The 227,723-nt window shown below is 70.2% G+C and carries 216 protein-coding genes and 1 pseudogene (2 of these 217 running past the window's edge); 95 read left to right on the forward strand and 122 right to left on the reverse strand.

Annotated elements, in window-relative coordinates; translation table 11 throughout:
• The 3 genes in view from ABD235_RS16200 to ABD235_RS16210 are tightly spaced (at most 56 nt apart) and all read right to left on the reverse strand, a layout consistent with a single transcriptional unit that may run on beyond the window.
• Positions 1-603, reverse strand: partial view of an alpha/beta fold hydrolase gene (locus tag ABD235_RS16200; protein ID WP_344174948.1) — the 5' portion only. Its footprint begins 222 nt before the window's first position; the window shows 603 of its 825 coding nt (coding positions 1-603); it begins with the start codon at positions 601-603; its stop codon lies off the left edge, out of view.
• Positions 604-632: 29 nt separating this feature from the next.
• Positions 633-1,766: an SLAC1 family transporter gene (locus ABD235_RS16205; RefSeq protein ID WP_344174950.1), complete on the reverse strand. Its 1,134-nt coding sequence runs from the start codon at positions 1,764-1,766 to the stop codon at positions 633-635.
• Between the two features lie 56 nt (positions 1,767-1,822).
• On the reverse strand, positions 1,823-2,755 hold the full coding sequence (locus ABD235_RS16210; protein WP_344174952.1) for a cupin domain-containing protein: 933 nt from the start codon (positions 2,753-2,755) through the stop codon (positions 1,823-1,825).
• A 392-nt stretch (positions 2,756-3,147) separates the two neighbouring features.
• Here ABD235_RS16210 and ABD235_RS16215 point away from each other — a divergent pair, with 392 nt between their 5' ends.
• The gene (locus ABD235_RS16215) at positions 3,148-3,618 is read left to right on the forward strand and encodes a MarR family winged helix-turn-helix transcriptional regulator (protein WP_344174953.1); all 471 of its coding nucleotides are present in this window, start codon (positions 3,148-3,150) and stop codon (positions 3,616-3,618) included.
• A gap of 243 nt (positions 3,619-3,861) precedes the next feature.
• Here ABD235_RS16215 and ABD235_RS16220 read toward each other — a convergent pair whose 3' ends face one another.
• Together ABD235_RS16220 and ABD235_RS16225 are read right to left on the reverse strand one after the other, a co-directional pair.
• A complete protein-coding gene (locus ABD235_RS16220) occupies positions 3,862-4,548 on the reverse strand; it encodes an SDR family NAD(P)-dependent oxidoreductase (protein WP_344174954.1) in 687 nt (228 codons plus the stop codon).
• 11 nt (positions 4,549-4,559) lie between these two features.
• Positions 4,560-5,450 carry an NAD(P)H-binding protein gene (locus ABD235_RS16225; protein WP_344174955.1) on the reverse strand — a complete coding sequence of 297 codons (891 nt, stop codon included), beginning with the start codon at positions 5,448-5,450 and terminating at the stop codon, positions 4,560-4,562.
• A 69-nt stretch (positions 5,451-5,519) separates the two neighbouring features.
• Between ABD235_RS16225 and ABD235_RS16230 the strand changes: the two genes are divergently transcribed.
• Positions 5,520-6,326 carry a LysR family transcriptional regulator gene (locus ABD235_RS16230; protein WP_344174956.1) on the forward strand — a complete coding sequence of 269 codons (807 nt, stop codon included), beginning with the start codon at positions 5,520-5,522 and terminating at the stop codon, positions 6,324-6,326.
• Positions 6,327-6,377: 51 nt separating this feature from the next.
• Here the strand turns inward: ABD235_RS16230 and ABD235_RS16235 are convergent, their stop codons facing one another.
• Positions 6,378-6,944, reverse strand: coding sequence for a GtrA family protein (locus ABD235_RS16235; RefSeq protein ID WP_344174957.1), 567 nt, complete (start codon positions 6,942-6,944; stop codon positions 6,378-6,380).
• Between the two features lie 168 nt (positions 6,945-7,112).
• On the opposite strand from ABD235_RS16235, the gene ABD235_RS16240 reads away from it, so the two are divergent.
• From ABD235_RS16240 to ABD235_RS16250, 3 genes are all read left to right on the forward strand, one after another.
• Entirely contained in the window at positions 7,113-8,285 is a 1,173-nt protein-coding gene (locus tag ABD235_RS16240) for a 5-(carboxyamino)imidazole ribonucleotide synthase (protein WP_344174958.1), read from the forward strand.
• A 10-nt stretch (positions 8,286-8,295) separates the two neighbouring features.
• Positions 8,296-8,793 (forward strand): 5-(carboxyamino)imidazole ribonucleotide mutase, encoded by a 498-nt coding sequence (gene purE / locus ABD235_RS16245; protein WP_344174959.1) that lies wholly within the window; start codon positions 8,296-8,298, stop codon positions 8,791-8,793.
• A gap of 80 nt (positions 8,794-8,873) precedes the next feature.
• On the forward strand, positions 8,874-10,094 hold the full coding sequence (locus ABD235_RS16250) for an MFS transporter (RefSeq protein WP_344174960.1): 1,221 nt from the start codon (positions 8,874-8,876) through the stop codon (positions 10,092-10,094).
• Positions 10,095-10,100: 6 nt separating this feature from the next.
• Here the strand turns inward: ABD235_RS16250 and ABD235_RS16255 are convergent, their stop codons facing one another.
• Positions 10,101-11,441, reverse strand: a complete 1,341-nt coding sequence (locus ABD235_RS16255; RefSeq protein ID WP_344174961.1) for a UDP-glucose dehydrogenase family protein — start codon at positions 11,439-11,441, stop codon at positions 10,101-10,103.
• Positions 11,442-11,575: 134 nt separating this feature from the next.
• On the opposite strand from ABD235_RS16255, the gene ABD235_RS16260 reads away from it, so the two are divergent.
• Together ABD235_RS16260 and ABD235_RS16265 are read left to right on the forward strand one after the other, a co-directional pair.
• On the forward strand, positions 11,576-12,739 hold the full coding sequence (locus tag ABD235_RS16260; protein WP_344174962.1) for an acyl-CoA dehydrogenase family protein: 1,164 nt from the start codon (positions 11,576-11,578) through the stop codon (positions 12,737-12,739).
• Positions 12,736-13,332, forward strand: coding sequence for a HutD/Ves family protein (locus ABD235_RS16265; RefSeq protein WP_344178669.1), 597 nt, complete (start codon positions 12,736-12,738; stop codon positions 13,330-13,332). The genes ABD235_RS16260 and ABD235_RS16265 overlap by 4 nt, the downstream gene beginning before the upstream one ends.
• Before the next feature lie 68 nt (positions 13,333-13,400).
• Here the strand turns inward: ABD235_RS16265 and ABD235_RS16270 are convergent, their stop codons facing one another.
• The 3 genes from ABD235_RS16270 to ABD235_RS16280 all read right to left on the reverse strand — a co-directional run bounded on the left by ABD235_RS16270 (position 13,401) and on the right by ABD235_RS16280 (position 15,631).
• Positions 13,401-14,138 carry an MBL fold metallo-hydrolase gene (locus ABD235_RS16270; RefSeq protein WP_344174963.1) on the reverse strand — a complete coding sequence of 246 codons (738 nt, stop codon included), beginning with the start codon at positions 14,136-14,138 and terminating at the stop codon, positions 13,401-13,403.
• Positions 14,139-14,175: 37 nt separating this feature from the next.
• Positions 14,176-14,937, reverse strand: a complete 762-nt coding sequence (locus ABD235_RS16275) for an SAM-dependent methyltransferase (RefSeq protein ID WP_344174964.1) — start codon at positions 14,935-14,937, stop codon at positions 14,176-14,178.
• Between the two features lie 64 nt (positions 14,938-15,001).
• Positions 15,002-15,631, reverse strand: coding sequence for a PH domain-containing protein (locus ABD235_RS16280; RefSeq protein WP_344174966.1), 630 nt, complete (start codon positions 15,629-15,631; stop codon positions 15,002-15,004).
• A 160-nt stretch (positions 15,632-15,791) separates the two neighbouring features.
• Between ABD235_RS16280 and ABD235_RS16285 the strand changes: the two genes are divergently transcribed.
• Both ABD235_RS16285 and ABD235_RS39905 read left to right on the forward strand, forming a co-directional pair.
• Complete coding sequence (locus ABD235_RS16285) at positions 15,792-17,192, forward strand: OFA family MFS transporter (RefSeq protein WP_344174967.1); 1,401 nt, start codon at positions 15,792-15,794, stop codon at positions 17,190-17,192.
• Positions 17,189-17,296 (forward strand): MFS transporter small subunit, encoded by a 108-nt coding sequence (locus ABD235_RS39905; protein WP_425553121.1) that lies wholly within the window; start codon positions 17,189-17,191, stop codon positions 17,294-17,296. Before ABD235_RS16285 ends, ABD235_RS39905 begins: the two co-directional genes overlap by 4 nt.
• Before the next feature lie 160 nt (positions 17,297-17,456).
• On the opposite strand, the gene ABD235_RS16290 is transcribed toward ABD235_RS39905, so the two are convergent.
• The 3 genes from ABD235_RS16290 to ABD235_RS16300 all read right to left on the reverse strand — a co-directional run bounded on the left by ABD235_RS16290 (position 17,457) and on the right by ABD235_RS16300 (position 21,634).
• A complete protein-coding gene (locus ABD235_RS16290) occupies positions 17,457-18,260 on the reverse strand; it encodes a biotin--[acetyl-CoA-carboxylase] ligase (protein WP_344174969.1) in 804 nt (267 codons plus the stop codon).
• Positions 18,260-20,899: a phosphoenolpyruvate carboxylase gene (locus tag ABD235_RS16295; RefSeq protein WP_344174970.1), complete on the reverse strand. Its 2,640-nt coding sequence runs from the start codon at positions 20,897-20,899 to the stop codon at positions 18,260-18,262. Before ABD235_RS16295 ends, ABD235_RS16290 begins: the two co-directional genes overlap by 1 nt.
• Positions 20,900-20,995: 96 nt before the next feature.
• Positions 20,996-21,634 carry a TetR/AcrR family transcriptional regulator gene (locus ABD235_RS16300; protein ID WP_344174971.1) on the reverse strand — a complete coding sequence of 213 codons (639 nt, stop codon included), beginning with the start codon at positions 21,632-21,634 and terminating at the stop codon, positions 20,996-20,998.
• A gap of 112 nt (positions 21,635-21,746) precedes the next feature.
• On the opposite strand from ABD235_RS16300, the gene ABD235_RS16305 reads away from it, so the two are divergent.
• Positions 21,747-22,229 (forward strand): SCP2 sterol-binding domain-containing protein, encoded by a 483-nt coding sequence (locus ABD235_RS16305; protein ID WP_344174972.1) that lies wholly within the window; start codon positions 21,747-21,749, stop codon positions 22,227-22,229.
• Between the two features lie 20 nt (positions 22,230-22,249).
• Here the strand turns inward: ABD235_RS16305 and ABD235_RS16310 are convergent, their stop codons facing one another.
• Both ABD235_RS16310 and ABD235_RS16315 read right to left on the reverse strand, forming a co-directional pair.
• Entirely contained in the window at positions 22,250-23,293 is a 1,044-nt protein-coding gene (locus ABD235_RS16310; RefSeq protein ID WP_344174974.1) for a hypothetical protein, read from the reverse strand.
• Between the two features lies 1 nt (position 23,294).
• Entirely contained in the window at positions 23,295-23,705 is a 411-nt protein-coding gene (locus tag ABD235_RS16315; RefSeq protein ID WP_344174975.1) for a hypothetical protein, read from the reverse strand.
• 79 nt (positions 23,706-23,784) lie between these two features.
• Here ABD235_RS16315 and ABD235_RS16320 point away from each other — a divergent pair, with 79 nt between their 5' ends.
• Genes ABD235_RS16320 through ABD235_RS16335 form a run of 4 tightly spaced genes read left to right on the forward strand, consistent with a single transcriptional unit; the run spans position 23,785 to position 26,472 of the window.
• Positions 23,785-25,362: an acyl-CoA carboxylase subunit beta gene (locus tag ABD235_RS16320; protein ID WP_344174976.1), complete on the forward strand. Its 1,578-nt coding sequence runs from the start codon at positions 23,785-23,787 to the stop codon at positions 25,360-25,362.
• A 25-nt stretch (positions 25,363-25,387) separates the two neighbouring features.
• Positions 25,388-25,633 carry an acyl-CoA carboxylase subunit epsilon gene (locus tag ABD235_RS16325; protein ID WP_344174977.1) on the forward strand — a complete coding sequence of 82 codons (246 nt, stop codon included), beginning with the start codon at positions 25,388-25,390 and terminating at the stop codon, positions 25,631-25,633.
• Positions 25,630-26,085 carry a hypothetical protein gene (locus ABD235_RS16330; protein ID WP_344174978.1) on the forward strand — a complete coding sequence of 152 codons (456 nt, stop codon included), beginning with the start codon at positions 25,630-25,632 and terminating at the stop codon, positions 26,083-26,085. The genes ABD235_RS16325 and ABD235_RS16330 overlap by 4 nt, the downstream gene beginning before the upstream one ends.
• A gap of 30 nt (positions 26,086-26,115) precedes the next feature.
• Positions 26,116-26,472, forward strand: coding sequence for a hypothetical protein (locus ABD235_RS16335; RefSeq protein WP_344174979.1), 357 nt, complete (start codon positions 26,116-26,118; stop codon positions 26,470-26,472).
• Here the strand turns inward: ABD235_RS16335 and ABD235_RS16340 are convergent, their stop codons facing one another.
• Positions 26,473-27,738: a Maf family nucleotide pyrophosphatase gene (locus ABD235_RS16340; RefSeq protein WP_344174980.1), complete on the reverse strand. Its 1,266-nt coding sequence runs from the start codon at positions 27,736-27,738 to the stop codon at positions 26,473-26,475.
• Positions 27,735-29,426 carry a DUF885 domain-containing protein gene (locus ABD235_RS16345; RefSeq protein ID WP_344174981.1) on the reverse strand — a complete coding sequence of 564 codons (1,692 nt, stop codon included), beginning with the start codon at positions 29,424-29,426 and terminating at the stop codon, positions 27,735-27,737. Before ABD235_RS16345 ends, ABD235_RS16340 begins: the two co-directional genes overlap by 4 nt.
• A 115-nt stretch (positions 29,427-29,541) precedes the next feature.
• Here ABD235_RS16345 and ABD235_RS16350 point away from each other — a divergent pair, with 115 nt between their 5' ends.
• The gene (locus ABD235_RS16350) at positions 29,542-31,020 is read left to right on the forward strand and encodes a peptidase M16 family protein (protein WP_344174982.1); all 1,479 of its coding nucleotides are present in this window, start codon (positions 29,542-29,544) and stop codon (positions 31,018-31,020) included.
• Positions 31,021-31,038: 18 nt separating this feature from the next.
• Here ABD235_RS16350 and ABD235_RS16355 read toward each other — a convergent pair whose 3' ends face one another.
• A complete protein-coding gene (locus ABD235_RS16355; RefSeq protein ID WP_344174983.1) occupies positions 31,039-31,344 on the reverse strand; it encodes an MmcQ/YjbR family DNA-binding protein in 306 nt (101 codons plus the stop codon).
• 245 nt (positions 31,345-31,589) lie between these two features.
• Entirely contained in the window at positions 31,590-32,990 is a 1,401-nt protein-coding gene (locus tag ABD235_RS16360) for an MFS transporter (protein ID WP_344174985.1), read from the reverse strand.
• Between the two features lie 66 nt (positions 32,991-33,056).
• On the opposite strand from ABD235_RS16360, the gene ABD235_RS16365 reads away from it, so the two are divergent.
• Entirely contained in the window at positions 33,057-33,590 is a 534-nt protein-coding gene (locus tag ABD235_RS16365) for a TetR/AcrR family transcriptional regulator (RefSeq protein ID WP_344174986.1), read from the forward strand.
• Here ABD235_RS16365 and ABD235_RS16370 read toward each other — a convergent pair.
• The 8 genes from ABD235_RS16370 to ABD235_RS16405 form a co-directional block, all read right to left on the reverse strand.
• The gene (locus tag ABD235_RS16370; RefSeq protein WP_344174987.1) at positions 33,587-34,132 is read right to left on the reverse strand and encodes a hypothetical protein; all 546 of its coding nucleotides are present in this window, start codon (positions 34,130-34,132) and stop codon (positions 33,587-33,589) included. The genes ABD235_RS16365 and ABD235_RS16370 overlap by 4 nt on opposite strands.
• Entirely contained in the window at positions 34,129-35,430 is a 1,302-nt protein-coding gene (locus ABD235_RS16375) for a DUF58 domain-containing protein (RefSeq protein WP_344174989.1), read from the reverse strand. Before ABD235_RS16375 ends, ABD235_RS16370 begins: the two co-directional genes overlap by 4 nt.
• Positions 35,427-36,449 carry an AAA family ATPase gene (locus tag ABD235_RS16380; protein ID WP_425553122.1) on the reverse strand — a complete coding sequence of 341 codons (1,023 nt, stop codon included), beginning with the start codon at positions 36,447-36,449 and terminating at the stop codon, positions 35,427-35,429. The genes ABD235_RS16375 and ABD235_RS16380 overlap by 4 nt, the downstream gene beginning before the upstream one ends.
• 6 nt (positions 36,450-36,455) lie before the next feature.
• Positions 36,456-37,034 carry a hypothetical protein gene (locus tag ABD235_RS16385; RefSeq protein ID WP_344174991.1) on the reverse strand — a complete coding sequence of 193 codons (579 nt, stop codon included), beginning with the start codon at positions 37,032-37,034 and terminating at the stop codon, positions 36,456-36,458.
• Complete coding sequence (locus tag ABD235_RS16390) at positions 37,031-37,741, reverse strand: DUF4129 domain-containing protein (protein ID WP_344174992.1); 711 nt, start codon at positions 37,739-37,741, stop codon at positions 37,031-37,033. Before ABD235_RS16390 ends, ABD235_RS16385 begins: the two co-directional genes overlap by 4 nt.
• A 20-nt stretch (positions 37,742-37,761) precedes the next feature.
• Complete coding sequence (locus tag ABD235_RS16395; protein WP_344174994.1) at positions 37,762-38,973, reverse strand: GNAT family N-acetyltransferase; 1,212 nt, start codon at positions 38,971-38,973, stop codon at positions 37,762-37,764.
• Positions 38,974-39,077: 104 nt separating this feature from the next.
• On the reverse strand, positions 39,078-40,805 hold the full coding sequence (locus ABD235_RS16400) for a proprotein convertase P-domain-containing protein (protein ID WP_344174995.1): 1,728 nt from the start codon (positions 40,803-40,805) through the stop codon (positions 39,078-39,080).
• A gap of 122 nt (positions 40,806-40,927) precedes the next feature.
• Positions 40,928-41,818 (reverse strand): XRE family transcriptional regulator, encoded by an 891-nt coding sequence (locus ABD235_RS16405; RefSeq protein WP_344174996.1) that lies wholly within the window; start codon positions 41,816-41,818, stop codon positions 40,928-40,930.
• A gap of 210 nt (positions 41,819-42,028) precedes the next feature.
• Here ABD235_RS16405 and ABD235_RS16410 point away from each other — a divergent pair, with 210 nt between their 5' ends.
• On the forward strand, positions 42,029-43,102 hold the full coding sequence (locus tag ABD235_RS16410; protein WP_344174997.1) for a CobW family GTP-binding protein: 1,074 nt from the start codon (positions 42,029-42,031) through the stop codon (positions 43,100-43,102).
• Positions 43,103-43,399: 297 nt separating this feature from the next.
• Here ABD235_RS16410 and ABD235_RS16415 read toward each other — a convergent pair whose 3' ends face one another.
• Both ABD235_RS16415 and ABD235_RS16420 read right to left on the reverse strand, forming a co-directional pair.
• Positions 43,400-44,200, reverse strand: a complete 801-nt coding sequence (locus ABD235_RS16415) for an HpcH/HpaI aldolase family protein (protein ID WP_344174998.1) — start codon at positions 44,198-44,200, stop codon at positions 43,400-43,402.
• 65 nt (positions 44,201-44,265) lie between these two features.
• The gene (locus ABD235_RS16420; RefSeq protein WP_344174999.1) at positions 44,266-44,964 is read right to left on the reverse strand and encodes a maleylpyruvate isomerase N-terminal domain-containing protein; all 699 of its coding nucleotides are present in this window, start codon (positions 44,962-44,964) and stop codon (positions 44,266-44,268) included.
• Positions 44,965-45,019: 55 nt separating this feature from the next.
• Here ABD235_RS16420 and ABD235_RS16425 point away from each other — a divergent pair, with 55 nt between their 5' ends.
• Positions 45,020-45,904 carry a hypothetical protein gene (locus tag ABD235_RS16425; RefSeq protein WP_344175000.1) on the forward strand — a complete coding sequence of 295 codons (885 nt, stop codon included), beginning with the start codon at positions 45,020-45,022 and terminating at the stop codon, positions 45,902-45,904.
• Here ABD235_RS16425 and ABD235_RS16430 read toward each other — a convergent pair.
• Both ABD235_RS16430 and ABD235_RS16435 read right to left on the reverse strand, forming a co-directional pair.
• The gene (locus ABD235_RS16430; RefSeq protein WP_344175001.1) at positions 45,901-47,430 is read right to left on the reverse strand and encodes an acyl-CoA carboxylase subunit beta; all 1,530 of its coding nucleotides are present in this window, start codon (positions 47,428-47,430) and stop codon (positions 45,901-45,903) included. The two genes, ABD235_RS16425 and ABD235_RS16430, sit on opposite strands and share 4 nt — an antisense overlap.
• A 37-nt stretch (positions 47,431-47,467) precedes the next feature.
• Positions 47,468-48,634, reverse strand: coding sequence for an acyl-CoA dehydrogenase family protein (locus tag ABD235_RS16435; protein WP_344175002.1), 1,167 nt, complete (start codon positions 48,632-48,634; stop codon positions 47,468-47,470).
• Between the two features lie 70 nt (positions 48,635-48,704).
• On the opposite strand from ABD235_RS16435, the gene ABD235_RS16440 reads away from it, so the two are divergent.
• Positions 48,705-49,103 (forward strand): MerR family transcriptional regulator, encoded by a 399-nt coding sequence (locus tag ABD235_RS16440; protein ID WP_344175003.1) that lies wholly within the window; start codon positions 48,705-48,707, stop codon positions 49,101-49,103.
• Between the two features lie 11 nt (positions 49,104-49,114).
• On the opposite strand, the gene ABD235_RS16445 is transcribed toward ABD235_RS16440, so the two are convergent.
• Positions 49,115-50,188 (reverse strand): TRAP transporter substrate-binding protein, encoded by a 1,074-nt coding sequence (locus ABD235_RS16445; RefSeq protein WP_344175004.1) that lies wholly within the window; start codon positions 50,186-50,188, stop codon positions 49,115-49,117.
• A 163-nt stretch (positions 50,189-50,351) separates the two neighbouring features.
• Between ABD235_RS16445 and ABD235_RS16450 the strand changes: the two genes are divergently transcribed.
• A complete protein-coding gene (locus ABD235_RS16450; protein ID WP_344175005.1) occupies positions 50,352-51,017 on the forward strand; it encodes a hypothetical protein in 666 nt (221 codons plus the stop codon).
• Between the two features lie 77 nt (positions 51,018-51,094).
• On the opposite strand, the gene ABD235_RS16455 is transcribed toward ABD235_RS16450, so the two are convergent.
• From ABD235_RS16455 to ABD235_RS16490, 8 genes are read right to left on the reverse strand one after another with little or no spacing between them, the layout of a single operon-like run.
• A complete protein-coding gene (locus ABD235_RS16455) occupies positions 51,095-51,613 on the reverse strand; it encodes a hypothetical protein (protein WP_344175006.1) in 519 nt (172 codons plus the stop codon).
• A gap of 59 nt (positions 51,614-51,672) precedes the next feature.
• Positions 51,673-52,335, reverse strand: a complete 663-nt coding sequence (locus ABD235_RS16460; protein ID WP_344175007.1) for a DUF6891 domain-containing protein — start codon at positions 52,333-52,335, stop codon at positions 51,673-51,675.
• 21 nt (positions 52,336-52,356) lie between these two features.
• The gene (locus ABD235_RS16465; protein ID WP_344175008.1) at positions 52,357-53,061 is read right to left on the reverse strand and encodes a sirohydrochlorin chelatase; all 705 of its coding nucleotides are present in this window, start codon (positions 53,059-53,061) and stop codon (positions 52,357-52,359) included.
• Between the two features lie 28 nt (positions 53,062-53,089).
• A complete protein-coding gene (locus ABD235_RS16470; protein WP_344175009.1) occupies positions 53,090-54,265 on the reverse strand; it encodes a uroporphyrinogen-III synthase in 1,176 nt (391 codons plus the stop codon).
• Complete coding sequence (gene nirD, locus ABD235_RS16475) at positions 54,207-54,632, reverse strand: nitrite reductase small subunit NirD (RefSeq protein ID WP_344175010.1); 426 nt, start codon at positions 54,630-54,632, stop codon at positions 54,207-54,209. The genes ABD235_RS16470 and nirD overlap by 59 nt, the downstream gene beginning before the upstream one ends.
• Positions 54,629-58,507, reverse strand: coding sequence for a nitrite reductase large subunit NirB (nirB, locus tag ABD235_RS16480; protein ID WP_344175011.1), 3,879 nt, complete (start codon positions 58,505-58,507; stop codon positions 54,629-54,631). The genes nirD and nirB overlap by 4 nt, the downstream gene beginning before the upstream one ends.
• On the reverse strand, positions 58,504-60,579 hold the full coding sequence (locus tag ABD235_RS16485) for a molybdopterin oxidoreductase family protein (protein ID WP_344175012.1): 2,076 nt from the start codon (positions 60,577-60,579) through the stop codon (positions 58,504-58,506). Before ABD235_RS16485 ends, nirB begins: the two co-directional genes overlap by 4 nt.
• Positions 60,576-61,958, reverse strand: coding sequence for an MFS transporter (locus ABD235_RS16490; protein WP_344175013.1), 1,383 nt, complete (start codon positions 61,956-61,958; stop codon positions 60,576-60,578). Before ABD235_RS16490 ends, ABD235_RS16485 begins: the two co-directional genes overlap by 4 nt.
• Positions 61,959-62,209: 251 nt before the next feature.
• Between ABD235_RS16490 and ABD235_RS16495 the strand changes: the two genes are divergently transcribed.
• The 7 genes and pseudogenes from ABD235_RS16495 (at position 62,210) to ABD235_RS16525 (ending at position 70,872) form a co-directional block, all read left to right on the forward strand.
• Positions 62,210-64,402 carry an MMPL family transporter gene (locus ABD235_RS16495; protein WP_344175014.1) on the forward strand — a complete coding sequence of 731 codons (2,193 nt, stop codon included), beginning with the start codon at positions 62,210-62,212 and terminating at the stop codon, positions 64,400-64,402.
• A gap of 141 nt (positions 64,403-64,543) precedes the next feature.
• Positions 64,544-64,606, forward strand: a pseudogene (locus ABD235_RS16500) (YdeI/OmpD-associated family protein); the annotation flags it as partial.
• Between the two features lie 61 nt (positions 64,607-64,667).
• Positions 64,668-65,504, forward strand: a complete 837-nt coding sequence (locus ABD235_RS16505) for an SMP-30/gluconolactonase/LRE family protein (protein WP_344175015.1) — start codon at positions 64,668-64,670, stop codon at positions 65,502-65,504.
• 118 nt (positions 65,505-65,622) lie between these two features.
• Entirely contained in the window at positions 65,623-67,059 is a 1,437-nt protein-coding gene (locus ABD235_RS16510) for an Nramp family divalent metal transporter (RefSeq protein WP_344175016.1), read from the forward strand.
• Positions 67,060-67,127: 68 nt separating this feature from the next.
• The gene (locus ABD235_RS16515; protein WP_344175017.1) at positions 67,128-67,592 is read left to right on the forward strand and encodes a hypothetical protein; all 465 of its coding nucleotides are present in this window, start codon (positions 67,128-67,130) and stop codon (positions 67,590-67,592) included.
• An 82-nt stretch (positions 67,593-67,674) separates the two neighbouring features.
• Positions 67,675-70,395 carry a CHAT domain-containing protein gene (locus tag ABD235_RS16520; protein ID WP_344175018.1) on the forward strand — a complete coding sequence of 907 codons (2,721 nt, stop codon included), beginning with the start codon at positions 67,675-67,677 and terminating at the stop codon, positions 70,393-70,395.
• Positions 70,396-70,413: 18 nt separating this feature from the next.
• Positions 70,414-70,872: a hypothetical protein gene (locus ABD235_RS16525; protein ID WP_344175019.1), complete on the forward strand. Its 459-nt coding sequence runs from the start codon at positions 70,414-70,416 to the stop codon at positions 70,870-70,872.
• A 110-nt stretch (positions 70,873-70,982) separates the two neighbouring features.
• On the opposite strand, the gene ABD235_RS16530 is transcribed toward ABD235_RS16525, so the two are convergent.
• Complete coding sequence (locus tag ABD235_RS16530) at positions 70,983-72,758, reverse strand: acetyl/propionyl/methylcrotonyl-CoA carboxylase subunit alpha (protein ID WP_344175020.1); 1,776 nt, start codon at positions 72,756-72,758, stop codon at positions 70,983-70,985.
• 137 nt (positions 72,759-72,895) lie between these two features.
• On the opposite strand from ABD235_RS16530, the gene ABD235_RS16535 reads away from it, so the two are divergent.
• A complete protein-coding gene (locus ABD235_RS16535; protein ID WP_344175021.1) occupies positions 72,896-73,828 on the forward strand; it encodes an SMP-30/gluconolactonase/LRE family protein in 933 nt (310 codons plus the stop codon).
• Between the two features lie 66 nt (positions 73,829-73,894).
• Positions 73,895-74,785, forward strand: coding sequence for a peptidylprolyl isomerase (locus ABD235_RS16540; protein ID WP_344175022.1), 891 nt, complete (start codon positions 73,895-73,897; stop codon positions 74,783-74,785).
• A 58-nt stretch (positions 74,786-74,843) separates the two neighbouring features.
• On the opposite strand, the gene ABD235_RS16545 is transcribed toward ABD235_RS16540, so the two are convergent.
• The 3 genes from ABD235_RS16545 to ABD235_RS16555 form a co-directional block, all read right to left on the reverse strand.
• Complete coding sequence (locus tag ABD235_RS16545; RefSeq protein WP_344175023.1) at positions 74,844-76,025, reverse strand: glycoside hydrolase family 76 protein; 1,182 nt, start codon at positions 76,023-76,025, stop codon at positions 74,844-74,846.
• 92 nt (positions 76,026-76,117) lie between these two features.
• Positions 76,118-77,287 carry a SpoIID/LytB domain-containing protein gene (locus ABD235_RS16550; RefSeq protein WP_344178673.1) on the reverse strand — a complete coding sequence of 390 codons (1,170 nt, stop codon included), beginning with the start codon at positions 77,285-77,287 and terminating at the stop codon, positions 76,118-76,120.
• A gap of 5 nt (positions 77,288-77,292) precedes the next feature.
• On the reverse strand, positions 77,293-78,900 hold the full coding sequence (locus tag ABD235_RS16555; protein ID WP_344175024.1) for an N-acetylmuramoyl-L-alanine amidase: 1,608 nt from the start codon (positions 78,898-78,900) through the stop codon (positions 77,293-77,295).
• Positions 78,901-79,041: 141 nt separating this feature from the next.
• Between ABD235_RS16555 and ABD235_RS16560 the strand changes: the two genes are divergently transcribed.
• The 4 genes from ABD235_RS16560 to hypB all read left to right on the forward strand — a co-directional run bounded on the left by ABD235_RS16560 (position 79,042) and on the right by hypB (position 81,636).
• On the forward strand, positions 79,042-79,524 hold the full coding sequence (locus ABD235_RS16560) for a winged helix-turn-helix transcriptional regulator (protein WP_344175025.1): 483 nt from the start codon (positions 79,042-79,044) through the stop codon (positions 79,522-79,524).
• A gap of 71 nt (positions 79,525-79,595) precedes the next feature.
• Positions 79,596-80,432, forward strand: coding sequence for a hypothetical protein (locus ABD235_RS16565; RefSeq protein ID WP_344175026.1), 837 nt, complete (start codon positions 79,596-79,598; stop codon positions 80,430-80,432).
• An 84-nt stretch (positions 80,433-80,516) separates the two neighbouring features.
• A complete protein-coding gene (locus tag ABD235_RS16570; RefSeq protein WP_344175027.1) occupies positions 80,517-80,846 on the forward strand; it encodes a hydrogenase maturation nickel metallochaperone HypA/HybF in 330 nt (109 codons plus the stop codon).
• Between the two features lies 1 nt (position 80,847).
• Positions 80,848-81,636, forward strand: a complete 789-nt coding sequence (gene hypB / locus ABD235_RS16575) for a hydrogenase nickel incorporation protein HypB (protein ID WP_344175028.1) — start codon at positions 80,848-80,850, stop codon at positions 81,634-81,636.
• On the opposite strand, the gene ABD235_RS16580 is transcribed toward hypB, so the two are convergent.
• The 7 genes from ABD235_RS16580 to ABD235_RS16610 form a co-directional block, all read right to left on the reverse strand.
• Positions 81,633-82,835, reverse strand: coding sequence for a glycosyltransferase 87 family protein (locus ABD235_RS16580; RefSeq protein ID WP_344175029.1), 1,203 nt, complete (start codon positions 82,833-82,835; stop codon positions 81,633-81,635). The genes hypB and ABD235_RS16580 overlap by 4 nt on opposite strands.
• Before the next feature lie 36 nt (positions 82,836-82,871).
• Complete coding sequence (locus ABD235_RS16585) at positions 82,872-84,017, reverse strand: glycosyltransferase 87 family protein (protein ID WP_344175030.1); 1,146 nt, start codon at positions 84,015-84,017, stop codon at positions 82,872-82,874.
• Positions 84,018-84,056: 39 nt separating this feature from the next.
• Positions 84,057-85,139: a hydrogenase expression/formation protein HypE gene (gene hypE, locus ABD235_RS16590; RefSeq protein ID WP_344175031.1), complete on the reverse strand. Its 1,083-nt coding sequence runs from the start codon at positions 85,137-85,139 to the stop codon at positions 84,057-84,059.
• Positions 85,132-86,247 (reverse strand): hydrogenase formation protein HypD, encoded by a 1,116-nt coding sequence (hypD, locus tag ABD235_RS16595; protein WP_344175032.1) that lies wholly within the window; start codon positions 86,245-86,247, stop codon positions 85,132-85,134. Before hypD ends, hypE begins: the two co-directional genes overlap by 8 nt.
• Positions 86,244-86,555: a HypC/HybG/HupF family hydrogenase formation chaperone gene (locus ABD235_RS16600; protein WP_344175033.1), complete on the reverse strand. Its 312-nt coding sequence runs from the start codon at positions 86,553-86,555 to the stop codon at positions 86,244-86,246. The genes hypD and ABD235_RS16600 overlap by 4 nt, the downstream gene beginning before the upstream one ends.
• On the reverse strand, positions 86,546-88,858 hold the full coding sequence (hypF, locus tag ABD235_RS16605) for a carbamoyltransferase HypF (protein ID WP_344175034.1): 2,313 nt from the start codon (positions 88,856-88,858) through the stop codon (positions 86,546-86,548). Before hypF ends, ABD235_RS16600 begins: the two co-directional genes overlap by 10 nt.
• Before the next feature lie 139 nt (positions 88,859-88,997).
• Complete coding sequence (locus ABD235_RS16610) at positions 88,998-89,501, reverse strand: helix-turn-helix domain-containing protein (protein ID WP_344175036.1); 504 nt, start codon at positions 89,499-89,501, stop codon at positions 88,998-89,000.
• A gap of 236 nt (positions 89,502-89,737) precedes the next feature.
• On the opposite strand from ABD235_RS16610, the gene ABD235_RS16615 reads away from it, so the two are divergent.
• From ABD235_RS16615 to ABD235_RS16665, 11 genes are read left to right on the forward strand one after another with little or no spacing between them, the layout of a single operon-like run.
• Positions 89,738-90,814: an NADH-quinone oxidoreductase subunit B family protein gene (locus ABD235_RS16615; protein WP_344175038.1), complete on the forward strand. Its 1,077-nt coding sequence runs from the start codon at positions 89,738-89,740 to the stop codon at positions 90,812-90,814.
• Positions 90,811-92,622, forward strand: coding sequence for a nickel-dependent hydrogenase large subunit (locus tag ABD235_RS16620; RefSeq protein ID WP_344175039.1), 1,812 nt, complete (start codon positions 90,811-90,813; stop codon positions 92,620-92,622). Before ABD235_RS16615 ends, ABD235_RS16620 begins: the two co-directional genes overlap by 4 nt.
• Position 92,623: 1 nt before the next feature.
• Complete coding sequence (locus ABD235_RS16625) at positions 92,624-93,484, forward strand: NifU family protein (protein WP_344175040.1); 861 nt, start codon at positions 92,624-92,626, stop codon at positions 93,482-93,484.
• Positions 93,481-94,182 carry a DUF5947 family protein gene (locus tag ABD235_RS16630; RefSeq protein WP_344175041.1) on the forward strand — a complete coding sequence of 234 codons (702 nt, stop codon included), beginning with the start codon at positions 93,481-93,483 and terminating at the stop codon, positions 94,180-94,182. The genes ABD235_RS16625 and ABD235_RS16630 overlap by 4 nt, the downstream gene beginning before the upstream one ends.
• A complete protein-coding gene (locus ABD235_RS16635) occupies positions 94,175-94,807 on the forward strand; it encodes a DUF6084 family protein (protein ID WP_344175042.1) in 633 nt (210 codons plus the stop codon). The genes ABD235_RS16630 and ABD235_RS16635 overlap by 8 nt, the downstream gene beginning before the upstream one ends.
• Complete coding sequence (locus tag ABD235_RS16640; protein ID WP_344175043.1) at positions 94,804-96,081, forward strand: hypothetical protein; 1,278 nt, start codon at positions 94,804-94,806, stop codon at positions 96,079-96,081. The genes ABD235_RS16635 and ABD235_RS16640 overlap by 4 nt, the downstream gene beginning before the upstream one ends.
• On the forward strand, positions 96,078-96,554 hold the full coding sequence (locus tag ABD235_RS16645; RefSeq protein WP_344175044.1) for a hydrogenase maturation protease: 477 nt from the start codon (positions 96,078-96,080) through the stop codon (positions 96,552-96,554). The genes ABD235_RS16640 and ABD235_RS16645 overlap by 4 nt, the downstream gene beginning before the upstream one ends.
• Positions 96,554-96,769, forward strand: coding sequence for a HypC/HybG/HupF family hydrogenase formation chaperone (locus ABD235_RS16650; RefSeq protein WP_344175045.1), 216 nt, complete (start codon positions 96,554-96,556; stop codon positions 96,767-96,769). The genes ABD235_RS16645 and ABD235_RS16650 overlap by 1 nt, the downstream gene beginning before the upstream one ends.
• Complete coding sequence (locus tag ABD235_RS16655) at positions 96,769-97,434, forward strand: DUF6390 family protein (RefSeq protein ID WP_344175046.1); 666 nt, start codon at positions 96,769-96,771, stop codon at positions 97,432-97,434. Before ABD235_RS16650 ends, ABD235_RS16655 begins: the two co-directional genes overlap by 1 nt.
• A gap of 60 nt (positions 97,435-97,494) precedes the next feature.
• Positions 97,495-98,808: a phosphotransferase gene (locus ABD235_RS16660; protein WP_344175047.1), complete on the forward strand. Its 1,314-nt coding sequence runs from the start codon at positions 97,495-97,497 to the stop codon at positions 98,806-98,808.
• Entirely contained in the window at positions 98,792-99,199 is a 408-nt protein-coding gene (locus ABD235_RS16665) for a hypothetical protein (protein WP_344175048.1), read from the forward strand. Before ABD235_RS16660 ends, ABD235_RS16665 begins: the two co-directional genes overlap by 17 nt.
• A 195-nt stretch (positions 99,200-99,394) precedes the next feature.
• On the opposite strand, the gene ABD235_RS16670 is transcribed toward ABD235_RS16665, so the two are convergent.
• The 3 genes from ABD235_RS16670 to ABD235_RS16680 form a co-directional block, all read right to left on the reverse strand.
• Positions 99,395-99,760, reverse strand: a complete 366-nt coding sequence (locus tag ABD235_RS16670; protein ID WP_344175049.1) for a helix-turn-helix domain-containing protein — start codon at positions 99,758-99,760, stop codon at positions 99,395-99,397.
• 61 nt (positions 99,761-99,821) lie between these two features.
• Positions 99,822-100,091, reverse strand: coding sequence for a muconolactone Delta-isomerase family protein (locus ABD235_RS16675; protein WP_184803601.1), 270 nt, complete (start codon positions 100,089-100,091; stop codon positions 99,822-99,824).
• Positions 100,088-101,467 carry an NAD(P)H-quinone dehydrogenase gene (locus tag ABD235_RS16680; RefSeq protein WP_344175051.1) on the reverse strand — a complete coding sequence of 460 codons (1,380 nt, stop codon included), beginning with the start codon at positions 101,465-101,467 and terminating at the stop codon, positions 100,088-100,090. Before ABD235_RS16680 ends, ABD235_RS16675 begins: the two co-directional genes overlap by 4 nt.
• A gap of 31 nt (positions 101,468-101,498) precedes the next feature.
• Between ABD235_RS16680 and ABD235_RS16685 the strand changes: the two genes are divergently transcribed.
• Positions 101,499-101,960, forward strand: a complete 462-nt coding sequence (locus ABD235_RS16685) for a gamma-glutamylcyclotransferase (RefSeq protein ID WP_344175052.1) — start codon at positions 101,499-101,501, stop codon at positions 101,958-101,960.
• Between the two features lie 43 nt (positions 101,961-102,003).
• Positions 102,004-103,656, forward strand: a complete 1,653-nt coding sequence (locus ABD235_RS16690; RefSeq protein WP_344175053.1) for a phospho-sugar mutase — start codon at positions 102,004-102,006, stop codon at positions 103,654-103,656.
• 145 nt (positions 103,657-103,801) lie between these two features.
• Here ABD235_RS16690 and ABD235_RS16695 read toward each other — a convergent pair whose 3' ends face one another.
• Positions 103,802-104,683, reverse strand: coding sequence for an SDR family oxidoreductase (locus ABD235_RS16695; RefSeq protein WP_344175054.1), 882 nt, complete (start codon positions 104,681-104,683; stop codon positions 103,802-103,804).
• Positions 104,684-104,767: 84 nt separating this feature from the next.
• Between ABD235_RS16695 and ABD235_RS16700 the strand changes: the two genes are divergently transcribed.
• Positions 104,768-105,337, forward strand: a complete 570-nt coding sequence (locus tag ABD235_RS16700) for a TetR/AcrR family transcriptional regulator (RefSeq protein WP_344175055.1) — start codon at positions 104,768-104,770, stop codon at positions 105,335-105,337.
• Positions 105,338-105,453: 116 nt separating this feature from the next.
• Here the strand turns inward: ABD235_RS16700 and ABD235_RS16705 are convergent, their stop codons facing one another.
• The 4 genes from ABD235_RS16705 to ABD235_RS16720 form a co-directional block, all read right to left on the reverse strand.
• Positions 105,454-105,906: a hypothetical protein gene (locus ABD235_RS16705; RefSeq protein WP_344175056.1), complete on the reverse strand. Its 453-nt coding sequence runs from the start codon at positions 105,904-105,906 to the stop codon at positions 105,454-105,456.
• A gap of 188 nt (positions 105,907-106,094) precedes the next feature.
• Complete coding sequence (locus ABD235_RS16710) at positions 106,095-107,018, reverse strand: neutral zinc metallopeptidase (RefSeq protein WP_344175058.1); 924 nt, start codon at positions 107,016-107,018, stop codon at positions 106,095-106,097.
• A gap of 160 nt (positions 107,019-107,178) precedes the next feature.
• Positions 107,179-108,051: an alpha/beta hydrolase gene (locus ABD235_RS16715; RefSeq protein WP_344175059.1), complete on the reverse strand. Its 873-nt coding sequence runs from the start codon at positions 108,049-108,051 to the stop codon at positions 107,179-107,181.
• A gap of 39 nt (positions 108,052-108,090) precedes the next feature.
• The gene (locus ABD235_RS16720) at positions 108,091-108,651 is read right to left on the reverse strand and encodes a PH domain-containing protein (RefSeq protein WP_344175060.1); all 561 of its coding nucleotides are present in this window, start codon (positions 108,649-108,651) and stop codon (positions 108,091-108,093) included.
• An 87-nt stretch (positions 108,652-108,738) separates the two neighbouring features.
• Here ABD235_RS16720 and ABD235_RS16725 point away from each other — a divergent pair, with 87 nt between their 5' ends.
• From ABD235_RS16725 to ABD235_RS16740, 4 genes are read left to right on the forward strand one after another with little or no spacing between them, the layout of a single operon-like run.
• Positions 108,739-109,332, forward strand: coding sequence for a mycothiol transferase (locus ABD235_RS16725; protein ID WP_344175062.1), 594 nt, complete (start codon positions 108,739-108,741; stop codon positions 109,330-109,332).
• Positions 109,333-109,379: 47 nt separating this feature from the next.
• Entirely contained in the window at positions 109,380-110,348 is a 969-nt protein-coding gene (deoC, locus tag ABD235_RS16730) for a deoxyribose-phosphate aldolase (RefSeq protein WP_184803585.1), read from the forward strand.
• 3 nt (positions 110,349-110,351) lie between these two features.
• Positions 110,352-111,788 (forward strand): aldehyde dehydrogenase family protein, encoded by a 1,437-nt coding sequence (locus tag ABD235_RS16735; RefSeq protein ID WP_344175063.1) that lies wholly within the window; start codon positions 110,352-110,354, stop codon positions 111,786-111,788.
• Positions 111,778-112,653: an aldehyde dehydrogenase family protein gene (locus ABD235_RS16740; protein WP_344175064.1), complete on the forward strand. Its 876-nt coding sequence runs from the start codon at positions 111,778-111,780 to the stop codon at positions 112,651-112,653. Before ABD235_RS16735 ends, ABD235_RS16740 begins: the two co-directional genes overlap by 11 nt.
• A gap of 3 nt (positions 112,654-112,656) precedes the next feature.
• Here ABD235_RS16740 and ABD235_RS16745 read toward each other — a convergent pair whose 3' ends face one another.
• Positions 112,657-113,415: a class I SAM-dependent methyltransferase gene (locus ABD235_RS16745; RefSeq protein ID WP_344175065.1), complete on the reverse strand. Its 759-nt coding sequence runs from the start codon at positions 113,413-113,415 to the stop codon at positions 112,657-112,659.
• Positions 113,416-113,510: 95 nt separating this feature from the next.
• Between ABD235_RS16745 and ABD235_RS16750 the strand changes: the two genes are divergently transcribed.
• Entirely contained in the window at positions 113,511-114,539 is a 1,029-nt protein-coding gene (locus ABD235_RS16750) for a S66 family peptidase (RefSeq protein WP_344175067.1), read from the forward strand.
• Position 114,540: 1 nt separating this feature from the next.
• Here the strand turns inward: ABD235_RS16750 and ABD235_RS16755 are convergent, their stop codons facing one another.
• Complete coding sequence (locus ABD235_RS16755; RefSeq protein ID WP_344175068.1) at positions 114,541-115,158, reverse strand: hypothetical protein; 618 nt, start codon at positions 115,156-115,158, stop codon at positions 114,541-114,543.
• A 58-nt stretch (positions 115,159-115,216) separates the two neighbouring features.
• On the reverse strand, positions 115,217-116,323 hold the full coding sequence (locus ABD235_RS16760; RefSeq protein WP_344175069.1) for a serine/threonine-protein kinase: 1,107 nt from the start codon (positions 116,321-116,323) through the stop codon (positions 115,217-115,219).
• 29 nt (positions 116,324-116,352) lie between these two features.
• Between ABD235_RS16760 and ABD235_RS16765 the strand changes: the two genes are divergently transcribed.
• Positions 116,353-116,913, forward strand: a complete 561-nt coding sequence (locus tag ABD235_RS16765; protein WP_344175070.1) for an RNA polymerase sigma factor — start codon at positions 116,353-116,355, stop codon at positions 116,911-116,913.
• Between the two features lie 2 nt (positions 116,914-116,915).
• Here ABD235_RS16765 and ABD235_RS16770 read toward each other — a convergent pair whose 3' ends face one another.
• The 4 genes from ABD235_RS16770 to ABD235_RS16785 are packed head-to-tail and all read right to left on the reverse strand — an operon-like array spanning position 116,916 to position 122,805.
• The gene (locus tag ABD235_RS16770) at positions 116,916-118,307 is read right to left on the reverse strand and encodes a S28 family serine protease (protein WP_344175071.1); all 1,392 of its coding nucleotides are present in this window, start codon (positions 118,305-118,307) and stop codon (positions 116,916-116,918) included.
• 50 nt (positions 118,308-118,357) lie between these two features.
• Entirely contained in the window at positions 118,358-120,808 is a 2,451-nt protein-coding gene (pepN, locus tag ABD235_RS16775; protein ID WP_344175072.1) for an aminopeptidase N, read from the reverse strand.
• Positions 120,809-120,832: 24 nt separating this feature from the next.
• Positions 120,833-122,116 carry a sensor histidine kinase gene (locus ABD235_RS16780; protein ID WP_344175073.1) on the reverse strand — a complete coding sequence of 428 codons (1,284 nt, stop codon included), beginning with the start codon at positions 122,114-122,116 and terminating at the stop codon, positions 120,833-120,835.
• Positions 122,113-122,805, reverse strand: coding sequence for a response regulator (locus ABD235_RS16785; RefSeq protein ID WP_184803563.1), 693 nt, complete (start codon positions 122,803-122,805; stop codon positions 122,113-122,115). The genes ABD235_RS16780 and ABD235_RS16785 overlap by 4 nt, the downstream gene beginning before the upstream one ends.
• A 127-nt stretch (positions 122,806-122,932) precedes the next feature.
• On the opposite strand from ABD235_RS16785, the gene ABD235_RS16790 reads away from it, so the two are divergent.
• The 5 genes from ABD235_RS16790 (at position 122,933) to ABD235_RS16810 (ending at position 127,064) form a co-directional block, all read left to right on the forward strand.
• On the forward strand, positions 122,933-123,208 hold the full coding sequence (locus ABD235_RS16790; RefSeq protein ID WP_344175076.1) for a hypothetical protein: 276 nt from the start codon (positions 122,933-122,935) through the stop codon (positions 123,206-123,208).
• Positions 123,205-124,224: an AAA family ATPase gene (locus ABD235_RS16795; RefSeq protein ID WP_344175078.1), complete on the forward strand. Its 1,020-nt coding sequence runs from the start codon at positions 123,205-123,207 to the stop codon at positions 124,222-124,224. Before ABD235_RS16790 ends, ABD235_RS16795 begins: the two co-directional genes overlap by 4 nt.
• Positions 124,221-125,159, forward strand: coding sequence for a DUF58 domain-containing protein (locus ABD235_RS16800; protein WP_344175079.1), 939 nt, complete (start codon positions 124,221-124,223; stop codon positions 125,157-125,159). The genes ABD235_RS16795 and ABD235_RS16800 overlap by 4 nt, the downstream gene beginning before the upstream one ends.
• Positions 125,156-126,103: a VWA domain-containing protein gene (locus tag ABD235_RS16805; protein WP_344175080.1), complete on the forward strand. Its 948-nt coding sequence runs from the start codon at positions 125,156-125,158 to the stop codon at positions 126,101-126,103. Before ABD235_RS16800 ends, ABD235_RS16805 begins: the two co-directional genes overlap by 4 nt.
• Positions 126,104-126,284: 181 nt before the next feature.
• A complete protein-coding gene (locus ABD235_RS16810) occupies positions 126,285-127,064 on the forward strand; it encodes a S1C family serine protease (protein ID WP_344175081.1) in 780 nt (259 codons plus the stop codon).
• A 72-nt stretch (positions 127,065-127,136) separates the two neighbouring features.
• On the opposite strand, the gene ABD235_RS16815 is transcribed toward ABD235_RS16810, so the two are convergent.
• Together ABD235_RS16815 and ABD235_RS16820 are read right to left on the reverse strand one after the other, a co-directional pair.
• The gene (locus ABD235_RS16815) at positions 127,137-127,556 is read right to left on the reverse strand and encodes a PRC-barrel domain-containing protein (RefSeq protein WP_344175082.1); all 420 of its coding nucleotides are present in this window, start codon (positions 127,554-127,556) and stop codon (positions 127,137-127,139) included.
• 45 nt (positions 127,557-127,601) lie between these two features.
• Positions 127,602-127,976 (reverse strand): hypothetical protein, encoded by a 375-nt coding sequence (locus ABD235_RS16820; RefSeq protein ID WP_344175083.1) that lies wholly within the window; start codon positions 127,974-127,976, stop codon positions 127,602-127,604.
• An 82-nt stretch (positions 127,977-128,058) separates the two neighbouring features.
• Between ABD235_RS16820 and ABD235_RS16825 the strand changes: the two genes are divergently transcribed.
• Positions 128,059-128,949, forward strand: coding sequence for a LysR family transcriptional regulator (locus ABD235_RS16825; protein WP_344175084.1), 891 nt, complete (start codon positions 128,059-128,061; stop codon positions 128,947-128,949).
• Between the two features lie 22 nt (positions 128,950-128,971).
• On the opposite strand, the gene ABD235_RS16830 is transcribed toward ABD235_RS16825, so the two are convergent.
• From ABD235_RS16830 to ABD235_RS16875, 10 genes are all read right to left on the reverse strand, one after another.
• Positions 128,972-130,918, reverse strand: a complete 1,947-nt coding sequence (locus ABD235_RS16830; protein ID WP_344175085.1) for a hypothetical protein — start codon at positions 130,916-130,918, stop codon at positions 128,972-128,974.
• A 199-nt stretch (positions 130,919-131,117) separates the two neighbouring features.
• Positions 131,118-131,612 carry a DUF3592 domain-containing protein gene (locus ABD235_RS16835; RefSeq protein WP_344175086.1) on the reverse strand — a complete coding sequence of 165 codons (495 nt, stop codon included), beginning with the start codon at positions 131,610-131,612 and terminating at the stop codon, positions 131,118-131,120.
• Between the two features lie 53 nt (positions 131,613-131,665).
• A complete protein-coding gene (gene xylB, locus ABD235_RS16840) occupies positions 131,666-133,087 on the reverse strand; it encodes a xylulokinase (protein ID WP_344175087.1) in 1,422 nt (473 codons plus the stop codon).
• Positions 133,087-134,067 carry a sugar-binding transcriptional regulator gene (locus ABD235_RS16845; protein ID WP_344175088.1) on the reverse strand — a complete coding sequence of 327 codons (981 nt, stop codon included), beginning with the start codon at positions 134,065-134,067 and terminating at the stop codon, positions 133,087-133,089. The genes xylB and ABD235_RS16845 overlap by 1 nt, the downstream gene beginning before the upstream one ends.
• Complete coding sequence (locus tag ABD235_RS16850; RefSeq protein WP_344175089.1) at positions 134,064-135,542, reverse strand: mannitol dehydrogenase family protein; 1,479 nt, start codon at positions 135,540-135,542, stop codon at positions 134,064-134,066. The genes ABD235_RS16845 and ABD235_RS16850 overlap by 4 nt, the downstream gene beginning before the upstream one ends.
• Complete coding sequence (locus ABD235_RS16855) at positions 135,539-136,384, reverse strand: carbohydrate ABC transporter permease (RefSeq protein WP_344175090.1); 846 nt, start codon at positions 136,382-136,384, stop codon at positions 135,539-135,541. Before ABD235_RS16855 ends, ABD235_RS16850 begins: the two co-directional genes overlap by 4 nt.
• Positions 136,381-137,334 (reverse strand): carbohydrate ABC transporter permease, encoded by a 954-nt coding sequence (locus ABD235_RS16860; protein WP_344175091.1) that lies wholly within the window; start codon positions 137,332-137,334, stop codon positions 136,381-136,383. Before ABD235_RS16860 ends, ABD235_RS16855 begins: the two co-directional genes overlap by 4 nt.
• Positions 137,335-137,344: 10 nt before the next feature.
• The gene (locus ABD235_RS16865; RefSeq protein WP_344175092.1) at positions 137,345-138,745 is read right to left on the reverse strand and encodes an ABC transporter substrate-binding protein; all 1,401 of its coding nucleotides are present in this window, start codon (positions 138,743-138,745) and stop codon (positions 137,345-137,347) included.
• 127 nt (positions 138,746-138,872) lie between these two features.
• Positions 138,873-139,298, reverse strand: coding sequence for a hypothetical protein (locus tag ABD235_RS16870; RefSeq protein ID WP_344175093.1), 426 nt, complete (start codon positions 139,296-139,298; stop codon positions 138,873-138,875).
• A gap of 46 nt (positions 139,299-139,344) precedes the next feature.
• A complete protein-coding gene (locus ABD235_RS16875; RefSeq protein WP_344175094.1) occupies positions 139,345-139,773 on the reverse strand; it encodes a hypothetical protein in 429 nt (142 codons plus the stop codon).
• 184 nt (positions 139,774-139,957) lie between these two features.
• Here ABD235_RS16875 and ABD235_RS16880 point away from each other — a divergent pair, with 184 nt between their 5' ends.
• Both ABD235_RS16880 and ABD235_RS16885 read left to right on the forward strand, forming a co-directional pair.
• A complete protein-coding gene (locus ABD235_RS16880) occupies positions 139,958-140,557 on the forward strand; it encodes a uridine kinase family protein (RefSeq protein WP_344175095.1) in 600 nt (199 codons plus the stop codon).
• Positions 140,558-140,780: 223 nt separating this feature from the next.
• Positions 140,781-141,452 carry a hypothetical protein gene (locus tag ABD235_RS16885; protein WP_344175096.1) on the forward strand — a complete coding sequence of 224 codons (672 nt, stop codon included), beginning with the start codon at positions 140,781-140,783 and terminating at the stop codon, positions 141,450-141,452.
• A gap of 13 nt (positions 141,453-141,465) precedes the next feature.
• Here ABD235_RS16885 and ABD235_RS16890 read toward each other — a convergent pair whose 3' ends face one another.
• The 7 genes from ABD235_RS16890 to ABD235_RS16920 form a co-directional block, all read right to left on the reverse strand.
• Positions 141,466-142,326: a DNA-3-methyladenine glycosylase family protein gene (locus tag ABD235_RS16890; RefSeq protein ID WP_344175097.1), complete on the reverse strand. Its 861-nt coding sequence runs from the start codon at positions 142,324-142,326 to the stop codon at positions 141,466-141,468.
• A 31-nt stretch (positions 142,327-142,357) separates the two neighbouring features.
• Entirely contained in the window at positions 142,358-143,635 is a 1,278-nt protein-coding gene (locus ABD235_RS16895; RefSeq protein WP_344175098.1) for a thymidine phosphorylase, read from the reverse strand.
• Entirely contained in the window at positions 143,632-144,024 is a 393-nt protein-coding gene (locus ABD235_RS16900; protein ID WP_344175099.1) for a cytidine deaminase, read from the reverse strand. The genes ABD235_RS16895 and ABD235_RS16900 overlap by 4 nt, the downstream gene beginning before the upstream one ends.
• 132 nt (positions 144,025-144,156) lie before the next feature.
• The gene (locus ABD235_RS16905) at positions 144,157-145,440 is read right to left on the reverse strand and encodes an ABC transporter permease (RefSeq protein WP_344175100.1); all 1,284 of its coding nucleotides are present in this window, start codon (positions 145,438-145,440) and stop codon (positions 144,157-144,159) included.
• A complete protein-coding gene (locus ABD235_RS16910) occupies positions 145,437-146,660 on the reverse strand; it encodes an ABC transporter permease (protein ID WP_344175101.1) in 1,224 nt (407 codons plus the stop codon). The genes ABD235_RS16905 and ABD235_RS16910 overlap by 4 nt, the downstream gene beginning before the upstream one ends.
• Positions 146,661-148,211 (reverse strand): ABC transporter ATP-binding protein, encoded by a 1,551-nt coding sequence (locus ABD235_RS16915; protein ID WP_344175102.1) that lies wholly within the window; start codon positions 148,209-148,211, stop codon positions 146,661-146,663.
• 96 nt (positions 148,212-148,307) lie between these two features.
• On the reverse strand, positions 148,308-149,384 hold the full coding sequence (locus tag ABD235_RS16920; RefSeq protein WP_344175103.1) for a BMP family lipoprotein: 1,077 nt from the start codon (positions 149,382-149,384) through the stop codon (positions 148,308-148,310).
• A 304-nt stretch (positions 149,385-149,688) separates the two neighbouring features.
• On the opposite strand from ABD235_RS16920, the gene ABD235_RS16925 reads away from it, so the two are divergent.
• Complete coding sequence (locus tag ABD235_RS16925; RefSeq protein ID WP_344175104.1) at positions 149,689-150,876, forward strand: amidohydrolase; 1,188 nt, start codon at positions 149,689-149,691, stop codon at positions 150,874-150,876.
• Here ABD235_RS16925 and ABD235_RS16930 read toward each other — a convergent pair.
• From ABD235_RS16930 to ABD235_RS16955, 6 genes are all read right to left on the reverse strand, one after another.
• On the reverse strand, positions 150,873-152,447 hold the full coding sequence (locus ABD235_RS16930) for an acyl-CoA mutase large subunit family protein (protein WP_344175105.1): 1,575 nt from the start codon (positions 152,445-152,447) through the stop codon (positions 150,873-150,875). The genes ABD235_RS16925 and ABD235_RS16930 overlap by 4 nt on opposite strands.
• 77 nt (positions 152,448-152,524) lie before the next feature.
• Positions 152,525-152,683 carry a hypothetical protein gene (locus ABD235_RS16935; protein WP_344175106.1) on the reverse strand — a complete coding sequence of 53 codons (159 nt, stop codon included), beginning with the start codon at positions 152,681-152,683 and terminating at the stop codon, positions 152,525-152,527.
• A gap of 337 nt (positions 152,684-153,020) precedes the next feature.
• On the reverse strand, positions 153,021-153,407 hold the full coding sequence (locus ABD235_RS16940) for a DUF7674 family protein (RefSeq protein WP_344175107.1): 387 nt from the start codon (positions 153,405-153,407) through the stop codon (positions 153,021-153,023).
• Positions 153,404-153,886, reverse strand: a complete 483-nt coding sequence (locus ABD235_RS16945) for a hypothetical protein (RefSeq protein ID WP_344175109.1) — start codon at positions 153,884-153,886, stop codon at positions 153,404-153,406. Before ABD235_RS16945 ends, ABD235_RS16940 begins: the two co-directional genes overlap by 4 nt.
• A 263-nt stretch (positions 153,887-154,149) precedes the next feature.
• Complete coding sequence (locus ABD235_RS16950) at positions 154,150-154,608, reverse strand: hypothetical protein (protein ID WP_344175110.1); 459 nt, start codon at positions 154,606-154,608, stop codon at positions 154,150-154,152.
• Positions 154,609-154,763: 155 nt separating this feature from the next.
• Positions 154,764-155,531 carry a DUF4253 domain-containing protein gene (locus ABD235_RS16955; protein ID WP_344175111.1) on the reverse strand — a complete coding sequence of 256 codons (768 nt, stop codon included), beginning with the start codon at positions 155,529-155,531 and terminating at the stop codon, positions 154,764-154,766.
• A gap of 213 nt (positions 155,532-155,744) precedes the next feature.
• Between ABD235_RS16955 and ABD235_RS16960 the strand changes: the two genes are divergently transcribed.
• Together ABD235_RS16960 and ABD235_RS16965 are read left to right on the forward strand one after the other, a co-directional pair.
• The gene (locus ABD235_RS16960; protein WP_344175112.1) at positions 155,745-156,914 is read left to right on the forward strand and encodes a glycosyltransferase family 4 protein; all 1,170 of its coding nucleotides are present in this window, start codon (positions 155,745-155,747) and stop codon (positions 156,912-156,914) included.
• Positions 156,911-158,014, forward strand: coding sequence for a glycosyltransferase (locus ABD235_RS16965; RefSeq protein ID WP_344175113.1), 1,104 nt, complete (start codon positions 156,911-156,913; stop codon positions 158,012-158,014). The genes ABD235_RS16960 and ABD235_RS16965 overlap by 4 nt, the downstream gene beginning before the upstream one ends.
• A gap of 40 nt (positions 158,015-158,054) precedes the next feature.
• On the opposite strand, the gene ABD235_RS16970 is transcribed toward ABD235_RS16965, so the two are convergent.
• Complete coding sequence (locus ABD235_RS16970; protein ID WP_344175114.1) at positions 158,055-158,870, reverse strand: MBL fold metallo-hydrolase; 816 nt, start codon at positions 158,868-158,870, stop codon at positions 158,055-158,057.
• Between the two features lie 308 nt (positions 158,871-159,178).
• Between ABD235_RS16970 and sdhC the strand changes: the two genes are divergently transcribed.
• The 6 genes from sdhC (at position 159,179) to ABD235_RS17000 (ending at position 167,871) form a co-directional block, all read left to right on the forward strand.
• Positions 159,179-159,556, forward strand: coding sequence for a succinate dehydrogenase, cytochrome b556 subunit (sdhC, locus tag ABD235_RS16975; RefSeq protein ID WP_344175115.1), 378 nt, complete (start codon positions 159,179-159,181; stop codon positions 159,554-159,556).
• Positions 159,557-159,559: 3 nt separating this feature from the next.
• The gene (locus ABD235_RS16980; protein WP_344175116.1) at positions 159,560-160,015 is read left to right on the forward strand and encodes a succinate dehydrogenase hydrophobic membrane anchor subunit; all 456 of its coding nucleotides are present in this window, start codon (positions 159,560-159,562) and stop codon (positions 160,013-160,015) included.
• A 12-nt stretch (positions 160,016-160,027) separates the two neighbouring features.
• The gene (sdhA, locus tag ABD235_RS16985) at positions 160,028-161,770 is read left to right on the forward strand and encodes a succinate dehydrogenase flavoprotein subunit (protein ID WP_344175117.1); all 1,743 of its coding nucleotides are present in this window, start codon (positions 160,028-160,030) and stop codon (positions 161,768-161,770) included.
• A complete protein-coding gene (locus ABD235_RS16990) occupies positions 161,770-162,474 on the forward strand; it encodes a succinate dehydrogenase iron-sulfur subunit (RefSeq protein WP_344175118.1) in 705 nt (234 codons plus the stop codon). The genes sdhA and ABD235_RS16990 overlap by 1 nt, the downstream gene beginning before the upstream one ends.
• Before the next feature lie 556 nt (positions 162,475-163,030).
• Positions 163,031-163,252 (forward strand): hypothetical protein, encoded by a 222-nt coding sequence (locus tag ABD235_RS16995; RefSeq protein ID WP_344175119.1) that lies wholly within the window; start codon positions 163,031-163,033, stop codon positions 163,250-163,252.
• 392 nt (positions 163,253-163,644) lie between these two features.
• On the forward strand, positions 163,645-167,871 hold the full coding sequence (locus ABD235_RS17000) for a S8 family serine peptidase (protein WP_344175120.1): 4,227 nt from the start codon (positions 163,645-163,647) through the stop codon (positions 167,869-167,871).
• Between the two features lie 78 nt (positions 167,872-167,949).
• On the opposite strand, the gene ABD235_RS17005 is transcribed toward ABD235_RS17000, so the two are convergent.
• Positions 167,950-168,369 carry a DUF2000 family protein gene (locus ABD235_RS17005; protein ID WP_344175121.1) on the reverse strand — a complete coding sequence of 140 codons (420 nt, stop codon included), beginning with the start codon at positions 168,367-168,369 and terminating at the stop codon, positions 167,950-167,952.
• Positions 168,370-168,414: 45 nt separating this feature from the next.
• A complete protein-coding gene (locus tag ABD235_RS17010) occupies positions 168,415-168,822 on the reverse strand; it encodes a MarR family winged helix-turn-helix transcriptional regulator (protein WP_344175123.1) in 408 nt (135 codons plus the stop codon).
• 71 nt (positions 168,823-168,893) lie between these two features.
• Here ABD235_RS17010 and ABD235_RS17015 point away from each other — a divergent pair, with 71 nt between their 5' ends.
• Positions 168,894-169,709: an alpha/beta fold hydrolase gene (locus tag ABD235_RS17015; RefSeq protein ID WP_344175124.1), complete on the forward strand. Its 816-nt coding sequence runs from the start codon at positions 168,894-168,896 to the stop codon at positions 169,707-169,709.
• Here the strand turns inward: ABD235_RS17015 and ABD235_RS17020 are convergent.
• Positions 169,684-170,508 (reverse strand): M55 family metallopeptidase, encoded by an 825-nt coding sequence (locus tag ABD235_RS17020; protein WP_344175126.1) that lies wholly within the window; start codon positions 170,506-170,508, stop codon positions 169,684-169,686. The two genes, ABD235_RS17015 and ABD235_RS17020, sit on opposite strands and share 26 nt — an antisense overlap.
• A gap of 54 nt (positions 170,509-170,562) precedes the next feature.
• Between ABD235_RS17020 and ABD235_RS17025 the strand changes: the two genes are divergently transcribed.
• Positions 170,563-171,354, forward strand: coding sequence for a helix-turn-helix transcriptional regulator (locus ABD235_RS17025; protein WP_344175127.1), 792 nt, complete (start codon positions 170,563-170,565; stop codon positions 171,352-171,354).
• A gap of 7 nt (positions 171,355-171,361) precedes the next feature.
• Here the strand turns inward: ABD235_RS17025 and ABD235_RS17030 are convergent, their stop codons facing one another.
• From ABD235_RS17030 to ABD235_RS17060, 7 genes are all read right to left on the reverse strand, one after another.
• On the reverse strand, positions 171,362-171,601 hold the full coding sequence (locus ABD235_RS17030) for an SCO4848 family membrane protein (protein ID WP_344175128.1): 240 nt from the start codon (positions 171,599-171,601) through the stop codon (positions 171,362-171,364).
• A gap of 143 nt (positions 171,602-171,744) precedes the next feature.
• Positions 171,745-174,513 (reverse strand): helix-turn-helix transcriptional regulator, encoded by a 2,769-nt coding sequence (locus ABD235_RS17035; protein ID WP_344175129.1) that lies wholly within the window; start codon positions 174,511-174,513, stop codon positions 171,745-171,747.
• Between the two features lie 200 nt (positions 174,514-174,713).
• Entirely contained in the window at positions 174,714-175,439 is a 726-nt protein-coding gene (locus tag ABD235_RS17040) for a FadR/GntR family transcriptional regulator (RefSeq protein WP_344175130.1), read from the reverse strand.
• 117 nt (positions 175,440-175,556) lie between these two features.
• Positions 175,557-176,336, reverse strand: a complete 780-nt coding sequence (locus ABD235_RS17045; protein ID WP_344175131.1) for a 3-oxoacyl-ACP reductase — start codon at positions 176,334-176,336, stop codon at positions 175,557-175,559.
• Positions 176,337-177,695, reverse strand: coding sequence for an aldehyde dehydrogenase family protein (locus tag ABD235_RS17050; protein WP_344175132.1), 1,359 nt, complete (start codon positions 177,693-177,695; stop codon positions 176,337-176,339).
• The gene (locus tag ABD235_RS17055) at positions 177,692-178,414 is read right to left on the reverse strand and encodes a gamma-glutamyl-gamma-aminobutyrate hydrolase family protein (protein WP_344175133.1); all 723 of its coding nucleotides are present in this window, start codon (positions 178,412-178,414) and stop codon (positions 177,692-177,694) included. Before ABD235_RS17055 ends, ABD235_RS17050 begins: the two co-directional genes overlap by 4 nt.
• Positions 178,395-179,759: a glutamine synthetase family protein gene (locus tag ABD235_RS17060; RefSeq protein ID WP_344175134.1), complete on the reverse strand. Its 1,365-nt coding sequence runs from the start codon at positions 179,757-179,759 to the stop codon at positions 178,395-178,397. The genes ABD235_RS17055 and ABD235_RS17060 overlap by 20 nt, the downstream gene beginning before the upstream one ends.
• A gap of 151 nt (positions 179,760-179,910) precedes the next feature.
• On the opposite strand from ABD235_RS17060, the gene eat reads away from it, so the two are divergent.
• Positions 179,911-181,350 carry an ethanolamine permease gene (gene eat / locus ABD235_RS17065; protein WP_344175135.1) on the forward strand — a complete coding sequence of 480 codons (1,440 nt, stop codon included), beginning with the start codon at positions 179,911-179,913 and terminating at the stop codon, positions 181,348-181,350.
• A 12-nt stretch (positions 181,351-181,362) separates the two neighbouring features.
• On the opposite strand, the gene ABD235_RS17070 is transcribed toward eat, so the two are convergent.
• Positions 181,363-181,569 (reverse strand): hypothetical protein, encoded by a 207-nt coding sequence (locus ABD235_RS17070; RefSeq protein WP_344175136.1) that lies wholly within the window; start codon positions 181,567-181,569, stop codon positions 181,363-181,365.
• Between the two features lie 245 nt (positions 181,570-181,814).
• Between ABD235_RS17070 and ABD235_RS17075 the strand changes: the two genes are divergently transcribed.
• The 3 genes from ABD235_RS17075 to ABD235_RS17085 all read left to right on the forward strand — a co-directional run bounded on the left by ABD235_RS17075 (position 181,815) and on the right by ABD235_RS17085 (position 184,526).
• Positions 181,815-182,756, forward strand: a complete 942-nt coding sequence (locus tag ABD235_RS17075) for a zinc metalloprotease (RefSeq protein ID WP_344175138.1) — start codon at positions 181,815-181,817, stop codon at positions 182,754-182,756.
• Positions 182,757-182,888: 132 nt separating this feature from the next.
• A complete protein-coding gene (locus tag ABD235_RS17080; RefSeq protein ID WP_344175139.1) occupies positions 182,889-183,269 on the forward strand; it encodes a hypothetical protein in 381 nt (126 codons plus the stop codon).
• 123 nt (positions 183,270-183,392) lie between these two features.
• The gene (locus ABD235_RS17085; RefSeq protein ID WP_344175141.1) at positions 183,393-184,526 is read left to right on the forward strand and encodes a D-alanyl-D-alanine carboxypeptidase family protein; all 1,134 of its coding nucleotides are present in this window, start codon (positions 183,393-183,395) and stop codon (positions 184,524-184,526) included.
• Here the strand turns inward: ABD235_RS17085 and ABD235_RS17090 are convergent.
• Positions 184,523-185,644 (reverse strand): YihY/virulence factor BrkB family protein, encoded by a 1,122-nt coding sequence (locus tag ABD235_RS17090; RefSeq protein WP_344175143.1) that lies wholly within the window; start codon positions 185,642-185,644, stop codon positions 184,523-184,525. The genes ABD235_RS17085 and ABD235_RS17090 overlap by 4 nt on opposite strands.
• A gap of 54 nt (positions 185,645-185,698) precedes the next feature.
• Positions 185,699-186,211, reverse strand: coding sequence for a 2'-5' RNA ligase family protein (locus ABD235_RS17095; RefSeq protein WP_344175145.1), 513 nt, complete (start codon positions 186,209-186,211; stop codon positions 185,699-185,701).
• A gap of 295 nt (positions 186,212-186,506) precedes the next feature.
• On the opposite strand from ABD235_RS17095, the gene ABD235_RS17100 reads away from it, so the two are divergent.
• Positions 186,507-187,058: an alpha/beta hydrolase gene (locus ABD235_RS17100; protein ID WP_344175147.1), complete on the forward strand. Its 552-nt coding sequence runs from the start codon at positions 186,507-186,509 to the stop codon at positions 187,056-187,058.
• Positions 187,059-187,087: 29 nt separating this feature from the next.
• Here the strand turns inward: ABD235_RS17100 and ABD235_RS17105 are convergent, their stop codons facing one another.
• Genes ABD235_RS17105 through ABD235_RS17130 form a run of 6 tightly spaced genes read right to left on the reverse strand, consistent with a single transcriptional unit; the run spans position 187,088 to position 193,673 of the window.
• Positions 187,088-188,116 carry an iron-siderophore ABC transporter substrate-binding protein gene (locus ABD235_RS17105; protein WP_344175148.1) on the reverse strand — a complete coding sequence of 343 codons (1,029 nt, stop codon included), beginning with the start codon at positions 188,114-188,116 and terminating at the stop codon, positions 187,088-187,090.
• Between the two features lie 57 nt (positions 188,117-188,173).
• On the reverse strand, positions 188,174-189,520 hold the full coding sequence (ngcE, locus tag ABD235_RS17110) for an N-acetylglucosamine/diacetylchitobiose ABC transporter substrate-binding protein (RefSeq protein WP_344175149.1): 1,347 nt from the start codon (positions 189,518-189,520) through the stop codon (positions 188,174-188,176).
• A 10-nt stretch (positions 189,521-189,530) separates the two neighbouring features.
• Entirely contained in the window at positions 189,531-190,424 is an 894-nt protein-coding gene (locus tag ABD235_RS17115; protein WP_344175150.1) for a carbohydrate ABC transporter permease, read from the reverse strand.
• On the reverse strand, positions 190,421-191,419 hold the full coding sequence (locus tag ABD235_RS17120; protein WP_344175151.1) for a carbohydrate ABC transporter permease: 999 nt from the start codon (positions 191,417-191,419) through the stop codon (positions 190,421-190,423). Before ABD235_RS17120 ends, ABD235_RS17115 begins: the two co-directional genes overlap by 4 nt.
• A gap of 2 nt (positions 191,420-191,421) precedes the next feature.
• The gene (ngcE, locus tag ABD235_RS17125) at positions 191,422-192,840 is read right to left on the reverse strand and encodes an N-acetylglucosamine/diacetylchitobiose ABC transporter substrate-binding protein (RefSeq protein ID WP_344175152.1); all 1,419 of its coding nucleotides are present in this window, start codon (positions 192,838-192,840) and stop codon (positions 191,422-191,424) included.
• 23 nt (positions 192,841-192,863) lie between these two features.
• Positions 192,864-193,673, reverse strand: a complete 810-nt coding sequence (locus ABD235_RS17130) for a sugar isomerase domain-containing protein (protein WP_344175154.1) — start codon at positions 193,671-193,673, stop codon at positions 192,864-192,866.
• A gap of 209 nt (positions 193,674-193,882) precedes the next feature.
• Here ABD235_RS17130 and ABD235_RS17135 point away from each other — a divergent pair, with 209 nt between their 5' ends.
• The gene (locus tag ABD235_RS17135) at positions 193,883-194,929 is read left to right on the forward strand and encodes an N-acetylglucosamine kinase (protein ID WP_344175156.1); all 1,047 of its coding nucleotides are present in this window, start codon (positions 193,883-193,885) and stop codon (positions 194,927-194,929) included.
• Positions 194,930-194,933: 4 nt separating this feature from the next.
• Here the strand turns inward: ABD235_RS17135 and ABD235_RS17140 are convergent, their stop codons facing one another.
• Positions 194,934-195,317, reverse strand: a complete 384-nt coding sequence (locus tag ABD235_RS17140; RefSeq protein ID WP_344175158.1) for a YciI family protein — start codon at positions 195,315-195,317, stop codon at positions 194,934-194,936.
• Positions 195,318-195,476: 159 nt separating this feature from the next.
• Here ABD235_RS17140 and ABD235_RS17145 point away from each other — a divergent pair, with 159 nt between their 5' ends.
• Genes ABD235_RS17145 through ABD235_RS17160 form a run of 4 tightly spaced genes read left to right on the forward strand, consistent with a single transcriptional unit; the run spans position 195,477 to position 199,524 of the window.
• Entirely contained in the window at positions 195,477-196,337 is an 861-nt protein-coding gene (locus ABD235_RS17145) for an alpha/beta fold hydrolase (RefSeq protein WP_344175160.1), read from the forward strand.
• 46 nt (positions 196,338-196,383) lie between these two features.
• Positions 196,384-197,598, forward strand: a complete 1,215-nt coding sequence (locus ABD235_RS17150; protein ID WP_344175161.1) for a serine/threonine-protein kinase — start codon at positions 196,384-196,386, stop codon at positions 197,596-197,598.
• A 55-nt stretch (positions 197,599-197,653) separates the two neighbouring features.
• Positions 197,654-198,274 (forward strand): ArsR/SmtB family transcription factor, encoded by a 621-nt coding sequence (locus ABD235_RS17155; RefSeq protein WP_344175162.1) that lies wholly within the window; start codon positions 197,654-197,656, stop codon positions 198,272-198,274.
• Positions 198,271-199,524, forward strand: a complete 1,254-nt coding sequence (locus ABD235_RS17160) for an MFS transporter (protein WP_344175163.1) — start codon at positions 198,271-198,273, stop codon at positions 199,522-199,524. The genes ABD235_RS17155 and ABD235_RS17160 overlap by 4 nt, the downstream gene beginning before the upstream one ends.
• Here ABD235_RS17160 and ABD235_RS17165 read toward each other — a convergent pair.
• Positions 199,517-200,809, reverse strand: a complete 1,293-nt coding sequence (locus ABD235_RS17165) for a hemolysin family protein (protein WP_344175165.1) — start codon at positions 200,807-200,809, stop codon at positions 199,517-199,519. The genes ABD235_RS17160 and ABD235_RS17165 overlap by 8 nt on opposite strands.
• A gap of 133 nt (positions 200,810-200,942) precedes the next feature.
• Between ABD235_RS17165 and galT the strand changes: the two genes are divergently transcribed.
• Positions 200,943-201,986: a galactose-1-phosphate uridylyltransferase gene (galT, locus tag ABD235_RS17170; protein ID WP_344175166.1), complete on the forward strand. Its 1,044-nt coding sequence runs from the start codon at positions 200,943-200,945 to the stop codon at positions 201,984-201,986.
• Between the two features lie 121 nt (positions 201,987-202,107).
• Complete coding sequence (galK, locus tag ABD235_RS17175) at positions 202,108-203,238, forward strand: galactokinase (protein ID WP_344175167.1); 1,131 nt, start codon at positions 202,108-202,110, stop codon at positions 203,236-203,238.
• A gap of 621 nt (positions 203,239-203,859) precedes the next feature.
• Here galK and ABD235_RS17180 read toward each other — a convergent pair.
• Positions 203,860-204,678: a DeoR/GlpR family DNA-binding transcription regulator gene (locus ABD235_RS17180; RefSeq protein ID WP_344175168.1), complete on the reverse strand. Its 819-nt coding sequence runs from the start codon at positions 204,676-204,678 to the stop codon at positions 203,860-203,862.
• 113 nt (positions 204,679-204,791) lie between these two features.
• On the opposite strand from ABD235_RS17180, the gene ABD235_RS17185 reads away from it, so the two are divergent.
• Positions 204,792-205,949 carry a GNAT family N-acetyltransferase gene (locus tag ABD235_RS17185; RefSeq protein ID WP_344175170.1) on the forward strand — a complete coding sequence of 386 codons (1,158 nt, stop codon included), beginning with the start codon at positions 204,792-204,794 and terminating at the stop codon, positions 205,947-205,949.
• An 89-nt stretch (positions 205,950-206,038) separates the two neighbouring features.
• Entirely contained in the window at positions 206,039-206,698 is a 660-nt protein-coding gene (locus ABD235_RS17190; protein ID WP_344175171.1) for a GNAT family N-acetyltransferase, read from the forward strand.
• Between the two features lie 87 nt (positions 206,699-206,785).
• Here the strand turns inward: ABD235_RS17190 and ABD235_RS17195 are convergent, their stop codons facing one another.
• On the reverse strand, positions 206,786-207,706 hold the full coding sequence (locus tag ABD235_RS17195) for an NAD-dependent epimerase/dehydratase family protein (protein WP_344175173.1): 921 nt from the start codon (positions 207,704-207,706) through the stop codon (positions 206,786-206,788).
• A gap of 122 nt (positions 207,707-207,828) precedes the next feature.
• Between ABD235_RS17195 and ABD235_RS17200 the strand changes: the two genes are divergently transcribed.
• The 4 genes from ABD235_RS17200 (at position 207,829) to ABD235_RS17215 (ending at position 211,308) form a co-directional block, all read left to right on the forward strand.
• Complete coding sequence (locus tag ABD235_RS17200) at positions 207,829-208,665, forward strand: CAP domain-containing protein (RefSeq protein ID WP_344175174.1); 837 nt, start codon at positions 207,829-207,831, stop codon at positions 208,663-208,665.
• A gap of 284 nt (positions 208,666-208,949) precedes the next feature.
• Positions 208,950-209,834, forward strand: coding sequence for a CAP domain-containing protein (locus tag ABD235_RS17205; RefSeq protein ID WP_344175175.1), 885 nt, complete (start codon positions 208,950-208,952; stop codon positions 209,832-209,834).
• Positions 209,835-210,067: 233 nt separating this feature from the next.
• Positions 210,068-210,967, forward strand: coding sequence for a CAP domain-containing protein (locus ABD235_RS17210; RefSeq protein ID WP_344175177.1), 900 nt, complete (start codon positions 210,068-210,070; stop codon positions 210,965-210,967).
• 80 nt (positions 210,968-211,047) lie between these two features.
• The gene (locus ABD235_RS17215; RefSeq protein WP_344175178.1) at positions 211,048-211,308 is read left to right on the forward strand and encodes a hypothetical protein; all 261 of its coding nucleotides are present in this window, start codon (positions 211,048-211,050) and stop codon (positions 211,306-211,308) included.
• A gap of 84 nt (positions 211,309-211,392) precedes the next feature.
• Here ABD235_RS17215 and ABD235_RS17220 read toward each other — a convergent pair whose 3' ends face one another.
• Complete coding sequence (locus tag ABD235_RS17220; RefSeq protein WP_344175179.1) at positions 211,393-212,616, reverse strand: NADP-dependent isocitrate dehydrogenase; 1,224 nt, start codon at positions 212,614-212,616, stop codon at positions 211,393-211,395.
• Positions 212,617-212,731: 115 nt separating this feature from the next.
• On the opposite strand from ABD235_RS17220, the gene ABD235_RS17225 reads away from it, so the two are divergent.
• Positions 212,732-213,334, forward strand: coding sequence for an SMI1/KNR4 family protein (locus ABD235_RS17225; protein WP_344175180.1), 603 nt, complete (start codon positions 212,732-212,734; stop codon positions 213,332-213,334).
• On the opposite strand, the gene ABD235_RS17230 is transcribed toward ABD235_RS17225, so the two are convergent.
• From ABD235_RS17230 to ABD235_RS17240, 3 genes are read right to left on the reverse strand one after another with little or no spacing between them, the layout of a single operon-like run.
• The gene (locus tag ABD235_RS17230) at positions 213,331-214,731 is read right to left on the reverse strand and encodes a M1 family metallopeptidase (protein ID WP_344175182.1); all 1,401 of its coding nucleotides are present in this window, start codon (positions 214,729-214,731) and stop codon (positions 213,331-213,333) included. The two genes, ABD235_RS17225 and ABD235_RS17230, sit on opposite strands and share 4 nt — an antisense overlap.
• Before the next feature lie 13 nt (positions 214,732-214,744).
• Positions 214,745-215,602: an MOSC domain-containing protein gene (locus tag ABD235_RS17235; RefSeq protein ID WP_344175184.1), complete on the reverse strand. Its 858-nt coding sequence runs from the start codon at positions 215,600-215,602 to the stop codon at positions 214,745-214,747.
• A 60-nt stretch (positions 215,603-215,662) separates the two neighbouring features.
• Positions 215,663-216,466, reverse strand: coding sequence for a spermidine synthase (locus tag ABD235_RS17240; RefSeq protein ID WP_344175186.1), 804 nt, complete (start codon positions 216,464-216,466; stop codon positions 215,663-215,665).
• A gap of 121 nt (positions 216,467-216,587) precedes the next feature.
• Here ABD235_RS17240 and ABD235_RS17245 point away from each other — a divergent pair, with 121 nt between their 5' ends.
• Positions 216,588-217,580, forward strand: coding sequence for a malate dehydrogenase (locus tag ABD235_RS17245; protein ID WP_344175188.1), 993 nt, complete (start codon positions 216,588-216,590; stop codon positions 217,578-217,580).
• Positions 217,581-217,633: 53 nt separating this feature from the next.
• Here the strand turns inward: ABD235_RS17245 and ABD235_RS17250 are convergent, their stop codons facing one another.
• The 3 genes from ABD235_RS17250 to ABD235_RS17260 form a co-directional block, all read right to left on the reverse strand.
• Complete coding sequence (locus ABD235_RS17250; protein ID WP_344175190.1) at positions 217,634-220,915, reverse strand: S8 family peptidase; 3,282 nt, start codon at positions 220,913-220,915, stop codon at positions 217,634-217,636.
• Between the two features lie 118 nt (positions 220,916-221,033).
• Complete coding sequence (locus ABD235_RS17255; RefSeq protein WP_344175191.1) at positions 221,034-221,309, reverse strand: DUF3017 domain-containing protein; 276 nt, start codon at positions 221,307-221,309, stop codon at positions 221,034-221,036.
• Positions 221,310-221,358: 49 nt separating this feature from the next.
• Positions 221,359-222,222: a bifunctional methylenetetrahydrofolate dehydrogenase/methenyltetrahydrofolate cyclohydrolase gene (locus tag ABD235_RS17260; protein WP_344175192.1), complete on the reverse strand. Its 864-nt coding sequence runs from the start codon at positions 222,220-222,222 to the stop codon at positions 221,359-221,361.
• A gap of 207 nt (positions 222,223-222,429) precedes the next feature.
• Between ABD235_RS17260 and ABD235_RS17265 the strand changes: the two genes are divergently transcribed.
• The 3 genes from ABD235_RS17265 to ABD235_RS17275 all read left to right on the forward strand — a co-directional run.
• On the forward strand, positions 222,430-222,999 hold the full coding sequence (locus tag ABD235_RS17265; protein WP_344175193.1) for a TetR/AcrR family transcriptional regulator: 570 nt from the start codon (positions 222,430-222,432) through the stop codon (positions 222,997-222,999).
• A gap of 61 nt (positions 223,000-223,060) precedes the next feature.
• Positions 223,061-225,250 carry an MMPL family transporter gene (locus ABD235_RS17270; RefSeq protein ID WP_344175194.1) on the forward strand — a complete coding sequence of 730 codons (2,190 nt, stop codon included), beginning with the start codon at positions 223,061-223,063 and terminating at the stop codon, positions 225,248-225,250.
• 63 nt (positions 225,251-225,313) lie between these two features.
• A protein-coding gene (locus ABD235_RS17275) for an AAA family ATPase (RefSeq protein ID WP_344175195.1) crosses the window boundary here: on the forward strand, positions 225,314-227,723 show its 5' portion. It continues 338 nt past the right edge of the window; only the first 2,410 of its 2,748 coding nucleotides appear in the window; its start codon is at positions 225,314-225,316; its stop codon lies off the right edge, out of view.

A 227,723-nucleotide genomic window follows, 5' to 3' on the forward strand; every position in this document is an offset into this window, starting at 1 on the left:
CCAGACCTTGATGCCCTCGTAGTGGGCGAGCGCGCCGCCCTCCATGCCCTGGCGCCACCAGTTGCGTACCAGCGCCTCCCGCTTCTCGACCCCGTCGCGGTTGAAGCCGTAGAAGGGGCCGGAGGCAACGGCCAGGTAGAACTCGGACCGGTTCGCCGCCAACTGGGCGCGGAAGCCGTCGAACACACTGATCGGCAGGCCGCCGGGGTTGGCCTCGGTCTGAAGCATCAGCGGCGGTATGGCGGAGATGAGCACCGCCTTCGCCACCCGCGACTCCCCGTGCCGCGCGAGGTAGCGGACGACCTCGCCGCCGCCGGTCGAGTGGCCGATGTGTACGGCGTCGTGCAGGTCAAGGTGCGCGGTCACCGCGGCCAGGTCGTCGGCGTAGTGGTCCATGTCGTGACCGGTGGCGACCTGCTCCGACCGGCCGTGACCGCGCCGGTCGTGCGCCACCACGCGGTAGCCGTTGCGCACGAAGAACAGCATCTGGCTGTCCCAGTCGTCCGACGACAACGGCCAGCCGTGGCTGAAGACGATCGGCTGCCCGGTCCCCCAGTCCTTGTAGAAGATCTCGGTGCCGTCGGCGCTGGTGATGGTGGGCATGGTGTGGTCTCCGTTCGTCGGAAGGACGGTCACCGGCCGGGACGGCGGGTGACGAGGCGCAGCGACTGAACAGCGATCGCTGCGATGAAGGCAGTCATCAGTACGGCGAGGATCCCGGTCGTCACTTGCCATCCGGGCGTCTGCTCGAGCTCCAGCCACTCCTCGGTCCAGGCCACGGCCGCGGCGAAGGGGAAGGTGAACGACCAGAACCCGAGCGAGAAACGCAGCCGGCGGTAGCGCGGAACCATCACGACCTGGACAAGAAGCAGCAGCACCCCGACACCGGCAGTGGCCTCGGCGACCGGGTCGACCACCCCGCCGTTCAGCGCGAACCACGCGATCCCGGCGACGGCAGGCGGCGCCAGCAGGATCGCCGTGGTCGGCAGCAGCGGATCGGCCAGCGCGGCGTGAAACGCCAGGCGCAGAACGAGGATCGCGGTCATGATCACGGTGAAGAAGGTCCCGACCCCGAACAGCGCCCAGGCTAGCCCGTGGAAGCCGACCCCGGCCGCGACGCTCGCCCCGACCAGCCCCGGCGCGACAGTTGGCAGCAGGTAGCCCGGATGCATCGACTCGAACTCGAGCCGCCCCTCGAACCAGGACGCGAGCCGCCAAGCGGCGAAGACGGTCGACACCAGTAGGGCCAGCAGAAACATCACGCGTCCGGCGCCGAGCGAGTACGTCGACAAGTCACCGGCCAGCAGCATCGCCGTCACCGGCGCCAGCGACGCCAGGGATCCTTGCGCCGGGTGATGCAGCTGCTGCGCCAGCGGTACTTCGCTCCGCGCACCTCGTACGGCGTGCGCGACGATCAGCCAGCACCAGGCAACAGCCGCGACGGCCCAGAACGCTTGCGGTACGACGCGGGGCAGGCCGAGCGCCGGGCTTGCGTTGGTCCACACCTCGGCCAGGCCTGCGAGGCCGAAGCCGATCGCGAACGTGCTCAACGGCAACCGCTCGGGCCGGGCGCCGTCCGGCCCGAGCGCCGACCGCTGCGCGGGCTCACTCTGCGCGGGACCACTCTGTGCGGAACCGCCCTGCGCTGGCCCACTTTGCGCGGGACCACCCTGCGCGGGCTCGCTCTGCGCGGGACCGCCCTGCGGGGTCCCGCCCTGGACCGCGCGGGTCGGGCCGGCCGACGCGGCGGTAAATGGGCTGGTCACGGTTCTCCTTCGTCGATGGTCGTTGCTCGAACGGGACCCGTCGGCCGGACCGGACCTCATTGGGGCCCGTTAGATGACGTGCCGGACGACGGTTCCGGGTGACGGATCTGCTTGCGGTACTGCGACGGCAGGACCCCGAGCGCGGCGCGGAACGCCTGCCCGAAGGCGGAGTCCGAGCGGTACCCGACCTCCCTCGCGACACGGGACACCGAGTGGTCCGACCCGGTCAGCAGATCGGCCGCGACCATCATGCGGATGCCTGTCAGCAGCGTCGCGACCGTCGTACCGGTGCGGGCGTTGAAGCGGCGCAGGAACGTTGCCCGTGACATCGACGCCGCGGCCGCCAACCGGTCGATCGTCCACGCCTCGCCCGGCCGGTCGACAACCGCGCAGATCACCTTGCCCAGAACGTCGTCACCGATCGCGGTCCACAGCTCAGGAGTGTCCGGCCGCCGTCCCGACCGGCTGCGCAACGCCATCGCGAGCAACGCGTCGAGCAGCGCCGACACGATCACCCCGGTCCCCGGCCCGTCGAAAGTCGCCTCGCGGCGGAGGATCTCGGCCAGCGCGAGCGCCGGCTGGTCCAGCGATACGTGGACGACGCGCGGCATCAGTCGGAACAGCAGAGCGCCGGCGCCCTCGTCGACGCGGTAGTGCCCGCAGAACAGATCGAGCTCGGGCGCGGCGCCCGTCGTACGGCGGGTGCTGAACGACCGCCCGCGAGCTTCGGTGAACTCCAGCCGTTGATCCGAGGTCGTGGTCACCTGGTGCGCGTCGCCCTGCGGGAGCAGCAACAGATCGCCGGGCTTCAGGTCCGCCGTGAACGCCGCGGAAGTGATCGTGCAGGTGCCCGCGAGCACCAGGTGAAACGGCACCAGCCCCGGCCCGGCCGGCGGGTGGTCGATCGCGAAACCGCCGGCCATCAGGCAGCGCACGTCGATCTCGCCCCGCAACCGCGCCAGACGGACCAGCCGGCTCACGCTGTCCATGAACCGATCCCGTCGAGAATCGAACCGCTCAGACCTGGCCGGCCCGGGAGCACGGGCGCGAGGCTGTTCGCGTGGAGGCGACCGCGACCGAGCTGCGACACGACCTGCACCTCCCCGAGCATTGCGTCCGACCTGACGATCGCAGCATAGTCACCTAAATGGACTATCACAAATCCTTACCACATAGCGGACGGGCGCCTCGCACTGATCGGACGCGAGCAGGATCTGGGGTCCGCACAAGTCGCCTGCGGGCCGGCGGCGCTGCTGCGTCGTACTGAACGCACGATCCTCACCCGGCGATGGCTCGACTCCTTGCACCTCGAGCGGCGCTGAGTCCGTGCTGCACCGTGGTCTTGTAGGGTGCTGCCAACCTGGGACTCGAGGAGGCAGCGGTGGCCGACAGCGGTGCGCCGGAGGACGGCGAACGCCGCGACGAGGCAACCGATCTGGGCGTTCTCGCCGGCCGGTTGCTGTTCTCGGTCCAGGGCGAGCTCTTCCGGAGGCTCCACCAGGAAGGCTTCGACGACCTCGCGCCGCGGCACGGCGCCGTACTGGCCTACCTACGCGTCGACGGCATCCGCGCGACCGAGCTGGCCCGCCGGTCCGGCCAGCACAAGCAGGTCGTCGGCAAGAACGTCGACGAACTCGAAGCCCTCGGCTACGTCGAACGCCGCCCCGACCCCGCCGACCGGCGCGCCAAGCTCCTCGTCCCGACCGCCCGCGGCCGCGCCGAGATGGACACCGCCGACGCGATCATGGCCGAGATCGGCGACCGCCACCGCGCCTTCCTCGGACCGAAGGCCTACGACCGCTTCCTCGCCGACTTCCGCGCGGTCGTCGAGCACCAACGCGCCTCCAGCTGATCCGCCCCGCGGCTCTAACTGATCCAATCCCGCGGCTCTCTAGCCGATCCGATCCCGCGGCTCTAGCCGATCCGCTCCCGTACGGCGGGCGCGACCTCCTCGCCGAACCGCCGCGCCTGCTCGGCGGCGTCACCCTCAGGCCACAGCACGAACCCGTCGAACCCCCGTTCGTTGAACCGCATCAGGACGTCACAGCCCCACACGCACCCTCGACGCTTCAGCGGCGCCGAGTCGGCGCGGGTGCTACCACGGGACGACCTCCCCTTGGTAGTCGAGGAACTGGAGCCCGGGCTTGCCTGACTGGGCGTTGATCGTTGCCGCGACGCCGGGGATGCGGTCCTCGATCGTGAGCAGCGCGCCCGGGCCGCCGAGCTCGGTCTTCACCCAGCCCGGGTTGATGAGCAGGAGGGTGTGCAGGTCGTCGGCATACCGTGCGGCGTAGCAGCGCATCAGCTGGTTGAGGGCGGACTTGCTGGCCCGGTAGGCGTCCTGGCCGCCGTTGGTGTTCAGGCTGAGGCTGCCTTGCCTCGACGACATGACGCCGATCGTGCCTGCGGGCGCGACCAGCGGGCGCAACGTCTCGATCACCCGCAACGGACTGAGCGCGTTGGTGACCAGGACCTCGGTGAACATCTCGGTCGGGACCTCGGCGATCGGAAGGTCGCCCCTCGTAATCCCGGCGTTGACGAACAGCAGGTCGATGGTGCGGCCGGCCAGCCGGTCCCGCAGCGCGGCGAGCTGCTCGGTCTCGGTCATGTCGAGCGTCTCGATGACCAGACGCCCGTCAGCGGTCTCGGCCAGGTCGTGGAGTTCCGTGCGACGGTCGCCGCGGACGGTGCCGATCACGGTCCACCCGAGGCGGAGGTACTCGGCGGCCAGCGCCCGGCCGAGGGTGCGGGAAGCGCCGACGATGAGGGCAGTGCGGGGCATGGTTCTCCTGGTCAGGCGAGGACAGCGGGCGCGAGGACTTGCTCGCACCACTGGCGGAAGGTTGTCGGGGTGGAGGTCTCCGGCGTACGGCGGACGCCGGCGTCGAGGCCTTCGTCCTTGGCGCGCATCATGTCGACCATGCCGCCGGCGAAGGCGTCCCCGGCGCCGAAACTCGTCAGTCGGGCGGCGAGCGAGTCGAGCGGCTCCCGTTCGTAGCGAATCGGGCGGCCGAGGACTTCGGACATGATGCGGGCCAGGTCAGTGGCCGAGAGGTCCTCGGGGCCGAGGACGGGAGCCTCGTCGGCGCCGGTCCAGGACCGGTCCAGCAGCAGGCCAGCGGCCACGGCGGCGATGTCCCGGGTGGCCACGAACGGCGCCCGGCGGTCGGCGTCGACGGTGTCGGTGAACACGCCGTGGTCCCGGATCGAGGTGACCTGGCGCAGCAGGTTGTCCATGAACGACGGATTGGCCAGGGCGCGGTAGGCGACTCCGGTGTTCGCGATCAGGTCGTCCATGGCGAGCGAGGCCGTGACGAGACCGGCCTGCCCGGCGACCGGCGTACCGCGGCCGAGTGCCGAGACGCCGACGACGTGGCTGACGCCGTACGCCGTGAAGGCTTCGGTGGCGGCTCGCGTGAACCCGGAGTACGCGGCCTCGAGACTGGGCGTCCGACTGTCCGGTGGGACGACCCAGAACACCGTGTCGGCGCCGGCGAACGCCTTGCCAACGACTTCGGCGTCGCCGTGGGATCCGGTGACGATGTCGACGCGTCCACGGACGTCGTCGGGGAGTTTGGCGGGATCGCGCACGATGACGCGGAGTTGCTCCTGATGGGGATCCTGCAGCAGCAGGTGCAGCAGTCGGCTGCCGATGTCGCCGGTCGGCGTGGTGATGACAATCATGGTGTCAACACTGCGTGGCCATCTCGCCGGGGTCCAATACCTCTCCGTGACTATTGATACCGTTGAGGTATGGATCTCGATCTGCGCAAGCTGCGGTACTTCGCGGCGGTCGCCGAGCACCGGCACTTCGGCCGGGCGGCCGACGCGCTCTACATCGCGCAGCCGGTCCTCAGCCGGCAGATCCGCGCCCTGGAGCGCGAGCTCGGCTGCGAACTGTTCGTCCGTACCACGCGCAGCGTGCAGCTCACCCCGGCCGGCGAGCAGTTGCGCGAGGAAGCGGCAGGAGTGCTGGCCAGTGTCGACTCCGCGGTCCGGCGCGTGCACGAGGTCGGTCGCGGGGTCCGGCGGTTGGTCGTCGCCTTCGCCTCCGGACTGCGGGTGTCCGAGGTGGTGGTGGCCTTCGCCGCGAAGTACCCCGACGTCGAGGTCGACCTGCTGCGCCTCAACTGGTGGGAGCAGGACGGGCCGCTGCGCGACGGGCGGGCCGACATCGGCTACCTGCGGGGATCCTTCGACCGGACCGGGATGCGTGTCGTTGCTATCGGCAATGAGCGGCGGGTCGCCTGCCTGCCGTTGTCGCACCGGCTGGCCGACCGCGAGACGGTGGTGCGGGCCGACCTCGACGGCGAGGAGATCATGAACACCCAACGGCGCCGGACCGCGTCGATCGAGGAGAAGTTCGAACTGATCGCCTCCGGCCACGGCATCGCCCTGGTCCCCGAGACGGTGGCCCGGGTCTATCCGCGCCCGGACCTCGTCTACCTCCCGATCGCGGACGCCGAGCCCGACGAGACCTGCCTGGTCGTTCCGGCCGGCCGCCGCAACGAACTGGCACTCGACTTCCTGGACCTCGCAGTCAGCAGCCTGCGTCCGTGAAAGGCCCGGAACAGGATGTCCTGTTCCGGGCCTTCAGAAAGTGTGTGGGAGTCAGCGCACCACGGGGATGTCGCCGGTGTTCTCGGCGTCCAGGCCGGCCGGTGAGTCCGGGGTCTTGGCCTGGTGCTCGGCCTCGTCGAGCTCGATCTCCTCGCGGAAGACCCACTTGCGGTAGGACCAGAAGCGGAACAGGGTGCCCAGGCCCAGGCCGATCACGTTCGCGGAGATGTTGTCGGCGAGCGCGGTGTGCAGGTCCAGCACGTACCGCGAGAAGCCGAGGCAGCCGGCCGAGATCAGCAGGCCGATGCCGTTCAGGACGAAGAACAGGACGTACTCGCGGTGCAGCCCGGTGCGCTCGCGGTGCCGCCAGGTCCAGTGCCGGTTGCCCAGGTACGTCGCGACGGTGGCGACCGTGACCGAGATGAACTTCGCCGTCACCGGCCGGTCGTGCAGCATCCCGTCGCCGTGCGTACCGAAGACGACCAGGGGGTTGTCGAACACCAGCCAGTTGTAGATCGGCAGGTCGACGACCATGCCGAGCAGACCGACCAGCCCGAACTTGGCCACTTCGTGCACCAGGTGCTCGACCTGGCGGTACAGCGTGGTGAAGATCTTCAACGGACCAGTGGACTCTCTGTGAACGGACTACTGGCTGTGCGCAGTCAGTGGGGCAGTCTTCACGGTACCCGCCGTGGGGGCCGACACGAAAATCGCCCGCGCGCCGGGGTGGCCGCCGGGCGCCGGGTGATGTAAGCGGCCAAATGCTCAACCACTAGGCTCAGGACCGTGAAGTTCGAGCGTAAGGATCTCCCCGTCGGGACCCCCGTGGTGGGCATGGTCGGCGGCGGTCAGCTGGCCAGGATGACGCAGGAGTCGGCGGTCGCGCTGGGAATCCAGCTGCGGGTGCTGGCCGAGGGGCCGACCGTGTCGGCGGCGCAGGCGGTGGCCGACGCTCCGGTCGGCGACTACCGCGACCCGGCGACGGTCAAGGCGTTCGCCGCGGAGGCGGACGTCGTCACCTTCGACCACGAGCACGTCCCGACCGACCTGCTCCGCGAGCTGGAGGCGGCCGGCGTCGCCGTACGGCCTGGTCCGGACGCGCTCGTGCACGCGCAGGACAAGGCGGTGATGCGGCAGCGGCTGGACACCATCGACGCGCCCTCGCCGGCCCACCAGGTGGTCGCGACGCCGGCCGACGTCGCCGACTTCGCCAAGCGCGTCGGCGGCTTCCCGATCATCCTGAAGACCACGCGCGGCGGGTACGACGGCAAGGGCGTCTGGTTCGTCGACGGTCCGGACGACGCCGCGGTCGCGCAGGCGTTCGGCTCCGGCGTACCGATCCTGGCCGAGGAGAAGGTCGACTTCGTCCGCGAGCTGTCCGCGATCGTCGCCCGCAGCCCGCACGGCCAGGCCGTCGCGTACCCCGTCGTGGAGTCGGTCCAGAAGGACGGCATCTGCGTCGAGGTCACCGCGCCCGCCCCCGGCCTGGACCCGGACAAGGCCGCGCAGGCCCAGCAGACCGCGCTGCGGATCGCCGGCGAGCTCGGCGTCGTCGGCATCCTCGCGGTCGAGATGTTCGAGGCCCGCGACGGCCGCCTGCTGGTCAACGAGCTCGCGATGCGTCCGCACAACACCGGCCACTGGTCGATCGAGGGCGCGGTCACCAGCCAGTTCGAGAACCACCTGCGCGCCGTGCTGGATCTGCCGCTGGGATCGCCGGCCGCGCGGGCGCCGTACACCGTGATGGTGAACGTGCTCGGCGGCGACGTCGAGGACATGCACCTGGGACTGCTGCACTGCATGGCGCGCGACCCGGGGCTGAAGGTGCACTTCTACGGCAAGTCCGTGAAGCCGGGCCGCAAGGTCGGCCACGTCACGGCGTACGGCGACGACCTGGACGAGGTTCGCGAACGCGCGCGGCACGCCGCGGCGTACCTGACCGGCACGATCGACGAGTGAGGAACCGGCCATGACCGTGGGCATCGTGATGGGATCCGACTCCGACTGGCCGGTGATGAAGGCCGCCGCGGAGGTGTGCGCCGAGTTCGGCGTGACCTTCGAGGCGGACGTGATCTCCGCGCACCGGATGCCGGTGGAGATGATCGAGTACGGGCGGCAGGCGCACGGCCGCGGGCTCAAGGTGCTGATCGCCGGCGCGGGCGGCGCGGCGCACCTGCCGGGCATGCTGGCCGCGGTCACGCCGTTGCCGGTGATCGGCGTACCGGTGCCGCTGAAGTACCTGGACGGGATGGACTCGCTGCTGTCGATCGTGCAGATGCCGGCCGGCGTCCCGGTGGCGACGGTCTCGATCGGCAACGCGCGCAACGCGGGGCTGCTGGCGGTGCGGATCCTGGCCGCGCACGATCCCGAACTGCTCGAGAAGATGACCGACTTCCAGGACTCGCTGGCCGAGCTCGCCAAGGCCAAGGGCGTCGCGGTGCGTGAGGGCGCCGAAGAGCTGCGTTAAGGCGGTCCCCAGACGGTTTTCCACACCTTCGGTGCGGGTAGCCGTGAGATCCCAACCGTTGTCGTCTAAGGTCGTCGATCGTGACTCCGCCCGCAGAACCGGACACCCAGCGCATCCCGATCCGTTACTGGATCTGGCTGCTCGGTGCTGCCGTGTCCCTGCTCGGCGATCTCACGATGTCGTTCGCGATCGGCTGGTCCGCCAGCCACTACGGCGGGCAGGTGGCCGGCCTGGTCCTGCTGCTCGCCGCGGCTCCGCGCGCCGCGCTGCTGCTGATCGGCGGCGCGGTCGGTGACCGGTTCGGCGCGCCCCGCGTCCTGCTCGTCAGCTGTACGGCGATGTTCGTGGTCACCGCGGCGCTGGTCCCGGCCACGATCGCGGTCGACGAACCGGTCTGGCTGCTGGTCACCACGGCCCTCGTGGTCGGCGTGATCGACGCGTTCTTCCTGCCGTCGTCGCGCTCGATGCCGCGGCTGCTGGTGCCGCCCGCGCAGATCCCGCGCGCGATGGCCAGCTTCCAGGTCACCGGCATGGTGTTCGCGGTGATCGGCACGCTGGTCGGCGGTCTGCTGGTCGGCTGGGCCGGACTGACCGCGGCGGCCGGGTTCGACGCGTTGACGTTCGTGGTGATGATCGTCGTCCTGGCCCTGCTGGGCAAGACGATCGAGCTGCCGCCGAAGGCGACGCTGGGGATGTTCCGGTCGATCGCCGAGGGGATGAAGGTCGCGTTCGGCCGGCCGCTGACGCGGACGTTGCTGATCACGATGACGCTGGCCGCCGGCCTGCTGATGCCGTTGGACATCCTGCTGCTGCCGCTGCTCGCCCGCGACCACCAATGGTCGGCGGGTACGGCGGGTGTGCTGATCGCGGCCCGCAGCCTCGGCGTCGGCGCGATCGCGTTGCGGATCCTGATGCGCGGCGCGTTCAGCCGGCCCGGGATGGTCGCGGCCATCGGGCTGTTCTTCGCGGCGGCCGGGTTGTTCGGGCTGTCACTGTCGGATCAGCTGCCACTGACGATCGCGGCGGCCGCGGTCAGCGGGGTCGGCGTCGGCCTGTTCACGGGCCACGTGCTGCCGCTGCTGATGAACTCGGTCGAGCGCGAGTTCCAGTCGCGGCTGCAGTCGGTCGTCGTCCTGTGCCAGAACCTCGCGCTCGTGGTGATGAACCCGCTGCTCGGCACGTTCGCCGACCTCGACGGCGTCGGGATCACCGGCGTCTGCCTGGGCATCGGTATCGCGTCGGCCTTGATCGGCCTCGTTGCGCTCACCCGTCCGGTGATGCGCAACGCGACCGTCAGCTGATCTGCTCTACGGCTTGCCCGGCGCCCGGTAGGTCCAACCGGCGGCGCGCCACTGGCCCGCGTCCAGCAGCAGTCTCGCGTCGAGGATCGTCGGCGTGTCCACGACCTCCTTCAGCGTGACCGGGTCCAGCTCGCGGAACTCCGGCCACTCCGTCAGGTGCAGCACCAGGTGCGCACCCTCGCAGGCCTCGAGCGCCGAACCGGCGTACCGCAACGTCGGGCGCACCCGGCGCGCGTTCTCCATCGCCTCCGGGTCGTACACGGTGACGGTCGCGCCGTGCAGCTGGATCCGCCCGGCGATGTCGAGCGCGGGCGAGTCCCGGACGTCGTCCGTCCCGGCCTTGAACGCGGCGCCGAGCACGGTCACGTTCCGCCCGACCCACGCGGCGCCGAGCAGCTCGTGGGTGACGTCGACGATCCGCGCGCGGCGCCGGTAGTTGATGTCGTCGACCTCGCGCAGCAGCGTGATCACCTCCTCGACCCCGAGCTCACCGGCCCGGGCCATGAAGGCGCGCAGGTCCTTGGGCAGGCAGCCACCGCCGTACCCGGGCCCTGCGTTCAGCATGCCGCGGCCGATCCGCTTGTCGAAGCCCAGCGCGTCCGCGAGCTGGGTGACGTCGGCGCCGGTCGCGTCGGCCATCTCCGAGAGCGCGTTGATGAACGAGATCTTCGTGGCCAGGAAGGCGTTCGCCCCGCCCTTGACCAGCTCGGCGGTCGGCAGGTTGCAGACCACGACCGGCGTGCCCTCGGCGATCGGCGTCGCGAACACCTGCCGCAGCGTCGCCTCGGCCTCCGGAGTCTGTACGCCGAACACCAGGCGGTCCGGGTGCAGCGTGTCGTCGACGCCGTGCGCCTCCCGCAGGAACTCCGGCTGCCACGCGATCTCGACGCCGGTCCCGGCCGGGGCCTCGCGGTGGAACCGCTGCTCGACCAGCTTCGACGTACCGACCGGCACGGTCGATCGGCCGACGACCAGCGTCGGCCGGGTCAGCAGCGGCGCGAGCATGTCGACCACCGAGTTGACCTGGGCCAGGTCGGCGGCGTCGCTGCCCTCGGTCTGCGGGGTCCCGACGCAGATGAAGTGCACGTCCGCCCAGTCGGCGATCTCGCGGTAGTCCTTGGTGAACCGGAGCCGCCCGGAGTCGACGTGCTTCTTCAGCAGCGGGTCGAGACCCGGCTCGTACAGCGGGGCCTTGCCGTCGTTGAGCAGCTTCAGCCGGTGCTCGTCGATCTCGACGCCGATCACGTCGAAACCGAACTCGGCCATGCCGGCGGCGGTGTTGGCGCCGAGGTAGTTGGTCCCGATCACCGCGATCCGCAGCGAGCCGGTGGGCGTGCCTTCAGTCATGCGGGCGACTCTACCGACGCGACTTTCCGTTCCGTGAACGGCGCTGGTCGGCCCGGTGCCGGTGGGTGCGCCGTACGTCACTTTCCGGTGTCGTGAGGTCGTCGTCGGCGGCGATCCGTCGTACATTGCAACTCGTGAGTAACTCATTCGACCTGTACGCGCTGTCCGAGGAGCACGAGGCGATCCGGGCGGCGGTCCGCGACGTCTGCGACGCCAAGGTGGCCCCGCACGCCGGGGACGTCGACGAGCTCGCCGAGTTCCCGAAGGCGTCGTACGACGCGCTGAAGGCCTCGGACTTCCACGCCCCGCACATCCCGGAGGCCTACGGCGGCGCCGGCGCCGACGCGCTGGCCACGGTGATCGTGATCGAGGAGGTGGCCCGCGCCTGCGCGTCCACCTCACTGATCCCCGCGGTGAACAAGCTCGGCTCGCTGCCGCTGCTGCTGGCGGCGTCCGAGGAGGTCAAGCAGCGGTACCTGCCGCCGGTCGCGAGCGGCGACGCGATGTTCTCGTACTGCCTGTCCGAGCCCGAAGCCGGTTCGGACGCGGTGTCGATGAAGACCCGCGCGGTCGCCGACGGCGACGACTTCGTACTGAACGGCGTGAAGCGCTGGATCACCAACGCCGGCGTCAGCGACTACTACACGGTCTTCGCGGTCACCGACCCCGACGCCCGCTCGAAGGGCATCTCCGCGTTCGTGGTCGAGAAGGCCGACGAGGGCGTGTCGTTCGGCGCCCCGGAGAAGAAGCTCGGCATCAAGGGCTCGCCGACCCGCGAGGTCTACTTCGACAACGTCCGGATCCCGGCGTCGCGGATGATCGGCGCCCCGGGCACCGGCTTCGGTACGGCGATGGCGACGCTCGACCACACCCGGGTGACGATCGCCGCCCAGGCCCTCGGCATCGCGCAGGGCGCGCTCGACTACGCGCTCGGGTACGTCAAGGAGCGCAAGCAGTTCGGCAAGGCGATCGCGGAGTTCCAGGGCCTGCAGTTCATGCTCGCCGACATGGGCATGAAGCTCGAGGCCGCCCGCCAGCTCACCTACGCGGCCGCCGCCCGCTCCGAGCGTGGGGATGCTGACCTCACGTACTTCGGCGCCGCCGCGAAGTGCTTCGCCTCCGACGTCGCGATGGCCGTCACCACCGACGCCGTCCAGCTCCTCGGCGGCTACGGCTACACCCACGACTACCCGGTCGAGCGGATGATGCGCGACGCCAAGATCACCCAGATCTACGAAGGCACCAACCAGGTCCAGCGCATCGTCATGGCCCGCCAATTGTTGAAGGGCCTGGGCTGAGACGCCTCCAGCGGGCCGCCGACCAGCAACGAGTCGCCTGGCGCAACGGCGCCGGTCTGACCACCGAACTGGCGAGTGGCCCGCCGAGCGGCGGCGCCGAGGAGTCTCCGCTCGGCGGTTCCTCGGCCGACTTCACCTGGCGCGTAAGCCTGGCCGAGGTCACCGAGGACTGCGACTTCTCGGTCTTCCCGAACGTCGACCGCACGATCCTCCTGGTCGAGGGCTCGGCGCTGACCCTTCTGCTGGCCGGCACCGAGCACACCCTCACGCCGTACGAGCCGTTCCACTTCGACGGTGGCCTCGAGGTCAGCTGCCGGGTGCCCGGTCCGACGCGCGACCTCAACATCATGACCAGACGCGGGCGAGCGAATGCCACCGTGACAGTCCTCTCCCCTGGCCAGGCCGCGCTCACGATCACCAAGGCCGACCCCTTGGTGATCGTGTGCCTCGACGGATCAGCCACCCTCCAGACCGCGGACACCTCCATCACGATAGGCCCCGGCGACGTCGCAGAGCTCGACGAACCGGTCCGGACCACAGGCGACGGCCACCTCGCCGTCATTCGCGTCGAGACTCTCGCCCCCGCCGACTGAGGCGCTGTCGAATCAGGGCTGTCGATAAGGCCTTCGGCTGAGTGTCGGTGATCTCGGGATCGCGCGCTTCAGCCCGTCGCGCGGACGCTGGCGACCGCGTCCGCGATCGGGCCGTGGTGGAGAGGCCCGTGGCCCGGGAGGACGAGGTTGGCGTCCAGGGACTCCAACGGCGTGAGGGCGGCCAGCAGGTCGGCTCGGCTGGTGTGGGCGAACATCGCGGGGAGCAGTTGCGGCCCGGTGGTGGGTGAGAGCGGGTGGCCGGTGACGAGGGCGTCGCCGGTGATGACTGCGCCGACCGACGGCAGGTGGAAGGCGGTGTGGCCTGAGGTGTGGCCGTGGGTGGGGACGGGGACGGGCGCGCCGGGGAGGTCGAGGGGGCTGGGGAAGGGCTCGGCGTGCGGCGCCGCGACCGGCTTCGTCGCGCCGTTGCGGAGGATGTGGACGGCCCACGGGAGGACGCGGGGGCGCCAGATGTTGGCGAGCAGCGTCGGTGGGGTGAGCTGTTCGAGGTAGTCGCGGTGGGCGTGGGCGACCTCGACGGGGTCGAAGTACGCCGGGGTGCCGTAGCGGGCGTGGAACGGGTTCACCGCGCCGAGGTGGTCGGCGTGGGCGTGGGTGACGAGGATGGCGCGGACATCCTCGGGGCGGCGGCCGATCGTGCGGATCGACGCCTCGACGTCGTCCACGTCGCCGGGGTAGCCGCCGTCGACGAGGGTGAGGTCGGTGCCGTCGCGCAGCAGGATCCAGTTGACGGCCGAGCCGTTGACCAGGAAGACGTTCTCGGCTGCTTCGACCACGCGGTTCATGCGATCAGCGTATGCGGGCGGGTCGGTCCGGCAGCGGTCAGGGCTTGCGGGCGACCGCGCAGTACAGGAAGTTGCCGGTGTCAACGATCTCGGCTTCGCCGTACGGGTTCCACTCGGACAGCCGGACGAGGCCCGGCGAGAGCACCTCGAGGTCGCCGAACAGGGACAGGATCTCCTCCGGCGTCCGGAAGCGCAGCTCGGGGAAGCTGTTCTCGAAGGCGTCAGGGACCTGGGCGTTGCAGGCGTGGCTGATCGCGACGAACGACCCGGACGGCAGCTTGTCCAGGTACGCCGCCTGGATCTCGCGCGCGTGGTCGAGGTCGGGCACGTGCTGCAGCACCAGCGCCTCGATCAGGCCGATCGGGCGCTCCGCGTCCAGGCCGACGACGGCTTCGTCGGACAGCACCTGGTGCGGCCGGGTGAAGTCGGCCGCGGCGAAACCGGTGTGCTCGTTCTCGACCAGCAGGGCGCGGCCGTGCGCGATCACGGCCGGGTCGATGTCGACGTACACGACCTTGGCGGCCGGGTTGATGCCCTGCGCGATCTGGTGCGTGTTCTCCGCGGTCGGCAGGCCGGCGCCGAGATCGAGGAACTGGTCGATCCGGTGCTCGCGGGCCAGCCAGCTGACCACGCGCCGCAACCAGCGCCGGTTCTCCCGGGCCCAGACCGGGAGCTCGGGCGCGATCTCCGTCAGCCGGCGAGAGACCGCCCGGTCGCACGCGAAGTTGTCCTTGCCGCCGAGCAGTACGTCGTACACCCGCGCGGCAGTGGGTCGGCCGAGGTCGATGAGAGGCTCCATGCGCCGAGGCTCTCGGACGCCGGATCCCCGCACCAGGCCATTTCGCGGGGCAGACCGGGGCAGATCAGCGCCGGTCGTCGTCCTCGGAGCTGAACAGCGTCTCGGCGTCCGGCTCTTCCCGCGGGGCCGGCGGCTGCTCGGCAGGCCGCCGGCGGAGCTGCTCCGGCGGCGCCTCGTCGTCCAGGATCCCGTCGCCGGGCCGTCCCTCCGGCCCGCCGAAGAGCAGGTCGGACATCTGCAGGTGCATGTGCTCGACGTGCGGGACGTCCGGCAGGACCACCTGGCCGCGCTCACCGGCGGACTCGATCTGCAGCGTGCCGCAGCCGAGCATCCGGTCGATCAGGCCGTGCTCGTACGAGACGTCGTTGATCCGCATCAGCGGGATGTCACGGCCGGTCCGGGTCAGGATGCCGTGCCGGGTGATGAGTCGCCGGTTGGTCAGCGTGTACGTCGAGAAGAACCAGTTCAGGAACGGCTTCGCCCCGAACACCACGAGCACCAGCAGCCCGACCACGCCGATCGCGATCCGGGCCGGGGTCTGCAGGCTGCCCGACGGCACGATCGCGGCCAGGAACCCACCGCCGCCCGCTACCACGAGCAGCAGGAACACCGGGAAGATCAGTGCCTTCCAGTGCGTCCGGGTGCTGACGACGACGTACTCGTCCTCGCCCAACAACTTCGCCGAGATCGCCATGTCTCCCAGTCTCACAGCTTCGGGGGCGAATTGTCGCCGGGCGACACGATGGTTGAAGACTTCACAATTTGGATACCGTTCCGCCAGGAACCCCCTCGATGGGTCTAGGTTGCCCTCGGGGGCCACAACCCGGGGGCGACATTTCCGAAGGAGTCGTTGAATGGGCATCTTGTCGGTCCTCGACCGGGAGCACAGCGTCGCGCCCCCGGGCTACAGCCGCTGGCTGATCCCGCCGGCCGCGCTGGCGGTCCACCTGTGCATCGGTCAGGCCTACGCGACCTCGGTCTACAAGACGTCGATGGTGAAGCACTTCGACGCCAGCCAGACCTCGATCGGCGTGATCTTCAGCATCGCGATCGTGATGCTGGGCCTGTCCGCCGCGGTCGGCGGCACCTGGGTCGAGCGCAACGGCCCGCGCAAGGCGATGTTCGTCTCGGCCTGCTTCTGGGCCGCGGGCTTCCTGGTAGGGGCCCTGGGCATCGGTACCGGCCAGCTGTGGCTGGTCTACCTCGGGTACGGCGTGATCGGCGGCATCGGCCTGGGCATCGGCTACATCTCGCCGGTCTCGACGCTGATCAAGTGGTTCCCCGACCGCCCGGGCCTGGCCACCGGCCTGGCGATCATGGGCTTCGGCGGCGGCGCGCTGGTCGCCAGCCCGCTGTCGCGCCAGCTGCTCGGCCTGTACGACGACGGCTACGACCCGAACAACTCGGCCTCGGTGGCCGGCGGCGGCGCGCTGGTCGCGCTGTTCCTCACCCTGGGCATCGGCTACTTCGTGATCATGATGTTCGGGGTCTTCAACATCCGCGTTCCCGCCGAGGGCTGGAAGCCGGACGGTTTCGACCCCTCGACGGTCAAGCAGAAGGCACTCGTCACGACCGCGAACGTCTCGGCCGCGAACGCGATCAAGACCCCGCAGTTCTGGCTGCTGTGGGTCGTGCTGCTCTGCAACGTCACCGCGGGGATCGGCATCCTGGAGCAGGCCAGCCCGATGATCCAGGACTTCTTCCGCAACCCCGACGGCAAGTCCTCGGTCGCGGTCGCCGCGGCGGCCGGGTTCGTCGGGGTGCTGTCGATCTTCAACATGGCCGGCCGGTTCGGCTGGTCGACGACGTCGGACGTGATCGGCCGCAAGCCGATCTACGCGCTCTACCTCGGCGTCGGGATCATCGCGTACTTCCTGCTCGCGACCGTCGGGCACACCAGCACGGTGGTGTTCGTCCTGCTCGCCGCGGTCATCCTGTCCTTCTACGGCGGCGGTTTCGCGACCGTACCGGCGTACCTGCGGGATCTGTTCGGCACGTACCAGGTCGGCGCGATCCACGGCCGGCTGCTGACCGCGTGGTCGGCCGCGGGGGTCTTCGGCCCGCTCATCATCAACGGCTTCCTCGACCGTGAGGGCAAGCCGGGCACGCTGACCGAGGAGGCCTACCGGCCCGCCCTGTTCACGATGGTCGGCGTTCTCGCGATCGGTTTCGTCGCCAACCTGCTGATCCGCCCCGTCGCGGAGCGGTTCCACGAGAAGTCCAGCAGCACCGCAACAACGGAGGCCGCGTCATGAACCAGACCCCTCGCCTAGTCGTCTCCTGGGCGCTCGTCGCCGTCCTGCTCGGCTACGGCGTCATCCAGACGCTGATCACCGCGGCCAAGCTGTTCACCCACTAGGGCGTGTCTCCCGCTTCTCGCCGTAGCGAGCAGGTGCTCGGTGCGGTAGCTCGGAGTGCTGGAGTGAAGCCCTCGATGTTTTTCCATCGTGGGCTTTGCTCCAGTGCTCCGAGGTGCCGTGCCGAGTGCCGCGCAGTAGGCGAGAAGCGGGAGACACGCCCTAGGTCCGCAGGTGCGTCACGTCGCCGGCGGCCAGTGCTCGCTGGCCGTCGGCGGTGTCGACCAGCAGCCGGCCGTCGGTGTCCAGTCCAGCGGCCTTGCCCTCCAGGAACTTCCCGTCCGGCAGCTCGACCCGGACCGGCCGGCCGATCGTTGCCGAAAGCCCCTGATAGTCGGGCAGGATCACCGCCGGGTCACCCTCCGCGGCCACCCACTCCTGGTACCGCGTGGCCAGCTCCCGCAGTACGGCGGACAGCACCGTGACCCGATCCGTGGTCGCCGCGCCCTCCAGCGCCAGCGACGTCGCCGCCGGGTGCGGCCGCTCGTCGGCGCGCAATGTGACGTTGAGGCCCATCCCGACGATCGCCGCCGGCCCCTCGACCCGCTCGAGCAGGATGCCCGCGAGCTTCCGGTCCTCGATCAGTACGTCGTTCGGCCACTTCACCAGCGCCGGGACCTCGGCAACCCGCCGTACGGCGGACGCAACGGCCAAGGAGACCAGCAGGCCCAGCCACGGCCAGCGGGCGGCCGGTACCGCCGTCGGGCGCAGCAGGACCGACGTCAGCAGCGCAGAGCGCGGCGGAGTGGTCCACGTACGGCCCAGCCGTCCACGCCCGGACGACTGGTACTCCGCTGTGGCGACCACGCCCTCAGGCGCTCCGGCGCGGGCAGCGGCGGCCAGGACGGCGTTGGTGGACGGCGTCTCGGCCAGTACGTCGAGCTGCGTCCACAGACCACCAGGACGCAGCAGACGCGCCCGCAGGAACTTCTCGTCCAGCGGCGGGCGCTCCAGGTCTCCGAACATCAGCCGGTGTTCTGCAGGCCGGCGGCAACGCCCGACACGGTCAGCAGCAGCAGTCGGCGCGTACGCACGATCTGCTCCTCGTCGAGTGAGTCGTCGGTCCGCAGGGTCCGCAGCGCTCGCAGCTGCAGGTAGCTGAGCGCGTCGACGTACGGGTTGCGCAGCTCGACCGCCCGGCCCAGCACCCGGCGGCCGGCCAGCAGCCGGTCGCTGTCGAGCACCTTGAGCACCCACTCGGTGGTCAGCTCGTGCTCGTCCAGCATCAGCTGGCTCAGGTCGGGTCGGTCGCCCAGCTCCAGGTAGCGGCCGAGGATGCGCCGGTCGGTCTTGGCCAGCGACATCTCCGCGTTCTCCAGCATCACCTGGAACAGCGGCCAGTTCTTGTTCGCGTCCTGCAGAGCGGCGACGTCACCGACCGCCTGCAGCGCGGAGCCCAGGCCGTACCAGCCCGGTGCGTTCACCCGGGCCTGCGACCAGGCGAACACCCACGGGATCGCCCGCAGGTCCTCCAGCGAGGACACCGCCACACCACGCCGGGCCGGGCGCGACCCGAGCGGCAGCTGACCGAGCTCCTCCAGCGGGGTGACCCGGCCGAACCACTCGGCGAACCCGTCGGCCTTCACCAGCCGGTGGTACGCCGTACGGGCGGCCTCGTCGAGGACCTTCTCGATCTCGCCGAACCGGTCGGCTGCCGCCGTGGCCCGCTCCTCGATCGCCGGGGTCGACGCCAGCAGCGTGGCTGCCGTGACCTGCTCGATGTGCCGCTGCGCGATCGCTGCGTTGCCGTACCGGGCCGGGATCGCCTCGCCCTGCTCGGTCAGCTTGAACCGGCCGGCGACCGAGCCGGGCGCCTGCGCGAGCACGGCCCGGTTGGCGGGGCCGCCGCCCCGGCCGAGCGCGCCGCCGCGGCCGTGGAACAGGGTCAGCCGGATCGCGTTGCGCTGGGCCCAGGCGGTGATCCGCGCCTGCGCGTCGTACAGGGCGAGCGTGGCCGAGACCGGGCCGACGTCCTTGGCGGAGTCGGAGTAGCCGAGCATGACCTCGAAGCGGCGGTCGTTCGCGGTCAGGCGGTGCCGGACCCGGGTCAGCTGGATCGCGTTGTCCAGCACCTCGACGGAGTTCTGCAGGTCCTCGCCGGTCTCGAACAGCGGTACGACGTCCAGCTCGATCGGCCGGCCGTCCATGGCCGCGTCGGCCAGCTCGTAGACCGCCGCGAGGTCACCGGCGTTCCGGGTGAACGACACGACGTACCGACGGCACGCCTCGGGGCCGAAGCGCTGCTGGATCTGGCCGATCACCCGGAGGGTGGCCAGCACCTCCTCGGTCTGGTCGGACAGCTCACCGCCGCCCAGGACCTCTTCCAGCGCCTTGGCGTGCACCGACGAGTGCTGGCGGACCTCCAGCTCAGCCAGGTGGAAGCCGAACGAGCTGACCTGCCAGATGAGCTGCTGCAACTGCCCGTACGCCTGGCGGGGTGCGCCGGCCGAGACCAGCGAGTCCTGCAGGACCTTCAGCTCGTGGGCGAAGTCGCTGGCCCGCGGGTAGCCGAAGTCGGCGTCCCGCCCTCGGGTGGCGGCCAGCCGGCGCGCTGCCAGCAGCAGGAGCTGCCTGTGCGGCTCGGACGGCGAGCGGGTCTCGATGTCGGCGATGAGCTCCGGGTTGACCGCGCGGGCGTCCTCCAGGATCCGGCGTACCGGGGCGGACGGCGGGGTGGTCGCCGCGTCCAGCGTCAGCGACCGGCCGAGCTGGTCGGTCGCCTGCTCCAGCGCGCGCAGCACGTGGTCGGCCTGGATCTGCATCGCCTCGCGGGTGATCGCGGCGGTGACGTTCGGGTTGCCGTCGCGGTCGCCGCCGATCCAGGACCCGAGCCGGACGAACGGCGCGACCACCGGCGGGCGGGTCCCGGCGGCGTCCCCGGCCAGGGCGTCGTCGAGCCGGCGGTAGACGTTGCCGACGACATCGAACAGGGTCTCCTCGAAGACCGCCATCGCCGAGCGCACCTCGTCCAGCGGCGTCGGCCGGCTGGTCCGCAGCTGCGACGTCCGCCAGAGGATGTCGACCTGCTCGACCAGGCCGCGCCGGTTCTCGGCCAGCTCGGCCTCACCGGCGCGCGGGTCGTTGCGCTCCTCCAGCAGCGAGGAGATCCGCCGGATGGTCGCCAGTACGGCGCGGCGGCGGGCCTCGGTCGGGTGCGCGGTCAGGACCGGGCGGAACTCCAGCCCGTTGAGCAGCGCGCGGGCCTGCTGCTCGCCGGCGTCGGTGGAGATCTGCTCGACCGCCTGGGCCAGCTCCGACACCGCGGGGGCGTCCCCGGAGCGGTCGCGCTCGCGCAGGACCCGGGCGCGGTGCAGCTCCTCGCTCAGGTTGGTCAGGTGGAAGTAGCAGGTGAACGCGCGGGCGACGTCCTCGGCGCGCTCGTGCGGCCAGGTCGCGACCAGCTGCTCGGCCGCTTCGCCGTCGCCGGCGATGGTCAGCTCGCGCAGCTTCTCCACGTCGTCCAGCAGCGGCTGCCCGGCGTACTCGACCAGGATGCGGCCCAGGATCTCGCCGAGCAGGCGGACATCGGCCCGCAGCTCCTCAGGGACTTCGAAACGTGCGCGGGTACGGGTGCGGGCGTTCGCCTGACTGCCGGTCTCGGTCACGTTCGCCCACGATATCTGTGGCCGCGCTCTCTCGCCTCATGGTCCGGCCAGTGAACGCAGATCGTGACCGAGCGTGGCGATGGTACGACGGACCGCTCAGACCGCGCCGAAGCCGCCGCCGACGACCTGGGAGACCACCTTGGCCAGCTCCTGCGGGGTCCGGTCGGTGCCGTCGACAACGAGCATCCGGGCGCAGGCCTCGGTCATCGAGGCGAGCATCTCGGCCAGGACGGGCAGGTTCGCGTCCGGGGCCGTGACGCCGGGCAGCGACTGCACCAGCGTCAGCCGCAGGCCCTCGACCAGGAACGCGCGGGCGGCGCGGACCCGGTCGGCCACGGCCGGCGCCGCGCCGTACTGGGCGCCGAAGACGATCCGCCAGGAGTGGGGGTTCTTGGCCGCGGTCTCCAGGAACGCCGTCAGCCCCTCGAGCACGTGCTCCTCCGGAGTCCCGACGCTCGGGTCGGCGGGGAGCGCGGCCATGATCGAGAGCACCAGGTGCTGCTCCTCGCGGGCCAGCAGCGCCAGCAGCAGCTCGTCGCGGTTCGCGAACGAGGCGTAGACGACCGGCTTGGTGACACCAGCGGCGTCGGCGACCGACTGCATCGTCGTGCCGGCGTAGCCGCGCTCGGAGAAGACCTGCAGGGCGGCCTCGAGGATCATCGGCCGCCGGCGTTCCGGGCCGAGGTGCGCGGCCCGGCGGCGAGGTTCCGGAACCTGTTCGTCGGGGCTGACCACTTGACAAACCTACCAGGTCGTAGGAAATTCCTACGGTCTGGTAGGAAGTCACCCGGAAGTGCCGCGAGGCCTCCGGACGGCTTCGTCAGGAAGTCGCCACGGGGAGGTCTGCTTGGCCGAGCGTGGCGGTGCCCACTGGCTGGAGTCCGGCGACTGGTCAGGACTCGAGCTGGGCGAACTGGCCCGGTTGGTGGACCGGACGTCGGAACGGGAGCTTCGGCATCGACTCATCGGGGGTGTGCGAGAGATCGCGTTGCGCGAGATCTTTCGCCGGATGCCGGAGTACCTCCGGCCGGCCCGGGCCAGCGGGTTCGACGCGGTCGTCACCTGGCAGATCACGGGGGCGGCCGGCGGCGTCCACGGCGAGGGCGTGGACGAGTACCACCTCCAGATCGCCGACGGCCGCTGCGCACTGCTGCCCGGCCGCACCGGCCCGGCCCAGATCTCGGTCCGCACCGACCCCGCCACGTTGCTGAGGATCGTCACCGGCAACGAGGACCCGGTCACCGCCGTCCTCAAGCAACGCCTGTCGGTCCGCGGCGACCTCGCCCTGGCCGCCCGCCTCACCAAGATCTTCGCCGTCGGCCCGCACTGAGCACCGGTACGGCCTCCGACTCATCGAGTCCTGGGCTTGCCGTCCGTCGGCCGATCGAGCCGCGGCCGGTCCTGCACAGTCCCTGCGCCCGAGGGCGTCTGTGACTGCGCCCCGGCCGCCGTACCCGTCGGCGATTGCGCGTCGAGCACCGCACGCAGCCCCGCGATCTCTCGATCCAGTGGCGTCGTCTGCCGGCCGACGATCCGCTCCGAAGCCCTCGGCGGCTGGAAACGCGTCTCCGCCCGCCGTACGACGAGAACCGCAGCGCGCGCGATCTCCTGTCCGCGGCGCCCGGCGACCACCGGGAGATCCGGTGGCCTGTTCTCGTTCAATGGCCGCAGGTCGGCGAACCCCTGGTCGATGGTCGCCCGCAGCTCCTCCCGGATCGCGGCCTGGGCGTCGAGCGGTACCAGGAACGGGAGCTCGGACGCCTTGAACAGGAGATCCGCCGCGACCTGCGCCTTACCGGCGCGTCCCGCACGGCTCATCTGGTCGAGCACCTGGGCGAAGTCCAGCCTGGTTTCCGCGCCGAGGTCCTGAGCGAACGCCCGTACGGCGGGTGCCCACGCCGGGTACGACTCGGTGGTCCGCACCGACGTCAGCTGCCGGGCCAGCTCAGGCGGCACCACCCGGTCGATGATCCGGTCCAGCCGCGCCTGGCTCCAGGCCTCGGTCGTGCCCTCCTCGATCGGCCCGAGCTCCGGGCGCTTCATCCCCGCCTTCCGGTCGGCGTGGGTGAACCCCGCTTCCGCGGCCAGGTGGCAGAACTCGTGCACGACCGTCTCCAGCGCGTTCCGCCAAGCACGCAGCTGCTTCTGCTCGACCGGTCCTCCGCGGTGCGCGGACATCTCCTGCAGCGGACGGACGACGCGATCCTTGCCGAGCCGCAGCGTGCCGTCGGCGGCGGCGCTCCCGAGGATCTTCTTCTCCGGGTCGGTGTACTTCAGCTGCCCGTTCCACAGCGACGTGGCCGCGCCGGACTCCGCCAGTACGGCGTCCCGGACGCGCTCCCACAGCCCGCCACCGACGTCCGGCACCTCGCTCGCCGGGTGCCGGTCGAGCACGTCAGGCCTGCTCGAGTACGTCGAGGATCTCGGCCAGGGTCCCGTTCAGCATGAGCACGGCATGCCGTACGTCGTCCGACGGCGCCTCGTCGGCGATCCGGCCGATCTCCGCCATCCCGGCCTCGGCCCGCGCGCGGCGTTCGTCCGGCGTACCGGCCGGGTCGGCGGCGCGCTGCAGCACCTCCGAGGCGCGAACCAGCGCGGGGTCGGTCGGCGTACGGGCGCCCTCGACCAGCTGATCCACGGCCACCAGGTACCGCCGGGCGCGGTCACGATCCCGCTCTCCCTCAACCGTCTCCGCCAGCTCCCGCAGCCGCAAAGCCTCGGCCGCCAGCACCTCGGCGTCGGTGATCTCCACACCCCACGCCCGGACCACCCGCATCCGCTCAGCGTCGAACTCCTCGTACTCCACGGCTTCATCGTGCCACCCCCGGCGTTCTGCGGCCGACGTCACAGGCGGAAGTGCTACTGGGCGGTTAGGCTGCCCGGTTATGGGAGAGACCGTGAACATCCACACCACCGCCGGGAAGCTCGCGGACCTGGAGCAGCGGCTGGACGAGGCCGTGCACGCCGGGTCGGAGCGCGCGGTGGAGAAGCAGCACGCGCGGGGCAAGAAGACCGCGCGGGAGCGGATCGCGCTGCTGCTGGACGAGGGGTCGTTCTCCGAGCTCGACGAGTTCGCCCGGCACCGGTCGACGTCGTTCGGCCTGGACGCGAACCGCCCGTACGGCGACGGCGTGGTGACCGGGTTCGGCACCATCGACGGCCGGCAGGTGTGCGTGTTCGCGCAGGACTTCACCGTGTTCGGCGGCTCGCTGGGTGAGGTGTTCGGCGAGAAGATCGTCAAGGTGATGGACCTGGCGATGAAGATCGGCTGCCCGCTGATCGGCATCAACGACTCCGGCGGCGCCCGGATCCAGGAAGGTGTCGTGAGTCTCGGCCTGTACGGCGAGATCTTCCGCCGCAACGTCCGCGCGTCCGGGGTGATCCCGCAGATCTCCCTCATCATGGGCCCGTGCGCCGGCGGCGCGGTCTACTCGCCGGCCGTCACCGACTTCACAGTGATGGTGGACGAGTCGTCGTACATGTTCATCACCGGCCCGGACGTGATCAAGACCGTCACCGGCGAGGACGTCACCCAGGAGGAGCTCGGCGGCGCCCGGACGCACAACACCAAGTCCGGCAACGCGCACTACCTGGGCAGCGACGAGGAGGATGCGATCGACTGGGTGAAGGCCCTGGTCGGGCACCTGCCGCAGAACAACCTCGAGGACCCGCCGGTGTACGACGCCCCGGCCGACCTCGCGGTCAACGACCTGGACGCGGCGCTGGACACGCTGATCCCGGACTCGCCGAACCAGCCGTACGACATGCACACCGTGATCGAGGCCGTCGTCGACGACAGCGACTTCCTCGAGGTGCAGTCGCTGTTCGCGCCGAACCTGATCGTCGGCTTCGGTCGCGTCGAGGGCCGCCCGGTCGGCGTGGTCGCGAACCAGCCGATGCAGTTCGCCGGCACGCTCGACATCGACGCCTCCGAGAAGGCGGCCCGGTTCGTCCGCACCTGCGACGCGTTCAACGTGCCGATCCTGACCTTCGTCGACGTGCCCGGCTTCCTGCCCGGTACCGACCAGGAGTGGAACGGCATCATCCGCCGCGGCGCCAAGCTCATCTACGCGTACGCCGAGGCGACCGTCCCGATGATCACCGTGATCACCCGCAAGGCGTACGGCGGCGCGTACGACGTGATGGGCTCCAAGCACCTGGGCGCCGACATGAACATCGCCTGGCCGACCGCGCAGATCGCGGTGATGGGCGCGCAGGGCGCCGTCAACATCCTGCACCGCCGCGAGCTCGCCGCCGCCGAGGACGTCGAAACGCGTCGCCAGCAGCTGATCACGGAGTACGAGGACCACCTCGCCAACCCGTACATCGCGGCCGAACGCGGCTACATCGACGCGGTCATCAAGCCCAGCGAGACCCGCGCCGAGATCGTCCGCGCCCTGCGCCTGCTGCGCACCAAGCGCGACACGCTCCCGCCGAAGAAGCACGGCAACATCCCCCTGTGACCGCTGTCGACGGGAGACCGTACTGATGACCGACAACACCCCGAGCACCGCCTCCGAGGCCGGCTCCGCGGCGGTCCTCCGCGTGGTGAAGGGCGACCCCACCCCCGAGGAGCTCGCCGCCCTCGTCGCCGTGGTCGCCGCCCGCGCCTCCGCCCTACCGGCCGCCGCGCCGTCGACCGACCGAGCCAGCGACTGGGCGACGTACTGGCGCCACGCCAAACGCCCCCTCCACCCCGGCCCCAACAGGTGGCGCGCAAGCGCCCACCCGTGATCCCGGAGGACTCGGCGCAGATCCTCCGGCAGCAGCTCGTCGCTGGAGACGTCGACCTCACGCAGCCGTCCATCCGCCTTGTCTGGAAGGCGTTCCTCGACTTCGCAGCCGTCCCCGCCGAGGACGTGCTCGGCCCGGAGGACGACGGCGACGGGCTGCTCGTCCAGTACGGCGTCGTCGACTTCGGCGACGAGGCCGGGCGACACTTCGCGCTGGACTTCACCAGGCAGTTCATCGACACAGAGGGTGCGATCAGCCAGCTGAGCTGCGCACTCGAGTACGACGCCGCACCCGCGCTCGAGGCGATCGCCTCGGACAACCTGTGGTCGTTCGGGCTGACTTTGCACGAGTTCGCCGACCGCGCCGAGCGGCTGGAAGGCTTTCGGCTCCTCCTCACCTCGGAGCCCACCCCGCAGCGGCTCAGGATCAGTTACGACGACGAGGTCTGCTGAGCGCCCGTCGTTCGGGGGCACAATCGGGGTATGGCCAAGTACGAGGTGAACCCGGCGGCGGTCGAGTACGCGCGGAAGCTGATCGACGGCCGGCAGTACGTGCTGGACAGTGACTGGGGTGCGTCGCAGCCTGACGCCGACGCTCAGAACGCCTACCTGGCGAACCACGGGTGGGACGAGTACGGCGCTTGGCATCTCGGGTTGACCGACGGCGCCAACGAGGAGACCAAGGCCCGGCACGCCTTCGTGTACGGCGATTTCCGGCGGGTGCACCGGACCGGGCTGATCGCGTGCGTATACCGCGCTTCCGAGTGGCGGCACAAGGACGTGGAGCTCGCGGCCCATGACCTGTTGCAACTGCTGGACGCGAAGGCCGGGATCAGCTGATCACAGCTTGCGGAAGCTCACCAACGGGTAGACCGGCACTCCAGGACCGCCACGAACCGGACCTTCGAAGGTCGTCGCGCCGTCGAGCACCAGGCCGTGCTCGGCGCCGCGGGCCACCAAGTGGGACAGCGCGTCGCCCGAGCGGGTCTCCTTCGGCGACCGCCCGGCGGCGTACCGGCTCGCGTCGGACTTCTCCGTCGTGGTGATGAAAACCCCACCCGGCCGGAGCACTCGCGCGGCCTCGGCGATGATCCCCTCGGTGTCGTCGAGCAGATGCAGCAACCAGACCGCGACCACCGCGTCACACCGCCGGTCCGCCACCGGCAACCGCGCGGCATCAGCCGCCGCCACGTGCCCCGGCAGCCGGTACCGCGCGTGCTGCAACATCGCCGGCGACAGGTCGACCCCGTGCACGAGGTTGCCCATAGCAACAAGCTCGGCCCCGACCAGCCCGGTGCCCACAGCAACTTCCAGCACGCGGGAAGTGTCCGGCGGCAACAACCGGTGGACCGCCTCGGCCGCCGCGCGGGCCCGGGTCTCTCCGCCGCGGGTTTCGTCGTAGATGGCTGCTTCGGCTTCGTCGTACGCGAAGTGCGGAGGCTGCCAGAGTGACGGCCACGGGATGCCGACGTCCGCGAGCATGCGGCGCAGCAGCGGCAAGGACAGCCCGACGACGTTGTGGTAGTCGCCCTCGATGCCCGTGACGAACGGTCCGCCGATGCCGTCGACGGTGAAGGAGCCGGCGACCACCAGCGGCTCGCCGGTGGCGACGTACGCGTCGATCTCGTCGTCGGTGAGGTCGGCGAAGAACACCTTGGTGGAGGCGAGCTCGCGGAGCTCCTGCTTGCTGTTGGTGTCGAACAAGCAGTGCCCGGTGTGCAGTACGCCGCTGCGCCCGCGCATCATCCTCAGCCGTTCGCGCGCGATCTCCGGCGTACCGGGCTTGCCGTAGGCGACCCCGTCGATCTCCAGCACCGAGTCGCAACCGAGCACCGTGGCGTGGTCGTCCAGCTTCGCGACCACCGCGCGGGCCTTCAGGCACGCGAGCAGCCGGGCCAGCTCGCCGGGGTTCTCGGCGGTGACGTTGTCCTCGTCGACGCCGGAGACGATCACCTCCGGCTCGACGCCCGCGTTGCGCAGCGTCTTCAACCGCGCCGGCGACTGCGAGGCCAGCACGAACCGCGGCCGACGCACCTCCGGCTCCGCGCCGCGCACCTCCGACTCCGCGTCGGCCGCCGTACGCCGGTCCCCCGTGTCCGCGCTCACAGGCGGGCGAGGGCGCGACGCAGCGGGTCGAGCCCGATCGAGCCGAGGTCGAGGGCCTCGCGGTGGAAGCTGCGCAGGTCGAACGCGGCACCACGCCGCGCGCGGACCTCCTCGCGGGCCTGCAGCCAGATCCGCTCACCGACCTTGTACGACGGCGCTTGCCCCGGCCAGCCCAGGTACCGGTTCAGCTCTGCGCGCAGGAACTCGGTCTCCATCCGCGAGTACGCGCGCAGGAACTCGAACCCGAGCTCGGCGTTCCACCGCTCCCCCGGCCGGAAGCCGAGCGGGTTGTCCCGCGGGATCTCCAGCTCGAGATGCATGCCGATGTCAACGATCACCCGCGCGGCCCGGAAGCCTTGCGCGTCGAGCATCCCGAGCCTGGCGCCCGGCTCCTCGAGGTACCCGAGCTCTTCCATCAGCCGCTCGGCGTACAGGGCCCAGCCCTCGCCGTGCCCGGAGACCCAGCAGCCGATCCGCTGCCAGCGGTTCAGCGTCTCGCCGCGCAGCATCGTCTGCGCGACCTGCAGATGGTGGCCGGGAACGCCCTCGTGGTAGACGGTCGTCACCTCACGCCAGGTGGCGAAGTCCTCGATGCCGTTCGGCACCGCCCACCACATCCGGCCGGGCCGCGTGGTCAGGTCCTCGCTCGGGCCGGTGTAGTAGATCGACCCGTCGGAGGTCGGCGCGATCATGCACTCGATCCGCTTGATCGCGTCCGGGATGTCGAAGTGCTGGCCGGCCAGCTCCGCGACGGCGGCGTCGGCGAGCTGCTGCATCCAGTCCCGGAACGCCTCCTTGCCGTGGATCTTGCGGGCCGGGTCGTTGTCCAGCAGCTCGGCGGCGGCGTTGATGCTGCGGTCGCCGTCGTTCAGCGAGGCCGCGATGGTCTGCATCTCGGCGTCGATCCGGGCCAGCTCCTGCCAGCCCCAGGCGTAGGTCTCGTCGAGGTCGACGGCCGCGCCGAGGAAGTTGCGCGAGGCCAGCTCGTAGATCTCCCGGCCGACCGCGTCCCGGGCCCGGCCGCGCGGCACCACCTCGGTGGTCACCCACTGCCCGAACTGGTCGTACGCCTTGCGCGCCGACGCGGCCGCCGCTTCGACGGACGCCTTCACCGGTCCCTCGGGCGCCTGCGCGGCCAGGCCGGCGAAGTAGTCGTCGCCCTCGGCGCCGGTCCAGCTGGCGATCCGGGTGGCCAGGTCGTTCAGCTGCCGTACGGCGGACACGCGGCCCTGGCCGGCCTGGTCGAGCACGGTGTCGCGGAACCCGTCGAGCGCCGTACCGACCTGGTTGAGCCGGATCGCGATCCGCTCCCAGTCCGACTCCGACGCGGTCGGCATCAGGTCGAACACCTGGCGGATCTCGGCCGGGATCGAGGTCAGCGCGTTCAGCTGCGACTGCGGTACGCCGGCCTCGAGGTTCTCCACCTCGAGCCCGAGCCGTTCCACGAACGCGTCCTGGGCGACCTCCTCGCGCGGGCTGCCCGGCTGGATCGCGCGGGCCTCGGCCAGCGCGCGCTGGTGCAGCTCGAGCAGGCCCTCGAACCCGTTCGGCGAGTAGTCGGGCAGCTCGTGGTCGTGGCCCTCGACCCCCATGAAGGTCGCCGCGGTCGGCATCAGCTCGAGGTACTGCTCGAGGAACCGCTCGGAGACCTGGTCGATCGGGCTGTTCGGTGTGGTCGCGTCCGTCACGCCACGACCCTACCTGGCCGCACTCCACCGATCCCGCCCATTTCCGCCGCCACCCCGCGGGCGCCGGGGCGACCTGTCGGTAGCCTCGGCACTTCCTCTCTCGACAGGACGTCCGATGCCTCAGTACCTCGACGGTGTTCGTCTGCTGCACCACCAGGAGCCACAGACCACCACCGACGCCACCTTGACCTTCGCCGTCGGCGCACGGGACGAGACGCTGCCGACGGTGGGCGTCGCGCACGCCCTGGAGCACCTGGTGATGAGCACGGTCCGCCGGCTGCCGATCCAGATCGACGCCACGGTCTCGACGACCACCACCAGCTTCGTCGCCTCCGGGACGCAGGAGCGCGTCGGCGAGTTCCTCACCGGCGTCTGCGCGGCCCTGTCGGCCCCACCGGTCGAGCGGCTGGAGGTTGAGGCCGGCGTACTGGCTGCTGAGGACGGCTGGGTCACGCACCCGATGGCTGCGCTGCTCTACCACGTCCGGTACGGCGCCCGCGGCGCCGGCCTGGCGTGGCTCGACGGGCCCGGCCCGGACGGCATCACCGCTGGGCAGGTCAACGCTTTCGCCCGTACGTGGTTCACGGCCGACAACGCCGTTCTGCAGATCACCGGGCCGATCCCGGACGGACTGGAGCTGGCGCTGCCGCAAGGGACCCGGCCGAAGCACACGCGGTACGGCGTGCGGTCGTTCTCCGGGCCGGTGTTCGTCGAGCACGAGATCCCGGGAGCGGCTGTCGTACTGGAGCTGCCGGACGGGGACGGGGCCAGGCAGTCGGCGCTGGTCGTGGACGTGCTGCAGCAGCGCATCGAGGAGAACTGCCGGCACGTCGGCGGGCACAGCTACGTGGTCGACACCGACTCCCTGCGCCGGCCGGACAGCCGGATGGACTGGGTGTTCTACGCGGAGGCGCGGGAGGGACACGACGAGAACGTGGCGCTGGCGGTAGGCCGCGCGCTGACGACATTGGCGGCGGACGGGCCGACCGCGGACGAGCTGGAGCTCGCGCTCGACCGCTTCGAGGAAGTGCGGATCACCACGGATGTCGAGCTGCGGCGGGAGTTCAACCAGCTGACCGCTGAGCTGCTCGACGAGCCGGCTCGTGAGGAGCTGGACGTCGGGCAGATGCGTGCTGTTCGGCCGGAGCAGATCGCCGCGGCGCTGACGGCCGCGCTGAGGTCTGCGGTCGCGTACGGCTCGTTCGAGGGATCGCGGGGCTGGGTGGATCTCGACTTCGAGGAGACCACCTTGTGCCCGGCGGACGACGGCGAATTGCCGGAGGGGCAGGTGTTCCGGCCGACGTTCGGGGCGCGGGCGTTCTCGCGGGAGGCGCGGGCCATGACGCTCGTGCTGACGGCCGACGGACTGACGATGCGGGACGAGGACGGTGTGCACCGGGTGCCGTGGGACGGCGTGGCCGGGGTGATGCGGATCAAGGACGGGACGTTGGTGGTGTTCGGCGGCAACGGCTGCGTGATCCCGGTGTCCCGCCACCTGTACCGCGGCGGCGCCAAGGCCGTCGCGGAACTGGAGCAGCGGGTCGACATGGCGTTGTGGTTCGACGAGTCGCGCTTCAAGGCCCGTGAGGACTGAACTGCGGCAGCCTTTCGGCTACTGCTTGTCCGTCAACGCCGCGGGCGCGGTCTGGTTCCACGAGTCGAGCACGATGTCGTACAGCTCGTCGGTGCCCTCCAGCGCCGACAGCCGGGCCCGGACCCACGCCGAGCCGGCCTCGTGCGGCGGCACCCAGAACTTCTCCGGCTCGGCCGCGATCAGCTCGTCACGCTCCAGCCGGGGGCAGCGCACGGCGAACGACGTCTGGTCGTCGGGCACGGTCAGGAACATCCGCCCGCCGACGTCGAAGGTCGGATGGTTCCACCGCTGCTTCTCCACCGTCCCCGGCAACGACAAGGCCACCCGACGAACGTCATCCGCATTCAGCACTTGCGTCCCCTCCACCCGTTGCGAAGGAACCATCCTGCCGCACACCGGGGACAACCGAGCCCCGCTCCTAGTCCCCCGCCCGCTGCGCGGGCGGGGGACTAGGAGCGGAGGGGTGGGGGCAGAAGCCGCCCCCTGGCGGAGCGGCCTGGCGGCCGCCCGCTGGCCGGAGGAAGGCCGCGTGCAGGGCGGCGACTTCGAGCGCGCGCCACAACCACGGCTCAGCGTGCCTTGCTCGGCCCCGGGATGAGCAGGGCAACAGCCGCGCCCACAGCGACCACCGCGGCGCCGACCCAGACCGCCGGGACCAGGCCGTCGACGAACCGGGCGGGCGACTCGTACCCGCCGGCCGAGGCGAACACCGACGCCAGCACCGCGACCCCCATCGCCACGCCGACCTCGCGGACCGTGTTGTTCGTCCCCGACGCGACACCGCGGTCGTTCTCCGACGCGGCCCCCATCACCACGCTCGCGGTCGGCGCGAAGGTCAGCCCCATCCCGACCCCGGCGAGCAGGAACGGTACGACGTACGAGCTGTACACCACGTCCACCGTCGTCACCACGGCCATCCACCCGAGCGCCACGGCGAGCAGCGCCTGGCCGCTGGCGATCAGCACCCGCGCGCCGACCCGGTCCACGATCAGCCCGGCGATCGGCGCGACCACCATCGGCGCCGCGGTCCACGGCAGGGTCCGCAGCCCGGAGTCGAGCGGCGAGTAGCCCTGAACCACCTGGAAGAACTGGGCCAGCAGGAAGACCGCCCCGAACACCCCGAGCGAGAACGTGAACGACGTCGCGTTGACCACGCTGATCGCCCGGATCCGGAACAGCCGCAGCGGCAGCATCGGCGCCGGCGACCGGCTCTCCCAGACCAGGAAAGCGATCAGCAGGGCAGCGCCACCGACCAGTCCACCGAGCACCGGTCCGGACGTCCACCCGTCCTCGGCGCCGTGGACGACACCCCACACGACACCCAGCAGGCCGAGCGCCGACAGCACCAGCCCGACCGGGTCGAACCGGCGGCTACCGCCGTACGACTCCGTCAGCACGCGGGCCACGAACGGCAGCACGAGTACGCCGATCGGCACGTTCAGCCAGAAGATCCACTGCCAGTTGAGCCCGTCGACGACCGCGCCGCCGACCACCGGCCCGACCGCGACGCCGAGCCCGGAGATGCCACCCCAGATCCCGATCGCGGCGCTCCGCTTGTCCGCCGGTACGGCGGCCGACAGCAGCGTGAGCGACAACGGCATCACGGCAGCAGCACCCACCCCCTGGATCGCGCGGGCGCCGATCAGCATCCACGGCTCGGTCGCCAGCGCACAGGCCGCCGACGCGACCGTGAACAGGGCCAGCCCGGCCAGGAAGATCCGCCGGCGCCCGAGCCGGTCCCCGATCGCCGAGGCGGTCAGCAGTAGCGCGGCGAAGGACAGCGTGTACGCGTTCACGAACCACTGCAGGTCGGTCAGCGAGGCGCCCAGGTCGTTCTTGATCACCGGCAGCGCCGTGGTGACCACCAGGTTGTCGAGCGTGACCATGAAGACGGGAATGCCCACCACAGCCAGCACGGTGCCGAGCGAGCGGGTCGCTCGGACCTCAGGCTCGAGGACGGTCGATGTCATAGCGCATCCTTTGTTGTTATCGACTGATAACAAGCACTGTATGCATTGACTGATAACATTGCAACCATGACCAGAACCAGGCTGACCGCGGCCGAGCGCGGCGAAGAGGTGCTGGAGGCGGCGATCGTGGCGTTCGGCGAGTCCGGGTACGCCGGGACGAAGACCGACGAGATCGCCCGGCTCGCGGGGGTCTCGCAGCCGTACGTGATCCGGCTGTTCGGCACCAAGCAGCAGCTGTTCCTGGCCACGCTGGAGCGAGTCTGCGACCAGGTCGAGCAGGCGTTCCGGACGGCCGCCGAGAAGCAGGCCGACCTGGAGACCCTCGGGGACGCGTTCAACCAACTGCTCGAGCGGCGGGAGTTGCTCGTCGTGCTGCTGCACGGGTTCGCCGCGAGCGCCGAGCCGGCAATCGGCAAGGCCTCCCGCGACCGCTTCGGCCGGATCTACCGCACGGTCCGCGATCTCACCGGCGCGACGCCGGAGGAGGCCCGCGAGTTCATGGCGACGGGCATGCTCCTGACGGTGATGGCAGCCATGCAGGTCGTCGGCCCGAACCCGGTCGCCTGCACCTGGGCCACCGACCTGCTGGAGACCCTCTAGTCGTTCACCGACTGACCGGACGCGAACCAGACCGCCGCCGTCGCGGCCGCCAGCGCGGCGACGGTGACGACCAGGGAGCCAGGCACGCCGGCACCTCGCACGATCGCCGCTCCGATCGCGACCACCGGTGCGAGCAGCACGGCGATGCTTGCCGGGAGCAACCACCTGCGGAGCGACCGCGGCCCGACCTTCGCGTACGACGGCAGCTGCGCCGCGTACGCCGACGCCAGGTGCAGCAGGAGCACCCCGAGCGCGGTGACCACGGTCGACCAGCCCACGTCTCCCGGCGCCCTGAGCAACCACCCGGCCAGTACGACGACCAGGAACAGCAACCCGGCCGCGGAGTCCGGCAGGACCAAGCAGGCCAGCAGCAACGGGACACCGAACACCCACACCGCATCCATCTGGTCCCACGGCTGCAGAGCCGGCACCGCCAGAGCGACCACGCCGCCCAGGCCGATCAGCAACCGCGCGATCACAGGCGCCCGGCCGAAGGCCCGCAACTCCCCCAGCCACCGAGTCAGCCGGTCCGCGATGTTCATGAGCGCATCCTCGGTGCCGCGGCTACGCGGGCCGCGTCCCGCAGTACCTCGTCCAACGTGCCCGCGCCTCGCCACCGCACAGTCGGCACGCCCAAGTCCCCCAGACGATCCAGCTCGCGGCGCCTCTCCAGCAGCCGGATGCGCCACGCCAGCGGCCACGCCTGGGAGTCGTGCTGCTCCAGGTCGATCACGTCCGCCACGTCGTCCGGCAGCGTGTCCACGGCGATCACCGTGCACCCGGAGTGCACCAGCGTCACGACGTACCCGAGCACAGCCGGCCGCAGCAGCGGACTGAGCACCAGCACCAGGCTGTCCGACCGAATCCGGTGCCGCCGGGCCAGCGCGTGCTCGTCCTGCTGACGCCCCTTCTGGCCGGCGTGCACCAACACGTCCAGGACCCGCCGCAGATGCGCCCGCCCGCTCCCTGCACGCACACCGCCAACCGCCGTACCGGTGTCGACCAGCCGCACCCGGTCCCCGTGCCGCAGGTAGTGCTCGGCGATCGACGCCGCGGCCCGCACAGCCGTGTCCAGGCTGCTGGAACGCCCGTCGATCCCCTCACTGATCCCGACGTCGGCACCGGTGTCCAGCAGGATGACGACCTCGGTGTCCCGGTCGGACCAGGTCGACGTCACGTGCAGCTCACGAGTGCGCGCCGACACCGACCAGTTGATCCGCCGCAGCCGGTCGCCGGTCCGGAACGGCCGCACTCCCGACAGCTCCGTCCCCTCACCCGGCCGCCGCGACCTGTGCAGACCGACCAGCCCAGCAGGACGCGGTACGGCGTCAATAGCCTCGAAGCCCTCCCGCAGCGGCAGTGTGGTGACGCTCTGCACACCGGCGTCCGGCAGGTGCACCCGGTACGAGCCCAGGTCCGACGTGGCGATCACCTGCGGCCGCTCCAGCCGCCGCAACCCCCACCGCTCGGACCGTACGCCGACCTCCACCGACACGGTCCCGTCGGCCGCCGGCTCGGCCACGGCGGCCTGCGGCGGGTCGTACCGGAACCACTGCGTCCGCGGCACCGCCGCGACGACCAGGTCGATGTCCGGGTCGACCGTGCCCGGCACCACCACCCGGTACGTCGTCGCCTGCCCTTCGAACAGCACGTCCGCGTCCAGCTCGGTCGCGACCCGCGGAACGGTCCGCGGCCGGAAGAAGCGTCCCCAGACCGCGACGAAGGCCAGCGGCATCCCCAGCACGGCCAGGTCGGGCCGGCGGGCGACGACCGCGACCACCAGCAGTCCGGCGGCGACACAGACCGCCCGGACCTGCGCGTGGGTCGGCCGCCAGGTCACTGCCGGGCGCCCACGACAGTCGGCGGAGCCGGCACCTGCGCGAGCACGGCCCGTACGACGCTCGCACCGGTCACGTCGTGCAGCCACAGCTCCGGCCGCACAGTGATCCGGTGCGCCAGCGCAGCCACGGCCACAGCCTTCACATCCTCCGGTACGACGTAGTCGCGGCCCTGGATGACTGCGTACGACCTGGCGGTCAGCAGCAACGCCAGGGAGCCACGCGGCGACGCCCCGACGAGCACCTGCGAGTCCCGCCGGGTAGCGGCAGCCAGCTCCACGCAGTACCGGCCGACGGTGTCGTCGACGGTCACCGTCTCGACAGCACGCTGCGCGGCGAGCAGACCGGCGGCGTCGGTGACCGGCTCGACGTACTGGTCCTCCTGCCGGCGTGCCATTCGGCGCTGCAGGACCTGCCACTCCTCGTCGGCGCTGGGGTAGCCGAAGCCGATCCGCAGCATGAAGCGGTCGAGCTGGGCCTCCGGCAACGGGTAGGTGCCCTCGTACTCGACCGGGTTCGCCGTGGCCAGCACGTGGAACGGCACCGGCAGCGGGAAGGTCTGGCCCTCGACGGTGACCTGGTGCTCCTGCATCGACTCCAGCAGGGCGGCCTGGGTCTTCGGAGGCGTCCGGTTGATCTCGTCGGCGAGCAGCAGGCCGGTGAAGATCGGACCGGGCCGGAAGACGAACTCGCCGTTCTTCTGGTCGTACACGAACGCGCCGGTGACGTCGGAGGGCAGCAGGTCCGGGGTGAACTGGACCCGCCGGAACTCCAGCCCGAGCGCCTGCGCAAACGACCGCGCGGCCAGCGTTTTGGCCAGGCCCGGGTAGTCCTCCAGCAGCACGTGCCCTCCGGCCAGGATCCCGGCCAGCACCAGCTCCAGCGCCTCGCCCTTGCCGACCACGGCCTCGCCGACCCGCTCCAGCACCCGCCGGCTCAGCTCCGACACGTCGTACGGCGTCAGGCCGGCCTCGGTACCAGGCGTGTCACGAGGGCCTTCGCGGGATTCGGGGTCAGTCACGGTTCCTCACAGCTTCTCGATGGTCTGGACAGCCTGCTCGAGCTCGGCGTACGACACGGTCGCCGCCTCGGTCCCGGTGATCAGGTCCCACACCTGGTCGCCGACCAGCGCGCGGGCGCGGTCCGGCTCCAGCCGCGGATCGATGCCGTGCCTGTTCACCAGCCGGTCGGTGGTCAGCTCCAGCAGCATCGGCCGGATCCGCCGGGTGAAGCTCAGCGAGCCCTCACCGGCCCGCCGCTGCCGCGAGGACTCCTGCACCCAGGTGGCCAGGAACTGCGTGCGGTTGTCGTTGCTCCGGCTCCGCAGCTCGGCCCACTTCTCGTCGAACCGCGACGGCCAGGTGGTCTCGACGATCTGCGGGAACACCAGCCGTACGGCGACCGACACGAAGCCGACGGCCAGCGCCAGCCCGACGAACCACATCGGCCTGGGCGACATGCCTGCGATCCCGAGCGCCGCGATCAGCAGCAGCGCGGCCACCAGACAGATCAGCAGGTGCCGCAGCAGGATCCCGTTCAGCGCGCGGGCCGGTCGTTTGACCGGTGGGCTGGTGCGAGTGGTCTCCTCGGTCGGCCAGTTGCTCATCGGGCGGCCACCGCTGCGGCCAGCTCGTCGCGCAGGCGGAGCAACGCCGCCCGGGCTTCGGTGCGGGCCGCTTCGGTCGAGCCGTGCGTGGAGTAGCGCGCCTCCCGGTACAGCTGGGCCAGCCGAAGCAGCTCCGGCTCGGAGATGCCACCCACACCGAGCACGCGCACGGTGAACTCGGCCGGCGTCTCCGACGGCTCCCGCGCGACACCAGCTGACGCGGCCGCGTCCTCCAGCGCGACCCAGCACGCGATGACCGCGTCCGTCGCCGTACCGGAGTCCATGGCCGACAGGCCGGACTCCACGGCCTCGGCGAGCCGGTCCACCTTCACCCGCTCCCAGTCCGTGTCGCCGTCCTCGGCCTGCGGCAGCTCCACCTTGCGCAGGATCCGGTAGACCAGCCGCAGCAGGAACAGCACGAGCAGCACGGCAGCGGCGTACACCAGAGCCAGCCACAGCGTCTTGAGCCAGTCGGGGAACTCGATCGGCTTCACTTCCTTGGGCGACGGCGTGGGACCGGCCGTCTGATCCGGCACCGACTGGGTCACGCTGATCGTCGGCAGGGTCCGCGGCGCGGCCGTCCGCGTGCTCTCACTCATCGGCTGCACGCTCCCGCCGGCCGACGCGAACACCACCAGCACGACGGCCGCGACCCCCAGGACGAGGGCAGCAGCCACTGCCAGCACACTGCGTCGCGTCGGCTGCATCCGGGAAGAGTAGCTCTGAATCAGAACCCGGTGTCGAGCCAGGGGAGGCGCTTTCCGAGGAATGCCCGCGAAGTTGCGGCCAGTGCCCCCGCGGTCCGCTCCTCGACCAGTCCGGCCGCTCCCAGCAGTTCCAGCGACGGCCTGCCGAGGTACACCGCCCCCAGCTCCCGTACGTCGACCAGTACGTCGGCCGGCCGGTCCGTCGGCTCGCAGGTCGCGCCGGCCGGCCCACCGGCCAGATGCCACTGCCCGGCGTTCCACGGCAGGAACTCGTCGGTGACGCCGAGCACCACGTCGATCTCCTCGGCGTACGTTCGCCCGGCCAGCGCCTTGCCCACGTCGGCCAGCCGCACCCACAGGCCATCCGCCGTGACCGGCTTCGGCGCCCGTGGGTCGAACAGCAGCGCCAGCAGCGGGTCATCCGACGGCAACTGCTTGTAGGTCGTCTCGCCCAGCAGGTCCTGGTTCAGCAGGAACTGCCAGAGCGCCGCGTGCGCCGCCAGGTCGCGGGCATGCACCCGGGACACGTCGACGAAGCCCTTCGTCGTACGGCGGGTGCGGAAGTGCGCGTACCCGGTCACCTCACCGTCGACCGAGGCCAGCACGCAGCGCAGCGGCGAGGCGCCGCTGGTGTCGGTCACCACGTTCTCACCGCCGACGTAGTCCTCCCACCGCTCGTCGTGCTGGAACATCCCGGGCCGGCCGAGCGCTTCGTCGTTGTGGATCCTGGTGGTCACCGACCGGGCCTCCAACGGATCGGCGTACCGGATCCTGACGTTCTCGACTCCGGCGACCGGGCGCAGCGCGCGGGACGCCTTCGGCACGGTGATCTGCTGGTGGTCCGACCCCAGGCCGTAGCCGAAGCGGCCGTAGATCACCGGCTCGCTGGCCGTCAGTACGGCGACCGGCTCGACCCCGGTCTCGTGCAGCTCGGTCAACTGGGCCCGCATCAGGTCCCGCAGGATCCCGCGCCGAGTGTGGGTCGGGCTGACGCACACCATGCTCACGCCCGCCACCGGCACCTGCCCACCCGGCACCGACATCGTCATCCCGAACGACGTGGTGTGCCCCGTCAGCTCCTTGTCCTCCCGCGCCACGATGCTCCGCGCCGGCTCCCACATCTTCCGCTCGGCGGCCAGCTGCGCGTCGCTCCAAGGCTCCGCAAACCCCAGATTCAACAGCCGAACCAGCTCGCCCCACTCACCGTCGTACCGCCCGATCACGTTCGTCATGACCCCTGCCTACCAGACCAACCCGGCCACCGCCCCCGACTTTCAGAGGCGATGACCGGCAGGCCAGAGCATGTCCCCACGACACCCCAGCCCAGCGCTGATGGTCAGAGGGTGATGGACCAGTTGGTGAGAGTGCCCGTGTCACCCGGACCGTTGTCGCCGATGCGTAGGGTCCAGGTGCCTGCGGCGTTTTCGGTGGTCGGCACCGAGTAGGTCTTGCTGGCAGGCAGCGCGTGGCAGGTGCTGCCGCCGTACCGCTGCAGGTAGTACCAGCGGCCGCTCGGCGAGACCAGGCTGATGTTGAGGTCCTCCAAGCACGTGTGGCTTCCTTCGACCGTCACCTGCATCGGACTGGCCGCCCGGCCGGTCGCCGTCGAGCGGACCGCGCTCACCACCGTCTGGTAGTCCCTGATCGGGTAGTCGGTCCCGTTGCTGAACGTCCGGCCCCCACCGCTCCCCGGCTGCGTCCGCGCCGACACCGCAGCGCTCTGCGGCGACTTGTTGCCCGCAGCGTCCTTGGCCTGCACGGTGAACGAGTACGCCGTGTCGGCACTCAACCCGCTGACCGTCGCGGACGTACCGGCGACCGAGGCGGCCAGCGTGCTGCCGTTGTAGACGTCGTACCCGGTGACCCCGACGTTGTCGCTGGCAGCGTCCCACGCGAGCGAGACCGAGCTGCTCGTCGTACCAGTGGACCGGACGTTCCCCGGGGCGGTCGGAGCTTGGGTGTCGCCCGTCCCGCCGTCGCCGATGAGCAGCGTGAGGTTCCACTTGGCCAGGGCCTCGTTGACCGGCTGGAAGATCGAGTTGTCGTCGTTCGCCACGCAGTTCGAGTTGCCACCGGAGTGCAGCCCGACCGCCTTGTCCCCACGCAGCCATGCACCGCCGGAGTCGCCGCCCTGCGAGCAGGCGTCGGTCGTGGTCAGCCCGTCGATCACCACGCTCCCGTAGTCGATCGACTGGTTCACCGCCCGCACCTTCCCGCACTCGAACTTCGGCGCGGTGTTCCCCGAGTGACAGACCGTCTCACCGACGATCGCCTCGGCCGAACCGGTGACGGTCACCGCGGGCTGGCCCCACGTGTTCACCTCCGGCGAGATGTTCCACCCCGCCTCGGTCACCGCGACGACACCCATGTCGCCCTCGCGAGCGTTGATGCTGCGACTGCCACCGACGTTCGACGTACCGAGCCGGTTCTGCTGGCTGCTCGCGCCGTACGCCGCCTGGTTCGCATCGTTGGTGCAGTGCCCGGCGGTCAGGAAGTGCTTGTTGCCCTGGGCATCGGTCGCCGGGAACCCGACCGAGCAGTTGCTCTCGCTGCCCGGCCACCACGGATCACCCGGATGCACGTCGCCGGCCTGCTGCCGGAAGTCGCTCCCGGTCCGAACGACCTGTACGCCGTCGCCGAGCCCGTTCAGCGCGCCGTACGCGCCACGCACCTTGACGACCACCTTGTTGGACACCGGATCGATGCCCCAGCTCTGCAGTCCCGCGGGCCGGTCGGCCCGGACGATCTTGTCCACCTTGGCCAGCAGCTCGTCCAGCTGCTGCTGACTGCGCGCCACCAGCTCCGGCGTACCGCCGGCCTGGCGAACCCGTTCAGCCGCGGCCGCGCCGGTCACCGCAACGTGCAGCTTCCCGTCGTCCGCGATCCACCGCCCGGCCAAATCAGATGCCTTGGGCAACCGTTCCGACACCTGCTGCGGGCTGACCTGCCGCGGGCCCACCGGCGAGGGCTCGGCCGCAGTCGCCGGCCCGCCGATCGCCACCAGGCCGGCCACCAGGCCCACCACCGCCGACCCACCGATCATCTTCGTCCTGCGCCGTCTCATGCGTTTGCTCCTTGTCCGTCCGGGAGGGGTGGCCCGACCCTAGGAGCGAACAACGGCGACCGACATCGCCCAGATCCCTTTCACACTTAACAAAACGCCTCAACAGTTCACAGCTGAACCAGCTAGAAGGACCAGCGGAATCCGTACCGGCCGGGCCCGAAATTGAGGGCGACGCCGTGCACCGCGGAGCCCGGCTCGACCGCGCGGGTCTGCTCGGCGTCGTCGTCGAGCTGCGAGTACTGCTCGCACCAGACCGGCGGATTCTCGAACGAGATCTCCAGGACGTACTCGCGCACCGGCAACCGGAACTTGCGTTCGTAGTTGTCGGACGGCGGGTACGGCGGGGAGTTCACCAGCTCGTGCTCGGTGATCACCGTTTCGCCCTTGCGGAGCGGGCGATCGAACAGCAGCTCGGCAACCAGCAGCCCGTCGGCCGGCCGGGAGACGACACGGCCGAGGTGACAGTGCCGCAGCGGACGGATCGCCGGCAGCGACCGGTCGTGCTCGTCGAGGTGCATGATCACGACCCAGCGGTCCGGGCCGTCCGCCTCGGCGCGGAGTACCTGGCGCGAGTGGTAGGCGAGCTCGCCGGCTTGCGCCCCGACGTACACGTGATCGTGCTGGCTGATCCGGGTGAGCCGCTCGTCCCAGCGGATGTCGACCTCACTGACCGCGTCCTCGACCGGATCGGGCTCGGCCCAGAAGGCCGCGATCTCCGACGACGGCACAGTGCTCAGCCAGCGACCACGCCGCCGCGGCGGACCGAGCGACGACGACAGCGTGCCGGTCGGAACTTCCAGTACGGACTCCAGCAGCGCCACGGCGACCAGCGAATCGCGGCGCTCAGGCCGCGAGCGGCCGGACTGCCAGTAGCTGAGCGTCGCGAGGCTGACCGTCACGCCCTGCGCCCGCAGCCGGTCGCGGATCCGCTCCAGCCCCAGCCCGCGCGCCCGGATCGCGGCGCGCAGCACGGCCGCGAACTCCTCCTCCGGCACCTCCGACCGATCCGGCACAGCGCCTCCTCAGATCTCCCCCGGAGGCTAGCCCGCACTCACCCGCACGGGGAAGCGCCGATCTGCGCCCGGCCCGGGCGTGACCGGCTTAACACTTAACAGCCCGGCGACCACGATTCCGCGCCGTACCGCGGAAATTTCCCGCCCTTCCGGGGAAGTCTGACGCGTCAACCTCTGGACTGATGAAAACCGTTTTCATATACTCCGATCATGGCCGCCCACCGCAAGACCCCGCTGTCCCTGCTCGTAGGGCTCTCGACGACCCTCCGCGGTCCCGTCCTGGACGCCGTCGTCGACGCGACCACCGTGGCGATCGTCGTGGACCAGGACGAGCTGCGCAGCCGCGGCGTCCTGACCTGGCAGGTCCTCGACGCCGGCGGCCGGATCGACGCCGGTGAGTTCGCCGTCGACGACGACTGCGGCGCCTGCCAGCTGATCGAGTCGCTGCTCCCGCTACTCGAGACCCTGGTCGCGCGCGGCCACTGGCAACACATCGTGCTCGCGACCCCGCCTGCGATGGAGGCCCGGCCGCTCGCGAGCGCGCTCGTCGCGACGATGCCGGAGGTCGAGGTCGACACCGTCACCTGCGTCGTCGACGCCGTACTGCTGGTCGAGCAGCTCTCCGGCGACGAGCTCCTCGACGAACGCGGCCTCGCCCTCGGCCCGCCCGACCGGCGCAACGTCGCGGAGCTGACCGCCCGGCAGATCGAGTACGCCGACATCTGCGTCCTCGCCAACGCGCACCGCAGCAAGGCCCCCGAGCGTCTGCAGAACCTGCTGCTCCACCTCAACCCGCGGACGACGGTCGTCGCCGCCGACCCCGCCGGCGTACCGGCCGCGCCGGTCGCCCGCACCGGCCTCTTCGACTTCACCGCCGCCGAGTCCTGGGCCGGCGACCTCGCCGACAGCGACCGCCTCCAGCCCAGCGGCGACGGCGTCACCACCGTGCTGTGGCGCTCCACCCGCCCACTCCACCCGGCCCGCCTCAACGACGCCCTCGAAGACATCGTCAACGGCGTCGTCCGCAGCCGGGGAGTCGTCTGGCTCGCCAACCGGCCGACCCAACGAGTCCGCTGGGAATCCGCCGGCTACAGCGCCTCCCTCGGCACGCTCGGCGAATGGTCCGACACCAACCACCTCGCCGAGTGCACGGTGGTAGCCACCGGCGTAGGCCTCGACCCCGCCCGCCTCCAGTCGGTCCTCGACGCCTGCCTCCTCACCGAAGCCGAACTGACCACCCTCGACTGGCAGTCCCTGGAAGACCCCTTCGCCGGAGTCCTCTAGCCGCCACCAGACAGGCCGCACTCCAGCCCAACTTCGCCCGGCACACCCCGCCACCCTGCGGCCCGGCGCCTCGCCACCCCGCGCACCCGCGCACCCGCGCACCCGCGCACCCGCGCACCCGCGCACCCGCGCACACAACTATCTGCTGTTCCCCGGCCGCAACGACCTGCACCACCAGCAACCCCACCGGCCGCATCACCGCCGACCAGCACCCACGGCAGCCGCCCTGAACGGCTGCCCGCATCGATTCCTGCATCGGTCCGGCAGACAAGCACCAACGGGGAGCGCAGCGACGGCTCAGCTCTTCACGACAGCCAGGTGCTCGGCGGCGATGCCCTGCAGGTGGTCGATGTCGGAGGAGACCGTCGCGTACGTGTAGCCCTGGGCCAGCCGCGCCTTCGCCGACGCCCCGTCGTTGTTGTGGATGCCCGCGGCAACGCCCGCCGCAGCGGCGACCTCGGCGATCCGCTTGATCGCGGCCTCGAACTCCTCGGCCACGTCCGGGTCGCCAGGGAACTTCCCGCCGATCGCCAGACACAGATCCGACGGCCCGACGTAGATCCCGTCAAGCCCCGGCGTCGCGCAGATCTCCTCGACGTTCTCCAGCCCGGACGCGGTCTCGATCATCGCCAGGACGACGGTCGCCGCGTCCGACTCCGCCGGCACCGGCCCGATCCGCAGCCCGGCCCGCGTCGGCCCGTACGACCGGATCCCGCTCGGCGGGTACTTGGCTGCCCGTACGGCGAACGCCGCGTCCTCGGCGTTGTCCACCAGCGGCACGATCACCCCGGTCGCCCCCGCGTCGAGCGCCCGCCCGATCGGCGTCGCGTTGTTCGCCTCCACGCGCACCAGCCCGACAGTCGCGCTCGCCTCGGCGTCGGAGCCGATCCGCACCGCACCCCGCCCGGCGCCCGCCGCGTCGATCGCGGTCAGCCCGTCGAGAATCCCCCGCGTGCTCAGCAGCCCGTGCTGAGCGTCCAGCACCACGTAGTCGTACCCCACCCGCGCGATCCGTTCGGTGGACGGCGGCGCGTCGAGCACCACCCAGTAGCCGACCAGTTGTTCCCGGGCGCGAAGACGAGCAGCAAAGTTGGTCACCCGGCTGTTCTACCCGATCAACCCGAACAGCTCCCCAGCGGCAGCACCCCAGTACGCCGTACCAACTACCCCAGCAGCGGCAGCCGCTCCGCATGCGCCCCGAGCATCTCCCGATCAGCCTCATCCAGCGGCGCCCGGCCCGTGCCCTTCAGCACGTACGTCGTGGTGTCCCACCCGATCACGTCCCACGCCTCCGGCCCGAACAGCCCGTCCAGCGTCCGCGCGGTCACCTGCAGCGCCTCCGGATCGGGCTCCGGCGCGTCCGGCAGCTCGACGGTCAGGTCCAGGTGATGCACGGTGGCCTCGACGATCAGCGTCGCCACGAAGTCCTTCGCCGTCAGCACGTGCCCCTGCGTCTCGACCCGCTTGCCCTTGTCAACGAGCCCGAACGCCGCCGCCCGCACCGCCGCCTCGGACAGCTCCCGCCAGTGCCGAACCAGCCCGACCGAAGGCCGTTCGTACGCCGAGGCAACCACCTGCACGAACGTCGTGTCCCCGTCGGCCCCCGGCGGATAGTCCTTCCAGTACGACACGAAGTCCCGATCCGGCTCGTCCACCGACGGCGTCGCGAACGCCGCGAGCGCCCGCTCCGCGTCGTACAGCAGATGCACCAGCAGCGGCCCGACCGCCATCCCCGGGCACCGCGTCGCCCGCGCGAAATCCGCGTCGGACAGGCCTTGGACGACCTCGGTCACCCGCCCGTACGCCCGGCCCAGCGTCGTAGCCGGCCACAACGGCAACGCCCCACGCTCAGGAGCCCTCATACCGTCGAGCCTAAAACCGCTACGCCCCCAAACCAACCTCCGACACAATCCGGCCATGCCCAGTACGCCGGACCTCCTCCACCAGTTCGTCACCGAAGCCGGTCTCCCACCGGTCGCCACCACCACACCCCTCACCGGCCACGGCTTCGACCACGAGATCCTGCACGCCGTACTGGAAGACGGCCGCGAGGTGGTCCTCCGCCACCGCGCAGGAACCCCACCGGCCGACCGCCGCGCCCACTTCCTCGCGGCTCACCACGTCCCAGCCCCCGCCCTGCTCGCCGCAACCGACGACGCCGCCCTCTACGAGTACGCACCCGGCGACATGCTCCTGACCCTCATCGAGCAGGCCCGAGCAACCGACAACACCTGGCACTCAGTCGGCACGGCGTTCCGCCGACTCCACGCCATCCGCTTCCCCATGCGCCTGACCGGCGCCTTCGGCAACGGCACCTTCGACCTGCACTTCACCGACCCGGTCCACACCCAGCACGAGCTCCTCGACCGGACCAGCCTCGCCCAGGTCGCCGATCACCTGCCCAAACTCCACGCGATGATCGACCACTACGCCGACCACCTGAGAGAGACTCCCACCGCGCTGCTGCACCGAGACGTCTACCCCGCCAACATCATCGTCGGCCCCGACAGCACGACTCTCATCGACTGGGACTCACCCCAGGTCGGCGACCCCGGCATCGAGATCGCCGCGCTCGAGGAGCACGTGCACCTGCTCGGTGCCGAAGTCCCGCCGGCCTTCTACTCGTCGTACGGCGACCGCCCGAAGACCACCGCGCTCCACCGGCTCACCGGCGCGATCGACTGGCTCGGCGCCGACTGGCTCGACGAGTGGGCCGCCGACACCACCGTCCGCGGCGCCAAGGCCAAGCGCTGGCAGTCCGGCCTGCAGGCCTACCTGCAAGCCGAACTCGCCAAGCTCTAAACCGGCGGCACCCCGTGCCGCTTCGTGCTGAAGTGGCGGTCCTTGGTCTGCGCCGCCGCGAGGCGCGCGATCAGGTCCTCGCGGAGGTTCTCCGGCTCGACGATCGCGTCGATCACCAGATCCGCGGCCAGCCGCAGGATGTCGATGTCGGTCTCGTACTCCTCGCGCAGCTTCGCGACGTACTCGACCCGCTCGGTCTCCTCGGCGATCTCCTGGATCTTGTTGTAGTACACGGCGTTGATCGCCGCCTCCGGGCCCATCACCGCGATCTTCGCGGTCGGCAGCGCGATGCACGCGTCCGGCGAGAACCCCGGCCCGCACATCGCGTACAGCCCGGCGCCGTACGCCTTGCGGACGATCACCGACACCGTCGGCACGGTCGCCTCTGACACGGCGGTGATCATCTTCGCGCCGTGCCGGATGATCCCGGCCCGCTCGACCTCGGAGCCGATCATGAACCCCGGGACGTCGCACAGGTACACCAGCGGCACGTTGAACGCGTCGCACAGCCAGATGAACCGCGCCGCCTTGTCCGCGGAGTCGACGAACAGCACACCACCCTTGACGGCCGGCTGGTTCGCGACGATCCCGACCACCTGCCCGGCGAGCAGCCCGAACCCCGTGACGAGCTCCGGCGCGTACGCCGGCTTGAGCTCGAAGAACGTGTCCGCGTCGAGCAGCGCGTCGATCACGTCGTGGATGTCGAAGCCGACCGACTCCTCGGCCGGCACCAGGTCGCGGGTGAAGTCCCGGCCGGGCGCCGAGGCGTCGTACGACGGCGGCCGCACCTGCCACGAACCGGGCAGGTACGAGAAGTACTGCTTCGCCAGCTCGATCGCCTCGGTGTCGTCGCTCGCGAGCAGGTCGCCGCAGCCGGAGACCGACGTGTGCATCCGCGCACCGCCCATCTCCTCCAGCGTCACCTTCTCGCCGACGACCATCTCGGCCATCCGGGGCGAGCCCAGGTACATCGAGGCGTTGCCGTCGACCATGATCACCAGGTCGCAGAACGCCGGGATGTACGCGCCGCCCGCGGCCGACGGGCCGAACAGGCAGCAGATCTGCGGCACCTTGCCGGACAGCGCGACCTGGTTGTGGAAGATCCGTCCCGCGCCACGTCGACCAGGGAAGAGGTCGACCTGGTCGGTGATCCGTGCGCCCGCGGAATCGATCAGCCAGAAGATCGGCAGTTCGTCGCGCAGCGCGACCTCGGTGATCCGGACGATCTTCTCGACCGTCCGCGCCCCCCACGACCCGGCCTTCACGGTCGGGTCGTTCGCGACCAGCAGCGCCGGCCGGCCGTCGACGAGCGCCCGCCCGGTGACCACGCCGTCCGCGGGCAGGCCCGGGTTGAGCGCGTTGGCCAGCTGCGCGTCCTCGACGAAGCTGCCCTCGTCGACGAGCAGCGCGATCCGGTCGCGGACGTACAGCTTGTTCTGCGAGTCGAGCTTGGCCTTGGCCTTCTCGGTCGGGCCCAGCGTCGCCTCGCGGGCGACCTTGACCTCGGTCCAGTGATCGCGCGTCATACGGCCAATCCTGTCATCCGGCCGGTCGTCGTGGTGCTCACTCGACCGGGAGGCCGAGGCCGCGGGCGATCAGCATCCGCTGCACCTCCGACGTGCCCTCGCCGATCTCGAGGATCTTGGCGTCGCGGTAGAACCGCGTCACCGGGTACTCCTCCATGAAGCCGTACCCACCGAACACCTGCGTCGCGATCCGCGTGGCGGTGACCGCGGCCTCGCTCGAGTACAGCTTCGCGACCGCCGCCGCCTGCTTGAACTCCTGGTACGGCGCTCCGGCGTCCTTCAGCGCCGCCGCGCGGTACACGAGCAGCTCGGCCGCGTCCGCCATCACCTTCAGGTCGGAGATCTGGAACGCCACGCCCTGCTTCTGCCCGATCGGTACGCCGAACGTCTTGCGCTCCCCGGCGTACTGGACCGACATCTCCAGGCAGGCCTTGATGCAGCCCAGCGCGACCGCGCCGATCGCGACCCGACCGTCGTCGAGCGTCGCCAGGAACTGCGCGAACCCGCGCCCGCGCTCGCCGAGCAGGTTCTCCTTCGGCACCCGGCAGCCCGCGAACGACAGCGGGTGGGTGTCGGAAGCGTGCCAGCCGAGCTTGTCGTACTGCGCCTCGGCCACGAACCCCGGCGTACCGGCCGGGACGATGATCGTGGAGATCTCCGGCCGCCCGTCGGGGCGCTCACCGGTGCGCGCGGTGACCGTGACGACCGAGGTGATGCTCGAGCCGGAGTTGGTGATGAACTGCTTCGACCCGTCGATCACCCACTCGTCGCCGTCCAGCACCGCGCGGGTCTTCGTCGCGCCGGCGTCCGAGCCCGACTCCGGCTCGGTCAGCCCGAACCCGGCCAGCGTCCGCCCGGCGACCAGGTCCGGCAGCCAGGTCTGCTTCTGCTCGTCGGTGCCGTAGGTCAGGATCGGGTTGATCCCGAGCCCGACCGCCGCCTCGAGCGTGATGCCCATCGACTGGTCCGCGCGGGAGATCTCCTCGATCGCGACGCACAGGCTGGTGAAGTCGCCGCCGGCGCCGCCGTACTGCTCCGGCGCGGTCAGCCCGAACAGGCCGAGCTGCCCCATCTTCTGCACGGTCTCGACCGGGAAGTGGTGCTTGCGGTCCCACTCGGCGGCGTACGGCGCGATCTCGGCCTGCGCGAAGTCCCGCACGCTGGCGCGGAACTCGCGGTGCTCCTCGGACAACTCGAACGACATCTCTGCTCCCGGCTGCTGGTTGACGCTTACGTAAACGTAAAGCACGATGCCGTAGGTGCACAATATTCCGGTGAGTGCGGACTCAGGGACCTGGACGATCACCGAACTGGCGTCCCAGTACGACGTCACGCTGCGCACGATCCGCTTCTACGAGGACCGCGGCCTGCTCACCCCCGAACGCCGCGGCACCACCCGCGTCTACCACCCCCGCGACCGCGTCCGCCTGGCCCTCATCCTGCGCGGCAAACGCCTCGGCTTCTCCCTCGACGAGATCGCCACCATCGTCGACATGTACGACGCCGAACCCGGCGAGGAGGGCCAACTCGTCTACCTGCTCAACCAGATCACCAGACGCCGAGCCGACCTCGAACAACGCCGCCACGACATCGAGCAAACCCTCCACGACCTCGCCGAGGTAGAAGCCCGCTGCCAGGCCGACCTGGAGAAACTGCGGACCGGCTCGGCGTAGGCCTCACCGGCTCAGCAGAGGACGGCGATCCCGGTCGGTGGGACCCGGACCGACTGCTTCAGCGTGCGGATCCGGTCGATCATCGCCTTGGTCTTCGGGTCCTGCTCGAGCTCGACGTACAGCGGCCGGACCGCCTGATCGAAAGCGCGCAGCTCGACCGCGGTCGCGTTGACGATCTTGCCGCCACGGTTGCAGTAGGCCGCCGCGTGCGCCGACTCCGGCACCCGGTGCGCGACCACCCATTCACGGGTCGCCGTCGCCGCCGCCTGCAGGATGCGCTGGTTGTCCGGCGTCAGCCCGCCCAGCACCTCCGAGTTGGCGACGAGCGTGTTCACCTTGGTGGTGAAGGTGACGTTGGCCGCCGCGATCCCGGCGGTCGGGAGCGAGTCGGACAGGACGAACCCGGTCTCGGCGCCGGTCAGCGTGCCCGAGCGGACTCCTGCGCCGTACAGGTCACCGACCGCATCGTCGGGCTTTCCACCGAAGGCGCGGATGGTGGCGTCGCCGAGATCGGATTTGGCGGTCCGGATTCCCTGACCGGCGAAGGCCTTCGGTGACACGAGAGCCCGCCCGAACCCGAACGGATGACGCAGGCCTTCCGGCATCATCGCAAGACCAGTGGCACCGGCCTTGTCGAGGCCGGCCAGCAGTTCGTCCGACAGCTCCGCTGTGCCGACGATCTTGTCGGCCAGCGCATCCGACGTCACGAGGAACGGCGCGTTCAGCGCGCGCAGGCTCGTGACCCCCTCGGTGTCCCAGGTCCGGCTCGGGATCATCGCCAGGTCGACCTTCTTGTCCTTCAGCATCCGCGCGACGACCTGGTCCCACTGCTGCGCCCCGGCGGCCGCTTCCCAGACCGGGTAGATCAGCAGCTTGCCGTCCGACAGCGTCCTGACCTGCTCGACGAACTGCAGGATCGCCAGCCCGCCCGGTTTCGCGTCGTCGTCCGCCGTTCCCAGCCGCAACGTCACCGGCCCCGCGTTGTCGACCGGGTCGACCTCGGTCGGGTCACCGTTGCACGCCGTCACGGTGAGAACCAGCGCCAGCCCACAGGCCAACGCCCAATGATGTGGTGTTCTGTTCATACCAGCCCCCACTCATCACCCTGGCACTCCGTGGTGGCATCCGCCATGCCTCACGCCGGGAACATTCCGACCACCGAACGCCCGCGGCCGAAAAGACTCCAGCCCTGGTGCCTGCCTGCGATCGGGCGCACTGTCGAACGAGAAGAACACCAGGGGGAACACCATGAACCACCGGGCGAACCGAACCACGTCCGCGCTCTGCCTGGCGGTGATCGTCCTCGGCACAGGATGCGCGTCGGACAAGGACCCGGTCGCGGTCACCGTGCCACCCACCGCACCCTCGACCTCGCCCGCTGAGCCGACCACTTCACAGACCCCGTTCACCAGTCGAACCTTCGCGATCCCCTTCACCGCAACGGTTCCCGGCTTGTTCAAACCCGCACCCACCGAGGACACCCGCACTCTGGTGTCGTGGGCTGCGGCCGACGGCGAGCGCTACATCCGGGTCCTGCTCCCCGCCGTTCTCTACCGGCCGGACAGCACATCGCCGCAGCAGCCGCCTGCGGACTACCTGTCCTACCTCCGCAGCCTGACCAGTGCCGGCGCGGCCTTCACCAACGAGACCAGCACGACCGTCGACGGACACAGCGCAACGCTGGTCACCGCAAGCACCACCAGATCCCTGGACGGCACGCTCGGCTGCCCGGGACCGCAGACCCCCATCGAGGTCTGCTTCGGCCTGCAGCCCGACCTCGCACTGCGCATCGCGGTGATTCCGGTCGGAACCAGCACGGTGATCGCCTGGGTGAGAACCGAACAGGACGATCCCGAAGCCGCCACCTACGTCGCAGCCTTCGAATCCATGCTGAGCCAGGCCCAACTGGGCTGATCCCGAGGAACCCTCCACGACCTGGCCGAGGAGAGGCCCGCTGCCAGGCCGACCTGCAGAACCTGCGCGGCGCCTGATCAGCCGTGCAGGTACATCTTCGGTACGACGCGCAGGTCCTCGGCGCGCTCCACCAGCAGCGTCACGGCGTCGTCGGTCTTCCCGCGGATCAGCTCGAGCGACATCACGCGCACCGGTCGCCGGTCGTAGGTGAACAGCGTCGCGCCCGCCGCAACCACTCCGCCGTACAGGCGTCCCGCCACGAGCACTCCGCCTCGAAAGGCAAAGTCGAACACGTCCTCGACCAGGAACACGACCGGCCCCGCCTTTGCGGCCTCGGCTGACCAGCCCGGCGGATACTTCCGTGGGAACCCAGGCTCCTTGGCGGCCTCGTGCTTCAGGCCGGTCAACTCGTAGTTTCCGCACCGCCGGCAGAAGAACCCGTCGCCGAACGTCAACCCGTCCTCGGTGCCGTACATGTCCCGCAGGCACTCGTGCGCCTGCTCGTCGTCGCAGCAGGGGTCGGACCCGCCGTGCGCGTAGCACGCGACCGCGTCGCGCTGCGGGCACGAGTAGGCGTAGTCGCAGCAGTACTTCACAACCCGACGCTATCCAGTCGCCGGTCCACCGACCTGATGTTGCTCGTACCGACCAATGACTAGGGCAGCCGGCGGTGCCAGGTGAGGGGGCCTACCGAGATGCGTTGGGTGGAGGAGCCGCTCCACTCGACCGGGAGGTCTTGGGCGAGGAGGGCGGCGCGGATCTGCTCGCCGATGGCTTGGTCCTGTTCGGCTACTCGGCCCTGCTCGGGGTCGAGGGTGCCGTAGGCCAGGTAGAGCTGGGCCGGCTCGTCCGCGAGGCGCTCGGCGTCTTGCTGGTGGAAGAACACGTAGCCGGTCGACGGGCGGTCGGTGGGGCGCTCGTCGTCGATCTCGGTGACGCCGCAGTTCTGGCAGCAGGTGAAGTTCATCCGCGCGACCACGCCGTTCGCGTCCAACTCGGCGAAGGCGGCGGCGACGCGGTCGGCGTCCGTGTACGCCGGCCAGGAGGCCTGCTCGGCGAGGCGGGCCTGCCAGACGTCCTCGACGAGTTGTGCCAGCTGCTCGTCGTCCAGCGGGACCTGGTCGTCGTCACGGAAGTCGCCGGCGTACTCCAGCACCTCGGCGCGGCTGAGGAAGCCGGGGCGCACCCAGAGCTCGACCTGCTCCCGCAGGTCAGCAATCTGCTGCTCAGCGTCAGCAGACGCCGCCGCTTCAGGCAGTATGACGCGCTGTTCTTCCGCGGTGTTCGCGCGGCGCTTGAACCTGTCGAAGATCCCCACGGGCAAACAGTAGGCCCTCGGTCAGACAGTGAGCGTTGCCGTCCGGAGCGCCACGTCGTACCGGTGCAGAGCCAGCGCGGCCAGGCGCGGGTCGGCGCCGAGGGGTGCACTCGCGGTCGCGCCGGCTCGGGCAGCGACTGCGGCGACTCGGTCGGCGAAGAAACCGGGCGCCAGCAAGTACGTGGCAACGGCGACCCGACCGGTCGTCCGAGCCAGTACGGCGGGCAGCCGCTCGCCGGCGCCGGAGACGTAACCGACCTCGACCGGCCGGTCGATCACCGCGGACAACTCCGCGGCAACGCTCGAGCAGTCGAGCAGGGCTCGGCGGTCCGAGGACCCAGCCGCCGCCAGTACGACACTGTCGACGCCATCCACCCCAGCGACAAGACTTTCGGCAAGCCGGTCGGCCAGGATCTGAGCAAGAACCGGATGCGGCCCCAACGGATCCGCCGCGGTGACCTGGTCCGGCCGCCGGCGGGCTTCACCTTGGATGTCGGTGGTCACGTGGTACCCCGAGCTCAGCAGCAGCGGCACGATCACCGCATGATTGCTATCGGCAACCACTCGCTCGACCAGCGCCGGAAGTGCGGGCGTGTCGACATCGACGAAACCCAACGAGACCGGCACCGAGGGACGCTGACGCGCGATCTCCCGGGTCAGCGCGTGGATCACCTGGATCCCCCGCGGGTCGGCGGTGCCATGTGCTGCCGCGACGAGGTCGGTCATCGGCGAACCTCCAAGGAGAGAAGACGATTCATGTCGCGACCGCCGCCGACTCGACCGCCAAGCGGTAGCCACGCCGTACGACAGTCCGGACCAGCTCAGGACGCCCAACCGCAGTCCGCAACCGATTGACCGTGACCTCCACCGCGTGAACGTCCTCGGCCCCCGGGAGCACAGCCAGCAACTCAGGACGGGAAACCACGTCACCCCCGGCATCGACCAACGCCGACAACACAGCCCGCGGCCCCGGCCCGAGCGGCAGCACCACCCCATCCAGCACAGCGGCACCACCCCGGATCACCAACTGCCCGAACGCCGTCTCGATCGACCGAGCGTTGTCGTCGGTGAGCCGATCGGTGACGCTACGAATCAAAGCACCCAATCGATACCGATCAGGCACCAACGGATCCAAGCCCAAAGCAGCAAACGGCCCGGCAGTCACCGGCCCGACACAAGCATTCAAAACCCTCCCAGTACGCAGCACAGCCACCAAAGCGTCGTACTGCCCATGCAACGCCGCAGCATCCAGCATCGCCTGCGCAGCAGGAGCCGACGTGTGCACCACAGCATCAACAGCTCCGCCGATGATCTGCCCGATCACCCGCTCGACCACCGCGGGATCCGGCGCCGGCCCCCAGCGATACACCTCCAGCCCACGCACGGACGCCCCGGCCTGCCGCAGCGCATCCTGCAGTCCGGGGTCCGACAATCCATGCAGCTGTACGACGATCTTCCGCCCACCCACGCCCTGGTCGCGCAACCACTCGACCACCTCGGCCGTGGTTTCCGACCGGGCCGACCAGTGCTCCACCAACCCAGCGGCCCGGATCGCCCCACGCGCCTTCGGGCCGCGCGCCAACAACCGCGACTGCTCCAACGTCCCGAGCAGATCAGCCGCCAACCCGGCCGTGTCGGCCGCCTCGACCCAGCCGCGAAATCCCACCGCGGTGGTCACCACGACGTCGTCCGGCGGGTTCGCGATCACCCGCCGGGTCGCCTCGATCAGGGCCTGGTCGTCCGGCGCGGGCACGATCTGCAGCGTCGGCGCGTGCAGCACCTTCGCGCCGCGCCGTTCGAACGACGCGATCAGGTCGTCGGCCCGCCGGTGCGCCGTGACCGCGATCGTGCAGCCGCTGAGCGGCCCCGGCTTAGCCTTCACCGGGACCACCGCGGCCGGGATCGCCGAGCAGCGCAGGCTGAGGCTCACCGCGCGGCTCCTGCGCACCAACCCCCAGCCCGGTCGCGTCCAAACTGACCAGCACCTGCCCGTCCACCACCTCCACCGCGTACGCCGCCACGGCCACCGCCGGATCGTCCAGACACTCCCCGGTCCGCAGGTCGAAGACCTGCTTGAACATCGGCGACGCCACCGTCGGCACGTCACCCCGGCTCCCGACGATGCCCCGCGACAGGACGTTCGCCCCGCTGAACGGGTCGGTGTTGCTCAGCGCGTACACGTCGCCGGCGTAGGTCCGGAACAGCGCGACCTGCCGGTCGCCGACGAGGGCAGCGACGCCGCGCTCGGGCAGCAGCGCCTCGTAGGCGCACACGGCCACGGTGGTGAGGGTGGTCATCGGCGTACCTCCAATCGGGGACCGGCCAGCAGGACCGGTTCCAGCGTTCCGCGTTCGTCGGCCGTCGCCGGCCGCGGCTGACTGCGCTCCACGACGTACCGCAGGTCGGCGTCCGGCTGGTCCGGCGCGTTCACGAACGACACGAACCGCGCCAGCTTGGCCGGGTCGTCCAGCGTCGCCCGCCACTCGTCGACGTAGGAGTCGACGTGCGCGGCCATCGCGGCGTCGAGATCGGCCGCGATCCCCAGGCTGTCGTTCAGTACGACGTCGCGCACGTGCTCCAGCCCGCCGTCGATCTCGTTGATCCAGACGGCGGTCCGCTGCAGCCGGTCGCCGGTGCGGATGTAGTACATCAGGAACCGGTCGATGGCCTGCAGCAACTGCTCGTCGGTCAGGTCGGACGCGAGCAGCTGCGCGTGCCGCGGCGTCATGCCGCCGTTGCCGCCGACGTACAGGTTCCAGCCGGACTCGGTCGCGATCACGCCGACGTCCTTGCCGCGCGCCTCGGCGCACTCCCGCGCGCACCCGGAGACGCCGAGCTTGAGCTTGTGCGGCGACCGCAGCCCGCGGTACCGCAGCTCCAGCGCGATGGCCATCCCGACCGAGTCCTGGACGCCGTACCGGCACCACGTCGAGCCGACGCACGACTTCACCGTCCGCAACGCCTTGCCGTAGGCGTGACCGGACTCGAACCCGGCGTCCACGAGCCGCGCCCAGATCGCCGGCAGCTGCTCGATCCGCGCGCCGAACAGGTCGACCCGCTGGCCGCCGGTGATCTTGGTGTAGAGCCCGAAGTCGCGGGCCACCTCACCGATCGCGATCAGTCCCTCCGGCGTCACCTCGCCGCCGGGGATCCGCGGGACGACCGAGTACGTGCCGTCCTTCTGGATGTTGGCCATCACGTGGTCGTTGGTGTCCTGCAGCGTCGCGCGCTCACCCTCGAGCACGTGGCCGCCTGGGTCCAGGCTGGCCAGGATCGACGCGACCACCGGCTTGCAGATGTCGCAGCCGCGCCCGGACCCGTGCCGCTCGACGATCTCGCTGAATGTGCGCAGCCCGGTCACCCGGACCACGTCGAACAGCTCGGCCCGCGACAGCGCGAAGTGCTCGCAGAGCGCCTTGCTCACCTCGACACCGGCCGCGGCGAGCTCGGCGTTGAGCAGGTTCTTCACGATCGGCAGACACGATCCACAGCTCGTCCCGGCCTTCGTGCGAGAGCAGAGCGACTTGAGATCACCACACCCCTCGTCCCGCACCGCGCACCGAATGGTGCCGGCGGCAACGTTGTTGCAGGAGCAGACCGGCGCGTCGTCCGGCAGCTCCAGCTTGACCGGCTGCGCACCCTCGGGCAGCAGGTACGACGCCGGGTCGGTGCCGAGCTCGCGGCCGACCATCGGGCGTAGCGCGGCGTACGCCGAGGCGTCGCCGACCAGGATCCCACCAAGCAGCGTGCGCGCGTCGTCGGACAGCACGAGCTTCTTGTACACGCCCGCGACCGGGTCGGCGTACACGATGTCGAGCGCGCCCTCGGTCGCGCCGAACGCGTCGCCGAAGCTGGCCACGTCGACGCCGAGCAGCTTCAGCTTGGTCGACGAGTCCGCGCCCGGGAACGTCGCCGCGCCGCCGAGCAGCCGGTCGGCCACGATCTCGGCCATCGCGTACCCCGGGGCGACCAGGCCCCAGACGCGACCCTCGATGCACGCGACCTCACCGATCGCCCAGACGCCCGGCACCGACGTACGGCAGGAGTCGTCGACCACGACACCGCCGCGCTCACCGACTGCCAGCCCCGCCGCGCGGGCCAGCTCGTCCCGCGGCCGCACACCGGTGGCAAAGACCACCACGTCCGCCGGCAGATCCGGGCCGTCGGCAACGGCCATCGCCCGCGCCGACCCCTGCGAGGTGAGCTTGACCCGAGTCGTCTGGGTCGAGGTGCGTACGCCGACGTCAAGCCCACGAATCAGCCGGGCCAGCGCGCTACCGCCACCCTCGTCGACCTGCAGCGGCATCAACCGCGGCGCGAACTCGACCACCTCGGTCGAAGCGCCCAGAGCACGCAGCGCGCCGGCCGCTTCCAGGCCCAGCAGACCGCCGCCGACCACTACTCCGTGGACCTCCTTGCGCTCCGTCCGCAGGCGTTCGACGTACACGCGCAGCGCGGCGACGTCGTCGATCGTGCGGTACACGAAGCAGCCCTGCGCGTCGCTGTTCTTCACCGGCGGCACGAACGCGCTCGACCCCGTCGCCAGCACCAGCTCGTCGTACGCGATCACCTCGTCGCGCGTCGTACGGACCGTCTTCGCCTCGACGTCCAGGGCCACGACGGCCACGCCCTTGCGCAACGTGACGGCCGGATCGTCCCAGAGCTCCGGCTCGCCCAGGCTCAGGTCGTGCGGATCGCGCCCGGAGAAGTAGCTGGTCAGCGCGACCCGGTCGTACGGCAGCCGGGGTTCCTCGGCGAGGACCGTGATCCGCCACTCGACGCCGGTGTCGCGCGACCGCAGCGCCTCGACCAGCCGGTGCGCGACCATGCCGCCACCGACGACCACCAGGTGTTTCGCCTTGCCGAGCTCTGTCATCGTTGCCCTCCTGGTCGGGACGGGATCGGACTCACCGCGCCGAAACCGCTCGAGAAGTTCACCCACCGCGCCGGTGCAACTGCCGCACCCGGTGGTCGCTCTGGTCTGTGCCGCGATGCCGTCGACACTGTCGGCACCGGCCTTCCACGCCGCTTCGATCACGGAGCGCGTCACTCCGTTGCACCGGCACACCGGCTTCGCCTGCTTCGGCGCTTCCGTTGCTCCCAGCAACATCTCCGGGACCACCGCGGTCCGCCGGTCCGCCAGCAGCACCAGCTCGGCGGCCACCTCCGGCGCGTTCACCGCAACGGCCGCCCGCACGACACCGTCGACCAGCACGGCCCGCACGTACCGCTCACCATCAGCCAGCCGTACGACGTGCCCCTCGGCCTCGCGGTCGCCGAGCACCATCACGTCCAGCCCGCCGGCCGTCAGCCGAAGGACCTCCGGCGCCAGGTCGCGGACCGGCCGTTCGTTCAGCAGATCCGCCAGAACCTCGGCCTGGTCCCACGCCGCGCCGACCGTCCCGCTGACCACTCCGTCGATCTCGGCGCAGTCCCCGATCGCGTGCACCCGCGGGTCCGCCGTGGTCAGCGAAGCGTCGACGGCAATCCCGCCCGCCACCCCGATCGCCAGGCCCGCAGCGAGCTCGACCCGCGGCCGAACGCCACCAGCACTCACCAGCAGGTCGCCGAACACCGTCTGCCCGCTGGCGAGATGCAGCGCCCGGAACCGCCCGTCGTCCCGGGTCTCGGTCTTTTGCACCCGCGCCTGCAGCACCACCTCGATGCCGAGCCGCCGCACCATCCGCGTGATCTGCCGCCCGGCCGTCGCCCGCACCCGGTTGTCGAGCAACGTCTCGCCGTCGTGCACGAGCGTCACCGCGATCCCGCGCTTCCGCAGGGCGCACGCCGTCTCGACTCCGAGCACGCCGCCGCCCAGCACCACCACCCGCCGAGCACCGGCCGCCGCCTCGACGACTCGCCGAGCATCACCGACGGTGCGCAGCACCAGCCCACTCGCTTCAGCGGGAGCAGCACCCGTCGCAAACACGAGGTGGTCGTACCCGTGCTCGCCACCGGCGCTGTCGACCACCACTCGAGCCCGGCGGTCAACACTCACAGCGGCCAGGAACGATCCGTCCACAAGGGGTTCCGGCGCCCGACCAGCGACGTACTCGGTCAGCCGGTGCCGCTGGTAGTACGGCTCGTCACCCAGCACCGTGACCTCGTGGGCGCCGAGCAGCTCCGCCAGCCGGGTTCCGGCCATGCCCGCACCGATGATGACGATCTTCATGCCGACACCTCAGCCCGTACGACGGCCGTCGCCTCGACCGCGCACGCCTTGAACTCCGGCATCCGCGAGATCGGGTCGAGCGCGTCGTTGGTCAGCTCGTTGACACCCGGGAAGTGGAACGGCACGAAGATCGTGTCCGGCCGCACGTCCCCGGTCACCCGCGCCGGGCACACCAACGACCCACGCGCGGTCCGCAGCCGCAGCAGCCCGCCATCGGCAACGCCGAGCGAAGCCGCCACCCGAGGATGGATCTCGGCGAACACCTCCGGCTCCGCCTCCAGCAGCTCCGGCACGCGCCGCGTCTGCGCACCACTCTGGTAGTGCTCCAGCAGCCGGCCGGTCACCAAGTACAGCGGCGCATCCGACCGCAGATCATCCGCAACCGCCTGGTGCTCTACGGCGATCACCCGAGCCCGGCCGTCCGGCGTACCGAAGGAGTCGGCGAACAACCGCGGCGTCCCCGGGTGATCCGCTGCCGGCACCGGCCAGTACAACGCCTCGCCGGCGTCCAGCCGCGCCCACGAGATCCCCGAGTAGTCCGCGATCCCACCAGCACTCGCCAGCCGCAGCTCCTCGAACACCTCCTCAGGCGACACCGAGAACGCCGCCGAGCACCCCAACCGCTCCGCCAGCCCGGCGAAGATCGCCAGGTCGCTCCGCGCGTCACCAGGCGGCGCCACCGCGGCGCGCCTCCGCAGTACCCGCCCTTCCAGCGACGTCATCGTGCCGTCTTCCTCGGCCCACTGCGTCACCGGGAACACCACGTCCGCAATCAAAGCCGTCTCGGACGGTACGACGTCGGCAACCACCAGCAGGTCCAGGGAGTCCAGCCGCTCCCGCACCGAGGCCAGCCGCGGCGCGGACACCAGCAGGTTGCTCCCGTGCACCATCAGCGCCCGCGGCCCACCAGCTGTCCCCAACGCGTTGATCAGCTCGACAGCGCTCTTGCCCGGCCCCGGCAACGAGTCCGGCTCAACGCCCCACACTCCGGCGACGTGCGCCCGAGCCGCAGGGTCGGCAATGCTCCGGTAGCCCGGCAGCTGATCCGCCTTCTGCCCGTGCTCCCGCCCGCCCTGCCCGTTGCCCTGGCCGGTGATGCAGCCGTAGCCGCTACCAACCCGCCCAGGCAGTCCGAGCGCGAGCGCCAGGTTGATGCAGGCCGTGACCGTGTCGGTGCCCTTGCTGTGCTGCTCAGCCCCACGACCCGTGAGTACGAAGGCCCCAGCACCGCCGTGCACCGGCGCAGCCGCCGCCAGCACCCGCGCAGCCTGCCGGATCACTCCAGCCGGTACGCCGGTCACCCGCTCAGCCCGCTCGGGCCACCAGGCCGCCGTCGACCGGTACAGCGCATCAGGGTCGTCAGTCCGGGCGGCCAGGTACTCCGTGTCCGCCAGCCCCTCCTGCAGCACCACATGAGTCAGTGCGAGCACCAGCGCCAGGTCGCTGCCCGGCGTGGCCTGCAGGTGAAGGCCCAGCTGCGCAGTGGCCGAGCGACGCGGGTCGACGACCAGAAGCCCACCCGCGTCGCGCGCTGCCGCCAGATGCGCGACAGCCGGCGGCATCGTCTCGGCCAGATTGCTTCCGACCAGCAGGATCGCCTGCGCACCACCAAGATCCGTCAGCGGGAACGGCAGCCCCCGGTCGACCCCGAACGAGCGGTTCGTCGCCGCGGCCGCCGACGACATGCAGAACCGGCCGTTGTAGTCCACGTTCGCCGTTCGCAGCGCCACCCGGGCGAACTTGCCCAGCGCGTACGCCTTCTCGTTCGTCAGCCCGCCACCACCGAACACAGCCACCGAGTCGTTGCCGTACGACGCCTGCAGCGCCTTGATCCGGTCGGCGACGACGTCCAGAGCGTGGTCCCAGGTCGTCTCCACCAGGACGCCGTCGGCGTCCCGCACCAGCGGAGCCGTCAGGCGGTCCGGCACGGTCAGCACCGCCGCGGAGGTCCAGCCCTTCCGGCACAGCCCGCCACGGTTGGTCGGGAACTCCCGCGGCGTGACAACCACCGGGGAAGGCGACAGGGTCATCGCGCACTGCAGAGCGCAGTACGGGCAGTGGGTGGCCGTCACACGCGCACCCCGCTGAGCGGTCCGCCCTTGCGCAGGTAGCAGAAGTACGTGACCAGCAGGCAGACGACGTAGAAGCCGCAGAAGCAGTACAGCGCCGGCACCAGCGACCCGTAGGCACCGCTCGACATCGCGAAGCCGCGCGGCACCAGGAACCCGCCGTACGCGCCCACGGCCGAGGCGATGCCGATGCAGGCCGCCGCCTCGCGCCGGGCCCGGACCAGGTCGACACCGCCGTCCAGGTCGCGCGTCGTCGAGCGGAACACCGCCGGAATCATCCGGTACGTCGAACCGTTGCCCGCGCCGCTGGCCACGAACAGCACCAGGAAGCTGATCAGGAACCCGGCGAAGCTGCCGGCGTTGAGCGAGACGATCGCCGACAGGATGCCGACGCCCATCACCACGAACGCGCAGACCGTCACCCAGGCACCGCCGACCAAGTCGGCCAGCTTGCCGCCGAACGGGCGCGAGACCGAGCCGACCAGCGCGCCGAGGAACGCGAGCTGCACGCCGGCGATGTCGGGGAAGGTGGTCTTGATCAGCAGCGGGAACGCCGCCGAGAAGCCGATGAACGACCCGAACGTCCCGATGTAGAGGAACGAGATCACCCAGGTGTGCGGCCGCTTCGCCGCCGTGATCGAGGCCCGGAACGACGAGGTCGCCGCGGACAGATTGTCCATCACCCGCCAGGCCAGGATCGCGGCCAGCGCGATCAGCGGCAGCCAGATCAGGCCGGCCCGCTCCAGCGAGAGACCGGCGCCGATCACGATCACGGCCGGTACGACGAGCTGGACGACCGCGACGCCGAGGTTGCCGCCGGCGGCGTTCAGGCCGAGCGCGAAGCCCTTGTCGCGTTCGGGGAAGAAGAAGGAGATGTTGGTCATCGAGCTGGCGAAGTTGCCGCCACCCGCGCCCGCGGTCGCCGCGACCAGGACCATCACCCAGAACGGTGTGTCCGGACGGCTCACGAAGAACGCCAGGCCGCAGGTCGGGACCAGCAGCAGAAGCGCGGACACGATCGTCCAGTTCCGCCCGCCGAACTTCGGGACGGCGAACGTGTACGGCAGCCGCAGCGTCGCGCCGACCACGCTCGGCAGGGCGACCAGCCAGAACATCTGGTCGGTGCTGTAGCCGAACCCGGCGGCCGGCAGCGAGACGACCACGATGCTCCACAGCTGCCAGACCGAGAAGCCCAGGAACTCGGCGAAGATCGACGGCCACAGGTTGCGCCGGGCGACCCGGCGGCCCTTCTCGGCCCAGAACGCACCGTCCTCGGGGTCCCAGACGTCGATCCAGCGCCCACGCCGCGGCGCCTCGACAGTACCCACCGCACCCGCGCCTTCGCGCACGGTGACCGTGTCCGGTCGTGCCTCGAGCGTCATCGTTCGTCTCCGATCATCCGACCTCACTGATTAGGCCAGGACGCTATGACCGGGGTGTTTCCATGCGGTCATCTCGTTGTTACGCCGCCGAAACGGCCTCCGCACACCGCCCGGCGGGTGGTGAGAGAAGACGGTCGTCAGGAGCCAGGCGGCGGGTGGGAGATGTCACGGCGAGTGCCTTCCGTTTCGGCTCCCTTCGCTGGGTACTGTGCCGGTCAACAGCCGGGCGGCAGACCGACGAGGGGACCACGGTGAACCAGCAGGACAGCACCGGACATCAGGCCGAGCACGCAGCGCCGCGCAAGGGGGGCCGGTGGATCTGGCGGGCGGCGATCGCCGCCGTACTGGTGGCCTGGCTGCTGGTCGGTTCGCTCGGCGGTCCGACGGTCGGCAAGCTGAGCGAGGTGCAGGAGAACGACAACGCGAACTTCCTGCCCAAGCAGGCCGAGTCGACGCTGGTCTCCAACCAGGCCGCCAAGTTCGTCGACTCCAAGGCGCTCCCGTACTTCGTGCTGATCGAGCGCGACAGCGGGATCACGCCGGAGGACCTGGCCAAGACCAACGCGTTCCTGGGCGAGGTCCCGAAGCTTGACCTCGGCAACGGCAAGACCATCGGCGAGTACCTGGCCGCGCCGGTCAAGACGGTGATCCCGTCGGAGGACAAGAAGGCGCTGCTGGTCACCGTCGAGCTGAACGGCGACCAGGCCGATGAGGTGGTCAAGGAAGGCGAGACCGTGCTGTTCGCGGTCGCCGACAAGATGCGCGCCGAGATCAAGGAGTCGCTGACCCCGACCGGCCTGCAGGTCTACGTGACCGGGCCGGGTGGCGTGTTCGCCGACTTCGTGGTGGCGTTCGGCGGGATCGACGGGATCCTGCTCGGCGTCGCGCTGGCGGTCGTCTTCGTCATCCTGCTGATCGTCTACCGCAGCCCGGTGCTGCCGATCGCCGTACTGCTGACCGCGGTCTTCGGTCTCGCGCTGGCCGCGCTGGTCGTGTACCCGCTGGCCAAGGCCGACGTAATCGAGCTGAACGGCCAGAGCCAGGGCATCCTGTTCATCCTCGTCGTCGGCGCCGCGACCGACTACTCGCTGCTGCTGGTCTCGCGGTACAAGGAAGAGCTGCACGACTTCGAGAACAAGTACGACGCGATGAAGGTCGCCTGGCGGGCCTCGATCGAGCCGATCGCCGCCAGCGCCGCGACCGTCATCCTCGGCCTGCTCTGCCTGCTGCTGTCCGAGCTCGGCAGCACCAAGGGCCTCGGCCCGGTCGGTGCCATCGGCATCGCCGGCGCGCTGATCTCCGCGATGACGTTCCTGCCCGCGCTGCTGCTCGCCTTCGGCCGGCGGATCTTCTGGCCGTCGATCCCGCGGGTCGACCACGTGCACGCCCGCGACCAGGTCGGCGGGCGCAAGCTGTGGGGCCGCGTCTCCGGCATGGTCGGGCGCAGCCCGCGCAAGGTGTGGGCAGTGAGCGCGCTGGCGCTGCTGATCTGCGGGGCGTTCCTGCCGACGTTCAAGGCCTCGGGCATCTCGCAGGAGGAACTGTTCCTGGACAAGGTCGAGTCGGTCACTGGGCAGGAGGAACTGGCCAAGCACTTCGACGCCGGCGCCGGTACGCCGGTGCAGATCCTCACGCCGGAGAGCCAGGCGGCCAAGGTCGTGGAAACCGCGACGAAGGTCGACGGCGTCGCGAACGCCTCGGCGTCGGTGGCGCCCGGCGTACCGCCGAAGGTTGTCGAGGGCAAGGTCCTGGTCCAGGCGACGCTGAAGGTGGCCGCGGACTCCCCCGAGGCGACCAAGGTGGTCGAGCACCTGCGCACCGAGCTGGACACGGTCAGCCCGGACATCCTGGTCGGCGGCAACACGGCGATCAACCTCGACGTCCTGGACTCCAGCAAGCGGGACCTGCGGGTGATCATCCCGACCATCCTGGGCGTCATTTTCGTCGTCCTGATGCTGCTGCTCCGCTCGATCGCGGCCGCGCTGCTGCTAGTGATCTGCAACGTGCTGTCGTTCGGCGCGACCGTCGGCGTCAGCGCGCTGTTCTTCAACCACGTCTTCGACTTCCCCGGCGCCGACCCGTCGATCCCGCTCTACGCCTTCGTCTTCCTGGTGGCCCTGGGCATCGACTATTCGATCTTCCTGATGACGAGGGTCCGGGAGGAGTCGATCGAGCAAGGCACCAGACCGGGGATCCTGATCGGCCTGGCCGTCACCGGCGGCGTCATCACCTCAGCCGGCGTCGTCCTCGCCGCCACCTTCTCCGCCCTGGCCGTCCTCCCGATCCTGTTCCTGGTCCAGATCGCCTTCATGGTCGCCTTCGGCGTCCTCCTCGACACCACCGTGGTCCGCTCCCTCCTCGTCCCGGCCCTGTCCCACGACATCGGCCCGAAGATCTGGTGGCCAAGCAAGCTTTCCAAGGCCGAGCAGCCGGACCACGCTTGATCGCATGGAGACCTTCGAGGCAGTGATCCAGGACGCCGGAGGCGGCGGCGCGTACGTCGAGATCCCCGCCGAGGTGCTCACCGCCCTCGGCGGCGCCTCAGCTACTCGCACCGCCGCGAGCACGTCAACGCCGTACTCGACGCGAAGAAGCCCGAGACCCGCGCACGGCGGATCGCCAAGGCGCTGGAGATGCTGCGGGGCTGACTGTCGATCCGGGCCGTCGCCGTTCGTGTAGGGGTAAAACCTACGGAACGAGGTGGCGGTCATGGAGGTCCTGCTGGACGGGCTGGGGATTCCGGAGTCTCCGCGGTGGCACGACGGGCGGTTGTGGTTCGCGAACTGGATCGCGCAGGAGATCGTCGCGGTCGGGCTGGACGGGAGCGTGGAGACGATGCCCACGCCGAGTGAGCAGTTGATGGGCTGGTCGATCGACTGGCTGCCGGACGGGAGTCTGCTCACGACGGGTGACAAGCTGCGGCGGTTGGACCCCGACGGGACCTTCTCCGTGCTGGCGGAGCAGCACGGGAACGAGCTCGTCGTGGACACGCTCGGCAACGCCTACCTGAACGGCGCCGACTTCGACTTCGCCGGTGGAGAGGCGCCGAAGCCGGGGTACATCAAGCTGGTGACTCCGGAGGGTGACGTGCGGGAGGTTGCCGACGACATCCAGTTCCCGAACGGGATGGTGATCCTGCCGGACGAGAAGACGCTGGTGATCTCCGAGTCGTTCGCGGGGCGGCTGACGGCGTTCGACATCGCCGCGGACGGCGGGCTGGGGAATCGCCGGGTGTTTGCCGAGGGCCTCGGTCCGGACGGGATCTGCACCGACGTCGACGGTGCGATCTGGGTGTCCACCGGCGACTCGGCCGTCGTCCGGGTGGCCGAAGGAGGCGAGGTGCTCGAGCGGATCGAGCTGGACGAGCACCGGGCGCCGTTCGCGCTGGCGCTCGGTGGCGCCGACCGCCGTACGCTGTTCGTCCTCACCGCGGACTGGCACGTGGACGAGCCGATCGCCGACAACCTCGCCCGGCTCACCAACGGTCCGCGCGGCGGCCGAGTGCTCACGCAGCGGGTCGGCGTACCGGGCACCGGACGGCCCTGACCCGTCCCGGGCAACCGCTCGCCGACGCGATCGGACCGCTCGGCGGTGTCGGGTCGCTCGTGCGCCCAACCTTCGCTACTGTCCGGATGAACGGGGGTCGACCGGGAGCGAGGAGCCCATGGCAGACACCACGTCAACACCACACCGCTTCAACCTGCCCACCAAGAACCTGCCCGCGCCGCAGGTCCGGGACCTGCCGGACCCGCCGTCGAACACCTGGCGGATCGTCGGCCCGGGCATGGTCGGCGCCGGGGTCGGACTGGCCTCCGGCGAGTTCATCCTCTGGCCCTACATCTCCTCACAGGTCGGCCTGGTCTTCCTGTGGGGCGCCGTCGTCGGGGTCGGGATCCAGTGGTTCCTGAACATGGAGATCGAGCGGTACACGCTGGCCACTGGTGAGACCGCGTTGACCGGCTTCAACCGCTACGGCAAGCACTGGGGCCTGTTCTTCGCGATCATGACGTACTTCGCGAATCTCTGGCCCGGCTGGGCCACGAGCTCGGCGTCGATGCTGACGTACCTGTTCGGCGCCGGCGACCCGCGCTGGATCGCGATCGGCATCCTGGTCGTGATCGGTCTGATCCTGACCCTCGCGCCGGTGGTCTACGTGATGCTGGAACGGCTGATCTTCGTGAAGATCGCGGCGGTCGCACTGCTCGTCGTACTGGCGCTGATCTTCGCGATCCGCGCCAAGACCTACAACGCGCTCGGCGACGCCGTCACCGCGCCGGAGTTCCCGGTCGACCAGCTCGGCTTCGCGCTGATGATGGGGGCCATCGCGTACGCCGGGGCCGGCGGCGGGCAGAACCTGTGCCAGAGCAACTGGATCCGAGACAAGGGCTTCGGGATGGGCGTCCACGTGCCGCGCCTGACGTCGCCGGTGACCGGTGAGAAGCAGGCCGACCCGCACGCCAACGGCTACACGTTCCCGCCGAACGACGAGAACCTGGCCCGCTGGAAGCGCTGGTGGAAGTTCGCCAACCTCGAGCAGCTGCTGACCTTCGTGCTGATCACCGTGCTGACGATCCTGTTCACCTCGATGCTGGCGCACGCCACCTTGTTCGGCGACTCGTCGGTCAAGAACAACATCAGCTTCCTGAAGATCGAGGGCGTCAACCTGCAGTCGGCGGTCGGTGGCTGGTTCGGCTACCTGTTCTGGGCGATCGGCGCGTTCAGCCTGTTCGCGGCCGCGGCCGGCATCGTCGACTACACCTCGCGGCTGGCCTCGGACATGATCAAGGCCCGGTACCTGCGCGAGTCCACGGTGACCGAGTCCAAGCTGTACTTCTGGCTGGTCTGGGGCCTGGTTGCCTTCGGCATCATCGTGCTGCTGGCCGGGCTGGACCAGCCGCTGGTGCTGCTGGTGATCTCGGCCTGTACGGCGGGCACGATGATGTTCGTGTACTCCGGCCTGCTGTGGTGGATGAACTCGCGGGCCCTGCCCGCGCCGATCCGGATCAGCGCGGTGCGCACCGCCGTCCTGGCCTTCGCCTTCCTGGCGTTCGGGGCGCTGGCGGTGTTCACGATCATCGACCAGGTGAAGAAGAACTTCTGACCGTTTCGCGACCGGCCGTCCCCCGTGCCGCGGGGGACGGCCGGTCGCTGCACCGCTGGGGAGTGCAGGTGTTCGGACCGAAGAAAGTGAACAAGTGGGGGCTCGCGGACGCGATGGCCGCCGGGATCGCGGCCAAGCGTGACCTGACCCACCTGTACCTGATGTACGAGGCGGGCGGCACGGTGTCGATCAAGTGGGAGGCACCGAGCGGGGACCGCAAGACGCAGTACCGGATCACCGGCGGTGACGTGGCCGGCGACGCGTGCCCGCACTGCGCGGTGCTGATCGCGGTCGACCGGTTGGCGGTCGCGCTGCCGCTCGACGACGAGAGGGTCGAGCGGATCAACTACGAGTACGAGTCGACGCTTCGCAACGGCATGCTGCCCTGCCCGGCGTTCGGGCGATCGCCGGCGGTGGAGATGCCGTTCGGCCTGATGCCGCTGATGCTCGGCGGCCCGGCCTGGATGGCCGAGGTGCACGTCGGCCACGGGGATCCGCACACCTCCGCCGACTGCATGGACCACCGGGCGTGAGGTTGCGACCGAGGTGCGGCCGACGATCACGTGGGGCCGCCGGTGCAGGGCCCGGTCGGACACCTCAGCGGGAGGCCGGCCGATGAGTGACCTTCCCGGCGACGCGTACTTCCGGCGGATGCTGGTGACCTCGGCGCTGACCGAGGCCGAGCGGTTGCACGCGGCGTACGAGACCGGTGGGAACGTCGCCGACCTGGACGCCGCGGTCGCCGCCTTCGAGGAGGCACTCGGGCTGGCCGACGAGGCGGACACCCGGAGCGCGGCGCTGAACGGTCTGGGGACCGCGCTGTGGTCACGCGCCGAGCGGTCCGCGCAGGTCGAGGTCCTGGATCAGGCGATCGACGCGTTCCGGCAGGCATCGGCGGCGCTGGACCACGGCGCGGGGTTGTCCTCCATCGACCGGCTGATCCCCGCGTTCCAGTCCAATCTCGCGGGCGCACTGCGCTTCCGCTGGCGTCTGACCGGGGCCGAGCAGGACCTGGCGGAATCGATCGCCGCGGTGCGCGCCGCGCTGGCGGCAACTGACGTGGACGACCAACGACGGCCGAACCGGCTGTCCAACCTCGGCGAAGGTCTGCTGTCCCGGCACCACCAGCTCGGCGACTCGTCCGCACTCGCCGAGGCGATCGAGGTCTTCCAGGAAGCGCTCGACTCCGCCCGTCCACGCAGCGACGCCCGCGCCTTCGCCGGAGCGAACCTCGCCGAGGCCCTGCGCCGTCAGTACCTGTCGAGCCGCACGCGCGACCCGGCCGTCCTCGACCGCGCGATCGACCTGGCCCGCGCGACCCTGGCCGCGACCCCGCCGGACCGGCTGCTGCATCCCCGCTTCCAGTCCAACCTCGCCGTGCTGCTGATCACCCGGTACCACGCGACGCACAGCCCCGCGGACCTCGATGAGGCGACCACCCGCGCCGAGCAAGCCCTCGCCGCGACCCCACCAGGCCATCCGAACCGAGTCGAACGCCTGTCGGTGCTGACCGGCATCAAGCAGGCCCAGGTCGTTCGCGGTTCAGGTCTGTTGAACGCCGACCTCCGGCGTACCCCCAAGCCAACCAAACGTCTCACTCGGCGGTTCGGCCTTTCCAAACAACGTCGTCAGCTCGACGAGTTCGTCTCGGCAACGGCGGAAGCCGTGGCCGCGGGCCCGAGCGGTTACCGGCGTTCGGACGCTCTGCTCTCCCACGGCGCCGCGCTGGCGTTCCAGAGCGAACTCACCAACGACCGCAAGGCCGGAGCCGCTGCCCTAGCAGTCCTCCGGCAACTCGCGGCCGACCAGACCGCGACGGTCCACAGCCGGATCGAGGCGGCCACCCTGACCGCCTTCAGCTTGCTTGCCCAAAGCAACAACACCGACGTCGCCGGAGCCTCCGAGTCGCTCGGCCTCGCCGTCGAGCTGCTCCCCCAGACCGCGCCACGCCGACTCCCGTACGCCGACCGCGAGCACGAACTGGCCGGCTTCACCGGCCTGGCCGGCCACGCCGCCGCCTGCGAGATCGCTCTCGGCCGGCCGGACCGCGCGGTCGAGCTCCTGGAAACCGGCCGCGGCGTACTGCTCGGTCAGGCACTCGACGCCCGCACCGAGGTGACGGACCTGCACGAACGCCACCCCGAGCTCGCCGCCCGTTTCGAGCACCTGCGGACGGCGCTCGACCGGCCGGAGGGCGCGGTATTCCTCACCGCACAGACCGACGAGCCGACGCTGTCCGGCGAGGACCGGCACGCTCTCGCCGACGAGTGGGACCAGCTGATCGACACGATCCGTCACCAGAGCGGCTTCGAGGACTTCCTCCGCCCACCGAAGATCGACGAACTCCTGGCGATCGCCGGTGCTGAAGGCCCGGTCGTGATCGTCAACACCAGCGTCCTGCGCTGCGACGCGCTGATCCTCGCCGACGGCACCGTTCAGCTGGTCGAACTCCCCGAACTGCATTTCGCCGACCTGACCGACCGAGCCGAAGCGTTCCGTACGGCGATCTTGAGCAGGGACGACGAAGAGGTCCAGAAAACCCTGACCTGGTTGGGGAAAGCAGTCACTCAACCAGTCCTCGATGCTCTGGACCGTCCGGCCCGTGTGTGGTGGATTCCCACCGGCCCACTCACCACTCTGCCCTTGCACGCCGCAGGATCGCCCGATGGCCCGAGCGTTCTCGACCTCGTCATCTCCTCGTACGTGCCGACCGTCCGCAGCCTCGCCGACGCCCGCCGTACCGGCCGAGGCTCCGACCAAGCACCGCTGATCGTGAGCGTCCCCGCAGCACCCGGTACACCGCCGCTTCCGCGCGTCCGCGACGAGACAGCCGAGCTGAGCAGCCGGTTCCCCGCCGCGCGCATCCTCACCGACGATCAAGCGACCAGGCAGCGCGTCCTGGACGCCCTGCCGCAGCACCGATCGGTCCACTTCGCCTGTCACGCGGTCAGCGCGGCCGACGGCGCCGCGACCAGCCAACTCCTGCTGCACCACCACCAGTCCGATCCACTCACCGTCGCGGACCTCGCCCGGCTCAGACTCGACGACGCGGAGACCGCCTACCTGTCGGCCTGCGACACGAGCATCTCCCGCGGCGACCTCACCGACGAGGCGCTGCACATCACCGGCGCGTTCCAGATGGCCGGCTTCCGGCACGTGATCGGCACCCTCTGGTCCGTCGGCGACCAGACCGCCCGGACGGTCGCCGGCCAGTACTACTCGGCGGTGCAGACCCAGGACCCGGCGGTCGCCCTGCACACCGCCGTCCAAGCAGTCCGTACGACGTACCCGAACCGTCCGGCCGTGTGGGCGCCGTTCGTCCACGCCGGTGCCTGACAGGGGAAGATGAACTCCGTGACCGAACCCGAAGACGACGCAGCGTCCCGTCGTACCGCCGGAGAAGCGGCCGACCCGGAGCCCAGCGAGGCAGATCTGCGCGGAGCCGTCGAGCTGCTGCTCGGCGCGCTCGCGGGCTCGGCCCTGCTGCCGTTCGTGCAGGCGATGGCCACCAAGGCCGGCGAGGACGTGTACGGCAAGATCCGCGACAAGCTCTCCCGCCGGCACCGCAAGCAGGCGAAGTCGGCGCTGCGCACCAAGGGCACGGTCACCATCGCCGACGACGACGCCCGCCTGATCCTGCAGCTCCCGTCGACGATGACCGCGTCGATGGCCGCCCGCCTCGGCACCGTCCGCGTCCCGTCGCCGCACGACGGCTGGCTCCTGGTCCGCTGGGACCCCACCCACGCCGTGTGGCAGGCCCACCCCTGCGATCCGCCGGCCTCCGACGAGGTCATCGAGGTCACCACGGACTAGACACCGACGCCCACCACTGATCAACCTCGCCGATGCTCCCACGTTCGCGCTCGGCCGAGCGCGACGAACGGGGCAGGACCAGGGTTGATCAGTGGTGGGCGTCGGCCGGGTCAGTCCTTGATCTCGCAGATCGCCGCACCGGCGGCGACCGTGGCGCCGACCTCGGCGGACAACCCCGTGATCGTGCCCGCCTTGTGCGCGTTCAGCGGCTGCTCCATCTTCATCGCCTCCAGGACGACGACCAGGTCGCCCTCGGCCACCGTCGCGCCCTCCTCGACGGCGATCTTGACGATCGTGCCCTGCATCGGCGACGTCAGCGAGTCCCCGGAGGCGGCCGCCTTCCCGCTCCCGCCGGCCCGCTTGGCCGGCTTCTTCTTCGCGCCCGCACCAGCACCGGCCGCGGCCGCCGAAGCGCCGAGCCCGGCCGGCAGCACGACCTCGAGCCGCTTCCCGCCGACCTCGACGGTGACCTTCTCCCGCTCACCGTCGTCGGCGGTCCCGGCCGGGCCGTCGTACGGCGTCAGCTGGTTGTCGAACTCGGTCTCGATCCAGCGGGTGTGCACCTTGAAGCCGTCGTCCCCGACGAAGGCCGGGTCGCTGACGACGGTCGCGTGGAACGGGATCACCGTCGGCATGCCCTCGACGACGAACTCCTTCAGCGCGCGCCGCGAGCGCTCCAGCGCCTGCTTGCGGTCCCGCCCGGTGACGATCAGCTTGGCCACCAGCGAGTCGAACGACCCCGGGACCGTCTCGCCCTGGTCGTACCCGCCGTCGAGCCGGACGCCCGGTCCGGACGGCGGGTGCCAGCGGGTCAGCGTGCCCGGCGCCGGCAGGAAGCCGCGGCCGCCGTCCTCGGCGTTGATCCGGAACTCGATCGAGTGCCCGGACACGGCCGGGTCGTCGTACCCGAGCTCCTCGCCGTCGGCGATCCGGAACATCTCGCGGACCAGGTCCAGCCCGGTGACCTCCTCGGAGACCGGGTGCTCGACCTGCAGCCGGGTGTTCACCTCGAGGAACGAGATCAGCCCGTCCTGCCCGACCAGGAACTCGCAGGTGCCGGCGCCGACGTACCCGGCCTCGCGCAGGATCGCCTTGGACGACGTGTACAGCGTCTCCATCTGCGCGTCGGTGAGGAACGGCGCGGGCGCCTCCTCGACCAGTTTCTGATACCGGCGCTGCAGCGAGCAGTCCCGGGTCGACACCACGACAACGTTGCCATGGGCATCGGCCAGGCACTGGGTCTCGACGTGCCGGGGCTTGTCCAGGTACCGCTCGACGAAGCACTCGCCACGGCCGAACGCGCTGATCGCCTCGCGGGTCGCGGACTCGAACAGCTCCGGGATCTCCTCCAGCGTGCGAGCGACCTTCATCCCGCGGCCACCACCGCCGTACGCCGCCTTGATCGCGATCGGCAGCCCGTACTCTTGCGCGAACGCGACGACCTCGTCGGCGCCGGCCACCGGGTCCGGCGTGCCGGGGACCTGCGGGGCGCCGACCTTCTCGGCGATGTGCCGGGCCTTGACCTTGTCGCCGAGCGAGTCGATCGCCGACGGCGGCGGGCCGATCCAGATCAGGCCGGCGTCGATCACGGCCTGCGCGAACTCGGCGTTCTCGGCGAGGAAGCCGTAGCCCGGGTGCACCGCGTCCGCGCCGGAGCGGGCCGCGACGTCCAGGATCTTGGCGATGTTCAGGTACGAGTCGGCCGGCGTGGCGCCGTTCAGCGAGTACGCCTCGTCGGCGAGCCGGACGAACAGCGCGTCGCGGTCCGGTTCGGCGTACACGGCGACGCTGCCCAGCCCGGCGTCGGCGGCGGCGCGCACGACCCGGACGGCGATCTCGCCCCGGTTGGCGACCAGAACCTTCGTGATCTTGTTGCTGTTCGGCACAGCGCAGCTCCCTTCGGGCGTCGCCTGAGTGTAGGACGAAGTTACCGGCCGGAAGGCGAGAGTGTGGGTCACACCACGGCTTTGACCGCCGTACGATCTCGGGTGACCACGCTGTCACCCGATCGTGAGGAGTGCGGATGTCCCTGCTCGAGCCGCTGGCCGGAACTGTTCCCGCTGTCTGGGAGAAGCTCGACGATCGGTGGAACGGTCCGCTCGGGGACAAACACCTCGAGCGGCTGTGGACCGGCGGACGCTGGCTGGAGGGGCCGGTCTACTCGCCGCAGGGCCGGTACGTGCTGTTCAGCGACATCCCCAACGACCGGATCCTGCGCTGGGACGAGACGTCGTACCAGGTCTCGGCGTACCGGGAACCGGCCGGCAACACCAACGGGCACACCCGCGACCAGGAGGGCCGCCTGGTCAGCTGCGAGCACGGCCACCGCCGGGTCACCCGGACCGAGCACGACGGGTCCGTCCGGGTCCTCGCCGACGGCTACGAGGGGCACCGGCTGAACAGCCCGAACGACCTGGTGGTCCGGCCGGACGGTGCGGTCTGGTTCACCGACCCGGCGTACGGGATCGACAGCGACTACGAGGGTCACCGCGCCGAGATCGAGACCGAGGGCTGCCACGTCTACCGGATCGCTCCGGACGGCGCGATCACCAAGGTCGCCGACGACTTCAACCGGCCGAACGGGCTGGTCTTCTCCGCCGACGGCTCGAAGCTGTACGTCTCCGACACCGAGGAGGCCACCATCCGGGTCTTCGACGTGACCGACGACGGTACGGCGCTGTCCGGCGGCGAGGTCTTCGCCGAGTGCGGCAACGGCGCCTTCGACGGCATCCGCCTCGACAGCGCGGGCCGCATCTGGGGCGCGGCCGCCGACGGCGTCCACGTCTACGACCCCGACGCCACCCTCCTCGGCAAGCTGCTCGTCCCCGAGATCGTCTCCAACCTCTGCTTCGGCGGCGCCAAGCGCAACCGCCTGTTCCTGACCGCGACGACCTCCCTGTACTCCCTCTACCTCAACACCAACGGCGGTCCCGAGGCCTACGACCCGCGCGGTTGACAGGTGATTCTCAGGGTTTGGTTGTAGGTTCCCTGCAGCGTTGGCCCGTACCAGGTGAGGAGTGCGATGTCCAAGAAGACCCACGAGCAGCAGCTCGCCGCGCGCAAGGCGCAGCGGCAGGCGGAGCGGGCGGCCGAGCGGGCCAGGCAGCGGCGGATGCTCGGGATCACGATCGCGGCGATCGTGTCCGTGGTGGTGGTCATCGTCGGTGTCGTCCTGATCGCCGCGAACACCAGCGGCAAGGAGACCCCGGCCGCGGGTGACACCCCGACGAGCTCGCAGCCGACGGAGGCCGCGCCGGGCAACAAGCCGGTGTCGATCCCGACCGCGCTCGCGGCGCCGCTGAAGCGGCCGACCGCGCTGCCGGCCGAGGTGGACTGCACGTACACCAAGGGCGGTCCGGCGGCGAAGAAGGTGAACGCGCCGGCCAACGGCAAGGTCAAGGCCAGCGGTACGACGGACGTCACGCTGAAGACCACCGTCGGCGACCTCGGGCTGACCCTGGACAGCGCGCTCGCGCCCTGCACGGTGAACAGCTTCGTCAGCCTGGTCAACCAGAAGTACTTCGACAACACGATCTGCCACCGGCTCACCGTCGGCGAGGGCCTGCAGGTCCTGCAGTGCGGCGACCCGAGCGCGAGCGGCAGCGGCGGCCCGGGCTACAGCTTCAAGGACGAGGTCTTCCCCGAGCTGAAGTACGGCCGCGGCACGCTCGCGATGGCCAACTCCGGCCCGAACACCAACGGCAGCCAGTTCTTCATCGTGTACGGCGACGGCTCCGGCCTCGACCCGGCGTACACGGCCTTCGGCACGGTCGACGCCAACGGCCTGAAGGCCATCGACAAGGTCGCCAACGCCGGTGTCGCCCCGAGCGAGACCGGCCAGGGCGGCCCCGGCGACGGCAAGCCCGCCACCGAGGTCCAGATCACCGCCGCCGTCACGGCGTCGAAGAACTGACCCCGGACAGACCTCAGCCCCTGGGTCCGCCGCACGGCGGACCCAGGGGCTGTTTTCGTCAGGCCAGCTTGTCGTAGCGGCCGCGGGGCCAGGCCAGCAGGGCATCGATTTGCACCATGCCGGCTTGCTCGAGGAGCTGGACCGGGCCGTCGGCGAAGTGGAACAGGCCGGTGGCGGGGTCACGGACCTCGGACCAGGCGCGAGCGGAGTAGGCCTTCATCACCTGGGTGTAGCGCGGGTCGTGGGTGACCGAGTCCAGGATCAGCAGGTTCTTGAACCAGATCGCGTTGAAGCGGGTCGGCTGCTTCCAGAGCCGGTCCTCGCTGCCGTAGAAGGCCAGCGACGCGTTGGCCAGCGCCTTCGCCTCGTTCAGGTACCGCTTCTGGCCGGTCGCCTTGTACAGCAGGGTTCCGGCGCCGAGCATCACGCCCTGGTTGTAGCTCCACTGGGTCTTCTCGACCGTTCCGGCCAGGTCGATGTGGTCCCAGTACAGGCCGTTCGGCGCGAGCATGCAGGTCCGCGCCCACTCGTACATCTTCTGGGCCCAGGTCAGGTACGACTTGTCCCTGGTCAGCAGGAACAGGTGCGCGCCGAGCTCCGCGCCCGGACCGTTCGAGATCGTGTTGCGGTCCTGGCTCCACGGCGCCTGGGTCCAGTAGACGCCGCCCGCGCACGGGTGCGCCGGGTCGTTGTCCCAGCCGTGCACGACGAGCGCGAAGATCTCCTTCGCCCGGGCCAGCGACGAGCGGTCACCAGTCCGCTGGTAGTGCTGGATCAGGTTCAGGCCGATCCACTCGTTGTCGTCGTAGAACTTGTCACCTCCCTGACCGAGCGGCGGCCGGACGTAGGAGTCGTAGCCCTTCGGCGTCGTGCCCGCGTTCCAGTACGGCTCGTACCCGTCCAGCCGGCGCTCCGCCTCCGCGGCCGCCTTCCGGCCCGAGCCGGGGATGCCCGCGAGGTTCTCGGCCGCGACCGCGCCCTGCGAGTACGGCCAGACGTACGAGTACGGGTTCTGCTGCTCGTTCGGGTACTCCTCCAGCAGCAACCCCGGTCCGGCCGCGAAGTACTTGTTCAGTGCCTGGTACGACGTGGTGGCGCGCGCCGCGGCGCTGCCGGGATACCCCGCCGTCTGCTCGCCGGCCGGAGCAGCCTCGGCACCGGGCGCGTGCAGGGCGCCGACCACCGCCACCGCCAGCAACCCGGCAAAGGCCTTAGTTGATATACCAATTCTTCTGCGCATCGAGCACTCCTTCAGGGGCGGCTGCGACTGACATCGATGTCATGTTCTAACCGTCGCTGGAGTGCAGCGTCAAGAGTTCACCTCTTGGTATATCAACTACCGAAGACGAACCAGGCGGACTTCAGATGCAGGTTCGCCCGGACCTGATCGCCGGTGAACGCGCGCGTCCCGGCCGCGCCCGTCGCGACCACCCGCGTGACCCGGCCGCCGTCGGGCCCGAGCCCGGTCCGCCGGCTGATCGAGACGCCCTTCAGCTTGCCGACCCCGAAAGCGGCCTGCAGCTGCGCGCTGGTCCGCGTCGTCGACCAGGTGACGTTCGGGTTCTTGTTGCCCGGGTACGCGTCCCAGCTGTCCAGCTTGGCCAGCTGGTACGCGACCGTGCCGGCCGTCGTCGCGCCGCCGTTCGAGGACGAGAACTCGGCGATGATCGGCGTGTTCCGGTAGAGCCGGATCTGCCCGGCCGTGGCCGCGATCGCCGCGTTGGTCGACGCCTTCTCCGACGAGTAGCCGCCGTACACCTGGCAGGCGATGGTGTCGCACAGGTCGTAGGCCCGGCTCCCCGCACGCTTGCGGTGGTACGCCGCATAGGTGCGCGCGGCAACGGACTGGGCCTGCAACGCGGCCGGCCGCCAGCTGGTGATCGCCTCGCGCGGTACGACGCCGCGCAGGTAGGTCTCCAACGGCAGCACGTTGATCGTGTCCAGGTGCGCGCCGCCGACATCGGCCGCCCGGAGCGCTCCGCGGTACTTCGCCTGCGCCCCGCTCGGCATGACGAGCCCGATCACGGCCGGCCCCTCGAACTGCGCCATTCCGGTCAACGTCCGCCACAGCGACCAGGTCCGCTTCTTCGCGTCGAACGAACGGACCTGCGTGCCGTGCGTACCGTGCGGATCGATCGACCACTGGTTCCTGTTGCTTGCCACAGGCAACGTGTAGACCTTGTTGGTCTTCAGGTCACGCAGCTTCAGCCCGCTGACCGACATCACCCGGACGCCGTCGGTGCTGTCCGCGGTGATGCGGATCCGCACCGACCCGGTCGCCTTGCCGACCCCCGTGCCGGGGTAGTAGAAGTCGAGGATCTGCTGCACGTTCTTGCCGGCCAGGGCCGCGCCCTGTGCGCCGTACTGGGACATGCCGCGGCCGTGGCCGAAGCCGCGGCCGGTGATCGTCTGGGTCGCCTCGGCCTCGGGCGGTACGGCGCCCTCGTGCGCGACCGCGAGGCCACTGGGCAACGTCGCTGCCACGAGCGCGACGACCATCATGCGTTTCACGAGACGTAGACCTTCTGCGTGCGGGTGCTGGCGGTGAGCTTGCCGTGCTGGAACCGTTGCTGCTGGCCACCGTTGACCTGGTAGATCCCCGAGGTGGGCAGGCCGAGCCACGATCCTTCCGCGCCGAGCGAGCCGTACTTGCGGGAGATCAACCCGGCGACCGGGAACATGCCCGTCTGCGGCGACCAGTACAAGCCGCCGTTGCGGAACGTCTGCAGCCGGCTGCCCGGGACGCGGCCGTTGCGCTGCTCGGCGGTCGGCATCCCCAGGAACCCGTCCGGACCGATCCTGCGGAACTGCGCCTTGAAGCCACCGCGCACCGACCACGCGCCGGTGCGCGCCGACCAGTAGATGTCCAGGGCACCGAAGTACGTCGCCCGTCCGGTCTTCGTCGGGTGCTCGCCCCAGAACGGTTGCCCGACCGCCCGGTACCCGCCGTGCTGCTGCGCGCGCCGGTAGATCTCGGTGGACACGCTCTTGCCCATCAAGGCGTTGACCCGTTGCTTCAGCCAACCGAGTCTGGAGTACAGGTTCTTGCCGGGGCACGCGGTCGCCTTGGTGTCGCGGTGGCCCGAGACGGTGCCGAGCTTGCTGCCGTCCAGGATCACCGTGGCCAGCGGGGAGCGGTAGTTCGCGTCCAGCTTCCAGGCGACGATCCGGGCCGTCATCTCCATCATCTGCGCGGTCGGCGCGACCTTGTCGAAGTTGCCGATCAGCGAGACGCCGAAGGAGTTCGCGTTGAACGACCCGGTGTGCGCGCCGAGCACCGGCAACTGCATGCCGCCGTACCGGCCCTCCCACGCGCGGCCGAACTTGTCGACCAGGAAGTTGTAGCCGAGGTCGCACCAGCCACGGCTCTTCACGTGGTACGTGTACATGGCGCGGATCATCGCCGGGACCTGCGCGCTGGTGTAGTTGTTGGTGTCCGCGGTGTGGTGCACGAACGCGGCCTGCACAGTGCTGGTGTACTTCGGCTTCGCGCAGGCGGCGCCGTTGTGCGACCGCAGCCTCTCGTCCGCACCCCAGCCCGGCCGCCCGACGATCCGCGGCATGCCGTACGGCGCGCGGCTGCCCTCGGGCTCGATCGGCTGCTCGGGCGTGGTCGGCGGATCGTTGTCCGCGGCCCTGGTTCCGGGCTGGATCAGGATCAGCTTCGCGTCCGGCACCGGCGTACCGTCGGTGGTGGTGACCGCCGCCTCGACGCCGTCCGCCGTCCCGACCCAGATCGGCTCGGTCCCCGAGCGTTCCTTGCCCTCGGCACCGTCCGGACCGTGTTCGTCCTCGACGACCAGCCGCTCCCAGGCCGCCCACTTCCCGCTGCGTTGGACGCGGATCTTCGCCTCGATGCCGGACGAGCTCTTGCGGGCCGGCCAGGTGACGCCGACCATCCCGAAGGCTTGCGTCTGCGCCGACGCGCTCGCCACCTTCGCCCCGGTCGCCGGTCGCAAGGGCAGTTCCCGGTACGACGGCTCGACGTCGTACGCCGAGACGGGCGCGGCGTCGGCCGGGGCCGGTTCGTTCCACGGCACCTGGAGCACCGGGACGAACAGGGCAAGCCCGGTCACCGCGGTCAGGGTCAGTCGCAGGGGTGGTGTGACACGCATCGGAGAGCCTCCGGCAGTTCTGTTCGCTGATGAGCAGCTGTGACCGATTATGCGCAAACAGTGATCGGATCTCCGGGATTGCCGTCACCCTGCGTGGCGCGCCCTAAACTGGCTTCGGAAATCGAAGTGAGGGGTGTGTGGATGCGGAACCAGTTCCGGCTCGAGGATCTGTCCTGCCCGCTGTCGACGACCGCCCGGCACGTCGGCGAGTGGTGGACGCTGCTGATCCTGCACGACGCGTTCGACGGCTTCACGCGGTTCGACGAGTTCCAGCGGAACCTGAAGATCTCCTCGAGCATGCTGACCACGCGGTTGAAGACGCTGGTGGACGACGGACTGCTGGAGCGGCGGCAGTACCAGGACCGACCGCCCCGGTACGAGTACGTGCTGACCGAGCTGGGCCGGTCGCTGCGGCCGGTGATCGTCGCGCTCGCGGCCTGGGGCAACGAGCGGCTCGCCCCGGAGGAACGGACGATGATCCTGATCGACTCCGAGACCGGCGAGGAGGTCGAGCCGGTGCTGGTCGACCGCGCCACCGGACAGCCGGTGGACGGGCCACGCTACGTGTTCACCTCCGGCCCGGCGGCGAGCCCGGCGATGCGGGAGCGGTACGAGGAGCGGTGAACGCCTGTTCACGCAGGGGAATTGGACCGCTTCGGTAGGCTCGACTCAAAGCCCGTCGAGGAAGGCACGTCATGGAACTGATTCTGCTGATCGCGGTGGTCGTGATCGCAGTGCTGGCTTACCGCTCCTACCGCCGGACCCAGCTGCAGACCCAGCAGCGCGACCAGGTGACCTCGGCCGAGCTCGAGTCGGTCAAGCGCACCGCCGACGAGGACATCACCAAGTTCGGCGAGGAGCTGCAGGACCTCGACCTGGACATGGTCGGCAAGGACCTCGGCGACGGCGCCCGGCAGGACTACCAGCGCGCGCTGGACTCGTACGAGTCGGCCAAGCAGGCGGTCGAGCAGGTCACCGCGGCCGACCAGATCAAGCACGTGATCGAGATCCTCGAGGACGGCCGGTACGCGATGGCCTGCGTGCGCGCCCGGGTCAACAACGAGCCGCTCCCGCAGCGCCGCCCGTCCTGCTTCTTCAACCCGCAGCACGGCCCGTCCGTCGAGGACGTCACCTGGGCCCCGGCCGGCGGTGCCCCGCGCGAGGTCCCGGCCTGCGCCGCGGACGCCGAGCGGGTCCGCGCCGGCGCCGACCCGGACATCCGCAAGGTGATGGTCGGCCCGCAGCGCGTCCCGTACTGGCAGGCCGGACCGGCGTACGCGCCGTACGCGCAGGGCATGTTCGGTGCGCTGGGCGGCGTGATGACCGGCATGTTCATCGGCACGATGCTCGGCGGCATGTTCGCCGGGGGCGGCTACGGCGACCTGGCCGGCGGCGGCTTCGAGGGCGGCGACGGCGGTGGCTTCGACGGCGGTGACGGTGGCGACGGCGGCGGCTTCGACTTCAGCGAGGACCCGGGCGGCGGCGACATGGGCGGCGGCGACTTCGGCGACTTCGGCGGCTTCGACTTCTGAGCTCGCGACACCACGGCCCCTGGGAGCACTGCTCCCGGGGGCCGTTGTCTTGCCGTGGGTCGCGGACCCGCCTAGCGTCGAGAGATGCACGAGCTCGCCGTCACGGAGAGCGTTGTCGATGCGATCGTCGAGAAGATCGGCGACGGACCGGTCGTCGCCGTACGGCTGGAGATCGGCCGGCTGTCCGGCATCGTGGCCGACTCGGTCCGGTTCTGCTTCGAGGTGGTCGTTCAGGGCACCGGTCTGCAGGGCGCCCGGTTGGACATCGACGAGCCGCCGGGGCGGGCGTACTGTCGAGGATGCGGTGACGAGTTCGGCCTCGACGAGCCGATCCTGCTGTGCCCGTGCGGCAGTGCGGACCTCGACATCCTCAGTGGCGAGCAGCTGAGAATCATCTCGGTGGAGGTGCCCTGACATGTGCAGCACCTGCGGTTGCGGACAGCCGGACGGCGCCGGCACCCGGCTGACCGTCGTCCACGACCACCAGCACGACGACGAGCAGGGGCACGGTCACGGCCATGGTCACGGCCACGGGCACGCCGAGGACCTGGCTGTCGCGGAGACCAGGACCGTCCTGCTGGAGCAGGAGATCCTGGCCAAGAACGACGCGCTCGCGGCCGCGAACCGGCACCGCCTGCAGGAGCACGGCATCGCCGCGGTCAACCTGATGAGCTCCCCCGGCTCGGGCAAGACCACCGTGCTGGAGCACACGATCCGTGCGATCGGCGACCGCCGCCAGGCCCTGGTGATCGAGGGAGACCAGGAGACCCTGTACGACGCCGAGCGGATCCGCGCGACCGGCAGCAAGGTCGTCCAGATCAACACCGGCGCGGGCTGCCACCTGGACGCGCGGATGCTCGCCTCCGGGCTGTCCCGGCTGGAGCCGCCGGACGGCTCGCTGGTCTTCGTCGAGAACGTCGGCAACCTGGTCTGCCCGGCGCTGTTCGACCTCGGTGAGGCCGCGCGGGTGGTGATCATCTCGGTCACCGAGGGCGCCGACAAGCCGGCCAAGTACCCGTACATGTTCCGCACCGCCGACCTCGTCCTGCTGAACAAGATCGACCTGCTCCCGTACGTCGACTTCGACGTCGACCTGTGCCTGCGGCTGATCGACGAGGTCCGCCCCGGCGCGCGAGTCCTGCAGGTCTCGGCCACAAAGGGCACCGGCATGCAAACCTGGTACGACTGGCTGAACGACCTCTAGCCGGGTACGCCAGCCCGCACAGCCGTTGCCGACGGCACCTTCTTCGCCCGGCCACCCGCGGCCAGCAGGACGCCCGCGGTCAGGGCCAGCCACAGGTAGGCGTTGCCGGCGACCTGTTCGAGCATGTTCCACTCGAGCTCGCGGTTGGCGCGACGCGGAACCCACCAGATCGGCGCGAGCGCCAGCAGGCCGAACCAGGTCGCCGCGGTCTGCACCGGGAACCGCCGCCCGACTCGCGTACCGGTGAGCAGCGCGACGCCGAGCGGGATCATCCAGACCCAGTGGTGGCTCCACGACACCGGCGAGCAGAGCAGGCTGATCATGCCCGCGACCGCGGTCGCGCCGAGTCGCTCACCGCGCAGCCACAGCGCGCGGGTGAGCCAGAGGCCGGCGACGACGGTCAGCAGGACGGCGACCTTCCAGGCCAGGCCGCCGCCGTCCAGGTCGCCGGTGACGCGGATCAGGAAGCCGTTCCAGGACTGGTTGCCCGAGTAGGCCAGCCCGCCGATCCGGCCGGTGTCGGACAGCAGCTTGGTCCAGTACTCCCAGGCCGCCGAGGGCGCGATGAGGAACCCGGCCAGCATCGTCGCGGCGAACGCGGCCGACGCGTGCGCGAGTGCCCGCCACTGCCGGGTGACGACCAGCATCCCGAAGAACACGAGTGGCGTGAGCTTGATGCCCGCGGCGATCCCCAGCCAGATGCCGCGGCGCGGCCGGCGGACTTCCAGTACGTCGTACAGGATGAGCGCGCACAAGATCAGGTTGATCTGCCCGTACGACAGGGTCTCGCGGACCGGTTCGATCAGCAGTGACGCGGCGCTGACGGCGATCAGTCCGGCCGGGCCCCAGGAACTGGCCGGCGGCAGACGGCGCAGGCAGAGTCGCCAGATCACCACGAGCGCGAACAACGAGACCGCGATCGACACGCCGTACGCGACCGGCCAGGGCATCACCGCGACCGGGACCATCACCATCGCGCCGAACAGGGGGTAGGTGAACGGCATCGTGATGTCGCGCATCCGCGCGGCGTACAGCGACGACGGGTCGTCGAGCACCATCGACCCACCGAGCCGGTAGACCTTCAGGTCCGCGCCGGTGTGGTCCCAGACGAACGGCAAAAGGATGCCGACGGCAACACAAACCGCCACGGTCAGCCACCAGCGGCGGTTGACCGGGTCCCCCAGGATCCCCGTACTCACCTGTCGAGAGTGACAGGCCGAAAGGGTCAGACCGGCCTAGACCGACTGGCAGGTTGCTGTCACGGCGTGTCGGGAACTTTTCACCGAGTAGCTGACGAGCACGACAACCAGATTCGCCGCGATCAGATAGGCGTTACCGGCCAGCTGATCTGCGAACGTCCACTCCAGTTCACGGTTCTCGTGGTTCGGTGGCCACCAGATCGGCGCCACCGCGAAGACGGCGCACCACAAGATGCCAACAGCAACTTTTACCCGCCCGTTCAGCCGCTGCAGGGCCACGACGCCGAGCGGGATGCACCAGACCCAGTGGTGGCTCCAGGAGACCGGCGAGCAGAGCAGCCCGAGGAGTCCGCAGACGGAGACGGCGGCGAGAGCGTCGCCTTGGTTCCACAGGACGCGGCAGAAGCAGAGACCGGCCACGGCCGTCAGCGCGACGAGCACGAGCCAGACCGGACCGCCACCGTCGAGATTTCCCTGCACGCGGACCAGGAACCCGTTCCAGGACTGGTTGCTGGAGAAGGCAAGTCCTCCGACCCGGGTGGCGTCCGAGACCAGCGAGGTCCAGTACGTCGCGGCCGCGTGCGGCGTGACGGCGAAGCCGATCAGCACGGTCGCGGCGAACCCGGCGGTCGCGGAGGCCAGCGCTTTCCACTGGCGAGTGACGACGAGCAGCCCGAAGAACACCAGCGGCGTGAGCTTGATGCCCGCGGCAACACCGATCCAGATCCCGCGCGCGGGATGCTTGCGGTTGAGTACGTCGTACAGGACGAGGGCGCAGAGCAACAGGTTGATCTGCCCGAATCCCAGCGTCTCCCGCACCGGCTCGAGCAGCAGCGACGCGGCAACCACCCCGAGCATCACGGCCGGCGGCAGTTGCACGCACAACCGCCAGACCGCCACCAGGCAGACCAGCGTGATCGCGGTCCACACCACCGCAGCGACCGGCCAGGGCATCAAGGCGAACGGCACCATCACCACCGCCGCGAACGGCGGATACGTGAAGGGCAACGGCGTACCACCCAGGCGTACGTCGTACAGGGCGGAGGCGTTGCGGAGCAGCGTCTCACCGCCGAGCCGGTAGACCTTCAGATCCACCATCGAGTGCCGCCACAGCAACGGCAGAACGATGCATGCGGCAACACACACGACCACAGCCGCAGCCCACCGCCAGTTCCCCCGCACGCGGGGAACGATACCGCCGGACCGGGTGACCTCCTGAGCTCAGCAGATGCGGGGCAGTTGTTCTCCGATCGGGGTGTCGACGACGCGGGTGGCGCCGAAGGTGGTGCGGGTGACGACCATGCCGGGGTGGTCGGGTACGCATTCACCGATGACGGCGGCGTCGACTCCCAGCGGATGGGCCTGGAGCGCCGCCAGGACAGCCTCGGCGTCCTCCGGGGCGACGACGGCGAGCAACTTGCCCTCGTTGGCGACGTACAGGGGGTCGAGGCCGAGGAAGGAACAGGCGTTGGCGACGGTCTCGGGAATGGGAAGCACGCTCTCGGTCAGTTCGATGCCCACGCCGGCGGCCTTGGCGATCTCGTTCAGGGACGTGGCCACGCCGCCGCGGGTCGGGTCGCGCAGGACGTGCAGGTCGAGCGTGACGTCGAGCATCGCGGCGACCAGGCCGTTCAGCGGGGCGCAGTCGCTGACCACCTCGGTGCCGAACGAGATGCCCTCGCGCACGCTCATGATCGCGATGCCGTGCACTCCGATCATGCCGCTGACGATCACCACGTCACCCGGTACGGCGCGCTGCGGGCGGATGTCGACGCCGTCGGGGACCAGACCGATCCCGGCGGTGTTCACGTAGACGCCGTCGCCGTGGCCGGAGTCGACGACCTTGGTGTCGCCGGTCGCGACGGTCACGCCGGCCCGGCGGGCCGCCGCCCCGAGGTCGGCCGCGATCCGGCCGACCACGGACAGCTCCACGCCTTCCTCCAGGATGAACCCGCAGGACAGGTACGCCGCCTGCGCGCCGGACATGGCCAGGTCGTTGACCGTGCCGTTGACCGCGAGGTCGCCGATGCTGCCGCCGGGGAAGAACAGCGGCTGCACCACGAAGGAATCCGTCGAGAACGCCAGCCGCGCACCGCCGAGGGTGACCACAGCGGAGTCGGCCATCCCCTCCAGCAACGGGTTCGCGAACGCCGGGACGAAGAGGTGCTCGATCAGCTCGGCCGACAGTTGCCCACCGCCACCGTGTCCCATCACCACGGTCCGGTGGTCGCGCAGCGGCAGCGGGCAGGTCCAGCCGTCGAAGCTCGGCAGTTCGGGATCCGGGAGCATCACCTGCTCAGCCAACGGAACTCACCACCTCGGGCGTCTGCAGCCGGCGGTAGAGGTAGTACGCCGCACAGGCGCCCTCGCTCGAGACCATCGTGGCGCCCAGTGGATTCCTCGGCGTGCACAGCGTCCCGAACGCTTCGCACTCGTGCGGTTTGATGTGCCCCTGCAGCACCTCGCCGCTGCGGCAGACCTTCGACTCCTCGGTGGCGATGTCGCGGACCTGGAACCGGTACTCCGCGTCGTACGCGCGGTAGCGCTCGGACAGCCGCCAGCCGCTCTGCGGGATCATCCCGATCCCCCGCCAGGCCCGGTCGGTCGTCTCGAAGACGTCGGACAGCATCGCCTGGGCGGCGGTGTTGCCCTCGTCGGTGACCGCGCGCCGGTAGGCGTTCTCGACCACGTGCTCGCCGCGCTCCAGCTGCGTCACCGTGCGCAGGATCCCGGCCAGGATGTCCAGCGGCTCGAACCCGGTGACCACGATCGGCACCCGGTACTTCGCGGCCAGCGGCGGGTACTCCGACACGCCCATCACGCTGCACACGTGCCCGGCCGCGAGGAACGCCTGCACCCGGCAGTTCGGCGACTCCATGATCGCCGAGATGGCCGGCGGGACCCGCACGTGCGAGACCAGCAGGCTGAAGTTCGCGATGTCCTGCTGCTTGGCCTGGTACACCGTCATCGCGTTCGGCGGCGCCGTCGTCTCGAAGCCGATCCCGAAGAACACCACCTCGCGGTCCGGGTTGTCCTTCGCGATCTTCAGCGCGTCCAGCGGCGAGTAGACCACCCGTACGTCGCCGCCCTCGCTCTTGATCCGGAACAGGTCCCGGCTGCTGCCCGGCACCCGCAGCATGTCGCCGAACGAGCAGAAGATCACGCCGGGCTGGGACGCGATCTCCAGCGCCTTGTCGATGATCTCCAGCGGCGTCACGCAGACCGGGCAGCCCGGGCCGTGGATCATCTCGACCCCGTCCGGCAGCAGCTGGTCGATCCCGTGCCGCACGATCGTGTGGGTCTGCCCGCCGCAGACCTCCATCATCGCCCACGGTCTGGTGACGGTGGCGTGGATCTGGTCGACCAGCTTCTTCGCCAGCACCGGATCGCTGAACTCGGCCAAGTACTTCATGACATCGTCTCCTCTGTCCCCGGCGGCCGCCGTTCCCCGGCCTGCTGCGCCGCGAGTCCCCAGTGGTCCCCGAACTCCTCCTCCAGCGCGCCCAGCTGCCGGTACAGCGCCAGCGACTGCCGCGCGGACTCCTCGTCGAGCCGCTGCAGCGCGAAGCCGACGTGCACGATCGTGTACTCACCGACCTCCAGGTCGGGCAGGTAGGCCAGGCAGACGTCCTTCAGCACCCCGCCGAAGTCCACCATTCCCATCCGCGTGCCGTCCTCTTCCCGGATCTCCACGACCCGTCCCGGAACCGCTAGACACATGCTGCTTCCTCCTTCGGTACGGGGACACGGGCCGCGACGGCCAGCTGGCCGAGCGCGATCCCGGCATCGGTGGGCGGGACCCGCCGGTGCCGCAGTACGGTGAAGCCGGCCGCGTCCAGCGCCCGGCTACTTGCTGACAGCAACAACTGGTTGACGAACACGCCGCCGGACAGCGCGACCGTCGACAGCCCGCGCGCGGCGCGAACCCGCCCGGCGATCTCGACCATCGCGTCCACCAGCCCCTGATGGAACCGCGCCCCGATCACCCCGGGCGGCAGCCCGTCGACAACGTCCCGTACGACGGCCGCCAGCACCGGCGCCGGGTCGATCAGTCCTTCCGCGCAACGGAAGACGTAGGCCTCGCCGTACGGCGTGCCCAGCGCGAGGCCTTCCAGCTCGATCGCGGCTTGCGCCTCGTAGCCGGCCCGATGACACACCCCCGCAAGCGACGACACCGCGTCGAACAGCCGGCCCATGCTCGACGTCGGCGCGCACGCCAGGTTCCGGCCGAGCTGCAGCTTCAGGCGGTCCAGTTCCTCCCCCGTGCAGGCCTGGACCGCCGGAAGCCGCGGATCCCACTCGACGCCGGCCGCGTGCAGGTGCGCCAGCGCCATCCGGCAGGGATTCCGGACCCCCGCATCACCACCGGGCAACGGAACGTAGGCCAGGTGGGCGTAGCGCTCGAACCCGTCGTAGTCGGCGAGCAGCACCTCACCGCCCCAGACCGCCCCGTCGTCGCCGTACCCGGTCCCGTCGAAGGCGAAGCCGATCACCGGCTCACCGTCGTACCCGTGCTCGGCCAGGACCGACGCCAGGTGCGCGTGATGATGCTGTACGCCGACCACCGGCCGCCCTTCGGCGTGCAGCTTCGCCCACTGCCGTGACCGGTACGCCGGATGCTTGTCCGTCACCAGCACTTCCGGCCGTACGCCGGTCAACTGCTCGAGATGCTGCTCGGCACGTTCGAAGGCGGCCAGGGTCGCGAGGTCGTCCATGTCCCCCACGTGCGCCGACAGCCACGCGTACCGCCCGTCGGCGACGGCGAAGGTGTTCTTCAGATCTCCGCCCACGGCCAGCACCGGGCGCACCGGGAACGGCAGCGCCACCGGGAACGGCGCGTAGCCGCGCGACCGCCGTACGGGCAGTTCCACCTCGTCGACCACCCGGACGACGGAGTCGTCGCACGGCACGTGGATCGGCCGGTCGTGGCCGAGCCACGCGTCCGCCAACGGCGCGAGGCGGTCCAACGCCTCGGCGTCGTCGATCACGATCGGTTCGCCGGACACGTTGCCGCTGGTCATCACCAGCACGGTGGGCCCGGGCTGGTCGAAGAGCAGCCGGTGCAACGGCGTGTACGGCAGCATCACGCCCAGGTCCGGATTGCCCGGCGCGACCTCCGCGGCGACCGCCGGGCACACGGTACGGCGCAGCAGCACGATCGGGCGCTGGTGCCCCGTGAGCGACGCCTCCTCGGCCGGACCGATCACCGCGATCTGCCGCGCGGTCTCCAGGTCCGCCGCCATCACCGCGAACGGCTTGTCGCCGCGGTCCTTGCGTTTGCGCAGCATCGCGACCGCCGCCGGATCGCCCGCGTCGCAGACCAGGTGGAATCCCCCGATCCCTTTGACGGCAAGGATCTCGCCGTCGGTCAGCACCCGGTGCGCCTCGGCCAGCGCGCTCTCGTCGTACGACGGGTCGGCGCCCGGCCGCACGAAGCTGAGCCGTGGACCGCAGGCCGGGCAGGCGATCGGCTGCGCGTGGAACCTGCGGTCGGCCGGATCGGCGTACTCGCGGGCGCAGTCGGGGCAGAGCGGGAACCCGGCCATCGTGGTGGCCGGCCGGTCGTACGGCAGGCCGGTGATGATCGTGAAGCGGGGCCCGCAGTTCGTGCAGGTGACGAACGGGTGCCGGTACCGGCGGTCGGCCGGGTCGTCCTGCTCGGCGGCACAGTCGTTGCACAAAGCAACGTCCGGCGAGACCAGGGTCCGGCCGGTCCCACCGGTCGAGTCCCGGATGACGAAGGCGGTGCCGCCCCGCACCGGCACCTCCTCGCACCCCACCGACTCCACCACCGCCAACGGCGGCGCGTCCGTGCCGATCCTGCGCCCGAACGCTCTCACCGGCTCCGGGGCACCCTCGACCTCGACGACCACCCCCGCGGGGGTGTTGGTCACCTGACCGGACAGCCCGAGCTCGCGCGCCAGGGCGTACACGAACGGCCGGAAGCCGACGCCCTGAACCACGCCGGACACGATGAGCCGGACCCGGAGACGGGAACCCTGAGCAGCCGTGGCACCCACCACCTGCCGATGGAATTGTCAGGAATTACCTGGTGCAGGCCGATCGGAGATGGCGAAATCGGTCATCGACGGACTCTTTTCGCAGCGTAGACCCGGGCCGTTGACTGCGCCAGAGCGGACAATCCGGAAATACCGGGGTCCGTTATCCGGCGGCCGGCGGTCCGAACACCGCGTGCACCCGGCGCAGGTCGCGCAGCCGGGGCTCGGTGTCGCCGTGCAGCCACCGGCTGATCGTCCGGACCGAGACCCCGACTTGCTGCGCGGCCGCCTCCTGCGACAGCCCCTGCCGGGCCAGCACGGCCTCCAGCCACGCGCCGAACGGTTCGTCCCCCGCGCGCGGCGACGTGCCCAGCCACCGCCGCGACGCGCCGTGCAGCACCTCGACCTCCACGTCGTCGGCGAAGATCCTCACGGTGACGTCGAAAGCGCCGTTGTCCGGGCCCGCGGCGGCCAGCATCGCCGCCGTGATCGCGTCGTACAGGGCAGCGCTCTCGGCCTGCTCCAGGACGACCGGTTCCAGCGCCTCCCGGACGAACAGCTCGGCGTCCGGCAACGCGCCCGGCCGGGCCGGGAAGGTGTGGGAGACGACCACCACCGGCGCGACGAACAGGCCGTGGTCGGCGTCGCCCGGCGGGAGGTCAGACATCTCAGCACGGCTCTCAGGGGTGGTCCGATGCCCTACCGTAGTCCTCGCGGCACCGCTGATCGACGCGTCGCGGAAAATCGTCCGAAAAGGCCACCGCGCTTTCGAAGAATGTCCGGGAATCGCGGAGTCCCGGATTTCCGGACAGTGCCATTAATATCCGACACAAGTGTCTGTCCCGGCGCCCGGCCGCAACGTAGCCTCCGAAGGGAACTCCCTGTGACGAGGAGGCCCGGACGATGTCGACGACCCTGGAACCCGAGCAGGCGCAGCAGGAGGCCGACGAAGGTGTCGTGCACATCCTCTGGATGAACGGCGGGCTGAGCTGCGACGGCGACTCCGTCGCCCTCACCGCGGCCACCCAGCCGAGTATCGAGGAGATCGTGCTCGGGGCGCTGCCGGGACTGCCGAAGATCGCCGTGCACTGGCCGCTGATCGACTTCGAGTGCGGCCCCGAGACCGGCGCGGACAACTTCATCGAGTGGTGGCACAAGGCCGACCGCGGCGAGCTGGAGCCGTTCGTGCTGGTGGTCGAGGGGTCGATTCCGAACGAGGCCATCAAGGCCGACGGGTACTGGGCCGGTTTCGGCAACAACCCGGCCACCGGCCAGCCGATGAAGACGTCGGAGTGGCTGGACCGGCTGGCGCCGAAGGCCACCGCGGTCGTTGCCGTCGGCACCTGTGCGGCGTACGGCGGGATCCACGCGATGGCGGGCAACCCGACCGGCGCGATGGGCGTGCCGGACTACCTCGGCTGGAACTGGAAGTCCAAGGCCGGCCTGCCGATCGTTTGCGTGCCCGGCTGCCCGATCCATCCCGACAACCTGTCCGAGACGCTGGTCTACCTGCTCTACCAGGTCGCCGGCCAGGCGCCGATGATCCCGCTGGACGCCGAGCTGCGGCCGCAGTGGCTGTTCGGCCGGACCGTGCACGAGGGCTGCGACCGTGCCGGGTACTACGAGCAGGGCGACTTCGCCAAGGAGTACGGGTCCCCCAAGTGCCTGGTGAAGCTGGGCTGCTGGGGACCGGTGGTCAACTGCAACGTTCCCAAGCGCGGCTGGATCAACGGGGTCGGCGGCTGCCCGAACGTCGGAGGCATCTGCATCGCCTGCACGATGCCCGGTTTCCCGGACAAGTTCATGCCGTTCATGGACGAGCCGTTCGGCAGCAACATCTCGGTCGCCGCGAGCACGGTCTACGGCACCGTCATCCGGCGGCTGCGCAAGATCACCCAGAACCAGAAGAACAAAGAGCCCAAGTGGCGGCACCCGGGCCCGAACCTGACCACCGGCTACGAGAAGGTGCGGCAGCCATGACCACCACCGAACCGAAGATCGGCGAGCACCTGGAACCCGACGCCGGCCAGAGCTCCGACGTCGTCGAGATGGCCTGGGACCCGATCACCCGGATCGTCGGCAGCCTCGGCATCTACGCCAACGTGAACTTCAAGTCCAAGACCGTCGAGGAGTGCCACAGCACGTCGTCCATCTTCCGCGGCTACAGCATCTTCATGAAGGGCAAGGACCCGCGCGACGCGCACTTCATCACCAGCCGGATCTGCGGCATCTGCGGCGACAACCACGCCACCTGCTCGGTCTACGCGCAGAACATGGCCTACGGCGTCGCGCCGCCGCACCTGGGCGAGTGGATCGTCAACCTCGGCGAGGCCGCGGAGTACATGTTCGACCACAACATCTTCCAGGAGAACCTGGTCGGGGTGGACTACTGCGAGCGGATGGTCAAGGAGACCAACCCGGGCGTGCTGGAACTGGCGAACCGGACCGAGGCCCCGCACGCCGGCGACCACGGGTACCGGACGATCGGCGACATCATGCGGTCGCTGAACCCGCTGGAGGGCGACTTCTACCGCGAGGCGCTGCACGTCAGCCGCTACACCCGCGAGATGTTCTGCCTGATGGAGGGCCGGCACGTGCACCCCTCCACGCTGTACCCCGGCGGGGTGGGCACGGTGGCGACGATCCAGCTGTTCACCGACTACCTGACCCGGCTGATGCGCTACATCGAGTTCATGAAGAAGGTCGTGCCGCTGCACGACGACCTGTTCGACTTCTTCTACGAGGCGCTGCCCGGTTACGAGCACGTCGGCGAGCGGCGGATCCTGCTCGGCTGCTGGGGAAGCCTGCAGGACCCGGCGGTCTGCGACTTCCGGTACGAGACGATGGAGGCCTGGGGCCGGAAGATGTTCGTCACGCCCGGCATCGTCGTGGACGGCAAGCTGGTCACCAACAGCCTGATGGACATCAACCTCGGCCTGCGGATCCTGCTCGGCAGCTCGTTCTACGACGACTGGGCCGGCGGCGGTCACGAGAAGTTCGTCGACAAGGACGCGCTGGGCAACACGATCGACGTCCGGCACCCGTGGAACCAGCACACGCTCCCCAAGCCGCAGAAGCGCGACTTCTCCGGCGCCTACAGCTGGACGATGTCACCGCGCTGGTTCGACGGCACCGACCACCTCGCGCTCGACACCGGCGGCGGCCCGATCGCCCGGCTGTGGTCGACCGCGCTGTCCGGGCTGGTGAACACCGACTACGTCCAGGCCACCGGGCACAGTGTGAAGATCCAGCTGCCGCGGACCGCACTCAAGCCGGCCACGGAGTACGAGTGGAAGATCCCGCGCTGGAGCAACGCCCTGGAGCGCAACCGGGCCCGGACCTACTTCCAGGCGTACGCCGCCGCGCTCGCGCTGCACTTCTGCGAGAAGGCGATGGCCGAGGTACGAGCGGGCCGGACCGAGACCTGGACGCCGTTCAAGGTTCCGGACGACGCGATCTCGTGCGGGTTCACCGAGGCGGTCCGCGGGGTGCTGTCGCACCACATGGTGATCCGCGACGGAAAGATCGCGAACTACCACCCGTACCCGCCGACGCCGTGGAACGGCAGCGTCCGGGACAGCTACGGCACGCCCGGCCCGTACGAGGACGCGGTCCAGAACACGCCGATCTTCGAGGAGAACCCGCCGGAGACGTTCAAGGGCATCGACATCATGCGGGCGGTCCGCAGCTTCGACCCGTGCCTGCCGTGCGGAGTGCACATGTTCGTCGGCAACGGGCGCGAGAAGACCCATCTGCACTCGCCCACGCTCGCGGTGAAGCCGTACTGACATGACGGCGTCGACTGGGAGCCGGCACGACGTCCAGGCCCTGAGCGAACGGATCGACGTGCTGCTGGACGAGGTCCAGCGGCGCGCCGAGCCGGAGATCACGGCCAAGGTCGAGGAACTGGTCCGGGCGGTGCTCGCGTTGCACGGCGCGGGCCTCGAGCAGCTGCTCGCGCGGCTGGACGAGCCGCAGGTCCGGACCGTGCTCGAGGACGACCTGGTGGCGGGCATGCTGCTGCTGCACGACCTCCATCCCGACGACGTGGCGACGCGGATCCAGCACGCGCTGGACAGCGTCCGCCCGTACCTGGGCTCCCATGCCGGCGGCATCGACTACCTCGGCATCGACGACGACGGCGTCGTGCAGCTGCGGTTGCAGGGCAGCTGCGACGGATGTCCCGGTTCCACCGCGACGGTTCGGCTGACCGTGGAGAACGCGGTGCTCGACGCCGCGCCCGAAGCCGTCGCCGTCGCGGTGGAGGGGATGGTCGAGACCAAGCCGCAGCAGACCCTGCTGACGATCGAGCCGTTCCGGCCGCAGTCCGAGGGCTGGCACCCGGTCACGCTCGTCACCGCGCCGGGCCGGCTGCAGAAGCTCGTGGTCGCCGATCTCGAGCTGCTGGTCGCCAACCTCGCCGGCACATTCTTTGCCTATCGCAACAGTTGCCCGGTCTGCTCGTCGGTGCTGCAGCACGGCCGGCTGGACGGCGATCAGCTCACCTGCCCGCGCTGCACCGCCCAGTACGACGTCCGCCTGGCCGGTCGTGCCCTCGCGCCGGTCGGCGCTCCGTCCCTGGAGGCGATGCCGCTGCTGCCGGACGGGGTCGAGTGGAAGGTCGCGATCCCAGGGAGGCAACCCGCGTGAGACCGTCGTCGACGCTGCGCGCCCTCGCCCGGGAGAAGCCGCCGCCCGCCGGGGCGGTTCCCGGCGCGGGCGCCGGGGCCGCGGTGGATCCCGTGGCGGTCCTCCGCGGGTTCACCGGCGGGGTTCGGCCGCAGCTGGCGCCGGGTGAGCAGTGCGAGATGTGCGCGGTCCCGATCGGGCCCGTGCACCCGCACGTGGCCGACGTACCGGATCATCGGCTGCTGTGCACGTGCCGGCCGTGCTACCTGCTGTTCGACGTCGAGGCGGCGTCGCGCGGGCACTACCGCGCCGTACCGGAGAACTACCGGTACGACGTGAACTTCGCGATGACGCCGGCGCAGTGGGAGTCGCTGGGTATCCCGGTCGACCTGGCGTTCCTGTTCCACCAGACCGATCAGGGGCGGCACGTCGCCTTCTACCCCAGCCCCGGCGGAGCGACCGAGTCGCTGCTCGACCTGGCGAGCTGGGCCGAGGTCGTGGCGGCAGATCCTTTGCTGGTCGGGCTCGTGCCGGACGTCGAGGCGGTGCTCCTGCGGCGACTTCCCAGCGGCTTCGTCTGCTACCTGGTGCCGATCGACGCCTGCTACGAGCTCGTCGGGCTGGTCCGGCAGTACTGGGAGGGCTTCGCCGGCGGCGAGGAGGTCTGGCAGCAGATCGACGCGTTCTTCGCCGGCGTCGCGGAGAAGTGCCGTGGTTGACCTCGAGTTCACCTGCCTGGGCGCCGATGCCGACCGGTACGCGGCGACGCCGACGATCCAGCTGCACCTGCGGATCACCGAGACGACCGGGACGCCGGTGCACGCGCTCGCGCTGCGCTGCCAGATCCGGATCGAGCCGATCCGCCGCCGGTACGACGACGCCGAGGGCGACGCGCTCGCGGACCTGTTCGGGGAACGGGCTCGGTGGGGCGAGACGCTGAAGCCGCTGCAACTGGCGTTCGTCACGCAGATGGTTCCCGGGTTCAGCGGATCGGCCGACGTCGACCTGGGGCTGCCGTGCAGCTACGACTTCGACGTCGCCGCGCACAAGTACCTGTACGCGCTGCGGGAGGGCGGCGTACCGCTGCTGCTGCTCTTCAACGGGACGATCTTCACCGGTCGGCCGGGGACGTTGTCGGTGACGCCGGTCGCGTGGCAGAAGGAGACGTCGTACGCGCTGCCGGTACCGGTGTGGCGGGCGGCGATGGACCAGCACTTCCCGGGAGCCGCGTGGTTGCGGTTGCGGCGGGAGACGTTCGACAAGCTGTACGACTACCGGGCGCGGGAGGCGTTGCCCGGCTGGGACGACGCGATCGAGCGGCTGCTGAAGGAGAAGCTGGAATGAGCCGCTTCGACGCGGTGCAGCAGGTCGCGGACGCGTTGTTGTTCGAGGGGTACGTGCTGTACCCGTACCGGGCGTCGGACGGGAAGAACCGGGTGCGCTGGCAGTTCGGCGTACTGATGCCGCCGGGGTACGCGGATCCGTCGGAGCGGTCGTGGTCGCAGACCGACTGTCTGCTGGACGGGTCGGATGGTGAGGTGACTGTCCGGCTGCGGTTCCTGCAGGCGCAGCGGCGGACCGTTCTGGATGTGGCCGGGGTCGAGGTCGGGGCGTTGGAGACCGCCGAGGCGACCTATGTGCCGTGGGACGAGGCCGTCGAGCAGTGTGTGGAGTTTGTGGTGCGGCTGTCGGAGCTTCCGTTGCGGAAGGGGTTTTCGATCCCTGGCGGGAGCATCTTCGAGGACTTGGGCAAGGGGCAGCTTCGCCGGTCGCGCCAGCCGTTGGCGGGATTCGTCGAACTGAGTGCCTCTGAGCTGCCTGGGCCGTACGGCGTGTGCCGGCTGCGGCTTCGGGTCGAGAACACCAGCGCCGACGGCGATCACGACCGGGCCGGCGCGCTGCAACGTGCGTTGATCGCTCACCACGTGCTGGTCGCGGCGGAGGGAGCGCGGTTCTTGTCGCTGCTCGAACCGCCGGAGTGGGCGACCGGGTACGTGGCGGCGTGCGAGAACGTCAGGATCTTCCCGGTGCTCGCGGGTGAGCTGCTGCTGTCGTCGCCGATCATCCTGTACGACCATCCGCGGATCGCGCCCGAGAGCCAGGGCGACCTGTTCGACGCGACCGAGATCGACGAGATCCTCAGCCTGCGGACGATGACGCTCACCGACGAGGAGAAGCGCGAGGTGCGCGGGACGGATCCGCGGGCGGCGGCGATGCTCGACCGGGTGGACGGGATGCCGCAGGAACTGCTCGACCGGCTGCACGGGACGCTGCGGTACGTGCGGGAGGTGACCGCGCCGGAGCCGGCCGAGGTGCCGTGGTGGGACCCGGGGAACGACAGCACAGTCTCGCCGGAGACCGACACCGTGCAGGTCGGCGGGGTTGCCGTGGGCAACGGCGTACGGGTGCGGTTGCGGCCGGGGATCCGGCGGGCGGACGCGCAGGACATGTTCCTGGCGGATCGGGTGGGGACCGTGGTCGCCGTACTGGCTGATGTGGACGGGCAGACGCACGTCGCCGTGGCGCTGGACGGTGAGGAGGGTGAGGTGCAGCGGTCGCACGGGCGGTACCTGTACTTCGCGCCGGACGAGCTGGAGCCCTTGGTGGGTGCGGGATGAGGGAGCCGGTGCTGATTGCCGGGTTGGGCAATGTCTTCTGCACCGACGACGCGTTCGGGGTGTCGGTGATCGAAGTGCTGGCGCGACAGACCTGGCCGGACGGGGTCGAGGTGCGGGACTTCGGGATTCGCGGGATCCACCTGGCGTACCAGCTGCTGGAGCCGTACGAGTTGGTCGTGCTGGTGGATGTCGTTCAGCGCGGTGAAGTGCCCGGCACGGTGTACGTGATGGAGGCCGAGCCGGACGCCGTACCGGAGGACGAGGTCGCGATGGACGCGCACGATCTCGGACCGGACGCCGTACTGGCGCTGGTGCCGCGGCTGGGTGGGACGCTGGGGCGCGTAGTCGTGGTCGGATGTGAGCCCGCTGAGCTCGAGGCGGGGATCGGGCTGACTCCGGCGGTGCAGGGCGCGGTGGAGACCGCGGCTCGGCTGGTGACCGAGCTCGTCGTTGCCGAGCGGGTGTCGCCGTAATGTGCCTCGGGATCCCGGGCCGGATCGTGAGCAGCGTCGAGGGCTGCGACCTCGGACGGGTCGAGGTGGCCGGAGTGGTGCGGGAGATCAACCTGGCGCTGCTCGACGGGCCGTTCGTCCCGGGTGAGTACATCCTGATCCACAGCGGGTTCGCGCTGGAGCGGATGACGGCCGAGCGCGCCGCCGACGCGCTGGCGTTCTTCGGCGGCGAGTGATGATCGCGACCGACGCCGGGCCGTTGCTGTTCGTGCGGTACGCGATGGCGCCGAACCTGCTCGGGTACTGCGGTCCCGCGGACGCCGGCGCGCTGCTGACGTCGTCCGTGCGTGGTGCGGTTGACGAGGTGCGCGACCTGGCGCGGCAGTTCGAGAGCGCGTGGCCGTGCCTGCAACTCATCGCGCGGGCGGCGGGGTTGAACGATCCGCTGGACCAGCAGGTGGTGGAGGCGTACTGGATCGGCAATCCGCTGCTCGACGACCTGGAGGCGATGCTGGAGGCCGGCGGGCGGCCGCACCACAGCTACCAGGTGTTCTGCGTCTATCCGTGGGTCGCGTTGCTCGGCGACGAGCGCGCGGGTTCGCAGGCGCTGCACGTGCTCGACCAGTGCCGGATCCGGTGGGGGCAGGTGGTCGCCGACACCGGGAGCGAGGTCGTGGTCGAGTCGCGCCCGCTGACCTGGACCGGGCGGCTGCTTGCCCTCGGCCCCCTTCGGCGGGAGACCGTCCGGCGGCACGACCTGCTCGATCCGCTCGCGCCCGGCGAGTGGGTCTCGCTGCACTGGCAGTGGGTGTGCGACCGGCTCACCGGGCAGCAGCTGACCGCGTTGCGGGCGTACTCGGCGTACCATCTCGCCGTCGCCAACGCGGGGCTCGCGTCTTGATGAGAGGTCTCTCAGATTCGGCTCACGGATCGCTCATCGTGGGTGTGCAGTGTTGTGGGCATGGCAGAACAGAGCGAGGCCCTGGAGCTTCTCACCGGCGCGACCGCCGGCGAGATCCTCGGCGCCGCGATCGAGGCGGCCGGCGGCGAGCTGATCGAGTGGCGCTCGACGGAGGTCTCGCACCACGGTGAGACTGCCACCGTCGCTTATCGGGCGAAGGTTTCCGGGCCGGGCGGCGTTTTCGACGAGGTGCTCGGGGCCACGGCCGGTGGGTTATTGCCGGACGGGGTGACGGTCGTCGGCGCTGGGCCGGGTGCGCTGGCCGGCGGCCGTCCAGCAGGGCCGGGTGCGCTGGCCGGCGGCGGTCCGGCTGGGCCGGGTGCGCCGGCCGAGGTTGGTGTTTGGAGCGCTGCCAACGACCCCAGGCTTCCTGGGTTGCGGGTTGCGCTGGATCCGGTCGCCGTGTCTTCGTTGTTCGCTCGGTGTGGGTTGGGCGATCACCCGGTGTCCGTGAAGCTGCGCGCCTACCGGCCGTTGCGGCGGGCTGTGGTCGAGGCTGTCGGGCCGCTGGGACGACTGTTCCTGAAGGTCGTACCGACCGATCAGGGGCAGGCGCTGCACGACCGGCATCGGCTGCTCACTGGCGCCGGCGTACCGGCTCCGCGGAGTCTGGGATGGACCGTCGACGGGCTCGTGGTGCTGGAGGCGCTCGGCGGGCGGGCGCTGCGGTCGGCGTTGCGATCCGGGCCTGTGGGGACCGATCCGGCTGAGCTGACCCGGATGCTGGATCGGTTGCCCACCGCGCTGCTCGAGGCTCCTCGGCGTACATCCTGGCTCGAGCGGACGTCGTACTACGCCCGATCGGTCGGGCACGTCGTACCGGAGCTGGCCAGTTGGTCGACCGGGCTGTCGGCGGCGATAGTTGCCGAGGGCATCATCGGGCCGACCGTACCGGTGCACGGCGACTTTTACGAGGCGCAGGTGCACGTCGACCGGTCCGGCGCGATCGTCGGGCTGCTCGACGTCGACACGGCCGGGCCGGGCGATCGGCTCGACGACCTCGCCTGCCTGGTCGGACATCTGAGTGTGCTCGCGCAGGTCCTGCCCCCGCACGCCAACGCCATCGACGGGCTGGCCGAGCACTGCCTGTCCACCTTCGACCGGCAAGTCGATCCGCGCCAGCTGCGGCTGCGGATCGCCTCGGTCGTCCTCTCACTCGCCACCGGACCGCACCGCGTGCAGGACGCCGGTTGGCAGCAAGCCACCCGGGAGCGGGTCGCACTGGCCGAACGCTGGTACGACGCCGCCCACCGGGTTCACCGGAGCACCGCGCTCCCCCTCCGAGAAAGGAACCACCATGAAAGCAACGCGTAAGTGGGCCGTAGTCGGAACCGTCGCCGCCGTCTCCGGCATCGGGATCGGCACCGCGGCGTACGCCGCCCCCGCCGACCTCAACGACCCGGCGAAGGCCACGGTGACCACGCCGGCCCCCGACTCCACGGCCCAACCGACCACCGGCGCCGCCCAGTCCGCCGACACCCCCGGCGAGACCGCCAGCACCAACACCCCCGGCGAGCCCGCCTCGGCGAACACCCCCGGCGACACAGCCTCGGCCGACACCCCGGCCGGCGCCGCGTCCGCCAACACCCCGGGCGACACCAACACGGTGAACACTCCGAACGACACCAGCTCGGCCAACACCCCGGGCACCGCCGACTCGGCCAACACCCCCGGCGACACGAAGTCCGCCAACACCCCCAGCTGATTCACACCCAGCGCCCGGACCGGACCCTTCTCCGGCCCGGGACTCAGCTGATCCCGCTCCCGCGCTCGGACCTGACCCCTCTCCGGCCCGGGCGCACCCCTGTCCCGCGACTTTGAGCACCGGTCGGCCACCAAGTCGGCGCGAGGGTGGTCGGCCCGTGCTCAAAGTCGGGGCGGGGTGGCCGGGGTGGATGGTCTACAGGCTCCGGTGCGGCCGGTTCGGGATGTCGGGGCCGAGGATCCAGCTCGGGGTCGCGTTGTCCGGCGTACGGCGTACGGCCGGATGGTGGTCGGGCTCCCAGTGGGCCGGGTGTTCGGTCAGGCCGAGCAGGTAGGTGACCGTGCAGTCGAGGGCCGCCGCGAGCTCGGGCAGGCGGACGACGTCGACGCCGGCGCCGTGCTCGAAGGAGCTGAGGGTCTTGTTCGTGGTCCGGATCCCGCGCCGCGCCAGCCGGGTGACGACCTGCTTCTGGGTCAGTCCGAGCTGCATCCGCCGGGCGCGGAGCCGGTGCGTGACGATCAGGTGCCGGTCCAGGGTCGGGTCGTCCACGTCGTCGAACATGCGGGACCTCCCGTCGGTTCCACCATCCTCCGGGTCACGAAGTCCGTCAATCGCCGACCGCCTACGAAGGCGCTTCCATCTCCGCGAGCGCGTGCACGGTGTACCGGGCGAAGTTGAACACCGGCGCCCGGCCGAGCAGCCGCTCGAACTCCTCGTGCGAGTCGACGTCGTAGATCCACGCCCCGCCGTGCGATCCGACCACGTGGTAGCGCGCGAGCACCTTGCCCTCGCGCTGCAGGCGTTCGCCGTACTCCGGCATGGCGCCGACCGCCCGCGCCATCTCCGGCGACAGCAGGCTCAGCTCCATCTGCCAGAGCACGAGGAACTTCATGACCGCAGGTGCAACCGGCGGGCGGCTTCGGCGATCGAGCCGGTCACCGACGGGTAGACGGTGAAGGCCTGCGCGACCTGGTCGACCGTCAGGCGGCCGGCGACCGCGAGCGAGATCGGGTGGATCAGCTCGGACGCGCGCGGGGCGACGACCACGCCGCCGACCACGATGCCGGTGTTCGGCAGGCAGAAGAGCTTCACGAAACCGTCCCGGACGCCCTGCATCTTGGCGCGCGCGTTGTCGGCGAGCGGGACCTTGGCGACCATCGCCGTACTGCCGCCGGCGTCCAGCGTCGCCTGGGTCAGGCCGACCGTAGCGATCTCGGGCGCGGTGAAGACGTTCGACGAGACCGTCGACTGGTCCAGCGGCGTGACCGCGTCGCCGAGCGCGTGCGACATCGCGATCCGGCCCTGCATCGCGGCCACCGACGCCAGCATCAGGACGCCGGTGCAGTCGCCTGCGGCGTACACCCCACGGCTCGACGTCCGCGACACCCGGTCGACCTTGACGAAGCCGCCGTCGTCGAGCGACACGCCCGACTCGACAAGTCCCATGTTTTCCGTGTTCGGCAGTGAACCGACCGCCAGCAGCGCGTGCGAACCGTTCACCGTCCGGCCGTCGGTGAGCGTCACCACGACACCGTCGCCCTGCCGCTTCACCGACTCGGCCCGGGAGCGTCCGAGCACGGTCAGGCCGCGTCGGCGGAAAACGTCTTCCAGTACGGCGGCGGCGTCAGCATCCTCGCCCGGCAGGACCCGGTCCCGCGACGACACCAGCACGACTTCGCTGCCGAGCGCGTCGTACGCGCTGGCGAACTCGGCGCCGGTCACGCCGGACCCGACCACGATCAGCTTCTCGGGGAGCTCCTGGAGCTCGTAGACCTGCTCCCAGGTCAGGATCCGCTCGCCGTCGGGCTCCGAGCCCTTGAGGATGCGCGGCCTGGCACCGGTGGCGATCAGCACGACGTCCGCCTCCAGGCGCTCGTCGCCGACCACCACGGTCTCCGGGCCGTCCAGGCTGCCGCGACCGCGGATCACGCGGATCTTCTCGTCGGCCAGCCGCCGGGCGATCCCCTCGGACTGGGCGGTCGCCAGCGCCTTGACCCGCTGGTTGACCTGGGTGAACTCGACGCTGACCGAGTTCGCCGGGTCGTCGTCGCCGTCGTCCACCCGCAGGCCCAGCTCGCCGGCCTCCTCCACCTCGGTCATCACCTCCGCGGTGGCGATCAGGGTCTTGCTGGGGACGCAGTCGGTGAGCACGGCAGAACCGCCGATCCCGTCGGAATCGACAACCGTCACCTCCGCTCCCAGCTGGGCGGCCGCACTCGCCGCTTCGTACCCGCCAGGACCGCCACCGATGATCACAACTCGCGCCACGAGAGGCCATTGTTCCGTATCCTGTGATCTCGTGACCCTGTACGCCGCGTTTGCGTCGAATCTGGACCCGAATCTGATGGCCGATCGGTGCCCGTACTCGCCTCTGCGCGGGACCGGGTGGATCGTCGGCTGGCGCCTCACCTTCGGTGGGGAGGAACTCGGCTGGGAGGGTTCGATGGCCACGGTCGTCGAGGACCCGGCCGACCCGACCAACCAGGTCTTCGTCGCCCTGTACGACGTGCACCCCAAGGACGTCGAGCGCCTGGACGAGTGGGAGTGGATCGACCAGGGCGTCTACCGCAAGATCCAGGTCCGGGTGCAAACCCTCGACGGCACCCAGCTGGCCTGGATGTACGTCCTGAACGCCTACGAGGGCGGCCTCCCGTCGGCGCGCTACCTGGGCATCCTCGCCGAAGCAGCAGAAGCAGCCGGCGCCCCGGACGACTACGTGGCCGACATCAGAGCCCGCCCCTGCCAATCCTCCGGCCACTGAATCCTTCCTCGAAGCTCTGTGCCGTACCGGGCGGTATCGTGCGGTGGTGACCGTCAACGATGCCGTTCTGATTCGTACTGCTGCTGAGGCTTGGCTGGCTGAGGATCCCGATGGGGACACTCGGGCCGAGCTGCAGGGGCTGCTGGATGCTGGGGACGACGCCGAGCTGGCCGACCGGTTCGGTGGGAAGCTCGAGTTCGGGACGGCGGGGCTTCGGGGGGCTGTCGGGGCCGGGCCCAACCGGATGAACCGGGTTGTGGTGATCCGGGCCGCGGCCGGGCTGGCGGCGTACCTGAAGGCGAACGGGCTGACCGACGGTCCCGTGCTGATCGGGTACGACGCGCGACACAAGTCCGACGTGTTCGCGCACGACACCGCCGCGGTGATGCGCGGTGCCGGGCTCGACGCCGTGCTGCTCGACCGTCCGACGCCGACGCCGGTGGTCGCGTTCGGGATCCCGCACCTGAAGGCCGTCGCGGGTGTCGTGGTGACGGCGTCGCACAACCCGCCGCAGGACAACGGGTACAAGGTGTACCTCGGCGACGGCTCGCAGATCGTCCCGCCGGCCGACCACGAGATCGCGGCCGCCATCGACGCGGTCGGCCCGCTGGACTCAGTCCCGCGCGGCGACGACTGGCAGACCGCCGGCGACGACCTGCTCGACGCCTACCTGACCAGGATCGCCACGCTGGTCCCGGCCGACGCGCCACGCGACCTCAAGGTCGCCTACACCCCGCTGCACGGCGTCGGCCGGCTGCTCGTCGAGGAAGCCGTACGCCGGGCCGGCTTCGCCGCTCCCGCGGTCGTGGCGACGCAGGCCGACCCGGACCCCGACTTCCCGACCGTCGCGTTCCCGAACCCGGAGGAGCCCGGCGCGATCGACGCGGCGCTGGACCTGGCCCGGTCCGAGGGCGCCGATCTCGCGGTCGCCAACGATCCCGACGCGGACCGGTGCGCGGTCGCCGTACCGGATCCGGCCGCCGAGGGCGGCTGGCGGATGCTGCGCGGTGACGAGCTCGGCGCGCTGCTCGGGGAGTTCCTGCTCTCCAGCAGGCCCGACGGGGTGGCGGCGTGCTCGATCGTGTCGTCGTCGTTGCTGGGCAAGATCGCGGCGGCGTACGACGTGCGCTACACGGACACGCTGACCGGCTTCAAGTGGATCGGCCGGGTGCCGGAGCTGGTGTTCGGGTACGAGGAAGCGCTCGGCTACTGCGTCGACCCCACGGCGGTGAAAGACAAGGACGGGATCTCGACGCTGATCCGCGTGCTCGAGCTGGGCGCCCGGGCGAAGGCCGAGGGGCGCACGCTGCTCGACCTGCTGGACGACCTGGCGAAGAAGTACGGACTGCACGCGACCGACCAGCTGTCCGCGCGCGTCGAGGACCTCAGCCTGATCGCGGCCGCGATGGACCGCCTGCGGGCGACCCCGCCGACGACGCTCGGCGGGCACAGCGTCGACCGCATCGACGACCTGAGCAAGGGCAGCGACCACCTGCCGCCGACGGACGGCCTGCGCTACACGCTCTCGGAGGGCGCCCGCGTCGTCGTCCGCCCGTCGGGGACCGAGCCAAAGCTCAAGTGCTACTTGGAGGTCGTCATCCCCGTCGAAGGTGACGACGTCGCCGCCGCGCGCGCGAAGGCCTCCGAAGAACTCACCGCCATCAAGCAAGACCTGGCAGCAGCCGCCGGCATCTGAGCTCGCGAAGCAGATGAGTAGCCGCCGCGCCGGCACCACTCTGTGAGCGAAGCGTTCGGGGGCGCCGGCTAACCACCCCACCACGCAAGCCGTAGCCGCCGCCGGTCGAGACGGCGGCTACGGCGTGATCGATCCAAGGACGACCTCAGGGCTTGATCAGTTCCAGGTCGTCGAGCAGCTTCGGGTGGACCGGTTGCCAGTTCAGCGTCTCCCGGGTGTGGGCGCTGGACGCCGGCTGATCAGCCGCGAAGATGGCTCCGATCGGCCCGTAGCTGTCCGCCGGGACCTCCTGGACCGGGACACCGAGCCGTCGCCCGATCACTTCCGCGATCGCCTTGACCGGGTCGCCCTCGTCGTCGACCGCGTGCCACGCCGTACCGGCCGGCGCGTTCTCGAGCGCGAGGCGGAACAACGCCGCCGCGTCCTTCGCGTGCACCGCCGGCCAGCGCTGCGAGCCGTCGCCGATGTAGCCGGAGACGCCGGACTGCCGCGCGATCTGAGTGAGCAGGCCGGCGAAACCGCCCTGACCTTCGGCGTGCACGGTGCGAGGCAGGCGGACGGCCGACGTACGGACGCCGCGCTCGGCGAACGCAAGCGTCGAGGTGACCGCTCGGCTGCGTCCGGCGACCGGGCCGTCCAGCGGCAAGGCGTCGGCCTCCGTCGACGCGCGGCCGGGGACGGCCGGCGTACCGGAGCACACGACGTACGGCTTGCCGGTGCCGACGAGGGCCTCGCCGATCGCGGCCTGCGCGGCGGCCTCCTCCTCGATCGAGCGGGCGAGCGCCTCCGGACTGCTGAAATCGTTGCTGAAGGCAAGATGAATGACACCGTCGGCGGAACCGGCCGCGGCCCGCAGTACGTCGAGATCGGTGAGCGAACCTCGGACCGCCTCCGCGCCAACGGCCTCGAGCTTGGCGGCCGAGGCGTCGGAACGGGCCAGCCCGAGCGGGGTGTGGCCGTGCTGGAGAAGCTCGGCGACGACCGCCGAGCCGATGAGGCCGGTGGCCCCGGTGACGAAGACCTGCATGACAGCTCCAGGAAGTGATGGGACTCTTGTCCCATCACTGTAGCACCGTCATGGGACCATGGTCCCGTCACCTATGATGGTGCCATGGCGAGGTGGGAACCCGGAGCGCGCGAGCGGATGGTCGTGGCGGCGGTCGACCTGTTCACCGAGCAGGGGTACGACGCGACGACGGTCGCGGAGATCGCGGAACGCGCGGGCGTCACCAAGAGCACGTTCTTCCGGCACTTCCCCGACAAGCGTGAGCTGCTGGTCGCCGGGCAGGCAGCACTCAGCGAGCTGCTGACCGAGGGGATCGCAACCGCGCCCGCCGACGCCACTCCGCTCGAGGCGGTCGGCGCGGGCCTGCAGCGCGCGGCAACGATGATGACGTCGTTCAACCGGGAGCTCTACCCGAAGATCCAGGCGGCCGTCGCCGCCAACAGCGAGCTCCAGGCGCGCGACGCTCTCAAGAGTGTCGGCCTCGCCGCGGCGATGACCGATGCGCTGGTGGCCCGCGACATCCCCGAGCCGACGGCTCATCTCGCCGCGGAGCTGGGAGTGCTCGCGTTCAAACGCGGTTGGGCGGCCTGGACGCAAGCGGGTCAGGGCGAACTCGGTACGTACGCCGCCGCCGCCCTGGACGAGCTGCGCGCGGCCGGCGCGGCCCTGGGCTGACCCGCCACGAAATCCGAGAAGCACCAGGAACAGTTGAAGGGCCCCTCGATGAGGGGCCCTTCAACTGTGTACGGGATCAGGGAACACCTGGCGGGAGACTCCCTGCGGTGGTGGTCCTAGCGGACCGCTGCGGCCTCTTGCTCGGCCTGCTCGGAACGCAGCGAGCTCTGCAGGGACGAGTGGAGGATGCGCAGCGTGCTGGTGGACTGCATCAGCGCGTCCCGCTCGTCGGGGTTGCGGTTGGCCAGGGCGGTGATGTCGTTGATGCTCGCCTCGATCCGGCCGATCCGGTCGGCGACCGTGCCCTCCTGGCTGCTGGCCCGGCGGATCGCCTCGGACGTGACCGTCCAGACGTCCTCCTTGTCGTTGGTGCGGCGCGACAGGTCGACCATCTGGCTGAGCGCGGCGAGATCGCTGTCGATCTGGCTCCGCTCGACCGGCACCGTGATGCCCGCGGTCGACTGACGGAGCCGGGTGACATGCCCGGACAGCTCCGACCAGCTGCACTTACCGCTCTTGATCTTGTCCAGCACCTTGGTGTACTCGGTGTTGAACTCGTCGTAGTTCACTGTCCTTGACTCCTGCCGTTCGACGTTCGACCCAGACTCTAAGGCGTGCGGACCCGAAACACGGTAACCACACGATCGCAGATCGTGTACGTGTCGGCAAAACGCGAAGGCGCCCGGAGAGCCAACGCTCTCCGGGCGCCTTCGTTACGGCTACGGCTCAGCCTTCACCGAACCGGTTCCACCGTGGATCAGGCGATCCGGGTGGCCGGGGCCGACCAGGTCTGGCAGCTGCCCGGGTGGGTGTTCTTCCCGTTGCCGGTGAAGCCGGCCAGCGACCAGTAGTTGTGGTTGGTCCACGAGCCGTGGTCACGCGGGTAGCCCGGCTGGTCGCCGGAGTGCGAGACGACCCACTTCCACTCGGTGAGCAGACCGCCGCTCATCGGGTAGTACGCCTTGTTGGCGCCGATGTAGGCCGAGCCGAGGCAGGACGCCTGCAGCTCGCGGCGACGGCTCTCCGCCAGCGACGCGTCGTACGTCATGTGGCTGCCACGCCAGTGCGACGCGGTCAGGATGCCGGTCATGCTCTGGATGTGGTGCCCGTACTCGTGCGCGATCGTGTTGGTCGCGTAGGCGACGGCGAACGTCGGGTTCTGCGCGTAGTACGTGACCAGCTGACGCCACGGGATGTAGATCGTGCCACCGCGGTAGGAGCAGTAGAACGACGTCCAGCCGGTGACCGAGCCACAGGCGGAATTCACGGTGTTGTAGCCGTGCACGACCAGGGCCGGCTTGACGTCCCAGCGGGCGCCCATCCGCCACAGGTTCGGCTTCCACGCGGCGTACATGCAGCGCACGAGCTCGGACTCGAAGTACCGGACGTTCTTCTCGGTGTTCAGCGCGACGGCCGGCCGCTTGCACTTCGACGCCGCGATGTTGCCGGTGGCGTAGAGCTTGTTGTTCTTGACGGCCGCCAGCGCCTTGGCCGCCGTCCAGCCGGCGTCGCGGCCCGCGTTGGGCACGTTCGCCGGGGTGTCGATGACGCCCGGAACCGGGCGTTCCGCCTGAACGGCGGCCGGCGCGGCCTGGGCGTTCGGCATCGCGAGGACCGCGCAGCTGGCGACGGCGACGGCGCCGGCCAGGACGCGAAGCTTCTTGCTGGAGAGATAGTTCATGCGCTCCACTCTCGAGTACTGGGGGGACATACCGGAGCCATCCTGGATCACCCAGAGGTTCATTCCGGCCCGAACACGGGATCCGACGCAGCATCCGGTGGTGAAGTTCCCCTCATTTCGGCGAATCCGACGCGTTCCGTCAGAGGATGGTCGCGCTCCGTCAGCCCGGTACGCCGAGCCGGGTGCCGAGGAAGCGGAACTGGTCCGGCAGCATCCGCCGCCAGTAGCCGGCCGTGTGCGCCCCGGCCTGGATCCCGCCCTCGGCGACGACGTCGCGGCGCAGGTCCCGGACCGCGCCGGCGAACGGGTCGTCCCGCCCGCAGTCGATGCGCAGGGCAACAGATCTGAGCCGGGCACCGTCGACCTGGTACGCCGCGAAGTCGTCCGCGCCGTCGAACGCTCCCGGCGCCGACTCGTCGACGCTGCTCCACAGCGCCGGGCTCATCGCCGCAGCGGCCACCAGGCGGCCGTCGCTGTCGCGGGCGGCGAGCAGTGCGCCGTACCCGCCCATCGACCACCCGAGTACGCCGTACCGGTCGGTCCGCAGGCCGCGTTTGGCCAGCAGGGGAAGGAGTTCCGCGGTGATCATGCGCTGCGCGTCGTCGCCGGTGGAGCGATGGTGCCAGTACGAGTCGCGGCCGCCGTCGACAGTGGCGAGAGCGAAGGGCGGCGTACCGGACCGCACCGCTTGGGTGAGGTACTTGTCGGCGCCGAGGTCGTTGATCGCCGAGGTGTGGTCGCCGCCGCGCCCGTGCATCATGACGACGACGGGGAGCTTGGCATCCGGGGCCTGGCCGTCGGGGTAGATGACGGACCAGCCGACCGTCGTACGGCGCGCCGCGGACCGGAAGCTGCCGCTGACCACGGGACCGCTGGGGACGTCCGGGACTACTCCGTCTTCACCGGTCAGACCGAGTGCGGTGTGGACGCGGATGCGGCCTGGAACGATCCCGGTCTCCAGTCCGCCGACCGCGGCGACGCCGAGGCCCGTCGCGGACAGCAGCAGGCGGCGCCGGGTCAGTCGTGGGGTCACGCGAGATGAGACGACGCCAAGTGCTGTGTGGTTCGACGGTCAGCGGAGGATCTGGGCCACCACGGCGACGACGGCCAGGACCCCGATGGCGGCCAGTTCCGGGACGGCCCAGGTGGTGACGACGTCGCCCTCGGCGGTGGCGGCGTGCCGTTCGCGGTGGTTGTCGATCCGGTCGACGACGAACTCCGCACGGCTGATCGAGTTCTCCGCGCCGAGCTTGCGGCCGCCGACGCGGCTCTTGCGCAGGTCCTTCATCACCAGCTGGACGCCGGGGCAGCGGATCTTGCCGGCGGTGGTGTGCACCCGCAGGATGTCGGTCACGTCGGCGTCCTCGATCCGGTGCCACGGGACGTGGTGGTCGCGGACGTGGTTGCGGATCAGCAGGCCGTCGGGACGCAGCGTCACCGAGGGGCGCACCAGGCCGACGTACGCGACGAGCATCAGGATGCCGATCAGGGCGCCGACCAGCAGGCCGCCCGTCGTCCGCCACTCCAGCACGATGTCGACCAGCCCGGCCAGGCCGATCACCATCACGACGACGCCGGTGATGCGGTTCGACGCCGACAGGTACTGCTCGTTCTCGGTCACCTTCGGTTTCACCCGGACAAGGTAGCCGCTCGCACCCAGCCGGACGAGCGGAGGCTTCGCGGACGGCGATCGTCCGGGTAGCGGATTAGCGTGCTGTGCATGAGTGATGACACCGATCAGAACGACTACCCGTGGGAGCCGCCGCAGGCAGGGACGGAGGCCGAGCACCTGCTGGGAGCGCTGAACCGGCTGCGCTCGACGTTCCGCTACAAGGCCGACGGGCTGGACTCCGACGGGCTGAACCAGCGGATCGGGGCGTCGTCGCTGACGCTGGGCGGCCTCCTCAAGCACCTCGCGCTGCAGGAGGACTACATGGTGCGGGTCAAGTTCCAGGGCGGCAAGCTCGGTACGCCGTGGGAGGAGCTCGGTCCGGACGGCACTGAGACCTGGGAGTTCGACACCGCGGCGCAGGACTCCCCCGAGCAGCTCTACGCGTTCTGGGACGACGCCGTGGCGCGGTCGCGTCAGGTGATCGCCGACGCCGTGGCGAACGGTGGTCTGGGCCAGGACGCCCATGTCACCTGGCCCGACGGCACCCACGCCAGCCTCCGCCGGTTGTTGTTCGACCAGTTGGAGGAGTACGGCCGCCACACCGGCCAGGCGGACCTGCTGCGGGAAGCCGTCGACGGCCGGGTCGGCGAGGACCCGCCCGCCGGCTGGCGTCCGACCTCGGGGACCTACACCTTCGAGTAGTACCTGCGACCACACAGGTTCCAGACACACGGCCTAGACTGCGAAAGGTGACGACTACCGACAGCAGCCCCGGCGCAGGGGTGGACAGCCTCGCCGACGTGACCTCGTCCGAGGACCGGTTGCGCCGGTTCCTGCTCGGTCTGCCGGGTGTCGACCAGGTCGGCGCCGAGGCGCGGGCGGCGACGCTGAGCACCCGGTCGATCAAGACCACCGCCAAGGCGTACGCGCTGGACCTCGCCATCCAGATGATCGACCTGACCACGCTGGAGGGCCAGGACACCCCGGGCAAGGTCCGGGCCCTGTGCGCGAAGGCGAAACGGCCGGACCCGGCCGACCCGACCGCGCCGCAGGTCGCCGCCGTCTGTGTCTACCCGGACCTGGTGGCGACCGCGAAGTACGAGCTGCGCGGTTCCGGCATCAACGTGGCGAGCGTCGCGACGGCGTTCCCGAGCGGCCGCTCCAGCCTGGCGATCAAGATCCAGGACACCAAGGACGCGGTCGCCTCCGGCGCCGACGAGGTCGACATGGTGATCGACCGCGGCGCGTTCCTGTCCGGCCGGTACGGCCTGGTCTTCGACGAGATCGCCGCGATCCGCGACGCCGCCGGTGACGCGCACCTGAAGGTGATCCTGGAGACCGGCGAGCTGGTCACCTACGACAACGTCCGGCGGGCGTCCTGGCTGGCGATGCTGGCCGGCGCCGACTTCATCAAGACCTCCACCGGCAAGGTCTCCCCGGCCGCGACCCTCCCGGTCACCCTGGTGATGCTGGAGGCGGTCCGTGACTACCACGAGGCCACCGGCCTGCACATCGGCGTCAAGCCCGCTGGCGGCATCCGTACGGCGAAGGACGCGATCAAGTACCTGGTCACCGTCAACGAGACGGCCGGACCGGACTGGCTGGACCCCGAGCTGTTCCGCTTCGGGGCGTCCAGTCTGCTGAACGACCTGCTGATGCAACGCACCAAGCTGGCCACCGGGCACTACCCCGGCCCCGACTACTTCACGCTGGACTGAGGCATGAGCAGATTCGAGTACGCACCCGCGCCGGAGTCGCGCGCGATCGTCGACATCAAGTCGTCGTACGGGTTGTTCATCAACGGGAGCTTCACCGAGGCGACCGACGGCAAGCCGTTCAAGACCGTCAGCCCGGCGTCGGAGGAGGTGCTCGCCGAGGTCAGCGAGGCCGGTCCGGCCGACGTGGACAAGGCCGTCCGCGCCGCCCGGCGCGCGTACGAGAAGGTCTGGGGCCCGATGGCGGGCCGGGACCGGGCCAAGTACCTGTACCGGATCGCCCGGCTGATCCAGGAGCGCTCGCGCGAGCTGGCGGTGCTGGAGTCGCTGGACAACGGCAAGCCGATCCGCGAGTCGCGCGACGTCGACCTGCCACTGGTCGCCGCGCACTTCTTCTACTACGCCGGCTGGGCCGACAAGCTCGAGTACGCCGGTGCCGGCGAGGACCCGCAGCCGCTCGGCGTCGCCGCGCAGGTGATCCCGTGGAACTTCCCGCTGATGATGCTGGCCTGGAAGATCGCCCCGGCGCTCGCGGCCGGCAACACCGTCGTACTGAAGCCCGCTGAGACGACTCCGCTGACCGCGCTGGCGTTCGCGGAGATCTGCCAGCAGGCCGACCTCCCGCCGGGCGTGGTGAACATCATCACCGGCGCCGGGCGGACCGGGCAGGCGCTGGTCGAGCACGAGGGCGTCGACAAGGTCGCGTTCACCGGGTCGACCGCGGTCGGACGTTCGATCGCACGATCGGTGGCCGGAACGGACAAGAAGGTCACGCTCGAGCTCGGCGGCAAGGCCGCGAACATCGTCTTCGAGGACGCGCCGATCGACCAGACCGTCGAGGGCATCGTCAACGGCATCTTCTTCAACCAGGGCCACGTCTGCTGCGCCGGTTCGCGGCTGCTGGTCCAGGAGAGCGTGTACGACGAGGTGCTGGCCCGCCTCAAGCGCCGGATGGGAACGCTGCGGGTCGGCGACCCGCTGGACAAGAACACCGACATCGGCGCGATCAACTCCGCCGAGCAGCTGGCCCGGATCCGCGAGCTGTCGCAGGTCGGCGAGGACGAGGGCGCCGAGCGCTGGTCGCCCGAGTGCGAGCTGCCCACGCAGGGGTTCTGGTTCCCGCCGACCGTCTTCACCGGCGTCTCGCAGGCGCACCGGATCGCCCGCGAGGAGATCTTCGGGCCCGTCCTGTCGGTGCTCACCTTCCGCACTCCCCAGGAAGCGGTCGAGAAGGCCAACAACACGCCGTTCGGGCTGTCCGCCGGCGTCTGGACCGACAAGGGATCGCGGATCCTGTGGATGGCCGACCAGCTGCGCGCCGGCGTGGTCTGGGCGAACACGTTCAACCGCTTCGACCCGTCCTCGCCGTTCGGCGGGTACAAGGAGTCGGGCTACGGCCGCGAGGGCGGCCGCCACGGTCTGGAGGCCTACCTTGCCCACTAAGTCCGACGCGCGGCTGGACGTGCGCAAGACCTACAAGCTGTACGTCGGCGGCGCCTTCCCGCGCAGCGAGTCGGGCCGGTCGTACGTGGTGAACGATGCCAAGGGCAAGTTCCTCGCGAACGCGTCGCAGGCCTCCCGCAAGGACGCCCGGGACGCGGTCGTCGCGGCCCGCAAGGCCTTCGGCGGCTGGTCGGCCCGGACGGCGTACAACCGCGGCCAGGTGCTCTACCGGATCGCCGAGGTGATGGAAGGCCGGCACGACCAGTTCAGCGCCGAGGTCGCCGCGGCCGAGGGGCTGTCGGTCGCGAAGGCCCGTCCGCTGGTCGACGCGGCGATCGACCGCTGGGTCTGGTACGCCGGCTGGGCCGACAAGCTGGCCCAGGTCGTCGGCTCGAGCAACCCGGTGGCCGGCCCGTACTTCGACTTCTCGGTGCCCGAGGCAACGGGTGTGGTCGCGCTGCTGGCGCCGCAGGACTCCAGCCTGCTGGGCCTGACCAGCGTCATCGCGCCCGCGATCGTGTCCGGCAACACCGCGGTCGTCGTCACCTCCTTCGAGCGCCCGATCCCCGCGATCACGCTCGGCGAGGTGATGGCCACCTCGGACCTGCCCGGTGGGGTCGTCAACATCCTCACCGGTTCAGCGACCGAGATCGGTCCGTGGCTCGCGTCGCACATGGACGTCAACGCGATCGACCTGTGCGGTGCCGAGTCGGCCGACGAGGCCCGCGACCTGGAAGCGGCCGCCGCCGAGAACCTCAAGCGAGTCCGCCGCCCCGCGGACGAGGACTGGCTCGAGTCTCCGGGCTTGTCCCGCCTGACGCAGTACCTGGAACTGAAGACCGTCTGGCACCCGATCGGCGTCTGACACTCAGCTCGGACGGCGGGCGACGGCCAGCAGCGAGCCGCCCGCCGGCAAGGGCACCCCGGCCCGGATCAGCGCGGCTTCCAGTCGCATGACTGCGAAGCACGCGCTGTTCAGCGGGGCCGCCATGCCGAGCTCGCCTTCGACGTCCGCGGTTTCCTTGCTGCGCAGGCGGGCAGCCATCATCGCGGGCAGCAGCAGGGAGACGAACGACGTCACCTTGACCGGCTCGAAGCCGGCCGCCCGGAGCTCGTCGATCAGGACGCGGCGGCTGTAGCGCTTGACGTGGTGGGCCGCGACGTCGGCGGCGCTCCACAGCCACTGGTGCTGCGGAACCGTGACGAGAACTCCACCGCCGGGCTTGACGGTCTGGAACATGCCCTTGAGCACCAGCGGCGCGTCCTCGACGTGCTCGATCACGTCGAACGCGCCGGCGACGTCGAACTCCGCGTCGTACGGGTTCCTGGTCGCGTCCATCTGCCGCAGCTCGACGTCCGGCATCCGGATCCGGGCGTTCACCAGACCTTCCTCGAACAGTTCGGTGCCGACCAGTCGCCAGTCGGGGTGAATCTGTCGCACGCGGTCGAGCACGTAGCCGTTGCCGCAGCCGAGCTCGAGGAACGAGTCCGCGCCGGGGAAGTACTTGTCGAGCGCCCAGTTGATCAGGTCGCTGCGCGCCCGGTACCAGAAGCTGTTGGCCTCCAGGGCGAACAGTTTCTCGAAGATTGCCGGGTCGTAGCCGCCGCCCGTGCCTGCGTCCGTCATGCTGCAACCTATGCCGCGCGGGCACCGCGCGCCAAGGGGTTCGCCGTACGAATAACCACGGTGCGGCCGGACGGTTCGCCGCATAAGGTCGGGCCATGATCTCCGCTGCCAAGCCGAAACCAGGTGACAAGGTCGCGGTCGTGTCGCCGTCGGGCGGACTGCCGGAGCTGTTCCCGGCGCCGTACGAGCTGGGGTTGCAGCGGCTGCGGTCGCTGGGGCTCGAGCCGGTCGAGTACCCGACCACTACCCGGCTGGAGACGACACCCGCCGAGCGGGCCGCCGATCTGCACGCCGCCTGGGCGGACCCGTCGGTCCGCGCGGTGTTCGCGAGCATCGGCGGCGACGACCAGATCACCGTGCTGAAGCACCTCGATCCGGAGATCTTCCGCGCCGATCCGAAGCCGTTCTTCGGCTACTCCGACAACACGAACCTGCTGAACTTCCTGTACTCGTTGGGGATTCCGGCCTTCCACGGCGGCAGTGTCATGGTGCAGCTCGGCCGCGGGGGCGCGATGCACCCCGACACCGAGAAGTCGTTGCGTGCGGCCCTCTTCTCGTCGGGGCCGTTCGAGCTGACCCCGGCGGCCGGCTGGACCGACCGCGACTCCGACTGGGCGGACCCGGCGACGTTCGAGTCCGAGCCGGACCTGTTCCCGGCCACCGGCTGGCAGTGGTCGGGTCCGTCTGGTCCGGTCAGCGGCCGACTGTGGGGTGGGTGCCTGGAGATCCTCGACTGGCAACTGGCGGTCGGTCGCTGGATGCTGCCCGTCGAGTCGTATTCCGGCGTCCTCTTCCTCGAGACCAGCGAAGAGCTCCCGAGCGTTGCGCAGGTCCACCGCATCCTGCGCAACTTCGGCGAACGCGGTCTGCTGGAGCGTTTCCAGGCCGTCCTCTGGGCCCGCCCGAAGTCCTGGTCGCTGGAGGACCGGCGCTCGGACGAGGCCGCGGCGTTGTACGTGACCGAGCAGTACGACGTCGCCCGGCGGATGGTCGCCGAGTACAACCCCGACGCGGTCTTCGTGAGCGGGCTCGACATCGGGCACACCGATCCCCAGTTGGTCCTGCCGTACGGCGGGCACGCGGAGGTCGATCCGGCCGCCGGGCGGATCACGGTCACCTACTGAGTCAGCGGATCTCCGTGCGGGTGAGCGCCGGGTTCGGGTCCGGGTAGCACTTGACCGGGGACTTGATCGTCACGAACTTCCACTTGATCGTGGCCTGCAGGTCGAGCCCGGGGTTGTCGAAGCTGGAGCCCTGGAGCTTGGTCTCGACCACTCCGGAGCGGCCTGCCTTCAGGTGCACGGTCAACTGCGGCAGCTTGTACGACGCACCGCCTGCGATCGGGCCGGCGACCTTGAGTGTCGCGACGCCGTTCGCGGCCTGGATCGTGGGCGTGGAGTTGAGCCCTGAACCGCCCGAGAGCCAGGCGGACACGTACTGCGCGTTGGCCGGAATCGGAATCCGCAGGGAGAGATCGCGGACCTCCTTCAGCTTGAAGCCCTTCACCTCGCCGGGCAGCGAGCCCGGCTTGAGGTCCACCACGACGTAGAAGTGCGCGCCCGGGCGTACGGTCGCCGGGGCTTTCGCCTCGGCCCCCTGGCGCAGGGAGAGCTGGTGCTGCCCGAACTTGGTGTCCGCCCGGCACGCGTAACTGACCGCCGCCCCAGCGGCTTCCGCCGGCAGCGGGACAAGGACCAGCCCAACAACCATCACGGGAGCCAGAAACTTCCGCAGAGTAGTCATACGATTACTCTAAGCAGTCATTCGGTGATTTGGTTCTAGCCATCTCACCCAGTGAGCGTCAGCGCCCAGCGAAGTACCAGGCCCCCACCGCAGCAGCCACAAACACCACCGGCACCAGCACGAACAGGGCAAGGCCCCTCCACCGCTTTCCTCGCCGGCCGCGGCGGGACGTTCCAGCAACGGTCTCCGGCGGGACAGCGGCGGCCGACCCAGCCCCCGATCCGGTGGACGAACCCGCGGCCGATCCGGCGGATGAATTGACTGTTGTGCTGACGCCGTCCTCGCCACCAGCCGACGTCCGAAGAGAAGCAAGCAGCGGCGCCTCCTGCTCCAACCGGTACGCCTCCGCCTCCAACCGCTCGGCAAGCGTATGAGCCTGCGCCCACCGATCCCCCACGCGATAGGCGAGCGCCCGCGCCAGCAGTTCGTCGACCTGACCAACCGCATCCTGCAGCAACGGCCGGAGACTAGGCGGGTCCTGATCAGGATCCCGCCCGACCACATCGGTGATCGACGACGCCACAAAAGGAGCACGCCCGGTCAGCAGCGCATACGTGACGGCACCCACGGCGTACACATCAGCCCGCTCATCAAAACCACCGTCCCCCCGCCCTTGCTCAGGCGCCATGTACGACGGAGTTCCGACCGCCTCGGTCAGCCCCGACGCCTCGGCAGCGCGCTTGGCAAGACCAAGATCAGCCAGCACGATCCGGTGCGTTCCCCCACCGGACTCCTTGCCGCCCGAGGGCCGTAGCAGCAGGTTCGCCGGCGTGATGTCACGGTGGACGACGCCCTCCGCGTGCAGCGCCGCAACAGCCCGCGCGAGATCGGCACCCCACCACAGCGCGTCCGCCGGATCGACAGGCCCAGCGGCCAGTACCTCGGCCAGCGTGCCCCCGCTGACGTAGTCCATGACGAAGTACGGCCGCCCGTCCTCCAGCGCGCCGAGGTCGAACACGCGGACCACCCGGTCGCTGGCGATCCGCCGCATCAGCCGCGCCTCGGACAGGAACCGCTCACGGACGTCGGCGCGCGACGCCCAGTTGTCGGCGAGGACCTTCACCGCGACGTCCACGTCCAGGTCGTCGTCGTACCCGCGCCAGACCGTCGCGAACGCACCCGCGCCGACCTTCGACTGCAGGCGATACCTTCCGATGGCGTCCATCGGGACTATTGTCGGTGACGGAGAGGATCATGGCGAACACCTGGGGGAGCATGAACGACGAGCTCGAGGAGTTGGCGGCGCGCGCGGCGGGCGGAGACGAGGCGGCCCTGCCGGAGCTGCTGCAGGCGATCCGGCCGCAGGTGCAGCGCCGGGTGGCCAAGTTCCTGCCGCACCGGGAGGACGCCGAAGAGGCGGCGCAGGACACGCTGATGACGGTCGCCACCAAGATCCACACCTTCCGGGGCACCGGGACGTTCGCCGGCTGGCTGACGATCGTCGCGACCAACCAGGCCCGCCAGACCTACCGCACGCTCAAGCGGCGCTCGGTCGAGCAGTCGGCCGAGGTCATGCCGGAGTCGATCGACCCGCGGACGACCTCGGTGATCGCCGGTTCGCGCCTCGACCTGCTGGAGGCGCTGGAGCAGCTCGAGGCGCACCACCCGCAGCTCGTCCAGCCGCTCGTCCTGCGGGACCTCGGCGCGCTCACCTACGCCGAGATCGCCGACGAGCTGCAGGTCCCGCTCGGCACCGTGAAGGCCCGCATCCACCAGGCCCGCAAGGAAGTCGCCCAGCGCCTCAACGTCCGCTGATCTCAGCGCGCCTTGAACTGCCGGGCGCCCGGGTCGACCGTCGTCTGCTGGATCGCCGGCTGGGCCGCGACCCCCATCCACTGCTGCAGGATCGTCGTCGCCTCCGCCCGCTGGGCGTCGGGCAGGCCGCCGATGTTCGAGCCGTGGTTGCCGGCCGGCTGCGTGTACCAGTGCGAGTCCCGCGTGCCCGGCCCCGGCGCGAACTTCTCCGCGCTCCACGGGTCGTTCTCGCCGTACACGAACAGCATCCGCCGTGCCTGCGTCTTCACCCAGAGATTGACGTCGAGCATCGCGAACGGCTCGTGCCGCGGCTCGATGCTGTCCGGTACGGCGGCCGGCGCGTCACCGGCCTCGCGGTAGTGCAGAAGGCCCTTCAGCCACGTCGTCTTGCTCGCGACGTCCGGCCAGTTCAGCTGCTGGGTCGCCTGGAAGTAGTACGGCAGGAAACCGGCCGTGCCCTCGTCGGAGTAGAACGCCCAGCCGGAGATCTGGTCGATGAAGTCGAACAGCTGCTGGTCCGTCGCGGCCGCGGTACCGGGGACGTCGGGACAGCTCGCCTGCGTGCTGTACTGCCAGAAGGCGAACGGCGTGTCCAGTACGGCGGCCTCCAGCGCCCGGTCCGCCGATCCGAAGGTGCTCTCGTAGGTGAGCCCGTTCGCGGCGGCGTACTCCTTGAGCTTCGCCAGCATCGCGGGCCGCCGCAGCAGCGTGTTGCGCTGCATGTTGCGCAGGGCCAGGTTGCACTGCGGATCGGTCCCGGCTTCCTGGATGAAGGAGATGTACGAATCCCGCTTGTTGACCACGTCCTGCGGCGCGACGTACGCGACGGTGGCGTCGACGTCGTTCGGGTAGAACCGGCGGTGGTAGACCGACGTCATCCCGCCCTTCGAGGCGCCGGTCGACACCCACTTGCCGCCGTACAGGGCCTTCTTGAAGGCCTGGACGATCCGGTGGTGATCGGTCGCGGCCTGCCAGATGTTCAGCTTCGACCAGTCCTGGCTGGCAGGAGTCGAGGAGTTGAAGAAGCGCTGCTCCACGTTCAGCTGGTTGCCGTCGACGAGCCGGGTCGGCTCGGACGTGAACGCGCCGCCGACCCCGCCGTACCCGGTGGTGTGCAGGACCGTCGGCCGCGCGAAGTCGCGGTGCCACAACGTGATGCGTTGCTCGAACTTCTCCCCGTTCGGCTTCTTGTGGTCAGCCGGCTGCGTGTAGCGCAGCACGAAGAACGGCTTGCCGCTGATCACGGTGCTGCTCTCGATCCGCAGGCCCGGGATCGTCGCGAGCTTCGCGGCGACGTCGTCCAGGACAGCGGCCGAGGCCACCGCCGGGGTGAGCGAAGAACCGATCAGGGCGGCAACGAGCACTGCGACAACACTGGCAACGAACCGGCGCATGACGGCTCCTCTGCTGGGCGAAGGCTTCACAGACTAAGCCGGATCGCCGGTCACCGCGAGGTCTTCGTCCACAGGGTGCGGGCGCCCACCGCGCGCCGCAGATCGTCGGTCGCGTCGGCGACGGCGCGCCGGATGCCGGCCGGGACCACGTCGTCAGCGATCAGCGACTCCGCCTGGTCGACGACGTTCCCGGACACCGCGTAGCGCGGGAAGATCCGGCCCGCGGTCAGCCCGACCGCGATCCCCGCGCGGATTTTCGCAGTCCCGGCGATCTCGGCGAAGTACCGGTCGACGTACGGCGCGGTGAGCTCGGCCTGGGACGGGTGCCAGAAGCCGGCGCAGAGCGCGTACAGCTCGTTGACGCCGACCGTCGGATCGGTCATCACCCGGTTCCAGGCGGCTTCCTTGCCGTCCGGCAACGCGGCGCGGCACCTGGCGGCCTGGATCGTGCCTTCGGTCGAGTGATCGCGGGCGAGTTCGGCGTCGATCTCGTCGGCGCCGAAGGCACCGAGGCGGACCAGCTGCAGGGTCAGCGCCCAGCGGAGATCGGCGTCGATCACCAGACCGGCTGTTTCCGCTGCACCGAGCCAGGCCCGGAGAAGCTCGGCGTCGCTCGTCGTGGCGATCATGCCCCGCGCGATCGCCAGCTGCAGGCTGCTGCCGGGCGGGCAGGTCACCAGGCGATCGGTCAACGCGTCCGCGAGCTGCGCGCGGAACGGCTCGTACGGAAGTGCCCGGCCGAGCAGGCTGTCCTCGGCCCACCGCAGCAACGATCCGACCGCGATGTCGCTGTTCTCGGCGGGCAGCGCCGCGACCAGAATCTCCAACGCCTGCTGGGGATCCAGGTCACCGTCGGCGACGGAGTCGCGGATGCTGTTCCAGATCACAGCGCGCGTGATGCCGTCGGAAATCAGCGGAAGTACCTTCGGCAGCGCCTCGAGGCCGGCCGCGTCGAGCCGGATCTTCGCCCAGGTGTCGTCGCCGGCGTCCGGTACGACGAGCGCGGCCGCCGGGTCGAGCGCGACCGGGACCTCGTCCGCGTCCAGCAGTACGTCGACCGACGTGGGCCGGCCGGCGTCGTCGTACGCGCCGACCCTCAGGCGATGCGGGCGCTCGGCGTCGTCCGGCCTGGAACGGCGCAGGACCACGCCGTCCGTCGTACGGGTGACGCTGATCGTGTCCAGCCCGGACGTCCGGAGCCACTGAGCCGACCACTCCGCGAGCCCGACAGCGCCCGCCTCGGTCAGCTTCGCGACGAACTCCGGCAGGTCCGCGTTGCCGTACTCGTGCGCGGCCAGGTGCGCGTTCACGCCGCGCAGGAACACCTCGTCACCCAGGTACGCCGCGAGTTGCTTCAGCACCGCCGCGCCCTTGGCGTACGAGATCCCGTCGAAGTCCTCGAGCGTCTCGCGGGCGTCCTTGACCGGATCGGACGCGACCGGGTGCGTCGACGAGCGCTGGTCGGCCTGCAGGCCCCACCACTTGCGGACGTAGCCGAAGTCCTCCCAGTGCCCGCGGTGGTCGGTGACGTCGTGCGAGACGCGGTGCGCCATGTACTCCGCGAACGACTCGTTGAGCCACAGGTCGTTCCACCACTTCATCGTCACCAGGTCGCCGAACCACATGTGCGCCAGCTCGTGCACCAGGATCCGGGCGCGGGTGCTGCGCTCGGCGTCGGTGACGTTGGACCGGAAGACCAGTTTGTCGTCGACCGTCACGCAGCCCGGGTTCTCCATCGCGCCGAGGTTGAAGTCGGGCACGAAGACCTGGTGGTACTCGCCGAACGGGTACCGGTAGCCGAACAGCCGGTGGTACTCGTCGAAGGCCTGGCCGGTCACCGTGAAGAGGTCCTCGGCGTCGCGTTCCAGGTACGGCGCGAGCGACTGGCGGCAGCCGAGGCCGAGCGGGATCCCGTCGTACTCGGAACGGATCAGGTGGTACGGCCCGGCGACCAGCGTGACGAAGTACGTCGACAGCGGCTTGGTCTCGGCGATCGTCCACCGGCCTGGCGTGATCTGCTGCGCCGGTCCGTTGCCGAGCACGATCCAGTCCGGCGGGACGGTCGCGGTGATCCGGTACGGCGCCTTGAGGTCGGGCTGGTCGAAGCACGCGAAGTACCGCGGCGCCGACTCCAGCGACGACATCCCGTACAGGTAGACCCGCCCGTCAGCCGCATCCACCGACCGCTGCATGCCCTCGCCGTCGTGCGCGTACGCCATCACCGCGTCGACAACCAGCTCGTTCTCCGCCGCGAGATTCGTCAGCGGCAGGCGCCCGTCCTCCACCAGCCCCACATCAACCGGTACGCCGTTGAGCCTGGCGGACACCACCTCACGAGCCTTCACATCCACCCATGTCGCCCCGGCCCGCGCCGCGAACCACACGGTCGACACCGCCCGAAACGTCTCGTCCCCACCGGTGAAGTCGAAGTCCAGCTGATACCCCCGGACCTCCACCACCGCGGCCCGGCCACGCGCATCATCCACAGTCAGAGCAGGCATCCCCCGAACCTAGCAACCCACAGGTCAGGAACGTGGCCCGAGCGGATCCTCGTCAGCCGGAGGTGTCGGCGTGCGGCGGGTGTCGCTCGTCAGCGAGCGCTCCGGCAGCCACACGACGAAAGTGCTGCCGACGCCGATCTCCGAGTACAAGGACACCGTGCCCCCGTGGGACTCGGCGATCTGGCGGACGATGGCGAGACCGAGCCCGGCTCGGCGTTGGCCGGTTGAGGGGACGGTGGCAGGAGCCTGGCGCTGGCCGGAGCGGAAGAAGCGGTCGAAGACTCGGTCGGCGTCTTCCTCGGCGATACCCGGACCCTCGTCGCGGACGGCGATCCAGGCCCAGCCGTTGCGGCTTCCGACAGCGAGGACCAACTCGCTCCCGCCTCGGGCGAGGCGGACGGCGTTCGACAACAAATTGTCGACCGCTCGCCGCAAAGCCGAAGCGTCGCCGGCGGCGATCGGGCCGGGAGCCAGTCGGCGTACGAGACGGATCTCCCGATCGGCGGCCAGCAGTGCGTACTCCTCGGCGGCCTCACCCGCGATGCCGGCCAGGTCCACGTCCGCGTCGACGAAGGCCGGCGACGAACGTCGGGCCGAAGCGAGCAGATCCTCCACGAGCCGCGTCATCCGCTGGATCGCCCGGGAAACGATCGCGGTCGCCTGCGCCCGGTCCTCCGGCGGGGTGTCGTCGTGCGCCAGTACGGCGTCGACGTTGGCCTGGATCACCGCCAAGGGATTGCGCAGCTCGTGCGACGCGTCGTCGACCAGCTGGCGCTGCGCGACGAACGCCGACTCGAGCCGGACCAGCATGTCGTCGACGGTGTCGGCCAGGTTGCGCAGCTCGTCCCGCGGACCCGTCAGCGCGATCCGCCGGGACAGGTCGGTCGCGGAGATGTCCTGCGCGGTCGCCGTGATCGCGCGCACCGGACGCAACGCGCGACCCGACAACCACCAGCCGGTGCCGAGACTCACCAGGAACAGCACGCCCATGCCCGCCGCCGAGTAGTTCCGCAGCGTCTGCAGGGTCTGGTAGTTGACCGCCGACTGGATGCTGGAGATCTCCGCGGCCTGGATGATGTACCCGGGCTTGAGCTTGATCTCGCCGTTGTGCTCGTAGGTGACCTTCTTGACCGTGATCGGGTCGAGCGGCTTCGGATCCAGGTACGCCGACAACGCGAAGTACAGACCACCCAGCAGCAACGCCGACAACGCGATCAGTACGGCGGAGTACGTCAGCGTGAGCCGGAAGCGAATCGTCTGCGCCCACCCGGGCAGCCTGGACGTCAACCCGCTCGGGAAGATCCTCATGTCTCACCTCTCAGCCGGTAGCCCCGGCCGATCACCGTTTCCAGCAAGGGGTCCTCGCCCTCCTGGGTGAGCTTGCGCCGCAGCGTCCCGACCGTCACGCGGACGCTCTGCGTGAACGGATCGGCGTTCTCGTCCCACACGTGCTCGAGCAGTTCCTCCGCCGACACGACGTGCCCGGGCCGCGACATCAGGTACCGCAGTACGCCGAACTCCTTCAGCGTCAGCGGCAGCTCACGTCCGGCCCGCGTCGCCAGGTGCCGCGCCGAGTCCAGGACGAGGTCGCCGACGTGCAACTGGGTCGACCCGTTCGTCACGTCCCGCCGCAGCAGCGCGCGGATCCGGGCCAGCAGCTCGACCAGCGCGAACGGCTTGGTCAGGTAGTCGTCCGCACCCTCGTCCAGCCCGCGGACCCGGTCGGCCAGCGACGCCCGCGCGGTCAGCATCAGCACCCGCAGCTCGCGCCCCGACGCGACCTCGATCTCGCCCCGCCGTACTGCCCGGCACAGGTCGAGCCCGTTGGTGTCGGGCAGCGTGATGTCCAGGATCGCCAGGTCGTACGCCGTCGTGGCGAGCTTCTCGACCGCCTCGGCGCCGGTCAGCGCCGTGTCGACGGCATAGCCGGCCCGGCCGAGTCCCGAGCGCAGCGCGCTGACCAGGCCTTCCTCGTCCTCCACCACCAGTAGTCGCACATGCCAAAGGTAACGGCGATCGCGGCGTGCTCCGGGATGCGCTTTCGGTCGCCTTTCGCTCGGCTTTCCGGTCGTTTTCGCAGCCGGGTGATGAATTGGTCGCACGATCCGATCAAAGGAGTCACAGATGAACTTCCCCGGAAAGCGTGTCCTGCTCGGTAGTGCGGTCGCCGTCGCGGCCCTCGGCGTCGGCGGGTTCGCGTACGCCGCCGGCAGCGACCCGGTCCCGTCGCAGGGGTACGTGACCGTCGAGGACGGCGCGACCACCCCGTCACCGGGCACCGAGGGTCAGGCCCAGCCGCGCGACGGCCGCGACTGCCCCGAGAAGAGCGGACAGGCCCAGCCCGAGCAGAGTCAGCCCGAGCAGAGCCAGAGCCAGGCCGACCCCCAGGGCAACGCATGACCGCAGTACTCGAACGCGCCCTCTTCGAGGTGAAGCGGGTCGTCGTCGGCCAGGACCAGCTGGTCGAGCGGATGATGGTGGGCCTGCTGGCCCGCGGTCACTGCCTGCTCGAAGGGGTCCCCGGCGTCGCCAAGACGCTCGCCGTACGGACCCTGGCGGAGGTGATCGGCGGCCGGTTCGCCCGGCTGCAGTTCACGCCCGACCTGGTCCCCGGTGACATCGTCGGGACCCGGATCTGGCGGCCGTCGGCGGAGGGGTTCGACACCGAGCTCGGCCCGATCTTCGCCCACCTGGTGCTCGCCGACGAGATCAACCGGGCACCGGCGAAGGTGCAGTCGGCGTTGCTGGAGGCGATGGCCGAGCAGCAGGTCAGCATCGGCGGGGTGAGCTACCCGTTGCCGGAGCCGTTCCTGGTGCTGGCGACGCAGAACCCGATCGAGTCCGAGGGCGTCTACGCGCTGCCCGAGGCGCAGCGGGACCGGTTCCTGCTGAAGATCACCGTCGACTACCCGACCCCGATGGAGGAGCTCACGATCCTGCAGCGGATGAGTTCGCACCGGCCGCACGCGAACGCCGTCCTGACGCCGGAGATGGTGCGTGAGTTGCAGGAGGCAACGGAAGACGTCTTCGTGCACAACGCGGTCGCCGAGTACGTCGTACGGCTGGTGCACGCGACGCGGGAGCCGCAACAGTACGGGATCAACGATCTCGGCGGCGTGCTGGAGTTCGGGGTGAGCCCGCGGGCGACGCTCGGACTGGTCGCCGCCGGGCGCGCGCTCGCCTTGCTGCGGGGCCGCGACTACGTGCTTCCGGCCGACGTGTACGACGTCGCGCACGACGTGATGGCGCACCGGCTGGTGCTGACCTTCGACGCGCTCGCCGACGGGGTCGATCCCCGGGCAGTGGTGTCGCGGGTGCTGCACGCGGTCGAGCAGCCGCACGTCGTACCGGCTGACGACGGTCCCGGAATCAACGCCGTACAGGGCTTCGACGCCAGCGGTGGAACCGCGGCATGACAGGCCCCGATCTGTTGGCGGGGCGCGAGCGGGCGTTGCGCTCGCTCGAACTCTCCGTGAAGCGGAAGCTGGAAGGCTTCCTGCGCGGCGAGATCACGGGCCTGCTCAGCGGTCCGGGCAGCGAGCCGAACGAGGCGCGGCCGTACCAGGCCGGGCAGGACGACGTACGGCGAATGGACTGGAACGTGACGGCCCGTTCGCTCGAACCGCACGTCCGGGCGCCGCTCGCCGAGCGCGAGCTGGAGACCTGGGCGCTGATCGACGCGTCGGCCAGCATGGACTTCGGTACGGCGCTGAGCGAGAAGCGTGACCTCGCGATCGCCGTTGTCGGCGCGGTCGGTCTGCTGGCCGACCGCCCCGGCAACACCCTCGGTGTCCGAGTGGCCGTGGGCAACCAAGTCCGTCGCATTCCTGCTGTTGGCGGGTCGGCGGCGCTGCGTCGCACCTTCCGCACCCTACTGTCGTTGCCCAGAGCAACACCAGGCGAGCACCCGGAGACGGATCTCGCCACCGCCATCACCCGCCTCAACCGAGAGCACCCCAGACCAGGTCTCCGAGTAGTCGTCTCCGACTTTCACACCAGTGATTGGGGAGACGCACTCAGGAGATTGAGCGCTCGGCACGAGGTGATCGCGGTCGAGGTGCTGGACCCCCGGGAGCTGGAGCTGCCGGAGGTCGGACTGCTCACCGTGGTCGACCCCGAGACGGGCCGGCGGCGGGAAGTGCAGACGTCCAGCAAGAAACTGCGGCGGCGGTACGCCGACGCGATGGAGCAGCACCGCGAGCGCACCGCCCAAGCCATCCGGGCCTCGGGAGCGGCGCACCTCGTCCTGCGGACCGACACCGACTGGGTCCGGGACGTCGCCGCGTTCGCCTCCGCCCGCAAGCGGGCCGCCGCCCGCCGAACCCCTCGAGGGAGGACCGGTATCCGATGAGATTCGAGCAACCCCTGTGGCTGTGGCTGCTGCTGGTCGCGGCCGCCCTGGTGGTCGCGTACGTGATCGCCCAACGCCGCCGCAGCCAGTACGCCGTACGCTTCGCCACCCTGCCGATGCTGGACAAGGTCGCCCCCAAGCGGCCCGGCTGGCGACGCCACGCCCCGGCGTTCGCGTTCCTGGCCGCGATCGTCGTGCTGACCATCGCGATCGCCCGCCCGGTCACCGACGTCCGGGTTCCGCGTGAACGCGCGACGGTCGTGGTCGCGATGGACATCAGCAACTCGATGGCCGCGACCGATGTCGCGCCGGACCGGTTCAGCGTCGCCAAGGAGGCCGCGACGCAGTTCGTCCGCGAACTGCCCGAACAGTTCAACGTCGGTCTGGTCTCGTTCGCCCGGACCGCGACCGTGGTCGCGCCCCCGAGCACCAACCACCAGGCCACCGTCGACGCGATCGAGCAGCTCACGCTGACCGACAGCACGGCGATCGGCGAGGCCGTCCTGACCAGCCTGCAAGCGGTCCGGTCGCTGGACAGCCAGGCCGCCGAGGACCTGCCGCCGGCGCGGATCGTGCTGCTGTCCGACGGCGGCAACACCGCCGGACGGCCGATCGACGAGGCCGCGCAGGAGGCGACGCAGGCCGGCGTACCGGTCTCGACGATCGCCTACGGCACGCCCGAAGGCACGATCGACCTCGAAGGCCGGTCCATCCCGGTCCCCGCCGACGCCGAGTCCCTGCAGGGACTGGCCGAGGCCACCAGCGGTTCCTTCTACGCCGCCGAGAGCGACGAGGAACTGCGCGACGTGTACTCCGACCTCCAGTCGTCCATCGGCTGGACCACCGAGCCACGCGAGATCACCAACCTGGTGGCGGGAATCGCCCTGGCCGCGGCGCTGCTGGCCGGGCTGGCGTCGCTGCTGTGGTTCTCGCGGCTCCCGTGAGCACCAAGGAGCACTTGTGAGTCCTCATCTGGGTCACCCCTTCCGCGGGCCGCACTACCAGCCCGGTCCCCCACCGGCCGCTCCGCCGCCACCGGAGCAGCAAGCGGCCTTCCCGTTCCCCGTCACCCCGGCCCCCGCCCCGCCGGCTCCCCCCTCTCCGGTTGTGGCACCTGAGGCCGGGGTGACGGACAAGCCGGTACGCCGTACCGGCCGCACGCTCGCCGCCGGGATCGCGCTGTCGGTCCTGGCCGGCGGGCTGGCCGGTGCGGTCACCGGCGGGTGGGGCGACGACAGCCCGCCGGCCGCGACCGCACAGTTGCCGCAGGCATCGGCTCCGTCGGCGGCCGGTGGCGGCGGTCCGTCGATCGCGTCGGCGGCCGAGAGCGTGCTGCCCGGGGTGGTGTCGGTCCGGGCCGGGCGGGCCACCGGCTCGGGCTTCGCGATCGACTCCGAAGGCCACGTGGTGACGAACGCGCACGTGGTGGAAGGCGCCCGCGACGTCTCGATCGTGCTGTCGAACGGGCGGACGCTGGACACCAAGATCATCGGCGTGGACGCGGACAACGACCTGGCGGTACTGCTGGTGTCCGGGAACGCGTCGAGCTCGGGACTGCGGTCGCTCCCGCTCGGCCGGTCCTCGGAGCTGAAGGTCGGCGACCCGGTGCTCGCCGTCGGGTCGCCGCTGGGGCTCGAAGGGACCGTGACGGCGGGGATCGTCAGCGCGGTCAACCGGCAGGCGCGATTCGGCGACAGCGGTGCGCGGCAGACGGCGATCCAGACCGACGCGGCGATCAACCCGGGGAACTCGGGCGGCCCGCTGGTCAACGCCGCCGGTCAGGTGGTCGGCGTGAACACCGCGATCGCCACCCTCGGCAACTCCAGCCGGTCGGGCAACATCGGCATCGGCTTCGCCATCCCGGTCGACCGGATGACGACGATCGTCCGCGGGCTGATCGACTGATCGTCTGCTTGACTGGGACATACTTCGGCCCGCCGCGGATTCCATGCCACGCGGCGGGCCGAAGCTCTGTGTCTACGGGCGGTACGGCGGCCGGCGGTAGATCGCGCCAGGCGCCCAGAACGGGCCGATCTCGTAGTACTGGTACAGGGTGTCGAAGTAGTCCGGGGCGTCGGTCAGCTCCGGGTCGTAGCCTGGGGCACCGATCACCGTCTGCTCGTCACGGTCGATCGTCACCTCGTCCTCCGTCACCGACCGCACCAGTTCGACCGGGACCAGCCGGGACTCCTTGCCGAGGCCGAGGAACCCACCGTCGACGACCTCGAGCAGCCGGACCTTCGCCTCGTCGTGGTCGAGGAACAGCCCGTCCACCTTGCCGACCTTCTCCCCCGCGGCGTCCACGACCGTCCGGCCACGGATGTCGTCGGCCGGGTCCGCGAGCACCAGATCGGTGTCGCCCAGCTTCACCAGCGGAACCTGCGCCTGCTCGTTCATCGTCGTACTCCCTTCCGGTCCTCTGGTAGCCGCAAGGGAGTCTGATCAAACGGGCCGCAGCACCCCGGAGACCGGCGCCGGGCCCGCGTCGCGGTCGAGATGCCGCCCGACCCAGTCGTCGAGATCGACCGCGGCTTCCTCCGGATCCTGCAGGAGGTGAGCCCGCCACCAGTCGTCGGCAGGCCGCTTCCTCCACCGGATGCTCTCTTCCGAACGGCCCAGAGCAGCAGCGATCCGTGGCCAGCTCTCACCTCTCGACCGGGCGACGGCAACTACCGCATCGACGTACCGGTCAGTGGCTCGAAGGACCGCACAGGCGGCGGCGAGCTCGTCGACAGCCGTCGGAACAGCCGCACCGGCGGTTTCCGCGAGCTGGCACGCCTCGTACGACAGCGCTACTCGCGCCACGGCCTCGTCCATGTGTCGAGGATCCGTCTGGTTGGTGGCCAGCACAATGCGCGATTACCGCAGCCAGCCTCTGCCCAGGACATAGGCTGACCCCATGCGCTACGACCTGGAGGACCTCCGGCTCTTCGTCCACGTCGTCACCGAAGGGTCCATCACCGCAGGCGCCCGGCGGATGCACCTGAGCCTTCCGTCGGCCAGCGCCCGGGTCCGCGCGCTCGAGGCGCAGGCCGGTCTGCCTCTGTTGATCCGCGAACGCAGGGGTATCCGCCCGACGCCCGCCGGCAGCACCTTGGTCCGACACGCGGAGGCGGTGCTCGCCGAGACCATCCGCCTCGACAGCGCGATCGCGAGCTACACCGCCGCGCCGCGCAGGCCCGTCGTACTCGTCGCTGGTGCTTCCGGGATGCACCGCATCGTCCCGCTCGCGCTGACGTCGTACCTGCGTGCCTTCCCGGAGTACGACGTCGCCGTGTCGGAGCACCGGACCCCGGAAAGCCTTCGCATGCTGGCGGAAGGCGAGGCCGACCTCGGCATCGTCCTGCACGACGAGGCCGAAGACACCGACCTCCGGCTCGAACCGCTTAGCGAGGACCACCTGGTGGTGATCGGCCAGGCCGGCGGCATCCTCAGCGGCCGCACCGGCATGACGTACCGCGAGGCCGCCGAGCACCCGATGGTCGGCCTGTCCCTCGACTCGTCCCTACGCCAGTGGATCGACCGGCACCTCCCGGCCAACGCACCGGTCCCGCGCTACCGCACGCTCGTCCCCGACCTGCACACGCTGATCCCACTGGCAGCCGCAGGCGCCGGTCTGGCCATCACCCCACGCAAAGCCGTCGCTCCCCACCCGGACCTCGACGTCTGCCCACTCACCGATCCCTGGTCCCTGCGCCGCCACCTGCTCGCCCACGGCACCCGTCGCCCACCCTCCCGACGAGCGACGGATGCCCTGGCGGACCACATCCGCACAGCGGCGAACACCTGAGCCGGCCAGCCAGCCCGCTTGGCTAGCTGACCTTCACCGTCGCCGCGCCGGACAGGCCGGCGGCGTGCTGCGTGGTCGCGGCGCGCAGCACCCGCACGCCCCAACTTCCGGCCGTCGGGAACGCGTAGCCGAGCGACGTCACGGTGCTGGTCGGTACGGCGACACTGCGCACGATCGTCCACGTCGTCGACCCGGGCTTGCGGACCTGCAGGTGCGCGACGGCTCCGGCGTCGTACGGCGACGCGGCGACCTGATAGGTGACCGCCTTGCCGCGCGTCGCCGAGGTCGGCACGCTGCGCCAGACCACGGTCGCGTAGGAAACCGCCGCGATCGAAGGCGAAACGACGGTTTCAGCCGGTACCGACGACGCCAGCACGGCGCGGAAGCTGCCGTTGACCCCACTGGTGAACGGGATCGAAGCGATGCCGCCGGCAACGGTCTTCACCGAGCCGACGGTCGCCCACGCCGTACTGCCGACGACCTGACGCTGAAGCGTGACGGTGACACCCGCCGGAGCCGCGGTCCACGCTCCGGTGGTGTGGTTGTCCTGCACGGTCACCTTCGCCGTACCGCGGGCGCCGTACGGCGTGGCCGGCGCACTGACGACCGCCCGCCGGGCCGCGTACACCTGGACGGGCTGGCTGATCACCTTGTAGTAGCCCACGCCGGTGTCGAGCGAGAGGCTCAGGTAGCTCGCACCCGACGCCTTCGGGGTCACCGGGGCGGTCGCGCGCAACGTGCCGGAGGCACAGAGCTGGCCCATCGGGACCGTGTCCATCGGCTTCGGCGCGGTCAGTTCGACGTAGCAGGTCGTCAGCGGGTACCCGACCGGCCCGTCGGCCGACAGGGTCACCGTCGACTTCCGCCCGACAACCAGCGTCGGCGCGACGGCCTTGCCGCTGAAGTCCGACACGACCACCGACTGCTTCGCCGGCTCGCCGATCATGCGGCCGGCCTGGTCGTACAGGGTGAACTCGGTCTGGTGCGTCCCGATCGGCAGCTCGGCACCCTGCATCGAGACGCTGACCGACTGACGCGCGGTTGGTTGCTGCCAGTTGTTCGTCGACCAGCCCGGCGTCACCACGACCTGCCGCTCGGCACCGTTGACCGTCAGCTTCACCGTGGCCGGCCGGCTTCCGCTGAGCAGCGGCCCCTGGACGGTCAGCGCGCTGCCGTACGGCGCCGCGCCGGCGATCATCCACTCGTCGCGCGCGGCGAAGCCCGCCGGGTTGGCGTGGGTGACGCGGAGCGACGAAGTGCGGCCCTGGCCGTAGAAGCCATCGGTCCCCCGGGCCTTGGTCTCGACCTGGTACAGCCCGTCGGCGAGGCCCGACAGGTCCAGGTCGAACAGCGCGTCCTTGCTCAGCCCGCGGCTGATGCTGAACGGCGCCGAGGTGGTCGTCCGGGTCACGCCACCGCTGTCGATCAGCCGGAGCTCGGCGACCGCGTCGCCGGGCGGGTAGTCCACGCTGACCCGGAACGTACCGGTCGCGTCCGCGACGCCGCCGTCGAACAGCTCACCGGCGCGGAGGTACTTGACGTCCGAGATCGCCGTCGGACCGCTGAGGTACAGGGTCCCGCCCCCGTAGGTGACCACGCCGCCGGCCGTCGTCAGCTTCGCGGAGAGCAGCGCCGACCCGCCCCCGGGCCGCGGCGTGTTCCACTCGCCGAAGCGCAGCGGGACGGTCACCTCGCACCCGTCGGCACACGACCCGGCCGGGATGTCGACCGCACCGGACACGTAGTACCCGAGCGTGACGTCGACCCGTCCGCTGGACTCACCGCCGAGGTCGACGGCCATCCGCACCGCCAGGTCGCCGAGCGGCACTGTGCTGTCGGCGGCCGGGCTGAGGACCGTCACCGACGGCTCGGCCACCGCCGAAGCGGCCGCGGTGGCGGCCGGCAGCACGAACGCGACCAGCCCGAGCGAGAGCACCGCGGGCAGGACGCGGCGGAACGACGTACGCATGAAGACCCCCAAGAACGAACGGCGCGACCGCGCCTCACCGCCTTATCGTTGCCCAGGGCCCTTTCGTTACAGCCCGTGCACGAAGCTGCAGTCAGCCGGGCAGCCGCACCGCTCCGATTCCCAGCATCACCACGGCGGCCACCCCGAAGAAGATGGGACCTGACCATCGCAGCGCCTTCGTACCGGCGCTTCCACTTGGTCACGAGTGCTTGCCCCGGCGGTAGAACTGCGTGCTGGCGTAGGCCAGCAGGCCCGCGCCGAGTGCGCCGGTGAGGCTTGGGAGCACGTAGTCGAAGCCGTAGTCGGCGGCCTGCATCCTGGTGGGGTGCCGGGAGTCGTAGACCACGTCGATCGTGGACCCGGCGGTGGCCTGGTCGTAGTTTCCCGTGCTGTCTTCGACGGTCTGGCCGGCTTGGGTGGTGTAGCGGACCTCGATCTTGGGGTGCTTGCCAGAGCCGATGTCGAGCACCGTGGCCGGGACCACCTCGCCGCGGTGCTGGAGCAGGTAGGTGTCGCTGCCCACCCAGACTCCGAAGGCCAGGACAGCGACCGCGAACGCCAGAGTGATCAGGCCGTCCAGGTCCCAATGCCAGCGGCGGCGGCTACGTTCCTCGCGGAAGGTGCGGGCGGCGACGCGCTTGGCCCGCCGGGCGGCTTTCGCCCGGCGGGTTGCTTGCGTCTTCTTGCTGGTCATCGGTCCTCACCGGTTGGTCGGGAGTCGGACGGCCCGGCCGGTGTGGACGTTCCCTAGGGCTGGGTGAGGAGCGGGCGGGTTCCCTGGAGGACGGCGGCGTAACGGGCGCGCACCTCGGCAGCCTCCGAGTCGCTCAGGATCGAGGACTCGGGCTTGCCTACGGCAACGGACCAGGTGGGCGGGGTGTCGGCGCCCGACAGCGCCCACGCGGCCTGGCGGGCCGCGCCCAGCGCGACGTACTCGCCGGGCTCGGGCAGCACGACCGGTGCCCCCAGCAACGCAGGAGCAAGAGCCTGTACGGCGCGGGAGCGCGCCGCGCCGCCCAGCAGGAGCACGCGCTCTACCGGCAGCCCCTGGGCCCGCAGTGCGTCGACCGCGTCGGCCAGGCCGCACAGCATGCCCTCGACCGCCGCACGGGCCATTGTCGCGGGCTGCATGGTCGCGCGGGTCAGCCCGTAGACCAGACCGGTGGAGTGCGGCAGATCCGGCGTGCGCTCGCCATCCAGGTACGGCAGCAGGACCAGTCCGTTGCTCCCGGGCGAGTTCAGCGCCGCTTCGTCCAGCTCGGCCAGCTCCATCCCCAGCAACGTGGCCGTGGCCGACATGACGCGTGCGGCGTTCAGTGTGCACACCAACGGCAGGTAGCCCCCGGTCGCGTCCGCGAACCCGGCGACAAACCCGCTCGGGTCAGCAGTCGGCGTCGTACTGGTCGCGAAGGCGGTTCCAGAGGTCCCCAGCGACACAGCGACGTCCCCGGGCTGGAGGTCCAGGCCCAGAGCGGCCGCCATGTTGTCACCGGTCCCGGCAGCGATCACCGCACCAGAAGCGGTCTCGCCAACGATCTCCCGGGGCCCAGCAACCCGCGGTAGTGCCAGCGACCGGCCGAAGGCACGCTCAACCAGGTCGGGCCGGTACGAGTTGGTCGCCGGGGACCACCAGCCAGTCCCGGACGCGTCGCCACGGTCGGTCGTGAGGTCCTCGATGCCGTTGCGTCCAGCAGCGAGCTGGTGCGTCAACCAGTCGTGCGGCAAAGCAACCGCTGCAGCACGCGCCGCAGCCTCGGGGGCAGCCGACTGTACCCAGCGCAGCTTGGTCACCGTGAAGCTCGGCACCGGCAGCGAGCCGATCGCCTCGGCCCACGCCTCAGCACCGCCCAGCTCGGCGACCAGTTCCACAGTGGCGTCGGCCGAGCTGGTGTCGTTCCACAGCACCGCCGGGTGGACCACAGCACCAGAGCCGTCGAGCAGCACCATCCCGTGCTGCTGGCCACCGACGGACAGAGCCTGTACGTCGTCCAGCAACCCCTCCGACGCGATCTGGTAGGCCTTGAGCCACTCGGCGGGGTCCACCTGGGTGGCGTCGGGGTGCGGCGCCCGGCCCTCGCGCAGCACCTCCCCGGTCTCGGCGTCGCAGACCACGACCTTGGTGGCCTGGGTGGAGCAGTCGACACCGGCGACCAGTTTCGGCTGTGTCATCAGACAGGGTTCCTCTCGGCGGCGGCAAGTAGGCGCAGGACTTCGCGGGCCAAGTCTGTGGTCGTCACCAGGGTGCTGACCAGTCCCGACCGGACCGCTGCGATCACCGCGGGAGCCCGGTGCGCGCCGGCCGCCAGTGCGACCCGCTCGGCTGGGCGGCGCAACTGGTCGATCGACACCGCGATGATCATCTGCTCCAGCGGTGACTCGACCAGTTTGCCGTCCACGTCCAGCAGATGCCCACTCACCTCGGCCACAGCGCCTCCGGCGACGCCTTCGTCGCGGACCGACTCCGACACCGCGTCCCACACTGTGGAACAGCCGGCCCGCCAGGCGCCGATCGCGACGACGGAGATGTCCAGGCCGTCGGCCATCGCCAGGGTGTCGGCGATCCCCGGCTGGCGGCGCAGCGCGGTCACCGCGGCGACGTCGTCCACCACCAGCGGCGCGTGCACCGCGTACGCCGTACCGCCGGCCAGCTCGGCCGCACGACGGGCCAGGTCGACCGTCGTACCGCCACCGGCCGGGGAGTGCAGCGAGCCCGCCATCTGGATCACCGTGCACGACGGCAACGCGTCGAAGTGGTCGACCATCGCGTCGACCGCCCGGCTCCACGTCAGCCCCAGCAGGTCCCCCGCCCGGACCAGCGGCATCACCGTCCGAGCAGCAGCCTCCGCGACCTGCGCCCGGACCTGCTCGGCCGACCCGGTCGCCGTGGTCGCCACGCAGCGCGGGATGCCCAGCACCGCCGCCAGCTCCTCGGACAGGCCGCGGTCGACCGGCGAAGGGCTCTTGATCTGGATCTGGACGATCCCCCGCTCCCGGGCGCCCTCCAGCAACCGGGCGACCTTGAAGCGGCTGAGGCCGAGCTGCTTGGCGATCTCCACCTTGGAGGTGTTGTCCAGGTAGTACCGCCGGGCGACGTCCGCGAGCAGCTCGTCGTCCTCCCCCCGCCAGCTCTCGACCCCCTCCCCGCTCATCGGGCCAGGTCCTCCAGCGTCGCGCGGGCGCCACGCTCGTGCAGCGACGCAAGCGACGCCTTGTACGCCGTCACGAACCGCTCGTCGTCCACGAGGTCGCCGAACAGGTCCCGGTCGGAGATGAACACCAGTGGGTCCTCCTGGTTGTGCTGGGCGCGCTCCACCAGCTTTTCGCGCAGCCGGTCGACCACCTCGATCGGCTCACCCTGCTCGTCCACGCCCTCGGCGTACCGGGCCCAGGAGGCCACCACCAGCGCGGACCGCTCGACACCACGTCCGGCGGCCAACTGCTCGCGGATCACCGGCACCAGCCACTTCGGGATCCGGTCCGAGCTCTCCGCGCACAGCCGGGCCAGGGTGTCCCGCACCTCGGGGTTGGCGAACCGCTCGATCAGCTGGTGCTTGTACTGCTCCAGGTCCACCCCCGGTACGGCGGGCAGCGTCGGCTGGCCCTCCTCGGTCATGTAGCCGAGCAGGAAGTCGACGAACAGCTTGTCCTGGCACACCTCGTGCGCGTACCGGTAGCCGGCCAGGTACCCGAGGTAGCACAGCGCCTGGTGACTCGCGTTGAGCAGCCGCAGCTTCATCAGCTCGTACGGCTCGACGTCCTCGACGACCTGCACCCCGACGTCCTCGTACGGCGGCCGCACGCCGCCGAAGTCGTCCTCCAGCACCCACTGCGTGAACGGCTCGCACACCACCGGCCAGCCGTCCTCCACCCCGAACCGCTCGGCCAGCGCCTCCCGGTCCGCGTCGGCGGTGACCGGCGTGATCCGGTCGACCATGCAGTTCGGGAACCGCACCTCGGCCTCGATCCAGTCCGCCAGTTCGGCGTCCCGGAGCCGGGCGAAGGCGGTCAGCATCTTCTTCGCGACGTGCCCGTTGCCCGGGATGTTGTCGCAGGACATCACCGTGAACGGCTTCGTGCCCGCCGCCCGGCGCCGGGCCAGCGCCTCGATCACCAGCCCGAACGCCGTACCAGGAACCGCTCCCGGCTCCAGGTCGGCGGCCAGGCCGGGGTCGGACGCGTCCAGCTCGCCGGTCACCTGGTTGACGTGGTACCCGCCCTCGGTGATCGTCAGCGACACGATCCGCGTCGCCGGGTCGGTCATCCGGGCCAGCACCGCCTCCGGGTCGTCCGGCGCGAACAGGTACTCCACGATCGAGCCGATCACCCGCGGCTCGAGCGTGCCGTCCGGGTACTTCACCACCAGCGTGTAGAGGCAGTCCTGGGCCGCCATCACGTCGGCCATCCGCCGGTCCTGCGGCAGCACGCCGACGCCGCAGATCCCCCAGTCCAACGCCTTGCCCTCGCCCATCAAACGGTCCAGGTACATCGCCTGGTGCGCCCGGTGGAACCCGCCGACCCCGAAGTGGACGATGCCCGGGCTGACCGCCGTACGGTCGTAGGCCGGCACGCCCACCTGCGGGTCGAGCGACGACAGTACGGCGGAACTGAGCTTCTGCAAGGTCACTTGACGGCTCCCAGCGACAGGCCCTGGACCAGCTTGTCCTGGGCGGCGAAGCCGGCGATCAGGACGGGCAGCGACACCACCAGCGAGGCCGCGCAGACCTTGGCCAGGAACAGCCCCTGGCTGGTGACGAAGCCGGTCAGGAACACCGGTGCGGTCTGGGCCACCGTACCTGTCAGGACCCGGGCGAAGAGCAGCTCGTTCCAGCTGAAGATGAAGCAGATCAGCGCCGCCGACGCGATCCCCGGCGTCACCACCGGAGCGACCACGGAGCGCAACGTCCGGACCAGCCCCGCGCCGTCCACCGAGGCCGCCTCGAGGATCTCGACCGGCACCTCGGCCAGGAAACTGCGCAGCATCCAGACCGCGATCGGCAGGTTCATCGACGTGTAGAGCACGATCAGCAACCAGATGTTGTCCAGCAGCCCGGTGAACTGGGCGAACAGGTAGATCGGCAGCAGCCCGGCCACCACCGGCAGCATCTTGGTGGACAGGAAGAAGAACATCACGTCGGTCCACTTCTTCACCGGCTTGATCGACAGCGCGTACGCCGCCGGGAAGGCCAGCAGGATGACCAGGACCGTGGACAGGATGCTCGCGGTCAGCGAGTTCGCGATCGACGGCCACGGGCCGCTGTCGAAGAACGACCGGTAGCCGTCCAGCGTCAGCGGCGCCGCGACGGCCGGCGGGTTCTTCGCCGCGTCCTCCTCGGCGTGGAACGAGGTCAGCGCCATCCACAGCACCGGCAGCACGAACAGCGTGCCGACGATCCAGGCCAGCCCGCTCAGCGCGACCCCACCGCCGCGCTTCTTCCTGCCCGTCACGATCGTCACCGTGTTGCTCATCGGCTCTCCTCCTTGAACAGCGACGAGACCGACCGCAGGGCGAACGTCGCGATGATGATCGTGCCGATCACCACGATCACGCCCGCGGCCGAGGCCCGGCCGTAGTCGTGCGCGGTGTAGAAGGTCTGGTAGATCGTGTACGGCAGGTTCGCCGTACCGAGTCCACCGGACGTGATCGTGAAGACCGCGTCGAAGTTCTGTACGACGTAGATCGAGCCGAGCAGCGCGCTGAGCTCGAGGTACTGGCGCAGGTGCGGCAGCGTCATGTAGCGGAAGATGTCCCACTGGCTGGCGCCGTCGATGCCGGCGGCCTCGATCACGTCCAGCGGCCGGCTCTGCAGCCCGGCCAGCAGGATCAGCATCATGAACGGCGTCCACTGCCAGACCAGCGCGAAGATCACCGACCACAGCGGCTGGTTGCTGATCCAGTCCGGCTGCGGCGCGTTGTCCCCGAAGATCCAGGTCAGCACGCCGTTGAAGAGCCCGTACTCCGGGTTGTAGAGCGCGTGCTTCCACAGCAGCGCGGCCGCGACCGGTACGACGAGGAACGGCGTGATCATCATCGTCCGGACCACGCCGCGGCCGCGGAACCTGCGGTCCAGCAGCAACGCGATGCCGAGCCCGAGCAGCAGGCTGATCAGGACGACGGCAGCGGTCAGCAGGATCGTCACCAGGATCGCCTGCCGCGTGTTCGCGTCGGTCAGCACCCGACGGAAGTTGTCGATCCCGGCGAAGCCGCGCTCGTCGGGGTAGTAGGCGTTCCAGTCCATGAACGAGGTGATGATCGTGACCACGAACGGCAGCTGGGTCACGATGATCATGAAGATCAGGGCCGGCAGCAACGGTGCCCGGCGGGCCCAGTCACCGGTCTTGCGCAGCATCGTGGACTGCGATCCGGGCGGCCCGGCCGCGTGCCGGCCGCTGGGGCGGGCCTCGGTGTCGACACTCATGACGGCTTCCTCACTTCGCTTCTCGGGAGCGATAGCGCTCGGCGACGTCGTCGGCGAGCTCCTGCCCGCGTTTCAGGGCCTCGTCGACGCTCATCCGGCCCGCGATCGCCGAGCTGACGTCCTGGCTGACCTGCGTCCCGAGGTCGGGGAACTCGGGCACGTCGACGAACTGGATCCCGATCGCCGGCCGCGGCTGGACGCCGGGGTTGCGCGGGTCGGCGGCCTCGATCGCCTTCCGGGTCGGCTCGGCGAACGCGCTCGCCTCCTGCACGTACTGCGGATTGGTGTACGTCGAAGCGCGCTTGCCGGCCGGGACGCGGGACCAGCCGAGCTCCTTGCCGACCAGCTCCTCGTACTCCTTGCTGGACGCCCAGGAGATGAACTTCCAGGCGTTGTCCTTCTTCTTGCTGGCCTCCTGGATGCTCCAGGACCATGCGTACAGCCAGCCGGAGCTGTCGGTCTTCACGACCGGCGCCGGGGCGTAGCCCATCTTGCCCTTGACCGGTGAGTTCGGCGCTTCCAGCGATCCGGCGGCCGACGTCGCGTCGTACCACATCGCGACGTTGCCCTGGACAAGGTTGTTCAGGCACTCGGTGAAGCCGGCCTGCGGGGCGCCGAGCTCGCCGTGGTTGCGGACCAGGTCGACGTAGAACTTGGTCGCCTCGGTGAACTCCGGGGCGTTGACCTTGGCCTGCCAGTCCTCCGTGAACCAGGTGCCGCCGAAGGTGTTCACCACCGTGGTCAGCGGCGCGAACAGCTGGCCCCAGCCCGGCTGGCCGCGCAGGCAGATGCCGCGCATCCCCGGCTGGGCGTTGTCGACCTTGGCCGCGATGTCAGCGACCTGCTGCCAGGTCGGCTTGGCCGGCATCGTGACGCCCTTGGACTGCAGGATGTCCTTGCGGTACATGAGGAACGACGACTCCCCGTAGAACGGTTCGCCGTACACCTGGCCGTCGGCGCCGCTGAGCGACTCCGTCATCGGCTTCAGGACGTCGTCCTGGTGGAAGTTCGGGTCCTTGGCGATGTAGTCCGACAGCGGCGCGATCCACTTGCTGGTGGCGTAGATCGGGATCTCGAAGTTGCTCAGCGAGGCGACGTCGTACTGGCCGGCCTGGCTGGAGAACTCCTGGCTGATCTTGTCCCGGACGTCGTTCTCCGGCAGGACGGTGTAGTTGACCTTGATCCCGGTCCGCTTGGTGAAGTTGTCGGCGGTGAGCTTCTGCAGGTCGACCATCTGCGGGTTGTTCACCATCAGCACGTTGATGCTGTCGGCGCCCCCACCGCCGGCCCCACCACCCCAGCCGGCGCAGCCACCGACCGTTGTCACCAAGGTGAGGGCGAGTACCGCAGCCCCCACCCGCTTCCGCTGTTCCAGCACGAGCTGCTCCTTCGTTCCGTCGGACTCGCTCATCTGAGCAGGGCGTTGCTCAAACTAGAGTGAAGCGTTTGCGCGGCGGGTGTGTCAAGAGTTCGAGGCACATGGGAGCACCCCGCCGCTCAGATGAGCGGCGGGGTGATTGGGTTAGGGCTTGGTTGAGCTACTGCTGCTCGGCGCGGGCGGCCGCCGCTTCCTGGCGGCGCTCGTCCACACCTTCGAAGTACGCCTGCTCGAGCCGCCGGACCGTGAACGGCGCAAAGAGCGCCGGCGCCGTCGGCCACATCACGAAGTTGTCCAGCTCCCCGAAGGCCACCACAAGCAACGCGACCAGGGTCAGACCGATCACCGTCGGCCCGCCGATCCGGCTCAGCAGGCGGTCGCCCGGACCGACGACCGGCGTTCGCGTGACAGTCGCCGCGGCGAACAGCACGACGAGGACACCGACGATCGCGACCACCACGCCTGCCCGAATCGGCCCGGCGGTCCAGAAGCCGTCGAGCCTGCTCATCCACACGATCTCGTACGCGAGCAGCAGGGTGACGACGGCGTAGGCGAAGGCGCCTGGGCGAGTCAACCGGTTCGGCATGCGTTCAGACTCCGCTCGTCGGGGTGGTGAGGGTGCATGGTGGTTGTTACCGCTCCTCGGCGCGGGCGGCAGCAGCCGCCCGGCGGGTCTCCTCGACACCTTCGAAGTACGCACGCTCCAACCGGTTGACCCCGAACGGCACCAGCACCGCGGGCGAGATTGGCCACACCCCGAAGTTCTCCAGGCCGCTCACCGCCACCACCAAGAGTGCCAAGGCGGTCAGGCTCAGTAGAACAATCCAGCCGTACTGCGTGAGCAAGTGATCGCCGTCGCCGTACAACGGTCGACGGCTGACCGTCGCGGCCGCAAAGAGCGCACAGGTCGCCACGGCGACAAGTTCGAGCAGCACGGCAGCCCACAGGCGGTTGCCGTCCCAGACGACATCCACGCCGATCATCCAGACCGCTTTGCCGCCGACGAACACGGTGACGAGGGCGTACACGAGCGTGCCGGCGCGGGTCAGCCGATTCGGCATGGTGGCCTCCGCTCGTGGGGGCGGAGGCCCGGTCGGGCTCCGCTGGTCGGGGGTGGGGGCGGACCGGTCGGGGTCCGCTCGTGAGGGCTGGACCGGAGGCCTGGCTCGGGTTCCGGTCGTCGGTGACATCGCCGGTCGGACGCCTGGTGTTACCGCGGCGTTCCCGATGGCGCAGAATAGCCCGGTGAGTGCGCGTGTGGTCCTGCTGGCCGGGCCGTCCGGGACCGGGAAGTCCCATCTGGCCGAACTGGTCGGGCTGCCGGTGGTCCGCCTCGACGACTTCTACCGCGACGGCGACGACGCCGCGATGCCGCGGTCACCGCTCGGCATCGTCGACTGGGACGACCCGGCGTCGTGGGACGCCGGCCGCGCGGTCGACGCGCTGGAGACGTTGTGCACGACGGGTTCGGCCGAGCTGCCGACGTACGACATCAGAGCGAACGCCACCGTCGGGCACCACCGCGTGAGCACCGCCGGCCACCCGCTGGTGATTGCCGAGGGCATCTTCGCCGACCAGATCGTCGCGGACCTCAAGAGCCGAGGCCTCCTGGCAGCGGCGATCTGCGTGCGCCACCACCGGATCGTCACCTTCGTACGCCGCTTCCAGCGCGACCTGCGCGAGCACCGCAAGCCCCCGTTCACCCTGCTCCGGCGGGGATTGCTGCTCCTCAAGGACGACCCGCGCGTCGTCCGTCGCTGCCTCGACGCCGGCTGCGAGCCCCTGAGTCCGAAGGCCGCCCGCCGCCGCATCGCCGATCTACTCGCCGCAGCTTCAGCACATTAGAACTTCCTCGCCCAGCCGCGCACTTACCTCTGATCCGGGCCGGGACCTCCAACCAACGGACTGGCCCCCAGCCCGGCCGCCTTAGCGCGCCCATCACCCACCACCATGGCGCGTGTTCGGTGACACGCCGGTCACGGTGAGTCTTGTTGTTCGGTGGTTGCCTGGCGTTCACCTTCGTCTGATGGGGTCCGGCTGAGGAGTTCCTTGAGCTGGCGGAGGAGTTGTGAGGCGGACTGCGCCGGGCGTGACCGTGCTGGTTGTGTGCGCCCTGCTGGCGTTGCCGGGGTGTGCGGGTGGTGATGCAGGAGCCGCAACGACCCGTACGGCGGACAGCGCCGCCGCGCCCGCGGCCCCGAGTGCTCAGCCGGTGGCGCCGAAGAGTGCGCTGGCCGGGCTCATCGTCGTACCGAACGGGTACGGCCCGGACGCGCGGGAGCTGAGTGGGCCGTTCACGCTGCAGTCGTTCCTCGGCACGATTTCCGGCGTACCGGCCGAGGACCGCGCTCTGCTGCTGAACGCGAGCTTCAAGGAGGGCTACCAGGCGGTGCGGCTCAGCCCGGATCGCGAGAAGCAGTACACGATCCGCCTGTTCCGGACCGGCTCGAAGCGCAAGGCGCAGGACCTGCGGGCCGGGTTTTGGAGCCAGGACATTTTCAGCGGCAACTACTCCGTGCCAGGCGTGCCCGACATTCGCACCGGGCGCCGGGTCGGGCCCAACGGGGTCCCCGACGAGATCGAAGCCATTGCCCAGGCCGCGTTTGTCACCGGCAATCTGCTGGCCCAGATCACCGTCCGTCAGAGCGGCCCGATCACCGGCAACCTGCAGCCCGACACCAAGCTGGCGACGGCGCTGGCTCAGCAGCAGTACAAGCGCCTCACCACCAAGTCCGGCTGAAGATCCAGCAGCGTCAGCTGTCCGCGCGCAGATAGTGCGCCCAGTAGCCACGCCAGGGGCCGTAGCGGTCGGACAGTTGCACGAGCGCCTTCTCGTCGAGAGCCCGGCCGTAGACGCGGGCAGCGGCGCGCAGGAACTCCTTCTCCGTCGGCATTTCGTCCGTCCGGCCCAGGCCGCGGATCATCACGAACATCGCCGACCACGGCCCGATCCCTGGCAGCGACAGCAGTTGCTCCTTGGCTTCCTCGTACGGCGCCTGGCGCAGCTCCGTCTCGGACAGGTCCAGCCAGCGGCGCGCCGCGCCCTGCAGGTAGCCGGCCTTGCGCACGTTGCCGATCACCTCGGCGAGGTTGTCGAGGGCCACGACCTGCTCGGCGTCCGGGAACGCCGGGTGAAGGATGCCGTCGGCCTCGAACAAGTTGCCGGTGGCCTCGATCAGCGCCGCTTTCGCCTTCACCGCAACGGCTCTCGGCGTCCGCTGCGACAAGATGGCCCAGGCAACGTTCTCCCACGGCGAGCTGAACTTCACCTGGTGGTACCCGTACAGCCGCTCCACCACCGGCCGGAACTCGTCGTCCGCCAGCGCGTAGAACTCCTCCAGCTCGTCGTCCAGACTGAGGAAGAACCGGATCCGGTCCAACGCCGCAGCAACCGCCGCCTGTCCCTGCGCCCCGCTCAGCCTTACTTGGACCGCCGTCCCACTCGCCGAGACCTCGGCGAGCACGGTCTCCCCACCCACCCGAAGCGCCTTCACCAGCCGCCCGTCACCAATCCGCTGCTCCCCAGCAGTCGGCGAGAAACCACCGACGAACCGCAACGACATCCCGAAGTCGAAGGGCGCCGCCGCGGTGAGGTGATGCTCGGAGTTCGTCATACAGCCAGACTGCCGGGCCCCACCGACAGATCTATCCAGTGATGCGGTCGATGATCAGGTCCTGCGCCTCGTACGGCGTACCGATGTCGACCGCGTCGGCCAGTGACTCCAGGGCACGCTCGAAGCGGGCGGCGTCGTCGGCGTGCAGGGTGAGCAGCGGCTGACCGGCGGTGACCTCGTCGCCCGGCTTGGCGTGGAGCTCGACGCCGGCGACCGGCGAGACCGGGTCCTCCTTGCGCGCACGCCCGGCACCCAGTCGCCACGCGGCGACGCCGACGGCCAACGCGTCCAGCCGGCTGAGCACGCCCGACGACTCCGCCTTGACCACGTGCTGCTCCGGCGCGACGGGCAGCTCCGCGTCCGGGTCGCCGTCCTGGGCGGCGATCATCCGCCGCCACACGTCCATCGCCGAACCGTCCCGCAGCTTCTCCGCCGGATCCACATCGGTCACCCCGGCCGCCGCGAGCATCTCCGCCGCCAGCGCGACGGTCAGCTCGACGACGTCCGCCGGACCACCACCCGCGAGCACCTCCACCGACTCCCGTACCTCGAGCGCGTTGCCCGCGGTCAGGCCGAGCGGTGTCGACATGTCGGTCAGCAGCGCGACCGTCCGGACGCCGGCATCAGTGCCCAGGGCAACCATCGTCTCGGCCAGCTCCCGCGCGTCGGCGAGGTCCTTCATGAACGCCCCGGTGCCGACCTTCACGTCCAGCACCAGCGCGCCGGTGCCCTCGGCGATCTTCTTGCTCATGATCGAGCTCGCGATCAGCGGGATCGCCTCGACCGTTCCCGTCACGTCGCGCAGCGCGTACAGCTTCTTGTCGGCCGGCGCGAGCCCGTCGCCGGCCGCGCAGATCACCGCGCCGACGTCCTCGAGCTGGTTCATCATCTCCGCGTTCGACAGCGCGGCGCGCCAGCCGGGGATCGACTCCAGCTTGTCGAGCGTCCCGCCGGTGTGCCCGAGTCCCCGTCCGGACAGCTGCGGTACGGCGACGCCGCAGGCCGCGACCAACGGTGCCAGCGGCAACGTGATCTTGTCGCCGACCCCACCGGTCGAGTGCTTGTCCGCGGTCGGCCGGGACAGTTTCGCGAAGTCCATCCGCTCGCCGGACGCGATCATCGCCGCGGTCCAGCGGGCGATCTCGCGCCGGGTCATCCCGTTCAGCAGGATCGCCATCGCCAGCGACGACATCTGTTCGTCGGCGACCGCGCCGCGGGTGTAGGCGTCGATCACCCAGTCGATCTGCCCGTCGCTCAGCTCACCTCGATCGCGCTTGGTCCGAATGACGTCGACCGCGTCGAAGTTCACTGGTCCTCCAGGTTCTCGGGCCCGAACGCTTCGGGCAGCAACTCGCGCAGCGGGCGGCTGCCGGTCTTGGACTCCAGCAGCAGGTTCGGTCCGCCGTGCTCGTGCAGCAGCTGCCGGCATCGTCCGCACGGCGTCAGCAGTTCCTCGTTGTGATCCACACAGGTGAACGCCACCAGGCGTCCCCCACCGGTCGCGTGCAGCGCGGAGACCAGTCCGCACTCGGCGCACAGGGTCAGCCCGTACGACGCGTTCTCCACGTTGCACCCGGCAACCACCCGGCCGTCGTCCACCAGGGCGGCCGCGCCCACGGCGTACCCGGAGTACGGCGCGTACGCCTGCCGCATCGCAGTCACAGCAGCAGCACGCAGGGCAATCCAGTCGACATCCACCTGACCAGCATCCCCCATCACCCAACCCGCCCTTCCACAGCGTCCGAAGAACTCGCATGCGTCCGAACAACCGTGCGCTATAGCCTCGGGTTCTTCGGACGCATCCCGATTCTTCGGACGCCAGGCCCCGGGCTACTCGGTGACGTAGGGCTCACCATCGGCCTTCGGAGCTCTCACTCGGCCAACCAACCCAGCGACGGCGATGACCGTGGCCAAGTACGGCGCCATCAGCAGCAGCTCGCCCGGGATCGGGGTCTGGATGATCTGCAGCTGCGACTGCAGCTGAGTCGCGAAGCCGAAGAACAGTGCCGCGACCATCGCGCCGATCGGGTGCCAGCGGCCCATGATCAGTGCGGCCAGCGCGATGAATCCGTTGCCCGCGGTCATCTCCTTGGAGAACGACCCGGCGTACCCGACGGTGAAGAACGCCCCACCGAGCCCCGCGAGCACACCCGCCCACAGGACGGCGGAGTACCGCACCCGCTTCACGCGAATGCCGACCGTGTCGGCGGCCTTCGGGTGCTCGCCGACCGCGCGGACCCGCAGACCCCAGCGGGTCTGGAAGAGCACGAACGTGACGACCGCGACCGCGATGTAGGTCAGGTAGACCAGAACCGTCTGGTTGAACAGGATCGGCCCGACGAACGGGATGTCGCCCAGCCCGGGGATCTTCACCGCCGACAGCACGCTCGGCGTGTTCAGGTTCTCCGCGTCCTCCTGCAGGAACTGGTCGAACAGGTACCCGGTGATGCCTGACGCGAACACCACGAGCACGACCCCGAGCACGACCTGGTTCACCAGGTACTTGATCGAGAAGACCGCCAGCAGCCACGCCATCAGTACGCCGCTCACCGCCGCGGCGATCAGCGCCGCCGTCGCGCTGCCCGTCGTACTGGACACGACGGCTGCCGTGAACGCGCCGACCAGGAACTGCCCCTCGATCGCGATGTTGATCACGCCGGCCCGCTCGCACAGCACGCCGGCCAGCGCCCCGAGGATCAGCGGGGTCGCGAAGTTCAGCGTGCCCTGGAACTGGTTCGCCAGCGGGAACGTCTTGCCCGCCGCCGCCCAGCACAGGAACGCGCCGATGAAGCAGATCCCCAGGACGACGGCCAGCCAGCCCGAGTACCTCTGCGGCACCCGGCGTACGACGTAGGCGCCCGCGGCAACCAGTCCGAGCAGGCCGAGCAGGAGCGCCACCGGCTGGGCCGGTACGCCGAGCAGGTTGTTCTGCAGGTCGCCCGAGACCAGCTGGAAGGTCGCCTTGCCGCCTCCGGTGAAGATCGCCAGCCCGAGCCCGATCAGCGCGAACACCAGCATCAGCCCACCGACGCGCAGCCGCCGCGTCCGGTCGGCCGGAGCCTCGATCGCGGCCGGCGCGGGCTCGCGGACCACGTCCTGAGCAGTGGAGGTCATCCGTTCCAGCCTTTCGCGAGGACGGCGCCGATCCCGCGTTCCTTGGGCAGGAACCGGAAGACCGAGCGCACCAGCGCCGGGGCCGCGACGAACAGCACGATCACGGCCTGCAGGACGGTGGTCAGGGTCAGCGGGGTCTGCGTCTGCAACTGCATCTGCAGACCGCCGGCGTTCAGCGCACCGAAGAGCAGACCGGCCAGGACCGTGCCCAGCGGCGTACCGCGACCGAGCAGCGCGACGGTGATCGCGTCGAACCCGATCGAGGCGGCCACACCGTCGGTCAACGGGAGATCGGTACCGAGCACCTGCTGCGTGCCGGCCAGGCCGGCGAGCGCCCCGGCCACGACCATCGCGATCAGGTACGCCCGGCCGACCGACATGCCCGCCGTCCGGGAGGCGTCCGCGTTGGCGCCGACCGCGCGCAGCTCGAAGCCGATCGTCGAGCGGTTCAGCAACCACCAGACGAAGACCGCGGCCAGCAGCGCGAGCAGGAACCCGACGTGCAGCCGGGTGTCGCCCATCTGCGGGTACTGCGCGTTGGCGTCGACGATCGGGCTGATCGGGTCCTCACGACCGGGCCGCTTGAAGGCCGTTGTCGTCAGCAACCACTGCAGCAGGTAGATCGCGACGTAGTTGAGCATGATCGTGACGATCACCTCGTGCGCACCGGTCCGCGCCTTCAGCAGGCCGACCACGCCGCCCCAGATCGCACCGCCGATCAGACCGGCCACGATCGCCAGCACCAGGTGCAGGACCGGCGGCAGGTGCCACGCGAACCCGACGTACGCCGCCAGGATCGCGCCGATGATCAGCTGGCCCTGGGCCCCGATGTTGAACAGCCCGGTCCGGAAGGCGAGCGAGACCGCGAGGCCGCCACAGATCAGCGGCGTCGCCTGGGTCAGCGACTCCGCGATCGGGTTCATGCCGCCGAGCGCGCCGACGGCCAGGGCCTTGTACGCCTCGCCGACCGCGGTCAGCGCGGCCGACAGCGTGTCCAGCGGCGCGGCGCCGAAGTACCCGACGGCCGCTTTCACCTGGTCGTCGCCGACGATGATCAGGATCGCGCCGACGACCAGCGCCAGCACGATCGCGCTCAGCGAGACCAGCCCCTGCACCGCCCAGGACGGCAGCCCGCTCGCGGCCGGCTCCTTGACCGGGCTCGCGGGCGCCGGCTCCTGAGTCGGCTCCTGGGCCGGCTCGGTGGTCGTGTCGTTGCTCATCTAGATGGTTCCCAACGTGGTCGGGTGCTCGGTCGCCTCGGCCTCGGCCTCGCGTTTGCTGGCCCCGGCCATCATCAGCCCCAGCTCGTCGCGCGGGGTGTCGGCGGGTACGACGCCGACCACCTTGCCGCGGTACATCACCGCGACCCGGTCGGCCAGCGCGGCGATCTCGTCCAGCTCGGTGGACACGATCAGCACCGCGGTGCCCTGGTCGCGCTCCTGCACGATCCGGGTGTGCAGGAACTCGATCGAGCCGACGTCCACGCCGCGGGTCGGCTGCGACGCGACCAGCAGCTTCAGCGGCCGCGACAGCTCCCGGGCCAGCACGACCTTCTGCTGGTTGCCGCCGGACAGCGACGACACCGGCAGGTCGGCACCCTGCGTACGGATGTCGAACTCCTGGATCCGGGCGTGCGCGTTCTTCTCGATCTCGTCGGTCCGCAGCGAAAGACCCCGGCCGAACGGCTCGTCGCGGAACAGGTCGAGCACCAGGTTCTCGGCGACGGTGAAGCTGCCCACGAAGCCGTCGTGACCGCGGTCCTCGGGCACGTACCCGATCCCGGCGTCGAGCCGGTCCCGCGTACTGCGGCCGGTCAGGTCGTTGCCGTCCAGCGAGATCTTGCCGGCCGCGATCGGGGTGAGCCCGAGCAGCGCCTCGGCGAGCTCGGTCTGACCGTTGCCCTGGACACCGGCCACGGCGAGGATCTCGCCGGCCCGGACCTCCAGGTCGACCGCGTCGACGGCCGTGAACCCACGCTCGTCGATCACCGTCAGGCCCTCGATCGTGAGCACCGCGGCGCCCGGCTGAGCCGGTTCCTTGTTCACCACCAGGTCGACCGCGCGGCCGACCATCAGCTCGGCCAGCTCCTCCTCGGTCGCCGACGGCTCGGCCTGGCCGACCACCTTGCCCCGGCGGATCACGGTGATCTTGTCCGCGATCGCCTTGACCTCCTTGAGCTTGTGGGTGATGAAGACGATCGAGGTGCCGTTCTCCTTGAGCTGCCGCATCACCGTGATCAGCTCGTCGATCTCGGCCGGGGTGAGCACCGCGGTCGGCTCGTCCAGGATCAGCACCCGGGCGTCGTTGGTGAGCGCCTTGATGATCTCGACCCGCTGCTGCACACCGACCGGGATGTCCTCGACCAGCGCCTCGGGGTCGACCTCGAACCCGTACCGGTCGGACAGCTCGCTGACCAGCGCGTGCGCCTTCTTGCGGTCCAGCACGCCGCCGGCGTGGGTGTTCTCCCGGCCGAGCATGATGTTCTCGGCGACGGTGAAGACCGGGACCAGCATGAAGTGCTGGTGCACCATGCCGATGCCGTGCCCGATCGCGTCGCTGGGCGAGGTGATCGCGACCTTCTCGCCGTCGATCACGATCTCGCCGGAGTCGGGCTGCAGCAGCCCGTAGAGCATGTTCATCAGGGTCGACTTGCCGGCCCCGTTCTCACCGAGCAGGCAGTGGATCTCACCCGGTTCGATGACCAGGTCGATGTGGTCGTTGGCGACCAGCGAGCCGAAGCTCTTGGTCAGGCCGGACAGCTCGAGATGCATGCGGGCAGCCTCTCTTCAGACGGCGAGCCAGGAAGGCGGCCCCGGTGGGGGCTTCGCCTTCCTGGCTCGCACCGTACTACGCGGTTGCGCTGTGGGTCAGGAGGCCTTGGGCTGAGCCTTCGACGCGACCGGGACCTTGCCGCTGATGATGTCGGCCTTCAGCGTCTCCAGCTCGGTCTTCAGCTCGGCCGGGACCTTGCTGTCGAACTCGTGGAACGGCGCCAGCGACGTACCGCCGTTGTCGAGGGTGCCGATGAACTGGCTGTTGTCGAACTTGTTGTCGACCACGGAGACGACGGCGTCCTGAACGGCGACGTCCATGCCCTTCTTGACGCTGGTGATCAGCACCGAGCAGTACTCCGCGGCGCTCTCGCAACCGTCGGTGTCGACCCAGATGGCGTTGACCTTGCCGTTGCTGGCCTTGGCCGCCTGCAGACCGCCCAGACCGGACGGGCCGGCCACCGGGAAGATGATGTCGGCGCCCTGGGTGATCAGGTTCTGCGCGGTGTTCTGGCCCTTGGCCTTGTCCTCGAAGTCACCGGTGAACAGGCCGGACTGCTTCGCGTCGTCCCAGCCGAGCACCTGGACGTTCTTGCCCTTGGCCTGGTTGTAGTAGCGCACGCCCTCGGCGAAACCGTCCATGAAGATCGTCACCGGCGGGATCTTGATGCCGCCGAAGGTGCCGACCTTGCCGGACTTCGACATCGCCGCGGCGAGGTAGCCGGCCTGGAAGCTGGACTGCGCGGTGTTGAAGCCGAGCGGCTTGACGTTCGCGATCGGCTTGGCCGGGGCCGAGTCGACGATCGCGAACTTGATGTCGGGGTTGGCCGTGGCCGCCTTGTCGGTGGCGTCCTCGAGCTTGAAGCCGACCGCCACGATGACCTTGCAGCCGGCCTGGACCATCGCGGTCATGTTGGTCGGGTAGTCGTTGTCCGACTTCGACTCGGCCTTGACCTCGGTCAGGCCCTTGTCCTTGACGGCCGCCTGGAGACCGGCGTACGACGTCTGGTTGAACGACTTGTCGTCGAACCCACCCGAGTCGGAGACCATGCAGGCCTTGAAGTCCTTGTTGGCGCTGCCACCGGCCGAGTCCTCGGTCGGCTTGCTGCCACACGCGGCGACGGCGAGCGTCACCGCGCCCACGATCGCCAGTCCCCGCACGTACTTCTTCACCGGACGTCTCCTTCGTCAACCATTTGCTTGGTGCGCGGCACGCCTTCCCCAGCGTGCCGCATCCGCAGACTATAGGGGCCGCCGCCGCTTTCTTTGAACGTCAAGACGGCCTCGATACCGGAAAGTGACCGGCGCTTTCGTCACAACTCCGCAACTTCTCCGGATCGGTCACCGTCCGCGCGCCTCAGGTCACGCAGCGCCTCCCCTGGTCCGGCCATGGTGTCTCGCCGATCACACTCGGTGACCGGTGCCCGGCGCCGATGGCCCTCCGATCACTGCCAGTACCGGATGAGATGATCGGCCGATGGGAAACTCGCGCCACCTGCTGCTGTCCGACGTCGCGGCTCGCGTCGAGGAGGTGCGGGAGCAGTCGATCGCCGTACGGCGTGACCTGCACGCGCACCCGGAGCTCGGGTGGCACGAGGTGCGCACGACCGAGGTGATCAGGCAACAACTCGTCGACGCCGGGCTGTCGCCGCAGGTGCTGCCGACCGGGACCGGGCTGATCTGCGACATCGGGTCGGGCGACTCCTGCGTGGCGCTGCGGGCCGACATCGACGCGCTGCCGGTGCCGGACGGGGTCGCCAACCCGTGGCGGTCCACGATCGACGGCGTCGCGCACGCCTGCGGCCACGACATCCACACGTCGGCGCTGGTCGGCGCGGCACTGGTGCTGGCCGGGATGGCCCGCGACGGGCTGCTCGACCGGCGGGTGCGGCTGATCTTCCAGCCCGCCGAGGAGGTGATGCCCGGCGGCGCGCTGGGCGTAATCGCCGCCGGCGGCCTGGACGGCGTACGGCGAATCTTCGGGCTGCACTGCGATCCCCGGTTGCAGGTCGGCCAGGTCGGCCTGCGGGTCGGCGCGCTGACCGCCGCGGCCGACCGGATCCTCGTCCGGCTGACCGGCCCGGGCGGGCACACGTCCCGCCCGCATCTCACGGCCGACCTGGTCTACGCCCTCGCGACCCTGGTCACCGAGCTTCCCGCCGCCCTGTCCCGCCGGGTCGACCCGCGCGCGGGCATGTCGATGGTCTGGGGCCGGATCACGTCCGGCTCGGCCGCGAACGCGATCCCGGCGCGCGGCGAGGCCGAGGGCACGCTGCGCTGCCTCGACGTGAGCGCCTGGCGCCTGGCCGCGGAGCTGATCCCGGGGCTCGCCGAGCAACTGGTCGCGCCGTACGGCGTACAGGTGGACACCGAGGTCACCCACGGCGTCCCGCCGGTGATGAACGACCCGGCCGCGATCGAGGTGTTCCGGACGGCGGTCGAGCAGACCATGGGCTCCGACGCGCTCGCCCAGACCGACCAGAGCCTCGGCGGCGAGGACTTCGCCTGGTACCTCGAGCACGTGCCGGGCGCGATGGCGCGGCTCGGCGTACGGCCGCTCGGTGAGGACCGCGCGGCCGACCTGCACACGCCGGGCTTCGACCCGTCCGAGGACGCCATCACCCTCGGCACGAAGATCCTGGTGTCGTCCGCCCTGCTCGACTAGAAGGCGTCGGCGGGCACGTACACGCCCCAGACTTCGCGCAGGGCGTTGCAGACCTCGCCGACGGTCGCGCGGGCCTTCAGGGCTTCCTTCATCGGGTAGAGGCAGTTGTCGTTGCCTCGGGCAGCGTTCTGCAGCTCGGCCAGGGCCTTGTCGACGGCGGCCTGGTCACGTTCGGCGCGCAGCTTCGCGAGGCGCGCGACCTGCTGGGCCTCGATCGCCGGGTCGACCCGCAGCGGCTCGTACGGCTCCTCCTCGGCGGCCTTGAACTTGTTGAGCCCGACAACGACCCGCTCGCCGCTGTCGATCTGCAGCGCGATCTTGTACGCCGACCGCTCGATCTCCTGCTTCTGGAAACCCTTCTCGATCGCCGCGACCGCGCCGCCGTACTCCTCGACCTGGTCCATCAGCTCGCGCGCCGCGGCCTCGACCTCGTCGGTCAGCGCCTCGACGACGTACGAGCCGGCGAACGGGTCGACGGTCGCGGTCACGTCGGTCTCGTAGGCCAGCACCTGCTGCGTGCGCAGCGCGAGCCGGGCCGCCTTCTCGGTCGGCAGCGCGATCGCCTCGTCGTACGAGTTGGTGTGCAGCGACTGCGTGCCACCCAGGACGGCGGCCAGGCCCTGCACGGCGACCCGGACCAGGTTGACCTCGGGCTGCTGCGCGGTCAGCTGCACGCCGGCCGTCTGGGTGTGGAAGCGGAGCATCAGCGACTTCGGGTTCTTGGCGCCGAACTCGTCGCGCATCACCTGCGCCCAGATCCGCCGGGCGGCGCGGAACTTCGCGACCTCCTCCAGCAGCGTGGTCCGGGCGACGAAGAAGAACGACAGCCGCGGCGCGAACGCGTCCACGTCGAGCCCCGCGGCGACCGCGGCCCGGACGTACTCGATCCCGTCGGCCAGCGTGAACGCGATCTCCTGCGCGGGCGTCGCCCCCGCCTCGGCCATGTGGTAGCCGGAGATCGAGATCGTGTTCCAGCGCGGCAGCTCGGCCTGGCAGTACCCGAAGATGTCGCTGATCAGCCGCAGCGACTCCTTCGGCGGGTAGATGTAGGTGCCGCGGGCGATGTACTCCTTGAGGACGTCGTTCTGGATCGTCCCGGTCAGCTTGTCGCCGCTGACCCCCTGCTCCTCGGCGACCAGTTGGTACAGCAGCAACAGCACCGAGCCCGGCGCGTTGATCGTCATCGAGGTCGACACCTGGTCCAGCGGGATCTTGTCGAACAGGATCCGCATGTCGTCGATCGAGTCGATCGCCACCCCCACCTTGCCGACCTCACCGTGCGCGAGCTCGGCATCGGAGTCGTACCCCATCTGCGTCGGCAGGTCGAACGCGACCGACAACCCCATCGTCCCCGCGTCGATCAGCTGGTGGTACCGCTGGTTCGACTCCTTCGCCGTCCCGAACCCCGCGTACTGCCGCATCGTCCACGGCCGCTGCGTGTACATCGTCGGGTAGACCCCCCGCGTGAACGGGTACTGCCCCGGCTCCCCCAGCTTCTCCGCCGGATCGAACCCGTCGAGCGGCCCGTACACCGGCTGAAAGTCCCACCCGGACTCGGTCTGATGGCTCATCCTCTTACGGTATGCGCCCAGTGCCGCTACTGATACACACAACCCGGTGACATCCAGCACGCACCGTGAGCGAGGTCTCAGTCCTGCGCCTTCCGGCGAGCCAGTTCCTTGACCGCGAACTCTCGTACCACCGCATCCTCCGTCTCGACCACCCGCCGCAGCGCCTCGTCCGCACGCAACGCACCCAGCGCACGAACCGCCTTTCTGGCCAGTGCCCGGTTCTCGTCGAACTCCAAGTACGCAGGCAGCACCAGGTCGTGCGGTACAACGCCTCCACCGCCGCAGGGTCTCGCGATCGCCCCAACACCGTGACAACGTCCTCGTGCTTCACATGCCAGTCCGCACCGACGAGCCCGACAAGCAACCCGAAGTGCTCCGGTCCGAACCCGAACGCGTTGCACACGATCAAGGCAGCCTCGACCTCGTCAGCGTCCTGACGCTCAACAGCCTCGCGCAGCAACGTCAGCCCAACTCCCGCCCGTCACCGGCCCCGAAACGCCTCAAGAACTCGCCGGGCGACAACGGATCCCGGCCCCGGGAACCGTCACCAAGGAAAACACCAACTGCTCCTGCTCAGGTGTCACCCGCATCCTCCTCGCGGTCGAGCGCCCCACGAAGGAGTGGACCAGCTAGCTGCCGGGTCCGCTCACTCCAGGTTGGATCCTGCAGCATGTGCGGGACGATCCGGATCTCCGTTGCGTCGCGAACACTCTGATCAGGGCTTCCGAGCAGACGTTCGATGAACGCGTACGCGTCGCGCAACAGGGCGGGATTCCCGGTCGCCATTGCGCGCTTCAGGATCTCCCACCTGAAGACTTCAGAGATCAACCTGTAGTCGATCACGCCGCCGTACTCCGCCATATGCGTCATCAGGGCGTCGATCTGACGCCCATACTCCGGAAACGCCACCTTGAGAGCGCCGGGAACTCCATCCACGTTCGGAACCGGTGGACCAGTCATTCGCAACTCCTCGACTGCTGCCGTGCCGACATCTGTTCCGGACCGGCTGACAATTCACTTGAGGCGCTACGCAACTCGCCGGCCAAACCGGCTGGCAGCGCATCCCATCCGGACATTTCAGCAATGATTTCCCGAAGAAAGTTCGGATCGAAGCCCGGCCGCCGCACCATGGCCGGGACCCAGGAAGCCGACAGTTGCATCCAGTACGGGCGCCCCGAGGACCATGCAGTTACCACTGTCTCTTGGACAAGCGTCTCCGGGCCCGCAAATCCCCGACCCTCGAGTCGATCCCACACGCCGTACAGGTTCTCGAGGCACTCCGAGAGTTCGTTCTCCAGGAACGGCCACAGCGGCACATATCCCGCCGCCTGAAGCGACGCGCGTGCTTCTCCCTCCACGCCGACCCCGATCTGCCCATCAGGCATGAGGCCGATCCACGCTCCATCACCACGACAGATCAGCGGCTGCCACTCACCCACAGAACCCGAATCCACAGTCAACGTCCTTCAACTCTCCGGAGGACCAACCGGAATCCAGCCTCGCCGACCGGGGAACTACCAGGCTCGGCTCGACGCGGGCGCTCCCGGACACTGAATCCAAGACAGACGACGAAACCGTCCTCAGCCACCGGGGTCAACGTCAAACACTGAAACTTCCGGACGTGCTCAGCCGGTACCTCCGCGAACCTCAACATCTCAGCCCGAGACGCAATGACCGACAGGACGGAGCAGCGGTGTCGGGCTCACGTTGGGAGCAATTCGATCAGTACGGCGGTAGTCCAGTCGGGCACGGCGGTGGCGGGGACGCCGAGGGCCCGCAGGTAGCGGTGGAGCATCTCGCAGGTGAAGCGATCCCGCTTGTGCCGGCGCTGACGGCTGTCGCCATCCTCGAAGTCGTACGGGCGGCCGGCGGTCTCGAAGATCCAGCGTCCGCCGTCATCGGCGGCGACCACGGACCGTTCCAGTGCCAAGGGTGACTCCGTGTCCGGGCCGTAGACCTCGAGGATCCGCGCGGGGTACCCAGGCCCCTCGTCGGGGACGCACACGGCGCGGATCGCGCGGCACCGGAGTTGGCGGGCGGCCAGACTCGGCATGACTCCGACGTCGGTGCCGTTCGGCCCGTTGTTCAGCATCAGGGTCCAGCCGGCCAGGTCGACGAACGCGTACCGGCTGAGGGGCGCCGTCGGCATCAGGGCCGTCATCACATCGTCCACCGAGGACCAATCCGGGCTGACGATTTCGAATGCGGCTCCAAGCCCGGCGTAGCACCAGTTGGCCAGTCCACGATGGTCCGCCTGGAAGTACCCGACCTCCTGAGCTACCGGCCCGGCGACGTACGAGGGGTGGTTTCCGGTTGTCAGTCCCACCAGAAGGACCAACTGTTGGCGTTCTGGATGTCGGCGGCGTATTCGCGGAGGGCTCCAGGGGACAGTTCGATGGTGTCTGGGCAGAAGGCCCAGTGTTCGGCGGCCACGTGGAGGGCGTGCTCCTCAGACGTGGGTGGGGCGGCGACGCTGAGGTCGAGGGTGTCGAAGCCGAGTTTGACGACCCGTACGCCGAAGCGGTCTTCCCAGCTCCGGAGGGTGGTCAGGAGCGGGGCGATGTCGTTGGAGTGGTTGAGGGGGCCGTTCCAGCCGACGACGGCGGGGAGGTCCGCGCTCCGGTTCGCCTTGGCCAGGAGGAGGCGGGCCGGCGGCTCGTCGGCGGCGAGCCAGCATGCGAACTCGTCCGGCGAGCCGGCAGAAGCCCCGGGCCCTGCCAGGCCCGGGGAGGTCAAGCCGAACGGCTCCAGGGACTCGGTGTACTCCTCCAGGTCCTCGTCGTCGGGCAGAAGCTCCGACCAGAAGGACTGCAGGACCTCGGCCGGGCTCTGGGCGTCGATGGCGGTGACGGGCCCTGGGGTCAGCTCGCTCGGGTCGTCCCAGGGCCGCTTCGCGTCGTACTCCAGGAACTCGGCGAGGACGGGCCAGAGTCCTGTCCGCGGGTGGTCCGCGACCAGACGGCGGTAGAGCTCGGCGTCGACCGGGTCGTCGCTGAGCCAGTAGAGCGGGGCGTCAGCGGTGGCGCCGATCAGCCGCCCCGGCGGGAGGCCGTCGGGTAGGAGAGCGCTGAGTTCACTGGCCACCGGGAGTCCTTCGGTTCGTCGGAGTGGCTGTGAGCGTAGACGGCACGGCCGACAGTCCACGATGTGACGCCGGGTGTTCGGTTGGCAGCTACCGGCGATCGCTTGGTGGTTACCGGCAAGTCACTCGGTGGCCCGGACAGTGTCGTCCACGGATCGGCCGTCGGTCACGGAGGCGTCGCCGAGGGTTCACCGGGGGCCGGGAACCTTTGGGGTGTGCGCATCGTGATGGTCGCTGAGTCCTTCCTGCCGCAGATCAATGGCGTGGCGAACACGGTTCGTCATGTCGCCGACCGGTTGCTCGCGCGGGACCACGAGCTGCTGATCATGGCCGCCGGCCCCGGGCCGGACAGTTACCACGGGGTGCGAGTGATTCGCGCCCGGAGCTTCGGGATCCCTGGGTACAAGGAGTTCCCGGTGGGGCTGCCCGATCCGGGGATCGAGCGGGCGATGGCCGACTTCCGGCCGGATCTCGTGCACCTGGCCTCGCCGTTCATTCTCGGCGCGTACGGGCTGCGGGCCGCGCGGCGGCTCGGGTTGCCGACGGTGGCGATCTTCCAGACCGACATCGCCGGGTTCGCGCGGCAGTACCCGTGGTTCGCCAAGACCGACCGGGCTGTCTGGGCCTGGCTCCGGCGTACGCACTCGCGGGTCGACCGGACGCTGGCCCCTTCGTCGGCAGCGATGCAGCAGCTGATCGAGGCCGGCGTACCGCGGGTGCAGCACTGGGGTCGGGGCGTGAACCTCGAGCTCTTCGATCCCTCCCACCGTTCGGAACAGTGGCGCCGGGAGATCTCCCCCGACGGCAAACCGATCGTCGGGTACGTCGGCCGGCTGGCCGCGGAGAAGAAGGTGCGCCGGCTCGCCGAGCTGACCGAACTCGGGTGCCGCGTCGTGATCGTCGGCGACGGCCCGGACCGCGCCTCCCTCGAAGCGAAGTTGCCGGAAGCAACATTCCTGGGTATGCGGCGCGGCGCCGAGCTGGCCTCGATCTTCGCCGGTCTCGACGTGTTCGTGCACACCGGCGAGCACGAGACGTTCTGCCAGACGATCCAGGAGGCGCAGGCCTCCGGCGTCGCGACGGTCGGGCCGGCGGCGGGCGGTCCGCTGGATCTGATCCACCCCGGTGAGAACGGGCTGCTGTTCGAGCCCGGCAAGGCCGGGTCGCTGCGGGACGCCGTGGCGTTCCTGCTCGACAACCCCGACGCGCGCGCCTCGATGGCGGCGCACGGGCTGCGCCGGGTGCAGACGAGGACCTGGCCGGCGGTGGTCGACGACCTGGTGGACCGGCACTACGCGGAGGTGCTCGCGGAGAAGCAGCTCACGACCGCGTTGACAACAGAGACCGCAGCAGGCCGTACGGCGCGCGTCCGGCGGGCCGCATGACTTTGCGGATCGCTCAGTTGGCGAACTTCGTCGGCCCCACCTCCGGCGGCATGCGCACCGCGATCGAGCACCTCGGCCAGGGCTACGTCGAGGCCGGCGCCGAACGGATCCTGATCACGCCCGGCGAACGCGACAGCGTGACCCACACCGAGCACGGCACCGTCGTACGGATGAAGGCACCGAAGGTCGGCGGCGGCTACCGGCTGATCACCGACCCGTGGCGCGTGATCGAGACCCTCGAACGCTTCGCGCCGACCACGGTCGAGATCTCCGACAAGTCGACCCTGCTCCCGGTCGCCCGCTGGGCCAAAAAGAACGACATCGGTTCAATCCTCTTCAGCCACGAACGCCTGGACGCGATGCTGTCACTCAGAACCGGGCGTCAGTTGGGCGTCGCCGCCGGGGTCGGCGCGCTCTACAAACTCCTCAGTCGCACGTACGACGCGGTGGTGGTCACCTCGCGCTACGCGGCCGCCGAGTTCGACGAGGTCACCACTCCCCTCATCCGCATCCCGCTCGGCGTCGACCTCGACACCTTCCACCCGTCCCGCGCCGAACCCGTCGACGACGGCCTCCTCAAACTCGTGCACGCCGGCCGCCTGTCCCGCGAGAAGAGCCCCCACCTCGCCGTCGCGACCGCCGTCGAACTCCACCGCCGCGGCGTACCGCTCCGCCTCGACGTCTACGGCTCCGGCCCCCACCTCGACGAACTGATCACGATCGCCGGCACCGCCCCCGTCCACTTCCACGGCTACGTCGACGGCCGCACCACCCTGGCCGAACACCTCGCCGAAGCCGACATCGCCCTGTCCGTCTGCCCCGGCGAAACCTTCGGCCTGGCAGTCCTCGAAGCCCTCGCCGCCGGCACCCCCGTCGTCACCGCCGACACCGGCGGTGCCCGAGAACTCGTCACCGACTCCTGCGGCCGCTGGGGCCAAGCCCACCCGAAAACCCTCGCAGACGCCGTACTGGAGCTGACCCAGGTCCCCAACCGCCGCCGAGCCGCCCGCGAACGAGCGGAGCAGTACGACTGGGACACCTGCGTGCAACGCATGCTCCGGCTGCACACGCAACTCACTCAGGGCAGGCTCGCGGCCTAGTTGCAGAGCCCGCTCCCGGCGGGCTCAGCAACTGCCCGACTCACGTCAGGTGGTCGAAGTCCCCCCGGGCCCAGGCCGCGTGGCGGTCGGCGGAGAAGCGGACGACCTGCTTGGCGTCGGCCGGGATGGAGGCGCCGAAGTTGCCGTACAGGCGGTCGTAGGTGAAGACGTCCAGTGCCTTCGCGACCCGGTCGACGACGGCACCGGACAGCGGGATGCGGTTCGGGTACGAGCGCATGAAGCTCACCGACGTGCGGTCCGGGTTCGCGAAAAGGGTGTCCCCGGCAAGGATCACGCCCTTGCCGTCGGCACCGGCGGCCCAGTGCACGACCGCGCTGCCGGGGAAGTGGCCTCCGGGCTGGATCAGCGTCACGCCGGGCAGCAGGTCGAGCTGGCCCGACCAGGTGCGGATCGCCGGGTCCTGCCGGGCGACCCACTCGGCGTCGGCCTCCGAGACGTAGACCGGTACGTCGCCGAGCCGCTTGCTCCACTCCACCTGTACGCCGTACATGTGCGGGTGGCTGGCGATGATCGCCTTCACCTCACCGAGCGCGCGCACCGCCTCGACAGCCGCGTCGTCCAGGTACCCGATCGGGTCCCAGAGCAGATTGCCCTCGCTGGTCCGCACCAGCATCGACTGCTGACCGATCCCGGCGCCCGGCTCGGAGGTGATGCCGTGCAGGCCGGGTTCGACCTCCTTCAGGTTCACCCGGTAGCCGGCCGCGGCCAGCTCCTCCAGCGTGGTCCAGTGCTGGCCGTCGGCCGGCACCCACTGCCGCTCGTCGGCGCAGATCGCGCAGACCTCGACCTGCTCGCTGTGCTCGACCGCGCAGGTCGCACAGATCCAGAAACTCACCGTCGTCCCCTCTCTTCTCGCTGTCGCCCGCCCCGGGGCCGGCAGTTCCGACCCTAGGCCCGGATCGGCCGACCGGAACGGGCCAATCCGGCGTAAACAGCACGGGCCAGTGAGCCCGGTCACCAGCAGCGACAGCCGGGAGATCGATGTCACATGAGGACCGTCAGGAAAGGGTTCGGCACAGCGATAGCATCAGAAACGGTCTGGTTCCCTTCCGGACCGAGCCGATCGCGGCCAGCTGCTGAGTCCCCCGCCCCCTGGAGTCGCGTCCCCCGGCTCTCGGTCTGTCGTCCGATCGGAGGATCGGTTTGCCCAGCAAACCAGCCGGCACCCTGTACCGCGGCCGCGAGGGCATGTGGTCGTGGGTGGCGCACCGGATCACCGGCGTCGGGATCTTCTTCTTCCTGCTGGTGCACGTGCTCGACACCGCGCTGGTCCGGGTCTCCCCGGAGGCGTACAACGAGGTGATCGGCACCTACAAGAACCCGATCGTCGGCCTGATGGAGGTCGGTCTGGTCGCCGCGATCCTGTTCCACGCCTTCAACGGCATCCGGCTGATCCTGGTGGACTTCTGGGCCAAGGGCCCGCGCTACCAGCGCCAGCTGATGATCGGCGTCGGCGTCGTCTGGGTCGTCCTGTTCGTGCCCTTCGTGATCCGGCACCTGTCCCACGTCTTCGGAGGCTGAGCCATGACCGAGATCGCGGCCCCGCGTTCCTCCAGCCGGTCCCGCTCGCTCAAGGGCGGCGGCCGCAACCGCTCCGGCCAGACCAACTTCGAGCTGTACGGCTGGCTGTTCATGCGGCTGTCCGGCCTGGCGCTCGTCGTACTGGTGCTGGGCCACCTGTTCGTCAACCTGATGCTCGGCGGCGGCATCACCGCGCTCGACTTCGGTTTCGTGGCCGGCAAGTGGGCCAACCCGCTGTGGCAGGTCTGGGACCTGCTGATGCTGTGGCTGGCGATGCTGCACGGCACCAACGGGATGCGCACGATCATCAACGACTACGCCGAGAAGGACCAGACCCGGTTCTGGCTGAAGAGCCTGCTGATCACGGCCTCGATCGTGATCGTCGTACTCGGCACCCTGGTGATCTTCACCTTCGACCCCTGCCTAGACCCGAACAGCACGCTGTCGGTCTGCAAGTAAGGACAGTTCAATATGCAGCGGCACCAGTACGACGTAGTGATCGTCGGTGCGGGCGGTGCGGGGATGCGCGCCGCCCTGGAGTCCAGCAAGCGGACCCGGACCGCCGTGCTCACCAAGCTCTACCCGACCCGGTCGCACACCGGCGCGGCCCAGGGCGGCATGTGCGCCGCGCTGGCCAACGTCGAGGAGGACAACTGGGAGTGGCACACCTTCGACACCGTCAAGGGCGGTGACTTCCTGGTCGACCAGGACGCCGCCGAGGTGATGTGCCGCGAGGCCGTCGACGCGGTGCTCGACCTGGAGAAGATGGGCCTGCCGTTCAACCGGACGGCCGAGGGCAAGATCGACCAGCGCTTCTTCGGTGGCCACACCCGCAACCACGGCGAGGCCGTCGTACGGCGGTCCTGCTTCGCGGCGGACCGCACCGGCCACATGATCCTGCAGACGCTGTACCAGCAGTGCATCAAGCAGAACGTCGAGTTCTTCAACGAGTTCTACGTGCTCGACCTGCTGATGGTCGGCGGCCGCGCGACCGGCGTCGTCGCCTACGAGCTGGCCACCGGCGAGCTGCACATCTTCAGCGCCAAGTCGATCGTGTTCGCCTCGGGCGGCTTCGGCAAGGTCTTCCGTACGACGTCCAACGCGCACACCCTGACCGGTGACGGCATGGGCATCGTGTGGCGCAAGGGCCTGCCGCTGGAGGACATGGAGTTCTTCCAGTTCCACCCGACCGGCCTGGCCGGCCTCGGCGTGCTGCTGTCGGAGGCCGCCCGCGGTGAGGGCGGCATCCTGCGCAACAAGGACAACGAGCGCTTCATGGAGCGGTACGCGCCGACCGTCAAGGACCTGGCGCCGCGGGACATGGTCGCCCGCGCGATGGCCAACGAGGTCCGCGAGGGCCGCGGCTGCGGTCCGGACGGCGCGTACGTGATGCTCGACCTGACCCACCTCGAGCCCGCGCACATCGACGCGAAGCTGCCGGACATCACCGAGTTCGCCCGGACCTACCTCGGCGTCGAGCCGTACACCGAGCAGATCCCGGTCTTCCCGACCGCGCACTACGCGATGGGCGGCATCCCGACCAACATCCGCGGCGAGGCGCTGGCCAACAACGACGACGTCATCCCCGGCCTGTACGCCGCCGGCGAGGTCGCCTGCGTGTCCGTGCACGGCGCGAACCGGCTGGGCACGAACTCGCTGCTCGACATCAACGTGTTCGGCCGCCGGGCCGGGATCGCGGCCGCGGAGTACGCCGAGACCGCCGAGTTCGAGGAGCTGCCGGAGCAGCCCGAGGAGTTCGTCGTCGACCTCGTCGAGGGACTGCGCAACGCGACCGGCTCCGAGCGCGTGGCCGCGATCCGGGCCGACCTGCAGGCCACGATGGACCTGAACGCGCAGGTGTACCGGACCGAGGGCTCGCTGAAGCAGGCGCTGGTCGACATCGAGGCGCTGAAGACCCGGTTCGCCAACGTCGCCGTCCAGGACAAGGGCAAGCGGTTCAACACCGACCTGCTCGAGGCCGTCGAGCTGGGCTTCCTGATCGACCTGGCCGAGGTGCTCGTGGTGTCGGCGCTGGAGCGCAAGGAGTCCCGCGGCGGGCACTTCCGCGAGGACTACGACAAGCGCGACGACGTGAACTTCATGCGGCACACGATGGCCTACCGCGAGGTCGATGCCGACGGCAACATCAACATCAGGCTGGACTACAAGCCGGTCGTCCAGACTCGCTACAAGCCGATGGAGCGCAAGTACTGATGGACGTCAAGGTCAAGATCCTCCGGTACAACCCGGAGGTCACCGAGGACTCCGAGTGGATCACGTACTCGGTCACCCTGCAGCCGACGGACCGGGTGCTGGACGCGCTGCACAAGATCAAGTGGGAGCAGGACGGCACGCTGACGTTCCGCCGCTCCTGCGCGCACGGGGTCTGCGGTTCGGACGCGATGCGGATCAACGGCCGCAACCGGCTGGCCTGCAAGACGCTGATCAAGGACCTGAACCCGGACAAGGAGATCACCGTCGAGCCCATCAAGGGCCTGCCGGTGCTCAAGGACCTGGTCGTCGACATGGAGCCGTTCTTCGACGCCTACCGCTCGGTGATGCCGTTCCTGGTCACCGACGGGCACGATCCGAGCCGGGAGCGGATCCAGTCGCAGTCCGACCGGGAGCGCTTCGACGACACCACCAAGTGCATCCTCTGCGCGGCCTGTACGACGTCCTGCCCGGTGTTCTGGTCCGACGGCCAGTACTTCGGCCCGCAGGCGATCGTCGGCGCGCACCGGTTCATCTTCGACAGCCGCGACGAGGGCACCGAGCAGCGGCTGGAGATCCTGAACGACAAGGAAGGCGTCTGGCGCTGCCGGACCACCTTCAACTGCACCGACGCCTGCCCCCGCGGCATCGAGGTCACCAAGGCGATCCAAGAGGTCAAGCGCGCGCTGATCTTCCGCCGGGTCTGAGCTGGAGCCGAAGGAGCTTCCGCTCTCATCCGGTTCACCAGCCGCCGCGCCCGTCGTTCCATTGGACGGCGGGGGCTGGCGGGTGGGAACACGACGGGCGGCAGGGCAGACCTCGGCGCCGGGTGGGGAGTTCCGGTCTCAGCCGCTACGTCTGACCTCCCTCCCGCGTGGAGGTGGTCGAGCGGCGCACGGCGACCCGGAGGTGCGGCCACCCCGGGGACAAGGAGTTGCCGCTCCCAGCCGCGCGCCCGCCGTTCCATGCGACGGCGAGGGGCTGGCGGGTGGCTCCGGCGGTCAGGTACCCGACGACCGGTGGTGCACGCGGGCGTTGGCGCTGGGGAGCCCCGCCCGGGTGCGGGCCGTCGTGAGGCGGGAGCGACCCGAACCATGGCGAGGTTGCAGGGATCCCCTGTGCCGACGGCCTCCAGCCAGCCACCCGGACTGAGCGCGGCTGCAGTCGCAGGCATCGCCCGTTGCGCAACTGTGAGGTTTGCCGGGGGTGGCGGGTGGTGACCATGTCTCGTTGGGTACAGACAGTCGCCCGCAGCAGAACCTGATGGGGAAGGTATTTCCCGTGCTCACCACGCTCGACGCTCCGCAGGCCCTGGTCGCCGACACCGACCAGCCGGCCGCTCCGCACGCCGCCCTGTATGCCCTTGTGGACCACCCCCGCCGCCACTGGCTCCGGCTCGACCGCCGCTGGCTCGCCGAGGCGGTCGTCGCGGCCGTCGCACTGACGCTGGCCATCAGCGCCTTCGCGCTCGCCGGCCACTTCTGAACCAGCTGACGAAGAACCCCCGGACCCGACGGTCCGGGGGTTCTTCGCGTCCGGCGTACGGATCTCGGCCTCGGCGCGGGCCTGTGTCGACAGTCTGCTGACCTGGTCATTGCTCACGGCGCCCCGGAGACCACCCGGTCCGGGGGCGCGGGCGTACCTGGGCCCGGAGGTGTGCGTGCCGATCGCCGCACCCCGCCGTCGGATGGAACGGCGGGCGCGGTGGTTGGTGTGCGCCTGGGTGCGGCAGCGCGTTGTTCCGGGCGCCGGAGTGGCCGGTCGATGCCATGGCCAGGTTGGCCACGGATTTCGTTGAGGCGGCGAGGCAGCGGGCGCTAGAACTCTTGTGACCGCTCACCGACTCTGGGTGAGCTCCCCTGCTGAAGGACCGCCCAGTGCCCCCTGCCCGATCACGCTTCCGCCGCCGCGCGGCCGTTGCCGCCCTGACCACACTGGCGATGCTCGGCGCTGCCGCCGTGTCCGCGGCGACGTCGAGCGCCGCCCCGCCGCCCACCTCCCCGGTCGGCGTCGCCGCCCCTGGGGCAGGCTCCCGCGTGACCGCCGCCAAGGCCAGTTCCCCGGAGCGGTACATCGTCACGCTGCGGGATCCCGCGGCAGCGTCGTACGCCGGCGGCGTGGCCGGCAAGGCGCGGACGGCGCCTCGTCAGGGTGAAGGGCTGCGGGCCGACTCCGCGCCCGTGAAGGCCTACCGCGAGTACCTGCGTGGGCGGCAGACCACCACCGCCGCGACCGTCGGCAGTCGCGTCATCTCGTCGTTCTCGGCGGCTCTGAACGGGTTCACCGCGGAACTGTCCGCCGTACAGGCCGAGCAGTTGCGCACCGATCCGTCGGTGCTGTCGGTCGTCAAGGACGTGCTGCGCAAGCCGCTCGCCGTCTCCTCCACCGACTACCTCGGGCTGAGCGGCGACAACGGGGTCTGGGCAACCAACGGCGGTGTCGGCAAGGCCGGACAGGGCGTCGTGGTCGGCGTCGTCGACACCGGCATCGCGCCGGAGAACCCGGCGTTCGCCGGAGCTCCGCTCGGCACGACCGCGGGCGCGGAGCCGTACCTGGACGGCAGCACGATCAAGTACCGCAAGGCCGACGGCGGAACCTTCACCGGTGCCTGTACGACGGGCGTCCAGTTCACCGCTGCCGCGTGCACGACCAAGCTGATCTCGGCCCGGTACTTCGTCGACAACTTCGGCGCCGACCACATCGGTACGCCGCAGACGGGCGAGTACCTGTCGCCGCGCGACGGTTCCGAGCACGGGTCGCACACCAGCAGCACCGCCGCCGGCGCGCACGACATCGAGGCCGACCTGAACGGCGTACCGGTCGGCAGGTTCTCCGGCGTCTCCCCGGCTGCGAAGGTCGCGGCGTACAAGGCCTGCTGGAGCGGGCCGGCGGCCGGGCCCGAGGACGACGGCTGCGCGACCGGCGACCTGCTCGCCGCGATCGACGCGGCGGTGGCCGACAACGTCGACGTGATCAACTACTCGATCGGGATGGCCTCGGGTGCCGAGAGCACCGACTCGATCGTCGACGAGGCGTTCCGCAACGCCGCGTCGGCCGGCATCTTCGTCGCCGCGGCCGGCGGCAACGCGGGCCCGGACAGCTCGACGGTCGACAACGCGTCGCCATGGATCACGACCGCCGCGGCCAGCACGATTCCGAGCCGGACCGCCACCGTGCGGCTCGGCGACGGGACGGCTGTGCTGGGTGCGTCGGTTTCGTTGCCGGGTGCACCTGTCGATGGACCGCTGGTCGCCGCGTCGGTCGCCGGTACGCCGACCGCTTCGCAGCCGTCACTGTGCGGCCCCGGGTCCCTCGACTCCGCGAAGGTGGTCGGGAAGATCGTGCTCTGCGAGCGCGGGACCGTCGATCGGCTGGCGAAGTCCGCCGAGGTCAAGCGCGCCGGCGGGATCGGCGTGATCCTGGTCAACCCGACGCCGGACTCGGTCGATCTGGATGCGCACAGCTTGCCGACCGTCGCCGTTGACGCCGACCGGTACGACGTACTGACCGCGTACGCCGCGAGCGATGCGCCTTCCGCGACGCTGGTCGACGGAAACCCGGCGAACCTGCCGGAGCCCGCCACACCGCAGATCGCCGGGTTCTCCTCGCGCGGTCCGGTGCACGCCGACGGCGGTGACCTGATCAAGCCCGACCTGGCCGCGCCGGGCGTCGGGATCCTTGCCGCGGCGGCCAACGCCGCCGGGCAGCGGCCGGCGTACGCGTTCCTGTCGGGGACGTCGATGGCCTCGCCGCACGTGGCCGGCCTGGCCGCGCTGTACCTCGGACTGCACCCGTCGGCGACGCCGGCCGAGATCAAGTCGGCGCTGATGACGACGACCCGGCCGACGGCCGGCGAGTCCGCCGGCGATGTGTTTGCCGAGGGCAACGGACAGGTCGACCCCACGCGGTACCTGAGCCCGGGACTCCTCTACCTGAACGGGCCTGACGACTGGGCCGGATACCTCGCGGCGATCCACGGTGACGCGTCGGCGCCGGATCCGTCGGACCTGAACTTGGCGTCGATCGGCGTCGGCGCCCTGGCGGGGCGGCAGACGGTGACGCGGACGGTGACCTCGACCGGCGCCGGGACGTTCACCGCTGATCCGGTCTCGCTTCCCGGCGTACAGACCGTTGTGGAGCCGTCGACGCTGAGCTTCACGGCGGCCGGCCAGAGCAAGAGCTTCCAGGTGACCTTCACACGGACCACCGCGCCGCTCGACGCGTACGCGACTGGTCAGCTGGTCTGGCGCAGTGGTGAGCAGACCGTGCGCAGTGCGCTCGCCGTACGGCCTGTTGCGCTGGTGACCCCGGCTGAGGTCTCTGCCAGCGGCAGTACCGGCCGTACGACGCTGACTGTCGCAGGTGGCGATGTCCTGGACGTCCCGCTCGCTGTGACGGGGCTGAGCCGCGGGCAGCGACTCGACGGCTCCGGTACCGCTGGTGGAGCGACGCAGAACCAGGTGATCGAGGTGCCGGCCGCTACGCCGCACGCCAGGTTCGCGCTGACCACCGGAACCGCCGGCGCGGACCTGGACCTGTCGGTCTACCGGATCAACGACTACGGCGACCGGCTGCTGGTCGCGCGGGCGGCTACGCCCTCTGCTGGTGAGCAGATCGATCTGGACGACCCACAGGCCGGGCTCTACCAGGTTGAGGTGAGCTTCTACGCCGGCACCGGAGTGCTCGGGTACAGCCTGACAAGCTACGTGCTCGGCTCTACCGAGGGCTCCTTCGCCGCGGCGCCCACGACGGTCTCGCTGGGCATCGGCAGCAGGACACCGGTCGAGCTGTCCTGGCAGGGGCTCCGGCCGGGAGGGCAGTATCTGAGCCGGGTGAATTACGGCGACACCGGGCATACGTCGTACGTGGTGGTCACCAGCGATCCCCGGACCGGCCCGCCTGTCGGTGATCCGGGTGCGCGGCCGCGGGTCTCCGTCAAGCCGGACTACGCGCTGGCTGGGCGGCCCGTCGCCGTTGTCGGGAGCGGTCTGGTCCCTGCTGTTGGCTATCAGGTCCTGTTGAAGGGCACTGCACAGGTGCTCGCGAGTGGACGCGTCAGCGACGACGGACGAGTGGGGCTGCTGGTCACGCTGCCTGCCGGCCTGAAGGCCGGCGAGCAGACCGTTGAGCTCCGGTACGCCGGGAAGACGGTGTCGGACTCGCTCATGGTCACTCCGGTGGTGCTGCGCGGGCTGTCGGGTGACGACCGGCAGGCTTTCGACGGGAACCCGTACGTCGCGCTGGTGGGTGCGGTGAGCGGCAAGGGCTCGGTGCGGGTGACCATCAAGGGACGCACGAGCGTGTATCTCGACCAGACGGTGGCAGTCGACAGCGGGACGCTGCAGGCGATCGACTGGACGTCTGCTCGGGTGGAGACCCGGGCGGAGAAGCTGACCGCGACTCTGACGGTCCAGCTGAACCATCGGCGGGCCGGGCAGAGCAAGACGGTCAGCTGGACGCCCGCCGCCGGGGCGGCGAGCTCTGCTTCGATTGCCAAGGCTTCTGCTCGGCAGGCTCAGGTGTCGTTCACGAACCGCAGTGAGCGGGTGGTCTTCCCGACGCTGCGCTACAAGCTGACCAGCGGGGACGTCGTCTTCGCGACGCTGCAGGTCGATCCGGAGCAGACTCTGTCGCGCACGTACGACGTGACCGGTGTCGACCGACTCGACCTGGTACTCGACGGCGCTGCTGTGGCGACGTACCGCAACCTGGACAAGAGCCGGCTGACCGGGCGGCCGGTGATGGCCGAGCCGTTCTGGGCAACGTTCCACCGCGGCACCGGCCAGCAACTGCAGCTGACGCTCACCAACCGCCCAGCGGGGTACAGCGGGCTGTTCTCGCTCCTGCTGGGTCAGGGCACGGACATCTACACCGGGCCGAAGGAGCTGTACGCCGAGGACATCCCGGTCGTCTACAGCCCGGAGGAGAAGGCGCCGGTCTCGCGGACGCTGAACGTTCCGGCCGGTCGACCGCTGTGGGCGACGGCGTTCTACGAGGTGGTCAGGCCGGACATCCAGTACCTCGCCGTACGGACCATGCTCGCGACGCCGCTGACGCACGCCGACCTGGCGCCGGTCCGCGGCCGCCCGACCTTCACCGGTTGAGCTTGACCACAGTCCACATCCCGCGGTAACCCCCATCGGCGCCCCGGAGAGTTGCACCTCTCCGGGGCGCTGGGCGTCTTACGGGTGCATGCGGGCGCCCTTCAGCACCTTGTCCACGGCGTTCTTCGGTCCGTGCAGCGCGATCCCGACCAAGTCCAGTTCAGCTTGCCGGACCGCCTTCACGGCCGCGCGGTTGTCGCGGTCGTTGCCGGTAGCAAACAAATCGGCGGTGAACACCGAGTGCGGGAGCTCCCGCCCGAGCACCCGCCCGTGCGAGATCGCCATCTGCTCCTTGGAGCCCTCGAACACGAGCACCGGCTGCCGGAACATCGGTAGGTACGGCGTGCCGTCGGCGTCCTCGTACGGCAGGCCCAGCAGCTCCGGCTGAGCGGTCGCCAGCCCGGACACCAGGAACGCGGTCACGTTCAGCCGCTGCCACACCGCCAGGTCGTCCCGCAGCAGCACAGCGATCTTCGTGTCGAATCTGATCTCATCCACAGGCCCAAAGCTGCCGCGCCGGACGGCCCGGTGGCTTGTACGTTCTTAACGAGTCGCCTTCGTGAGCAGCTCGAGCAAGGTGACCTGCTCGGCTTTCGACAACTGCCCGATCGAGTCGGCCAGGACGGCGTCGAGGATCCGTCCGCCCTGCTCACGAATGCGCTCACCCTCTGCCGTGAGCTGGTGGCGGACCGCCCGGCCCGGGCCCTCGCGTCGCTCGATCAGACCGCGGGCGGTCATCCGGGCAGCGAGCGAACCCATCGACTGGTCGGTCTGGAAGGTCAGCTGGGCGAGTTCGTGCAGCGACGCGTCCGGCTGTTCGTGCAGGTGTCTGAGCACGTCCCACTGCGGCAGCGAGACGCCGAGCTCGGCGAGCTCCTTGCCGGCAGCGGAGTGGTGGCGCCACTGCAGACGCTTCACGGCCAGCCCGATCTCCCGCAGCGAAGGCTTCACCCGACGCAGCGTATCAGCTTCCTTAGATAAGGCTCTGGACTAACTAAGGAAGCTGATCTAAGGTTCCTTATATGACGACAGCGAGTACCACCCGCCAGGGCATCCGGCTGACCGAGCAGGGCAGCGGACCGGCCGTTCTGCTGCTGCACGGTGGCGGCGGGCCGCAGACCGTCGCGGCGTTCGCCGATGTACTGGCCGATCGGCACGTCTACACGCCGACGCACCCCGGGTACGGCGGCACCGCGCGGCCGGATGCGCTGCGTACTCCTGCAGACCTGGCCCGGCTCTACGTCGACCTGCTCGACGAGCTCGGCCTCACGGACGTGACCGTCGTAGGCAACTCGATCGGCGGGTGGATCGCCGCCGAGATGGCGCTGCTCGAGTCGACCGCCGGCACCTCGGCGGCGTCGGCGGCGGGCTCGGCCCGGAGGCGGATCGGCGCGATCGTCCTGGTCGATGCCGTGGGCATCGAGGTCCCCGGTCACCCGGTCGCCGACTTCTTCGCGCTCAGCTTCCCCGAGATCGCACGGCTCAGCTACCACGATCCGGAGGCGTTCCGGATCGACCCGGACGCGCTGCCGCCGGAGGCTCAGGCGCAGCTCGCGGCGAACCGCGCCACGCTGGCCGTCTACGCGGCGCAGGGCATGACGGATCCCGGGCTGCTGGCGCGACTGGGCGGCATCGACGTTCCGGCGCTGGTGGTGTGGGGCGACAGCGACGGCATCGCGGGGCCGGCGTACGGGCGCGCTTTTGCCGCGGCGATTCCTGGCGCCCGGTTCGAGCTGCTCGAGAACACCGGGCACCTGCCGCAGTTGGAGAGCCCGCAGCAGCTCGCGGCCGTCGTACGGGCTTTCTCGGGGGTCAGCAGTACGGCGGGTTGCTCGTGACCGCGGTCGCCACGCGGAGGTACAGGTTGAAGAGGCGGTAGAGGTGGAGCATGTCGCCCTCGGTGGTGATGGTGCGGTCGTCGGTCTTCTTGAGTCCGGGGATCGCCAGGAGGTGCGAAGCGACTGAAGCGGACTGCCAGCGGACGGTCAGTTGGTGGGTGGCCTGAGGAGTGACGTTCGGCAGCTCGGTCAGGGCCGCTGTGACCGTCTGCTCGATGCCTGCTCGGGACTCGGTGACCGGGACGAGCTGCGCGGCGAAGCGGTCCTTGGCTTGTTTGACCGCAAAGGCCTGGATCCGTGGGTCCCACGCACGAGCCTCGGCGCACGCGGTGTCGTCGCCGGTGAGCGCAACCACCGGTACGCCGTACGCCGCGGCGGCCGCGTGCAGGAGCCCGATCTCGCCGGCCGGCTGGTCGTCGAGCCAGATGTCCTCGATCTCGTGGCCCATGAAGCTGTGGCTGAGCACGCCGAGGGTGCCGGCCCGGGAGTGGAAGCCGACACAGACGACCGCGTCGAAGTCCGGCGTCAGGCCCTCGATCATGCCCATCGGCTTCGGGCGGCCCTTGATCAGCAGGGCGCGCGGGTCGAGCAGGTCGGGCAGCAGGTTGCGCATCGGGCCGTGGGCGTCGTTGACCAGCACGTACGTCGCGCCGGCGGCGTACGCGCCGCGGACGGCGGCGTTGACGTCCTCGGTCATCAGCCCGCGGCCGCGCTCGTAGTCGCGGCCGGGCGGCTGGACGTCCTCGGCGTCGACCAGGCCGGTGATGCCTTCCATGTCCGCGCTGATGTAGACCTTCACCCGTTCCCCCGCCTCTTTCGCCGCTGTCAGCAGGCAAGCGTAGTGTTCTGAAGGGTGAGCGCGAGTGCGCAGGTACGGGCCTGGCGGCCGGAACTGAACGGTGTCGTCGAGGTGCTGCACGCCTACTTCCCGTCGCACGCCTACCCGAGCCACACCCACGACGCCTGGACGGTCCTGCTCGTCGACGAGGGCGTCGTCCGGTACGACCTGGACCACCGCGAGCACGGCCTGAGCCGCGCGCAGGTGTCGATCCTGCCGCCCAACGTGCCCCACGACGGCCGGTCGGTCCGCCCGGAGGGGTTCCGCAAGCGGGTGCTGTACCTGGAGCCCGACCGGCTCGGCATCGACCGGATCGGCGCTGCCGTCGACCAGCCCGAGCTGCTCGACCCACTGCTCCGGCAGCGCATCGAGCAGCTGCACGGCGTACTGGCGGTGGGTCAGGAGCCGCTGGAGGCGGAGAGCCGCCTCACGCTGATCGAGGAGCGCCTACGACAGCACCTCGAGCGCCAGGTCGTCGCACCGCCCGACCGGCGGGACGTGGGAGTCGCCAGCCGGCTGCGTGAGGTGCTGGACGCGCACCTCCCCGGCGGGATCACGCTGGACGAGGCGTCGACGCTGGTGCACGCCCACCCGGCGCACCTCGTCCGCGCGTTCAGCCGGGAGTTCGGCATGCCACCCCACCGGTACCTGACCGGTCGTCGCGTCGACCTCGCCCGCCGGTACCTGCTGGAGGGCCGCCCGGCCGCCGAGGTCGCGACACTGGCCGGCTTCTACGACCAGTCCCACCTGACCAGGCACTTCCGCCGCATGCTCGGCGTGACCCCGAGCCGCTTCGTCAAGCCTTGACGTCGAGCTACCGCGCGTCGACCTTCGCCGGCGATTCCGCCTTCGAGGCCTTGTACGCCTTCACGCCCCACGTGCCGAGCAGGCCGGCGATCCCCAGGTTGACCACGATCAGCACGGTGTGCGCGACGTAGTACCCGGTCGGGCGGTTCTCGGTGGCGGCGAGGTTCTTGATGAAGGTCACGTACGTGACGACGTTCCAGACCGCGATCGCGATCAGCACCAGGGCATGCTTGCGTTCCAGTTTCACCCTGCCAGTGTGCACGTAGGGGGCGGCCGCGCCTCACTCGGCCGCCCCAAGCGAGGGGCGAGCTCTCTACGTGAGAACGACCCTGCTCGACGGCCGGACGGACAGCAAGGGACAGCAAGCTACTGGCGGGTCACCTCAAGGGATTACCTTTGCGCGACATCGGGGCCGCGGTCGACCGTGCGCAGCAGCTGGGTCCGGTTGGCGACGCCGAAGCGCCGGTACAGCCGGGTGAGCTGCGACTCGACGGCCTTCACGCTCAGGTACAGCGCGGCGGCGATCTCGCGGTTGGTGGACCCGTCGCGGACCATCGCGACGATCTGCAGCTCGTTGTCGGTCAGCTCGGACGGCTGCCGGCTGCGGCTCGGTACGTCGAGCCGCGCGAGCTCCGTCTCGGCGACCTCCCGCCAGGCGGGCGCGCCGTACTGCTCGAACTGCTCGATCGCGTCCAGGAACGCCGTCCGGGCGACCGAGCGCCGCCGCGCCTGCCGCGCGACCCGCCCGCGGGTCAGCTCGCAGCGCGCGAGGTCGAGCGGGTACACGTGGTCCCCCGCGGTCGCGATCGTCTTCTCCAGCAGGTCCAGCGCCGCCGCCGGGTCGCCCTGCTTGGCGATCAGCAACGCCTCGGACCGCGCGAGACCGACCCGGACCACCTCGCGGTCGAGCGTGTCGGCCCGCTCGCGGATCTCCGCGATCAGCGCCGCCGCGTCGTCCAGCCGGCCGGAGGCGACCAGCGCCTCGGCGTAGTCCGCGTGCCACGGGATCACGGCCGGGTCGTACGGCATCGCCGCCTCCCCCGACTCCGCGATCGCGTCGAAGGCCTCGACCGCCCGCTGCGGATCACCGACCAGTACGCCGACCAGCCCGACCGCGGACAGCGCCGGACCGGTCCACTCGTCGTTGCCGATCACGCGGACCGCCTCGAGCGACGCCTCGGCCATCTCGCGCGCCATCGTCGCCGTCCCGCCGGCCCACTCGGCGCGGGCGGCGATCACCATGCCGACCTCGGGCTCGTCGCCCAGGTCCTGCATCAGCTGGAGGCACTCGTGCCCGGCCGTCAGCGCGTCGGCCCCACGGCCGCTGCGCTCGTAGATCGCGGTCGCCGAGATCAGGATTCCGGCCAGCCAGCGCACCGCGCCGCCGACGCGGACCTCCTCGACGAGCGTGCTGATGCCTTCGATCGCCGCCGCGTTGTTGCCGCGGAACAGCTCCCGCATCGCTGCCATCTGCCGCGCGTGTACCACGCTCTTGGTCAGCGGCAGCCCGATCGCCAGCTCGCCGGCCAGGCCGAGCAGCCGGTCCGACGTCTGGCCGCCACCGACCGCGACCTCGACCGGGTGCGCCGCGCTCAGCGCGTCGACCAGGGCCTCGGTGTCGCCGCAGCGACGGGCCAGCTCCTCGGCGACGCGGGCGTCCTCGCGCGCGTCGTCCAGCCGGCGATCGAAGTACGCGCTGTGGCTGCGCATGATCCGCACCTGCGCCTCGAGCCGGTCGTTGCCCTCGGCAGCCTCGAACGCCTCGGCGAGCAGGTCGATCCGTTGCTCGCGCTCCGGCCAGGCAGCGTCGACGAGCAGCAGCAGCGCCGGAACCTTGACCTCGGCAACGGTCGCGGCCTGTACGGCGAGCCGAGCCATCTCCGCCGACTCCACCAGGTGCCCAGCGGCGGCAGCGTCGTCAGCGGCTCGGGTCAATCGCCGGGCACGGTCGTCCGGCGCGTCGGCCGGGGTCCTGTCGGCGGCGAGGCGCCAGAGCGTCGCAGCGGCGCCGAGCGCCCCACGAGCGCCTGCGGTCGTCCCGGCCTCCTCCAGCGCGGCGGCGAGGCCCGCGTCGGCCTCCTGGGTCGCCAGGGCCCGGTGAGTGGCGTTCTCGACCGGCTCCTCGACCACCGCGGCCAGGCAGGCGTGGGCCTGCCGTCGCGCGGCCGACGTCGCCTCGGCGTACACGAACTCGCGCAGCAGCGGGTGGTTGAACCTCAGCCGCTCCGACGAGACGTCGATCAGCCCGAACCCCTCCGCCTCGGCCAGCTCCGCGTCGACCGAGCGGCCCAGCGAAGCGGCCAGCTGGGACGTGGTCGGGCGCGGGGAGGCGGACGCGTGCAGGAGCAGCTCGTGCGTCGCCGGGCTGAGGTCGGCCAGGCGGTCGCCGAGCAGCGTCTTCAGCCGGCTCGACACCGGGAGCGGGTCGTTCGGCGAGACGCCCTGCGGGTGCCGCAGTACCGCACGGCCCAGCTCGAGCGCCATGAACGGGTTGCCGTCGCTGGCCGTGTAGATGCGCCGGGCGGTCCGTACGGGAAGCGGACTGGAGAGCCGGTTGCGCAGGAGAGCCAGTACGTCGGGCTCGGCCAGCGCCGGCACCTCCAGCTGCAGCACCGGCTCCGGGCACGCCTCGGCCATCACCGGAAGGTCACCGTCGGCCACCTGCTCGGTGGCCAGCATGTGCACGCCCTCGGTCAGCCGGCGGGCGCAGAAGGTCAGCACTTCGAGACTGGACGGATCGACCCACTGGATGTCGTCCACGACCAGCAGCACCGGGCCGGACGCCGCCAGGCGCCGCAGTACGTGCAGTACGGCGAGGCGCACGGCCAGCTCGTCCCGGACCGTGTCCGGCGCGCTGGCCTTGAGCAGTGCGACCTCCAGCGGCTGGCGCAGGTGGTCGGGCAGCACCTGCCAGGCCAGCTCGAGCTGGTTGGACAGGAGGTCCAGCAGCGTGACGTACGGCAGGCCGGCCTCGCTCTGGGAGGGGGCAGCACTCAGCACGCGCCAGCCGGAGCGGGCGCGGTCGGCGACGAGCGCGCGGCCCAGCGCGGACTTGCCGATTCCGGTCGGGCCGTAGAGCAGCACGGAGCCACTGGTCTCGAGCTGCGTCCGCGCGCGCTCGACCAGTCCGGCGCGCCCGACCAGCTCGTCGTCAGTCATCGATCAACATTCTCCCCGAAGGATTACATTCGCGGACATCACAGTCGAGTGCTACCGGACACGGCGAGTGTCACACACGGATATCTGGACGCCACCACTTCGTTACCCATCTGTTCGCGCCTGGTTTGGCCCACTGGTGCCAACGGCTCCGGCGTGTCGCGCCGCAGTACGCCGGATTTCCCCCATTTGCGCCCGGCGGGTCAGCTCAGGAAGGCCCGCAGCAGGGCCGCGGTGCCGGCCAGGTGCTCCTGCATCGACGTCCGCGCGCCGGGCGCGTCGCCGGCCAGGATGGCGTCGACGATCCGCTGGTGCTGCTCGTCGGAGTGCACGATGTTGCGTTCGAGCAGCGGAATCGCGTCGAGCAGGGCGTTCAGCCGCATCCGGACGTCGGCGACCGCGGTGGTCAGCGACGGCGAGCCGCTCACCTCGGCGATCGCGAGGTGCAGCCGCGAGTCCATCCGCCGATAGTCGGTCAACTTGGCCGTCGCGGTGTCGGCCAGGCACCGGGTGAGGTGGTCGCGCTCCTCGACACCGAGAGCGCGCGAGGCCGCCGCCTCGGCCGCACCGACTTCCAGGGCCGAGCGGAGGACCAGTGCGTCTTCGAGGCCGTCACCGAGCTCTCTGGCCAGCTTCTTCGCGCCGACCCGCTTCGGGCGTGGCAGGCGGGTGTTGACGAACGTTCCGCCGTACCGGCCGCGGCGCGACTCGACGTACCCGGCTTCGGTGAGCGCGCGGATCGCCTCCCGCAGCGTGACGCGGGAGACGTTCAGCCGCGCCGCGAGGTCACGCTCGGACGGCAGGCGCTCGCCCGGACCGACCACGCCGAGCTTGATCGACTGCAGCAGCCGCTCGACGGTCTCCTCGAACGGGTTGCCCGCCCGCACCGGCCGGAACAGCGCCTCCCCAGCGCGCGCCTCCTCGACCACACCGCCACCTCTCCCCCGTCGGATCCCTCACCCTAAATCCCCCACTGCCCCGACCTTGTGCACCGACCAGCCGTTCTCGGCGCGTTGCCGTGACCGGCCGGTGCTCAAAGTCAGCCTTCAGAGCGGGGTTACGTATGCGCCCGAGATGCCGCCGTCGACGAGGAACGTGTTGGCCGTGATGAACGACGAGTCGTCGGAGGCGAGGAACGCGACCGCGGCGGCGATCTCCTCGGGTTCGCCGAAGCGGCCCATCGGGACGTGCACGAGACGGCGCTGGGCGCGTTCGGGGTCTGCGGCGAACAGTTCCTGCAGCAGCGGCGTGTTCACCGGGCCCGGGCAGAGCGCGTTGACGCGGATCCCCTGCCGGGCGAACTCGACGCCCAGCTCGCGGCTCATCGCCAGGACGCCGCCCTTGGACGCCGAGTACGAGATCTGCGACGTCGCCGCGCCCATCACGGCCACGAACGACGCGGTGTTGATGATCGAGCCTTTGCCCTGGCGCTGCATGTACGGGATCGCCGCCTTGCAGCACAGGTAGACCGAGGTCAGGTTGACCTCCTGCACCTTGCGCCACGCCTCCAGCCCGGTGTCCAGGATCGAGGCGTCCTCGGGCGGCGAGATCCCCGCGTTGTTGAACGCGATGTCGACCGCCCCGAAGGTGTCGAAGGCCTGCTGGAACAGGGTGTCCACCGCGGAAGCGTCGGTGACGTCGGTCGGCACGAACAGCCCGCCCACCTCGTCGGCCGCGGTCTTGCCCGCGACGGGATCGAGGTCCCCGATCACGACCTTCGCGCCCTCGGCCGCGAGCCGCCGTACGCTCGCCAGGCCGATACCGCTCGCGCCGCCGGTCACGACGGCGACCCGGCCTTCGAGGCGGTGTGCCTTCACGTCACTCATTCAGTCCTCCGTGCTGATGAAGATGTTCTTGGTCTCGGTGAACGCGGCCAGCGCGTCCGGACCGAGCTCGCGGCCGAGCCCGGACTGCTTGAAGCCGCCGAACGGCGTGGAGTAGCGCACCGACGAGTGCGAGTTCACCGACAGGTTCCCCGCCTCGATGCCACGGCTGACCCGCAGCGCGCGCCCGACGTCGCGGGTCCAGATCGATCCGGACAGCCCGTACGCCGAATCGTTGGCGCGCCGGATCGCGTCGGCCTCGTCGTCGAACGGGACCACCACGACGACCGGGCCGAAGATCTCCTCGGTCAACGCCGGCGAGTCCTCGGCGAGCCCGGTCAGCACCGTCGGCGGGAACCAGTACCCCGGCCCGTCCGGCGCGCTCCCGCGGAAGGCCAGCGACCCGGCGTCGACGTACGACGCCACCCGCTCGCGCTGCTGGGCCGAGATCAGCGGTCCCATCTCGGTCGTGGCGTCGCTCGGATCGCCCACGCGGACGCCCTGCACCGCCGGCTCGAGCAGCTCCAGGAACCGGTCGTGCACCGAGCGCTCGACCAGGATCCGCGAGCGCGCGCAGCAGTCCTGCCCGGCGTTGTCGAACACGCCGTACGGCGCCTGCGCCGCGGCCTTCTCCAGATCCGCATCGGCGAAGACCACGTTCGCGGACTTGCCGCCGAGCTCCAGCGTCACCCGCTTCACCTGGTCGGCGCAGCCCGCCATCACCTGCTTGCCGACGCCGGTCGAACCCGTGAACACGACCTTGCGCACCGCCGGATGGGTGACGAACCGCTGCCCGACGACCGTGCCCGCGCCCGGCACGATCTCCAGCACGCCCGGCGGAATCCCCGCCTCCAGCGCCAGCTCGCCGATGCGGATCGCGGTCAGCGGGGTCAGCTCGGCGGGCTTCAGTACGACGGTGTTGCCGGCCGCGAGGGCCGGTGCGAAGCCCCAGCCGGCAATGGGCATCGGGAAGTTCCACGGCACGATCACGCCGACCACGCCGAGCGGTTCGGCCACGGTCAGATCGATGCCTCCAGCAACGGGAATCTGCCGGCCGAACAGGCGCTCGGGCGCGGCCGCGTAGTAGTGCAGGACGTCGCGGACGTTGCCCGCTTCCCAGCGGGCGTTGCCGATCGTGTGGCCGGCGTTCTCCACCTCGAGCGCGGCCAGGTTCTCCAGGTCGGCGTCGACCGCGTCGGCGAACCGGCGCAGCAGCCGCCCGCGGTCCGCGGGGGCGACCGCGCGCCAGGTGGTGAACGCCTCGGCGGCGCGAGCGATGGCCGCATCGGTCTGCTCGACCGAGGCGAGCTCGACCGTGCGGACCACCTTCTCGGTGGCCGGGTTGATCACGTCGTACGTCACGGGGTTCTTCTCCTCGATGCTTCGGCGACCAGGGCGGTGAACAGCCGCAGGTCGTCGGGGTTCTCCTCGGGGTGCCACTGCACGCCGAGCGCGAATTCCTTGCCCGTCACCTCGGCCGCCTCGACCGTGCCGTCTCCGGCGCGGGCCGTCACCCGCAGGCGGTCGGCGACGACGTCGAGGGCCTGGTGGTGGTAGCAGTGCACGGTCGTCCGGTCGCCGAACAGGGTGCTGGTCAGCGTATCCGGTTCGATCTTGACGTCGGTGCGGCCGAAGATCGCGGGCGACGGGCGGTGCTCGTCGTGGCCGACCGCTTCGGGCAGGTGCTGCTGCAGCGTGCCACCTAGGGTGACGTTCAGCATTTGCAGGCCGCGGCAGATCGCGAGCAGCGGAAGGTCTTTGTCCAGGGCAGCCTGGATGAGCACCTTTTCGTGCTCGTCGCGGCCCGGTCTGGTGTCGACGGTCTCCGAGTGCGGCACAGCGCCGTACGAGGTGGGGTCGACGTCGCAGCCGCCGGCGATCACGAGCCCGTCGAAGAGGTCGAGGATCGACGGGTCGGTGCCGACGGGCGGGAGGAGGATCGGTGTACCGCCAGCCGCGACCACCGAATCGAGATAGACCCGCGGCAGGAGCGCGGCGTCACGCTCCCACACTCCCCAGATCGTCGGCTCGAGATAGGTGGTGATGCCGATCCGTGGCCTCTCAGAGCCGTTCGAAACCACGGACCCGCTCCCAGTCGGTGACGGCGGCGTCGTACGCGTCCAGCTCCACCCTGGCCGCGTTGAGGTAGTGGTCGACCATCTCGTCGCCGAACGCCTGGCGCGCGATCTTCGAACCGCCGAACAGCGCCGACGCCTCGCGCAGCGTCGTCGGGACGTGCGGTTTGTCGCTGGTGTAGGCGTTTCCGGCGAGCAGCGGCTCGAGCTCCAGCTCGTTCTCGATGCCGTGCAGGCCGGACGCGATCAGCGCGGCGACGGCCAGGTACGGGTTCACATCGCCGCCAGGCAAGCGGTTCTCGACGCGCAGCGACTGGCCGTGGCCGACGACGCGGAGCGCGCACGTGCGGTTGTCAAGACCCCACGCGACCGCTGTGGGCGCGAAGCTGCCGGCCTGGAAACGCTTGTACGAGTTGATGTTCGGCGCGAGCAGGTAGGTCAGCTCGGGCAGACAGGCGAGCTGGCCGGCGATGAACTGTTCCATCAGCACGCTGAACCCGTGCTCGCGGTCCCCCGCCAGGACCGGGTCGCCGTCGGCGCCGCGGAAGCTCAGGTGGATGTGGCAGGAGTTGCCTTCGCGTTCGTCGTACTTGGCCATGAAGGTCAGGCTCTTGCCGTGCTTGACCGCGATCTCCTTCGCGCCGGTCTTGTAGATCGAGTGGTTGTCGCAGGTCTTCAGCGCTTCGTCGTACCGGAAGGCGATCTCCTGCTGGCCGAGGTTGCACTCGCCCTTGGCCGACTCGACGTACAGGCCGGCGCCCTCCATCGAGTTGCGGATGTCGCGCAGCAGCGGCTCGATCCGCGCGGTGCCGAGCAGCGAGTAGTCGACGTTGTACTGGTTCGCCGGATCGAGGTCCTGGTACCCCTTGGACCAGGCCTGCTCGAAGGTGTCGTTGAACACGATGAACTCGAGCTCGGTGCCGACGTACGCCGTGAGGCCGCGCTCGGCGAGCCGGTCGAGCTGCGCCCGGAGGATCTGCCGCGGGCTCGCCGGCATCGGTCGACCGTCGAGCCACTGCACGTCGCAGATGACCAGCGCGGTGCCGTCGAGCCAGGGCAGCAGCCGGAGCGTGTCGAGGTCGGGGGCCATCAGCAGGTCGCCGTACCCGCGTTCCCACGAGGACATCTCGTAGCCGTCGACGGTGTTCATGTCGACGTCGACGGCGAGCAGGTAGTTGCAGCCCTCGGTGCCGTGCTGCACCACCTCCTCGAGGAAGTAGCGCGCGCCGCAGCGTTTGCCCTGCAGCCGGCCCTGCATGTCGGTGATCGCGACCAGGACGGTGTCGATCTCTCCCTTGCCCACCAGGTCCCGCAGTTGCTGCACGGTCAGCTTGCCGGTGGTTGAGGCCACGGTCACTCCCGGGTTCTATTGGTCTGCGGTCAGTCCATTGACGCAACTGCCCGGCGCGATGTCAATGTGTCCGTTCCCTTGACACCGGCCCGCGGCGCGAGGAACCTCGTGGCCATTCCTAGTGGTATGCCCGTAGACCATTGGAGCCACGATGAGCCGGAAGACCTCGCGCGTCGACTACCAGCAGGTGGGCAAGGAGTACCTCGAGCAACGCCAGCTGCGCCGAGGCGCGGCCGGCTGGGTGCTGCTGGCCGGGCTGGGGGTCGCCTACGTCATCTCCGGCGACTTCGCCGGCTGGAACTTCGGTCTGGCCGAGGGCGGCTGGGGCGGGCTGCTGATCGCGACCGTGCTGATGGCCACGATGTACACCTGCATGGTGTTCGGGCTGGCCGAGCTCGCGTCGGCGATCCCCGTGGCCGGCGCCGGGTACGGCTTCGCGCGGCGGGCCCTCGGGCCGTTGGGCGGTTTCGCCACCGGGACCGCGATCCTGATCGAGTACGCGATCGCGCCGGCCGCGATCGCCACCTTCATCGGCGGGTACATCGAGGCGCTCGGCCTGTTCGGGCTGACGTCGAGCTGGCCTGTCTACCTGGGCTGCTACGTGATCTTCATCGGCATCCACCTGTACGGCGTGGGCGAGGCGCTGCGGCTCACGATGGCGATCACCGCGATCGCCGTGGTGGCGCTGGTGGTGTTCGTGGTCGCGATGATCCCGCAGTTCGACGCCGACAAGCTGTTCGACATCGTGCCGAACGATGCCGCGGGGGCGAGCGAGTTCATCCCGTTCGGGTACGCCGGGGTGCTGGCCGCGCTGGTCTACGGGATCTGGTTCTTCCTGGCCGTGGAGGGTGTGCCGCTGGCCGCGGAGGAAGCCCGCGACCCGGTCCGCGACATGCCGCGCGGGATCATCACCGCGATGGGCGTCCTGCTCGTCTTCGCCGCGCTGATGCTCGTCTTCACCGCCGGCGGCGCGGGATCAGCTGTCGTCGCCGAGTCGGACAACCCGTTGCCGCTGGCCCTTCGTACGGCGTTGGGCGGTGATCCCTGGGTCGCCGACTTCGTCAACTACGTCGGCCTTGCGGGCCTCGTCGCGAGCTTCTTCTCGATCGTCTACGCGTACTCGCGGCAACTCTTCGCGCTCTCCCGCGCCGGCTACCTGCCGCGCTTCCTGTCGGTCACCGGCAAGCGCAAGACGCCGTACCTGGCCCTGCTCGTCCCCGGCGCCATCGGCTTCCTGCTCGCCGCCATCACCCAGGACGGCGCCCTCCTGATCAACATCGCGGTCTTCGGCGCCACGGTGTCGTACGTGCTGATGACGCTGTCCCACATCGTCCTGCGCGTCCGCGAACCCGACCTCGCCCGCCCGTACCGCACCCCCGGCGGCACCGTCACCACCGGCATCGCCCTCGTCCTGGCCGTCATCGCGGTGATCGCCACCTTCTTCGTCGACAAACTGGCGGCAGCGATCACCGCGGCCATCTTCCTCGCCGCCATCGCCTACTTCTGGTTCTACAGCCGCCACCACCTCGTCGCCTCGGCCCCCGAGGAGGAGTTCGCCGCCATCCAGCAGGCGGAGTCGGAGCTGTCCTAGCGAGAACGGCCGCTAGCGCTTCGAGCGGTTCGGGAGGCGGTCGGCGAGGCCTTCGAGGAGGCCGTAGCCGGCCAGGGAGAAGGCTCCGAGGGCGAGCAGGAACGCGCCGACCGCGAAGTCGATGTTGCTCGGTCGCAGGACGAGGCCGATGACGGCGAAGACGACGCCGATCACGGCGGACCAGACGATGACGCGGCGGCCCATGAAGGAGTAGCCCATGCCGGCGATGGTATCGGCGCGGCGAGTCATCCGGCCGCGCAAGTCAGCAGGTGCTCGCGCGGGACTGCGCTTCCTCTTTCAGGACCAACGTCGTGGGGCCGGCGGTTCGGGACGAGTGAGTGGCTTCGTCCGGTCCGGCGCAGTACTGCCGTGGCACTGGTGGGTCTTGGGGATCGGCGGAACCGTGCTGAAAATCGGGGGATTCGGCCGCACCGCCCAAGTGGCCCGATCTGGAGGAGCGCGTCATGCGATCTTTCGTCACCCGTCCCCGCGCGTTCGCCGTACTGCTGGTCGGTACGGCGCTCGCGTTCAGTCCGCTCGGTGGTCAGGCCCAGGCGAAGTTGCCGGCCGACGCGACCGGGAACCCGTGCTACAGCCCGGGCGAGTCCACGTCGGCGCGTGGTGGTCAGGAGGCCGACCACCGGGAGCTGAGCGCGGCCGAGCAGAAGTCCGTCGAGGCCAGGACCGCCGAGCTGCTCAAGGCCAAGCGGGCTCGCGGACTCGCGCCGGCAGCCGGCACGCTGGCCTCGGCGAACGTGCCGGTCTACATCCACGTCATGCGCAGCAGCAGCGGCGCCGGTGACGTCACCGCGACGCAGATCAACCAGCAGATCGCGGAGCTGAACCAGGACTTCGCCGGTGGCGAGTCCAGCGCGGCGGCGAACACCGGGTTCACGTTCACGCTGGCCGGGACCTACCGGTACAACAACAGCACCTGGCACCGCGACGGCCAGAGCACGACGTACCGGGCGCAGACCCGCAAGGGCGGCAAGAACGCGCTCAACATCTGGCTGGTCAACTTCAGCTACCTCGGCATCGCGACCTTCCCGTGGGACTACGCCAGCAACCCGTCGATCGACGGCATCCGGGTGCAGTACAGCTCGCTGCCCGGCGGCTCGTCGACGAACTTCAACCTCGGCAAGACCGCGACCCACGAGGCGGGCCACTGGTTCGGGCTCTACCACACCTTCCAGGGCGGCTGTACGTCGACGAACGACTCGGTCTCCGACACGCCCGCCCAGGGCAGCGCCAGCAGCGGCTGCCCGACCGGCCGGGACTCCTGCTCGCTGTCCGGGCTGGACCCGATCCACAACTACATGGACTACTCCTACGACTCCTGCTACAACCAGTTCACGCCGGGTCAGAGCACCCGGATCAGCAACATGTGGACGGCGTACCGGGCCTGAGTCCCGGCATCTGCTCCGTGGCCGGTCCCTCAACCTTGGCGGGGACCGGCCGCGGGTTCCACGGCGTACAACCCTTTGCCGGTGCCGTCGCGTCAGGACGGGCGACACACCATCGAGCGAAGGAGAAGTGCCTTGAGGAAGTCCGCGGTTCTTGTGTCCGTCCTGGTCGTCGGCACGCTGGCGGCTGCGCCCGTCGCTGCTCAGGCGGCCCCGGCGGGGGTCACCCAGCCGTACGGTCATCTCGTGTCCGGCACGACGTGGAGCACGGGTGGGACGTACGTCGCCAAGGGCGGCAAGATCGAGCTGACGCTGAAGACGCTGCCCAAGGCCACCGATGTGCTGGTCGAGGAGTGCGAGGGCGGTGGGGATCTGGGCGACGTCCAGACCTTCACCAAGAACGCGTCCCGGCACGTGCTGGCGACCGGGGTGGCGAAGGGGACGTGCTTCTTCGTGCTCCTGCAGCCGCACGCCGGCGCGGGTGACTACCGGGTTGGTGGAACGCTCAAGTACTAGATCTCAGAGCGCGTACGGCCCTTGATATGCCAACCGTCGAGGCCGCTCCCTCGCCTGGCAGGGTGCGGCCTTGGCAGGGGGTGTGCGTGGTTTTTGGGCTGGAGGTTGTCTAGAGTGCGGCCGATGCGTGTGCTCCTGACGGCGTGCGCGACCACCGTGATGCTGGTGGCCGGCCCGCTCACAGCGACCGCCGCCGCCCAGGGCTCGCGGAGCCCGGTCGGTGGCGTCCAGCTGACCTCGGAGGCGACGGTCGTGGCCGCGGGAGCGACGCCGCCGGCGGTACAGGCCGGGTCGTTCGTCGTCGCGGACCTCGACACGGGGACCGTGCTGGCCGCGAAGGCGCCGCACGCGAAGCTGCGGCCGGCCAGCACGCTCAAGACGCTGACGGCGCTGGTGCTGCTGCCGCGGCTGAACAAGGCCGACGTGGTGGTCGGGTCGGACGCCGATGCGGGGATCGAGGGCAGCAAGGTCGGGGTGTACCCGGGCCTGCGGTACTCGGTGGACCTGCTGTTCCAGGGGATGTTCCTCGCGTCCGGGAACGACGCCGTGCACGCGCTGGCCCAGCACGACCAGGGCGGGATCGCGGCGACCATCGACCGGATGAACAAGAAGGCCGAGGAGATCGGTGCGCTCGACACGCACGTGACGGATCCGACCGGGCTGGACGCGGACGGGCAGGTCTCCTCGGCGTACGACCTGGCGCTGTTCGCGCAGGCGGGGCTCGGGCGGCCGGACTTCGCGAAGTACGCGTCGACGAAGTACACGAACTTCCCGCTGGCCAAGGCCGGGACGTACCAGGTCGCGAACCAGAACAAGCTGCTGTTCAACTACGACGGCGCGCTGGGCGTCAAGACCGGCTACACGACGCTGGCCCGCAACACGTTCATCGGCGCCGCCCGGCGGGACGGGCACACGCTGGTCGTCACGCTGATGAACTCGCCGCACGGCATCACCGAGGACGCCACGAAGCTGCTCGACTGGTCCTTCAGCCACTACGACGCGCTGAGCCCGGTCGGGACGCTGGTCAAGCCCGTGACCAAGACCGGCCCGAACGTGTCGAAGAAGTCCGCCGCCGGTACGCCGCTGCCGAAGCGCACGCACACCGTCCTGATGCCGGCGCTCGCCGTGCAGTCGCTGGCGCTGAGAATCCCGTCCTGGGCGTACGCCGCGCCGCTGTTCCTGCTGCTGGCTGTCTTCCTGCGCAGGCCGAGGGCCCTACGGGTCCACAGCAAGAAGACCAGAGCCAGAAGACACTAACGCTTGAGTGAGCGGGCTGCTCTGGCCAGCTGGACGGTGATGGCGGTGGCGGTGGCGCCGAGTACGGCTCCGGCGGCCACGGCGACGGTGTCGGCCTTGCGCGCCGGGATCGGGACGACCTTGAACTTCTTGCCGGGTGGGCCCGGGAGCAGGCCGTTCTCGTCCGGTTCGGGGTTGGTGGAACCGTTCGTCCGCCGCCGCGGGACCACCTGCTCGGTCTCGAACGGCATCGCGGCGCGGGCGGCTTCCTCGGCCTCGCCGGTGTGCCAGCGGTGGTCGAGGGTCGCTTCCTTGGTCCAGGCGGCGATCAGCATGATGACGCGCGTCATCAGGTAGATCCAGACCAGCAGCGCGAGCGGCAGCGCCAGAGCGCCGTACGCCGCGTTGCTGCCGATCACGTGCTTGACGTAGGCGTTGCCGAGCTTCTGGGCGGCGAAGAAGACGATGCCGCCGGCAACCGCCGCGATCAGCGCGACCTTGCGGGGCAGGATGATCCGCGGCATCGCGGTCTGCAGGTACAGGAACAGGACGGCGCCGGCCGCGACGCCGACCACCACGCTGATCAGGCCGAGACCCCAGTCCGCCAGCCAGGTGCCGTCGAGGTCGACCCACCCGACGATCTTCTTCGACAACCCGGACAGCACCGACGAGGCGAGCGTGGCGAGGATGCCGATCAGGCCGAGGCCGACCAGCGCGCCGAGGTCGGTCACCTTCAGCTTGACCGCGTTGCCCGGCTGGTCGTCCAGCTCGTGCATCGACCGGATCGAGGCGCGCAACGAGTCGATCCAGCCGAGGCCGGTGAGCAGCAGGGAGACGCCGGAGATCAGCCCGATGGTGCCCGCGTTGGCGATCAGCGAGTCGATGTCGATCTGGTCGCCGATGCCCGGCAGGTTCTTGGCCAGGGCCTTCTTCATCACGTCGATCGCGCTCTTCGGGAGCAGCGCGCCGACGACGGCCGCGGACAGCACGATCAGCGGGAACATCGACAGGAAGCCGAAGAAGCTCGTTGCCCCGGCCAACCGGTTGCCGCGCCGGTCGCCGTACCGCTTCCAGGCCCGCCACAGCTGCGTGCGGCTGAACCGCGCCCAGACCGCCTTGCCCCGTTCCTTGACGCCCATTGCTCTCCTGTACCCGTCCTGCCCGCCTGTACGCCGTACAGCCTGGCAGGTGGGTCAGCCCTTGAGCGGGAAGGCGCGCTGCGGCCGCCAGACGCCGTCGGCGCCGTGCTCGTACCGGCTGAACGCGGAGACGTCGAAGGCGCAGTCGTAGTCCGCGAGCGTGTCGTACGCGCGGTCCAGCGACTCCTTGTCGAGGTCGTGGGCGACCGTGACGTGCGGGTGGTACGGGAACCGCAGGTCGACCGCGAGCGGGCCGGAGCGGACCTGCGACTGCAGGACCTCGCACGACGAGATCCCCTCGGCCAGCGTGACGAACACCACCGGTGAGATCGGGCGGAACGTCGCGGTGCCGCGCAGGCGGATCCGGAAGCTCGGGAACCTCGCGGCCAGCTCGAGGAGGTGCTCGTCGATCCGCGGGAGGTCCTCGTCGGGGACCTCGGTCGGCGGCAGCAGCGTCACGTGGGTCGGGATCGAGGAGGCCATCGGGTCGCCGAAGTCGGCCCGGTACTTCTGCAGCTCCGAGCCGAAGGGTTCTTCGATCGGAATCGCGACACCGATCGTCGCCATCCGGCGCCTACCGCCCCGACGCCGGGGCGACGGGAGCGCTGGTGGGGTGCGCGGGGGCAGGAGCGAGGTCGAGGACGGCTGCTGACATACCCCGATTCTGACACCGCCCCGGGTCTGATCCGTAGCCGGGACTGTGTCGGGTTGCTCATAAGAAGGAAGTTATGAGGAGGCTGGAGGTCGGCGGTGCTGCGGCCGGGAGGGTTGCCGGGGGCTGAGGCCGCGGCGGCCGGGAAGAAAAGTTGGCCAGGGGCCTGGAGCGGGAGGTGGGCCGCGGTGTGGTCGTAGGGTCTTCGGCATGGGAACTCGTCGGGCTTTGGTGGTGCCGGGTGGGCAGTACGGGCCGCATGCTCCGTTGCTGATGTTCGCGGCGGACGCGGCGGAGCGGCGCGAGGCTGCTGTGGAGCACGTGGAGTGGACCAATCGCGAGGCCGCGCTGAAGTTGTCCGAGGCGGAGCTCGAGGCGTGGGTGATCGGCCAGGTGTCGCCGCGGCTGCCGTTGGGAGTGGCGGGGTCGGGGCTGCTGTTCATCGGGAAGTCGCTCGGCACGCACGCCGCGGCCCTGGCGGCTGAGCGGGGGCATCCGGCAGTGTGGCTGACGCCGTTACTGAAGTACAGGCAGGTCGTGGAGGCGCTGGAGCGATCCCGCTCGCCGTTCCTGCTGGTGGGCGGGACCAACGATCCACTGTGGGACGGCGACGTGGCGCGGCAGCTGACGCCGTACGTGCTGGAGGTCCCGGAAGCCGACCACGGGATGTACGTCCCCGGCCGGCTCGCCGCGTCCGCCGAGGTGCTAGGTCAGGTGGCTACCGCTGTCGAAGACTTCCTTGACGACGTGGTCTGGGTCTAGCCCGTTCAGCAACCTCTATCTGTTCGTCTCTAGGCCGTGGTGGCCGGGTTGCCGTCGACGGCTGCCTTCAGCTTGGGGACGAGCTGGTCGAGCACGATCGGCAGGCTGAGCACCGAGACGAAGCTGGTGGCGCCGTACAGCGGGTCGTCGTAGTTCTCCTCGACGAACACGTCGCGGCCCTGCGTGCGGACCGGGAGGTTCTTGTACAGCGGGTCGGCCTGCAGCTTCGCCGTGCCGCCCTTGGTCGGGAACCAGACCAGCGCCTGCTGGTCGAGCAGCCCGATCCGCTCCTTGCTGATGTTGGCGCCGAACTTGTCGCCGATCAGGCCGTCCAGACCGCTGGGCAGCGTGAAGCCCAGGTCGGTCAGCAGGCGCGAGCGCGGATCCTGGCTGCCGTAGATGAAGTACCCCTCGTACGGCGTCGCCATCAGCGCCGGCTTGCCCTGGAACTCGGGGTGCTCGGACCGGACGGTCGCGAAGCGCGCCTCGATGCTCTTCACCAGCTCATCGGCCTGCTTCGGCTTGCCGACGGCCTGGCCGACCGTACGGGCCGCGTCCTGCCAGGCGATACCGTAGTCCGGCAGGCCCGGCGGCTGCGCGACCGTCGGGGCGATCGCGGTCAGTTTCTTGTAGTCGTCGGCGGTGATGCCCGAGTACAGCCCGATGATCAGGTCCGGCTGCAGCGCCGCGATCTTCTCGAACTGGATGCCGTCCTTGTCGCTCAGCACCGTCGGCAGCGGCCGGTCGCCAAGCTTGTCCTTGGCCCACGGGAACAGCGCGCCGGGCTTCTCGCCGAACCACTCGGTGGTGCCGACCGGCGCGACGTCCAGCGCGAGCAGCGCGTCCTGCTCGATCAGGCCGACCGAAACCACCCGCTTCGGCGCCGCCTTGAGCTCGGCGGTGCCGAACTTGTTCTTGATCGAGACCGGGAACGCGCCGGCCTCCGAGGAGGCAGCCCCACCGCTCTCGGCCGCGGGCTCGTCGGTTCCGGAGCCGCACGAGGACAGGACGAACGGGACGACGGCCAGCAACGCGAGCGGTCGCAGCAGGGAGCGCATGGAGGACCTCACAGGAAGGGCAGGCTTACTTAGGTTGCCCTTACCTTACGAGATGGCTCAGTCCCGGTGGTACTTGGTGACCGAATCGTCCTGCTTGACCTGGTCCGCGACGGCCTGGATCCGGGCGGTCCACTCGTCGACCCGGAAGGCGCCGGCCAGGTATTGGCCCGTGAGCTGCCCCGCGGCCTTGCCCAGCGTCGGGTACCAGTCGGCGAAGTACCAGCTGATCGCCTGGTCCCCCGCCGCCGTCAGCAGGTCGCGCGCCGAGCGCAGCGCCGTACTGATCTCCTGACCGTCCGCAGCACCCCGTACGACGGTCAACCGGTTGGTCTCCTTGGTCACCTGCCCGGCGACCTCGCGCGACAGCATCGCCCGCAGGTACTCGACCCCGCCCGGCTCGTTCGGCCCCTTCGCCGGGACGAGCAGCGGCGACCCGGGCGTGACGTGCACGCCGCGCGGCAGCGCCGGCGACCCGTCCAGCGACGGCAGCGCGAACATGGTCAGCCCGAAGCCCGCCGGGATGACCGGCTTCATCTCGTTCTCCAGCCAGTTCCCGCACGGCAGCAGGCCGGCCTTCGACTGCAGCAGCCGGGTCTGCGAGCCGGTGTGGTCGAACTCGGCGCTCCCGGTCGCGATCAGCCCGCGCTTGGACAGCTCGCCGAACGCGGTAATGGCCCGGGTGACGCTCGGGTCCTTCCAGGCGCCGTCCTCGAGGTTGTCGATCCGCTTGGCGACGTCGTGCCCGCCGGTCTTCACCGCGAGCGTCATCACCGCCTCGAACACGTAGTACGGGTGCACCCCGGCGTACGTGAAGGGCCCGAGCCCCGCGGCCCTCATCTCGGCGCCGAGCGCGAGCAGCTCGGGCCAGGTCCGCGGCACGTCCCAGACACGCTGCTGGAAGAGCCGGGCGGAGTACCAGAGCCCGTAGACGTCGACCAGGTAGTTCAGCGACCGCAGCGTCCCGTCGTACCGGCCGGAGTCGAGCAGGCCGGGCAGTACGACGTCCTTGACCGCCTCGTCCTTGTTCTCCCACGAGGGCGCGGTCAGCAGCGGCCCGAGGTCGGTCAGGTGCCCGTCGGCGACCAGACGGCTGACGCTCAGAGCCTTGTCACCACTGTTCAGTACGACGTCCGGCGGGCTGCCCGCGGCGAACCGCGACTGCAGCAGGTCCCGCAGCTGCTTCGTCGGTGTGACGGTGACGACCGCCTGCTCGTACTTGCTCCGGTACTGCGGCGCGCCGAAGCCGCCGTACTCCTCGGAGACGACCACTTCCAAAGGCCGATCCCCGACGACACCGAACGGGTTGTCCTTCGTCCGGGCCGGTCCGCTGGGCTTCTCGGTCGAACAACCAGCAAGCAGGGCGCCCGCGAGAGCGCCCTGCAGTACCGTACGCCGCTTCAGCACGTCCCGAAGGCTACTTCACGCCTCCGGCGGTGACGGAGACCTGCAGCTGACGCTGGAAGACGATGTAGACGACCAGCACCGGCGCCACCGTGATCACCACGGCCGCGAACAGGGCACCGAAGTCGACCGCGTAGCCGGCCTGCGACGCGAACGACGCCATGCCCTGCGAGAGCACGTAGTTCTTCGAGTCGGTGTTCAGGGCGACGGGCAGCAGGAACTGGTTCCACAGGCCCAGGAAGTTGAAGATCGCGACCGACGCCATCCCCGGCCGGGCCATCGGCAGCATCACCGAGAAGAACGTGCGCCACTCTCCCGCGCCGTCGATCTGCGCCGCCTCGTAGATCTCGTGCGGCAGCGCCTTGAAGAAGCTGTGCAGGAAGAAGACCGTGAACGGCAGCGCGAACGCGACGTAGGTGATGATCAACCCTGGCAGGGTGTTCAGCAGCGAGAAGTTCTTCAGCACGAAGAACAGCGGCACGATCGCCAGGAAGACCGGGAAGGTCAGGCCGGCCAGCATCGAGTAGTAGATCAGCCGGTTGCCGGGGAACGTGAACCTGGCCAGCACGTAGGCGCACATCGCGCCCAGGATCATCACCAGCACCAGCGCGGTGCCCACGACGATCACCGTGTTGGCGAAGTAGCGACCGATACCGGCCGTCGTCCAGGCGTTGACGTAGTTCTCGAAGCGCAGCTTGCCCGGCAGCGCCAGCGGGTTGCCGAGGACCTCCTGCGTCGACTTGAACGAGGACAGCACGGTCCACACCAGCGGCAGGATCACCAGCAGCGACCACAGGATCAGCGCGATGTGGGCGGTGGTGGCCACGCCCCGGCCTTCCGGTGCCTGCTTGCCGGGCGCCCGGGAGGCCGGCACGGACCCGGCGCGGTCGGCGGTGGTTGTCGTCATGGGCGTACCTTCTTCTTCGGCTCACGTCCGCCGGTCAGGGCGTTCACGGTGAAGACCAGCAGCGCGAACAGCATCGTCACCGCGGCCAGGACCACGCCCATCGCCGTCGAGTACCCGAACTGGCCCTTGGTGAAGGCCGTCGTGAACAGCTGCTGGGGCATCACGAGGGTCGAGTTCTGCGGACCACCGCCGGGGTTCAGCGCCTGCATGTAGACGAACCCGTCGAGAGCGGCGATGCCGAGATAGATGTACGCCGTCTGCACGTTGTCGCGGATCAGCGGCACGGTGATGGACACCGCGCTGCGGAACCGGCCGGCGCCGTCGATCCGGGCCGCCTCGAACACCTCGGGCTCGATGCCCCGGATGGCGGCGATGAACAGCACCATGTAGAAGCCGACGAAGCCCCAGATCATCACGAACATCGAGGCCGGCATCGCGGTCCGCGCGTCACCGAGCCAGGCGTAGTTCTCGAACCCGGACAGGCCGATCTTCGACAGCAACGCGTCCAGCACGCCGGAGCCCGGGGTGAACACCTGGGCCCAGATCAGGCCGATCACGATGGCGGGGATGACGTACGGGAAGAACGAGACGATCCGGTAGAACCCGGCGTTGCGCAGTCCGCGGACGGTCCCGGTGCCGGAGCCGCCGATCGTCACCAGCGTGGCCAGCGTCAGCGCCAGCACGATCGTCACGATCGGTACGACGATCACCAGCAGCACGTTGTTGCGGACGGCCTTCAGGAAGATGTCGTCGTGGAACAGGCGCACGTAGTTGTCGAAGCCGACGAAGTTCATCCCCGAGCTGAACCCGGACCAGTCGGTCAGCGAGTACCACAGCGCCTGCACGAACGGCGACACCACGAAGATCACGAACACCGCCAGCGGCAGGCCGAGGAACACGACCATGAAGCTGACCCGGTCGAAGGTCAGCGGCCGGCGGCGCCGCCGGACGGCGGACCGCTGGGGTCCGCCGTCCGGCACGACATCTGGCGTCATGGTCACTTGGTGACCGGGATCTTCTTGACGGAGCTGTCGTTGCGCACCTTGTCGGTGATCTGCTGCAGGCCCTTGGTCAGGCCCGCCGCGTCCAGCTGACCGGACAGGAACGAGTTCCAGACCACCAGCTGGTCGGTGTTCATGCCGTACAGGCCGAAGACCTGGTAGTCGAAGACGTTCGTGCCGGCCGCGTCGAGCATCGCGGTCTGCGACTGCAGCGCGGTCGAGCCGAAGCCGTCGGCGGGAACCAGGCCCTTGACGATGGTCGGCGCGAGCCGGGTCTTGGCGAAGTTGGTCGCCGCCTCCTTGGACAGCATCGCCCGCAGCAGCTCCTTGCCACCGGCAACGTTCTTGCCCTTGGCCGGGACGATGAACGGCTCGCCGGCCGCGCTCCGCAGCGACTCGTAAGGCAGCTTCGGGCTCTCGGTCAGGGTCGGCTCCGGGACGCCCTTCATGTTGAAGCCCGACTTGGTGGCCTTCTTCATCTCGTTCTCGATCCACGAGCCCGAGGGGTAGAGGATGGCCTGCTGGTCGTTGCTCCACTTCGCCTGGGCGGCGGTGAACTGGGTGCCGGCGCCGCCGGGCACGAAGTACCCGTTCTTGACCATCGTCTCCAGGGCCTTGAAGATGCCCTGGAACTGCGGCATCGACCAGCAGTTCTCCTTGAGGTTCTCCAGCGCCAGCCGGACCTCGTCGCCACCCTCCTTGATGGCGCCGTCGACGGCCATCGTGTGGTAGTAGGTGGCGGCTTCCTTGCCCCAGACGAACAGGTACTTGCCCTTGGCCTTGGCCTTGGCGCCGAGGTCGAGCAGCGCGTCGTAGGTCTTCGGCGGCTCCCAGCCGTTCTCCTTGAACAGGCTGTCGGAGTACCAGATGCCGTACAGGGTGAGCACGTAGTTCATCGCGACGAACTTGCCGTCGTAGGTGCCCGGGTTCTTGGCGCCCGGGTACAGGGTGTCGGCGATCTTCGTGCCCTCGTAGTTGTTGGCCTCGAAGACGTCGTCGAGCGTCGACAGCTGGTCCAGGATCGTGTTGAAGCCGATCTGGTTCGCGCCGGAGTTGTCGATCAGGTCCGGCGGGTTGCCGCCGACGAAGCGCGGCTGCAGCTGCTGGGCGATCTGGGTGGACGGGGCGACCTTGAACGTCGAGCCGGCGAACTTCTTCTGCGCGATGTCGGCCGCGAACTGCACGTAGTCGTACCCGTAACCACCGTTGAAGATGACCGCGTCGACGGTCGCCTTGTCCGCCATACCGAACGGGTTGTCGGCCGTCTTGTCGGCGCCGCCACCGGTGGAACCGTTGTCGTCGCTGCCGCTGCCGGCGCAGGCCGCCAGGAGCGTGCTGCCGCCGGTGGCCAGCAGGGTGCCGACCGCCGCGCGCTGCAGGAACAGGCGCCGCGACAGTTTGTTGGGAGTACTCATGGTCCCGCCTTCCAAGGTGTGTTTCAGGCAGTACGACGGATCCGGCCGGCGTACTTTGCTTCCAGGGCGTGGTTGTGGTCGTCGCCGCCGGGGATGTTGGCCGACAGGTAGACCGGTGGGGTTTCGCCTGCCTCGGCCAGCCGGCGCAGGACCTCAGCGACCAGCATCTGCGCGATCAGCGCGGCGGTGATGGACGACACGGCGCAAACCTTGCCGAATCCCGGCAGGTCGAGCACGGAGTCGCCGTACGGCGCGTGGTTGTCGAGCACCACGTCGGCGAAGTCGATCAGCTTCTTGCCCGACGGGTGCCGCGAGTCGACGCCGGCCGTGTGCTGCAGCGACGTGATCGCGATCAGGGGGTGACCGTGCTCCTTGACGACTGATGCCAGCTCGACGATCGAGCCGTTGACGCCGGAGTTGGAGGCGATCACGAACAGGTCGTTCTGCTGCGCCGCGCTCAGCTCGTACAGCCGGCGCGAGATCGACGGGTCCCGCTCGAGCTCGCCGCTGCGCAGCAGCTCGACCGGCTCACCACCGAGCAGGACCAGGTCGCGCAGCGCGAGCCGGTTGGTGGCGATCAGGCCACCGGCGCGGCCTGCGATCTCCATCGCGAGCGCCTCGGAGTGACCGGACCCGAAGGCCTGGATCACCCCGTCGTTGCGCAGCGAGGTGACGAAGAGGTCCGCGGCGTCCTGGATCGGACCGTCGATCTGCTCGGTGACAGCGGCCAGGATCGGCGTCAGAGTGTGAACATACGACTGCGCACTGACGCCACCGGTGTTCGTTCCGGTTCCCGCGTGCGCGCCCGTGCTGCCGTCCGTCGTACTGGCCATCAGAGGCCCCGCCCCTCCACTAATGTGTTCGCCGCGACACACCTGGTGCCGACAAGTGCGCAAGTTTGCGGTTTGCTGGACAGAACTTTTCTCACCTGGCAGCTAAAGTCAAGGCTCATCTCACTCTTCCCTCCAGATCGGGACCGTTGCGTGACCTTGCACGTTGTTGTCCATTAACGGCTCTGATTGAGCAGTTTGGAGCATCGCCTATGTCCGTCGACCACGCCCTTCCGGAACCACAGGACACAGTGGTCCTGCGACCTGACACCACACTGGTCCTGGGCGGCGACCTCGGCGGCACGTCCACACGGATCGTGATCGCTGATCATGAGGGCAACGTAGTCGGTCGAGGGGCGGCCGCGGGCGGAAATCCGACCAGCCACCCCGCCAGCGCGGCGGCGAACTTCGGACTGGCGCTGCGCCAGGCGCTCACCGGTCTGGATCCGGCCCTGGTGAAGGCCGCCGTGATCGGCGCGGCGGGCGGTTCGGCGTTGTCCAAGCCGGAGGTGGCCGCGCAGTTCGACGCCGCCTGGTCGGGCGCCGGCCTGGTCTGCACGCCCGGCTACATCGGCGACCTGGAGGTCGCCTTCGCCTCCGGTACGCCGGAGGCGGACGGCGCCGTGCTGATCGCGGGCACCGGCAGCGCGGCCGGCCTGGTCCGCGACCACCGTCTGGTCCGTACGGCGGACGGCCACGGCTGGCTGCTCGGCGACGACGGGTCGGGCTTCTGGCTCGGCCGCGAGGCGATGCGCAGTCTGCTGCGCGCGCTCGACCTGGGCGAGCCGATCGGGCTGCTCGGCGAGGCCGTCGTCCAGGCCGTCCTGCCGGGCTGGGATCCGGGCGCTGTCGCGGAGCGTGAAGGCTACGACCTGCTGCGTGACGACCTGATCCGGACCGTGAACTCCCGACCACCGGTGCTGCTGGCCGAACTGGCCCGGACGGTGGTGGCGGCCTTCGACCAGAACGACCAGACCGCGCACGCCGTGGTGAAACGCGCAGCCGAACTGCTCACAGAGACGGTCAGCCGGCTGCGGACAACGTCGGACAACGGCCCGCTGGTGCTCGCGGGCAGTGTCGCGGGCGAATCGTCACCGGTCGGACGATTGCTCCGTCAGAGCATCCACGACCACTTCCACGGTGAGGTCCTGACCGCCCACGACGGCGTCGGCGGGGCCACCTGGCTCGCCCTCGGCGCCCTCGACCCCGCCCTCGCCACCCGCGACAACCACACCCGACTGGTGGCCCCGCCCGCCTGACTACTCAGTCGAGTACGGCGATCGGCCGCAGCTCGACCGCGGTGAAGGCCGCCTCCGGGATACGGGCCGCGACCTCCTCGGCCCGCTCCTGCGAGGCGACGTCGATGATGAAGACGCCGGCGAGCTGCTCCTTCGCCTCGGAGTACGGGCCGTCGGTGGTGGCGCGGACGCCCTCACGGACGCGGACCACCTTCGCCCTCGACGGCGCCTCCAGCGGGTCGGCGGAGACGAGCTCACCGTTCGCGGCCAGCTCGGCGAGCAGGTCGTCGAGCTGCTGGGTGAGCGCCTTGCGCGCGGCCCTCGGCAGCGCGACGCCCTCCTCGGTGTGCAGGAACGACGGGTGGCCCCAGGTCTTCGGGTTGCTGTGGATCAGCAGCAGATACTTCACGAGACGTCCTTTCGTCGGTACGGATCTTCGCAGCAGAGGTCGGAGGCGGCCCGCACCCGTCGACATTTCGCCCGTTCGCGAGAAAACGGCCGCAATGTCGAGCCCCCGCCACCCGCGGCGACGTACCGTCCGAATCAGCACCGACCCCGAAGGACTGTCATGGACGAGACCGACCTGCGCCTGCCCGACGGCCGCACGCTGCACGTGTACGACACGCACCCCGGCGAGGACCACCGCGTCCCGGTCGTCTGGCACCACGGCACCCCGAACCTCGGTACGCCGCCGGCGCCGCTGCTCGAGGCGTCCGACTGGCTCGGCCTGCGATGGGTCTCGTTCGACCGGCCCGGGTACGGCGGGTCGACGGTCGCGCCCGGCCGGACGATGCGGTCGGTCGCACGGGACGCCGAGTACGTCGCCGACTCGCTCGGTCTCGGCCGGTTCGCCGTGATGGGCTACTCCGGTGGCGGCTCGTACGCGCTCGGTTGTGCGGCGACCCTCGGCGACCGGGTCCAGGCGGCCGTCAGCCTGGCCGGCATCGCGCCGTACGGCGTACCGGGGCTGGACTGGTTCGGCGGGATGATCCCGTCCGGCGTCACCGCGCTCCGGGCCGCGCGCGCCGGCCGCGAGGCGCGCGCGCTGCTGTCGGGCGAGGACTACGACCCGGAGTTCGCACCCGTCGACCTGGCGTTGTTCGACGGCCCGTGGTCCTGGCTCGGCCAGGTCGCCGGGCCGGTCGCGGTCGAGGCCGGCCCGTACGGACCGATCGACGACGACGTCTCCTACCTGCTGCCGTGGGGCTGCGACCCGGCCGAGATCACCGCGCCGGTCCTGCTGCTGCACGGCGGGATCGACCGGATCATCCCGCCCGCGCACGCCGACTGGCTGGCCGAGCACATCCCGTGCGCCGAGCTGAACCGGTACGACGCCGACAGCCACATCTCCGTCCTCGGCCACGCCGAGTCGGCCCTCGACTGGCTCCGCGACCACGCGGACGGCGCCACGGCCTACCCGCTCGGCTGACCGGCCGCTCGACTGAAGCGCATACGGAGGGGGTACAGAGCCCTGGATGATGCGCGACGTACTGGTGGCGGAGCGGTACCGGGTGGGCGATCCACTCGGACGCGGTGGCATGGGCGAGGTGTACCGGGCCACCGACGAACTCCTGGGCCGCGAGGTCGCGCTCAAGCTGCTGCTGCCCGCACGACGCGAGCCGGAGATGGCCGCTCGGTTCCACCGCGAGGCCCGGGCGGCGGCGTCGCTGTCCGACCCGCACGTGGTCTCGGCGTACGACTTCGGACCGTACGAGGACGGCTTCTTCATCGCGATGGAGCTCGTCGAGGGGCGAACGGTCGCGGTCGAACTGCGGCTGTGCGGACCGTTCGGTCCCGACCGCGCGCTCGACGTGATCCGGCAGAGCGCGGCCGGGCTGGCCGCGGCGCACCGCAACGACATCGTGCACCGCGACGTGAAACCGCAGAACCTGCTGCTCACCGCCGACGGCACGGTCAAGGTCACCGACTTCGGCATCGCGCGGTTCCTCACCGACACCACGACCACGCTCACGGCGACCGGGCAGATCCTCGGCTCGGTCCACTACCTCGCCCCCGAGCGCGCGCAGGGGCTGCCCGCGGGCAAGGCCTCCGACGTGTACGCGCTCGGGTGCGTGCTCTACCAGCTCGTCACCGGGCATGCGCCGTTCCAGGGCGATCAGCCGGCCGTGGTGATGTACCAGCAGGTCTCGACCGAGCCCACTCCGCCGAGCGACCTGCGCCCGCAACTGGGCGGTGAGTTCGAGCAGCTGCTGATGAGCATGCTCGCGAAGAACCCTGACGACCGACCGACCGCGGCCCAGGTCGCCGCCGGTACGGCGGTGCCCGTCGTCACCGCGCAGCTGACCGGTGGCCTGGGCGGCGAGTCGCCTCGCCGGTGGTCACGGCGGAGGCTGGTCGGCGCCGGCGTCGCGCTGGCGGTCCTCGCGGCCGGCGGTACCGGCGTCGTACTGGACAGCCGCGGCGAACGGCTGCCGGAGACTGCCGACCTGACCCCGCCGTCGACCCCGCGGAGCACGCCGGTGGCGCCCCCGACGGCGAAGCCGAGCTCCCCTCGTCCTTCCAGCACCACCACCGTCACCACCGAGCGCTGGGTAAATGTGACCAGCAAGCCCGTCGCCCAGCCGCCGACGAAGTCCACGCCGCCCGGACAGGGCAAGCCGAGCAAGTCCGGCAAGCCGGACAACCCCGGTCAGGGCAAGTCGAAGGGCAAGAACCCCAAGAAGCCCTAGCGGCTATTCCAAGCAACAGCTTGACATCAGCTTCCGGCTGTCGCATATTCCAAGCATGTCTTTGGAATCCGAGGATCCCCGTCGGCGCCGGTTGCTGGACGATCCGTTGGCGATCCGGGCGATGGCCCACCCCGTCCGGCTCGATCTGCAGGCGCTGCTCGGCAAGGAAGGTCCGCTAACCGCGGCCGACGCGGCGCGGCGGCTGGGGATCAGTCAGGCGCTGGCGTCGCACCACCTGCGGCAGCTGGCCAAGTACGACTTCGTCGAGCCGGCACCGGGCAAGGACAACCGCGAGCGCCCGTGGCGACTCGTCTCCACGTCGCAGACGTGGCGCAGCGCGCGGCTGACCAGCGAGGGCGCGGCCGCCGCGGACATCCTCGAGCAGCTGATCGCCGAGCGGGCGCTGAACAACCTGACCGACTGGCAGCAGCGGCGCAGGACCGAGCCCGACGTACTGGTCGAGAACTCCGGCATCAGTCACACCGGCATCTATCTGACCGCGGAGGAACTGGCAGAGCTGGAGGAGCAGATCGGCTCGCTGCTGCAGCGGTACGTCGACGAGCGGCCGATCGACGACAAGTCCACCAGGCCTCCGGGCAGCCGGCTGGTCGACATCACCCGGATCATCAGCGTGCTCCCCGAGGAGACCGCACCGCCGCCTGAGGAGGACGCATGAAGGACCTGTGGGCAGTGCTGGCCCGTCGCCGCGACTACCGGCTGGTGCTCAGCGCCGGGCTGATCTCACTGACCGGCGACTGGATCCTGCGGACCGGCCTCGCCTTCCACGTCTACACGCTGACCGGCTCGACCCTGGCGTCCGGCGGGTTGCTGCTGGCGTCGTTCGTGCCGCTGGTGGTGCTGGGCTCGCTGGCCGGGGTGTTCGTCGACCGGTGGGACCGGCGGCGGACGATGATCGTGGTCAATCTGCTGCACGCGGTCGTGCTGCTGCCGCTGCTCGCCGTACGGGACGAGAGTGGGCTGTGGGTGGTCTACGTGATCGTGCTCGCGCAGAGTTGCCTGCAGCAGTTCTTCCGACCGGCCGAGCAGTCGCTCGTGCCGCACCTCGTCGATCCGCAGCAACTGGTGACGGCGAACGCGTTGAACAGCCAGAGCAACGACATCGCCCGGCTGATCGGTGCCGCGCTGGGCGGGGTCCTGGCGGCCGCGGGTGGGATGCCCCTGTTGGCAACGGTCGACGCGGCGACCTATCTCCTCGCGACGGGCTTGCTGTACGGCGTGCGGCACCGCGCGATCGCCGTGGTCCGCGAGCGGACCTCCGGCGCGGTGCAGCGGTTGAAGGCCGAGTGGACGGACGGGTTGCGGATCTGCCTGAGCAGCAAGGCGATGCGGATCGTGTTCGTCTTCGGGCTGGTGACCGGCGTCGGCGAGGGCGCGATGAGCACGCTGTTCGCGCCGTTCGTCAGCGCGGAGCTGGGCGGCGACGGTACGGCGTACGGGCTGATCGTCTCGGCCCAGGCGGTCGGTGGGATCGTCGGCGGACTGGTGGCGGCGGCGGTCGGCGCGCGGTTCGCGGCGGCGAAACTCTGGGGCGTGGGCGCGGTGCTGTTCGGGCTGATCGACCTGGCCCTGTTCTGCTATCCCTTGTTCTACGACGGTTTGACGCCGGCGTACGTGCTGATGATCGCGGTGGGGCTGCCCGGGGCGTTCGTCGTCGCCGCCTCGATGACGGTGGTGCAGCGGCTCACCGACGACGCCTCACGAGGCCGCGTCTTCGGTGCGTTGTTCGCCGCGGAAGGTCTCGCCGTCCTCGTCGGGATCGTCGCCTCCGGCCTGCTCGGCGACGTCGTCGGCATCATCCCGGTGCTGATCTTCCAGGGCCTCGGCTTCACCGTCGGAGGGCTGGTGGTCCTCGCCAGGAGCAAGCTCCTCGAGGAGAAGGCACCAGCCCTCGTAGGAGTCAGCTGACTTCTTCGCCGGCGACGCGGTGGACGCGGACGCGCGCCACCCGGCGGCCGTCCATCTCGGTGACGGTGATGTTGTAGCCGTCGACGGAGCCCTCGTCGCCGACGGCGGGAACCCGGCCCAGCTGGGCGGCGAGGAAGCCGGCGACCGTCTCGTACGGGCCGTCGGGCAGCTCGACGCCGGTCTCGTCGGCGAAGTCGTCGAGGTTGAGCAGCCCGTCGACCTCGACGTCACCGCTGCGCAGGCGGGTGGTCTCCCCCGCCTCCTCGTCGTACTCGTCCTTGATGTCGCCGATCAGCTCCTCGACCAGGTCCTCGAGCGTGACGATGCCGGCGGTGCCGCCGTACTCGTCGAGCACGATCGCCAGGTGCGTCGAGCGGCGGCGCATCTCGGTCAGCGTCGGCAGCAGCTTCGCGGTGTCCGGCAGCATCAGCACGTCGCGCGCCAGGTCGCCGACCCGGACCGACCGCGAGGCGACCGCCGGGTCGAACAGGTCGCGCACGTGCACGAACCCGACGATGTCGTCGGCCGAGCCGTTCATCACCGGGTAGCGCGAGTGCGGCCGCTCGGCGGCGAACTTCACCGCCTTGTACGCCGGCATCTCGGCGTCCACGAAGTCCACCTCGGTCCGCGGCAGCATCAGCTCGCGCAACTGCCGGCCGCCGGCCTCGAAGACGTCGTCGACGATCCGGCGCTCCTCCTCACCCAGCGACTCGTGCGCCGAGACGAGGTCGCGCAACTCTTCGTCGCTCATCACCTCACGGTTGGCGTTCGGGTCGCCGCCGAGCGCGCGGACCACCAGGTCGGTGGACTTGGACAGCAGCCAGATCACCGGCCGGACCGCCGACGCGATCCGGTCGACCAGCGGCGCCAGGCCGAGGGCGAACATCTCGGCCCGCTGCAGCGCGAGCCGCTTGGCCGCCAGCTCGCCGATCACGATCGACACGTAGGAGATGGCCACCGTGATCAGGACCAGCGCGACAGTGCTCGCGACGGACTCGGGCAGGCCGAGGTCCTGCAGGTGCGGAGCCAGCCCGTCGGCCAGGGTCGCGCCACCGAAGGCGGCGGACAGGAAGCCCATCAGGGTGACGCCGATCTGCACGGCGGACAGGAAGCGGTTCGGGTTCGCGGCGACCCGGGCGACGGTCTCGCCGCGCCGGCCTCGGGTGGCGATCGACTTGATCTGGCTCTCCCGCAGGGAGACCAGGGCCATCTCGGCGGCGGCGAACACACCACCGATCAGCACGAAGACGAAGATCAAAACGATGTTGAGCAGGGTCTCGTTCATGGGCTGGGAGTTCCTAGCGTCCTCTCCGGGCCAGCGGGAGAGGACGCGGAAGTAGGGCGACGTCCATCGATCAAGAGTAGCGGCGCCGGGTCTTCCGATGCATGTTCAATTCTGTTGGTTTATGATGATTCACATGACGACGCGTGGCGCGCGCCGGACAGACACCAAACTGTCCGACGGCCGGGACCTCATCTACTACGACCCTGCCGACGCTCCGGTGCGAGTGCCGCTGGCCGACACCCGCGGCCTGGCCGCGCCGAAGCCGCAGGTCGACCTGCGGACCGATCCGCTGACCGGCGACGTGATCACCTTCGCCACCCACCGCAACACCCGGACCTACCTGCCGCCGGCCGACCAGTGCCCGCTGGACGCCAGTACGCCGGACAACCCGACCGAGATCCCCGACCACGACTACAACGTGGCCGTCTTCGCGAACCGGTTCCCGTCGTTCGCCGGTCCCGGCCGGACCGAGGTCGTCTGCTTCACCAGCGACCACAACAAGTCGTTCACCGACCTGTCCCAGGGCCAGGCTCGCCTGGTCGTCGAGGCGTGGGCCGACCGGGTCGCCGAGCTGAGCGCCCGGCCGGACGTCGAGTACGTCTTCCCGTTCGAGAACCGCGGCCGCGAGATCGGCGTCACGCTCAGCCACCCGCACGGCCAGATCTACGCCTACCCGTTCCTGCCGCCGCGGATCCGGACCCTGATGGCCCGCGCCCGCGAGCACTTCGAGGCGACCGGCGGCAACCTGTTCGCCGACATCCTGGCCGCCGAGCGCAAGGACGGCATCCGCGTCGTCGCCGAGAACGCGACCTGGACGGCCTTCGTGCCGCAGGCCGCCCGCTGGCCGGTCGAGGTGCACCTCTACCCGCACCGCCAGGTCGCCGACATCAGCGAGCTGACCGAGACCGAGCGCGACGACTTCGTCCAGCTCTACCTCGACGTCCTGCGCCGCTTCGACGGCCTGTACGACGACCGCCTGCCCTACATCGCCGCCTGGCACGCCGCCCCCGTGCGCGTCGACCGCGAGCTGGGCTACCTGCACCTCGAGCTGCTGTCGATCCGCCGGGCCGCGGACAAGATCAAGTACCTGGCCGGCTCGGAGTCCGGCATGGGCGCCTTCATCTCCGACACCCGCCCCGAGGACGTCGCCGAGACGCTTCGTAAGGTCGGCGCATGAGCAGCTGTGCTTTTCTGCCGCGCCTGCGGCACGGCGTGGTCATGAGGCTCAACTCCCGGCCTTCCCTCGTCGCTCCGGTCGCTTCGCTCCCTCCACTCCTCAGTCCAGGCCGGGAGGCCTCATGACCACCTTCAGCGAGACTTTCGGGACAGCGCCCGACGGCGCCTGGCGGGCGCCCGGCCGGGTCAACCTGATCGGCGAGCACACCGACTACAACGACGGGCTCGTCCTCCCGATCGCGTTGCCGAACCAGATCTCGGTCACCGCGTCGGCGCGCGAGGACGGCGTCGTCGCGGTCTCGACGAACGGGCAGAAGGGCGTGATCGAGTTCGCCCTCGACTCGCTGGAGCCGGGGTCGGTCACCGACTGGGCGACGTACCCGGCGGGCATGGCGTGGATCCTGCGCGAGTCCGGCTACGCGATCGGTGGCGCGAACCTGTTCGTCGACTCCGATCTGCCGACCGGTGCCGGTCTGTCGTCGTCGGCCGCGCTGCTCTGCGCGACCGGCGTGGCGCTGCTCGGCCTGCGCGGGATCGAGGTCGACCCGGCCGAGGTTGCGCGGCTGGCGCAGAAGGCGGAGAACTCGTACGTCGGGGCGCCGGTCGGGCTGATGGACCAGATGGCGTCGATGTGCTGCACCTCCGGGCACGCGCTGTACTTCGACATCCGCGCGATGTCGACCGAGCAGATCCCGTTCGACCCCGAGGCCGAGGGACTCACGCTGCTGGTGATCGACGTGAAGGCCCCGCACCGGCACGTCGACGGCGAGTACGCCGCGCGGCGCAAGAGCTGCGAGAACGCGGCGGCCGCGCTCGGCGTACCGGCTCTGCGCTCGATCGCCCTGGCCGACCTGGACGACGCGCTGTCGCGGTTGTCCGACGACGTCGACCGTCGCCGGGTCCGGCACGTGGTGACCGAGATCGACCGGGTCGAGCAGGCCGTCGCGCTGATGCACGCCGGCCGGCTGCGCGACGTCGGCCCACTGTTCACCGCGTCGCACGCCTCACTGCGCGACGACTTCGAGATCACCGTGCCGGAACTCGACGTCGCCGTCGACACCGCCCTGGCCGCGGGCGCACTCGGCGCCCGGATGACCGGCGGCGGCTTCGGCGGCTGCATCATCGCGCTGGTCGAGACCGCCAAGGCCGACGAGACCTTCACCGCGATCGAGAAGGCTTTCCAGGAGCACGGTTTCCGCACACCCAGCTCGCTCGCAGCAACCCCGTCCCCCGGGGCCTCGAAGCTGAACTAGCCCGCTCCCCACTCCTGCAGGGGGTGGGGGGCCCGCTCGCCCGAGCCGCCTGCGGCTCCGCCGCGGCGCGGGTGGACTGACCTTGCTCACCGCTGCGCGCGTGCGCCGAGCCTGCAGCTACGCCGCGGCGCAGGTCAGCGCAGCTTGCTCACCGCGGCGCGCGTGCACCGAGCCCGCAGCTACGCCGCGGCGCAGGTCAGCGCAGCTTGCTCACTGCGGCGCGCGTGCACCGAGCCCGCAGCTACGCCGCGGCGCAGGTCAGCGCAGCTCGCTCACCGCGGCACGCGTACGCCGAGCCTGCCGCTACGCCGCGGCGCAGGTCAGCGCAGCTCGCTCACCGCGACGCGCGTACGCCGAGCCTGCCGCTACGCCGCGGCGCAGGTCAGCGCAGCTTGCTCACCGCGGCGCGCGTACGCCGAGCCTGCCGCTACGCCGCGGCGCAGGTCAGCGCAGCTTGCTCACCGCGGCGCGCGTACGCCGAGCCTGCCGCTACGCCGCGGCGCAGGTGAGCGGAGCTTGCTCGGCCGCACCGCTCCATGGCTCATCCTGCTTTTCCGGCCGCAGCGGGCCCAGCCCGTGCGACGTTTCCGGCCGCATGCAGCGGACCTCAGCCCAAGCGCTCTAACCGGCGGCGAGCACCAGTTCGCAGCCGGTGTCGCGCATGGACTTGCGGGCTGCCGACGTGAGGCCGGTGTCGGTGACGACGACGTCCAGGTCGTTCCAGGTCGCGAACGTGCTCAGGCCGACCGTGCCCCACTTGGTGTGGTCGGCCACCAGCACGACCTCGCGGCTGGCGGCGATGAACGACCGGTTCGTCTCGGCTTCCATCAGGTTCGGCGTACTGAGTCCGTGCTCTGCGTCCACGCCGTGCGCGCCGAGGAACAGCATGTCGAGGTGCAGCGACTGCAGCGCCGCCGTCGCGATCGGTCCGACCAGCGCGTCCGACGGCGTCCGGATCCCGCCGATCAGCACGACCGTCCGGTCCGAGCGGCTGTTGCCGTGGAACACGTCGGCGATCCGCGCCGAGTTCGTCACGACGGTCAGGTTCTCCACGCGCAGCAGCTGACGCGCCAGCGCGTACGTCGTCGTACCGGCGCCGATGCCGATCGCACTGTCCGGCCGGACCCGGCGCGCGGCCTCGGCCGCGATCGCCTGCTTGGCGCCCGACTCCTGCGTCAGCTTGGCGTCGAACCCGGGCTCGTGCGCGCTGCGCAGCCCGACCGACGTCGCGCCGCCGTGCACCTTGTGCAGCAGGCCGGACGAGTCCAGCGCGTCCAGGTCGCGGCGGATCGTCATGTCCGAGACACCGAACCGGTCGACCAGCTCGGCGACCGTGACCGCGCCCCGGCTGTTGACTTCGGCAACGATCGTGGCCTGCCGCTGGGCAGCCAGCTGACCGCCCCGGCCACGGGTCGGTTCGGCGTTTCCGGCAGCGTTCACAGGCACAGACTACGGTCTGCGACGCCCCCGCGCAGTGGGAAAGTGTTGTTTTCCGTGCGGCTCGCCCTGAAATGCCGTTGCCTCGCGACAGTCGTGAGCCTCACCCTTCGGGTATGCGATTCCCCGACGACGTCCCCGTGCTCACCGACGGCACCGTCACCCTGCGCGCCCACACGACGGCCGACATCGGCCCGGCGTACGAGACGTGCCAGGACCCGGAGATGCAGCGCTGGACCACCATCCCGGTGCCGTACCTGCAGGAGCACGCGGTCGCCTTCCTGACCGAGCAGGTCCCGGCCCGCTGGGCCGACGAGAGCTCGTACGCGTGGGCAATCGAGTACGACGGCCGCTACGCGGGCACCGTCGACCTGCGCGACCGCCAGGGCGGCGTGGGCGAGATCGGGTTCGCGGTGTCACCGTGGGCCCGCGGCAACGGCGTGATGACCCGCGCGGTGAAGCTCGCGGTGCGGTACGCCTTCGACAGCGCCGGCTGGCACCGGGTCATCTGGCGCGCGTACGTCGGCAACTGGGGATCCCGTCGCGTGGCGTGGAAGGCCGGCTTCCGGTCGCTGGTGACGATGCCCGAGGAAGGCCTGCAGCGCGGCGTACGCCGGGACGAGTGGGTCGCGTCGATCACCCGCGACGACGAGCTCGAGCCGCAGGGCCACTGGTGGACCATCCCGGTGGTCGAGGGCAACGGAGTCCGCCTGCGCCCGCTCGAGGCGAAGGACGCCGAACGAGTGATGGCCGCGTGCAACGACGAGCGGACGCAGCTCTGGCTGGCCGGCATGCCGTCGCCGTACGGGCTGGACGACGCGCACGCGTTCATCGAGGGCCGGCTCGGCCTGGCCGCCGACGGCGACGGCGTCTCCTGGGCGATCGCGGACCCGGAGACCGACGACCTGCTCGGCAACATCAGCGCCTTCGACCTGCGCAACCGGATCGACCCGACGATCGCCGAGATCGGCTACTGGGCCCACCCGGACGCCCGCGGCCGCGGCGTGATGTCGGCCGCGGTCGGGCTGGCGATCAAGCACGCGTTCACGCCGCTCGACGACGGCGGACTCGGCCGGCGCCGGCTCGTCCTGTACGCCGCCGCGCCGAACACCGCGTCCGCCCACGTGGCCGAGGTCAACGGTTTCACCCGCACCGGCCTGGCCCGCGCCGCGAGCCCGCGCCGCGACGGCACGTACGAGGACCTGATCAGCTTCGACCTGCTCGCGACCGAGCACCCGGACTACCGGAAACTGCTGGAAAACGTCGCCGATTGAGCGAGTCGTCCACAGTGTGAGGCGGATTTGTTCGACTGGCGACACCAGTTCCCCTCGCCGTCCGGCGTCAGGACTGCTTGAATCGACGGGTGAGAGATCGTGAGGAGCTCGTCCGCCGCTGGCAGGCGGGGTGGTCGGTGTCGAGGGGCTGGACCAAGGTCGAGGACGACAACGACGGGATCTTGATTGTGCGCGCGGGTGAGGACAACCGCGCCATGGAGTACGTCGTGCTCGACGCGGACGACAAACCGGAACGGGTCGAGCGGGCGGCCGAGCTGGCGATGGCGGCCGGTGGTGGCCGGGGCGCCGGCTGGATCACGCTGGCCACCGACGACCGTGAGGCCCGGGTCGACCAGTTCGAGGAGCTCGGGCTGGAGGTGCAGCGCGAGCAGGACTGGCTGATGACCATCCAGCTGTCCGAGCAACCTGCCCTGCAGCTGAACGACCGGTACGCCCTGCACACCGAGCTGGAGTCCGACCTGATCGTCTGCCGGGCCACCGTGCACGGCGGCGTGGTGTCGAGCGGCCGGATGGCGGTGGTCGGCGAGGACGCCGTCGCGGACCGGATCGAGACCGACCCGCAGCACCGGCGGCGCGGCCTCGGCAGCGCCGTGATGGCGTCGCTGGTCGAGACCGCCGCGGCTCAGGGCGCCAAGCGCGGCATCCTGATCGCGTCGATCGACGGCCTGCGGCTCTACCGGAGCCTGGGCTGGAAGGTCGTCGCGGACATCGTCATCGCTCGCTGCTGAGTGCGCCTGCCCTGCGCGCTCCTTCCTTCTGCACTGAGGGTACAAGCTGTGGGAGCCGAGCTGTGGGACTTATCCACAGCCTCGTCCCTAGCTCCCTCCGCGCGCCGCGTCGACGGTCGCGCGGAGGGCGTCCTCGGTCGGCACCGGCCGGATGCCGAAGGCTTCTTCGGCCTGCGTCGAGTCGATCACGAACGGTCTGCGGAACTGGTACTGCAGCTCTCGGATCTCCTTGACCGGCGGGCTGAACAACCCACCCAGCCACAACACCGCGCCCGGCATCGTGGTCACCCGCGCCGCGGGCAGACCGGCCAACCGCGCCGTGTCCGCCGCCAGGTCGCGGATCGACACCGGCGGCGCCGTCGGGACCAACCACGTCCGGCCCCACGCGTTCTCGTCGTCGGCGACCGCGAGCAGCGTCCGCGCGACGTCGTCGACCGCCGTCCAGCTGTGCGGCGCGTCCAGGTCAGCCGGTACGGCGACCTGCTTGCCCTTCAACAGTCCCGGCAGCACCCCGACTGTGAAGAACGACACCGCGCCCGCGCCCAGGTAGTCCGAGCCACGCACTTCCGCCGTACGGATGCGCCCCGCGCGGTGCGCTGCCAGCGCGTCGGCCCACACCTGCGCGCGGACCTTGCCCTTGGCCGAGTTCGGCCGGTCGGGGTCCTGCTCGCGCATCGGGCCGTCGGGAGCGCCGTACGGGTAGAGGTTTCCGGTCGTGACCAGTACGGCGCCGCTCTTCTCGGCGGCCGCGACCAGCGAGGCGCCGAGTGCCGGCCAGTGCGAGATCCATTGCCGGTAAGGCGGACCGCCACAACTCAGCAAGGTGCTCGCGCCGTCCACGATCGCGCTCAAGGCCGCCGGGTCAGACGCGTCCGCGGCCACCTTGGTGAGTGCTGGGTGATCGGGTCCGCTGCCGGAGCGGGTGACGAGTTTGACCTCTTCACCGCGGTCGACGAGCAACCATGCGACCGCCGTACCAACTGGTCCTGCACCGACGACGACGTGCACGCGATCGCTCCCTGGATTGTGGACTAGGGCTGAACGCTAGTACGTCAAAGGTCTGTAAGAGCGGGAACGACCTGTGTCACAAGGGCTCGTCGCCACCGGCGATCTCCGCTACGTTGCCTCGGGTGTCCAACACTCAGTACGACGAATTCCCTGGCCACCAAGGTCCTCGGCGCGCGAAACGACGTGGCGTCGCCGGACCTGTGCTCGCGGCTCTCGTCGTCCTCGGGCTGGTCGCGGGCGGCGGGTGGTTCCTCACCCGGGACGGCAAGAACGCCGCGCCGACCAGCCAGGACGAGCCGCTGACCGTCGTCACCTCCGACACCCCGCCCGTGGACGACGCGACCCTGACCCCGACTCCCAGCGTGACCCCGACGCCGACGCCGACGCCGAGCAAGACGCCGTCGAAGACGCCGAGCGCGACGCCGACGCCGACCCGGTCGACCACGGCGCCGAGCCGCGGCACCACGCGGACGCCGAAGCCGTCGCCCAAGCCGACGAGGTCGTCGCCGAAGCCGAGCCACACCGCCACGCCGAAGCCGACCGCGACCCAGCCGCCTCCGGTCGGCGGCTCGATGGAGACGCAGGTCCTGCAACTCACGAACAACGAGCGGCAGAAGGCCGGCTGCGGACCGTTGCGCACGAACAGCGCGCTGGCCCGAGCGGCCGAGGACCACGCCGCCGACATGGTCGACAACCACTACTTCGACCACAACAGCCAGGACGGCCGCAACCCGTTCGACCGGATGAAGGCGGCCGGGTTCAAGGGCGGGTCGATGGCCGAGAACATCGCCGTCGGTTACAGCTCCGCGGCCGCCGTGGTGAAGGGCTGGATGAACAGCGAGGGCCACCGCAAGAACATGCTCAACTGCAGCTACACGATGATCGGGATCGGCTACGACAGCGGCCAGGTCAAGCCCGACTGGGGCAACGGCAGCTGGGTCCAGGACTTCGGCGGATAGAGCCTGGGGTGGCGCGGGCGTCTCGCCGGGGGATCGGGTGAGACGCCCAATCTTCGGGGTGCGTTAAGACCGTTCGAACGCTTGTAACAGTGACCTTGCCGATCGGTTAAGGTCTCTGTTCGGTAACCAGGGGGGCCTGGAGCTGTGCGCGGGGGATCGACGGACGACTCGGTACGAACGAACGAAGAGGATCTCGCCCACCCATGACGGACTCGCCAACCCCTGGGCGACACCGCAGCAGAAGAGCAGCGCGCAAGCGAAGTCGAGGCCTGATCGGCCCGGTCGTGAGTGCCCTGTCGGTGTTGCTGGCCATCGGTCCCGTGGTCTACCTGATGACGCACCGCGACGGCTCGGACGTCGCCGACGGGCAGACCAAGGTCCTGAACGTCTCCGAGGACAACGCCGGGCCGGCGGCCGTCGACCACTCCGCTCCGGCCAAGCCCGGCAAGCCGCTGGTCACCGTCACCAAGACGCTGCCGAACGGCGTCACCACCACGATCGCCCCGACCGGTACGCCGGCGCTGGGATCGGCCGAGTCGACCACCACGTCGACGGCCACCAACTCGCCGAGCACCGTGGTCACCTCCACGCCCGGCGGCGTCGTCACGGTGACGGTCCGCCCGAGCGGCCGGCCGACGATCGCCGGCGACACCGTGAAGCCGAAGCCGTCGACCACGAAAACGACCACCAAGACCCCGCGCCCACCGACGACGACCGAGACGACGCCGGACGACCCGCCGCCGCCCCCGTCGGGTGGCGGCGGGACCAGCTCGATCGAGCGCGAGGTCCTCGACCTGACCAACCAGGCCCGGCGCAACCAGGGCTGCCGCCCGCTCCAGCTGGACGACAGCCTGGTGGAGGCCGCCGGCCGGCACGCGTCGGACATGGTCCGCCGGCACTACATGGACCACACCAACCCCGACGGCCAGGGCCCGGGCGACCGGATCGCGGCGGCCGGGTTCCGCGGCAGCGGCTGGGGCGAGAACATCGCCGCCGGCTACAGCAGCGCGCAGCGCGTGTTCGCCGCCTGGATGAACAGCGACGGGCACCGGGCCAACATCCTCAACTGCAAGTTCAACCGGATCGGCATCGGGTACGACGACGGCCAGGTCAAGCAGGAGTGGGGCCCGGGCAGCTGGGTCCAGGACTTCGGTCGGGTCAGCAGCTGATCCTCTCCGCTTGTCGAGCGCGACACGCGGTCGCTAATTTGTCAGGACAATGTTTTGTCGCCGCCCCACTGTGGAGCCGGTGCAGTTTGTCGAACAGCAACAGCCGCCGGCCGCTTGGCCGGTGAACGCAGCGGGTAGATCCGTCCTTGCACCTCACCGACCGCCCCTCACCGGCGCCCGGTGAGACGAACGAGGCACGTCGTGGGGCGACCGTGAAGGGAACACGCAGGTACATGTCAGAGCCCGGAGCCACCGCTCGGCGCCGGCGCAGCAGGAGGGCCGCCCCGCAACCGTCGCGGGTCCGCCGTCCGCTGATCGCCATCGCATCCGTGATCCTGGTGATCACCCCGATCTCCTGGATCCTCCTGCACGAACCGCAGAGCGACCAGGCCGACGCGTCCGTCCCGTACATCAGCCGCGACGACGACACGTACATCACCGCGTCGACCGATCCGGTCGTCGACACCACGGACGCGCCACCGACCGCCGTACCGTCGACGCCGCCGACGCCTGGCCGGACGCCGACGACGCCTGGTGTGACCACGACGCCTGGGGAGACGCCTGGTACGCCGGGGCCTGGTGATCCCACGGTCACGCCGACGCACGGTCCCACCACGCGGCCGACCGGCACGCCGACATCCGGTACGACGACGGCCCCGCCCCCGAGCAGCGAGACTCAGAACCCGCGGCCGACGAAGACCCCGACCCGCACACCCACGGACGATCCGACGACCACGACGCCGCCGCCCAACGACGACGACGGCAACATGAGCGGCGCCGAGGTCGAGCTCTTCAGCCTGGTCGACAACGCCCGCCAGGACCGCGGCTGCGCGCCGCTGCAGCGCAACAGCGACCTGTCGAACGGCGCCGGCAGCGACGCGGAGACCCGGGCGGAGAACGGCGACGTCTCCGACGGCGGCAACAGCTTCGCCGCGACCGGCGGCGACGGCATGAGCGCCAAGTCGGCGTTCGACAAACTGAAGTCCGAGCGCGCGGGGACGATCTTCAACTGCGGGCTCACCGAGCTCGGCGTCGGCCGCGGCGACTCGACCCGCAAGGTGGGCGCCCTGTGCGGCTTGCTCGGCGTCTGCACCGAGAAGACTCGAGTCGCTTGGGTCGTCGACTTCGACTAGGTGAGATCATGGGCGAAGGTGCTTGAGCCGACAACGTTCGCGGGGTTAGCTTGAGCCTCCACCGATCCGTGGGAGGCCGGATGTCCGGGGAGCGCGACGATCTCGATCCGGCCCGGCCTGCGCTGTTCGGGATCCCACCCGACGCGCTGGCCGACGAACGCCCGGACAACCGCCCCGGCGAAGCCAAACGCATGGGCCTCAGCCGCCACACCGAGGAAGGCGCCGTCCTGGCCTTCGCCTCGTCCCTCGACCGAGCCAAACCAGGCCACCGCATGGTCGCCTGGCTCCTCCTCGTCATGTTCAGCGCCCCCGCGCTGTACACGTTGATCGCCCTGCTCTAGTCAGCCGGAGCGCAGCAAAGGCCCCGGGCGGCGCGCTTCCCTCCCCACCCCACATCCCCAACCGCAGCATCCAGGTCACGCGGGCTACTGCCGGCTGATCTGTTTCTGCAGGTTCTCGTCCAGGGCGGCGAGGAACTGCTCGGTGGTGAGCCACTCCTGGTCGGGGCCGATCAGGCGGGCGAGGTCCTTGGTCATCTGGCCCTGCTCGACGGTGTCGACGCAGACCTGTTCGAGCGTGTCGGCGAAGGCGATGACCTCCGGCGTGCCGTCGAGCTTGCCGCGGTGCTTGAGGCCCCCGGTCCAGGCGAAGATCGAGGCGATCGGGTTGGTCGACGTCGGCTCGCCGCGCTGGTGGCGGCGGTAGTGCCGGGTGACCGTGCCGTGCGCCGCCTCGGCCTCGACGGTCTGCCCGTCGGGCGTCATCAGCACCGACGTCATCAGCCCGAGCGACCCGAACCCCTGCGCGACCGTGTCCGACTGCACGTCCCCGTCGTAGTTCTTGCAGGCCCACACGTACCCGCCGTCCCACTTCAGCGCCGACGCGACCATGTCGTCGATCAGCCGGTGCTCGTACCGCAGCCCACGCCGTACGAACTCGGCCTCGAACTCGGCCTCGTAGACCGACTGGAAGACGTCCTTGAACAGCCCGTCGTACGCCTTGAGCACCGTGTTCTTGGTCGACAGGTAGACCGGGTAGTCCCGCTTCAGCCCGTACGCGAACGACGCGCGCGCGAAGTCCTCGATCGACTTGGTGAAGTTGTACATCCCGAGCGCGACCCCGCCGTCCGGCCCGTAGTTCGCGACGACGTGCTGGATCGGCTCCGACCCGTCCTCCGGCGTGAACGTGATCGTCAGCTCGCCGGCGCCCGGCACGGTGAAGTTGGTCGCCTTGTACTGGTCCCCGTGCGCGTGCCGCCCGATCACGATCGGCTTGGTCCACCCGGGCACCAGCCGCGGCACGTTCCGGATGATGATCGGCTCGCGGAACACCACTCCCCCGAGGATGTTGCGAATCGTCCCGTTCGGCGAGGCCCACATCCGCTGCAGCCCGAACTCCTCCACCCGAGCCTCGTCCGGCGTGATCGTCGCGCACTTCACCCCGGCGCCGTGCCGCTTGATCGCCTCCGCCGCGTCCACCGTCACCTGGTCGCCGGTCGCGTCCCGGTGCTCGATCCCGAGGTCGTAGTACTCCAGCTCGACGTCCAGGTACGGATGAATCAGCCGCTCCTTCACGAACCGCCAGATGATCCGCGTCATCTCGTCCCCGTCGAGTTCCACCACCGGCCGTTCCACTGTGATCCGCCGCACGCGATCCTCCACTATCTTGACATCAAGACATCTCTCTTGACGTCAAGATAACCCGCGAAGGGCGCACTTGTCACACAGCAGGCGGCCAGACCCTCCGAGCCCCCAGAATGCAGCGGTGGAACGTACCGTCGAAGAGTCCTGGAATCTCATCACCGGCTGGCTCGAGCAGCACCTGCCCGCCGCCTACGAAGCACTCCAGCCGCCTGCTTCACCGGCCGCCGTGGAGGCGATCAGCAAGGCCGTAGGTCGTCCGCTGCCGCCCGATGTGCTGGCTTGGCTGAACCTCAGCAACGGCATGCGGGTGGTGACGGATTTCGGCAACCTGCTGCCGTTCTTCTTCACCCCGCTGACCTGCGAGGCCATGCTCACCCGCCACCGGATGATGCGCAGCATCTACAGCGACATGCCGCACGAGGACGCCGACGGACCGGCCGGCTCGTACTCCTTCGTGTGGCTCGACACGTTCCTGCCGCTGGCCGCGTCGGGTACCGACGTCGACCTCTTCGTGGACCTTCGCGACGGCGAGCTGCACGGTTGCGTCGGCGCGCTCGACGCGACCGACGGCAGCACCGGGTCGATCTGGCCGAGTACGGCGGTGATGTTGTCGCAGGTCGCGGACGCGTTCGTGCTGGGGCGGCCGGTCCAGTGGACGTACCCATCGGGCGATTCCACCGAGTACCGGCCGCAGCTCGAAGGTGGCCGGCTCAGCTGGGACTAGCCGATTGCGTGGTCCTTCCAGAACTGGGTCAGGTCCTTCGACGTGGCGGCCTGGGCGGCGGCCTTGAAGGCCTGCGGGGTGGCGACTCCGTACCAGTGGGCCGCCGTGTAGGACTTGAGCATCTTGGCCATCGCCGGCGGGCCCAGGACGCGTTCGAGGTCGTGGAGCATGCAGCCGCCGTACGAGTAGACGTACGCCGACCAGCCGGGGGTCTTGGCCCAGTAGCCCATGGTGTTGGTGATCAGGTGGTCCAGGCGGCCGGGCCAGCAGTCGGGCTGGTTGTCGCCGATGTGGATGTACGACGCGTAGACGGCGAACGACTCGTCCAGCCACGGATCGGCGTACTCGTTGTTGCCGACGATGCCGTAGAACCACTGGTGGGCGAGCTCGTGGACGACCGGCCCCTCCTCGTTCGGTGGGGCGATCAGCAGGACGAGGCCGGGGTACTCCATGCCGTAGAAGGACTCCCAGTTGTCGTTCAGCACCAGGTCGACCTCGCCGTACGGGTACTTGCCGAAGCGGCGGCCGAAGTCGTCGAGCGCGGCGGCGGCCCGGGTCTGGGCGTCCTTGACGGCGAAGGGCGTCACCACGCCCGTCCACGACGTGCGGATGGTGATGCCGCCGGGCGACTTGGTCACGGCCTGCTGGAAGGGGCCGACAGCCCAGGCGAAGTCCCTGACCTGCTGGGCTTTCGAGATGGTCGTCGTACGGCGTGACGTCGTCACCGTGCCGGTCGCGGGCACGACGAGCCCGGCGGGATGGTCGAGCCGGACGGTGAAGTCGGCGGCAAGCGTGTAGTAGCTCTCGCCGATGCCGACGTCGGGCTCGAGGTGCCAGCCGGCCTGGTCGCGGACCGCCAGCACCGGAAGGGCGTTGCCGAAGAAGCTGTACGCGCCCGAGCGGCCGAACTGCTCGGCCCGCGCCGGCGCGGTCATCGTGACGTCGAAGGCGACAGACCCGCGTTGACCGGGCCGCAGCGGCTTCTTCAGGTCGACCTTGACCGCCGTGCAGTTCACCGTCGGCGTCGCCGCAGTCCCGCCGTGGAAGCGGCTGACCTTGACCGGCGACTTGCAGCCGTCCCACGCGTTGCCCCACAGCCGCAGGTACACCTCGCGCAGCGGCAGGTCACCGGTGTTCGTGAACGAGATCTTCTCCCGACCGGTCCAGGTCACGCCGCTCGCGTCAGCAGCAAGCCGTACGTCGTACGCCGCCTGCCCGGGCGTTCGCCCGGCGCTCAGGTCGCGCCCGGCAGCATGGTCGCCCGAGGCAACGACCCCTCCGTTGCCATCAGCAACGTTGCCCGAAGCAACCGCCGGCGGAGCGAGCGTGCCCGTCACGGTGGCGAGCGCGAGTCCGAGCACACAGACGATCCGTCGCACAGTGACCTCCCAGGTCATCGGTGCGACGAGACTACCGAGTCGAAGGGGCGGGATCGGGACCTCCGGCCAGCCATTCGGCCACGGAGAAAGCGTCGCCGACCGCGACCACCCCGGGCGTCAGCACCGCGGCCTTCATCCCGAAGCTGACCCCACCGCCGTACGACGGCTCGCGCCGGTACTTGGCCAACGTCCGCGTCGGCTCCGGGCCCGACTTGACGCCGGTCGCCTGGTCCACGGTCGGCACGGCGCAGCGGATCGCGCGGGCGGCGTACCCGAGCTCCAGGGAACCGGCGACCGCCCGCATCACCCGGTCTTCGGTGTGCGGCGAAGTCCAGCCGGAGACGACGAGGTTCGGGCGGAAGCGGTTCATCGGGATCGGCTCGCCGCCGGACTCGACGATCCGCGCGTTCAGCTCGTCGAGCGACGCCTGCGACGTGATCAGCAGCGCGTGTGCGTCGCCGAAGCCGGTCTGCCCGGCGTGCACTCCCCAGCCCGGACGCTCGTGCTCGGGCGTCACCCGGACCAGCGCCGCGGGCTTGCCGAGGCGTTCGGTGAACCAGGCGTCGGCCGCCGGGTCCTGCACCACGCCGGCGCCGAACCACTTGCCGAACAGGCTGACGTCGCGCCGCTTCCCGTCGTACGCGACCTCGATCTCCACGGCGGTCGATCCGTCGGACAGCCGCAGCCCGTCGCCGTCGAGCACCTCGACCCGCAGCGGCGCCATCGCGGGCAGGCTGCGCTGGCTGTAGAAGGCGCCGTCGGGGCCGACCAGCATGAAGCTACGATCGTGCTTCAGCCCGGTGGCGCCGATCTCGGCACGGTCGGCGGAGACGCCGGCCAGCCCCTTCACGGGGTAGTAGGTCAGCGCGGAAACTCGGACGTCGGCCACCGGGACACAGTAGTCGCCGCCGGGGCTGCGCCGCGTCGAAGCTGACGGCGAAATGTTCAGTTAGCCGAAGGTGCCCGAGGGCGCCGCGGGCGAGACGAAGGTCTCGCCGTCGGTCAGCGGTTCGGCCTTGCCGGCCAGCTCGGTCAGCGGCATCACCTCGTACGGCGGTTGCGCGCGCCGCCCGGCGGCGGTCAGGTCCGGGACGGGCTGCCGCGACGCGACCAGGACGACGTTGCCGAAGGACTTGCCGCGCAGCACCTTCCGCTCGGCGAGGACGACGCCCTGACCGAAGGCTTCCCGCGCCGTCGCGGCCACTCGGCGTACGAAGGCCAGGCCGGCCGAGCCGTCGATCAGGTTCTGCACCAGTACGCCGCCCGGCCGCAGGACGCGGGCGCACTCGGCGGCGAACTCGCGGGTGACGAGGTTCTCCGGGACGGCCTCACGGACGAATGCGTCCACGATCAGCAGGTCGACCGAGTCCTCGTACACGCCGCTGATGCCCGCCCGGCCCGTCTCCGGGCGGACCTTGATCCCCGACCGCTTCGGCAGCGGCAGCGCCTCGCGGACGAACTCGGTCAGGTCCTCGTCCGGCTCGAGCACGATCTGCCGCGACCGCGGGCGCGTCACCGCGACGTACCGGGCCAGGGACAGTCCGGCGCCACCGATGTGCAGCACGGAGATCGGCTGCTTGCGCGCGGCGACCGCGTCCACGACGTCACCGATCCGCCGCATGTACTCGAAGGCGAGGTGCGTGGGGTCGGCCAGGTCGACCTGCGACTGCAACGAGCCGTCCACCCGCACCACGAACGTCCCGTCCGCAACGGCCTCGACGGTCGCCGTCCCGGACCCGACTGTGCGCTCCATCCCGTCATCCTTTCACTGCCGTCGCCGGAGGTGGCAGGAATCACCGGCCCCACCGTCGCCAGCGGGCGTGCGGGTTGCTAGCGTCCGAAGTACAGCCAGTCGAGTTCCCAAGGAGCGTGTCGTGAGCACTACCCCCGTGAAGGTGGCCGTCACCGGCGCCGCCGGTCAGATCGGTTACAGCCTGCTGTTCCGGATCGCGAGCGGTGCACTGCTGGGCCCGGACACCCCGGTCGAGCTGCGGCTGCTGGAGATCACCCCGGCGCTGAAGGCGCTGGAGGGGGTCGTGATGGAGCTCGACGACAGCGCGTTCCCGACGCTGGCCGGCGTCGAGATCGGCGACGACCCGAACGTCATCTTCGACGGCGCGAACGTCGCCCTGCTGGTCGGCGCCCGGCCGCGGACCAAGGGCATGGAGCGCGGTGACCTGCTCGAGGCCAACGGCGCGATCTTCACCGGCCAGGGCAAGGCGCTGAACGACCACGCCGCCGACGACATCCGGATCACCGTCACCGGCAACCCGGCCAACACCAACGCGCTGATCGCCAAGTCGAACGCGCCGGACATCCCGGCCGAGCGGTTCTCCGCGCTGACCCGCCTGGACCACAACCGCGCGCTGGCGCAGCTGGCCCGCAAGACCGGCACCCACGTGACGGACCTGAAGAAGCTGACGATCTGGGGCAACCACAGCGCCACGCAGTACCCGGACATCTTCCACGCCGAGGTGGCCGGCAAGAACGCGGCCGAGGTCGTCAACGACCAGGACTGGCTGGAGAACGACTTCATCCCGACCGTGCAGAAGCGCGGCGCGGCGATCATCGAGGCCCGCGGCGCCTCCTCGGCGGCCTCGGCCGCGGCCGCGACGATCGACCACACCCGCGACTGGCTGCGCGGTTCGGCCGACGGTGACTGGCTGTCGATGGCGGTCGTGTCCGACGGTTCGTACGGCGTACCGGAGGGCCTGATCTCGTCGTTCCCGGTGACCACCAAGGACGGCAACTGGGAGATCGTCCAGGGCCTGGAGATCAACGACTTCTCCCGCGGCCGGATCGACGCCAGCACCGCCGAGCTCGGCGAGGAGCGCGACGCGGTCAAGGCGCTCGGCCTGATCGGCTGACCCAGAACGTTGCGGAAGGCCCCCGGGGAGCTCCCCGGGGGCCTTCGTCGCGTCTACCGCAACCGGTACGCGTTGAGCACGGTCTGCGTCGCCGTGCTGCCGTCCCGGTCGACGACCACCGACTTCAGCGAGACCGTCGCCCCGGCCGGCGTCGTGAAGACAGCCTTGTACTTGCCGTTGCCGGCCGGCAGCACCCTCGCGCGCTGCCAGGTCTTGCCGGCGTCACCCGACACCTGGACGACGACCGACTTGGCCGGCGACGCCGTCGCGCCGGCCGCACTGGTGACCGCGAGATCCAGCACGCTGATCGGCAGCCGTTTGACCGCGTTCCGCTCGTCGACCCGCGGCGTGAACCGCACCGCCTTCAAGGGCAGCAGGACCTTGGTCCCACCGGTGTCCTGCGAGCTGAACGTCCAGACGCCCTCCATCCGGTTCGCGAGCTGCAGCATCGGCCGGTTCTGCACGATCTCCATCCGGTACGACGCCTTGCCGGCCGGCAGCTCCTCCAGGAAGAGCTGGCCGGGAACCGGTGACTGGTCGACCAGCTTGCCGTCGCGGAACAGCTTGGTGCTGCTCGCTACGACCTCGTCCGACATCCCGTCGTGGCCGTCCGCGTCGCCGTTCGGGAACAGGAACAGGTCCATCAGGTTGCCCTCGCGGTAGACGCCGCCGCCGGCGACGTCCATCGTCGCGGCCGCGGCGCCCCAGCGTTCGCCGTACGAAGCACCAGGACGGAACGTCTTGCCGGTGAACGAGTACGACAGCGGATAGGTGTAGTACTCGCCGTCTTCGACGAACGTGTTGACCTGAGCGGCCCAAGTGACGCCCTTGGCCTCGACCAGGTGAGTGACGCGGCTCGGCAGGCTGTACGCGAACGGCCAGCCGGAAGCGCTCATGTGCATGCCCGGCAGCGATCCGAACCGCTCGTCGAAGACCTGCTGGCCCGCGTGGTCCGCGGTGTAGAGCGTCGACAGCTTCGCCAGTTCGTGATCCCGCACGGTCCGTTGGTAGCCGGTGAAGTAGCTCCCGGTCCGGCCCTGCAGGAGGTCGTACGTGTACGGCGTGTTGCGGAAGTCGCCGTTCTTGCCCGGCACGCCCCAGCGGGAGGCGACGAACGACGTCATCTCGTCGGCGGAGACCGACGCGCCCATCGAACCGACGAAGACCTGGCCGAGCGCGGCCGCGTACGTCGAGTTGGACTGCACCCACTCGTTGATCAGGCGCTCGTAGCCGATCTCGACCCGAGCCAGTCGCGCGTCCGATCGCGGCAACGTCATCCGGACCGGGCCGGCCTTGCGGGCGTCGACCGCGACGGTTGTCGCCCGGTCGACGACGAGCTTCGGCCAGACCAGTTGGTAGACGCGCTCCTTGGCGTCCATCAGGTTGCCGTCGACGAAGTACTCGCCCTTCGGCAGCCGCAGCTTCGCGGTGCCCTGCGCGTCGGTGCGGACCTCGACGAACCGGTCGTCGGTGATGCCGAGCAGCGTCGTGTAGTTCACGTCTGTGCCCTTGCCGTCGGGACCGAGATGCTTGACGGTGACGTCGTAGCTCTCGATCTCCTTTTCGACGGCCAACGGGATGCCCAGGCTGGTGCCCGGAGCCGTGGCCACCAGGCGGCCGGCGTACTGGCCGTCGGCGCCCTGGTGACGCGTGTCCGAGGTGACGGTGACCGACGCCGTGCCGCCCACGGGCACGGTGACGCTCTGCGCCGCGAGCTTGAACGCGGTCGCCGGCGCCGGCTTGCCGTCCGGACCGGTCGCGGAGACCTTCAGCTGCAGGGTGGCAGCCGCCTTGCCGAGGTTGCGGAAGGCAACCTGCTTGGCGACCGGCTTGTCGTCGGCGTGCGGCCACAGCGCCGTACCGAACGAGACGCTGCCCGGCGTTGCGGTCAGCAACTGGACGATCGCCTGGCCTGCGTCGACCCGGCCGGCGCCTTGCTGGTAGACGGTCTGGCCGGCGATGACCTTCGCCGATCCCATCACCATCGGCTTGAGCTCGTTCGCCGTCCAGGTCGGGTGCTGCTGCGCGAGCAGCGCGGCAGTGCCCGCGACGTGCGGCGTCGCCATCGACGTACCGGACAGCATCATGTACTGCGTACCGACCGGGTCGCCGATGTCGGCGTCCTTGGCTCGCGCGGCGACGATGTCCACGCCCGGACCGGTGACGTCGGGCTTGATCGCACCGTCGCCGACCCGCGGGCCGCGGCTGGAGAACTCCGCGAGCTGGTCGGACTTGTCGACCGCGCCGACGGTCAGCGCCGCGTCCGCGCTGCCCGGTGACGCAACCGTCCCGTCGCCCGGACCTTCATTGCCTGCGGCAACGACGAAGAGCGTGCCGGTCCGTGCGGTGAGCTTGTTGATCGCGGCCTCGATCGGGTCGACCTCGGGGGTGTCCGGGCCGCCGATGCTGAAGTTGACGACCTTGGCCTTCTGCTCGACCGCGGCCCACTGCAACCCGGCGAGCATCGCCGAGTCCGAGCAGCTACCACCGCCGTCGCAGACCTTGCCGTCGAGCAACGTCGCGTCCGGCGCAACGCCCTTGTACTTGCCGCCCGACGCCGCACCGGACCCGGCGACCGTCGACGCGACGTGCGTGCCGTGGCCGAACTGGTCCCCCACGGGGTCCGTGGTGAAGTTCTTCGTGGCGCCGATCCGGCCCTTGAAATCCGGATGGTTCGGGTCGATGCCCGTGTCCAGGATCGCGACCTTGACGCCCTTGCCGGTGAACCCGGCCTTCCAGGCTTTCGGCGCGCCGATCTGCGGGACCGACTTGTCCAGCAGCACCTTGCGCTTGGCGTCCAGCCAGACGTGGTCGATGCCGGCCGCGTCGCGGGTCTGTCCGGTGACCTGGCGGAGGAACTGCCCGGTCGTCGACTTGTCGACCGTGACGGCGGTGGCGCCGATCGCCGGAAGGTCCTTCCTTTTCGTTGCTCCTGGCAACGTGCTGGAACGGCCTCTGGTCGCGACGATCAGCGGGATCGTCGTCGACCGCTGGTCGTCGTACCCCATCTCCAGCAGGCCGGACACGTCGAACAACCGCCGGTCGAGCTTGCCCGACGTCACCGCCGAGCTGACGTCGAGCGGAAGCACCGACAGCCGGCCGTGCGACCGCCGCAGCTTGAAGACCACCTTGTCCCGGCCGGGGCCGGGGTCGATCGAGACGTGCTCGCCGTTCACCACGACCCGGTCGCCGGTGACCAGCGTGACGACCTGCTTCTTCGTTGGCTGGCTGGTAGCCGTGCGCAACGCCTCAGGCTGTTGGCTCGCCTGCGCGCCGGGCCCTTCCACCCATCCGATCGCCAGCGCTCCGGCCAGTACGCCGGTTGCCGCTGTCAACCATCTCTTCCTGCGCTCCATCTCCCGTACTCCCCTCCGTCACCGGTCGGTGACCACACGGGTACGACGCGTGAGCGGAGGGAAAAGATGCCGCGGTTTTCGGAGGGTGCCCGTTCGGTCAGCCGTTCGGGATGATCAGGGCGAGCACGAGGATGGCGGCGCCGGCCGCGAGCAGCAGCGCGGTGTCGAACATCCGGCCGCGGACGTGCAGCAGACCGGCCTGGTCGTCGTTGAGCGCGAGGCGCAGCAGGCCGGCGAGCAGGACGCTGCCGGAGAAGATCAGGATGCCGTTGCGCCAGTTGTAAAAGGTCAGGATGACCAGTCCGGCCAGTCCCGCCAGCACACAGATCGCCAACGGCCACTCACTCCGCCGCTGCTCGGCCGCGGCGGCCATCAGTTGGTTGCGCCGGGGATGCGGGCGGGCGCGCTCGGGATGCCGGCGGTCATGCGGGAGATCCGGCGGCGGCTTCGGCGGCTTCGACGACGTTGGTGAGCAGCATCGCGCGGGTCATCGGGCCGATGCCGCCGGGCATCGGGGCGATCCAGGCGGCGGCCTCGCGGGCCGCGGGGTCGATGTCGCCGACGATCTTGCCCTCGGCGCTGCGGCTGGTGCCGACGTCGAGCAGGACCGCGCCCGGCTTCACCATGTCGGCGGTGATCAGCCCGGCCGACCCGGCGGCGGCGATCACGATGTCGCCGGTGCGGACCACCGAGGCCAGGTCCTTCGTGCCGGTGTGGCACTGGGTGACGGTCGCGTTCTCGGACTTGCGGGTGAACAGCAGCCCCATCGGCCGGCCCGCGGTGACGCCGCGGCCGACGACGACCACGTGCGCGCCGGCGATCGGTACGTCGTACCGGCGGAGGATCTCGACGCAGCCCTTCGGCGTACAGGGCAGCGGACCGTCCTGGCCGAGGACCAGCTTGCCGAGGCTGACCGGGTGCAGGCCGTCGGCGTCCTTGAGCGGGTCGATCAGGCCGAGGATCTCGTTGGTGTCGACGTGCTTGGGCAGCGGCAGTTGCACGATGAACCCGGTGCAGGCCGGGTTCTCGTTCAGCTCGCGGACCTTCGCGGCGATCTCGTCCTGCGTGGTGTCGGCCGGCAGCTCGACCTCGATCGAGGAGATCCCGACCGCCGCGCAGTCGCGGTGCTTGCCCGCGACGTACGCCCGGCTGCCCGGGTCGTCGCCGACCAGGATCGTCCCGAGCCCCGGCACGATGCCCTGCTCGGCCAGCTTGGCCACCCGGACCTTCAACTCGTCCTTGATCGCCGCCGCAGTCGCCTTGCCATCCAAAATCTGAGCCGTCACAACACAGGAGTCTGCCACGCACCAACCCCCGGCAACTACCGACCCTCGTCCACGTCAGAACCCCCGTCAGCTCCCCCGCTCAAACCTCACCACACCCACCGAACCTCCACTCAGATCCACCACCCTTCCGTCCCCGTCCAGTGAGGTGAAGCACAAAGCTGACCGATCGGTTGAAAACTGGCCGATCGGTCAGGCAAGCTGGCTGACATGGCAGAGAGCACGCCCGCGCGTGAGCGGACCCGGCGCGAGATCGTGCAGCAGGCGATGACCCTGTTCGCGAGCAACGGCTACAACGCGACCTCGTTGCAGGACATCGCGACCGCGGCCGGGTGCTCCAAGGCGACCGTGCTCTACCACTTCAACGGCAAGGCCGCGGTGCTCGCCGCCGTGCTGTCGCCGTCCCAGCAGGCGCTGAAAGAGGTCGTCAGCCAGGCGGAGCAGCTTCCGCCGGAGCGGTCGCAGGAGCTGGCGATCGTGCGCTTCGTCGAGCTCGCGGTGGAGATGCGCGGGCTGATCGCCGTCCTGCAGGACGTGTTGACGGTGATCGACACGATGCCCGAGTTCGACGAACTGGTGGCCGACGGGATCAAGCTCACCGAGCTGATGGCCGGCCAGGGCGCCGACCGGCTCGAGCTGGACATCGCGAAGTTCGCCGTCAACGGGCTGCTCGGCGAGTGCCGGCACCCGGGCGAGCGCAACGACGCCGAGCTGCGCGACCTCTGCGAGACCGCCCTCCGCCGGCTGCTCAAGCCGGCCCACCCCTCGTCCGGCAGCTGATGACTCCGGATTCCGCACCGATCCCCTGCCCGACCGGACGACCCGAACGGACGTACCCCCGATGGCGAATCTCTTGTACCGGCTCGGCCGGTTCTCCTACCAGCGCCGGCGGCTCGTCGCCGCGATCTGGACGTTCGTCCTGGTCCTGCTCGGGGTCGGCGCGCTGACCCTGGGCGGCCAGACCGCAAACACGTTCTCGATCCCGGGCACCGAGTCGCAGCGCGCGCTCGACGCGCTGGCCAAGGACATGCCGGCCGCGAGCGGAGCGTCGGCCAGCGTCGTGGTCAAGGCGCCGCCCGGCAAGACGCTGATGGACCCGGCGGTCAAGGCCGCGGTCGGCGTCACCGTCGCGAAGGTGGCCAAGGTCCCCGAGGTCGCCGGCGCGGTCGACCCGTACACCGCGAAGGCGATCAGCCAGGACGGGTCCACCGGGCTCATCCAGGTCTCGTTCACCAAGTCCGCCGACCAGCTCTCCAAGGAGAGCACCACGGCGTACGACGGTCTGAGCGCGCTCAGCTCGGGTGACCTGCAGGTCGTCCCGGGTGGCGCCGTGGTCGGCGGGCCGCCGGAGATCGGCAGCACCGAGATCATCGGTGTCGCGATCGCCGCCGTCATCCTGGTGGTCACCTTCGGCTCGCTGGTCGCCGCGGGCATGACGTTGCTGACGGCCCTCATCGGCGTCCTGGCCGGGATGGCCGGGCTGTTCCTGGTCACCGCGTTCACCGAGGTCTCGTCGACGGCTCCGATCCTGGCGCTGATGCTCGGCCTGGCCGTCGGCATCGACTACGCGTTGTTCATCAGCTCGCGGCACCGTACCCAGCTGGCCGAGGGCATGGACCCGGAGGAGTCGGTCGCGCGGGCGACGGCGACCGCCGGTTCCGCCGTACTGTTCGCGGGGGCGACCGTCGTGATCGCGCTGGCCGGGCTGAGCCTGGTCGGGGTTCCGTTCCTGACCGCGATGGGTCTGGCCGCGGCCGCGACCGTGCTGACCGCCGTACTGGTGGCTTTGACGCTGCTGCCGGCGATGCTCGGCTTCGTCGGCAACCGCGTCCTGCCGCGCAAGCTGCGCAACCACGGCGCCCACGCCGCCGAGCCGGTCGTGGTCAAGGACGGCTTCGGCTTCCGCTGGGCCCGGCTGGTGACCCGCTTCCGCGTCCCGATCGTTGCCCTGGGCATCCTCGGGCTCGGCGCGCTGGCGCTGCCGGTGCAGGACATGCGGCTGGCCATGCCGGACGGCGCGACCGCGCCGGAGAACTCCAACCAGCGGATCGCGTACGACCTGTCAGCGGCCGCTTTCGGCCCGGGCTCGAACGGCCCGCTCGTGGTCGTCGTGAAGACGCCGAACGCCCAGCAGTCCGAAGCGCTGGTCGGTCAGGTGCTCGGCGCGACGAAGGGCCTGAAGGACATCGTCGCGGCGCAGCCCGGCCCGGCGAGCAAGGACGGCGCGACCCGGCTGATCAGCGTGATCCCGGCCAGCGGCCCGGCGAGCGAGCAGACCGCCGACCTGGTCGGCGACCTGCGGGACACCCTCAAGCCGCTGTCGCAGAACGGCGCCGACATCTCGATCACCGGCAACACGGCGATCGGTGTCGACGTCTCGCAGAAGCTGACCGACGCGCTTCCGACGTACCTGCTGGTCGTGATCGGGTTGTCGTTCCTGCTGCTCCTGCTGGCGTTCCGCTCGATCCTGGTCCCGCTGAAGGCGACGCTGGGCTTCCTGCTGACGATCGGCGCGACGTTCGGCATCACGGTCGGCGTCTTCCAGCTCGGCTGGGGCGCGGCGCTGTTCGGGGTGGACTCCCCGGGCCCGCTGGTCAGCTTCCTGCCGATCATCATGATGGGCATCCTGTTCGGCCTGGCGATGGACTACGAGGTGTTCATCGTGTCCCGGGTCCGTGAGGAGTTCGTGCACGGCAAGCACGCCACCGAGGCGACCATCGCCGGCGTCGGGCACGGCGCCCGCGTGGTGACCGCGGCCGCGCTGATCATGGCGGCGGTGTTCGCGGGCTTCATCCTGGTGCACGACCCGATCATCAAGACGATCGGCTTCGGCCTGACGATCGGCGTCCTGATCGACGCCTTCGTCGTCCGGATGACGATCGTCCCCGCGGTGCTCTCGCTGCTCGGCGACCGCGCCTGGTGGTTCCCGAAGTGGCTCGACCGGATCACCCCGAAGGTCGACATCGAGGGCGAGTCCCTGCGCGTGGACGAGCCCGGGAAGCCGGCCGAGAAGGACCTCGTCGGCGCCTGACCGACCCACCGAGGGCTCGAGACCAGGGCGCGGCTGACACGGCCGCGCCCTAGTCTCGGGCCCATGGCCGACCTGCCCGAGGATCTGCGGATCCTGCTCAGCGAAGACCGCTCGTACCTGCACGTGTTCGGGCCGAGCGCGCCCTGGCCGTTCCCGGACGGGTGGCTCGAGGAGACCAAGGCGCGGGCGACCGAGCTGGTCCTGGACCCGGCGTTCGAGCCCATCCGGCTGACCGGCGAGCTGAAGCGGACCCACCTGCGCGAGGACGCGCCGTACCTGGCGTCGGCCTTCCACGACCTGACGGCCCGGCTCTACCCGCCGATGAGCATCGTCAGCGGGCCGGGTGCGAACAACCTGGCGTACCTGATGGACGAGTTCCGCAAGGAGCCCTTCTCGCCGTACCAGTACGACAGCTGGATGTTCCGGAGCCGCTTCGAGCTACCCGGAGGCGCCTTCCAGGACCTCGGCGACGCACCCGACCTGCGGGAGCTGCTGGTCGGTTTCTTCCGCCAGGTGCTCGAGCTGTACCGCGGCGTCGAGCCGCTGGAACCGCGCCGGACCCTGATCGCCGAGCTCTTCGACCGGGTCGCCGACGACCCCGACCTGCTGCGCGCGCACCGCGAGCTCCCGTACGGCGAACTGAAGGAGCTGTGGCGCACCGAGCTGTGCGGCAGCGACGAGGCGTACGCCGTACTGCCGGAGCAGTCGGAGAACCCGCTGGAGCTGCTGATCTGGGGCATCACCCGGTTGCGGGCGGCGTACGCGGAGATCTCGGCCGTCACCTTCGAGCGCGAGCAGTCGTTCGACCTGCACCTGGCCGAGCTGTTGCACCAGGTCGGGCGGACCGACGTACCGGCCGGGCTGCTGTTCGCCGGGGTGAGCACGGCGCAGGTGCAGGAACACTTCGACGACATCGCGAAACGGCACGACCGCAAGGCGTGGATCCGCCGCCAGGAAGGCTGGATGGCGCGGGCTTGCGAGGCGGGGGCCGCTCATGCGGTCCGGCGCTGGCTGGCCGCGGCCTACCTGGTCGGCGGGTCCTTGAAGGGACTGCCGGGCTGGCCGCTCAAACCGACGGACCTGGCGCTGCCCGCGCTGTACCTACGGAACCTGCGCACGCTGTACGACCTCCGGGCCGCCGCCCGGCACCACACGGTCACGCCCGCCGGCCCGGACCCGATGGGTGAGCTGGCCGGGATGGTCGGGCTGACAACGGTCAAGGAGCAGATCGGCGAACTGGTCGCCGAGGCCAAGGTCGCCGGGCTCCGGGCCGGGGCGGGGATGACGATCACGCGGCGGACCCGCCCCTTGCTGTTCGTCGGCCGTCCGGGGACCGGCAAGTCGACCGTCGCGCGTCACCTCGCGGCGGCGTACCGGCAGCACGGCCGGCTCACCTCCGGGCACGTCGTCGCCGTCGGCCGCGCGGAGATCCTTGCCGGCGGCACCGGCCAGGCAGCCGCCAACGTGCGGAGCGCCGTTGCCCGCGCGGTCGGCGGCCTGCTGTACGTCGACGAGGTGCACCGGCTGGCCAAGCAGCCGGAGGCGCTGTCGGCGCTGGTGCAGGCGATGGACGAGCAGCGCGACGACCTGGTCGTCGTACTGGCCAGCTACCCGGATGCGATCACGGAACTGCTGGACAGTCACCCCGCGCTGCGGTCGCGGGTCCAGCGAGTGCTGAACTTCCCCGACTACACCGACGGCGAGCTGCTCACGCTCTTCCGCACCCTGGCCGGTACGGCGGGTTACGTGCTCGCCGACGACCTCGCCGACCGGGTCCCGTTGCTGCTGAGGCGGTTGCCCAGGGCAATCGGTTTCGGGAACGCCCGGGCGGCGCGCTCACTGCTGGAGCAGATCTCGGTCCGGCAGGCGGTCCGGATCGCGGCGCTTGCGGACCCGACGCCGGAACAGGTCCGCGAGCTGCTCGCCGACGACCTGCCCTTGCTTGCGAGCGAGGGCGTCGGGGTGCAGGAGCCGGCGACGACGCGCTCCGCGCTCGAGCAGCTCGACCAGCTGGTCGGCCTCAGCGAGGTCAAGGACGCCGTCCGCCGGCTGACCGCCGAGGCGGAGGCCGAGGTGCTGCGGGCGAAGGCCGGGATGAAGCCGGTCGAGCAGTCCCGGCACATGGTCTTCGTCGGCAACCCGGGGACGGGCAAGACGACGGTCGCCCGGCTGGTCGCCGAGATCTACCGGGACCTGGGCCTGCTCGGCAGCGGGCAGCTGGTCGAGGTGACCCGGGGCGACCTGATCGCGCAGTACATCGGTCAGACCGCGCCGAAGGTCCGCCAGGTGGTCGAGAGCGCGATCGGCGGGGTGCTGTTCATCGACGAGGCGTACGCGCTGGCCGACAGTACGGCGTACAGCGCGGAGGCGATCGCGACGCTGGTCCAGCAGATCGAGCTGCACCGGACCGACCTGGTGGTAGTGCTCGCGGGCTACTCGAAGGAGATGAAGACGCTGCTGGACGCCAACAGCG

Origin of the sequence: Kribbella lupini (assembly GCF_039529595.1) — a bacterium.
In the GTDB taxonomy this organism is placed as follows: Bacteria; Actinomycetota; Actinomycetes; order Propionibacteriales; family Kribbellaceae; genus Kribbella; species Kribbella lupini.

Excerpts from the sequence above, each read along its gene's own strand:
- ABD235_RS16210 (WP_344174952.1), bottom strand. The coding sequence starts at position 2,755 with ATGGACAGCGTGAGCCGGCTGGTCCGTCTGGCGCGGTTGCGGGGCGAG.
- ABD235_RS16220 (WP_344174954.1), bottom strand. The coding sequence starts at position 4,548 with ATGCCCCGCACTGCCCTCATCGTCGGCGCTTCCCGCACCCTCGGCCGG.
- ABD235_RS16225 (WP_344174955.1), bottom strand. The coding sequence starts at position 5,450 with ATGATTGTCATCACCACGCCGACCGGCGACATCGGCAGCCGACTGCTG.
- ABD235_RS16230 (WP_344174956.1), top strand. The coding sequence starts at position 5,520 with ATGGATCTCGATCTGCGCAAGCTGCGGTACTTCGCGGCGGTCGCCGAG.
- purE (WP_344174959.1), top strand. The coding sequence starts at position 8,296 with ATGACCGTGGGCATCGTGATGGGATCCGACTCCGACTGGCCGGTGATG.
- ABD235_RS16255 (WP_344174961.1), bottom strand. The coding sequence starts at position 11,441 with ATGACTGAAGGCACGCCCACCGGCTCGCTGCGGATCGCGGTGATCGGG.
- ABD235_RS16270 (WP_344174963.1), bottom strand. The coding sequence starts at position 14,138 with ATGAACCGCGTGGTCGAAGCAGCCGAGAACGTCTTCCTGGTCAACGGC.
- ABD235_RS16275 (WP_344174964.1), bottom strand. The coding sequence starts at position 14,937 with ATGGAGCCTCTCATCGACCTCGGCCGACCCACTGCCGCGCGGGTGTAC.
- ABD235_RS16280 (WP_344174966.1), bottom strand. The coding sequence starts at position 15,631 with ATGGCGATCTCGGCGAAGTTGTTGGGCGAGGACGAGTACGTCGTCGTC.
- ABD235_RS16285 (WP_344174967.1), top strand. The coding sequence starts at position 15,792 with ATGGGCATCTTGTCGGTCCTCGACCGGGAGCACAGCGTCGCGCCCCCG.
- ABD235_RS39905 (WP_425553121.1), top strand. The coding sequence starts at position 17,189 with ATGAACCAGACCCCTCGCCTAGTCGTCTCCTGGGCGCTCGTCGCCGTC.
- ABD235_RS16290 (WP_344174969.1), bottom strand. The coding sequence starts at position 18,260 with ATGTTCGGAGACCTGGAGCGCCCGCCGCTGGACGAGAAGTTCCTGCGG.
- ABD235_RS16320 (WP_344174976.1), top strand. The coding sequence starts at position 23,785 with ATGGGAGAGACCGTGAACATCCACACCACCGCCGGGAAGCTCGCGGAC.
- ABD235_RS16325 (WP_344174977.1), top strand. The coding sequence starts at position 25,388 with ATGACCGACAACACCCCGAGCACCGCCTCCGAGGCCGGCTCCGCGGCG.
- ABD235_RS16335 (WP_344174979.1), top strand. The coding sequence starts at position 26,116 with ATGGCCAAGTACGAGGTGAACCCGGCGGCGGTCGAGTACGCGCGGAAG.
- ABD235_RS16350 (WP_344174982.1), top strand. The coding sequence starts at position 29,542 with ATGCCTCAGTACCTCGACGGTGTTCGTCTGCTGCACCACCAGGAGCCA.
- ABD235_RS16360 (WP_344174985.1), bottom strand. The coding sequence starts at position 32,990 with ATGACATCGACCGTCCTCGAGCCTGAGGTCCGAGCGACCCGCTCGCTC.
- ABD235_RS16365 (WP_344174986.1), top strand. The coding sequence starts at position 33,057 with ATGACCAGAACCAGGCTGACCGCGGCCGAGCGCGGCGAAGAGGTGCTG.
- ABD235_RS16370 (WP_344174987.1), bottom strand. The coding sequence starts at position 34,132 with ATGAACATCGCGGACCGGCTGACTCGGTGGCTGGGGGAGTTGCGGGCC.
- ABD235_RS16385 (WP_344174991.1), bottom strand. The coding sequence starts at position 37,034 with ATGAGCAACTGGCCGACCGAGGAGACCACTCGCACCAGCCCACCGGTC.
- ABD235_RS16390 (WP_344174992.1), bottom strand. The coding sequence starts at position 37,741 with ATGCAGCCGACGCGACGCAGTGTGCTGGCAGTGGCTGCTGCCCTCGTC.
- ABD235_RS16395 (WP_344174994.1), bottom strand. The coding sequence starts at position 38,973 with ATGACGAACGTGATCGGGCGGTACGACGGTGAGTGGGGCGAGCTGGTT.
- ABD235_RS16400 (WP_344174995.1), bottom strand. The coding sequence starts at position 40,805 with ATGAGACGGCGCAGGACGAAGATGATCGGTGGGTCGGCGGTGGTGGGC.
- ABD235_RS16410 (WP_344174997.1), top strand. The coding sequence starts at position 42,029 with ATGGCCGCCCACCGCAAGACCCCGCTGTCCCTGCTCGTAGGGCTCTCG.
- ABD235_RS16420 (WP_344174999.1), bottom strand. The coding sequence starts at position 44,964 with ATGAGGGCTCCTGAGCGTGGGGCGTTGCCGTTGTGGCCGGCTACGACG.
- ABD235_RS16425 (WP_344175000.1), top strand. The coding sequence starts at position 45,020 with ATGCCCAGTACGCCGGACCTCCTCCACCAGTTCGTCACCGAAGCCGGT.
- ABD235_RS16430 (WP_344175001.1), bottom strand. The coding sequence starts at position 47,430 with ATGACGCGCGATCACTGGACCGAGGTCAAGGTCGCCCGCGAGGCGACG.
- ABD235_RS16435 (WP_344175002.1), bottom strand. The coding sequence starts at position 48,634 with ATGTCGTTCGAGTTGTCCGAGGAGCACCGCGAGTTCCGCGCCAGCGTG.
- ABD235_RS16445 (WP_344175004.1), bottom strand. The coding sequence starts at position 50,188 with ATGAACAGAACACCACATCATTGGGCGTTGGCCTGTGGGCTGGCGCTG.
- ABD235_RS16450 (WP_344175005.1), top strand. The coding sequence starts at position 50,352 with ATGAACCACCGGGCGAACCGAACCACGTCCGCGCTCTGCCTGGCGGTG.
- ABD235_RS16465 (WP_344175008.1), bottom strand. The coding sequence starts at position 53,061 with ATGACCGACCTCGTCGCGGCAGCACATGGCACCGCCGACCCGCGGGGG.
- nirD (WP_344175010.1), bottom strand. The coding sequence starts at position 54,632 with ATGACCACCCTCACCACCGTGGCCGTGTGCGCCTACGAGGCGCTGCTG.
- nirB (WP_344175011.1), bottom strand. The coding sequence starts at position 58,507 with ATGAAGATCGTCATCATCGGTGCGGGCATGGCCGGAACCCGGCTGGCG.
- ABD235_RS16490 (WP_344175013.1), bottom strand. The coding sequence starts at position 61,958 with ATGACGCTCGAGGCACGACCGGACACGGTCACCGTGCGCGAAGGCGCG.
- ABD235_RS16505 (WP_344175015.1), top strand. The coding sequence starts at position 64,668 with ATGGAGGTCCTGCTGGACGGGCTGGGGATTCCGGAGTCTCCGCGGTGG.
- ABD235_RS16510 (WP_344175016.1), top strand. The coding sequence starts at position 65,623 with ATGGCAGACACCACGTCAACACCACACCGCTTCAACCTGCCCACCAAG.
- ABD235_RS16520 (WP_344175018.1), top strand. The coding sequence starts at position 67,675 with ATGAGTGACCTTCCCGGCGACGCGTACTTCCGGCGGATGCTGGTGACC.
- ABD235_RS16535 (WP_344175021.1), top strand. The coding sequence starts at position 72,896 with ATGTCCCTGCTCGAGCCGCTGGCCGGAACTGTTCCCGCTGTCTGGGAG.
- ABD235_RS16540 (WP_344175022.1), top strand. The coding sequence starts at position 73,895 with ATGTCCAAGAAGACCCACGAGCAGCAGCTCGCCGCGCGCAAGGCGCAG.
- ABD235_RS16545 (WP_344175023.1), bottom strand. The coding sequence starts at position 76,025 with ATGCGCAGAAGAATTGGTATATCAACTAAGGCCTTTGCCGGGTTGCTG.
- ABD235_RS16550 (WP_344178673.1), bottom strand. The coding sequence starts at position 77,287 with ATGATGGTCGTCGCGCTCGTGGCAGCGACGTTGCCCAGTGGCCTCGCG.
- ABD235_RS16555 (WP_344175024.1), bottom strand. The coding sequence starts at position 78,900 with ATGCGTGTCACACCACCCCTGCGACTGACCCTGACCGCGGTGACCGGG.
- ABD235_RS16560 (WP_344175025.1), top strand. The coding sequence starts at position 79,042 with ATGCGGAACCAGTTCCGGCTCGAGGATCTGTCCTGCCCGCTGTCGACG.
- ABD235_RS16565 (WP_344175026.1), top strand. The coding sequence starts at position 79,596 with ATGGAACTGATTCTGCTGATCGCGGTGGTCGTGATCGCAGTGCTGGCT.
- ABD235_RS16570 (WP_344175027.1), top strand. The coding sequence starts at position 80,517 with ATGCACGAGCTCGCCGTCACGGAGAGCGTTGTCGATGCGATCGTCGAG.
- hypB (WP_344175028.1), top strand. The coding sequence starts at position 80,848 with ATGTGCAGCACCTGCGGTTGCGGACAGCCGGACGGCGCCGGCACCCGG.
- hypD (WP_344175032.1), bottom strand. The coding sequence starts at position 86,247 with ATGAAGTACTTGGCCGAGTTCAGCGATCCGGTGCTGGCGAAGAAGCTG.
- ABD235_RS16600 (WP_344175033.1), bottom strand. The coding sequence starts at position 86,555 with ATGTGTCTAGCGGTTCCGGGACGGGTCGTGGAGATCCGGGAAGAGGAC.
- ABD235_RS16610 (WP_344175036.1), bottom strand. The coding sequence starts at position 89,501 with ATGTCTGACCTCCCGCCGGGCGACGCCGACCACGGCCTGTTCGTCGCG.
- ABD235_RS16615 (WP_344175038.1), top strand. The coding sequence starts at position 89,738 with ATGTCGACGACCCTGGAACCCGAGCAGGCGCAGCAGGAGGCCGACGAA.
- ABD235_RS16620 (WP_344175039.1), top strand. The coding sequence starts at position 90,811 with ATGACCACCACCGAACCGAAGATCGGCGAGCACCTGGAACCCGACGCC.
- ABD235_RS16625 (WP_344175040.1), top strand. The coding sequence starts at position 92,624 with ATGACGGCGTCGACTGGGAGCCGGCACGACGTCCAGGCCCTGAGCGAA.
- ABD235_RS16640 (WP_344175043.1), top strand. The coding sequence starts at position 94,804 with ATGAGCCGCTTCGACGCGGTGCAGCAGGTCGCGGACGCGTTGTTGTTC.
- ABD235_RS16645 (WP_344175044.1), top strand. The coding sequence starts at position 96,078 with ATGAGGGAGCCGGTGCTGATTGCCGGGTTGGGCAATGTCTTCTGCACC.
- ABD235_RS16650 (WP_344175045.1), top strand. The coding sequence starts at position 96,554 with ATGTGCCTCGGGATCCCGGGCCGGATCGTGAGCAGCGTCGAGGGCTGC.
- ABD235_RS16655 (WP_344175046.1), top strand. The coding sequence starts at position 96,769 with ATGATCGCGACCGACGCCGGGCCGTTGCTGTTCGTGCGGTACGCGATG.
- ABD235_RS16660 (WP_344175047.1), top strand. The coding sequence starts at position 97,495 with ATGGCAGAACAGAGCGAGGCCCTGGAGCTTCTCACCGGCGCGACCGCC.
- ABD235_RS16665 (WP_344175048.1), top strand. The coding sequence starts at position 98,792 with ATGAAAGCAACGCGTAAGTGGGCCGTAGTCGGAACCGTCGCCGCCGTC.
- ABD235_RS16670 (WP_344175049.1), bottom strand. The coding sequence starts at position 99,760 with ATGTTCGACGACGTGGACGACCCGACCCTGGACCGGCACCTGATCGTC.
- ABD235_RS16675 (WP_184803601.1), bottom strand. The coding sequence starts at position 100,091 with ATGAAGTTCCTCGTGCTCTGGCAGATGGAGCTGAGCCTGCTGTCGCCG.
- ABD235_RS16695 (WP_344175054.1), bottom strand. The coding sequence starts at position 104,683 with ATGCAGGTCTTCGTCACCGGGGCCACCGGCCTCATCGGCTCGGCGGTC.
- ABD235_RS16700 (WP_344175055.1), top strand. The coding sequence starts at position 104,768 with ATGGCGAGGTGGGAACCCGGAGCGCGCGAGCGGATGGTCGTGGCGGCG.
- ABD235_RS16710 (WP_344175058.1), bottom strand. The coding sequence starts at position 107,018 with ATGAACTATCTCTCCAGCAAGAAGCTTCGCGTCCTGGCCGGCGCCGTC.
- ABD235_RS16725 (WP_344175062.1), top strand. The coding sequence starts at position 108,739 with ATGAGTGATGACACCGATCAGAACGACTACCCGTGGGAGCCGCCGCAG.
- ABD235_RS16735 (WP_344175063.1), top strand. The coding sequence starts at position 110,352 with ATGAGCAGATTCGAGTACGCACCCGCGCCGGAGTCGCGCGCGATCGTC.
- ABD235_RS16745 (WP_344175065.1), bottom strand. The coding sequence starts at position 113,415 with ATGACGGACGCAGGCACGGGCGGCGGCTACGACCCGGCAATCTTCGAG.
- ABD235_RS16750 (WP_344175067.1), top strand. The coding sequence starts at position 113,511 with ATGATCTCCGCTGCCAAGCCGAAACCAGGTGACAAGGTCGCGGTCGTG.
- ABD235_RS16755 (WP_344175068.1), bottom strand. The coding sequence starts at position 115,158 with ATGACTACTCTGCGGAAGTTTCTGGCTCCCGTGATGGTTGTTGGGCTG.
- ABD235_RS16760 (WP_344175069.1), bottom strand. The coding sequence starts at position 116,323 with ATGGACGCCATCGGAAGGTATCGCCTGCAGTCGAAGGTCGGCGCGGGT.
- ABD235_RS16765 (WP_344175070.1), top strand. The coding sequence starts at position 116,353 with ATGGCGAACACCTGGGGGAGCATGAACGACGAGCTCGAGGAGTTGGCG.
- ABD235_RS16770 (WP_344175071.1), bottom strand. The coding sequence starts at position 118,307 with ATGCGCCGGTTCGTTGCCAGTGTTGTCGCAGTGCTCGTTGCCGCCCTG.
- pepN (WP_344175072.1), bottom strand. The coding sequence starts at position 120,808 with ATGCCTGCTCTGACTGTGGATGATGCGCGTGGCCGGGCCGCGGTGGTG.
- ABD235_RS16780 (WP_344175073.1), bottom strand. The coding sequence starts at position 122,116 with ATGAGGATCTTCCCGAGCGGGTTGACGTCCAGGCTGCCCGGGTGGGCG.
- ABD235_RS16790 (WP_344175076.1), top strand. The coding sequence starts at position 122,933 with ATGAACTTCCCCGGAAAGCGTGTCCTGCTCGGTAGTGCGGTCGCCGTC.
- ABD235_RS16795 (WP_344175078.1), top strand. The coding sequence starts at position 123,205 with ATGACCGCAGTACTCGAACGCGCCCTCTTCGAGGTGAAGCGGGTCGTC.
- ABD235_RS16800 (WP_344175079.1), top strand. The coding sequence starts at position 124,221 with ATGACAGGCCCCGATCTGTTGGCGGGGCGCGAGCGGGCGTTGCGCTCG.
- ABD235_RS16805 (WP_344175080.1), top strand. The coding sequence starts at position 125,156 with ATGAGATTCGAGCAACCCCTGTGGCTGTGGCTGCTGCTGGTCGCGGCC.
- ABD235_RS16815 (WP_344175082.1), bottom strand. The coding sequence starts at position 127,556 with ATGAACGAGCAGGCGCAGGTTCCGCTGGTGAAGCTGGGCGACACCGAT.
- ABD235_RS16820 (WP_344175083.1), bottom strand. The coding sequence starts at position 127,976 with ATGGACGAGGCCGTGGCGCGAGTAGCGCTGTCGTACGAGGCGTGCCAG.
- ABD235_RS16825 (WP_344175084.1), top strand. The coding sequence starts at position 128,059 with ATGCGCTACGACCTGGAGGACCTCCGGCTCTTCGTCCACGTCGTCACC.
- ABD235_RS16830 (WP_344175085.1), bottom strand. The coding sequence starts at position 130,918 with ATGCGTACGTCGTTCCGCCGCGTCCTGCCCGCGGTGCTCTCGCTCGGG.
- ABD235_RS16835 (WP_344175086.1), bottom strand. The coding sequence starts at position 131,612 with ATGACCAGCAAGAAGACGCAAGCAACCCGCCGGGCGAAAGCCGCCCGG.
- xylB (WP_344175087.1), bottom strand. The coding sequence starts at position 133,087 with ATGACACAGCCGAAACTGGTCGCCGGTGTCGACTGCTCCACCCAGGCC.
- ABD235_RS16845 (WP_344175088.1), bottom strand. The coding sequence starts at position 134,067 with ATGAGCGGGGAGGGGGTCGAGAGCTGGCGGGGGGAGGACGACGAGCTG.
- ABD235_RS16855 (WP_344175090.1), bottom strand. The coding sequence starts at position 136,384 with ATGAGCAACACGGTGACGATCGTGACGGGCAGGAAGAAGCGCGGCGGT.
- ABD235_RS16860 (WP_344175091.1), bottom strand. The coding sequence starts at position 137,334 with ATGAGTGTCGACACCGAGGCCCGCCCCAGCGGCCGGCACGCGGCCGGG.
- ABD235_RS16865 (WP_344175092.1), bottom strand. The coding sequence starts at position 138,745 with ATGAGCGAGTCCGACGGAACGAAGGAGCAGCTCGTGCTGGAACAGCGG.
- ABD235_RS16870 (WP_344175093.1), bottom strand. The coding sequence starts at position 139,298 with ATGCCGAACCGGTTGACTCGCCCAGGCGCCTTCGCCTACGCCGTCGTC.
- ABD235_RS16875 (WP_344175094.1), bottom strand. The coding sequence starts at position 139,773 with ATGCCGAATCGGCTGACCCGCGCCGGCACGCTCGTGTACGCCCTCGTC.
- ABD235_RS16890 (WP_344175097.1), bottom strand. The coding sequence starts at position 142,326 with ATGACGAACTCCGAGCATCACCTCACCGCGGCGGCGCCCTTCGACTTC.
- ABD235_RS16905 (WP_344175100.1), bottom strand. The coding sequence starts at position 145,440 with ATGACCTCCACTGCTCAGGACGTGGTCCGCGAGCCCGCGCCGGCCGCG.
- ABD235_RS16910 (WP_344175101.1), bottom strand. The coding sequence starts at position 146,660 with ATGAGCAACGACACGACCACCGAGCCGGCCCAGGAGCCGACTCAGGAG.
- ABD235_RS16915 (WP_344175102.1), bottom strand. The coding sequence starts at position 148,211 with ATGCATCTCGAGCTGTCCGGCCTGACCAAGAGCTTCGGCTCGCTGGTC.
- ABD235_RS16925 (WP_344175104.1), top strand. The coding sequence starts at position 149,689 with ATGGGAAACTCGCGCCACCTGCTGCTGTCCGACGTCGCGGCTCGCGTC.
- ABD235_RS16930 (WP_344175105.1), bottom strand. The coding sequence starts at position 152,447 with ATGAGCCATCAGACCGAGTCCGGGTGGGACTTTCAGCCGGTGTACGGG.
- ABD235_RS16940 (WP_344175107.1), bottom strand. The coding sequence starts at position 153,407 with ATGACTGGTCCACCGGTTCCGAACGTGGATGGAGTTCCCGGCGCTCTC.
- ABD235_RS16950 (WP_344175110.1), bottom strand. The coding sequence starts at position 154,608 with ATGACGGCCCTGATGCCGACGGCGCCCCTCAGCCGGTACGCGTTCGTC.
- ABD235_RS16965 (WP_344175113.1), top strand. The coding sequence starts at position 156,911 with ATGACTTTGCGGATCGCTCAGTTGGCGAACTTCGTCGGCCCCACCTCC.
- ABD235_RS16980 (WP_344175116.1), top strand. The coding sequence starts at position 159,560 with ATGACCGAGATCGCGGCCCCGCGTTCCTCCAGCCGGTCCCGCTCGCTC.
- sdhA (WP_344175117.1), top strand. The coding sequence starts at position 160,028 with ATGCAGCGGCACCAGTACGACGTAGTGATCGTCGGTGCGGGCGGTGCG.
- ABD235_RS16990 (WP_344175118.1), top strand. The coding sequence starts at position 161,770 with ATGGACGTCAAGGTCAAGATCCTCCGGTACAACCCGGAGGTCACCGAG.
- ABD235_RS16995 (WP_344175119.1), top strand. The coding sequence starts at position 163,031 with ATGGGGAAGGTATTTCCCGTGCTCACCACGCTCGACGCTCCGCAGGCC.
- ABD235_RS17015 (WP_344175124.1), top strand. The coding sequence starts at position 168,894 with ATGACGACAGCGAGTACCACCCGCCAGGGCATCCGGCTGACCGAGCAG.
- ABD235_RS17035 (WP_344175129.1), bottom strand. The coding sequence starts at position 174,513 with ATGACTGACGACGAGCTGGTCGGGCGCGCCGGACTGGTCGAGCGCGCG.
- ABD235_RS17045 (WP_344175131.1), bottom strand. The coding sequence starts at position 176,336 with ATGAGTGACGTGAAGGCACACCGCCTCGAAGGCCGGGTCGCCGTCGTG.
- eat (WP_344175135.1), top strand. The coding sequence starts at position 179,911 with ATGAGCCGGAAGACCTCGCGCGTCGACTACCAGCAGGTGGGCAAGGAG.
- ABD235_RS17070 (WP_344175136.1), bottom strand. The coding sequence starts at position 181,569 with ATGGGCTACTCCTTCATGGGCCGCCGCGTCATCGTCTGGTCCGCCGTG.
- ABD235_RS17075 (WP_344175138.1), top strand. The coding sequence starts at position 181,815 with ATGCGATCTTTCGTCACCCGTCCCCGCGCGTTCGCCGTACTGCTGGTC.
- ABD235_RS17085 (WP_344175141.1), top strand. The coding sequence starts at position 183,393 with ATGCGTGTGCTCCTGACGGCGTGCGCGACCACCGTGATGCTGGTGGCC.
- ABD235_RS17090 (WP_344175143.1), bottom strand. The coding sequence starts at position 185,644 with ATGGGCGTCAAGGAACGGGGCAAGGCGGTCTGGGCGCGGTTCAGCCGC.
- ABD235_RS17095 (WP_344175145.1), bottom strand. The coding sequence starts at position 186,211 with ATGGCGACGATCGGTGTCGCGATTCCGATCGAAGAACCCTTCGGCTCG.
- ABD235_RS17100 (WP_344175147.1), top strand. The coding sequence starts at position 186,507 with ATGGGAACTCGTCGGGCTTTGGTGGTGCCGGGTGGGCAGTACGGGCCG.
- ABD235_RS17105 (WP_344175148.1), bottom strand. The coding sequence starts at position 188,116 with ATGCGCTCCCTGCTGCGACCGCTCGCGTTGCTGGCCGTCGTCCCGTTC.
- ABD235_RS17115 (WP_344175150.1), bottom strand. The coding sequence starts at position 190,424 with ATGACGACAACCACCGCCGACCGCGCCGGGTCCGTGCCGGCCTCCCGG.
- ABD235_RS17120 (WP_344175151.1), bottom strand. The coding sequence starts at position 191,419 with ATGACGCCAGATGTCGTGCCGGACGGCGGACCCCAGCGGTCCGCCGTC.
- ngcE (WP_344175152.1), bottom strand. The coding sequence starts at position 192,840 with ATGAGTACTCCCAACAAACTGTCGCGGCGCCTGTTCCTGCAGCGCGCG.
- ABD235_RS17130 (WP_344175154.1), bottom strand. The coding sequence starts at position 193,673 with ATGGCCAGTACGACGGACGGCAGCACGGGCGCGCACGCGGGAACCGGA.
- ABD235_RS17135 (WP_344175156.1), top strand. The coding sequence starts at position 193,883 with ATGTCCGTCGACCACGCCCTTCCGGAACCACAGGACACAGTGGTCCTG.
- ABD235_RS17145 (WP_344175160.1), top strand. The coding sequence starts at position 195,477 with ATGGACGAGACCGACCTGCGCCTGCCCGACGGCCGCACGCTGCACGTG.
- ABD235_RS17150 (WP_344175161.1), top strand. The coding sequence starts at position 196,384 with ATGATGCGCGACGTACTGGTGGCGGAGCGGTACCGGGTGGGCGATCCA.
- ABD235_RS17155 (WP_344175162.1), top strand. The coding sequence starts at position 197,654 with ATGTCTTTGGAATCCGAGGATCCCCGTCGGCGCCGGTTGCTGGACGAT.
- ABD235_RS17160 (WP_344175163.1), top strand. The coding sequence starts at position 198,271 with ATGAAGGACCTGTGGGCAGTGCTGGCCCGTCGCCGCGACTACCGGCTG.
- ABD235_RS17165 (WP_344175165.1), bottom strand. The coding sequence starts at position 200,809 with ATGAACGAGACCCTGCTCAACATCGTTTTGATCTTCGTCTTCGTGCTG.
- galT (WP_344175166.1), top strand. The coding sequence starts at position 200,943 with ATGACGACGCGTGGCGCGCGCCGGACAGACACCAAACTGTCCGACGGC.
- galK (WP_344175167.1), top strand. The coding sequence starts at position 202,108 with ATGACCACCTTCAGCGAGACTTTCGGGACAGCGCCCGACGGCGCCTGG.
- ABD235_RS17185 (WP_344175170.1), top strand. The coding sequence starts at position 204,792 with ATGCGATTCCCCGACGACGTCCCCGTGCTCACCGACGGCACCGTCACC.
- ABD235_RS17210 (WP_344175177.1), top strand. The coding sequence starts at position 210,068 with ATGTCAGAGCCCGGAGCCACCGCTCGGCGCCGGCGCAGCAGGAGGGCC.
- ABD235_RS17215 (WP_344175178.1), top strand. The coding sequence starts at position 211,048 with ATGTCCGGGGAGCGCGACGATCTCGATCCGGCCCGGCCTGCGCTGTTC.
- ABD235_RS17230 (WP_344175182.1), bottom strand. The coding sequence starts at position 214,731 with ATGACCTGGGAGGTCACTGTGCGACGGATCGTCTGTGTGCTCGGACTC.
- ABD235_RS17240 (WP_344175186.1), bottom strand. The coding sequence starts at position 216,466 with ATGGAGCGCACAGTCGGGTCCGGGACGGCGACCGTCGAGGCCGTTGCG.
- ABD235_RS17255 (WP_344175191.1), bottom strand. The coding sequence starts at position 221,309 with ATGGCCGCCGCGGCCGAGCAGCGGCGGAGTGAGTGGCCGTTGGCGATC.
- ABD235_RS17265 (WP_344175193.1), top strand. The coding sequence starts at position 222,430 with ATGGCAGAGAGCACGCCCGCGCGTGAGCGGACCCGGCGCGAGATCGTG.
- ABD235_RS17270 (WP_344175194.1), top strand. The coding sequence starts at position 223,061 with ATGGCGAATCTCTTGTACCGGCTCGGCCGGTTCTCCTACCAGCGCCGG.